Origin of the sequence: Actinomadura atramentaria DSM 43919 (genome assembly GCF_000381885.1) — a bacterium.
Lineage (GTDB): Bacteria > Actinomycetota > Actinomycetes > Streptosporangiales > Streptosporangiaceae > Spirillospora > Spirillospora atramentaria.
In genome coordinates, this window is the sequence record NZ_KB907212.1 from 166831 (window position 1) to 396069 (window position 229239).

General features: G+C 73.7%; 200 protein-coding genes, 4 tRNA genes, 1 pseudogene and 1 riboswitch (2 of these 206 cut by a window edge). Of the genes and pseudogenes, 112 read left to right on the plus strand and 93 right to left on the minus strand.

Going from position 1 to position 229239, the window contains the following annotated elements:
* The 10 genes from G339_RS0114165 to G339_RS33685 all read left to right on the plus strand — a co-directional run.
* Positions 1-728 carry the 3' portion of a M20/M25/M40 family metallo-hydrolase gene (locus G339_RS0114165; protein WP_019631737.1) on the plus strand. 415 nt of this gene lie to the left of the window's left edge, so the window shows 728 of its 1143 coding nt (coding positions 416-1143); its start codon lies off the left edge, out of view; the stop codon is at positions 726-728.
* The gene (locus tag G339_RS36665; RefSeq protein ID WP_026341437.1) at positions 725-1456 is read left to right on the plus strand and encodes an MBL fold metallo-hydrolase; all 732 of its coding nucleotides are present in this window, start codon (positions 725-727) and stop codon (positions 1454-1456) included. Before G339_RS0114165 ends, G339_RS36665 begins: the two co-directional genes overlap by 4 nt.
* Positions 1457-1496: 40 nt before the next feature.
* The gene (locus G339_RS0114175) at positions 1497-2339 is read left to right on the plus strand and encodes an IclR family transcriptional regulator (protein WP_019631739.1); all 843 of its coding nucleotides are present in this window, start codon (positions 1497-1499) and stop codon (positions 2337-2339) included.
* A complete protein-coding gene (locus tag G339_RS0114180; protein WP_019631740.1) occupies positions 2336-3544 on the plus strand; it encodes an alanine racemase in 1209 nt (402 codons plus the stop codon). The genes G339_RS0114175 and G339_RS0114180 overlap by 4 nt, the downstream gene beginning before the upstream one ends.
* 14 nt (positions 3545-3558) lie before the next feature.
* Positions 3559-4227 (plus strand): bifunctional 4-hydroxy-2-oxoglutarate aldolase/2-dehydro-3-deoxy-phosphogluconate aldolase, encoded by a 669-nt coding sequence (locus tag G339_RS0114185; protein ID WP_019631741.1) that lies wholly within the window; start codon positions 3559-3561, stop codon positions 4225-4227.
* Positions 4227-5177 carry a sugar kinase gene (locus tag G339_RS0114190; protein ID WP_019631742.1) on the plus strand — a complete coding sequence of 317 codons (951 nt, stop codon included), beginning with the start codon at positions 4227-4229 and terminating at the stop codon, positions 5175-5177. Before G339_RS0114185 ends, G339_RS0114190 begins: the two co-directional genes overlap by 1 nt.
* A gap of 18 nt (positions 5178-5195) precedes the next feature.
* A complete protein-coding gene (locus tag G339_RS0114195; protein ID WP_019631743.1) occupies positions 5196-5579 on the plus strand; it encodes a RidA family protein in 384 nt (127 codons plus the stop codon).
* Entirely contained in the window at positions 5579-7054 is a 1476-nt protein-coding gene (locus G339_RS0114200) for a hypothetical protein (protein ID WP_019631744.1), read from the plus strand. The genes G339_RS0114195 and G339_RS0114200 overlap by 1 nt, the downstream gene beginning before the upstream one ends.
* Positions 7055-7100: 46 nt before the next feature.
* Complete coding sequence (locus G339_RS0114205; RefSeq protein WP_240489822.1) at positions 7101-8216, plus strand: FAD-dependent oxidoreductase; 1116 nt, start codon at positions 7101-7103, stop codon at positions 8214-8216.
* A 206-nt stretch (positions 8217-8422) separates the two neighbouring features.
* Positions 8423-8689, plus strand: coding sequence for a helix-turn-helix domain-containing protein (locus tag G339_RS33685; RefSeq protein ID WP_019631746.1), 267 nt, complete (start codon positions 8423-8425; stop codon positions 8687-8689).
* 27 nt (positions 8690-8716) lie between these two features.
* On the opposite strand, the gene G339_RS0114215 is transcribed toward G339_RS33685, so the two are convergent.
* Positions 8717-9121 carry a hypothetical protein gene (locus G339_RS0114215; RefSeq protein ID WP_019631747.1) on the minus strand — a complete coding sequence of 135 codons (405 nt, stop codon included), beginning with the start codon at positions 9119-9121 and terminating at the stop codon, positions 8717-8719.
* Positions 9122-9236: 115 nt separating this feature from the next.
* Between G339_RS0114215 and G339_RS36670 the strand changes: the two genes are divergently transcribed.
* The 4 genes from G339_RS36670 to G339_RS37740 all read left to right on the plus strand — a co-directional run bounded on the left by G339_RS36670 (position 9237) and on the right by G339_RS37740 (position 10755).
* Complete coding sequence (locus tag G339_RS36670) at positions 9237-10046, plus strand: helix-turn-helix domain-containing protein (protein ID WP_019631748.1); 810 nt, start codon at positions 9237-9239, stop codon at positions 10044-10046.
* Entirely contained in the window at positions 10043-10249 is a 207-nt protein-coding gene (locus tag G339_RS0114225; RefSeq protein ID WP_019631749.1) for a DUF397 domain-containing protein, read from the plus strand. Before G339_RS36670 ends, G339_RS0114225 begins: the two co-directional genes overlap by 4 nt.
* A 23-nt stretch (positions 10250-10272) precedes the next feature.
* Positions 10273-10479 carry a DUF397 domain-containing protein gene (locus tag G339_RS0114230; protein ID WP_019631750.1) on the plus strand — a complete coding sequence of 69 codons (207 nt, stop codon included), beginning with the start codon at positions 10273-10275 and terminating at the stop codon, positions 10477-10479.
* Between the two features lie 63 nt (positions 10480-10542).
* Positions 10543-10755, plus strand: a complete 213-nt coding sequence (locus tag G339_RS37740) for a DUF397 domain-containing protein (protein WP_019631751.1) — start codon at positions 10543-10545, stop codon at positions 10753-10755.
* 87 nt (positions 10756-10842) lie between these two features.
* Here G339_RS37740 and G339_RS33695 read toward each other — a convergent pair whose 3' ends face one another.
* On the minus strand, positions 10843-11286 hold the full coding sequence (locus tag G339_RS33695) for an ArsI/CadI family heavy metal resistance metalloenzyme (RefSeq protein WP_019631752.1): 444 nt from the start codon (positions 11284-11286) through the stop codon (positions 10843-10845).
* A gap of 82 nt (positions 11287-11368) precedes the next feature.
* Between G339_RS33695 and G339_RS0114245 the strand changes: the two genes are divergently transcribed.
* The 7 genes from G339_RS0114245 to G339_RS0114285 all read left to right on the plus strand — a co-directional run bounded on the left by G339_RS0114245 (position 11369) and on the right by G339_RS0114285 (position 15418).
* Positions 11369-11722, plus strand: coding sequence for an ArsR/SmtB family transcription factor (locus G339_RS0114245; RefSeq protein WP_019631753.1), 354 nt, complete (start codon positions 11369-11371; stop codon positions 11720-11722).
* Positions 11719-12942, plus strand: a complete 1224-nt coding sequence (gene arsB, locus G339_RS0114260) for an ACR3 family arsenite efflux transporter (RefSeq protein WP_019631754.1) — start codon at positions 11719-11721, stop codon at positions 12940-12942. Before G339_RS0114245 ends, arsB begins: the two co-directional genes overlap by 4 nt.
* Positions 12939-13337, plus strand: coding sequence for an arsenate reductase/protein-tyrosine-phosphatase family protein (locus G339_RS0114265; protein WP_026341438.1), 399 nt, complete (start codon positions 12939-12941; stop codon positions 13335-13337). Before arsB ends, G339_RS0114265 begins: the two co-directional genes overlap by 4 nt.
* A gap of 150 nt (positions 13338-13487) precedes the next feature.
* The gene (locus G339_RS0114270; RefSeq protein ID WP_019631756.1) at positions 13488-13814 is read left to right on the plus strand and encodes a WXG100 family type VII secretion target; all 327 of its coding nucleotides are present in this window, start codon (positions 13488-13490) and stop codon (positions 13812-13814) included.
* Positions 13814-14308 (plus strand): WXG100-like domain-containing protein, encoded by a 495-nt coding sequence (locus G339_RS0114275; protein WP_019631757.1) that lies wholly within the window; start codon positions 13814-13816, stop codon positions 14306-14308. Before G339_RS0114270 ends, G339_RS0114275 begins: the two co-directional genes overlap by 1 nt.
* Positions 14301-14897, plus strand: coding sequence for a hypothetical protein (locus tag G339_RS0114280; RefSeq protein WP_019631758.1), 597 nt, complete (start codon positions 14301-14303; stop codon positions 14895-14897). The genes G339_RS0114275 and G339_RS0114280 overlap by 8 nt, the downstream gene beginning before the upstream one ends.
* A 23-nt stretch (positions 14898-14920) precedes the next feature.
* The gene (locus G339_RS0114285; protein ID WP_019631759.1) at positions 14921-15418 is read left to right on the plus strand and encodes a hypothetical protein; all 498 of its coding nucleotides are present in this window, start codon (positions 14921-14923) and stop codon (positions 15416-15418) included.
* Here G339_RS0114285 and G339_RS0114290 read toward each other — a convergent pair.
* Genes G339_RS0114290 through G339_RS0114300 form a run of 3 tightly spaced genes read right to left on the minus strand, consistent with a single transcriptional unit; the run spans position 15415 to position 17013 of the window.
* Positions 15415-15684, minus strand: coding sequence for a DUF6510 family protein (locus G339_RS0114290; RefSeq protein WP_019631760.1), 270 nt, complete (start codon positions 15682-15684; stop codon positions 15415-15417). The genes G339_RS0114285 and G339_RS0114290 overlap by 4 nt on opposite strands.
* Positions 15685-15686: 2 nt before the next feature.
* The gene (locus G339_RS0114295; protein ID WP_019631761.1) at positions 15687-16433 is read right to left on the minus strand and encodes an FAD-binding oxidoreductase; all 747 of its coding nucleotides are present in this window, start codon (positions 16431-16433) and stop codon (positions 15687-15689) included.
* Positions 16408-17013: a sulfite oxidase-like oxidoreductase gene (locus G339_RS0114300; RefSeq protein ID WP_019631762.1), complete on the minus strand. Its 606-nt coding sequence runs from the start codon at positions 17011-17013 to the stop codon at positions 16408-16410. Before G339_RS0114300 ends, G339_RS0114295 begins: the two co-directional genes overlap by 26 nt.
* A gap of 286 nt (positions 17014-17299) precedes the next feature.
* Between G339_RS0114300 and G339_RS0114305 the strand changes: the two genes are divergently transcribed.
* Positions 17300-17896 (plus strand): class I SAM-dependent methyltransferase, encoded by a 597-nt coding sequence (locus G339_RS0114305; protein ID WP_019631763.1) that lies wholly within the window; start codon positions 17300-17302, stop codon positions 17894-17896.
* 167 nt (positions 17897-18063) lie between these two features.
* On the opposite strand, the gene G339_RS0114310 is transcribed toward G339_RS0114305, so the two are convergent.
* Both G339_RS0114310 and G339_RS0114315 read right to left on the minus strand, forming a co-directional pair.
* Positions 18064-18152 (minus strand) — tRNA-Ser (locus G339_RS0114310).
* Between the two features lie 114 nt (positions 18153-18266).
* Positions 18267-18710: a hypothetical protein gene (locus G339_RS0114315; RefSeq protein ID WP_240489810.1), complete on the minus strand. Its 444-nt coding sequence runs from the start codon at positions 18708-18710 to the stop codon at positions 18267-18269.
* A gap of 255 nt (positions 18711-18965) precedes the next feature.
* On the opposite strand from G339_RS0114315, the gene G339_RS0114320 reads away from it, so the two are divergent.
* Together G339_RS0114320 and G339_RS0114325 are read left to right on the plus strand one after the other, a co-directional pair.
* A tRNA-Arg gene (locus G339_RS0114320) sits at positions 18966-19038 on the plus strand.
* 215 nt (positions 19039-19253) lie between these two features.
* Positions 19254-20486 carry a lipase family protein gene (locus tag G339_RS0114325; protein ID WP_033323082.1) on the plus strand — a complete coding sequence of 411 codons (1233 nt, stop codon included), beginning with the start codon at positions 19254-19256 and terminating at the stop codon, positions 20484-20486.
* A gap of 42 nt (positions 20487-20528) precedes the next feature.
* Here the strand turns inward: G339_RS0114325 and G339_RS0114330 are convergent, their stop codons facing one another.
* Positions 20529-21242: a hypothetical protein gene (locus G339_RS0114330; RefSeq protein ID WP_019631766.1), complete on the minus strand. Its 714-nt coding sequence runs from the start codon at positions 21240-21242 to the stop codon at positions 20529-20531.
* A 97-nt stretch (positions 21243-21339) separates the two neighbouring features.
* Positions 21340-21906 carry a DUF4232 domain-containing protein gene (locus G339_RS33700; protein WP_019631767.1) on the minus strand — a complete coding sequence of 189 codons (567 nt, stop codon included), beginning with the start codon at positions 21904-21906 and terminating at the stop codon, positions 21340-21342.
* Positions 21907-21987: 81 nt separating this feature from the next.
* Between G339_RS33700 and G339_RS0114340 the strand changes: the two genes are divergently transcribed.
* Positions 21988-24510, plus strand: coding sequence for a carboxylate--amine ligase/circularly permuted type 2 ATP-grasp protein (locus G339_RS0114340; RefSeq protein ID WP_033323084.1), 2523 nt, complete (start codon positions 21988-21990; stop codon positions 24508-24510).
* 21 nt (positions 24511-24531) lie between these two features.
* Here G339_RS0114340 and G339_RS0114345 read toward each other — a convergent pair whose 3' ends face one another.
* Positions 24532-27468 carry a right-handed parallel beta-helix repeat-containing protein gene (locus tag G339_RS0114345; protein WP_019631769.1) on the minus strand — a complete coding sequence of 979 codons (2937 nt, stop codon included), beginning with the start codon at positions 27466-27468 and terminating at the stop codon, positions 24532-24534.
* A 124-nt stretch (positions 27469-27592) separates the two neighbouring features.
* Between G339_RS0114345 and G339_RS0114350 the strand changes: the two genes are divergently transcribed.
* Entirely contained in the window at positions 27593-28069 is a 477-nt protein-coding gene (locus G339_RS0114350; RefSeq protein ID WP_019631770.1) for a macro domain-containing protein, read from the plus strand.
* Here G339_RS0114350 and G339_RS0114355 read toward each other — a convergent pair.
* The 3 genes from G339_RS0114355 to G339_RS0114365 all read right to left on the minus strand — a co-directional run bounded on the left by G339_RS0114355 (position 28047) and on the right by G339_RS0114365 (position 30770).
* Positions 28047-29426 carry a sensor histidine kinase gene (locus G339_RS0114355; RefSeq protein ID WP_019631771.1) on the minus strand — a complete coding sequence of 460 codons (1380 nt, stop codon included), beginning with the start codon at positions 29424-29426 and terminating at the stop codon, positions 28047-28049. The two genes, G339_RS0114350 and G339_RS0114355, sit on opposite strands and share 23 nt — an antisense overlap.
* Positions 29423-30103, minus strand: a complete 681-nt coding sequence (locus G339_RS0114360; RefSeq protein ID WP_019631772.1) for a response regulator transcription factor — start codon at positions 30101-30103, stop codon at positions 29423-29425. Before G339_RS0114360 ends, G339_RS0114355 begins: the two co-directional genes overlap by 4 nt.
* 211 nt (positions 30104-30314) lie before the next feature.
* Complete coding sequence (locus tag G339_RS0114365; protein WP_019631773.1) at positions 30315-30770, minus strand: MarR family winged helix-turn-helix transcriptional regulator; 456 nt, start codon at positions 30768-30770, stop codon at positions 30315-30317.
* Positions 30771-30826: 56 nt separating this feature from the next.
* On the opposite strand from G339_RS0114365, the gene G339_RS0114370 reads away from it, so the two are divergent.
* Positions 30827-31234 carry a VOC family protein gene (locus G339_RS0114370; RefSeq protein ID WP_019631774.1) on the plus strand — a complete coding sequence of 136 codons (408 nt, stop codon included), beginning with the start codon at positions 30827-30829 and terminating at the stop codon, positions 31232-31234.
* 343 nt (positions 31235-31577) lie between these two features.
* On the opposite strand, the gene G339_RS0114375 is transcribed toward G339_RS0114370, so the two are convergent.
* Genes G339_RS0114375 through G339_RS0114385 form a run of 3 tightly spaced genes read right to left on the minus strand, consistent with a single transcriptional unit; the run spans position 31578 to position 35591 of the window.
* Complete coding sequence (locus G339_RS0114375) at positions 31578-32081, minus strand: DinB family protein (protein ID WP_019631775.1); 504 nt, start codon at positions 32079-32081, stop codon at positions 31578-31580.
* Complete coding sequence (locus G339_RS0114380) at positions 32078-33325, minus strand: glycosyltransferase (protein WP_026341440.1); 1248 nt, start codon at positions 33323-33325, stop codon at positions 32078-32080. The genes G339_RS0114375 and G339_RS0114380 overlap by 4 nt, the downstream gene beginning before the upstream one ends.
* Positions 33326-33341: 16 nt before the next feature.
* A complete protein-coding gene (locus tag G339_RS0114385; RefSeq protein WP_026341441.1) occupies positions 33342-35591 on the minus strand; it encodes an MDR family MFS transporter in 2250 nt (749 codons plus the stop codon).
* A 290-nt stretch (positions 35592-35881) separates the two neighbouring features.
* Between G339_RS0114385 and G339_RS0114390 the strand changes: the two genes are divergently transcribed.
* The 3 genes from G339_RS0114390 to G339_RS0114400 all read left to right on the plus strand — a co-directional run bounded on the left by G339_RS0114390 (position 35882) and on the right by G339_RS0114400 (position 45415).
* Positions 35882-42472 carry a type I polyketide synthase gene (locus G339_RS0114390; protein WP_019631778.1) on the plus strand — a complete coding sequence of 2197 codons (6591 nt, stop codon included), beginning with the start codon at positions 35882-35884 and terminating at the stop codon, positions 42470-42472.
* Between the two features lie 43 nt (positions 42473-42515).
* Complete coding sequence (gene ccrA, locus G339_RS0114395) at positions 42516-43841, plus strand: crotonyl-CoA carboxylase/reductase (protein WP_019631779.1); 1326 nt, start codon at positions 42516-42518, stop codon at positions 43839-43841.
* Positions 43842-44137: 296 nt separating this feature from the next.
* Positions 44138-45415: a PucR-like N-terminal domain-containing protein gene (locus G339_RS0114400; protein ID WP_019631780.1), complete on the plus strand. Its 1278-nt coding sequence runs from the start codon at positions 44138-44140 to the stop codon at positions 45413-45415.
* Positions 45416-45454: 39 nt separating this feature from the next.
* Here the strand turns inward: G339_RS0114400 and G339_RS0114405 are convergent, their stop codons facing one another.
* Entirely contained in the window at positions 45455-46684 is a 1230-nt protein-coding gene (locus G339_RS0114405) for a lipase family protein (RefSeq protein WP_019631781.1), read from the minus strand.
* A 126-nt stretch (positions 46685-46810) separates the two neighbouring features.
* Positions 46811-48289, minus strand: coding sequence for a glutamate-cysteine ligase family protein (locus tag G339_RS0114410; protein WP_019631782.1), 1479 nt, complete (start codon positions 48287-48289; stop codon positions 46811-46813).
* A 146-nt stretch (positions 48290-48435) separates the two neighbouring features.
* On the opposite strand from G339_RS0114410, the gene G339_RS0114415 reads away from it, so the two are divergent.
* Positions 48436-49782, plus strand: coding sequence for a sensor histidine kinase (locus G339_RS0114415; RefSeq protein ID WP_019631783.1), 1347 nt, complete (start codon positions 48436-48438; stop codon positions 49780-49782).
* Between the two features lie 88 nt (positions 49783-49870).
* Here G339_RS0114415 and G339_RS0114420 read toward each other — a convergent pair whose 3' ends face one another.
* The 4 genes from G339_RS0114420 to G339_RS0114435 are packed head-to-tail and all read right to left on the minus strand — an operon-like array spanning position 49871 to position 55238.
* Entirely contained in the window at positions 49871-50107 is a 237-nt protein-coding gene (locus G339_RS0114420) for a hypothetical protein (protein ID WP_019631784.1), read from the minus strand.
* 27 nt (positions 50108-50134) lie between these two features.
* Positions 50135-52384 carry an acetoacetate decarboxylase family protein gene (locus tag G339_RS0114425; protein WP_157407662.1) on the minus strand — a complete coding sequence of 750 codons (2250 nt, stop codon included), beginning with the start codon at positions 52382-52384 and terminating at the stop codon, positions 50135-50137.
* Positions 52381-53952, minus strand: coding sequence for a peroxidase family protein (locus G339_RS0114430; protein WP_019631786.1), 1572 nt, complete (start codon positions 53950-53952; stop codon positions 52381-52383). The genes G339_RS0114425 and G339_RS0114430 overlap by 4 nt, the downstream gene beginning before the upstream one ends.
* On the minus strand, positions 53949-55238 hold the full coding sequence (locus G339_RS0114435; RefSeq protein ID WP_019631787.1) for a cytochrome P450: 1290 nt from the start codon (positions 55236-55238) through the stop codon (positions 53949-53951). Before G339_RS0114435 ends, G339_RS0114430 begins: the two co-directional genes overlap by 4 nt.
* A 294-nt stretch (positions 55239-55532) precedes the next feature.
* Here G339_RS0114435 and G339_RS0114440 point away from each other — a divergent pair, with 294 nt between their 5' ends.
* Positions 55533-56432, plus strand: a complete 900-nt coding sequence (locus tag G339_RS0114440; protein WP_019631788.1) for an acyl-CoA desaturase — start codon at positions 55533-55535, stop codon at positions 56430-56432.
* 61 nt (positions 56433-56493) lie between these two features.
* Here G339_RS0114440 and G339_RS0114445 read toward each other — a convergent pair whose 3' ends face one another.
* On the minus strand, positions 56494-57048 hold the full coding sequence (locus tag G339_RS0114445) for a YceI family protein (RefSeq protein WP_019631789.1): 555 nt from the start codon (positions 57046-57048) through the stop codon (positions 56494-56496).
* A gap of 137 nt (positions 57049-57185) precedes the next feature.
* Here G339_RS0114445 and G339_RS0114450 point away from each other — a divergent pair, with 137 nt between their 5' ends.
* Complete coding sequence (locus tag G339_RS0114450; RefSeq protein ID WP_019631790.1) at positions 57186-57812, plus strand: TetR/AcrR family transcriptional regulator; 627 nt, start codon at positions 57186-57188, stop codon at positions 57810-57812.
* A 7-nt stretch (positions 57813-57819) separates the two neighbouring features.
* Here G339_RS0114450 and G339_RS0114455 read toward each other — a convergent pair whose 3' ends face one another.
* The 3 genes from G339_RS0114455 to G339_RS0114470 form a co-directional block, all read right to left on the minus strand.
* Positions 57820-58302 carry a SixA phosphatase family protein gene (locus G339_RS0114455; RefSeq protein WP_019631791.1) on the minus strand — a complete coding sequence of 161 codons (483 nt, stop codon included), beginning with the start codon at positions 58300-58302 and terminating at the stop codon, positions 57820-57822.
* A gap of 252 nt (positions 58303-58554) precedes the next feature.
* Entirely contained in the window at positions 58555-61164 is a 2610-nt protein-coding gene (locus G339_RS0114465; protein ID WP_019631793.1) for a sodium-translocating pyrophosphatase, read from the minus strand.
* A 351-nt stretch (positions 61165-61515) separates the two neighbouring features.
* Entirely contained in the window at positions 61516-62364 is an 849-nt protein-coding gene (locus tag G339_RS0114470; protein WP_019631794.1) for a MaoC/PaaZ C-terminal domain-containing protein, read from the minus strand.
* A gap of 140 nt (positions 62365-62504) precedes the next feature.
* Between G339_RS0114470 and G339_RS0114475 the strand changes: the two genes are divergently transcribed.
* Positions 62505-63695: a lipid-transfer protein gene (locus G339_RS0114475; protein ID WP_019631795.1), complete on the plus strand. Its 1191-nt coding sequence runs from the start codon at positions 62505-62507 to the stop codon at positions 63693-63695.
* Between the two features lie 30 nt (positions 63696-63725).
* Here G339_RS0114475 and G339_RS0114480 read toward each other — a convergent pair whose 3' ends face one another.
* The 5 genes from G339_RS0114480 to G339_RS0114500 form a co-directional block, all read right to left on the minus strand.
* The gene (locus tag G339_RS0114480) at positions 63726-65945 is read right to left on the minus strand and encodes an FUSC family protein (protein WP_157407664.1); all 2220 of its coding nucleotides are present in this window, start codon (positions 65943-65945) and stop codon (positions 63726-63728) included.
* A gap of 78 nt (positions 65946-66023) precedes the next feature.
* Positions 66024-67247, minus strand: a complete 1224-nt coding sequence (gene serB / locus G339_RS0114485) for a phosphoserine phosphatase SerB (protein ID WP_019631796.1) — start codon at positions 67245-67247, stop codon at positions 66024-66026.
* A gap of 63 nt (positions 67248-67310) precedes the next feature.
* Positions 67311-68327 (minus strand): S-adenosylmethionine:tRNA ribosyltransferase-isomerase, encoded by a 1017-nt coding sequence (locus tag G339_RS0114490; RefSeq protein ID WP_019631797.1) that lies wholly within the window; start codon positions 68325-68327, stop codon positions 67311-67313.
* Entirely contained in the window at positions 68324-69676 is a 1353-nt protein-coding gene (locus tag G339_RS0114495; RefSeq protein WP_240489812.1) for an MFS transporter, read from the minus strand. The genes G339_RS0114490 and G339_RS0114495 overlap by 4 nt, the downstream gene beginning before the upstream one ends.
* A gap of 86 nt (positions 69677-69762) precedes the next feature.
* A complete protein-coding gene (locus G339_RS0114500) occupies positions 69763-70449 on the minus strand; it encodes an SDR family NAD(P)-dependent oxidoreductase (RefSeq protein WP_019631799.1) in 687 nt (228 codons plus the stop codon).
* A 192-nt stretch (positions 70450-70641) separates the two neighbouring features.
* On the opposite strand from G339_RS0114500, the gene G339_RS0114505 reads away from it, so the two are divergent.
* The 5 genes from G339_RS0114505 to G339_RS0114525 all read left to right on the plus strand — a co-directional run bounded on the left by G339_RS0114505 (position 70642) and on the right by G339_RS0114525 (position 75699).
* The gene (locus tag G339_RS0114505; protein ID WP_019631800.1) at positions 70642-71787 is read left to right on the plus strand and encodes a GAF domain-containing sensor histidine kinase; all 1146 of its coding nucleotides are present in this window, start codon (positions 70642-70644) and stop codon (positions 71785-71787) included.
* Between the two features lie 37 nt (positions 71788-71824).
* Positions 71825-72454: a response regulator gene (locus G339_RS0114510; RefSeq protein ID WP_019631801.1), complete on the plus strand. Its 630-nt coding sequence runs from the start codon at positions 71825-71827 to the stop codon at positions 72452-72454.
* A gap of 39 nt (positions 72455-72493) precedes the next feature.
* Entirely contained in the window at positions 72494-73279 is a 786-nt protein-coding gene (locus G339_RS0114515) for a PP2C family protein-serine/threonine phosphatase (RefSeq protein ID WP_026341443.1), read from the plus strand.
* 1075 nt (positions 73280-74354) lie between these two features.
* Positions 74355-74798: a DUF2752 domain-containing protein gene (locus G339_RS0114520; RefSeq protein ID WP_019631803.1), complete on the plus strand. Its 444-nt coding sequence runs from the start codon at positions 74355-74357 to the stop codon at positions 74796-74798.
* Between the two features lie 91 nt (positions 74799-74889).
* On the plus strand, positions 74890-75699 hold the full coding sequence (locus G339_RS0114525; protein ID WP_019631804.1) for an RDD family protein: 810 nt from the start codon (positions 74890-74892) through the stop codon (positions 75697-75699).
* A gap of 88 nt (positions 75700-75787) precedes the next feature.
* Here the strand turns inward: G339_RS0114525 and G339_RS0114530 are convergent, their stop codons facing one another.
* Entirely contained in the window at positions 75788-76543 is a 756-nt protein-coding gene (locus G339_RS0114530; RefSeq protein ID WP_019631805.1) for a hypothetical protein, read from the minus strand.
* Between the two features lie 174 nt (positions 76544-76717).
* Between G339_RS0114530 and G339_RS0114535 the strand changes: the two genes are divergently transcribed.
* The 3 genes from G339_RS0114535 to G339_RS0114545 all read left to right on the plus strand — a co-directional run bounded on the left by G339_RS0114535 (position 76718) and on the right by G339_RS0114545 (position 79297).
* Positions 76718-77506, plus strand: a complete 789-nt coding sequence (locus tag G339_RS0114535) for an ABC transporter ATP-binding protein (protein WP_019631806.1) — start codon at positions 76718-76720, stop codon at positions 77504-77506.
* Between the two features lie 39 nt (positions 77507-77545).
* Complete coding sequence (locus G339_RS33705; RefSeq protein ID WP_019631807.1) at positions 77546-78421, plus strand: SPFH domain-containing protein; 876 nt, start codon at positions 77546-77548, stop codon at positions 78419-78421.
* A gap of 108 nt (positions 78422-78529) precedes the next feature.
* Entirely contained in the window at positions 78530-79297 is a 768-nt protein-coding gene (locus G339_RS0114545; protein WP_019631808.1) for a sulfite exporter TauE/SafE family protein, read from the plus strand.
* Between the two features lie 17 nt (positions 79298-79314).
* Here the strand turns inward: G339_RS0114545 and G339_RS38775 are convergent, their stop codons facing one another.
* The 6 genes from G339_RS38775 to G339_RS0114575 all read right to left on the minus strand — a co-directional run bounded on the left by G339_RS38775 (position 79315) and on the right by G339_RS0114575 (position 85744).
* Positions 79315-79638, minus strand: coding sequence for a hypothetical protein (locus G339_RS38775; protein WP_019631809.1), 324 nt, complete (start codon positions 79636-79638; stop codon positions 79315-79317).
* A 34-nt stretch (positions 79639-79672) separates the two neighbouring features.
* On the minus strand, positions 79673-80593 hold the full coding sequence (locus tag G339_RS0114555) for a Rieske (2Fe-2S) protein (RefSeq protein WP_019631810.1): 921 nt from the start codon (positions 80591-80593) through the stop codon (positions 79673-79675).
* A gap of 150 nt (positions 80594-80743) precedes the next feature.
* Entirely contained in the window at positions 80744-82996 is a 2253-nt protein-coding gene (locus G339_RS0114560) for a molybdopterin oxidoreductase family protein (RefSeq protein WP_019631811.1), read from the minus strand.
* 133 nt (positions 82997-83129) lie between these two features.
* Complete coding sequence (locus tag G339_RS0114565) at positions 83130-84584, minus strand: catalase (RefSeq protein ID WP_019631812.1); 1455 nt, start codon at positions 84582-84584, stop codon at positions 83130-83132.
* Between the two features lie 98 nt (positions 84585-84682).
* Positions 84683-84913 (minus strand): hypothetical protein, encoded by a 231-nt coding sequence (locus tag G339_RS0114570; protein ID WP_019631813.1) that lies wholly within the window; start codon positions 84911-84913, stop codon positions 84683-84685.
* A gap of 81 nt (positions 84914-84994) precedes the next feature.
* Positions 84995-85744 (minus strand): SDR family oxidoreductase, encoded by a 750-nt coding sequence (locus G339_RS0114575; RefSeq protein ID WP_026341445.1) that lies wholly within the window; start codon positions 85742-85744, stop codon positions 84995-84997.
* Between the two features lie 61 nt (positions 85745-85805).
* Between G339_RS0114575 and G339_RS0114580 the strand changes: the two genes are divergently transcribed.
* Complete coding sequence (locus G339_RS0114580; RefSeq protein WP_019631815.1) at positions 85806-86165, plus strand: winged helix-turn-helix transcriptional regulator; 360 nt, start codon at positions 85806-85808, stop codon at positions 86163-86165.
* Here G339_RS0114580 and G339_RS0114585 read toward each other — a convergent pair.
* A complete protein-coding gene (locus tag G339_RS0114585; protein ID WP_019631816.1) occupies positions 86154-87470 on the minus strand; it encodes a GH1 family beta-glucosidase in 1317 nt (438 codons plus the stop codon). The two genes, G339_RS0114580 and G339_RS0114585, sit on opposite strands and share 12 nt — an antisense overlap.
* A 96-nt stretch (positions 87471-87566) precedes the next feature.
* On the opposite strand from G339_RS0114585, the gene G339_RS0114590 reads away from it, so the two are divergent.
* Genes G339_RS0114590 through G339_RS0114600 form a run of 3 tightly spaced genes read left to right on the plus strand, consistent with a single transcriptional unit; the run spans position 87567 to position 89676 of the window.
* The gene (locus G339_RS0114590) at positions 87567-88190 is read left to right on the plus strand and encodes a TetR/AcrR family transcriptional regulator (protein ID WP_019631817.1); all 624 of its coding nucleotides are present in this window, start codon (positions 87567-87569) and stop codon (positions 88188-88190) included.
* Positions 88191-88250: 60 nt separating this feature from the next.
* Positions 88251-88850, plus strand: coding sequence for an LURP-one-related family protein (locus G339_RS0114595; protein ID WP_019631818.1), 600 nt, complete (start codon positions 88251-88253; stop codon positions 88848-88850).
* 58 nt (positions 88851-88908) lie between these two features.
* A complete protein-coding gene (locus tag G339_RS0114600) occupies positions 88909-89676 on the plus strand; it encodes an MBL fold metallo-hydrolase (protein WP_019631819.1) in 768 nt (255 codons plus the stop codon).
* Positions 89677-89789: 113 nt separating this feature from the next.
* Here the strand turns inward: G339_RS0114600 and G339_RS33710 are convergent, their stop codons facing one another.
* Positions 89790-90959: a sensor histidine kinase gene (locus G339_RS33710; RefSeq protein WP_169514736.1), complete on the minus strand. Its 1170-nt coding sequence runs from the start codon at positions 90957-90959 to the stop codon at positions 89790-89792.
* 201 nt (positions 90960-91160) lie between these two features.
* Between G339_RS33710 and G339_RS0114610 the strand changes: the two genes are divergently transcribed.
* Both G339_RS0114610 and G339_RS40855 read left to right on the plus strand, forming a co-directional pair.
* Positions 91161-92267 (plus strand): ferritin-like domain-containing protein, encoded by a 1107-nt coding sequence (locus G339_RS0114610; RefSeq protein ID WP_019631821.1) that lies wholly within the window; start codon positions 91161-91163, stop codon positions 92265-92267.
* Between the two features lie 455 nt (positions 92268-92722).
* Positions 92723-93328 carry a septal ring lytic transglycosylase RlpA family protein gene (locus G339_RS40855; RefSeq protein ID WP_026341446.1) on the plus strand — a complete coding sequence of 202 codons (606 nt, stop codon included), beginning with the start codon at positions 92723-92725 and terminating at the stop codon, positions 93326-93328.
* Here G339_RS40855 and G339_RS36675 read toward each other — a convergent pair.
* Complete coding sequence (locus G339_RS36675) at positions 93304-94263, minus strand: prolyl oligopeptidase family serine peptidase (protein ID WP_019631823.1); 960 nt, start codon at positions 94261-94263, stop codon at positions 93304-93306. The two genes, G339_RS40855 and G339_RS36675, sit on opposite strands and share 25 nt — an antisense overlap.
* 286 nt (positions 94264-94549) lie before the next feature.
* Here G339_RS36675 and G339_RS0114625 point away from each other — a divergent pair, with 286 nt between their 5' ends.
* Entirely contained in the window at positions 94550-94912 is a 363-nt protein-coding gene (locus G339_RS0114625) for a YkvA family protein (protein WP_019631824.1), read from the plus strand.
* Positions 94913-94966: 54 nt separating this feature from the next.
* Here the strand turns inward: G339_RS0114625 and G339_RS0114630 are convergent, their stop codons facing one another.
* Complete coding sequence (locus G339_RS0114630) at positions 94967-95713, minus strand: IclR family transcriptional regulator (protein WP_026341447.1); 747 nt, start codon at positions 95711-95713, stop codon at positions 94967-94969.
* 1559 nt (positions 95714-97272) lie between these two features.
* On the opposite strand from G339_RS0114630, the gene G339_RS0114635 reads away from it, so the two are divergent.
* From G339_RS0114635 to G339_RS0114645, 3 genes are all read left to right on the plus strand, one after another.
* Positions 97273-97497 (plus strand): hypothetical protein, encoded by a 225-nt coding sequence (locus G339_RS0114635; RefSeq protein ID WP_157407669.1) that lies wholly within the window; start codon positions 97273-97275, stop codon positions 97495-97497.
* 222 nt (positions 97498-97719) lie between these two features.
* Positions 97720-99516 (plus strand): fatty acyl-AMP ligase, encoded by a 1797-nt coding sequence (locus G339_RS0114640; protein WP_019631827.1) that lies wholly within the window; start codon positions 97720-97722, stop codon positions 99514-99516.
* Positions 99517-99559: 43 nt separating this feature from the next.
* Positions 99560-102721 carry an MMPL family transporter gene (locus tag G339_RS0114645; RefSeq protein WP_019631828.1) on the plus strand — a complete coding sequence of 1054 codons (3162 nt, stop codon included), beginning with the start codon at positions 99560-99562 and terminating at the stop codon, positions 102719-102721.
* Positions 102722-102978: 257 nt separating this feature from the next.
* On the opposite strand, the gene recQ is transcribed toward G339_RS0114645, so the two are convergent.
* Together recQ and G339_RS0114655 are read right to left on the minus strand one after the other, a co-directional pair.
* On the minus strand, positions 102979-104826 hold the full coding sequence (gene recQ, locus G339_RS0114650; protein ID WP_019631829.1) for a DNA helicase RecQ: 1848 nt from the start codon (positions 104824-104826) through the stop codon (positions 102979-102981).
* 44 nt (positions 104827-104870) lie between these two features.
* Positions 104871-105536: an HAD family hydrolase gene (locus G339_RS0114655; RefSeq protein WP_026341448.1), complete on the minus strand. Its 666-nt coding sequence runs from the start codon at positions 105534-105536 to the stop codon at positions 104871-104873.
* A gap of 141 nt (positions 105537-105677) precedes the next feature.
* Between G339_RS0114655 and G339_RS37755 the strand changes: the two genes are divergently transcribed.
* On the plus strand, positions 105678-106097 hold the full coding sequence (locus tag G339_RS37755; RefSeq protein WP_084693260.1) for a phage holin family protein: 420 nt from the start codon (positions 105678-105680) through the stop codon (positions 106095-106097).
* Between the two features lie 3929 nt (positions 106098-110026).
* On the opposite strand, the gene G339_RS0114665 is transcribed toward G339_RS37755, so the two are convergent.
* Together G339_RS0114665 and G339_RS0114670 are read right to left on the minus strand one after the other, a co-directional pair.
* Positions 110027-111034, minus strand: coding sequence for a hemolysin family protein (locus G339_RS0114665; protein ID WP_019631833.1), 1008 nt, complete (start codon positions 111032-111034; stop codon positions 110027-110029).
* Complete coding sequence (locus tag G339_RS0114670; RefSeq protein ID WP_019631834.1) at positions 111031-112332, minus strand: hemolysin family protein; 1302 nt, start codon at positions 112330-112332, stop codon at positions 111031-111033. The genes G339_RS0114665 and G339_RS0114670 overlap by 4 nt, the downstream gene beginning before the upstream one ends.
* A 275-nt stretch (positions 112333-112607) precedes the next feature.
* Here G339_RS0114670 and G339_RS0114675 point away from each other — a divergent pair, with 275 nt between their 5' ends.
* The 6 genes from G339_RS0114675 (at position 112608) to G339_RS0114700 (ending at position 121244) form a co-directional block, all read left to right on the plus strand.
* The gene (locus G339_RS0114675) at positions 112608-113858 is read left to right on the plus strand and encodes a hypothetical protein (protein WP_019631835.1); all 1251 of its coding nucleotides are present in this window, start codon (positions 112608-112610) and stop codon (positions 113856-113858) included.
* A gap of 992 nt (positions 113859-114850) precedes the next feature.
* Positions 114851-116845: a serine/threonine-protein kinase gene (locus G339_RS0114680; RefSeq protein ID WP_019631836.1), complete on the plus strand. Its 1995-nt coding sequence runs from the start codon at positions 114851-114853 to the stop codon at positions 116843-116845.
* A 47-nt stretch (positions 116846-116892) separates the two neighbouring features.
* Positions 116893-118224: a VWA domain-containing protein gene (locus tag G339_RS0114685; RefSeq protein WP_019631837.1), complete on the plus strand. Its 1332-nt coding sequence runs from the start codon at positions 116893-116895 to the stop codon at positions 118222-118224.
* Positions 118225-118226: 2 nt separating this feature from the next.
* Positions 118227-118937, plus strand: a complete 711-nt coding sequence (locus G339_RS0114690) for an FHA domain-containing protein (protein ID WP_033323092.1) — start codon at positions 118227-118229, stop codon at positions 118935-118937.
* Positions 118928-120397, plus strand: a complete 1470-nt coding sequence (locus G339_RS0114695; protein WP_019631839.1) for a hypothetical protein — start codon at positions 118928-118930, stop codon at positions 120395-120397. Before G339_RS0114690 ends, G339_RS0114695 begins: the two co-directional genes overlap by 10 nt.
* A 28-nt stretch (positions 120398-120425) precedes the next feature.
* Positions 120426-121244, plus strand: coding sequence for a glutamate ABC transporter substrate-binding protein (locus G339_RS0114700; RefSeq protein ID WP_019631840.1), 819 nt, complete (start codon positions 120426-120428; stop codon positions 121242-121244).
* Between the two features lie 10 nt (positions 121245-121254).
* Here G339_RS0114700 and G339_RS0114705 read toward each other — a convergent pair whose 3' ends face one another.
* Positions 121255-121605 (minus strand): STAS domain-containing protein, encoded by a 351-nt coding sequence (locus G339_RS0114705; RefSeq protein WP_019631841.1) that lies wholly within the window; start codon positions 121603-121605, stop codon positions 121255-121257.
* 254 nt (positions 121606-121859) lie between these two features.
* Here G339_RS0114705 and phoA point away from each other — a divergent pair, with 254 nt between their 5' ends.
* The 10 genes from phoA (at position 121860) to G339_RS0114760 (ending at position 130202) form a co-directional block, all read left to right on the plus strand.
* Positions 121860-123215 (plus strand): alkaline phosphatase, encoded by a 1356-nt coding sequence (gene phoA / locus G339_RS0114710; RefSeq protein WP_019631842.1) that lies wholly within the window; start codon positions 121860-121862, stop codon positions 123213-123215.
* Between the two features lie 282 nt (positions 123216-123497).
* On the plus strand, positions 123498-124172 hold the full coding sequence (locus tag G339_RS0114715; RefSeq protein WP_019631843.1) for a lysophospholipid acyltransferase family protein: 675 nt from the start codon (positions 123498-123500) through the stop codon (positions 124170-124172).
* A gap of 51 nt (positions 124173-124223) precedes the next feature.
* On the plus strand, positions 124224-124916 hold the full coding sequence (locus tag G339_RS0114720) for a hypothetical protein (protein ID WP_019631844.1): 693 nt from the start codon (positions 124224-124226) through the stop codon (positions 124914-124916).
* A 103-nt stretch (positions 124917-125019) separates the two neighbouring features.
* Complete coding sequence (locus G339_RS0114725; RefSeq protein WP_019631845.1) at positions 125020-125199, plus strand: hypothetical protein; 180 nt, start codon at positions 125020-125022, stop codon at positions 125197-125199.
* 126 nt (positions 125200-125325) lie between these two features.
* A complete protein-coding gene (locus G339_RS0114730; RefSeq protein ID WP_019631846.1) occupies positions 125326-126651 on the plus strand; it encodes an SPFH domain-containing protein in 1326 nt (441 codons plus the stop codon).
* A 121-nt stretch (positions 126652-126772) separates the two neighbouring features.
* Positions 126773-127453 (plus strand): NUDIX hydrolase, encoded by a 681-nt coding sequence (locus G339_RS0114735; RefSeq protein WP_019631847.1) that lies wholly within the window; start codon positions 126773-126775, stop codon positions 127451-127453.
* A 72-nt stretch (positions 127454-127525) separates the two neighbouring features.
* A complete protein-coding gene (locus tag G339_RS33730; protein ID WP_157407671.1) occupies positions 127526-127897 on the plus strand; it encodes a hypothetical protein in 372 nt (123 codons plus the stop codon).
* Between the two features lie 267 nt (positions 127898-128164).
* A complete protein-coding gene (locus G339_RS0114750) occupies positions 128165-129130 on the plus strand; it encodes a hypothetical protein (protein ID WP_157407673.1) in 966 nt (321 codons plus the stop codon).
* Between the two features lie 29 nt (positions 129131-129159).
* On the plus strand, positions 129160-129747 hold the full coding sequence (locus G339_RS0114755) for a hypothetical protein (RefSeq protein WP_019631851.1): 588 nt from the start codon (positions 129160-129162) through the stop codon (positions 129745-129747).
* Entirely contained in the window at positions 129744-130202 is a 459-nt protein-coding gene (locus tag G339_RS0114760; RefSeq protein ID WP_019631852.1) for a hypothetical protein, read from the plus strand. Before G339_RS0114755 ends, G339_RS0114760 begins: the two co-directional genes overlap by 4 nt.
* Positions 130203-130265: 63 nt before the next feature.
* Here G339_RS0114760 and G339_RS0114765 read toward each other — a convergent pair whose 3' ends face one another.
* Positions 130266-131285, minus strand: a complete 1020-nt coding sequence (locus G339_RS0114765; protein WP_019631853.1) for a hypothetical protein — start codon at positions 131283-131285, stop codon at positions 130266-130268.
* Positions 131286-131380: 95 nt separating this feature from the next.
* Complete coding sequence (locus G339_RS0114770) at positions 131381-132388, minus strand: hypothetical protein (RefSeq protein WP_019631854.1); 1008 nt, start codon at positions 132386-132388, stop codon at positions 131381-131383.
* 194 nt (positions 132389-132582) lie between these two features.
* Here G339_RS0114770 and G339_RS0114775 point away from each other — a divergent pair, with 194 nt between their 5' ends.
* Together G339_RS0114775 and hisC are read left to right on the plus strand one after the other, a co-directional pair.
* Positions 132583-132861: a DUF6401 family natural product biosynthesis protein gene (locus tag G339_RS0114775; RefSeq protein ID WP_157407677.1), complete on the plus strand. Its 279-nt coding sequence runs from the start codon at positions 132583-132585 to the stop codon at positions 132859-132861.
* A 148-nt stretch (positions 132862-133009) separates the two neighbouring features.
* Positions 133010-134089: a histidinol-phosphate transaminase gene (gene hisC / locus G339_RS0114780; RefSeq protein ID WP_019631856.1), complete on the plus strand. Its 1080-nt coding sequence runs from the start codon at positions 133010-133012 to the stop codon at positions 134087-134089.
* A gap of 15 nt (positions 134090-134104) precedes the next feature.
* Here hisC and G339_RS0114785 read toward each other — a convergent pair whose 3' ends face one another.
* The 5 genes from G339_RS0114785 to purD form a co-directional block, all read right to left on the minus strand.
* Positions 134105-135427 carry a transcriptional regulator gene (locus tag G339_RS0114785; RefSeq protein WP_019631857.1) on the minus strand — a complete coding sequence of 441 codons (1323 nt, stop codon included), beginning with the start codon at positions 135425-135427 and terminating at the stop codon, positions 134105-134107.
* Positions 135428-135919: 492 nt separating this feature from the next.
* Positions 135920-137182 carry a UDP-N-acetylglucosamine 1-carboxyvinyltransferase gene (gene murA, locus G339_RS0114790; RefSeq protein WP_026341452.1) on the minus strand — a complete coding sequence of 421 codons (1263 nt, stop codon included), beginning with the start codon at positions 137180-137182 and terminating at the stop codon, positions 135920-135922.
* A gap of 567 nt (positions 137183-137749) precedes the next feature.
* Complete coding sequence (locus tag G339_RS0114795) at positions 137750-138559, minus strand: MOSC domain-containing protein (RefSeq protein WP_019631859.1); 810 nt, start codon at positions 138557-138559, stop codon at positions 137750-137752.
* Between the two features lie 28 nt (positions 138560-138587).
* On the minus strand, positions 138588-139898 hold the full coding sequence (purB, locus tag G339_RS0114800) for an adenylosuccinate lyase (protein ID WP_019631860.1): 1311 nt from the start codon (positions 139896-139898) through the stop codon (positions 138588-138590).
* 47 nt (positions 139899-139945) lie between these two features.
* The gene (gene purD / locus G339_RS0114805) at positions 139946-141196 is read right to left on the minus strand and encodes a phosphoribosylamine--glycine ligase (protein ID WP_026341453.1); all 1251 of its coding nucleotides are present in this window, start codon (positions 141194-141196) and stop codon (positions 139946-139948) included.
* Between the two features lie 459 nt (positions 141197-141655).
* On the opposite strand from purD, the gene G339_RS0114810 reads away from it, so the two are divergent.
* Complete coding sequence (locus G339_RS0114810; RefSeq protein WP_019631862.1) at positions 141656-142753, plus strand: magnesium and cobalt transport protein CorA; 1098 nt, start codon at positions 141656-141658, stop codon at positions 142751-142753.
* 66 nt (positions 142754-142819) lie between these two features.
* On the opposite strand, the gene G339_RS0114815 is transcribed toward G339_RS0114810, so the two are convergent.
* Entirely contained in the window at positions 142820-143404 is a 585-nt protein-coding gene (locus G339_RS0114815; RefSeq protein ID WP_019631863.1) for a dihydrofolate reductase family protein, read from the minus strand.
* Between the two features lie 69 nt (positions 143405-143473).
* On the opposite strand from G339_RS0114815, the gene G339_RS0114820 reads away from it, so the two are divergent.
* The gene (locus tag G339_RS0114820; protein ID WP_019631864.1) at positions 143474-144046 is read left to right on the plus strand and encodes a TetR/AcrR family transcriptional regulator; all 573 of its coding nucleotides are present in this window, start codon (positions 143474-143476) and stop codon (positions 144044-144046) included.
* 89 nt (positions 144047-144135) lie between these two features.
* Here G339_RS0114820 and G339_RS0114825 read toward each other — a convergent pair whose 3' ends face one another.
* From G339_RS0114825 to fbaA, 6 genes are all read right to left on the minus strand, one after another.
* Positions 144136-145065: a glycerophosphodiester phosphodiesterase family protein gene (locus tag G339_RS0114825; RefSeq protein WP_019631865.1), complete on the minus strand. Its 930-nt coding sequence runs from the start codon at positions 145063-145065 to the stop codon at positions 144136-144138.
* 90 nt (positions 145066-145155) lie between these two features.
* A complete protein-coding gene (locus G339_RS0114830; protein WP_019631866.1) occupies positions 145156-145938 on the minus strand; it encodes a DUF6585 family protein in 783 nt (260 codons plus the stop codon).
* Between the two features lie 120 nt (positions 145939-146058).
* Complete coding sequence (gene dnaE / locus G339_RS0114835; protein ID WP_019631867.1) at positions 146059-149613, minus strand: DNA polymerase III subunit alpha; 3555 nt, start codon at positions 149611-149613, stop codon at positions 146059-146061.
* Between the two features lie 331 nt (positions 149614-149944).
* The gene (locus tag G339_RS0114840; RefSeq protein ID WP_026341454.1) at positions 149945-151228 is read right to left on the minus strand and encodes an adenylosuccinate synthase; all 1284 of its coding nucleotides are present in this window, start codon (positions 151226-151228) and stop codon (positions 149945-149947) included.
* Between the two features lie 231 nt (positions 151229-151459).
* Entirely contained in the window at positions 151460-151876 is a 417-nt protein-coding gene (locus tag G339_RS0114845; protein ID WP_019631869.1) for a DUF3151 domain-containing protein, read from the minus strand.
* 56 nt (positions 151877-151932) lie between these two features.
* The gene (fbaA, locus tag G339_RS0114850) at positions 151933-152955 is read right to left on the minus strand and encodes a class II fructose-bisphosphate aldolase (protein WP_019631870.1); all 1023 of its coding nucleotides are present in this window, start codon (positions 152953-152955) and stop codon (positions 151933-151935) included.
* A 231-nt stretch (positions 152956-153186) separates the two neighbouring features.
* On the opposite strand from fbaA, the gene G339_RS33735 reads away from it, so the two are divergent.
* Positions 153187-153915, plus strand: a complete 729-nt coding sequence (locus G339_RS33735) for a DedA family protein (protein ID WP_019631871.1) — start codon at positions 153187-153189, stop codon at positions 153913-153915.
* Between the two features lie 9 nt (positions 153916-153924).
* Positions 153925-154371: a hypothetical protein gene (locus tag G339_RS0114860; RefSeq protein ID WP_019631872.1), complete on the plus strand. Its 447-nt coding sequence runs from the start codon at positions 153925-153927 to the stop codon at positions 154369-154371.
* A 366-nt stretch (positions 154372-154737) separates the two neighbouring features.
* Here G339_RS0114860 and pyrE read toward each other — a convergent pair whose 3' ends face one another.
* Positions 154738-155274, minus strand: coding sequence for an orotate phosphoribosyltransferase (gene pyrE / locus G339_RS0114865; RefSeq protein WP_019631873.1), 537 nt, complete (start codon positions 155272-155274; stop codon positions 154738-154740).
* A gap of 158 nt (positions 155275-155432) precedes the next feature.
* Here pyrE and G339_RS0114870 point away from each other — a divergent pair, with 158 nt between their 5' ends.
* A complete protein-coding gene (locus G339_RS0114870) occupies positions 155433-155918 on the plus strand; it encodes a hypothetical protein (protein ID WP_019631874.1) in 486 nt (161 codons plus the stop codon).
* A 167-nt stretch (positions 155919-156085) separates the two neighbouring features.
* Here the strand turns inward: G339_RS0114870 and G339_RS0114875 are convergent, their stop codons facing one another.
* Positions 156086-156661 (minus strand): hemerythrin domain-containing protein, encoded by a 576-nt coding sequence (locus G339_RS0114875; protein WP_019631875.1) that lies wholly within the window; start codon positions 156659-156661, stop codon positions 156086-156088.
* A 180-nt stretch (positions 156662-156841) separates the two neighbouring features.
* On the opposite strand from G339_RS0114875, the gene G339_RS0114880 reads away from it, so the two are divergent.
* The 3 genes from G339_RS0114880 (at position 156842) to murJ (ending at position 161086) form a co-directional block, all read left to right on the plus strand.
* Positions 156842-158032, plus strand: coding sequence for a low temperature requirement protein A (locus tag G339_RS0114880; RefSeq protein WP_019631876.1), 1191 nt, complete (start codon positions 156842-156844; stop codon positions 158030-158032).
* Positions 158033-158243: 211 nt separating this feature from the next.
* On the plus strand, positions 158244-159077 hold the full coding sequence (locus G339_RS33740; RefSeq protein WP_019631877.1) for a phenylalanine 4-monooxygenase: 834 nt from the start codon (positions 158244-158246) through the stop codon (positions 159075-159077).
* Between the two features lie 272 nt (positions 159078-159349).
* Positions 159350-161086: a murein biosynthesis integral membrane protein MurJ gene (gene murJ, locus G339_RS0114890; RefSeq protein ID WP_019631878.1), complete on the plus strand. Its 1737-nt coding sequence runs from the start codon at positions 159350-159352 to the stop codon at positions 161084-161086.
* A 42-nt stretch (positions 161087-161128) separates the two neighbouring features.
* On the opposite strand, the gene G339_RS0114895 is transcribed toward murJ, so the two are convergent.
* On the minus strand, positions 161129-162787 hold the full coding sequence (locus G339_RS0114895; RefSeq protein ID WP_019631879.1) for an MFS transporter: 1659 nt from the start codon (positions 162785-162787) through the stop codon (positions 161129-161131).
* A gap of 345 nt (positions 162788-163132) precedes the next feature.
* Between G339_RS0114895 and G339_RS0114900 the strand changes: the two genes are divergently transcribed.
* Positions 163133-164779, plus strand: a complete 1647-nt coding sequence (locus G339_RS0114900; protein ID WP_019631880.1) for a long-chain fatty acid--CoA ligase — start codon at positions 163133-163135, stop codon at positions 164777-164779.
* Here the strand turns inward: G339_RS0114900 and G339_RS0114905 are convergent.
* Positions 164760-165350: a TetR/AcrR family transcriptional regulator gene (locus tag G339_RS0114905; protein WP_019631881.1), complete on the minus strand. Its 591-nt coding sequence runs from the start codon at positions 165348-165350 to the stop codon at positions 164760-164762. The two genes, G339_RS0114900 and G339_RS0114905, sit on opposite strands and share 20 nt — an antisense overlap.
* Positions 165351-165405: 55 nt before the next feature.
* Positions 165406-165837, minus strand: coding sequence for a hypothetical protein (locus G339_RS0114910; protein WP_026341456.1), 432 nt, complete (start codon positions 165835-165837; stop codon positions 165406-165408).
* Between the two features lie 165 nt (positions 165838-166002).
* Here G339_RS0114910 and G339_RS0114915 point away from each other — a divergent pair, with 165 nt between their 5' ends.
* From G339_RS0114915 to G339_RS0114945, 6 genes are all read left to right on the plus strand, one after another.
* Complete coding sequence (locus G339_RS0114915) at positions 166003-166422, plus strand: YciI family protein (protein WP_019631883.1); 420 nt, start codon at positions 166003-166005, stop codon at positions 166420-166422.
* A gap of 15 nt (positions 166423-166437) precedes the next feature.
* Complete coding sequence (locus G339_RS0114920; RefSeq protein WP_019631884.1) at positions 166438-167724, plus strand: RNA polymerase sigma factor; 1287 nt, start codon at positions 166438-166440, stop codon at positions 167722-167724.
* Between the two features lie 48 nt (positions 167725-167772).
* Positions 167773-168132 carry a VOC family protein gene (locus G339_RS0114925; protein ID WP_019631885.1) on the plus strand — a complete coding sequence of 120 codons (360 nt, stop codon included), beginning with the start codon at positions 167773-167775 and terminating at the stop codon, positions 168130-168132.
* An 866-nt stretch (positions 168133-168998) separates the two neighbouring features.
* On the plus strand, positions 168999-169517 hold the full coding sequence (locus G339_RS38785; protein ID WP_019631887.1) for a PadR family transcriptional regulator: 519 nt from the start codon (positions 168999-169001) through the stop codon (positions 169515-169517).
* A gap of 8 nt (positions 169518-169525) precedes the next feature.
* On the plus strand, positions 169526-170227 hold the full coding sequence (locus G339_RS38790; protein WP_019631888.1) for an ABC transporter ATP-binding protein: 702 nt from the start codon (positions 169526-169528) through the stop codon (positions 170225-170227).
* Position 170228: 1 nt separating this feature from the next.
* Positions 170229-171950 (plus strand): FtsX-like permease family protein, encoded by a 1722-nt coding sequence (locus G339_RS0114945; protein ID WP_019631889.1) that lies wholly within the window; start codon positions 170229-170231, stop codon positions 171948-171950.
* 318 nt (positions 171951-172268) lie between these two features.
* Here G339_RS0114945 and G339_RS36135 read toward each other — a convergent pair whose 3' ends face one another.
* Positions 172269-172595 (minus strand): FAD-binding protein, encoded by a 327-nt coding sequence (locus G339_RS36135; protein WP_019631890.1) that lies wholly within the window; start codon positions 172593-172595, stop codon positions 172269-172271.
* A 197-nt stretch (positions 172596-172792) separates the two neighbouring features.
* Between G339_RS36135 and G339_RS40415 the strand changes: the two are divergent.
* The 3 genes and pseudogenes from G339_RS40415 to G339_RS40425 form a co-directional block, all read left to right on the plus strand.
* Positions 172793-173368 (plus strand): annotated as a pseudogene (locus G339_RS40415) (ATP-binding protein); the annotation flags it as partial.
* An 88-nt stretch (positions 173369-173456) separates the two neighbouring features.
* Positions 173457-174518 carry a hypothetical protein gene (locus G339_RS40420; RefSeq protein ID WP_019631891.1) on the plus strand — a complete coding sequence of 354 codons (1062 nt, stop codon included), beginning with the start codon at positions 173457-173459 and terminating at the stop codon, positions 174516-174518.
* A 330-nt stretch (positions 174519-174848) separates the two neighbouring features.
* Positions 174849-174998, plus strand: a complete 150-nt coding sequence (locus G339_RS40425) for a hypothetical protein (protein ID WP_240489815.1) — start codon at positions 174849-174851, stop codon at positions 174996-174998.
* A gap of 70 nt (positions 174999-175068) precedes the next feature.
* Here the strand turns inward: G339_RS40425 and G339_RS0114965 are convergent.
* Positions 175069-175157 (minus strand) — tRNA-Leu (locus tag G339_RS0114965).
* A gap of 85 nt (positions 175158-175242) precedes the next feature.
* Here G339_RS0114965 and G339_RS0114970 point away from each other — a divergent pair.
* From G339_RS0114970 to G339_RS36690, 3 genes are all read left to right on the plus strand, one after another.
* On the plus strand, positions 175243-176580 hold the full coding sequence (locus G339_RS0114970; protein ID WP_240489816.1) for a M20/M25/M40 family metallo-hydrolase: 1338 nt from the start codon (positions 175243-175245) through the stop codon (positions 176578-176580).
* A 112-nt stretch (positions 176581-176692) separates the two neighbouring features.
* A complete protein-coding gene (locus G339_RS0114975; RefSeq protein WP_157407679.1) occupies positions 176693-177505 on the plus strand; it encodes a hypothetical protein in 813 nt (270 codons plus the stop codon).
* A gap of 152 nt (positions 177506-177657) precedes the next feature.
* Complete coding sequence (locus tag G339_RS36690; RefSeq protein WP_051107839.1) at positions 177658-179427, plus strand: chaplin family protein; 1770 nt, start codon at positions 177658-177660, stop codon at positions 179425-179427.
* A gap of 200 nt (positions 179428-179627) precedes the next feature.
* On the opposite strand, the gene G339_RS0114985 is transcribed toward G339_RS36690, so the two are convergent.
* Positions 179628-179813, minus strand: coding sequence for a DUF5703 family protein (locus G339_RS0114985; protein WP_026341458.1), 186 nt, complete (start codon positions 179811-179813; stop codon positions 179628-179630).
* Positions 179814-179989: 176 nt separating this feature from the next.
* Between G339_RS0114985 and topA the strand changes: the two genes are divergently transcribed.
* A complete protein-coding gene (gene topA, locus G339_RS0114990) occupies positions 179990-182686 on the plus strand; it encodes a type I DNA topoisomerase (RefSeq protein ID WP_026341459.1) in 2697 nt (898 codons plus the stop codon).
* Positions 182687-182714: 28 nt separating this feature from the next.
* A complete protein-coding gene (tmk, locus tag G339_RS0114995; protein ID WP_019631897.1) occupies positions 182715-184739 on the plus strand; it encodes a dTMP kinase in 2025 nt (674 codons plus the stop codon).
* Positions 184740-184746: 7 nt separating this feature from the next.
* Here tmk and G339_RS0115000 read toward each other — a convergent pair whose 3' ends face one another.
* The 3 genes from G339_RS0115000 to G339_RS0115010 all read right to left on the minus strand — a co-directional run bounded on the left by G339_RS0115000 (position 184747) and on the right by G339_RS0115010 (position 186967).
* Positions 184747-185355: a response regulator transcription factor gene (locus tag G339_RS0115000; protein ID WP_019631898.1), complete on the minus strand. Its 609-nt coding sequence runs from the start codon at positions 185353-185355 to the stop codon at positions 184747-184749.
* A complete protein-coding gene (locus tag G339_RS0115005; protein WP_019631899.1) occupies positions 185352-186455 on the minus strand; it encodes a sensor histidine kinase in 1104 nt (367 codons plus the stop codon). The genes G339_RS0115000 and G339_RS0115005 overlap by 4 nt, the downstream gene beginning before the upstream one ends.
* A gap of 104 nt (positions 186456-186559) precedes the next feature.
* Entirely contained in the window at positions 186560-186967 is a 408-nt protein-coding gene (locus tag G339_RS0115010) for a hypothetical protein (RefSeq protein ID WP_019631900.1), read from the minus strand.
* Between the two features lie 106 nt (positions 186968-187073).
* On the opposite strand from G339_RS0115010, the gene G339_RS0115015 reads away from it, so the two are divergent.
* A complete protein-coding gene (locus G339_RS0115015) occupies positions 187074-188210 on the plus strand; it encodes a DNA polymerase III subunit delta' (protein WP_019631901.1) in 1137 nt (378 codons plus the stop codon).
* 170 nt (positions 188211-188380) lie between these two features.
* Entirely contained in the window at positions 188381-189382 is a 1002-nt protein-coding gene (locus tag G339_RS0115020) for a hypothetical protein (RefSeq protein WP_019631902.1), read from the plus strand.
* A 137-nt stretch (positions 189383-189519) separates the two neighbouring features.
* On the opposite strand, the gene G339_RS0115025 is transcribed toward G339_RS0115020, so the two are convergent.
* Both G339_RS0115025 and G339_RS0115030 read right to left on the minus strand, forming a co-directional pair.
* A complete protein-coding gene (locus G339_RS0115025) occupies positions 189520-190656 on the minus strand; it encodes a fatty acid desaturase family protein (protein WP_019631903.1) in 1137 nt (378 codons plus the stop codon).
* An 18-nt stretch (positions 190657-190674) separates the two neighbouring features.
* Positions 190675-191769: a ferredoxin reductase gene (locus G339_RS0115030; protein ID WP_019631904.1), complete on the minus strand. Its 1095-nt coding sequence runs from the start codon at positions 191767-191769 to the stop codon at positions 190675-190677.
* Positions 191770-192082: 313 nt separating this feature from the next.
* On the opposite strand from G339_RS0115030, the gene G339_RS0115035 reads away from it, so the two are divergent.
* The 7 genes from G339_RS0115035 (at position 192083) to G339_RS0115065 (ending at position 198261) form a co-directional block, all read left to right on the plus strand.
* Positions 192083-193261 carry an efflux RND transporter periplasmic adaptor subunit gene (locus G339_RS0115035; protein ID WP_019631905.1) on the plus strand — a complete coding sequence of 393 codons (1179 nt, stop codon included), beginning with the start codon at positions 192083-192085 and terminating at the stop codon, positions 193259-193261.
* Complete coding sequence (locus G339_RS0115040) at positions 193258-193974, plus strand: ATP-binding cassette domain-containing protein (RefSeq protein ID WP_019631906.1); 717 nt, start codon at positions 193258-193260, stop codon at positions 193972-193974. Before G339_RS0115035 ends, G339_RS0115040 begins: the two co-directional genes overlap by 4 nt.
* A complete protein-coding gene (locus tag G339_RS0115045) occupies positions 193971-195239 on the plus strand; it encodes an ABC transporter permease (RefSeq protein WP_019631907.1) in 1269 nt (422 codons plus the stop codon). Before G339_RS0115040 ends, G339_RS0115045 begins: the two co-directional genes overlap by 4 nt.
* 19 nt (positions 195240-195258) lie before the next feature.
* Positions 195259-195915 carry a hypothetical protein gene (locus G339_RS0115050; RefSeq protein ID WP_019631908.1) on the plus strand — a complete coding sequence of 219 codons (657 nt, stop codon included), beginning with the start codon at positions 195259-195261 and terminating at the stop codon, positions 195913-195915.
* A gap of 16 nt (positions 195916-195931) precedes the next feature.
* A complete protein-coding gene (locus G339_RS36695; RefSeq protein ID WP_019631909.1) occupies positions 195932-196327 on the plus strand; it encodes a hypothetical protein in 396 nt (131 codons plus the stop codon).
* A gap of 315 nt (positions 196328-196642) precedes the next feature.
* Positions 196643-198127 (plus strand): alpha/beta hydrolase, encoded by a 1485-nt coding sequence (locus G339_RS0115060; RefSeq protein WP_019631910.1) that lies wholly within the window; start codon positions 196643-196645, stop codon positions 198125-198127.
* 58 nt (positions 198128-198185) lie between these two features.
* Positions 198186-198261: transfer RNA gene (locus G339_RS0115065), tRNA-Thr, on the plus strand.
* 416 nt (positions 198262-198677) lie between these two features.
* On the opposite strand, the gene G339_RS0115070 is transcribed toward G339_RS0115065, so the two are convergent.
* Positions 198678-199292: a TetR/AcrR family transcriptional regulator gene (locus G339_RS0115070; protein ID WP_051107840.1), complete on the minus strand. Its 615-nt coding sequence runs from the start codon at positions 199290-199292 to the stop codon at positions 198678-198680.
* A 108-nt stretch (positions 199293-199400) separates the two neighbouring features.
* Between G339_RS0115070 and G339_RS0115075 the strand changes: the two genes are divergently transcribed.
* Together G339_RS0115075 and G339_RS0115080 are read left to right on the plus strand one after the other, a co-directional pair.
* Entirely contained in the window at positions 199401-199754 is a 354-nt protein-coding gene (locus tag G339_RS0115075; RefSeq protein WP_019631912.1) for an ester cyclase, read from the plus strand.
* A gap of 84 nt (positions 199755-199838) precedes the next feature.
* Positions 199839-200642 (plus strand): TrmH family RNA methyltransferase, encoded by an 804-nt coding sequence (locus G339_RS0115080; protein WP_019631913.1) that lies wholly within the window; start codon positions 199839-199841, stop codon positions 200640-200642.
* Here G339_RS0115080 and G339_RS0115085 read toward each other — a convergent pair.
* Positions 200615-201475 carry an alpha/beta hydrolase family protein gene (locus G339_RS0115085; RefSeq protein WP_084693247.1) on the minus strand — a complete coding sequence of 287 codons (861 nt, stop codon included), beginning with the start codon at positions 201473-201475 and terminating at the stop codon, positions 200615-200617. The genes G339_RS0115080 and G339_RS0115085 overlap by 28 nt on opposite strands.
* 12 nt (positions 201476-201487) lie before the next feature.
* Positions 201488-205048, minus strand: coding sequence for a cobaltochelatase subunit CobN (cobN, locus tag G339_RS0115090; protein ID WP_019631915.1), 3561 nt, complete (start codon positions 205046-205048; stop codon positions 201488-201490).
* A 34-nt stretch (positions 205049-205082) separates the two neighbouring features.
* Positions 205083-205294: riboswitch (cobalamin riboswitch) on the minus strand.
* A 45-nt stretch (positions 205295-205339) separates the two neighbouring features.
* On the opposite strand from cobN, the gene G339_RS36700 reads away from it, so the two are divergent.
* From G339_RS36700 to G339_RS0115105, 3 genes are read left to right on the plus strand one after another with little or no spacing between them, the layout of a single operon-like run.
* On the plus strand, positions 205340-206716 hold the full coding sequence (locus G339_RS36700; RefSeq protein WP_084693248.1) for a hypothetical protein: 1377 nt from the start codon (positions 205340-205342) through the stop codon (positions 206714-206716).
* Positions 206713-207336 carry a precorrin-8X methylmutase gene (locus G339_RS0115100; RefSeq protein ID WP_019631917.1) on the plus strand — a complete coding sequence of 208 codons (624 nt, stop codon included), beginning with the start codon at positions 206713-206715 and terminating at the stop codon, positions 207334-207336. Before G339_RS36700 ends, G339_RS0115100 begins: the two co-directional genes overlap by 4 nt.
* Entirely contained in the window at positions 207333-208811 is a 1479-nt protein-coding gene (locus G339_RS0115105; protein WP_019631918.1) for a precorrin-2 C(20)-methyltransferase, read from the plus strand. Before G339_RS0115100 ends, G339_RS0115105 begins: the two co-directional genes overlap by 4 nt.
* On the opposite strand, the gene G339_RS0115110 is transcribed toward G339_RS0115105, so the two are convergent.
* From G339_RS0115110 to G339_RS33775, 7 genes are all read right to left on the minus strand, one after another.
* Positions 208799-209542 (minus strand): cobalt-precorrin-6A reductase, encoded by a 744-nt coding sequence (locus G339_RS0115110; protein WP_033323207.1) that lies wholly within the window; start codon positions 209540-209542, stop codon positions 208799-208801. The genes G339_RS0115105 and G339_RS0115110 overlap by 13 nt on opposite strands.
* Before the next feature lie 269 nt (positions 209543-209811).
* Positions 209812-210381 (minus strand): hypothetical protein, encoded by a 570-nt coding sequence (locus tag G339_RS0115115; protein ID WP_019631920.1) that lies wholly within the window; start codon positions 210379-210381, stop codon positions 209812-209814.
* Between the two features lie 33 nt (positions 210382-210414).
* Entirely contained in the window at positions 210415-210936 is a 522-nt protein-coding gene (locus tag G339_RS0115120; RefSeq protein WP_019631921.1) for a hypothetical protein, read from the minus strand.
* 186 nt (positions 210937-211122) lie between these two features.
* A complete protein-coding gene (locus G339_RS0115125; protein ID WP_033323104.1) occupies positions 211123-212727 on the minus strand; it encodes a peptide chain release factor 3 in 1605 nt (534 codons plus the stop codon).
* Between the two features lie 42 nt (positions 212728-212769).
* Positions 212770-214356, minus strand: coding sequence for an ABC transporter permease (locus G339_RS0115130; protein WP_019631923.1), 1587 nt, complete (start codon positions 214354-214356; stop codon positions 212770-212772).
* Positions 214353-215249 carry an ABC transporter ATP-binding protein gene (locus G339_RS0115135; protein WP_019631924.1) on the minus strand — a complete coding sequence of 299 codons (897 nt, stop codon included), beginning with the start codon at positions 215247-215249 and terminating at the stop codon, positions 214353-214355. Before G339_RS0115135 ends, G339_RS0115130 begins: the two co-directional genes overlap by 4 nt.
* A gap of 6 nt (positions 215250-215255) precedes the next feature.
* A complete protein-coding gene (locus tag G339_RS33775) occupies positions 215256-216068 on the minus strand; it encodes a TetR/AcrR family transcriptional regulator (RefSeq protein ID WP_019631925.1) in 813 nt (270 codons plus the stop codon).
* Between the two features lie 95 nt (positions 216069-216163).
* On the opposite strand from G339_RS33775, the gene G339_RS0115145 reads away from it, so the two are divergent.
* Positions 216164-217342 (plus strand): MFS transporter, encoded by a 1179-nt coding sequence (locus G339_RS0115145; RefSeq protein WP_019631926.1) that lies wholly within the window; start codon positions 216164-216166, stop codon positions 217340-217342.
* A gap of 1 nt (position 217343) precedes the next feature.
* Here the strand turns inward: G339_RS0115145 and cobM are convergent, their stop codons facing one another.
* From cobM to G339_RS0115160, 3 genes are read right to left on the minus strand one after another with little or no spacing between them, the layout of a single operon-like run.
* The gene (cobM, locus tag G339_RS0115150) at positions 217344-218084 is read right to left on the minus strand and encodes a precorrin-4 C(11)-methyltransferase (protein ID WP_026341463.1); all 741 of its coding nucleotides are present in this window, start codon (positions 218082-218084) and stop codon (positions 217344-217346) included.
* On the minus strand, positions 218081-219256 hold the full coding sequence (gene cbiE, locus G339_RS0115155; protein ID WP_019631928.1) for a precorrin-6y C5,15-methyltransferase (decarboxylating) subunit CbiE: 1176 nt from the start codon (positions 219254-219256) through the stop codon (positions 218081-218083). Before cbiE ends, cobM begins: the two co-directional genes overlap by 4 nt.
* Positions 219249-219662 carry a pyridoxamine 5'-phosphate oxidase family protein gene (locus G339_RS0115160; RefSeq protein ID WP_019631929.1) on the minus strand — a complete coding sequence of 138 codons (414 nt, stop codon included), beginning with the start codon at positions 219660-219662 and terminating at the stop codon, positions 219249-219251. The genes cbiE and G339_RS0115160 overlap by 8 nt, the downstream gene beginning before the upstream one ends.
* A 108-nt stretch (positions 219663-219770) precedes the next feature.
* Here G339_RS0115160 and alaS point away from each other — a divergent pair, with 108 nt between their 5' ends.
* Together alaS and G339_RS0115170 are read left to right on the plus strand one after the other, a co-directional pair.
* Positions 219771-222404, plus strand: coding sequence for an alanine--tRNA ligase (gene alaS / locus G339_RS0115165; RefSeq protein WP_019631930.1), 2634 nt, complete (start codon positions 219771-219773; stop codon positions 222402-222404).
* Positions 222405-222544: 140 nt separating this feature from the next.
* Positions 222545-223903: an OFA family MFS transporter gene (locus G339_RS0115170; RefSeq protein ID WP_019631931.1), complete on the plus strand. Its 1359-nt coding sequence runs from the start codon at positions 222545-222547 to the stop codon at positions 223901-223903.
* A 125-nt stretch (positions 223904-224028) separates the two neighbouring features.
* Here the strand turns inward: G339_RS0115170 and G339_RS0115175 are convergent, their stop codons facing one another.
* Positions 224029-225879, minus strand: a complete 1851-nt coding sequence (locus G339_RS0115175; RefSeq protein WP_019631932.1) for a WD40 repeat domain-containing serine/threonine protein kinase — start codon at positions 225877-225879, stop codon at positions 224029-224031.
* A 353-nt stretch (positions 225880-226232) separates the two neighbouring features.
* On the opposite strand from G339_RS0115175, the gene G339_RS33780 reads away from it, so the two are divergent.
* A complete protein-coding gene (locus tag G339_RS33780) occupies positions 226233-226982 on the plus strand; it encodes a protein-L-isoaspartate O-methyltransferase family protein (protein WP_019631933.1) in 750 nt (249 codons plus the stop codon).
* Between the two features lie 190 nt (positions 226983-227172).
* On the opposite strand, the gene G339_RS37785 is transcribed toward G339_RS33780, so the two are convergent.
* From G339_RS37785 to G339_RS0115205, 5 genes are all read right to left on the minus strand, one after another.
* Complete coding sequence (locus G339_RS37785; RefSeq protein WP_084693249.1) at positions 227173-227373, minus strand: DUF397 domain-containing protein; 201 nt, start codon at positions 227371-227373, stop codon at positions 227173-227175.
* 64 nt (positions 227374-227437) lie between these two features.
* Positions 227438-227638, minus strand: a complete 201-nt coding sequence (locus G339_RS37790) for a DUF397 domain-containing protein (RefSeq protein WP_084693250.1) — start codon at positions 227636-227638, stop codon at positions 227438-227440.
* On the minus strand, positions 227635-228453 hold the full coding sequence (locus G339_RS0115195) for a helix-turn-helix domain-containing protein (RefSeq protein ID WP_084693251.1): 819 nt from the start codon (positions 228451-228453) through the stop codon (positions 227635-227637). Before G339_RS0115195 ends, G339_RS37790 begins: the two co-directional genes overlap by 4 nt.
* A gap of 136 nt (positions 228454-228589) precedes the next feature.
* Positions 228590-228787, minus strand: a complete 198-nt coding sequence (locus tag G339_RS0115200) for a DUF397 domain-containing protein (protein ID WP_019631937.1) — start codon at positions 228785-228787, stop codon at positions 228590-228592.
* A 96-nt stretch (positions 228788-228883) separates the two neighbouring features.
* Positions 228884-229239 carry the 3' portion of a rod shape-determining protein gene (locus G339_RS0115205; protein ID WP_019631938.1) on the minus strand. It continues 721 nt past the right edge of the window, so 356 of the gene's 1077 nt are visible here — the last part of the coding sequence; its start codon lies beyond the right edge, outside the window; it ends in the stop codon at positions 228884-228886.

The window sequence follows — 229239 nt, forward strand, 5'->3', positions numbered from 1 at the left end:
CCGTGATGGACGAGGAGCACGCCTACCGGGGCGTTCTGGACCTGGTGGACGACCTCGCCGACACCGAGCTGGTCGGCGCGGTCGTCGGGGAGCCGACCGGGCTCGTGCCCGTCGTCGCGCACAAGGGCTGCGTCCGCTACACCGTGCGGACGCTCGGCGTCGCCGGGCACAGCTCGCGGCCCGCCGAGGCCGTCAACGCGATCAGCCTGATGGGCCGCGTCATCGAGCACCTGGCCGCCGCCGAACCCGGCGTCGCCCCGCACCCGCTGCTCGGCGGCGCGACCCGCACCGCCACCCGGATCAGGGGCGGCACCGGCCCCAACACCGTGCCCGGCACGTGCGAGATCGACGTGGACCGCCGCACGCTGCCCGGCGAGGACCCCTACGCGGTGTGGGAGCGCGAGAGCGCCGAACTCGCCGCGCTGCTGCCCGGCCGGATCGAGGTGGACGAGCCGTTCACCGTCGACCACGCGCTCGACACGCCCGCGGCGAGCCCCGTCCCCGCCGCGCTCGCCCGCGCCCTCGCCCGCGCGGGCCGCGACGGGACGGCGCGCGGGATGCCGTTCGGCACCGACGCGAGCAAGCTCGCGCTGGCCGGGGTGCCCGCCGTCGTCCTCGGGCCCGGCGCGCTCGACGACGCGCACTCGGCCGCCGAGTCCGTCGCGCTCGCCGACGTCGCGCTCGCGGCGCGGATCGTCGCGGACACCGTGCGGGGGGTCGTGGCGTGAGGCTCACCGATCACGTGGAACTCGTCGCGAGCGGCGCGGCCGGGTTCGACCTCACCGATCCGCTGGACTGCCACGTCTACCTCGTGCGCGGCGAGCGCGGCTGGGCGCTGGTCGACGCGGGCGCGGGCGCGTCCGCCGCGACGATCGCCGCCGCCGTCCCGGACGGGCCGGGGGAGCGGCACCTGCTGCTCACCCACGGCCACGCCGACCACGCCGGCGGCGCGGCGGCGCTCGCGGAGCTGCTGCCCGGCCTGGACGTCCGCGCCGCCGAACCCGCCCGCGCGTGGATCGCCGCCGGGGCCGAGTCGATGCTGAGCGTCGACCGGGGCCGCGCGGCGGGCGTGTACCCGGCCGGGTACGCGTTCCCGCCGTGCCCGTCCGTCCGGCCGGTCGCGGACGGGGAGCGGATCGACCTCGGCGGCGTCGTCCTGCACGCGATCGCGACGCCCGGCCACGCGGACGGGCACGTCTGCTACCTGCTCGACGCGCCCGAGGGCCGCGCCCTGTTCTCCGGCGACTGCGTGTTCGCCGGCGGGCGGATCTCCCTGCAGAACCTCCACGACAGCCGCGTCCCCGAGTACGCGCGCAGCGTCGCGCGGCTCGCCGGACTGGAGATCGACGCGCTGCTGCCGGGGCATCATGAGATCTCCCTCGCGCGTGCGCGGCGGCATCTGACGGCCGCGCGCGACGTGTTCGCCCGCGGACTCCTTCCGGAGAGCACGACGTGATCCCCCCGCCGGTCCGCGCCGCCGTCCGCAAGGAGCGCCGATGAGCACCGAGACAGCCGCCCGCAACCAGTCGTCGTCGCTGCGGCGCGCCCTCGCGGTCCTGGACCACGTCCGCGACCACGGCGGCGACCGGGGCGTCTCGCTGACCCGCATCGCCGACGACCTCGGCCTCAGCAAGAGCACCGTGCTGCGCCTCGCCGCGCCGCTGGTGGACGGCGACCTGCTCGCCCGCGACCGGGAGACCGGCCGGTTCCGGCTGGGGCACGGCGTGCTGCGGCTCGGGCAGGCGTACCTGTCGTCGCTGGACCTGCGGTCGGTCGCGGCGCGTCCGCTGCGGGCGCTGCAGCGCGCGGTCGGGGAGACGTGCCATCTCGTCGTGTACGACTCCCCCGACGTCGTCTACATCGACAAGGTCGAGAACGAGCACAACGTCCGGATGGCGTCGCGCGTCGGGATGCGGCTGCCCGTCTACCGGACGGCCGTGGGCAAGGCGATCCTGGCCTGCCACGGCGACGACGCCCTGCGCGCCGCCGTCGCCGACGGGATGGCCGCGATGACGGACCGGACGATCACCGACCCGGACCGCCTCGCCGCCGAACTCGACCGCGTCCGCCGCACCGGCTACGCCATCGACGACCGGGAGAACGAGCCCGAGGTCCGCTGCGTCGCCGCGCCGATCTTCGACCACACCGACCGGGCCGTGGGCGCGCTGAGCGTGTCCGGGCTGATCTCCCGGATGACGCCCGCGCGCGTCCGGGAGGTCGGGCCGCTCGTGGCGCGCACCGGGCTGGAGATCTCGCGCGTGCTGGGCTCGGCGCGGACCGGCATCGACCCCGCCCGCGCCGACGTGAATACCGACGAGCAAGGAGTTCCGCAGCCGTGAGCCTGACCATCCCCGACGAGCAGGTCGACTGGCGCACCAAGGGCCTGTGGCTGCCGGACGGCCCCGTCTCGCTCGCCGACTTCGGCGCGGCCCGGCACCCGCTGTTCGGCGGCCCGTTCACCTGGCCGCTCATGATCGCGCGCCGTTCCGCGCTGGAGCACAACATCGCGACGCTCGCCGCGTTCGCCGCCGAGCACGGGCTGGCGTTCGCGCCGCACGGCAAGACGACGATGGCGCCGTCGCTGTTCGACGCGCAGCTCCGCGCGGGCGCGTGGGGCATCACCGCCGCGACCGCCAACCAGGTGCTCGCGTACCGGAGGTTCGGCGTGCCGCGCGTCCTGCTCGCCAACGAACTGCTGGACGCGACCGCGCTGCGCTGGCTCGGCGGCGAGGTCGCGAAGGGCTTCGAGTTCTACCTGTACGCCGACTCGCCGGAGGGCGTCGCCGCGCTGTCGGCCGCCGCCGGGGAGCGTCCGTTCCAGGTGCTCGTCGAGCTGGGGCACGCGAACGGCCGCACCGGTTGCCGGACGGTCGAGCAGCTCACCGAGGTCGCGCGGGCCGTCGCCGCCGCGCCCGGCACCGAACTCGCCGGGGTGTCCGGCTACGAGGGCGGGCTGACGACGCCGGAGGCGGCGGGCGCGTACCTGTCCGGGCTGCGCGACGCGACGCTCGCGCTCGGAGACCTGCTGCCGGAGTCGGTCATCGTCAGCGCGGGCGGCAGCGCCTACTTCGACGTCGTCGCGGACCGCCTCGGCGGCGCGTGGCTGCCCGGCCGGGAACTCACCGTCGTTTTGCGCAGCGGCGCGTACGTCTCGCACGACGACGGGGTCTACACGCGCAAGACGCCGTTCACGCGCGTCCCCGGCTCGCTCGACGCGGCGCTGGAGGTCTGGGCGCAGGTCACCTCCGTGCCCGAGCCGGGCCTGGCGATCGTCGGCATGGGCAAGCGCGAGGCGCCCTACGACGAGGGGCTGCCCGTCCCGCTGCGGATTCGCCGCGCGAACGGCGCCGTCGAGCCCGCCGACGGGCTGCGCGTCACCAACACCAACGACCACCACGCCTACGTCGCGGGCGACGGGCTGCGCCCCGGCGACCTGGTGTGCTTCGGCATCTCCCACCCCTGTACGGCCTTCGACAAGTGGCAGGTCGTCCCGGTCGTCGAGGACGACGACACGGTCACCGACCTCATCCGTACGTACTTCTGAGAGAAGGACGATTCATGACCCCCCGCCTGACCCCGGGCGCCGTCCTGGCGGAGACCGGCGTCGTCGCGGTCGTCCGCGGCACGCGCGGCGACCGGACGGCCGCCGTCCTGGACACCCTCGTCCGCGCGGGCGTGCGCTGCCTGGAGGTCACGCTGAACACGCCGGGCGCGCTCGACGCGATCCGCGCGGCCGCCGACCGGCTGCCGGCGCTCGCGGACGGCCCGATCGAGGTGGGCGCGGGCACGGTCCGGACCGCCGCCGACGCGACGGCGGCCGTCCGCGCCGGGGCGACGTTCCTCGTCGCGCCCGGCACCGGCGCGGAGGTCGCCGCCGCCGCGCGCGACCTGGGCGTCGCCCACTACCCGGGCGCGCTGACGCCGACCGAGGTCGAGACCGCGTGGAACCTCGGCGCGACGGCCGTGAAGCTGTTCCCGGCCCGCGCGCTCGGCCCCGGCTACCTGCGGGACCTGCGGGAACCGTTCCGCGACGTCCCGTTCGTCCCGACCGGCGGCGTGTCCGCCGCGACGGCCGGGGAGTACGTCGCGGCCGGGGCGGTCGCGGTCGGCGCGGGCGGCTCGCTGATCGGCGACGCCCTCGACGGCGGCCCGCTCGACGCCCTCGCCGACCGCGCCCGCGCGCTGCTGGCCGCCGTCGCCGCCGCGCGCGGCACGGGAGCGGCGTGATGGCGACCGATCTCGTCACCCTCGGCGAGACGATGGCGCGGCTGGAGAACCCGGTCGTCGGCCCGCTGCGGCACGCCCGCTCGCTCGACCTCGGCGTCGCGGGCGCGGAGTCCAACGTCGCGATCGGCTTCGCCCGGCTCGGCGGCACCGCGACCTGGTGCGGGCGCGTCGGGGACGACGAGTTCGGCCGTCTCGTCCGCACGACGCTCGCCGGGGAGGGCGTGGACGTCGCGCACGTCGTGACGGACCCGGCCGCGCCGACCGCGCTGATGTTCAAGGAACGGCGGTCCGGCCAGCTCACCCGCGTGCAGTACTACCGGTCGGGCTCGGCGGGGTCGCGGCTCGCGCCCGGCGACGTCCCCCACGACCTGGTGCGCGCCGCGCGCGTCCTGCACGTCACCGGCATCACGGCCGCGCTCGGCGCCGACGCGCGGCGCGCCGTCCACGACGCCGTGGACACCGCGCGCGCGGCGGGCGTCCCGGTGTCGCTGGACCTCAACTACCGCAAGGCGCTCTGCACGCCGGAGGAGGCGGGCGAGCTGCTGCGCCCGCTCGTCGCCCGCGCGGACGTCGTGTTCGCGACCGAGCAGGAGGCGCGGCTCGTCGCCGCCGGCCGCGACGCGGCGGAGCTGGCCACCGCGCTGACGGCCCTCGGCCCGCGCGAGGCGCTGGTGAAGCGCGGCGCGCTCGGCGCGGTCGCCCACTGCGACGGCGGGGTCTTCGACGCGCCGCCGCACCCGGTCGCGGTCGTGGACCCGGTCGGCGCGGGCGACGCGTTCGCGGCCGGGTACCTCGCGGAGTTCGTGCTGGGCCGGCCGGTCGCGGAACGGCTCGCGACCGCGTCGGCGGCGGGCGCGTACGCGGTGACCGTCCCCGGCGACTGGGAGGGCCTGCCCAACCGCGCCGACCTGGATTTGCTGCGGTCGGCGGACGACGCCGTCGATCGCTGACTGAGAGGGAGAACCGATATGAGCAAGCGTGAACTCCGCAGCGCCGACGCGCCCGCGCCTGGCGGCACCTACTCGCAGGGGCTCGTCGTGGGCGACTTCGTCTACACGGCGGGGATGGGACCGATCGACCCGGCCACCGGTGCGGTCGTCGGCGACGACGTGGCGACGCAGACCCGCCAGGTGCTCGCCAACCTGAAGGCGGTGCTGGCCGAGCACGGGCTGGACTTCTCGGACGTCGTGAAGTCGACCGTCCACCTCCAGGAACTCCACCGCGACTTCGCCGCGTACGACGAGGTCTACCGGGAGCACTTCACCGCGCCCTACCCGGTGCGGACGACGGTCGGGTCGGACCTGATGAACATCCTGGTCGAGATCGACTTCGTGGCCTACAAGAAGAGCTGATGGACTCCTCGCTCTACGCGTTCGCCGAGGACCTGCGCGACGAGGGGTTCGCGCGGGTCCTCGCGTGCGGGACGGCGGGCGTGGCGGTCGCCGCCGCCTACCACCGGGCGCGGGACGTCACTCCGCACGGCCGGACGCGCGTCACGCTGCGCCACGACGGCGTCCACTTCCCCTTGGGCGACGCGTTCGACGGGCTGCGGCTGCGCCCGCCCGTGCAGGACGGCGCGTCGGCTCGGCCGCTGCGCGCGGCCCGCGCGGCGGCGGACGCGGCCGGGGCGCGGCTGCACGGCTGGGGCGTGTTCCTCCACAACACGACGATCGGCCTGGCCCATCCGGACGTGACGCAGGAGAACTGCTTCGGGGACCGGGGGGCTCCGGCGGACCTGTGCCCGTCGCATCCGGACGTCCGCGCGTACGCGGTCGCCCTGGCACGCTCCATCGCGCGTTTGGGCGTGGACTCGGTCGTGGCCGAGTCCCTGCACTTCGGCACCTTCGGCCACGGCTACCACCACGAACGCTCGTTCGTGGAGCTGGGGGAAGCGGCGGAGTTCGCCCTGGGCCTGTGCTTCTGCCCCCACTGCCTGAAGCGCTCCACCAATGGGGCCGCAGCCCGCGCCACCGCAGCACAACTAGTAGAGGCCGTCCTGAACGGCGACCCACCCACCACCGCCATGCCGAACACGTTGCCGAACAACGTGCGGTCGGAACCGCCACGGGCCGGCATGCCAGCCGATGCCGCACTGCCGGACGCGTCGCCGCCGGACGGCATGCAGTCGGACGGCGCGCTGCCGGGCGGCGCACGATCGGATGTGGCCCTGCAGCGCGACGCGCGTTCGGGCGGCACGCAATTGGACGGCGCCCGGTCAAGCGGCATGCCGCCGAGCGGCGCGCGGTCGGGCATGGCGGCGCTGCCGGGCGGCGGGCCGCCGGAGGGCGTGCCGGGCGGCGTGCGGTCGGGCGGTGCGCGGCCGACCGCCGTGCTGCCGGACGTTCTGCTGGAGTACGCGCGGGAGCGGATTGCGACCGTCACCTCGCTGGCCGCCGAGGTCGCGGCGGCCGTCGCGGCCGAGGGCTCGCGGCTGACGTTCCTCGACCTCACCGGCGCGGTGAAGGGCTACGCCGACGGGCGGCCCGGCGGCGGTCCGGCCGCCGCCGACGCGTGGCGGATCGGCGTGGACCCGGCGGCGCTCGCGCGCGTCGTGCCGTCCTACGCGGCGCTCTGCTACGCGCGCGACGCCGAGCGGGTGGCGCTGGACGTCGCCGCGTACCGGGCGGCGCTCGGCCCGGACGTCGAGCTGCGCACCGTCCTGCGCCCCGGCTTCCCCGACACGGACTCGGCCGAGCACCTGGCCGCGAAGGCGTCGGCGGCGCGCGGCGCGGGGACCGACGCGGTGGACTTCTACTGCTACGGGCTGGCCCCGCGGCCCGCGCTGGAGCGCATCGCGGGCGCGGTCCGTGCCGCCGGTCAACTATAGGATGTAGTACTACGTCGTGTAGTTGATCGGAGGCCGACCGTTGCGCGTGCTCATCGCCGGAGCGGGGATCGCCGGGCTCGCGGCGGCGCGCGCCCTCGTCGCGGCGGGCCACGAGGTCGCCGTGCTGGAGGAGGGCGACGCGCCGCGCCTCGGCACCGGTGCGGTCACCCTCTGGTGCAACGGCACGGCGATCCTCGGGGACCTCGGCGTCGGCGTCGGCGCGCTCGGGCAGCGGCTCTCGGCGCTGTCCGTCCGGAGCGCGCGCGGGCGTCGCGTCCTCGACGTGGACCTGGACGCGCTCGCCGCCCGCTTCGGTTCGGCGGCGCGCGTCGTCCCGCGCGCGGCGCTGGTCGCCGAACTCCTCGCGGGACTGCCGGACGGGATCGTGCGGTTCGGCTCGTCCGTCGCGGACGTGCGGATCGGCGCGGACCGGGCCGTCGTGCGGACCGCGTCCGGGGACGAGCACGTCGCGGACCTGCTCGTCGGCGCGGACGGCGTGCGCTCGCGCGTCCGCGCCCACGTCCTCGGCGACCTGCCCGCCGCCCGCACCGGCATCGCGACGTGGCAGGGCCTGATCCCCGCCCCGTTCGACCCCGGCACCGCCATGACGGTGCTCGTCGGGCGGCGCGGCGACTGCGGCTTCATGGGCGCGGGCGACGGGCTCATGCAATGCATGTTCGAACTGCCCGACGAGCAACCGGGCGACCGTCCTGTGGAAAACCTGCGCCGCCGCTACGCGGGCTGGGCCGAGCCTGTGGACAAGATCCTGGCCGCGCTACGGGACGAGGACATCGAGGCGTTCCCCCACCAACGGCACCGGGTGCCGCGCCGCCTCGGGCACGGCCGGTGCGTCCTGCTGGGCGATGCGGCGCACGCGATGCCGCCCGTCCTGGCGCACGGCGCGAACCAGGCGCTGGAGGACGTCCGCGCGCTCGCGGCCTGCCTCGCCGCCGCACCGGTGGACGCGGCCGTCCGCGCGTACTCCCGGCGGCGTCGCGGACGGGCGGCCGCCGCGTCCGCCCTCGCCGCGAACGGCCTCGCCGTCACCGGACCGCGCGCGCTCGCGCAGACGTCCCCCGCCCTGCGCCTCGCCGCGCCGCCGCCCGCGCTCGGCACCTGGGCGTTCGGCCGCATGCTGCGCGGCCTGAGCGACCGCGTCTGAAACGCCGGGGAACGGGCCGGGTCGCTCACGGTAGGAGCGCGCATCCGGCAATTCACCAGAAAAATGACGACGAAGTCGCGGTGAGTGACCTGTGTCCCAACGATAGGTTGCGAGTCGATCACTAAGCGTGGCATTATTGCGGGTCGCACGCGACCTCGCGCCCGCGTGCCGTGGACAGCGCCCCCCGAGGTCCAGGAGTTCCCCCCATGAGCGAGATGCCGTCCCGTGACCCGGACGTGCTGACCACCGCCGAGCTGGCCGCCAAACTCGGGCTCTCCCCGCAGACCGTCCGCCGGATGGCGAACTCGGGCCAGCTTCCCGCCCTCAAGACCGGCAAGGACTTCCGCTTCTCCTGGGAGGCCGTCCGCCAGGTCCTGCGCAGCCCGTACCGCGAGGACGCCCAACCCGACCGCGGCGCGGGCCACCGAGCCCGAACCCGGGCCCGAGCCGCCACCGCCCGCCACCCCGACTGACCCGGGGGTCCGGTCGCCGGGCTGGTGTCACGTGCCAAGCGTGCCGTTCGGTGTGGCGGGGCCGTTCAGCGCGCGGACGAGCTGGTGCGCCGCCTCGGCGGTGTGCTCGGCGGGGGTGCTGCCGCCGTGCCAGGACAGCCGCCACCGGCCGTCGCGGTAGGCCACGATGACGCGGCGGACGTCGGCGGCCCGGTCGGCGCGGAACACCAGGAGCACGGGATAGGTGTTGACGTGCGTGATTCCGCTGGTGACGCCCTCGAACATTCCGAGCGCGTCGTGCAGGCGGGACAGGTACGTGAAGCGCTCGCGGTGGAGGACGGCGGGGTTGAGGACGTCCCTCGCCTGGTCGTCGGGCTTGGAGTAGAAGCCGCCCGGCTTCGCGGCTTCCGGCTGCTGCGGCGTTTGCTTGGTCTTCCGCTCGTGGGCTCCCATGTCGTCACGCTCCTGCGGTCTTCTCGTGAAGGGACCACAAGCGTGGACCGGGCCGGGTTACCGTGCATAGGCGAACTCCCCAAGTTCACCCCCCGATGATCACGGAGCGTGCTCAATGACGAACAGGCGGGAGCTGAACCCCGACCGGGACATGCACGACTGGGCTGCGGTCGAGCTGCAGAAACTCCGCAAATCACACGGAATGTCACACAGGGACGTCGCCGCGATCCTGGAGAAGGACCGCACGCTGATCTCAAAAATTGAAGCGGGTGAATCGAAGCTTCAGGAAGAGGACGCGGACAAGCTCGACCGGGTTTGGGATACCGGAGGCCGACTTGGGCGGATCATCCGGTGGGCGAAATCTCGGCACTCGTCTGAATGGCGGGACGGCCGGGCCAGGAGTGAATCCCGCGCCGACCAGATCCGCGTGTGGGCGCTCGGCTGGATACCCGTCCTCGCCCAGACGGAGGACTACATCCGCGCGCGGCTCGCCGACGGTGGACGGGACGACGCGGACTCGACGGTGCGGGAGACCCTCGCCCGCCAGAAGGTGCTCGACCGCAAGCCCCGGCCGCTCGTCTGGCTTCTCATCGACCAGAACGCGCTGGAGCACCCGGTCGGCGGGGCGGAGGTCATGCGCGGACAGCTCGCCCGGCTCCTGGAGTTGGCGCAGTCCGCCTCGTGGGCCGTGCGCATCGTCGGTCACGGCTCCGGAGGTCACGTCGGCCGGGACGGTTCATTCGAGCTGTACCGAGTCGGCGGCGCGGACGTGGCCTACACTGAGGCACTCGGACCCGGCCGTCTGGTGACGGATGCCTCTGAGGTAGTCGAGTACGACATATGCTTCCGCCAGATCGGCGACGTCGCCGAAAGTAAGGGCGCGTCCATCGCACTCATCAAGAAGATCATGGAGGGGTACGGATGATCGAATGGCGTAAGTCCAGCCGCAGCAAAGGCAGCGTGAACGGCAACTGTGTTGAACTCGCCGCTCTCGCGACCGCTGTCGGCGTTCGTGACTCGAAGAACCCCGAGCTCGGCCATTTCGCGCTGCGCCGTTCGCAGTTCGGAACGCTTCTGCAGCAGGTCAAGAGCGGCGAGCTGGACGGCACCTGGAGCAACTTCGCCTGACGTAGAGGATCGAAGGAGTACCGATGATCAAGTGGCGTAAGTCCAGCCGCAGCGAGGGCAGCGTAAACGGTAGCTGCGTTGAACTCGCCGCGCTCGTGACTGCGGTGGGCGTTCGCGACTCGAAGAACCCCCAGCTCGGTCACTTCACGCTGCGCCGTTCGCAATTCGGGAGGCTCCTGCGGCACGTCAAGAGCGGCGAACTGGACGGTACCTGGAGCGGGACGGTTTGATCGACTGCCTGAAAACCACCTCTGGCAACACAGGCTGGTTCGGCAGGTGATGGAGGGTCTTGCATGACTCCCGTATGGCGCAAGTCGAGTTTCAGCGGGACTGGCGGAAGCCAGAGCGACTGCGTTGAGCTTGCGTGCGTGCTGCGCAACATTGCCGTTCGCGACTCGAAGAACCCCCAGCTCGGTCACTTCGCGCTGCGTCGTTCGCAGTTCGGGGCGCTTCTGCGGCACGCCAAGAGCGGTGAGCTGGACGGCACCTGGAGCAAGACCGTTTGACCGACTGCTCAAGAACACTTCTGGGCAAGCCTTCACGGGACCGGTGGACGACTCACCGGTCCCGTTTCGTTTTGGGCGCTCGGCGGGTCAGCAGCAGGCGGACTGGGGCTGTGCGCCCTCGGCGTTTCCGCAGCACGCCGAGTCCTCGGCGGGGGTGAGGGTTTCCGCGTCGGCCTTCACCACGTAGACCTCCCACGGTTCGCCGCCGGGACCGTGGACCCAGGCCTTGTCCTGGACCGCGTAGCAGCAGGTCGTGTCGGTCTCCTCGCGCGTTGCGAGGCCCGCGTCGGACAGGCGGCGGGTGGCGGCCTCGACGGCGGCCGAGTCGGTGACCTCGACGCCCAGGTGGTCCAGGCGCGTCGGCTCGTCGCCGTCGCCCTCGATGAGGACCAGCTTCAGCGGCGGTTCGGCGACGGCGAAGTTGGCGTAGCCGGGGCGGCGCTTGGCGGGCTCGACGCCGAACAGCCGCGTGTAGAACGCGACCGAGCCCTCCAGGTCGGAGACGCGCAGGGCGAGCTGGACACGGGACACCGGAACCTCCTGATTTGACGTCCATCGAATCAACGTGCCGCCGAGTTTGCGCTTCTGGATAGATGGATGTCAAATTAGAGGCATGTCGAAGCAACCGCCGCCCGCCGACTGCTGCGTGGCTCCGCTGGCGTGCGCCCCGCTCACCGAGGACGAGGCCGCCGAACTCGCGCCCCTGCTCAAGGCGGTGGCCGACCCCGTCCGGCTGCGGCTGCTGTCCCTGATCGCCTGCCACGACGGCGGCGAGGCGTGCGTGTGCGACCTGACCGCCGCGTTCGACCTGACCGCGCCGACCATCAGCCACCACCTGAAGACCCTGCGCCGCGCCGGGCTGATCGACTCCGAACGGCGCGGCACATGGGTCTACTACCGGCTCAACCCGGGCGTACTGGAGCGCCTGTCGGCCGTCCTCGCCCCACGCGCCGCGACCACGCGATGACGTCCCCCGGCCAGGCCAACGGCCCGGGCTCCGACTCGGCCACCGACCCGGGCGCTGGTGCCGTCACGGGCACGGGCTCGCGCGCCGACTCGGCCACCGGCTCGGACGCTCGTGCCGTCACGGGCACCGACGCCGCCACGGCCACCGGCGTCGGCCCGACCACCGGCCGAGCCGTGGGCGACCGCGCGCCCCGCAGGCTGTCCCGGGTCGATCGGCTGCTGCCTCTGTGGATCGGCGCGGCGATGGCGGCCGGGTTGGCGGCGGGCCGCGCGGTCCCCGGCCTCGACCGCGCGCTGGACGCCGTCCGCGTCGGCGGGATCTCGCTGCCGATCGCCGTCGGCCTGCTCGTGATGATGTACCCGGTCCTCGCGAAGGTCCGCTACGACCGCGTGGGCGCCGTCGCCCGCGACCGGCGGCTGCTCGTCCCGTCGCTCCTGCTGAACTGGGTCGTCGGCCCCGCCGTGATGTTCGCGCTGGCCTGGCTGCTGCTGCCGGACCTCCCCGAGTACCGGACGGGCCTGATCATCGTCGGCCTCGCGCGCTGCATCGCGATGGTCGTCATCTGGAACGACCTCGCGTGCGGCGACCGCGAGGCCGCCGCCGTGCTGGTCGCCGTCAACTCGGTGTTCCAGGTCGTCGCGTTCGGGCTGCTGGGCTGGTTCTACCTGACCGCGCTGCCGGGAATGCTCGGCCTGGAGCAGGTCCGGCTCGACGCGTCCGCGTGGGACATCGCGCGCAGCGTGCTGGTCTTCCTAGGCGTGCCGCTGGCCGCCGGGTACGCGACCCGCCGCGCGGCCGAACGCGCGCGCGGCCGGGACTGGTACGAGCGGCGGTTCCTGCCGCGCGTCGGCCCGGCGGCGCTGTACGGGCTGCTGTTCACGATCGTCGTCCTGTTCGCGCTGCAGGGCGACGCGGTGACGTCCCACCCCGGCGACGTGGCACGGATCGCGCTCCCGCTGCTGCTCTACTTCGCCCTGATGTGGGCCGGTTCGTTCGCGCTCGGCCGGGCCGTGGGCCTGCCCTACGACCGGACGGCCACGCTCGCCTTCACCGCCGCCGGGAACAACTTCGAGCTGGCCATCGCGGTGGCCGTCGCGACGTTCGGCGTCACGTCCGGCCAGGCCCTCGCGGGCGTGGTCGGGCCGCTCATCGAGGTCCCGGTGCTGGTCGGCCTCGTCCACGTCTCGCTGGCGCTGCGCCGCCGGGAAGGCTCAACATGACCGACATTCCCGAAGTGCTGTTCGTCTGCGTCCACAATGCGGGAAGGTCGCAGATGGCCGCCGCGCTGCTGGAGCACCACGCCGCCGGGCGCGTCCGCGTCCGCTCCGCGGGCTCCGCGCCCGCCGACGCGGTGAACCCGGCCGTCGTCGCGGTACTCGCGGAGATCGGGCTGAACGCCGAGTTCCCCAAACCGCTCACCGGCGACGCCGTCCGGGCCGCCGACGTCGTCATCACGATGGGCTGCGGCGACGCCTGTCCCGTCCTCCCCGGCAAGCGCTACGAGGACTGGCGGCTCCCCGATCCCGCCGGGCTGTCCGCGGCGGAGGTCCGGCCGATCCGCGACGCCATCGACGCGCGCGTCCGGGCACTGCTCGCGGACCTGCTCCCCGACTGACCTGGCGAATCGGGCGCGGACGCCCCGAAAGCACGCGAAGTTCGGGTGGGTTTTGTCACTGCTCGTCCCGCCTCGCGATGGTTATGCTCCCCGTGATCAACAACGACGGGGAGGACCGCCGATGCACGCGGAGCCCGGGCGGCCCGCCCGATGACGGTCAACGGCTTCGAGGTCGACCCGTCCCGCCTGCGCGCGTCCGCGAGCGAGCTGCGCGCCGTCGCGGACCGTCTCCAGCAGGCGCTGAGCGATTTCGAGGCGACGGTGGACGGCTTCGGCCAGCCCTGGGGCGCCGACGACATCGGCTCCATCATCGGCATGGCCCACGACGAGGCGTTCGACACGGCGCTGGACTGCTTCACCACGAACGCCGACGACCTGGCCGAGTACGCCGAGGCGCTCACGCAGATGGCCGACAACTACGTCGAGATGGAACAGTCCAACGAGCTGTACGTGAACCGGATCGGCGAGGTCCTGTAATGGGCCTCCAACTTCCCGGCGAGCTGATCAGCCTGCTCGGCATGCTCGGCTACAACTGGCCCGAGGCAGACGAGACGAAGCTGTTCCAACTCGGCGGCACGTGGATGGACATGGCGTCCACCCTGCACGCGACCGTCTCCGACGCGGACGCCGTCGCACAGCGGATCTGGTCGGAGAACAAGGGCGACGACTTCGACGCGTTCCGCACGGCGTGGTCCGGCGACGAGGCGCCGACGCGCAACCTCGGCGACGCCGCCAACGGCTGCCTGATGGTCGGCGCGGGCCTGATGGTGTGCGCGGGCGTCGTCCTCGCGCTCAAGATCAACGTCATCGTCCAGCTCACGATGCTCGCCATCGAGATCGCGCAGGCCATCGCGACGGCCGCGCCGACGTTCGGCGCGTCCCTCGCGGAGATCCCGATCTTCAAGGAGATCACCGGCGCGATCGTGGACGAGCTGATCAACCAGGCGATCGGGGCGCTGCTCGATGGATGACCTCGCGGGACGGGCCGGACGGGCGGGCCGCGCGGCCGTCGCGCTGCTGCTCGCCGCGCTGCTGCTCGTGCCCGGCCCGGTCGGCGTCCTGGACGCGGGGCGCGCGCCGGTCGCGGCGGGACGGCGGCACCGCGGCGGGCACCGGGGCGGCCGGCGCGGCGGCCACAAGGGCGGCGGGCGCGGCCCGATCGCGCGCCCGCTGCGGATGGGCCTGTTCAAGCCCGGCAAGGGCGGCAAGGGCGCGGCCCCGCGCCCGCCCGCGCCGAAGGGCAAGCGCGGCGCGCCGCACGAGCACCCGACCGGCATCAACGGCCAGAAGCAGAAGGGCCACGTCCGGGGGACGCCGCAGTACGAGAACCGCAAGAAGGCGGGCAAACCGACCTCGACGTGGGCGGGCGACGAGTCGTTCGCGAACCACCACACCTACGACGCGTGGTACCAGGGGACGCCCGACCCGAAGCGCCCCCGCGTCCGCACGCACGACTACGGGCCCGACCACGTCACCGGCTACAGCCCGCAGGGCCAGCCGCAGCACAAGGTCCGGGTCCACATGGACGACGACGGTACGATCCACGGACATCCGAAGTGACGCCGGAAGGGGCGGGGCGCGCAGTGGACGACATCGCGCGGCGCATCGAGAGCGCCTACGGCTCGCTCGCCGAACCCCGGTTCGACTCCGTCGCGGCGGCGCTGGACGCCCGGCCGTACGACGCGCTGATGGCGGAGGTCGCGCGCGTCTTCGTCGTCGAGGAGGACACGGACCCCGACGACGACCACGGTTTCGTCTACGGCCTCGACCGGGCGGGGCTGCGCTGGGTCCTGATGCTGTCCGTCGTCGGCCCGTACGCGGCATTCGCCCGGCTCAGCGACGCCTGGGACGACGTCCTGACGCCCGCGTCCCCCGACTTGCGCGACGAGGAACGCTGGCTGCTCGACGTCCTGTCCCGCGCGGGCCTGCGCGCGCTGACCCGCGCCGAGCTGGAGGACCCGATCGACCTGCGCCTCTTCAGCGTCGGACCGGGCGAGGTCCGCGTCTTCCACGCCCTGTTCACCGACTCCCCGGGCCTCCCCTGGGACCGCGAGACCCTGCGCCGCCTCGGCATCCTCTAGCCGCGGGGGATCATCAGCGACGTCCCGGCGGGCAGGTCGAGCCAGTACCGGTCCGGGGCGGTGACGAGCCGCAGCGTCACCTCGCCGCAGAACGGGCAGCGCAGCACCGCGCCCGGCGCGTCGGCGTACAGCGGGGCGCGGGCGAGCATCCCGTCGCGGCCGCAGGAGCCGCAGCGCCCGGCCGCCGTCGTCATGTCGGGCGTGAAGATCAGGCCGAGCGGTCCGGCGAGGGCGTTGCCGTCGAGCCCGGTGCCTGGTTCGTCCATGTTCATCCTCCCGTGGGGCCGAACCGCTCGGCGCGGACGCGGTCCCCGTCGTGGCCGAGTCCGGTGAGCGCCGCGCCGACCGCCTCGACGAACGGCGTCGGGCCGCAGACGTAGCAGTGCGGCGCGTCGCCGGGCGGGAAGCCGTGCGCGGCGAGGTCGTCGGCGGCGAGGCGGGCCGCCGGACGGTCGTGGCCGGGCGGTGTCTCGCGCGTGTACGCGAGCAGGACGCCCGCGCCGCGTTCGGCGAGGTCCGCGAGTTCGTCGGCGTAGAAGAGCTGGTCGGGCGAGCGCAGCGAGTACAGCAGCCGGAGCGGCGCGCGCGAACCGGTGTCGCGCCACGCCCGCGCCATCGCCATGACGGGCACGACGCCCGCCCCGCCCGCGACGAGCAGCAGCGGCTCGTCCCCGCCTCGCCACACGAACCAGCCGCCGACCGGGCCGAGCATCTCGATGAGTGCGCCGGTCGGATAGTCGTCCACAAGGTAGGGGGAGACTTCGCCGTCCGGGAGCCGCTGGACGGTCAGTTCGACGCGCTCCCCGGCGGCGGGCGCGGCGATGGAGTAGCTGCGGGTCGCCTGGTAGCCGTCGTCGGCGGTGAGCCGCAGGTCGACGTGCTGTCCGGGCAGGTGGCCGGGCCAGCCGGGAACGTCCAGCAGCAGCGTGCGGACGTCGGGAGTCTCGCAGCGGTCGCCGACCAGCGTCGCGGTGCGCCAGGCCGGGGCCTCACGCCCAGGAGTAGCGCTGCTCACGCCAGGGATCTCCGTAGTCGTGGTACCCGGCGGATTCCCAGAACCCGGGCTCGTCGCGGTCGAGCAGCCGCAGCCCGCGCACCCACTTCGCGGACTTCCAGAAGTACAGGTGCGGGATGAGCAGCCGGGCCGGGCCGCCGTGCGCGGCGGGCAGCGGTTCCCCGTCGTAGGTGTGGACGATCCATGCCTTGCCGCCCGTGACGTCCGCGAGCGGGACGTTCGTCGTGTAGCCGCCGTGGCAGCGCGCCAACGCGAACTTCGCCGACGTGTCGATCCCGTCCAACAGCGTGTCCACCGAGACGCCGACCCACGTCGTGTCGTACTTCGACCACCGGGTCACGCAGTGGATGTCAACCGTGGGGCGCTCCTGGGGAAGGTCCATGAACTCGCGCCACGTCCAGCGGCGCGCCGTCCCGTCCGGGGTCTCCAGCGTGAACCGCCACGACCCCTCGGGCACGCGCGGCGTCGGCCCGGCGGACAGGACGGGGAAGCCCTCGACCAGGTGCTGCCCCGGCGGCAGCCGCCCGCTGTCGTCGCGCGCCGCGCCGCGCCCGCGGAAGCCGGGTGTGAGGGAGGCCATCGCGCCTACCGGTGGATCGCGTACGGCATCGGACACCTCGGACGGGTCGGTTGGAACGTTCCTCGCCACTCCATCAACGCGACCGGAACGCGCCCGCCGCGTCCGGTCCAAGATCGCGTCAAACGTTCCGGGTGCGCGGAGGCACCGCCTCGGCTTGCGGTTTCGGCAACGGGCTTTGCCTGGTCGGCGCGGGTGGGGGCACCGTGGGCGAAGAGCGCCGCAGCGGTGCGAAAGCCCCGCTCAGACGGCATGTCCGCCGGGGCGGCGAACCTTGGGGAGGAACGGCATGGACGCCGAGTTCTGGGACGAGCGGTACGGCAGTCGCGACCAGTTGTTCAGCGGAAACCCCAACGGGGTGCTCGTCACCGAGGCCGCCGACCTGCCGCCGGGCCGGGCGCTCGACCTCGGGTGCGGGGAGGGCGGCGACGCGCTGTGGCTCGCCCGGCGCGGCTGGCGGGTGACCGGCGTCGACATCTCCGAGGTCGCGCTGCGGCGCGCCGCCGCGTCGGCCGCGGACGTCGCGGACCGCACGGCGTGGACGCGCGCCGACCTCACCGCCGAGCCGCCCCCGGCGGGCCCGTTCGACCTGGTGACCGCGCAGTACTTCCCGCTGCCGGTCCGGCCGGACCACGCGGCGCTGCGCCGCCTGCTGGCCGCCGTCGCCCCCGGCGGCACGCTGCTGTTCGTCGGCCACGACCTCGCCGACGTGCCGTCCCGCGTGGACGGCGTCGACCCGCGCTCCTTCTACCAGCCCGCCCAGATCGCCGAACTCCTGGACGCCGACTGGCACGTCCTCGTCAACGAGACCCGCCCCCGCACCGCCCCAGCCCCGCCCGGCACCCACCACGCCAACGACACGATCCTCCGCGCCCACCGCCGCTGAGCGCGTCGTGCGGCGCGCTGGTCGGGGCGTAGAGGCGCGGGACCTCGGACCCGCACGGAACCCGGATGTGCCACCATCCGTCCGGTATGTCCGGTTTTGTGAGACTCGGCGGCGCGGCGAGATGACTGCGGGGATGCGCTCGTTGCGCATCCCCGCAGATCAGAAGGCGGAGGATCGGGGATTTGAACCCCGGATGGGCTTGCACCCAAACCGCATTAGCAGTGCGGCGCCATAGACCGGACTAGGCGAATCCTCCAGGAAGCCCGAGGGCTCAGCACAGGCTACCGGTCGTCGCGGCAACCGGCAAAGTCGTTTGCGCGGGGCGCGCGGCCGGCCCCGGCCGGGTGGGGCCGGGGCCGGAGCGGCGGGGTCAGGAGCCGAAGTGCAGGCCGCCGGTGAAGCCGCACGCCTTGCCGAGGTCCTGGCCGTCCTGCTGCATCTTGCTGATCGAGGTGAGGCCGTTGGTGCCGCTCGACAGGTCCCCGGACGCGAGGCTGCTGAGCGTCTTGGCCGTGGCGTCGAGGTCGTCGGCGAAGCGGCCCGCGGCGGACTCGACGTCGCCGCCCGCGTCCTGTCCGGCGGAGCGGATCTTCGCGGCGGCGTCGGTGTACTTCTGGGCGTTCGCCGACGCGCCCGCCGACGGGTTGCTGAGGTCGGGCGTGCTGACGTTCGTGAGCGTCTTCAGCGTCGACTCGATGCTGTTGCAGGCGGTCTTCTTGCTGCCGCCCGTGACGGAGTCGAGCGGTCCGCACGCCGTCGAGCCGAGCACGGCGCCGCCGACGAGAAGGGCGCCGACCAGAGTGGTGGCGGACATGCGCATGGGGAGTCTCCTTGATGGGGGGTTGGGCGTTGGACGAGAGTAGACCGGCACACCGTCAGTCGTGTCCCGAATGACCCTTTGGCGCGCGGCCGCCCGCAATGGTTCCCGCGCCCGTCATGGTCCGGCCGCCCGCCGGGATGCCCTACACTGGTGGACGTCGGAGCGCGGACCGAGCGGTCGGCCCCCCACCACAAGGGCCTGCTAGACTCCCTCCACGACGACGAACCTCCCGGTGCGAGCCGGGAAGGCGCACCCGTAGCTCAACGGATAGAGCATCTGACTACGGATCAGAAGGTTAGGGGTTCGAATCCCTTCGGGTGCACAGACGGAAATCCCTGGTCAGAGTCCTCTGGCCAGGGTTTTTTTATGCCTTCGGCCCGTTCGCGTTGCGCCGGGCCAGGGGGCGGTGTGGCGTGGGGCACAAAAGCGCGGGTGCGGTTGCGTCGGTCGGCGTATTGGAATCAGTGTCCACTTACTTTAGGGTCGGGGCGGCCGTCACCCGGACGGCACAGGGGGACGACCGAAGGGGCACCGCTCATGTCCACCAGTGTTCGCCGCGTCGTGCGGACGGTACTGGCCTCCTGCGTCGGCGTCGCGATGACGGCCGCCGCGCTGCAGGGCAGCGCCGAGGCCGCGCCGGCCGAGGTCAAACCGCCCGCGCAGGACGCGTTCTACACACCGCCGTCGCCGCTGCCCGCAGGGAAGCCGGGCGACATCATCCGGTCGCGCGAGTCCGCGTACCCGTCGTTCGGGGACGCGAAGGCGTGGCAGGTCCTCTACCGGTCCGAGTCCGCGACGGGCGCGCCGATCGCCGTGTCCGGGACGGTCGTCGTGCCGACCAAGGCGTGGACGGGGACGGGCAAGCGCCCCCTCGTCTCGTACACGGTCGGGACGCGCGGGCTCGGCGACGCGTGCGCGCCGTCGTACACGCTCGCGCAGGGCCTGGACTACGAGGAGCTGTTCATCGCGGACGCGCTCAGCCGGGGCTGGGCCGTCGCGGTCACCGACATGGAGGGCCTGGGCACGCCGGGCCAGCACACCTACGAGGTCGGCCAGTCGCAGGGCAAGGCCGTCCTGAACATGGCGCGCGCGGCGGAGCACCTCGACGCCGCGGGGATCGGCGACGCGCCGGTCGGGATCTGGGGCTACTCGCAGGGCGGGACGTCGGCGGGGTGGGCCGCGCAGCTCGCCGCGTCGTACGCGCCGGAGTTGCAGGTGAAGGGCGTCGCGGCGGGCGGCGTCCCGGCCGACCTCCTCGCCGTCGCCAAGAGCCTCGACCAGGGCCCGTTCGCCGCGCTGATGTATATGGCGGCGGTCGGCTACGACGCGGCGTACCCCGAGCTGAACCTGAACAGCTACCTCAACGACGCGGGCAAGAAGCTGCTCGACAGCAGCAAGGACATCTGCCTGCTCAGCTTCGACGTGGTCCCGACGGTGCTCGGCACGGCGTTCAAGAAGATCAGCGACTTCACCGTCAAGAACCCGCTCGACCAGCCGGACTGGCAGGCGCGGCTCAAGGAGAACAAGCTCGGCGGGACGGCCCCGTCCGCGCCGGTGTTCCAGTCGCAGGCCGTGTTCGACGAGATCATCCCGTTCCAGCAGGCGGACGACCTGCACAAGGCGTGGTGCGCCAAGGGCGCGAACGTGACGTGGAAGACGTACACGTTCGCCGAGCACGTCCTCGGCGCGCTGCAGAGCGAGCCGGACGCGGCGGCGTTCCTCGCGGACCGCTTCGCGGGCAAGCCGACGCAGGGGAACTGCGCGGCGTGACCGATCGCCGGGGCGGGCCGTCGCGGCCCGCCCCGGCGCGCGTCAGCCGATGTTGACGATCTGGCCCGCGGGCGGCGCCGTCACCTGGACGGGGTCGCCGTACCGGTCGAGGTCCAGGATCGCGTCGCCGTCGGACTTCACGCGCAGCACGCGCGGCTCGCCGTCGAGCGCGACGTACATGGAGTCCCCGCCGTCGCGCAGTTCGAGCGCCCGCCGGCCGGAGACCGTGGTGATCTCGCCCTTGGTCGGCGTACCGGTAGGCGTCATGATGTCGCCCACCATGCCGGTCACGTCGGTCAGCGGCTCGACGTCCTTGAAGTCCTTGGACTTGCTGCTCGTCTTGATGTACTTGTCCTTCAGCAGGCTGACCGCGGCCCCTCCGGCGGCGTCGGAGAGGAACGCCTCGTTGCCCTTGACGTAGATCGCGTCGTCGAGGCGGATGAACTCGAACTTCTGCTCGCCCTGGGTGATCGTGCCCTGGGACGTCGCCTTGCCGGCGAACGAGACGTCGATCTGCATCGAGCCGCCGTCCATCGGCATCGCGCCGCTCATGTGGACGGAGCTGGCGGCGAGCGTCGCGGTGCGCGCGCGGTCGAGGATCGCGGTGACGTCGAGCTTGTCGATGCCGTTGGTGGTCGCCCGCGTCGTCGCGCGCGCGGCGGGCGGCGCGCCGCCGTCGTCCGAGCCGTCGCAGGCGGCCGTGGACAGGGCGAGGGCGGCGGCGAGCGCGCCGCCGATCAGGGCCGTGAATCGCATTGTTTTTCCTAGCCTGGGGTTGAATGCCCGGTAAGTATGGTCGGTCGGACCGGGGCGGTTCACTCCCTTAACGCCGGAAGTCGGACACGATCAGGTGTCAGGACGGCGGGTGGGTCCAGGCGTTGACCTCCACGCGGCCCGTCGTGCCGATGTCGACGCCGCCGTCCGGGGCCACGACGTGCGCAGGACGGCCCGGCGCGGGCGTGACCTCGATGTAGGGCGCGCGGATCGCGGGCTTGTCCACGTCCGTCACCGTGTTGCGCCACATCAGGACGAACCGCGCCGTCTCGCCGGGCTTGAGCGTCAGGGGCTTCGGCTTGTCCTGGGTGCCCGCCGGGGTCTCGACGTCGATCGGGGCGCGGGCGTCGTCCAGGAGCCGCACGGCCGGCCGCCCGTCGAGCCGGAACGGCTTGCCCCCGCAGTTGGTGAGCGTGATGCCGAGCCCGCGCTCGCCCATCGCGGCGTCCACCAGGCCCGCCGTGAGGCTGACACCGGTCGCGTCGCACGGCGTCGGGCTGAGCGTCGGCGTCGGCGGCAGTTCGGGCGCGCTCGGCGTCGGCAGCGACCGGATCGGGATCGGCGCGCCGTGCTCTTCCTCCAGCGCGGTCGCGCACGCGGACGCGGCGAGCAGGGGGACCAGGACGAGCGGGAGCAGGCGACGCATCGCCCGATGATGGCACACGTTGACCTGCAAAAACCCGCCCAACAGGATCAAAAGCAAACCTATTGGGCAAAGCGTCCGCTGATGGACGCACAGGCAGAAGAGACGGCCGTGGGTGTGGAGGAAGAGTTCCACACCGTCGATCTGGAGACGCGGCGGCTGCGGCCGCGCGCCGACCGGCTGCTGCGGCGGCTCCCCGGCGAGCGGTTCGGCGAGGAGCTGCAGCGCTCGGTCGTGGAGACCAACAGCCGCCCCTACCTCAAGCTGGTCGACCTGGCCGAGGACCTGACGGCGCTGCGGCGCGGGGTCGTGACGGAGGCTGAGCCGCTGGGGCTCGGCGTGGTCGCGGCCGGGACCGTCCCGGAGGCGGACCTCGACGCGCTGGACGTCACGCCCGACCCGCGCTACGAGCACATGCTCGGCGAGTACCAGGCGCTGGCGCGCGAGCAGTTGATCTGCGGCGCGCAGGTCCATGTGGAGGTCGCGGACCGGGAGCGGGCCGTCGCGGTCGCGCAGCGGCTGGCGCACCGGATGCCGGTGCTGCTCGCGCTGTCGGCCAGCTCGCCGTACTGGCGCGGCGACGACACCGGGTACGCGAGCTACCGGACGCTGCTGTGGAGCCGGTGGCCGACCGCCGGGCCGGTGGGCTCGTTCGCGTCGGCGGCGGAGTACGACGCGCTGCTGGAGGATCTCCAGCGCTCGGGCGTGATCAGCGATCCGGGGATGCTGTACTTCGACGTCCGGCCGTCCGCGCACGTGCCGACCGTCGAGCTGCGCGTGTGCGACGCGTGCCCGCGCGTCGAGGACGTGGTGCTGCTCGCCGGCCTGTTCCGCGCGATGGTCGCCGAGGAACTGGCGGCCCTCGACGCGGGCCGTCCGCCCGTGCCGATCCGGCCGGAGCTGGCGCGCGCGCTGAACTGGCGGGCCGCGCGGTCCGGGCTGGAGGGCGAGCTGGTCGACCCGGTGGAGCGGACGCCGGTCCCCGCGCCCGTCCACGTCCGCCGCGTGCTGGACGAGCTGCGGCCCGCGCTGGAGCGGTTCGGCGACTGGGAGCTGGTCGCCGAACTCGCAGGCGCGGCCGTGGAGAGCGGCGGTTCGGCGGCGCGGCAGCGCGCGGCGTTCAACGGCGGCGGGTTCCGCCGTGTCGTGGACCTGCTGCTCGACGAGACCCGCGAGCAGACGGGTTCGCTGGCGGGCGCGGGATTCGGGCGGCCGCGCGTGGAGTCGATGCTGGCCGGCTACGCGGCCGAGGACGACGAGGCCGTCCTGTTCGACGGCACCGCGCGCGGCCCCTACGGCCTGCTGATGGACGCGTTCGACCGGATCGGCGCGGACGGCCTGCGCGAGCGCGAGCGGGAACGCGACGCCGTGCAGCGCCGCCTCGGCATGACCTTCCAGGTGGACGGCGACGAGGAGCGGCTGTTCCCGGTCGACGTCGTCCCGCGCCTGGTCGCCGCCGACGACTGGGCGCCGCTGCGCGCCGGGCTCGTCCAGCGGGTGCGGGCGCTGGAGGCGTTCCTGCGCGACGCGTACGGGAAGCGGGCGGCGGTCGCGGACGGGATCGTCCCGGCGTGGGTGCTCGACGACGCGCCCGGCCTCCGCGCCGAGGGCTCGCTAGTTCCGGCGGGCGCGGTGCGGTGCGCGGTCGCGGGCGTCGATCTCGTCCGGGACGGCGCGGGCCACTGGTCGGTGCTGGAGGACAACCTGCGGGTTCCGTCCGGCATCGGATACGCGCTGGCGAACCGGCGGCTCATCGCGCGCGTGCTGCCGGAGCTGACGCGGGCGCTGCCGTCCGCGAGCGCGACGCGGGCGATCGGCGCGCTGCGGGCGGCGCTGGCGCCGGAGGACGGCGGGGCGGCGCTGCTCACGTCCGGCCCGGACGATTCCGCGTACTTCGAGCACCGCCTGCTCGCGGACGAGATGGGCGTCCCGCTGCTGACCCCGGACGCGCTCCGCGCCGACGCGGACGGCGTCCACGCGGACGGCCGGCGCGTCGCGGCGATCTACCGGCGCATCGCCGAGGACGAGCTGTTCGGCGCGGACGGCGCGGACGGCCGCCCGATCGGCCCCGGCCTGCGCGCCGCGCTGGAGAGCGGGGCGGTGCGGCTCGCGAACGCGCCCGGCAACGGAGTCGGGGACGACAAGGCGCTGTACGCGTTCGTCCCGGCGCTGATCCGCTACTACCTGGACGAGGAACCGCTGCTCGGCGGCGTCCGCACGTACCTGTGCCGGGACGCGGAGCAGTGCGCGCGGGTGCTGGACGAGATCGCGGACCTCGTCGTGAAGCCGGTGGACGGCCAGGGCGGCCTGGGCGTGCTCGTCGGCCCGGACGCGTCGCCCGCCGAGCTGGACGAGGCCCGCGACCGCATCCGCGCGGAGCCCGCCCGCTGGATCGCGCAGGACCCGGTGACCCTCTCGACGCACCCGACGTTCGAGGACGGGCGGCTGCGTCCGCGCGCGTTGGACCTGCGCGCGTTCGTCGTCCAGTCGCCGGCGGGCGCGGACGTCCTGCCGCTCGCGCTGTCCCGCGTCGCGCCCGAGGGCAGCCGCGTCGTGAACTCCACGCGCGGCGGCGGCTCGAAGGACACCTGGCTGCTGCGCTCTTGAGCGAATGCTTTGAGCGAACGCTCAAACCGGCAGGTCGTCCGGCGTGAACGTGCTGAGCTGCTCGCGCGTCGGCTCCTCGCCCTCGGCCGCCAGCCGCTCGGTGCGGCGCGCGTGCGCGGTGACGGCCGCGCGGAACAGCTTGTCGATCTCGCGGCCGTTGCCGGTGCGGTACCGCTCGGCCTCCGCCGCGAGGTGGCGGCGCAGCGCCGCGACGGTCTCCTCGGGGACGGTGTAGTCGGCGGCGCGCGCCTTGTCGGCGAAGATCTGCGTGAGGCCGTCCACGTCGTAGGGCTCGAACGTCAGCGTCCGCGCGAACCGCGACGCCAGACCGGGATTGGACGCCAGGAACTCCTCCATCTCGGCGGTGTAGCCCGCCGCGATGACGATCACCTCGTCCCGGTGGTCCTCCATCAGCTTGACCAGCGTGTCGATGGCCTCCAGCCCGAAGTCGTGGCCGGTCCCGGCGGGCCGCGACAGCGTGTACGCCTCGTCGACGAACAGCACGCCGCCGCGCGCCCGCTCGAAGACCTCCGCGGTCTTCTGGGCGGTGTGCCCCACGTACTGGCCGACGAGGTCGACGCGCGCGGCCTCCACGACCTGGCCCTGCGCGAGGACGCCGAGCGCCGCCAGCAGCTCGCCGTACAGGCGCGCGACCGTCGTCTTCCCGGTGCCGGGCGGGCCCGCGAAGACCAGGTGGCCGGTGATCGCGTCCGCGTCCAGGCCCGCGCGGCGGCGGCGCCGCGCGGAGTCCAGCAGCGCGAGCAGGTCGTTGATCTCGCGTTTGACGTCGTCCAGGCCGACGAGCGCGACGAGCCGTTCCAGCACCGCCGCGACCTGCTCGGAGTCGCGCGCCTCGCCGAACCGCGCGGCGAGGCCCGACGCGACGTCCAGGTCCTCGGGGAGCAGCAGCGTCAGCTCCTCCACCGACGGGTCGCCCTCGGCGAGCCGCTGCGCCTGCCGCTCGACGGCGGCCTCGAACACGCGCCGCGCCTCGCGGCCGTTGCCGAACCCGGCGTCGCGGCGGACGCCGGTGAAGTGCTGCGCGACGGCGGCGCGCGTCTCGGGCGCGAGCCGGTAGCCGTCGCGGACCGCGTGCGCCTCGGTGATCTCGGCCAGCTCGTCCGGCGTGTAGTTCGCGAAGTCGATCGTCCGGGAGAACCGCGACTTCAGGCCGGGGTTGGCCGACAGGAACTCGCGCATCTCCGCCGAGTAGCCCGCCGCGATGACGACGACCTCGTCGCGGTGGTCCTCCATCAGCTTGACCAGCGTGTCGATGGCCTCGCGGCCGAAGTCGGGGCCGCCGCCCGCCGGGCGCGCCAGCGCGTACGCCTCGTCCAGGAACAGGATTCCGCCGCGCGCCCGGTCGAACGCCTCCCGCGTCTTGATCGCGGTGCCGCCGACGTTGTCGGAGACCAGGTCGCCGCGGCTGACCTCCACGACCTGGCCCTTCTCGATGACGCCGAGCGCCGACAGCAGCCCGCCGTACAGCCGCGCGACCGTCGTCTTGCCGGTGCCGGGCGGGCCCGCGAACACCATGTGGCGGCTGATCGACGGGCCCGGCGGCAGGCCCGCGCGTCGCCGCCGCTCCGCGACCTTCTGCAGGTTGACGATCTTGCGGATCTCCTGCTTGACGGACGCCAGGCCGATCATCGCGTCTAGTTCGGCGAGCCATTCGCCGGTGGGCTCTACCGACTCGTCGGGCTCCTGGTCGCCGGTCGCCGGGACGGACGCGGTGCCGGTCTTCATGCCGGTCTTGACGTGCCGTTCCGCCGGGTCGCCGCCGATCTGGTCGGGGCCGCCGTTGCCGTCGCTGACCAGATCCGTCGCGGTGAACCGCGCGGACGGCGCGACGACGATCCCCCGGTCGGCGTTCCCGACGACCGAGCAGCCGTGCAGCGTGACCTCCGCGTCGCCCTCGACGGTGACGCCGTACACGCCGTTGTCCTTGAACGCCGTGCCCGTCGCGGTGAGCCGTCCGCCGCCGACCGCGCGCAGGCCCATCTCGCCCGCGCCCGTCACCGAGCCGCCGGACACGGTGCCGGTCGCGTCCTCGACGACGATGCCGTGCGTCGCGGTGGAGCGGACCTCGCAGTCCTCGAACACGGCCGTCCCGTGGTCGGACACGCACAGGCCCGCGCGCCGCCCGCCCTCGGCGAGGACGCGCCGCGCCGTCAGCGAGCCGCGCGCCGTCACCCACACCGCCTCCAGGCCCGCGTCGGCGACGCGGCAGTCCTCCAGGACCGCCGTCGCGTTGTCGCGGACGACGAACGCGCACACCTCGGACTCCTCCATCGAGGTGTTGCGGACGGTGGCCTCGGCGCGGTCGTCCACGAGGATCGCCGCGTGCCCCGGCCGCGCCACGGTGGTCTGCTCGATGATCGGACGGGAGCCCTCGGTGACCCAGATCCCCGACGACCCCGCGTCCAGGACCCGGCACCGTCGCACCGTCACGGCGCTACCGGTGCGCAGCGCGACGGCGTTGTCGCGGGTTCCCTGGACGGTTGTGTCCTCCAGAATCCCGGTCGCGCTGGAGTAGACGACCGCGCCGTCGCTGACCTTGCAGCCGCGCAGCGCGACGGACGCGCCGTCCCACACGCTCACCGCGACCGTGCCGGGGCGGCTCACGAACTCGCACTGCTCGGCGAAGACGTTCCCGCCGGGGACGCGCAGCGCGCTGCCCTCCTCGCTCCAGTTCCGGACGATGAGGCCCTGCAGCGTGACGCGGCCCGCGAGGCGCATCGTGACGTCCGTCGCGCCGTCCAGCGTGACCGTGCCCGGCCCGGCGACGGCGGTGAGGATGAAGTCGGCGTCGCTGCGGAAACCGGTGCCCGGGTAGTGGCCGGGCTCGATAAAGATGTGCTTGCCGCGCGGCCCGAACGGGGGGAGCGGCGCCTGCAGGGCGTCCAGAACCGTGCGGAACGCTCGGGGCGCGGTTTGAGAGACGACCAGACGCAGCAAACGGCCCTCCCGATCCTCGACGCCCCCCGGGATCGGCCGCCGCCGGGGGATTCCATGCTCCCACCCGGCGGGCGGGGCGCGCGAGGCCGCCTGGTTGTCGGTGCCTTGGGTTAGTTTTCCCGATATGGGCGGCATCCGATTTCTGCGCGGGGACGCGACCGTCCCGCAGGCCAAGGGCGTCAAGCTCATCGCCCACGTCTGCAACGACCGGGGCGGCTGGGGGAAGGGGTTCGTGCTCGCGCTGTCGGCGCGCTGGCCCGAGCCGGAGAAGGAGTACCGGGCCTGGCACCGGGGGCGGCCGGGGAGCGGGTTCCGGCTCGGCGCGGTGCAGGTCGTCCGCGTCGACCGGTACGTCCACGTCGCGAACATGGTCGCCCAGCACGGCACGCGGACGGGCAGCAAGGGGCCGCCGATCCGCTACGACGCGCTCGACGAGTGCCTGGCCGAGGTCGGCGCGCGGGCGCTCGACCTGCGCGCGACCGTCCACATGCCGCGGATCGGGTGCGGGCTCGCGGGCGGGGACTGGCGCCGGGTCGAGCCGATGGTTCAGCAGAACCTGGTGGACCGGGGCGTAGAGGTCACGGTCTACGACCACGACTGACGGACGCGGGCAGCGTGACGCGGACCGTCGTGCCCGCCCCCGGCTCGGAGTCCAGCTCGGCCGTGCCGCCGTGCGCGGCGGCGATGGCCGCGACGATCGGCAGGCCGAGCCCGGCCCCGGCGGACGGGCGGTCCGCGCGGTCCGCCCGGTGGAACCGCTCGAACGCGCGGGCGGCGTCGGCGGGCGGCATCCCGGGGCCGTCGTCGGCGACCTCGATGACGACGCGGCCGGGTCCGGCGCCGAGACGGACGGTCGCCGTGGTGCTCGGCGGCGTGTGCGCACGGACGTTCGCGAGCAGATTCGCCAGCACCTGCCTGATCCGGGCCTCGTCGACCGTCGCGGTGAGGGTGTCGGGCGCGTCCAGGACGACCGCGCGGTCCGGCGCGGCGGCGGACGCGTCCGCGACGGCGTCCCGCGCCAGCGCGGCCAGGTCGGTGCGGGCCGGGCGCAGGCCCGCCGCGCGGTCGAGCCGCGCCAGATCCAGCAGATCCCCGACGAGCCGGGACATCCGCTCCGCCTCCGCCTCGACGCGGCCCATCGCGTCCGGCAGGTCGGCGGGGCCGAGCGCGCCGTGCCGGTACAGCTCCGCGTAGCCGCGGATCGTCGTGAGCGGCGTCCGCAGCTCGTGGGACGCGTCCGCCGCGAACTCGCGGACGCGCCGCTCCGAGCGGGCGCGCGCCCAGAACTCCCGCTCGATCCGGTCGAGCATCACGTTGATCGCGGCGGCGAGCCGCGCCGTCTCGTCGCGGTCGCCGGCGCCGGGCATCCGGGCGCGCAGGTCGCCGCCCGCGCTGACGGCGTGCGCGGTCGCCGCCATCCGCCGCAGCGGCAGCAGCCCGCCCCGGATCAGCCCGCGGCCGAGCAGCGCCAGCACCGCGAGCAGCACCGCCGCCGTGACCAGCTCGGTGACGACCAGGCTGCGGACGGCGGCGGTCACCTCGTCCAGCGGCGTCGCGACGACGACGTACGCGCCGTCCCGCGCCGGACGCGCCACCGCGCGCAGGCCCGGCAGCGAGAACGGGTGGAGCCGCGCGGCGCGGCGGCCCACCCCGGCCGGGCCGAGCCGCCGCAGCTCCGCGACGGCGGGCGCCGGATCGACGTCGGGCGCGCTCAGCACGTCGATCCCGCCCGACGGGCGGACGACCGCCACGACGAACAGCGCGGGCGCGCCGCCGTGCTCGGCCGGGCCGGGCCGCACCAGCCGGGAGACGGTCCGGTCGCGGACGGCCTGCAACTGCCCGTCCACCCGCTCCATCAGGTAGTCGTGCAGCACCAGCGCGGAGACCAGGCCCATCACGGCCAGGCCCGCGACGGCCACCGCGAGGAGCCCGGTCAGCAGGCGGGCGTTGAGCGTCATGGGCGCAGCGCGTACCCGACGCCCCGGCGCGTCCGGATGAGCGGCGGGCCGAGCGGGTCCAGCTTGCGGCGCAGATAGCTGATGTAGGTCTCCACGACCTGCGGGTTGCCGTGCTCGCCCCAGCCCCACACGTCCCGCATCAGCTCGGCGCGCGAGACGACGCGGCCCGCGTTGCGCATCAGGTGCGCGAGCAGCCGGAACTCGGTGGGGGACAGGTCGACCTCGGTGCCCGCGCGGTGGACGGTCCACGTCGCGGAGTCCAGCTCGACGTCCGCGACGCGCAACACCTCGTCCGGCGGGTGCGGGGCGGCGCGGCGCAGCACGGCGCGGACCCGCGCGACCAGCGCCTCGATGGAGAACGGCTTGGTGACGTAGTCGTCGCCGCCGATGGACAGGCCCGTCACCGTGTCGGCGGGGGCGTCGCGGGCGGTGAGGAAGATGACCGGGACGTCGTCGCCGTCCGCGCGCAGCATCCGGCACACCTCGAAGCCGTCGAGGTCGGGCAGCATCACGTCGAGCAGCACCAGGTCGGGGCGGTGGCGGCGCGCCTCCAGCAGCGCCTCGGCGCCCGTGCCCGCCACGGCGGCGTCGAAGCCGTGGAAGCGCAGGGCCGTGCGCATGAGGTCCCTGATCCCGGCCTCGTCGTCCACGACGAGGACCCGCTGGTTCCCGCTCATAGCCGCCCGGACGTTCCCCTTCCCGCGAGGTCGTGCCCACGCTAACGGGGTCGGCGCGGTGGGCGGCCGGGGAAAACCTGGGAGAACGCTGAGAACGCGGGCCGGGGGCGTTCGCCTCGACGGCTCTCCCGCCGCGTCGGCGCGGTCGGGTGGACGGGCGGGAGCGGGGCGGTCGGCGGGTGGTGGGCGCTGGCGGGGACGGTCGGCGGGTTCAGACGGCGCGGGGGTCGTGGTGGGTGAGGAGGCGGTCCAGGAGGTCGGTAAGGACGGTGCGTTCGTCGGGGGTCAGCGGGGCGAGCAGCGTGGCGTCGAGGGCGGCGGCGCGGTCGGTGAGGCGGTCGAGTTCCGCGCGCCCGGCGGGGGTGAGCGCGACCAGGTAGCGGCGGCGGTCGGCGGGATCGCGCTCGCGGGCGGCCAGGCCCAGGTCCAGGAGGCGGCCGACGACGTCCACCAGGTCGCTCGGGTCGATGCCGAACTGCGCGGCGAGTTCCCGCTGCGAGGACGGCGGGGCGTCGTCCAGCGCGGTCAGGACCGCGAAGTCCCAGAGCGTCAGGCCGCGCTCGCGCAGCATGTCGGCCATGCGGGTGCGGCCGAGCCTGCCGACGCGCGCGAGGACGTAGGCGGAGACGCCGAGCAGGCGCGGCGGCAGGCGTCGGTCGTCGCTCATGGCGTCTATCGTAGGGTGCGACCAATCATTGGATCTAACCCACGGATTGAGGGCGGATGGACGCGCTGTACCCCCGGCTGCTCGTTGACGACTTCGACGCCTGCGCGCGCTTCTACGAGGCCACGCTGCTGGAGCTTCTGGGCGTGCGCCCGGTGAAGGTGCTGCCGGAGGCGCGCTACGCGACGTGGGATCTCGGCGGCGGGACCGTCCTGTCGCTGTTCGACCGCGCATCCGTCGCGGAGGCCGTGGGCGCGCCGGGGTCTTCCGCGGACGCGCCGGCGGGACGGGACCGTTCCATGCTCGTCCTCCGCGTCGAGGACGCCGACACGGCCGCCGCACGCCTGGCCGCGCTCGGCGCGACCGTCGCCGCGCCGCCGCAGGACCGCCCCGCCTGGGGCCCCGGCCTGCGCACCGCCCACCTGCGCGACCCGGACGGCAACCTGATCGAACTCCAGTCGTACTGAGGGCCGTCGCGCGGTAAGACGGGCGAGGCGCCGATTCTCCGCGCCCGTGAGACCTGGCCGACCTTCCCAGCATGGCCGTCCCCGGCACCCGGTTGCCCGCAGTCAGGTGTCCCACGTCGCGGCGCGGCCGTCCTTGGCACCCGGCCGTCCGCAGTCAGGTCCCCTACGGCGCGGCGCGGCCGTCCTCGGCAGTCGGCCGTCCGCAGCCAGGTGCCCTACGGCGCGGCGCGGCCGACCTCGGCACCCGGTTGCCCGCAACCAGATGCCCCACGTCGCGGTGCGGCCGACGTCGGTACCCGGTCGGCGCGGTCCGGACGGGTCGGCCGCCGACCGGTGTCCGGGATCAGCGGCCGGTGGCGCCGTCGATGCGTTCCCGCAGGATGTCGGCGTGCCCAGCGTGGCGCGCGGTCTCCTCGATCATATGGACGAGAATCCAGCGCATCGACGGCGGCGGCGTCTCGCGCAGTGAGCGGACGCCGGGCGCGTCGAGGTCGGCGCACGCGTCCAGGACGGCGTTGGAGCGCGCCGCCGCGTCCCGGTAGCCGGCCAGCAGGGACGCGGCGGTCTCGCCGGGGCCGGGCGCGACGTCGTCGGGCAGCCGCGCGCCCTCGCCCGCGTACGCCCAGCCGAACCAGTTGTCTTCGACGGCGGCGAGGTGCTTCACCAGCCCGAGCAGACTCGTCCCGGACGCCACGCCGGGCGCGCGCAGGACGTCGTCCGGCAGCCCGTCGAGCTTGGCCGCGACCGCCTCCCGCAGGTAGTCGAGAAAGGCGCGCAACGTCGCCCGCTCACCCGCCGCGACCTCCGGCGGCCGCAGATCCCCGCGCGCGGGCTGGTCGGGGGTCATGCGGTCAGGGAGTCGAGGATCGCGCAGGCGCGGGCGACGCCGTCCTCGGCGCGGAGGCGGGCGCCGAGCGCGGCGGCGCGGTCGCGGATCGACGGGTCGCCGGTCGCGCGGCGGACGCGGGACGCGAGCGCCGGGACGTCGAGGGCGCGGAACGGCAGCGGCCGCGGCCCCGCGCCGAGCGCGGCGACGCGCTCGCCCCAGTACGGCTGGTCGCCGAAGAACGGGCACACGATCGTCGGGACGCCCGCGCGCAGCCCGGCCGCCGTCGTCCCCGCGCCGCCGTGGTGGACGACCGCCGCCACGCGCGGGAACAGCCACGAGTGCGGGACGTCGCGGACGGCCAGGACGTCGTCGTCGGACGTCGCCGGGTCGCCCTGCACGATCCCGCGCACCCCGGCGAGGCGCAGCGCCGCCCGGACGGTGAGGTCCGTCAGCTCCGGGTCCTTGACGACCATGCTCCCGAACCCGACGTAGACCGGCGGCGGTCCCGCGTCCAGGAACGCGGCGAGGTCGGCGGGCGGCTCGTAGGCGGGCTCGTCCAGGAACCAGTAGCCGGTGAGGTGGACGTTCGCGGGCCAGTCCGCGGGGCGCGGCACCACGGCGTCGCTGAAGCAGGCGAGGACGGGCCGTCCCTCGCGCCGCACCCGGTGCATCGGCCCGCGCGCGGGCAGCGCGGCGAGGCCCAGCGCGCCGCGCCGCCACGGGTTGATGAACGGGCGCGAGAACTGCCAGGCGAGCTGGTCGACGGCGGCGAAGCTCGCGCGGTTCGCCCACGGGCCGAGCAGCCGCGCCTGCGGGACGAACGGGTGCGGGAACGCGCCGGTCGGCTGGCTCGGCTGGAAGTGGACGAGCGCCCACGGGATGCCCAGATGCTCGCCGAGGTGCGCGGGCAGGAAGCCGAGCGTCGGGCCGAGCAGGAGGTCGGCGCCCTTGCAGGCGTCCGCGCACTCGGCCAGCAGGCGTTCGGCGAGCGGGCCGAGGATGCGGCGGAAGCCGCCGAGGAACCGCACCGGGTTCCGGCCGCCCGCGAGCAGTTCCTGGCCCTCGTCGGAGTCCAGGATTTCGGTGGGGTCGGCGGTGAGCGGCGCGAGTTCCAGCCCGGCGGCGTGCGCGAGCGGCGCGTACCGGGCGCTCGCGACGAGCCGGACGGTGTCGCCGCGCTCGCGCAGCGCGCGGCCGAGCGCCGCACAGGGCTGGATGTCGCCCCGCGATCCGGCGGCGAAGATCACAACGGTGCGGCTCACGGGGTCGGCCTTCCTGTCACCAGGTGTCCGGCTGGTCGTGCCCGGGGCGGGGCGCGCGCGGGACGTCGTCGGGAATGTACGGGGAGTACCAGCCCTCGGGCGGCGGGGGCGGCCACGCCGCGGGCTCGGCGGGCTCCGCCGGTTCGCGCTGCCACCACGGCGCGGAGGGCGGCCCGGGCTCGGGCGGCAGCGCGCCGACCGGCTCGGCCCCCACGGGGTCCGGCGTGTCCGACCCGCCCCGGCTGGACACGCGCAGCGTCTCGATCCGCGCCGCGCCGGGCTCGCGGGCGGGGCCGTCCGCGCCGGGCTCGTCCGCGGGCAGCCCGGCCAGCGGGTCGTGGCCCGGCGGAACCCGGTCCGCGCCGCGAGGCTCGTCGGCGGGCGGGACCGCCGGTATGCGGCTACCCAGGTCGAACCCGCGCGAAGCGTCGCCGGGCGTCGGGGGGACGTCGGCGGGCGGACGGCCGTCCTGCCCGACCGCGCGCGGCGTCCCGGCGGGCGCGCCGTCGCCCCGGCCGAAGCCGCCGCCGTTGTCCACAGGGCTGTTGATATCCGCGGCGGGGGCGGGGAGGGGCTGCCGGGCGACGGGGGCGTCGCGCCACGGGGACGGTTCGGCGTCCCACGGCAGGTCGGAGTGCGGACGGCTCGGCAGGCCGCCGTAGGGCGTCGCGCGCGCCGAGACCGGTTCGCGGCGGGGCGCGCCGCCGAGCGCGGGGACCGCCGCGCCCGCCGGGACGTGCGCCCGCGCGTCCGCCGGTGCGTGCGCGCCGACCAGCTCGCCGGGCTCGCCCTGCACGGGCGGCTGCGGCGCGATGCTCGGCACCGGCGACAGCACGGGCTCGGCGGCGACCGGCGCGGGCGCGCGCCGCCGCCCGTGCTTGGGCCCCATCCAGCCGCGCCGCGACGGCAGCGTCAGCCCGCTGATGACCGCGCCGACGAGCACGAGCGCCGCGCCGAGCACCAGCGCGCCCGAGATCCCGTGCCGGAACCCTTCCAGCGTCGCGTCGTTCGCGCCGTCCTGCGGGATGTCGTGGATGAGCAGGCCGAGGATCGCGATGCCGAACGCGCCCGACATCTCCCGGATCACGTTGAGGATTCCGCTCGCGACGCCCGCCTGGTCCTCCGGCACGGCCTTGAGGACGTACATCACCAGCGGCATGCACATCGCGGACCCGAACCCGGTGACGAGCACGCCCGGCATGAGGTCGCCGAACCCGTAGTCCCGCTGGATCATCGAGAACAGCACCATGCCGCCGGCCATCATCGCCATGCCGCCGCCGATGGCGATGCGCGGCCCGAGCTTGGCGGCGACCCAGAACGACACGGGCGTCATGAGCATGACGACGATCGCGGACGGCAGCATGACGAGTCCGGCCTTGGGCGGCGAGAAGCCGAGGTAGCGCTGCAGGAACGTCGCCGCGTAGAAGATCATGCCGTTGAACCCGATGCCCCAGAGCATCTGCGACAGCAGCCCGCCGACGAACACGCGGTTCCGGAAGAACCGCATGTTGATCATGGGGTCGGGGGCCCACCGCTCGACGAGCACGAAGCAGCCGAACGCGATGGCCGCGAGCGCGAGGACGCCGAGGACGGCCGGGTCCGTCCATCCCTGGTGGCGTCCGGTCTCCAGCGCGTAGACGAGCGCGAACAGCATCGTCGCGGAGATCAGCACGCCGGGCAGGTCCACCCGCGCGTCCTTGTTCTCGCCCTTGCTGGTGAGCACGGCGAGGCCGAGCAGGATGACCAGGACGCCGGGGACGATGTTGATCAGGAAGATCCAGCCCCAGTGCCAGTGCTGGACGATGAACCCGCCGATGGTCGGGCCGAGCGCCGTCGCGCCGCCCGCGGCGCTCACCCAGGCGATGGTGCCGAGGGAGCGCTGCTTGTCGGTACGCCCGACGGTGATCATCACCTGCGTCGCGGGGAGCGCGAGCGCCGCGCCCGCGCCCTGCACGATGCGCCCGCAGATCAGCAGCGTGTCGGTGGAGGCGAGGCCGCAGACGGCGGACGCGCCCGTGAAGATCGCCATTCCGGAGACGAACGCCGTCCGGCACCCGTAGATGTCGGTGATCCGCCCGCCCGCGATCATGAGGCAGGAGAACATCAGGATGTAACCGGTGGCGACCCAGTCGAGGGCGGACTTGTCCATGCCGAGATCGCGCTGGATGCTGGGCAGCGCGTTCGCGACCACCGTGTTGTCCATGGTGATCATGAATGCGGAGACGGCCACGACCGCCAGCGCCCATCGGTATCGGCCCCGGGTCACGTTGGTTGCGCGGTGGCACCCCGCGACCTGCGGGAGTACGTCCGCTTCCCCCTAGATTCGTCCGTGAGTATTGTTGCGGTTCGTAGACATCTCGCCGCGTGATGCGGGGTCGTTACTGAGATGTCCCAACTATCCCATCACGCCACATGTGTGACCAGTGAGTCTTGTCACGGCCGTGACAAGACGCCACGGAGAAAAGTGGCCTGGGTGCGCATCGTGAGCCGGTCAAAATGGGACATCGTGGTCCCTCCGCTTCGAACGATCCCGGTGTCATTGGGGGAAACCCGCACATGCAGAGCAGCCTTGGTCGTTCGGGAGCCGCGCAGGGCGACACGCGGATCGGCGAGGACGCGATTCGGCGGCACCTGATCGAGGAGATCGCGCGCCGTTCCCGGATCGAGCCCGACGACGTCGACCCCGACCGCCCGCTGGAGGAGTTCGGCCTCGCCTCGCGCGACGCCGTCGCGATGGCGGGCGAGCTGGAGCAGCTCCTCGGCCGCTCGCTCAACGCGACGCTCGTCTGGGAGTACCCCACGATCAACCTGCTGTCGGCGGCGCTCGCCGGCGGAGCCGACCGCGCCCCCGCCCCGGCGGCCGGGCCGGGCCCCGCCGCGCGGCCCGCCGACGACCGCGAGCCGATCGCCGTCGTCGGCGTCGGCTGCCGGTTCCCCGGCGGCGGCCGCGACCTCGTCGGCCCCGGCGACTACTGGCGCTTCCTGACCGGGCGCGGCGACGCGATCAGCGAGGTCCCCGAGGGCCGCTGGGACGCGTTCGACGACGGCTCCCCCGAGGTCGGCGACCTGCTCGCCAAGACGACCAGGTACGGCGGGTTCCTGGAGGACATCGCCGGGTTCGACGCGCAGTTCTTCGGCATCACGCCGCGCGAGGCCGCCGCGATGGACCCGCAGCAGCGGCTCGTCCTGGAGGTCGCCTGGGAGGCGTTCGAGCACGCCGGGATCGGTCCCGCGTCGCTGCGCGGCAGCCGCACCGGCGTGTTCGTCGGCGTCTCCGCGCCCGAGTACGCGGCGTTCACCGCGTCCGACCTGGCGGCGCTGGAGCCGTTCACCGCGACCGGCGCGGCGCTCAGCATCATCGCCAACCGGCTGTCGTACCTGCTGGACCTGCGCGGCCCGAGCATGATCGTCGACACGGCGTGCTCGTCGTCGCTGGTCTCCACGCACCTGGCCGTGCAGGCGCTGCGCTCCGGCGAGGCGGACGTGGCGCTCGCGGGCGGCGTGAACCTGCTGCTGTCGCCGACCGTCACGATGACCTTCGACCTGGCGGGCGCGACCGCCGGGGACGGGCACTGCAAGGCGTTCGACGCGTCCGCGGACGGCATGGTCCGCGCCGAGGGCTGCGGCGCGGTCGTGCTGAAGCGCCTGTCGGACGCGGTCCGCGACGGCGACCGCGTCCTCGCGGTGATCCGCGGCTCGGGCGTCAACTCCGACGGCCGCTCCAACGGCCTCGTCGCCCCGAACTCCGACGCGCAGCGCGCGCTGCTGCGCGACGTGTACGCGGCCGCGGGCATCGACACCCGCGAGGTCGACTACGTCGAGGCGCACGGCACCGGCACGCTGCTGGGCGACCCGATCGAGGCGCGCGCGGTCGGCGACGTGCTCGGCGCGGGCCGCCCCGAGGACGAGCCGCTGCTGATCGGCACCGCCAAGTCCAACCTCGGCCACATGGAGTCGGCGGCGGGCATCGCGGGCCTGATCAAGGCCGTCCTCGCGCTGCACCACCGGACGATCCCGGCGAGCGTCCACTACAAGGAGCCGAACCCGCACATTCCGTTCGAGGAACTGCGGCTCGCGGTCGTCTCCGAGGAGACGCCGTGGCCGGTCCGGTCGCACCCGCCGCGCGCGGGCGTGTCCGGGTTCGGGTTCGGCGGGACGAACGGGCACGTCGTGCTGGAGGCCGCGCCCGCGCGCAAGCCGGTGCGCGAGCCGGTGTCGGTGCGGACGTTCCCGCTCTCCGACACCGCCGCCGACCGCGTCCGCGACCACGCCGCGCTGCTCGCGGACTGGCTGCCCGAGGACGTCGAGCTCGCCGACCTCGCCCGCACGCTGCACGGCCGCGCCGGCCGGGGCCGCGCCCGCGCCGCCGTCGTCGCGCGCGACCGCGCCGGGCTCGCCGCCGGGCTCGCGGCGCTCGCCGAGGGCCGCCCGCACCCGGGCGTGGTGTCGGGGACGGCGCTCGGCGCGCCCGGCCGCCCGGTCTTCGTGTTCTCCGGCTACGGCGCGCAGCGCCCCGGCATGGCCAAGGCGCTGCTGGAGGAGGAGCCCGCCTTCGCGGAGGCGATCGACGACCTCGACGGATTGTTCGCCGAGGAGGACGGCCCCGAACTGTGGTCGCTGCTGGAGTCCGGCGAGAAGCTGACGGGCGGCCCGGCCGAAGTCATGCCGGTGCTGTTCGCCGTGCAGATCGGCCTCGCCCGGATGTGGGCGTCCTACGGGATCGTCCCGGCCGCCGTCGTCGGCCACTCGATGGGCGAGGTCGCGGCGGCCGTCGTCGCGGGCCGCATCACCGCCGCGGACGGCGTCCGGGTGATCTGCCGCCGGTCGCGGCTGCTGACGAGCCTCGTCGGCGGCGGCGCGATGGCCGTGCTCGGCGCGTCCGCGCAGGACGTCGCCCGGCTCACCGCCGACCTGCCCGACGTCCACGCCGCCGTCCACTCCTCGCCGCGCCAGACCGTCGTCACCGGCGACGCCGACCAGATCGCGACCGTGCTGGAGCGCGCCGAGGCCGAGGGCCGCCTGGCCCGCAAGGTGCAGGCCGAGGGCGCGGGCCACTCCCCGCAGGTCGACCCGCTGCTGGCCGACCTGCGCGCCGAGCTGGCGGAGATCGGCGCGGAGCCCGGCACGCCGCTCGCGGAGGGCGTCGCCTTCTACACGACCGCGCTGGACGACCCGCGCGGCCTCGCGGACGACGCGCCGCTGGACGCGGAGTACTGGGCCGCGAACCTGCGCAACCCCGTCCGGCTCACCGACGCCGTCGCGGCCGCCGCCGAGGACGGCCACCGCACGTTCGTCGAGGTCAACGCGCACCCGATCCTCGCGCACGCGGTCGGCGAGACCCTCGACGGCTCCGGCGCGCTCGTCACCCACACCCTGAAGCGCGCGCCCAGGGGCCAGGAGACCGACGACACGCTCACCTTCCACGCGCAGCTCGCGCTGCTCGGCGCGCACGGGCTGCGCGTCGCCGCGCCGACGGACGGCGCGGTGATCGACGTCCCGTCCGCGCCGTGGCGGCACGAGCGGCACTGGGCCGACACGACCCGCCGCGCGGCCGCGGGCCGCGACGAGCACCCGCTGCTCGGCGCGCACGTCGAGCTGCCCGGCGAGGACCGGCATGCGTGGCGCGCCGACGTCGGCACGGCCGCGCAGCCGTGGCTGGCGGACGCCGCCGTCCACGGGCTGCCGGTGCTGCCCGTCGCCGCGTTCGCGGAGATGGCGCTGGCCGCCGGGGCGGCGGCGCTCGGCACCGACGCGGTCCGGGTGAACAGCCTGTGGATCGAGCGACCGCTGGCGCTCGCGGAGCACACGACGGTCACGACGACGTTCGACGAGGTCCGCCAGCGCGTCGAGATCCACACCCGCAACGCCGCCGGGACGTTCACGCGGCTGGCCAGCGCCGACGTCGGCGCGGACGTCCGCCCGGCCGCGCCGGACGAGCTGGCCGGGCCGGTCACCGAGGTCGCGGGCGCGGACCGGGGCAGCCGCCACTACCGCGTCCACCCCGAGGTGCTGGACCGGGCGCTCGGCGTCCTGTCCGCCGAGGCCGAGACCGTCGCGGGCTCCGGCGGGGGCGGCGTGTGGCTGGCCGAGACGGTCGGCGCGCTGCGCGTCCACGGCCCGACGCACCGGGGCGGCCACGTCCGCGTCGCGGTGACGCACGACGAGGACGGCACGCTCGTCGGCGCGCTGCAGATCGCCGGGCCGGCGGGCGAGATCCTCGCCGAGGCGACCGGCGTCGTGCTGCGCCGCGCCGAGCGCGCCGACATCCCCGTGCCGCTCGCCGCCAAGGCCGTCGAGCTGGTGTGGGACGAGACCGACGCCCCCGAACCGGCCGCCGAGCCCGGCCGCTGGCTGCTGCTCGCCGAGGACGACGACGTGCTCGCCCGCGAGACCGCCGCCGCGCTGACCGCCGCCGGGCACACCGTCGCCCGCGGGCCGGTCACCGCCGACCAGGACTTCGACCCGGCGGTGCGCGGCATCGTCGTGATCCCCCCGGCGACGCTCGTGGACGAGGACCTGGTCCTCGCCGTCGCCCGCGTCTCGGTCGCCGCGCCGGACGGCCCCCGGCTGTGGGTCGCGACCCGCGCCGCGCTGCCCGTCCTGCCCGGCGAGGGCGGCGTCCCCGCGCAGGCCCACGTCCGCGCGGTCACCCGCGTGCTGGCGTTCGAGCGGACGGTCCAGCGCGCCACGCTCGTGGACGTCGACCGGCCCGCCGACCTCGCCGCCGAACTGCTCAGTGGCGACGGCGACGGCGCGCGCGAGGTCGCGTGGCGCGGCGGAGTCCGCCGCGTCGCCCGCCTCGCCCCGGCCGCACTGCCCGCCGACGCGGCCCGGCCGCACAAGGCCGTCCGCCGCGGCGGCGCGTACATCGTCACCGGCGGCTACGGCGGCATCGGCCTGGTCACCGCCGAGCTGCTCGCCGAACGCGGCGCGGCCCGGATCGTCCTGTCCGGCCGCTCCGGCCCCGGCCCCGACGCGGAGCGCGCCATCGCGCGGCTCCGCGAGCGCGGCGCGGACGTCGCGATCGTCCTCGGCGACATCGCCGAGCCCGGCACCGCCGACCGGCTCGTCGCCGCCGCCCGCGATGGCGGGCTGGCGCTGCGCGGCGTCGTCCACGGCGCGGGCGCCATCGACGACCGCCTCGTCGCGGACCTCGGCGCGGACGACCTGCACCGCGTCTGGTCGGCGAAGGTCACCGGCGCGCGCCGCCTCGACGCGGCCCTCGCCGCCGCGGACGCCGACGCCGGCCTCGACTGGTTCGCCGTCCACTCCTCCGCCGCCGCGCTGGTCGGCTCGCCCGGCCAGGCCGCGTACGCCGCCGCGAACGCCGCGATCGACGCGCTCATGGCCGACCGCCGCGCGCACGGCCGCCCCGGCACGACGATCCAGTGGGGCACCTGGTCGCGGGTCGGCGGCGCGGCCGACGCGAAGGTCGCCGTCATCGAGCCGATCAGCCCGGCCGAGGGCGCGGAGGCGCTGGAGGCGCTGCTCGCCCTCGACCGCCCCGAGACCGGCGTGCTGCGCTTCGACCCGGCCGCCGCGGTCGGCCTGTTCCCCGAAATCCGCTCGATGCCGTACTTCGCGGCGCTCACCGCGGCCGCCGCCGACCAGGGCGCGGACGAGGGCGCGCCCGACTGGCCCGGCGTCGACGCCCTCGCCGACCTCGACCCGGCGACCGCCCGCGCGGCCGTCGCCGCGCAGATCCGGTACCGGATCGCGTCGGTCCTCGGGTTCGCGCCCGAACGGCTCGACCCGGCCATCCCGCTCACCGACCTCGGGCTGGACTCGCTCGTCGCCGTCCGCATCAAGAGCGGCGTCGAGCACGACCTCGGCCTGACCGTCCCCGCGTCGGTGCTGCTGCAGGGCGCGAGCGTCAACGCGTTCGAGGCGTGGGCGTCCGGCGAGCTGGGCTTCGGCGACGCGCCCGCGCCCGCCGCCGCGACGACGGCCGTGTCCAACGCCGAGGCCGGATACGTCATGGCCCGCGACGACGCCGAACGCCTCGCCGTCCGGATCTTCGAGGACGTCCTCGGCCTCGACCGCGTCAGCGTCACCGGCGACTTCTTCGGCGAACTCGGCGGCCAGGAGCACCAGGCCGACGAGGTCGCCGCGCTCGTCAACCGCGAGCTGGCCGCCGCGGGCGCGCCCGCCGCGACCCGCGACGAGCTGTTCGCGACGCCGACCGCCGAGCACGTCGGCGAGTTCCTGCGCGCCGCCGACGAGGAGGCCGCCCGGCAGACCGTCCGGCCGCTGAAGTCCACCGGCTCGCGCCGCCCGATCTTCATCGCGCACCCGGCGGGCGGCACGACGTCCTGCTACCGGCAGCTCGTCGCGCTGCTCGGCGAGGACCAGCCGGTCTACGGGCTGGAGCGCTTCGAGGACGCGCCGTCCGTCGAGGAGCGCGCCGCCCGGTACGTCGAGCACCTGGTCGCCGCGCAGCCCGAGGGCGCGTTCCGGCTCGGCGGCTGGTCGTTCGGCGGCGTCCTGGCCTACGAGACCGCGCGGCAGCTCACCGCCGCGGGCCGCGAGGTCGAGTTCGTCGCGCTGTTCGACGCGGGCCTGCCGCTCGCGGTGGACGACGAGTCCGAGAGCCTCGCCCGGCGCTTCACCGCGTTCGCCGACTACGTCAACGAGACGTACGGCATGGACGTCGACCTCTCCTACGACGAGCTCGCCGGGCTCGACGAGGAGGCGCAGTTCGCGCTCGTCATGGAGCGCGCCGCGCCGCTCGTCGACCACATCCCCCCGGCGGCGCTCACCCACCAGCTCACGTCCCACCAGGACACCCGGTCGCTGGAGGCGTACCGGCCCGGCGGCTACGACGGCCGCGTCATCCTCTACTACGCGCCGGAGGAGACGCCCTGGGCCGTCCGCGACGCCCGCTACGTGCTCGACGGCACGAACGGGTTCGGCGACCTGTGCTCCGACCTGGAGGTCGTCACGATCCCCGGCGTCCACCACCTGAATCTGCTCGACCCGCCCGGCGTCGAGGTGCTCGCCAAGCACCTGGACGGACGGCTGAGCGCGGCCGGCGCCCCACGCGCCGCGACCGCCCGGGCGGCCACCGCCGCGAGCGCGGCGGACACCGGGGCCGGTGTGGTGCCGCCCGGTTCCGGAGGCCGTCCCACGGCCGCCCCGGCCCGCTGAGGCCGGACCGTCCCGACAAGCCCCGCCCCTCCGGAGGATACGAATGGCACAGTCCGACGCCCTGCTCCAGGCCGCCCGCGAGGGCGCCGGGGAGCGCGAACTGCTGGACATCGACCTGCCCGCCCGCTTCCGCGCCGCGTTCACGCGCAAGGAGGAGGTCGGGATCTTCGAGGGCGAGACCGACAAGGACGTCCGCCGCTCGCTGCACGTCGGCGAGGTGGACATGCCCGAGCTGGCCCCCGACGAGTGCGTCGTCGCGGTGATGTCCGCGGCGATCAACTTCAACACCGTCTGGTCCGCGATCTTCGAGCCGATGCCGACGTTCGCGTTCCTGGAGCGGTTCGGCCGCCGGGGCTGGAACGCCTCGCGGCACGACCTGCCGTACCACATCCTCGGCTCCGACGGCGCGGGCGTCGTCGTGCGCACCGGTGCGGGCGTGAAGAACTGGAAGGTCGGCGACCGGGTCGTGCTCTCCCCGTCCTACGTGGACGAGGAGGACCACGGCTCCTACGACGACGGCATGATGAGCGAGACGCAGCTCGCCTGGGGCTTCGAGACGAACTTCGGCTCCCTCGGCGAGTACTGCATCGTCAAGGCCAACCAGCTCATCCACAAGCCGAAGCACCTGACGTGGGAGGAGGCGGGCTCCAACACGCTGTGCGCCGCCACCGCGTACCGGATGCTCGTCGGCAGCCACGGCGCGCGGATGAAGCAGGGCGACATCGTGCTGATCTGGGGCGCGACCGGCGGCCTCGGCTCGTACGCGACGCAGCTCGTCAAGAACGGCGGCGGCATCCCGGTCGCGGTCGTGTCGTCGGAGGCCAAGGCCGACATCGTCCGCGCGCAGGGCTGCGAGCACATCATCAACCGCAACGCCCTGGACCTCGGCGAACAGGGGCTGCGGCACCCGAAGGCGGGCCGCGTCCTGGGCGAGGCGATCCGCCGCCTCGTCGGGGAGGACCCCGGCATCACGTTCGAGTACCTGGGCCGGGAGACGTTCGGCGCGTCGGTGTACGTCACCAAGCGCGGCGGCAAGATCGTCACGTGCGGGTCGTCCACCGGGTTCCGCCACGAGTACGACAACCGCTACCTGTGGATGCGGCTCAAGAGCATCATCGGCTCGCACGGCTTCAACTACCACGAGGCCGTCCAGACGAACCGGCTGTTCTCGCTCGGGATGCTCCACCCGACGCTGTCGAAGGTGTTCCCGCTGGAGGGCGCGGGCGATGCGACGCGCGCCGTGCAGACCAACGCCCACATCGGCAAGGTCGCGGTCCTGTGCGGCGCGACCGCCGAGGGCCAGGGCGTGGACGACCCGGAGATGCGCGAGCGCATCGGCGAGGAGAAGCTGAACCTGTACCGCCGCTGAGCGGTCCCGTCGGCGTCCCGGAGCGTGCGCGTTCCGGGACGCCGCGAGTTTTTACCTTCCGCCAATCGCCGCTCCGGGCCGTCCGTTGTCCGGGGCGGTTTCGCGTTCTTGCAGGTCAGCGGCGTTCCGGGTGTGAGGGCCGCGCGGCGGGGCACGGCCGAAGCTGGTCGGAGGCGGTCCTAGACTTTGCTCGCAGCCGGGCGAAGAGTCATGATTTTGACCACACCAGCCACATAAGCGAGTTATTACCCCCCGTGTCGTGTCCGACGCAGTGGGGGACGACGCCGGGAGGACACGTGGCGGACGAGGGTTCCCCCGCCGAGCGACGCCCCTGGGCCGACCTGCCCCGGGACCTCGCCGAGAACATGCGGCCGCACCTCGACGAGGTGGCGGACGACATGATCCAGGAGATCCAGGCCCGCGTGCGCGAGTACGACCGGCCCGGCGACGGCTCCTACTCCGGCACCCTCCGCACTGCCGTCGAACGCGTCCTCCACTACTTCGTGGACCGCGTCGCGGACCCCGACCACGAGCCGAACTCCGTCAGCGACTTCTTCCGCGCCATCGGCCGCGGTGAGGCCGGCGAGGGCCGCAGCCTCGACTCGATGCAGACCGCGATGCGCGTCGGCGGGATGGTCGCCTGGCGGCGCATCACCGAGGGCGCGCACCACCTCAACGTCGCGCCGCGCACGCTCGGCGCGGTCGGCGAGGCGCTGATGATGTTCCAGGACGAGCTGGCCGTCGCCGCCGCCGAGGGGTACGCGCAGGCCAAGGCCGCGGTCGCGGGCGAGATGCAGCGCCGCCGCAAGCGGCTGCTGGACCTGCTGCTCGCGGACCCGCCCGCCGCGCCGGAGGCCATCGCGGACCTGGCCGCTGCCGCGCACTGGCCCGTCCCGCGCACGATCGCGGCCGTCGCGCTCGCGCGCCGCCACGCCGACAGCCGCCCGCAGGCGTTCCCCCAGGACATCCTCGTGGACCTCGGCCGCCGCAACCCCGCGCTGATCTTCCCGGACCCGGACGGGCCGGGCCGCGCGCGGCTCGTGGACCGGGCCCTCACCGGGATGCTCGCCGTCGTCGGCCCGACCGTGCCGCTCGGCGACGCCGCGCGGTCCATCGGCTGGGCGCGCAAGACGCTCGGGCTCGTGGAGCGCGGCGTCATCGAGGCCCCCGAGGCCGGGGTGATCCGCAGCGTCGAGCACATGTCCACGCTGATCCTGTTCCAGGACGAGGACCTGATCACCGGCCTCGCGGAACTGCGCCTCGCGCCGCTCGCGCATCTGCGCGCCAGCCAGCAGGACCGGCTCGCCGAGACGCTGCTGGCGTGGCTGCAGTCGGGGCGCAACGCCAACGAGGTCGCGATGCGGCTGCACGTCCACCCGCAGACCGTCCGGTACCGGCTGCGGCAGCTCGAAGAGCTGTTCGGCGACCAGCTCATGGACCCCGACCTGCGGTTCGACCTGGAGATCGTGCTGCGCGCCCGCGAGCTGCTCGCCGAGGGGCCGGGCGAGCACATGATCCCGACGGGCAAGGCGGCGTCGGGCGAGTCCGGCGAGGTCGTCACCTTCCGGCGCTGACCGGCGGCGGCCCGTCCGGGACCGCCGCCGGGTGTGCCGTCAGCAGTTGCTCTTCGGCTGCTTGCCCGCGAAGCGGTCGTCGAGGAACGTCAGCACGTCGCCGCTCTTCAGGACCATCTCCAGCGCGTGCTCGGCGAACCAGTCGCGCGACGTCTGGATCGTCGCGCCCTTGCCGCACCAGTCCTTGACGAGCTTGTCGTCCTGCGCGACGGGGACGATCTCGTCAATCTGTGCGTGGTAGTTGTAAACGGGCGCGGCGGGCGCGGCCCCGCCCATCGTGTTCGTCTTCAGGACGGCCTGCACGCGCGGCACCGCCAGCGGATCGGGCACCGTGCTGTACTGCGACAGCTTCTTGAACGCGTACGTGGTGAGCAGGCCGGTCAGGCACTGCCCCTTGGCCTCCTTGAGCGCCTTGCGGCCCTCGTCGTTCATCAGCGGGTCGAGGTCCATCTCCGGGTACTCGGCGGCGAGGCTCGTCGCGGCCGCCGCCTCGAAGCCGGAGAAGATCCCGCCGTCGATGGACCGCGCGACGGCCTCGGGGTCGGCCGGGGTGCCGCCCATCGCGACGCCCTTCAACGTGATCTCCGGCGCGTAGTCCGGCTGCATCTGCGCGGCCCAGCCGGTCGCCTGCGCGCCGCCGGAGTAGCCGCTGAGCGCCCACGGGTTGTCCTTGCCGACGCCCGCGACGCCGGTGACGTTCCGCACGGCGCGGATGCCGTCGAGCACGGCGTGCCCGGCCTGCGGACCGCCCATGAAGATCGACTTCGGTCCCTCGTGGTCGGGCATCGCGACGGCCCAGCCCCGGTCCAGCAGCGAGCCGGACAGCATCGCGCCCATGCCCGCGAGCGCGTCGCCCGACGTCAGCCCGTAGGACGGCGCGCACTGCGTGCCGGTGGAGTCCTCGGGGGCCTGCACCGAGACGATCGGGCGCGCGCCCGTTCCGGTCCACGCCTTCTTCGGCACGATCAGGCTCGTCACGTCGAGCTGCGCGGCCATGTGGGAGTCGTTGCTGCGGTAGGAGATCTGCCAGACGTCGGCCTTGGAGTCCATGTCCCCGACCTTCGGGGTGATCTTCCGCGTGGCGACGACCTGGCCGGGCTGATACGACGCGATGTTCGCGGGTGCCGCGTAGAACGGGTCCTGATCAGGCGGGACGGACCCGGCGGCGGGTCCGTCCGCCCGCGCGGGGACGGCGAACGCGGCGGCGGCGAGGCCGGCGGCGAGCGGCAGCGCGACGGCGGCGCGACGGGAGGGCAGGGCAGGGCGCATCGGCGCTCCTCGGTGGGACGGGGCGGGTTCGTCCCAGCACTGTGACGTGGCGCACGCGGCCGGACCAGAGTCACGGCATCGCAATCCGCCGCCCGACCTCGACCCCGTGTGACAAACGCGCGGCCCCTATTTTGGGACCGGCCAGGTGTGGACGGGTTCGTTCGCGCGCATGTGCTCGGCGTAGAGGCGGGTCATCGCGCGCAGCGCCGGATGGCGGGCGGTTCCGGCGCGCTCGAACGCCTCGACGGTCTTCGTCTGCCAGGCCGCGCCCGTCTGGCCCGTCACCGCGCGCCGCTCGATGATGCCGAGCAGCCGGTCGCGGCGGGCCGGGTCGACGCCCCACAGGTCCAGGCCGCGGTGCGCGAGCGGCAGCAGGCGCTCCAGCACGAGTTCGCTCGCCGGTACTTCGCCCATGCCGGGCCAGTACAGGACCGAGTCCATCCCGCCGCGCGCCGCCCGATGCAGGTTGTCCTCGGCGGCCGCGAACGACATCCGCGTCCACACCGGCCGCTCTTCCTCCGCGAGCGACCGCACGAGCCCGTAGTAGAAGGCCCCGTTCGCGACGACGTCGGCGGCCGTCGGCCCGGCGGGCAGCACCCGGTTCTCGACGCGCAGATGCGGACGGCCCTTCACGACCGCGTAGATCGGCCGGTTCCACCGGTAGACGGTCCCGTTGTGCAAGGACAGCTCGCCCAGTTCCGGGATGCCGCCCGCGTCCAGCACCTCGACGGGATCTTCGTCCTCGCAGAGCGGCAGCAGCGCCGGGAAGTACCGTGTGTTCTCCTCGAAGAGGTCGAACACCGACGTGATCCACCGCTCGCCGAACCACACGCGCGGCCGGACGCCCTGCGACTTCAGCTCTTCCGGGCGCGTGTCGGTGGACTGCTCGAACAGCGTGATCCGCGTCTCCTGGTGCAGCCGGTGCCCGAACAGGAACGGCGAGTTCGCCGCGAGCGCGACCTGCGGCCCGGCGATGGCCTGCGCCGCGTTCCAGTACGCGCCGAACTCGTCCGGGCTGACCTGCAGATGGAACTGCACGCTCGTGCAGGCGGCCTCGGGCAGGATCGTCTCGGTGTGGACGTGCAGCGGCTCGGGGCCGTCGATCGCGATGCGCATCTCCTCGCCGCGCGCCGCGACGATCTGGTCGTTCAGCATCTTGTAGCGCGCGTTGCCGGAGATGGCTTCCTCGCCGATGTCGCCCACGCGCAGCGTCGGCAGGATGCCGATCATGATCAGCCGCCCGCCGACTTCTTCGGCGCGCTCGTCGGCGTGCTCGACGCGGGCACGGACCTCCGTCTCCAGTTCACCGGTGCCCTGCCCGCCCAGTTCGCGCGGCGGAATGTTGATCTCCAGGTTGAACTGGCCCAGCTCCGTCGCCCACGCGGGATCGGCGATGGCCTTGAGCACGTCGGCGTTGCGCATCAGCGGGTCGCCGAGGGCGTCGACGAGGTTCAGCTCGATCTCCAGCCCGATGTGGGGGCGCTCGAACTCGAACTGCGACTCGCCGAGCATCCGGGCGAGCACGTCCAGGCAGCGCCGGACCTTCTCCCGGTAGCGCCGCCGGTCCTCCCCGTTGACGGTGACCGCCGTGACGTCCCTGCCCATGTGACCGTCCCTGCGTCCGGATGAAGTGTCACAAAACGGATGTCCCCGGTGGGCGGCCACGAAACCCGGCCTTGGTTTTCGGGTGCCCGTTTTGTGACCCGTGGGTACCTTGGTGTAATCGACGTCCGCGCGGGAGCGGGAGGACCATGCGGCTGCGACCCCGGTCGATCCGGGCACGCGACACGCTCGTGTCGGCCGTGCTCGCCGCGCTCGTGTTCGGGGCCGTCGCGTTCGCCGTCGACCTGTCCGTCCGGGCCGGCGTCCAGGCGTCCGTGCTCTCCCAGGTCCAGCAGGCCGCGCGGCGGGTCAGCGGCGGCGTCCGCGACGGGACGCTCAGCTCGCCCATCCCCGACGACACGCGCGGCCGCATCGCCATCCAGGTCGTCGCGCCCGGCGGCCGGATCGTCGACGCCACCGAGGCGACCGCCGGACGGCCGCTCCTCAGCCACCGCTGGCCGCCGCCCGACCACCGCGTCCAGGACTTCACGCAGTGCCGCGCCCGCGCCGGGCCCGGCAAGGACTGCGTGCTGCTGGAGGCGATCCGGGCGACCACCGCGCCGGACTCGGTGGTCGTCTACGCGGCGCGGCCCGTCCCCGGCTACCTGTCGAACGGGCTGCTGGAGACCGGGCTCGGGCTGCTCGTGCTGCTGCTGTCCGCGCTCGCCGCGTGGATCACCTGGCGCATCGTCGGCCGGACGCTGCGGCCCGTCGGGCTCATCCGCGCCCAGCTCGCCGAGATCAGCGGCAGCGACCTGTCCCGCCGCGTCCCCCAGCCCGCCGGGCAGGACGAGATCGCCCAGCTCGCCCGCACCGCCAACCAGACCCTCGACCGGCTCGAGCGCGCCGTCGCGCGACAGCGGCAGTTCGCCTCCGACGCGTCCCACGAACTGCGCACGCCCATCACCGGGCTCCGCGCCAACCTCGAGGACGCCGCGATGCACCCCGACGACACCGACCTGGTCGAGGTCGTCCGCACCGCGCTGCGCGACACCGACCGGCTGGAGTCGATCATCACCGACCTGCTGCTGCTCGCCCGCATCGGGACCGGCGGGACCGCCGCGCAGGAGTCCGTCGACCTCGGCGCGCTCGCCCGCGCGGAACTCGCGCGCCGCCCGGCCGTCCACGCGGTCCTCGCGGAGGGGGTCCGGGTGCGGGGGGTGCGGATGCAGCTCGTCCGGCTGCTGAACAACCTGCTCGACAACGCGGAGCGGTACGCGGGCGGGGCGGTCGAGGTCCGCGTCGCCCGCTCCGGCGGCGCGGCGCTCCTCACCGTCGCCGACGACGGGCCCGGCATCGCCCCCGCCGACCGCGAACGCGTCTTCGAACGCTTCACCCGCCTGGACTCCGCCCGCAGCCGGGGCGCGGGCGGCACCGGGCTCGGCCTCGCCATCGCCCGGGAGATCGCCCGCGCGCACGGCGGCGACCTGGTCATCGAGGACGCCTCCCGCGGCGCGCGCTTCGCGCTTCGCCTCCCCCTAGGCCCCGCCCGCTGATCCGTCCACACCCTGTGGACGGACAGGACCGAACCGCGCATGACGCGGGCGGCAGGCCACCGAGTTTGGGACACAACGGAGGTGCTGGTCAGGGGGACGCGGCGTAGGCGTACAGCCGGCCCGCCGCCTCGGACAGGTCGTTGGACGCGATCACGCACGCGGTGATGTGCGCGTTCAGCGCCGCGTACAGCCAGGGCGGGGTCGTCTCGCGGGCGCGCAGCCGGGCGGCGAGGGCGCGCAGGCTCCGGGCGCGGGCGGCGAGCGCGGCGGCGTCGGCGTCCAGCGTCCGCGCGTGGTCGATGACGGTGTCGCGGGGCTGCGGCATGGGGGTCTCCGGTCGGTCGGGCGCGGGTCAGGCGGGCGTGTCGCGCAGGCTCCGGTGCGCGGGGGAGACGACGCACAGCAGCGGCCGCGCCCCGTCGAGCCCGAGGTCGCGCAGGTGCCGCGCCAGCGGGTGCGCCGACGGGCCGACCGTGAGCCGCGCGCTCGGCGCGGGATGCGCGACCCGCCGCCCGCGCCGCTCCACGCATGCCCGGACGAGCGCCCGGTCCCGGAGGGCGTGGACGACGAGGTCCCGTGCCGCGACGGGCACGCCCGGTCCGAGCGCGCCGGTGAACGTCAGCACCGCGCCGTCCGCCGCGTCCGCCTCCGCCCGCACGCGGCGCGCGCCGCCCTCGACGCGCACGTCGCCGGTGTCGGCGGGGAGCCCGAACACCTCCCGCGCGACCGCGCACGCGAGGTCCGTCGAGACCAGTGAGGCCAGGAAGCACGTCGCGAACCGCTCCACGCGCGGGTCGCGCACGACGACGCCGACGTCCACTTCCAGATACCGCCCGAGGCTCGTCCGGCGGTGGTCGTAGGCGTGGACGGCGACCAGCGCCCGCCCGCCAACGGTCACCACGCGTCCGGCCCCGCCCAGCACGCGCCCCGCCGCACCCGCCTCGGCCGCGAAGTACGCGGTGAACGCGAACCCGTCCTCACAGCGCACCGGCAGTTCGACGCCCCCGCCCGCCACCGCAACGACCCGCCCGCCCAGGGCCCCGCCCGAGCCCGCTCCCTGCGCAGGCGGAACAAGCCCACGCGCCGCAGCGCCCGCAGTCGGTACAGGCCCGGTCCCGGGCCGTGGAGATGGCACAAGGCCGGTTGTGTCGGGCTGCGCTGTCGGGACGGACCCGTCCGCGCCGGGCCGCGCTGGCGTGCCGGACCCGGATCTCGCTGGCCCGCGCGGCGCCGGACGCGGCGTCGGGGCTGGTTCGCGGTCGTAGAGCTGGTACAGCCCCGTCCGCGTCACCGGCCCCCGGTAGGGCGCGAGCCGGGCGTCGATCGCGGCGCGTGCCTCGGGCAGGCGTTCGGCCAGGTCGGCGGTGTAGTGCTCGATGCTGTGGCACGCGGGGAACACGTCGGACGGGTCGCCGTAGTCCACCACGTACCAGTCGGGATGCAGGTCGAAGCAACTGCCCGCGCCCTGCCCGTCCAGGCTGGGGATCAGGTCGTGCCGGTTCGTGATGCTCGCGACCCACGTCCGGGGATCGGCCGGGGTCTTGAAGTCGACCGGCGACCCGACCGCCACGATGTGCGTGACGGTCCGCCGCGCGCAGAACGCCCGGTCCTGCGCGAGGCTGAGCACGGCCGCGCCGCCCGCGCTGTGCCCGACCAGCGCGATCTCGGCCCCGTCCGGCATGCCGAAGTCGTCGATCGCCTTGGCCAGCGCGCGGCTGTACGGCGCGCTGTCCAGCACGGTGCTGCTGAACGCGCCGAGCAGGTCCGCGGGCGACACGTCGTCCGGCCGCCCGAGCCGCATGCCGGGCACCTGGACGACGAACCGCGCCGCCCCGTCCGGCCCCGCCACGGCCTGCACCAGCACCCGGCCGGTCGGGCCGATCACGGCGATGTTGCCGAGGAACGCCAGCAGCGACCCCGACGACGCCAGCAGCGCGGCCTCCCGCGCGGACGGCTCGGTCCGCCGCGCCGCGCCCTCGCCCCGGTCCAGCGCGGCGACGGCCCGGTTGCTCAGCCCCGTCACCGGGTCGGCGGTCGCGGTCGCCGCGCCCGTCGCGATCAGCCACGCCGTCCGGTCGTTCAGCGGGTTGCGGTCGAGCAGCGCCCGCAGCGCCAGCACTTCGGAGAACACCGGTGCGAGCGCGGTCAGCGTCCGCGCCGCGCCCCGGTCGCGGACGAGCGCCACCAGCGCCCGCGCCGCCTCGACCTCGCGCGCGGCGGCGACCGCGTCGTTCAACCGACGCAGCATCGGGTCCGCCGCGAGGTCGGGTTCGGTGAGCGCGACCGCCGCGATGCGCAGCCGCAGCGACGTCGTCATGACGCGCACGGCCAGGCTCTCCGCCCGCACGACCTCGCCCAGCTTGCCGCCGAGCGTCCCGACCGGCCCGCCGGCCAGCGCGTACCCCAGCCCGCGCCGGTTCGTCACCGCGCGCAGCACCGCCCGCTGCGCCCGCAGGCCCGGGCCCGGCGCGCGGCGCAGCGTCCGGCCGACGTCGGTCAGCGCGGCGGTGGCGTGGACGGACGCCGCGCGGATCTCCTCCGCCGCCTCGGCCAGCTCCCGCGCGGCGGCGCGCAGCGCGGCGGCGTCGTCGAGCTCGGTCACAGCGCGCCCCGCCACGTCATGCTCACGAACCGCGGCTCGGGGTCCTCCGGGATGTTCCGGTGCAGGATGTCGGAGAGGTTCCGCGTCGCGCCGATAATCCGCATCCCGCACGGCGAGAACGTCTCCGCGCCGACCACGCGCGGCGCGAGCAGCGGGTTCGTGAGCGCCTGCGAGAACGCGTCGATCGCGATGATCTTCGTCAGCAGCGGCGGCAGGATCGCCTTCGCCGACCCCGGCTCCTCGGCGAACAGCCCGACGTACAGGTCGACGTCGTCCACGCTCCGGTACACCTCGCGCAGCGCGCCGCTCACTTTCGGATCGCCGCTGATCTGCTCGAACTCGCGCACTCCGGGGAACCGGCAGTGCTTCCGGTACGCGTTGTAAGGCGCGAGTTCCAGCGCCCGCGACCCCGCGATGCTCGCGACGTCCACCTCGCGCAGCACCGGGTCGGTGTTGAACAGCCCGATGCGCCCGGCGCGCTGCTCCGACGCGTCCTCGAACAGCCGCCCGAGCCCCGGGCCGGGCAGCAGCGCGCTCCCGAACAGCGTCGCGGCCAGCGGCATCTCCTGCCCGCCGACGTCCAGCGACGACGGGACGAGCTGATGCCACCGGTACACCAGGTTGAACTCCACCGACGCCCAGTTCTGCCGGTGCCACACGGCGCGCGCGAGCCGCGACGTCAGCGCCGGTTCCAGGACGAACCGGAAGTGGTACGGCGTGATGTGGTTGATGTACTCCTCGACGACCAGCTTGATGACCAGCGCGATCACGACGTTGCGCGCCGTCTGGAACAGCCGCTCGTCGTCCCACCGCGGGTTCTCGTCCGCGAGCAGCCGCGCGATCCGGTTGTGCTCCCGCAGGAACAGCACCGTCAGCATCGTGAAACCGACCTGGGTGTTGCCGCGGTCGCCGCCGAGGGCGAAAAGCGTGTCGCGCTGCCGCTCGTCCAGCAGGTCCATCCGGGCGACGCTCAGCGCCGCGAACTCCGGCCTGATCCGCCCCCGCTCGCACAGGTGCGGCGGGAACTCGCCGCCGTTGATCACCTGGCTCTTGAGCAGCCCGCCGTCGAACGCGCGGATCGCGGCGGTCGCCGCGTCGTCCAGGCCGTAGAGCTGGTTCAGGTCGATCTCGTGGTTGGAGCTGTTGATCCGCGGATCGCGCGGCAGTTTGGTGTCGCCGCGCAGGAACCCGTCGGTGAACCACTGCGCGAAGTAGGCGAACAGGACGGTCGAGCGCGGGCAGGGGATCATCGCGTCGCCGCGCGCGAACAGGTCGGCGGCGCGCTCGGGCGTCGGCCGCGCGGTGTCGTCGCCGGGGACGGGCGGCAGGTGGCGGCCCATGTACGACCGGTCCGTCAGCGACGACCACGACGTGTACGGCGCCATCGTGCTCAGCGGCTCGGGCCGCCCCGGCATCTCCCGGACGGCGCTGTCGATCAGCGCCGCGTTCAGCCGCAGCCGCACCGGGCGGACCGACTCGGCCAGCCGCCACAGCGGCGCGCCGTGCGTGAGCGCGAGGTAGCGCAGCCGGTTCTTCGCGCCGTCCGTCGCGATGGACCGCGCCTTCACCGTGCGCTCCCGCCGAGCCGCAGCGCGAACCGGTCGGGGAAGACGTCCCGGTCGCGGACGACGTCGCCCTCCGGCGGCGGCAGCAGGCCGACGCCGGGCCGCCGCAGCAGGCGGCGCGCGGTCTCGGCGATGACGGCCGCGCCCGGATGCGCGCCGACGCACGCGTGCGGGCCGTACCCGAAGTGCAGGTATACGTGCGGCGGACGATCCACGCGGAACGCGCCCGGGTCGGCCACCGCGTCCGGGTCGGACATCGCGGACCCGACCGCCGCGAGCACCGGTGTGCCCGCCGGGATCAGCGTCGCGCGCGGCGTCCCGGCGGCGAGGACGTGGTCGCGCTCGCAGGTCCGCACGATCACCGGCACGAACGGGTCGAGCCGCAGCGCCTCCCACACATAAGGCTCGAACCGGTCCGGGTCATGAGCCGCCGCGACGGCCGCCGCCCGGATCTCCGGATCGTCCAGCAGCCGACGCACGAGATGCGTCAGCGACCCCACCGCGTTCTCCAGGAACCCGAGCAGCAGCGCCGCGACGTTGACGACGACGCGCTCCTGCTCCCACGCGAGATCCGGCGGCAACTCCGTCCGCAGCAACCGGCCGAGGACGTCGCCGGCCGGGCGGGCGGAACCGGCGAGCGCTTCGCGGCGGCCCGCGACGAGTCCGCGCAGGTAGTCGGTCATCTCCGCGCCCGCCCGCACCGACGCGGCGTGGACCTCCGGATCGCCCGGCAGGTTCGCGGTGACGTCCGTCATGATCGTCCGCGACCAGCGGGCCGTCGTCGCCGGATCGGGGCCGGGGAAGCCGAAGTACTCCGCGCACACGCCGAGCGCGACAGGCCGGAACAGCGCGCCGACCGCGTCGATCCGGCCTGCGGCGGCGTCGAGGGCCGCATCGGCCAGGCCGCCCGCCAGCTCCCGGACCCGGCCGGTGTCGGCCGGGTCGAGGACGACCTGCATCAGGCCCTTCTCCCGCCAGTTCATCGGCGTCGCGTCGCGGCTGAGCATGACCGGCGCCCCGAGCGCGGCGTCCAGGCGCGGCGCGTACCCGGCGACGGTGAAGACGCGGTCGCGCGACAGCACCTCGACGACGTCCGCGTACCGGGTGACGAGCGCGAACGCGGGCGTCACCGCGATCGGCCGCGCCGCCCGCAGCTCGGCGAACAGCGCCTGTCGGTCCCCGTGCAGCCAGCCCGCCAGCAGCGCCGCCGCGGCCAGCGGATCGCGCGCGGACGCCGCGTCGTAGCGCGCCAGATACCCGTCTCCGGCCACCTGATCGACGTCGTTCATCCAGCCGGACCTCCGCTCGGGCACGTATCGCCCGCGGGAACGGCGCCGGACCGTCCCTTGACCTTCTGTAGGCGAAAGTTGGCCCACCGTAACAGCAAACATGGCCGTTCGCTACGACGAGTAGGTATTTGGGTTCGATGGGTGACTATTCATTGGCCTGCGGGTGACTACCGACTTGCCGTGCGTGGCCGTTCAATGAGCCACGGGCCGCGCGTTCGGCCCATTCCATGTGAAGGAGACGGAATGCCCGCATCCCCCGAACGGGCACCGGCCCCGCCTGTCGGAACCGCCCCCGTGCCGACCGCGCGGCGCACCGCCTACCTGATCGTGCTCGTGGTCCTCCCGCTGGTCGCGCTCGCCGCCGCGGCCGCCGTCGCCTGGGGGCGCGGAATCGGGCTCCGGGACGTGGCCATCGCCGTCGCCATGTACCTCGTCAGCATCTACGGCATCAGCGTCGGCTACCACCGGATGCTCACGCACCGCTCGTTCCGCGCGCGGCGGCCGCTGCGCCTCGCGCTCGCCGTCGCGGGCGGCCTCGCGCTGGAGGGCCCGGCCGCGCTGTGGGTGGCCGAGCACCGCCGCCACCACAAGTACGCGGACCGGCCCGGCGACCCGCACTCCCCGTGGGCGTACGGCGACGGCGGCCGCGCCCTGCTGCGCGGCCTCGCGCACGCGCAGGCCGGCTGGTTCTACACCGCGCGGCTGCGGTCCCGGCGCGAGCACTGGGCGCCGGACCTGCTCGCCGATCCCGACATCCGGCGGCTCGACGCCGCCTACCCGGCCGTCGCGGCGCTGTCGTTCCTGCTCCCGGCGGCGGTCGGCGGCCTGTGGTCGCTGTCCTGGACGGGCGCGCTGACGGCGCTGTTCTGGGGCGGGTTCGTGCGGTACGCCGTCGTCCACCACGTGACGTGGTCGGTGAATTCGGTCGCCCACGCGTTCGGCGGCCGGGACTTCGCGACGCGGGACCGCTCCACGAACGTCCGCTGGGTCGCGGTGCTGACGCTCGGCGAGGGCTGGCACAACTGGCACCACGCCGAGCCGACGTCCGCGCGGCACGGCGTCCTGAAAGGGCAGCACGATCCGAGCGCGTGGCTGATCCGCCGCTTCGAGCGCGCCGGATGGGCGTACGACGTCCGCTGGCCCGATCCGGCGCGGATCGAGGCCCGCCGCGCCGGGGCCGCCGCCGTCCGCTGAACGCGAGAGGGCCGTCCACAACCTGTGGACGGCCCTCTCGCGTTCGCCGGGAGGCGGGAGGTCAGGCGCGGACGGCCTGCACTTCGAGCTGGATGGCGACCTTGTCGCCCAGCAGCGCCTTGTCGCCGCCCAGCGGGACGTTGAACTCGATGCCCCAGTCCTTGCGGTTGATCTCGGTCTCGGCGGAGAAGCCGGCGCGGAAGCCGCCCCACGGGTCGTCGCCGACGCCGTTGAACTCGACGGCCAGGCTGACCGGACGGCTCACGCCGCGGATCGCCAGCTCGCCGTCCAGGTAGTGCGTCCCGCCCTCGGTGCGGATGCCGCGGCCGGTGAACGTCATCGTCGGGTGGTTCTCGACGTCGAGGACGTCGGCCGTGCGGACGTGGTTGTCGCGGTCGGCGTTGCGCGTGTCGATGGACGCCATCTGGATCTCGACGGTCGCGGTGGAGGCGCTGAGGTCCTCCGCGATCTCCAGCGAGCCGGAGAACTCGGTGAAGCTGCCGCGCACCTTGCTCATGAGGTGGCGGATGGCGAAGGTGACCTCGGAGTGCGAGGGGTCGATGTTCCAGGTGCCCGCGGTGAGGCCGGGGGCGACGGCGGCGGTGGGGGTGCTCATGGTGTCTCCCGTGTTTGTTGAACGCTCAACGATGACCGTTCCGACGTTAGTTGATTTTTCAAGAACCTGTCAATCGGGCCGGGCATTCCCCGCTCCACATACAGCGCGTACTGTTTGTTTCTGGATAGGCTGCGGGCATGCCGACTCCGACCCGTCCTCGCCGCACCCAGGAGGAACGCACCGCGGCGACGCGCGCCGCCCTGCTGGACGCCACGATCGAATGCCTCGTCGAGTACGGCTACCACGGCACGACCACGACGCGCGTCGTGGAGCGCGCGGGGGTCTCCCGGGGCGCGCAGGTCCACCACTTCCCCACGAAGAACGCGCTGGTCCTGGCCGCCGTGGAACACCTCGCCCGCAAGCGCGCGGCGAGCTTCCTGCGGCACGACCTCGACCGGCTCGCCGACGCCGACGACCGCGTCGGCCGCGCGCTGGACCTCGTCTGGGAGGTGTACCAGGGACCGCTGTTCGAGGCGTCGATGGAACTGTGGGTCGCCTCGCGCACCGACCCGGACCTGCGCGAACACGTCGCCCGCCTCGAACGCGACGTCACCGCGGGCATCCTGGAGATCGGCCGCGCGCTGATCGGGGACCGCGTCGAGGACCCCGAGATCCGCGGCGACCTCTACCTGGTGCTGGAGACGGTGCGCGGGCTGCGGATGCACCAGTTCGTCCACCCGGCCACCGAGGAGCGCATCCGCGACCGGTGGACGCGCAGCCGGGAGCGGCTGCGGCTGGTCGTCGCCCGCTGGGCGCTCGACTGACGGCGGTTCAGTCCTTGGGGGAGCGGACGGTCCGGAGCGTCCCCGTGCCGGGCCACGCCGCCGGCCAGCCGCCGTCGAAGTCGATCACCGACAGCGTGCAGGTCGGGTAGGCGGACGGGCCTTCGCCCGCGAGGTCGTACACGAGCTGCTGCATCGACGGGTTGTGCCCGACGACCAGCAGCGTCCGGGCGTTCTCCGGGGCCTCCCGGACGAGCCGCGCGGCCACGTCCACGTCGTTGTCGTACAGCAGCGGCTCGTACGCGACGTCCGCGTCCAGCGCCAGGCCGTCCAGCGTCTCGCGGGTGCGGACGGCGGTGGAGCAGAGCACCGCGTCCGGGACGAGCCCCCGCGCGCGCAGCCACTCGCCCGCCGCAGCGGCGTCGCGCCGCCCGCGCGGGGCGAGCGGCCGGGCGGCGTCGGCCATGTCGTCGCCGTCCACGGCCTTGGCGTGCCGCAGGACGAGCAGCGTCACGCCGCGGTCGTCCGCCATCAGGCCACCAGCGCCGCGAGTCCCCACAGCGCGAGCATGATCGCGAGCATCCCGCCGAGGATGATCGCCATGCCCTTCGGGCCCGACATCGTTGCCTTCTCGCCGCTCACCGGGCGACCTCCTCCGCTACCGCGCGCCACGACCGCGCGCACCCCACCAGCGTACGGCCGCCCCCGCGTGCCCCGCCCGGAGACCCGCTCCCGAACACCGCCGCCCGCCCGGACGCCCGGTCCGGGCGGGCGGCGGCGCGGGTCAGCCGGACGTGACGCCCTCCGACCCAGGGCCGCCATCGGCCGCGGTCTCCGCGTCCGAAGCGGGCTCGGCCGCGTCGGACTCCGCCTCGGGGACGGGAGCCGAGGCGCCCGCGGCCACCGGCTTCGGTGCGGGTCCGGCCGACGCGGCGCCGTCCGGATCGGGCCTGCCGTCCGGCGCCGGCTCTGCGTCCGGCGCGGGTCCGGCCGCGTCGGGTTCCGCCTCGGCCGCGTTCTCGGGGACGCCGCCCGCCGGGACGGGCACGGCCGCGCCGACCGGCTCCGGCGCGGGTCGCGGCCCGGGGACGGCGGGTTCGGCCGACGCGATCGGGTCCGCGCGCCGCTTGGAGACCACGATCGCCGCGACCACCACCGCGAGCGCCCCGACCGGGATCAGCACCCGCAGCCAGACGTTCCCGGCATAAGTGACGACCGCGTCCGCGACGAGCAGCGCGACGAGGTTCATCACCTTGATCAGCGGGTTGATGGCGGGCCCGGCGGTGTCCTTGAACGGGTCGCCGACGGTGTCGCCGATGACCGTCGCCGCGTGCGCCTCGCTGCCCTTGCCGCCGAGTTCGCCCTCCTCGACGAGCTTCTTGGCGTTGTCCCACGCCCCGCCGGAGTTGGCGAGGAAGACGGCCATGAGCACGCCCGCCGCGATGGCCCCGCCGAGGAACGCCCCGAGCGGCGCGTACCCGAGCGCGAAGCCGACCGCGATCGGCGTCAGGATCGCGAGCAGGCCGGGCGTGGCGAGCTCGCGCTGCGCGTCCCGCGTGCAGATGTCCACGACGCGGTCGTAGTCGGGCTTCTCGGTGTAGTCCATGATCCCGGGCTTGGTGCGGAACTGCTCGCGCACCTCCACCACGACGCGTCCGGCCGCGCGGCCCACCGCCATGATCGCCAGCCCGGCGAACAGGAACACCACGGCCGCCCCGGCGATCACGCCGATGAGGACGTTCGGGCTGTCGATCGACAGGCTGAACTTCGCGAACGGGCCGAGCGCGTCCCGCGCGTCCTGCCCGGCGTCGGCCAGCGCGTCGACGACCGTCGTGCGGAACGAGCCGAACAGCGCGGTCGCCGCGAGGACGGCCGTCGCGATGGCGATGCCCTTGGTGATGGCCTTGGTCGTGTTGCCGACCGCGTCGAGCCGCTCCAGCACGGTCGCGGCCTCGCCCGTCACGTCGCCGGACATCTCCGCGACGCCCTGCGCGTTGTCCGACACCGGCCCGAACGTGTCCATCGACACGATGACGCCGACGGTCGTGAGCAGCCCCGTCCCGGCCATCGCCACGGCGAACAGCGCGACGGTCGTGTTGCCGAAGCCCAGCAGGAACGCGCCGTACACGGCCGCGCCGATCACGACGGCCGTGTAGACGGCCGACTCCAGCCCGAGCGAGATCCCCGACAGGATGACGGTCGCGGGCCCGGTCCGCGCGCTCCCGGTGACCTCGCGGACGGGCTTGCGGTTCGTCTCGGTGAAGTAGCCGGTGAGGAGCTGGATGGCGCTCGCGAGGACGATCCCGATCAGCACCGCGCCGAGCGCGACCCATCGCGGGTCGGCGTCCAGCGCCCGCACCTTCGGGTCCGACACCCCGGAAAGCTCGGCGAACGACGACGGAAGGTAGCTGAACGCCGCGACGGCCACCAGCACCGCCGACACGATCGCCGAGACGAAGAAGCCCCGGTTGATCGCGGACATCCCCGACCGGTCGCGGGCGCGCGGCGCGACGGCGAAGATCCCGATCACGGCCGTGATCACGCCGATCATCGGCACGACGAGCGGGAAGACGAGCCCTTCCTGGCCGAACGCGGCGGTGCCGAGGATCAGCGCGGCGACCAGCGTCACCGCGTACGACTCGAACAGGTCGGCGGCCATCCCCGCGCAGTCGCCGACGTTGTCCCCCACGTTGTCGGCGATCGTCGCGGCGTTGCGCGGGTCGTCCTCGGGGATGCCCTGCTCGACCTTCCCGACGAGGTCCGCGCCGACGTCGGCGGCCTTGGTGAAGATGCCGCCCCCGACCCGCATGAACATCGCGAGCAGCGCGGCCCCGAACCCGAAGCCCTCCAGGACCTTCGGCGCCTCCCCCTGGTAGGCGAGCACGACGACGGCCGCGCCGAACAGGCCGAGGCCGACGGTACACATGCCGGCGACGCCGCCCGTCCGGAACGCGATGCGCATCGCCGCGCGCTCGCCGCCGTCCTCGCGCGCGGCGGCCGCGACCCGGACGTTGCCGCGGACGGCGAGCCACATGCCGATGAACCCGGTCGCCGCCGAGAACAGCGCGCCGACGACGAAGAACACCGAGCGCCCGACGCGCTCGCCCGTCGAGTCGGCGGGGAGCAGGAGCAGGACCAGCGGGATCAGCACGACGAACACCGCGACCGTGCGGAACTGGCGTTTCAGATAGGCGAGCGCGCCCTCCTGCACGGCGCGGGAGATGTTCTGCATCTTCTCGGTGCCCTGGCCGGCGGCCAGGACCTCGCGGACCAGGACCGCGGCGACGGCCAGGGCCAGCAGCGCGACGACGGCCACGACGACGACCAGAGTGAGGTCGCCGCCGCCGAGATCGAGATCCGCTCCGGACGGGCTCGACAGGGAATGCCCGGACATCCGTCCTCCTCGACTGGGGGGAAATGCCGATCACCGCAAACGGTGATCTTTACCCTGTACCCAGGAAACGTGATGAAGAACACACGTCCCGGGTTGCCGAAAGGTGGCCGTCGGGCATCGGGGAGGACGTGCTCAACACGCGCCACGACGAGCAAGAAGGGCATCATGTGCCCAGGTGGGAGGCAGGTTCTGTGAGATTCTGAAAGCCGACACAAAAGAACACGCGCCACTTTGATGGCGCATTTTTAATTCCATCACTCGGCACGCTCGCGCAACACCAGGCCCGGTGAGCGCACAAAAAACCGGCCGGGCGCGGGAGGCAATCCCGTGCCCGGCCGGCGCGTGCCGCCGTCAGTCGCCGAGTTCGGCCAGCCCGTCCTTGATCACGACGTCCCCGGAGCTGGACGTCGACTCGAACGCGAACACCCCGGAATCCCGCCGCCAGATCCGCGTGGTGACGTCCTGCCCGGGCAGCACCGGCTTGGAGAACCGCACCGCCAGCCGCCTGAGGCGCGCGGGGTCGCCCGCCGCGGCGGACTCGACCACCGCGCGCGAGGTGAACGCCATCGTGCAGAGCCCGTGCGCGATGATGCCGGGCAGCCCGGCGGACTTCGCGAACTCGTCGTCCAGGTGGATCGGCATCGGGTCGCCGGACGCCTCCGCGTACCGGAACGTCTGGTCGTCGTCCACGTGCTGGGTGACCTCCGCGAACGGTCCGTCCGCGCGCAGTTCCTCGGGGAACCGGTGGGCGGGGGCCAGTTCGCCGAGCGTCTCCCCGGCCTGGAAGCCGCGGAAGAATGAGACCATCCACTGCTCGTTGACGAGTTCGCCGCCGTCGGTGCGGCTCTCCAGCTTCACCGACACGGTCGTCCCGGACGACTTGGAGGAGAAGCCCGTCACCTTGGCGCGCGACACCAGCGTGGTGCCCGGGACGATCGGGCGGTGGAACACCATGTCCTGCTCGCCGTGGACGACGAACGGGATGAGGCTGTCCGGCACGACCTGGAACAGCGGCGCGATCATGCCCTCGAACACCGGGACGATCGCGAACACCGGCGGGGCCATCGTCCCGTCCAGGTAGCGCGGGTTGGGGTCGTTGGTCGCCTCCGCGTAGGCGACGGTGCGGTCCCGCTCGACCTTGAACTCGAACGGGTCGCTCCAGACGCCGAGGCGTTCGGTGTTCAGCTGCGGCTCGGTCATGGGCACCTCCGGAAGGGCTCCGAGGAACATACAGGTCTGACGGTTTCTCAACGCGGCGGCGGGGCGGCAAGAAACATACAATCTTGACTGTATCTTCCCCGGCGGCCTAGGGTCGCGGCATCACGAGGGAGGCGCGTCACATGACCAACAGGACCTTTGTCGTCGGCGTCGGCATGACGAAGTTCGAGAAGCCCGGCAGCCGGGAGTGGGACTACCCGGACATGGCCCGCGAGTCCGGCACCAAGGCCCTGGCGGACGCGGGCATCGCCTACGACCGCATCCAGCAGGCGTACGTCGGCTACGTCTACGGCGAGTCCACGTCCGGCCAGCGGGCGGTCTACGAGCTGGGCGTGACGGGCATCCCCGTCGTCAACGTCAACAACAACTGCTCGACCGGCTCCACCGCGCTGTTCCTCGCGCGCCAGGCCGTCAGGTCGGGCGTCGCCGACTGCGTCCTCGCGCTGGGCTTCGAGAAGATGCAGAAGGGCTCCCTCGGCTCCACCTACGAGGACCGCGAGCAGCCGATGCTCAACCACCTCAAGGAGCTGTTCCCGCTCTACGAGTGGGCGGGCGAGCCCATCGCGCCGTACATGTTCGGCGCCGCCGGGCGCGAGCACATGGAGAAGTACGGCACCACCGCCGAGCAGTTCGCCAAGATCGGCTGGAAGAACCACAAGCACTCGGTGAACAACCCGTACGCGCAGTTCCAGGACGAGTACAGCCTGGACGACATCAAGGCCGCGCGCACCGTCTACGACCCGCTCACCAAGCTCCAGTGCTCGCCCACCTCCGACGGGTCCGGCGCGGCGGTCATCGCCAGCGAGCGGTTCGTGGACGAGCACGACCTGTGGGACCGCGCCGTCGAGATCGCGGGCCAGTCGATGGTCACCGACACGGCCGCGACGTTCTCGTCCAAGAGCGCGATCACCATCGTCGGCGCGGAGATGAGCGCGCTCGCCGCCCGCCAGGCGTACGACGAGGCCGGGATGGGCGCGGACGACGTCCAGGTCGTGGAGCTGCACGACTGCTTCTCCACCAACGAGCTGATCACCTACGAGGCGCTCGGCCTGGCCGCCGAGGGCGAGGGCGGCAAGCTCGTCGACAGCGGCGACAACACCTACGGCGGCCGCTGGGTCGTCAACCCCTCCGGCGGCCTGATCTCCAAGGGCCACCCGCTGGGCGCGACGGGCCTCGCGCAGTGCGCCGAGTTGACCTGGCAGATCCGCGGCAAGGCCGACGCCCGGCAGGCCGGCGAGGTCACCGGCGGCCTGCAGCACAACATCGGCCTCGGCGGCGCGGCGGTCGTGACCGTCTACCGGCCCGCCCGCTGACGTCCCCCGCCGCGCCCGCCGGAAGGCCCGTCAGCGGGCGCGGAGGGACGTGCGGATCAGGTCCTCGGTGTCGCGGCGCAGCGCTCGCAGCGCGTGCCGCGTCCCGGAGACCTGGAGCAGCGCGTTCTGCAGCGGCGTCAGCTCGTCCGGCGGGACGCCGCCCTCGACCTCGGCGCGGCGGCGGCGGGCGAGACCCGACAGGTGGTCGTCCAGGTCGGCGAACTCCTCGTCGAGCCGGGTCGGCGGCGAGGTGTCGATGTTGGCGGCCTCGTCGATGAGCGCGGCGGCCTCGTCCAGCTCGTCGGCGAGGCGGTCCAGGATCTCCGGGATCGGCCCCGCGTCCACGCTCTCCTCGCGCGACATGCGCCCGACCGCGATGAGGTGGTCCCGGATGCGGTAGGCGGTCGGGACGACGTCGCGCAGCCGCTCGATCAGCCCGGTGTCGGGCACCCGCTCGTTGCCGAGCCGCCGCCGCGTCTCCGCGACGGCCTCGATCGCTTCCTCCGCCGAGTTCAGCGTGGCGGCGGGGATCGCCTCCGTCCCGCGTTCGACGACCGCCGACGTCGCCCGCGCGAGTTCCGCCTGCGTCGTCAGGACGCGTGCGAGCTGCACCGGCAGGCGCTCGCCGTACCCCGGCGGCCACAGCAGCCGGATCGCGAGGAACACCAGCACGCAGCCCGCGAGCGTCAGCGCGATCCGCTCGGCCGCGACCGTCCACCCCGAGGGCGTCGAGAAGCTCAGCAGCATCATCGCGAGCGGCGTCCCGAACACGCCCCAGAACGTGAAGTTCACCGGGCGGAGGGTGAAGCCGATCGCCGCGAAGCAGAACAGGACCAGCGCCGCCTCGAACTGGCCGGGCGCGAGCGCGAGCAGCACCGCCGCGATGGCCGAGCCCGCCACCGACCCCCCGATGCGCTGGAGCAGGTTGGTGACGGTCTCGCCGTACGTCGTGCGGACGCCGTTGAGCACCGTCAGCGTCAGCCAGTGCCCGTGCTTGAGGTGCAGCGACGCCGTCAGCGCCATCGCCACCGCGACCGCGAACCCGACCCGCGTCATCTGCCGGAAGCCCGGCGACCGCGTCCGCAGCGCCCGGCCCGCCCGGTTCCACACCGCGGCGGGCGACGCGACGGGCAGCCGCGGCGCGCCGATGCCGATCCGCACGCCGCCCGCGGTGATGCGCCGCGCCGACTCGACGTTGCCGATGATCCGGTCGACCGACCCCCGGACCTGCGCGATGAGCGCCGCCGCGACCATGTCCTCGTCCCCGGCGAGGCTGGCCCGCCGGATCTCCTCGGTCCGCCGGACCAGGCGGCGGACCGCCGACGAGTCCTCCTGCCCGAGCGGGAACTCCCCGCCCGACGAGATCGCGCCCGCGACGAGCCGGAGCCGCGCGGCCAGCGCGAGGATCGCGACGCGGGTCTCCAACTCCCAGGCGCGTTCCGGCGGCCGCCGGTCGGCTGCCTCCAGCAGCGTCCGGAGCGCGACGGTCTCGTGCATGATCCGGCCCAGCGCGTCGATCAGCCGCTCCGGCCGCGACGGCCCGTTGCCGGTGGACGAGTAGTACTTCAGCGTGGCCCGCGCGCCGCCGATCGCCTCGCGGGCGGCGCGGCGGCTGTCGTCCCAGTCCGGCCGGTGCGCGACGTCGTCCAGCGCGGGCGGGTCGAGGTGGACGGAGTCGAGCGCGGCGGCGTCCTGGTCGCCGATGTTCTCCGCGACGGCGTCCAACGCGGTCGCGACGGCGTCGGCGGCCTCCGCGAGCGCCCCCCACAGCGGCCGCAGCCGCAGCGCGGGCCACGGCGACAGCAGCAGCAGCGACACCCACACGCCGCCGGCGAGTTCGAGCAGTCCGTTCAGGACGATGTCCGCGCCGGGCGGCCGCACCGCCGTCAGCAGGACGGCGAGCGCCGCCGTCGTCCCGATCCACGGAACGCTGTTCCCGACCGCCACGACGATCGGGACCACCGCGACCGCCAGCCAGGGATGCCCGGCGAGGTTCCCGCCGATCGTCGCGCCCACCGCGACGATCACCGTCGCGCCGAAGAGGTTCCGCGCCTGCTCGCTGTACGGACCCTCCGGCCCGCGCAGCGCCACCAGGTACGCGCCCTGCGCGACGACGGACCCCGGCGCGGCGTGCCCGGTCAGCGTGCCGACGATGAGGGGCAGCGCGATGGCGAGCGCGGCGACCGGACCGTAGAAGAAGGCCGCCCCGCCCTCGATGCGCGCGTACGCCTCCCGCACACGCTGGAACAACTGTCACCGCCCCCCGGCCGCCACCGCCGACCGGGGATGTACCCGGAAACCGGAGAGATGATCTTCAGGGGGCGGGGGTCAGGACGGTTCGCCGGCGGGGCGCAGCGCCGCGTCGGCGGCGTCCGCCGCCTCGACCTCGTCGCGCGGGATGCCGAGCAGGAACAGGATCGTGTCGAGGTAGGGCACGTTGACGGCCGTGTCGGCGGCCCGGCGCACGACCGGCTTGGCGTTGTAGGCGATGCCGAGCCCGGCGGCCTGGAGCATGTCGAGGTCGTTCGCGCCGTCGCCGATCGCGACGGTCTGGCTGACCGGCACCCCGGCCTCGCGGGCGAACCGCTCCAGCGCGGCCGCCTTCCCGGCCCGGTCGATCACCGGGCCGACGACGCGGCCGGTGAGCTTGCCGTTCTCGATCTCCAGCGTGTTCGCCGCGGAGTAGTCGATCCCGAGATCGTCCACGAGGGCGTCGGTGACCTGGGTGAACCCGCCGCTGACGATCGCGAACTTGTAGTCGAGGCGCTTGAGGGTGCGGACCATCGTCCGCGCGCCCGACGCGAGCTGGATCTTGGTGCGGACCTCGTCGATGGCGCGCGCGTCCAGGCCGGTCAGCAGCGCGACGCGCTCCCGCAGCGAGCCCTCGAAGTCGAGTTCGCCGCGCATCGCCGCCTCGGTGACCTTGGCGACCTCGTCCAGGCAGCCCGCGTGCTCGGCGAGCAGCTCGATGACCTCGCCCTGGATGAGCGTGGAGTCCACGTCCATGACGATCAGCCGCTTGGCGCGCCGGTACAGCCCGCCGCGCTGGACGGCGACGTCGACCTGCTGCTCGGCGGCCTCCCGCGCCAGCTCGGCGCGCAGCCGCGCCGGGTCCGCGCCCGAGACGTGCATCTCGATGCACGTCACCGGGTAGTGCGCGAGGCGTTCGATCCGGTCGATGTTGGCGCCGCCCGCCGCGACCCGGCCCGCGATGCCCGCCATCGCGGCGGGCCGCAGCGGCGCGCCGAGGACGGTCACGTGCAGGCGGCCCCGGCGGCGCGGGCCGCTCTTGTCGCGCCCGGTGGAGACCTCGACCTCCATGTCGAGGTCCGCGGCGAGGGCCTCGGCCGCCGACCAGACCCGGCCGATGTCGGTGCCGTCGCTGTAGGCGACCAGGACGCCGAGGACGAGACGGCCGCGGATCACGACCTGCTCCACGTCCACGACCGTGATCGGGAACTCGGCGAGCGTGGTGAACAGGCGCGACGTCACTCCGGGGCGGTCGCGGCCGGTGAGCGTGATGAGAAGCGTGCGCTGCTTCGACTCGTCCATTCTGCCCCCCACGTTACCGGCACCGGCGTGTGGGCGGCGCGGGGCGTCCAGCATCCGGAACGGTCACGGCAGCAGCAGGTTCGCGTCGCCGAACTCGTGCCAGAGGTACCGGCCGGTGAGCGCGGCGTCGTAGACGGCGTCGAGCAGGTCCGTTCCGGCGAGCGCGCGCAGCATCTGGAGGTGCGAGGACGCGGGCTCGTGGAGGCCGGTCAGCAGGCCGTCCACCGCGCGCACGCCCGTGCCGGGGGTGACGAGGTGCTCGGTCCAGCCGGAGCCGGCGCGGACCCGGCCGTCGCGGGCGGCGGCCGTCTCCAGCGCGCGGACGACGGTGGTCCCGACCGCGACGACCCGGCCGCCCGCGCCGCGCACATGGCCGACGAGCGCGGCCGTCGCCGCCGGCACGTCGTACCGCTCGGCGTACGGCGGCTCGTGCGCCTCCGGTGAGGCGACGCCGGTGTGCAGCGTCAGCGGGGCGATGAGCACGCCCCGCGACACCAGCCGGGTCACGAGCTCCGGGGTGAACGCGCGGGCGGCGCTCGGCATCTCGGCGCTCCCCGCGCCCCGGTCGACGGCGAACGCCGTCTGGTAGGCGGCGAGGGGCCAGTCCTCCCGGACGTAGGGGTACTTGATCGGCACGCCGTGCTCGCGCAGGTACGGGACGACGGCCGTGCTCAGCCGCGCCTCCCACAACCGGGGCGTCCGCCGCTGGACCAGGGTGAGCGTCGCGTCCCCGGGCAGCGGAATCCACTCGCCGGGCGCGCAGCCCGAGTAGGGAACGCTCGACGTCCCCCGGCGGCACCGCAGCTCCACGAGCCAGTGCCCGCCGCCCTCCGGGGCCTCCGTCGAGAAGTGGATCACCAGCCGGTCGGTGCGGACGGCCGCGGGGAGCGTGGGCGACACGTTGACGACCAGGAGGTCGCCGGGATCGAGCAGGTCCGGGAGGTCGGCGAACGCGCGGTGCTCGACGGAGCGCGCCGCGCGCCGCCCGACCAGGAGCCGCACGCCGTCGCGGGCGAGGCCGCGCGCCTCCGGGGGTGCGTGCGCCTCCAGGCCGCCGGGGAGCACGAAGTCGTCGATCATGATTCCTCCAGCCGCAGCGCGGAGATCACGGCGAGCGCCGCGACGGCGGCGCAGAGGCCGCCGATGACGGCCAGGCCCAGGCCGAACCGCGAGCCGAACGCGGACAGGACGGCGCCGAACACCCCGACGATCAGCGCGGACCCGAGCGTGTCGCCGATCTGGAGCGCCGAACTGTTCACGCCCTGCTCCTCCTCGGGCGACGCCTTCAGCAGCAGCACCGAAAGAGCGCCCGTCGAGAAGCCCATTCCGGCGCCGCCGAGCATCCAGACCGGCGCGGCGACCCAGCCGGACACCTGGAGCGCCACGGCCACGCCGACGACGCCGGCGAGCAGCAGCACCGCGCCGGACACCGCGAAGAACGCGCCGGACCGCGCCGAGCGCCCCTGGTACTGGGCCGCCGCGGACCAGGCGATGGCCCCGGTCGTCAGCGCGACGCCCGCCTGCGTCGGGCTGAACGCGTAGAGCCGGGTGAGGGCCAGTGGGACGAACGCGTTCATCCCGATGAACGCGCCGCCCATCAGGGCGCGGGTCAGGACGACGCTCGGCAGGCCGCGCCGCATGCGCAGCGTCCCGGCGGGCAGCAGGCACGGCAGCCCGGCCGCGAGCCCCGCCGCCCCGGCGATCCCCAGCGGCAGCAGGCGCAACGTCGGATGGTCCAACGCCCACAACAACAGCGCGGCCCCAACGGACACCCCCACCGCAGCCACAATCCGCCGCCGCCCCCCGACGACCCGCTCCGGACCCCCTGCCTTCCCTCCCGAACCCGCACCGCCCGCACGCGCTGGGTCGCGCGCGTCTTCCGTGGGCGGCGCGGGTGGTGGGTTGGGTTCGGTCGAGCGGTGGAGGGCGGGGACGAGCATCGCCACGGCCGGGGCCGTGGGCGGGAGGAGGCCGAGGAAGATCCAGCGCCAGCCCGCGTGGTCGGTGACCAGGCCGGCCAGCGCCGGGCCGGCGAGGGATGGAACGATCCATGCGGCGGCCATCGTCGCGAAGATGCGCGGCAGCAGCTCCTCCGGGTAGGCGCGGGCGATCAGCACGTAGAACCCGACGAGCGCCGTCCCCGCGCCGAGGCCCTGGACGGCCCGCGCGAGCACGAACACGGGCATGCTCACCGCCGTGCCCGCCAGGACGAGGCCGAGCGCGAACAGCGCCAGTCCCGTCAGCACGGGCCGCGCGGGCCCGGAGCGGTCCGCCCAGCCGCCGCCGAGGACGGTCGCGAGCAGCGTCCCGATCAGCGTCGCGCTGAACCCCCACGCGTACAGCCCGAGGCCGTCGAGCTCCCGCGCGACGGTCGGCATGGCCGTCCCGACCGCCAGCTCGTCGAAGCCGAGCACGGTCACGGCGAGCACGAGCCCGATCGTCGGAACGCGGTGGCGGGCGTCCAGCAGCCCCGGCCGACCGCCTCTCGCGGCCGATGGCGCGGACGCCACGGTGCTCACTGGGACGCCGCCAGGTCCGACACCCGATGGCGGCCGCTCGGCGGCCGCTCGGAGACGAGCCGGAGCAGCGCCGCCGCCGCGTGCTCGGGCGGCGGCGCCGAGTCGGCGTCCTCGCCCGCCGCGCGCAGCATCGCGGTGTTCATCTCGCCCGGATCAGCCCACCAGACCCGGAGCGACGGTTCCTCGACCGCCAGAACGGCCGATAGCTGCTCCAACGCCGCCTTCGTCATGCCGTAACCGCCCCAACCCGGATACGCCTCGGTGGCCGCGTCCGACGTGATCGCCAGCACCGAGCCGCCGCAGGCACGCAACGCAGGCAAAACCGCCTGTGTAAGTGCCAAAGGTGCCAAAACGTTCACGGCGAACGCGTCCGCCAACTCATCGACGGGCTGGTCCGCCAGCGGGGGCAGCGGGACCGTCCCGAGCGTGCTGGCGTTGTGGACGAGCAGGTCGAGCCCGCCGGCCGCCGCGACGGCGCGCGCGAGGCCGGCGCGGTGCCGCGGGTCCGCGACGTCCCCCGCGACGGCCTCGACGCGGTCCCCGAGCCCGGCGGCGCCCGCGGCCAGCGCGTCCCCGTCCCGCGCGTCGATGACGAGCTGCCAGCCGTCGCGCGCCAGAAGCCGGGCCAGGGCCAGGCCGAGGCCGCGCGAGGCGCCGGTGATGAGTGCGGTCCGTCGTGTCATGGAGACGACGTTAGGAAGACGTGGCTCCGGGGACATCGGTCCGCGGGGGCCGGGAATGTCTGCCGATGGTCGTAGGACCAGCGGACGAACCGCCCGTCCCGTCCTCCGCCGGGCTGATTCTGACCGCGACGCGCACAGAGTACGGTCATCAACGAGGCGCACGACGGCCGGAGGGATTCGGGGAGACACGGGATGGGGACGCGCACGGAACCGCAGGACGCGAACGCGACCCTGCACGCCGTGAGCGCCGCCGTCCTCGCGGTCACCAGCCACCTGTCGGTCCACGAGGTGCTGCAGGTGATCGTCCGGGCGGCCGCGCGGCTGCTGGACGCGCGGTACGCGGCGCTCGGCGTCCCCGACGACGAGGGCTCGTTCGCCGAGTTCGTCGTCGAGGGGGTCGACGCGGCGCAGTGGGAGGCGATCGGCCCGCTGCCCCGGCAGCACGGGATGCTCGCCGCGATGCTGCGCGACGACGCGCCGCGCCGGCTCGCCGACATCCGCACCGCGCCGGAGTTCGAGGGCTGGCCCGCCGCGCACCCGACGCTGAAGGACTTCCTCGGCGTCCCGATCCGGGACTCCGGCGGCGTCCTCGGCATCGTCTTCCTCGCCAACAAGCGGTCCGGCGGCGGCTTCACCGAGGCCGACGAGGAACTGCTGACGCTCTTCGCCGCGCACGCCGCCATCGCGATGACGAACGCGCGGCTGTACGAGCGCAACCGCGAGCTGACGGTCGTCGCCGAACGCAACCGCCTGGCCCGCGAACTGCACGACGCGGTCGCGCAGAAGCTGTTCTCGCTGCGCCTCACCGCGCAGGCCGCCGCCGCGCTCGCCGGGCGCGACCCGGAGCGCTCGGCCGTCGAGCTGGACCGGGTCGGTCAGCTCGCGGCGGAGGCGCTGGCGGAACTGCGCGCGGTGATCTTCGAGCTGCGCCCGGCGGACCTGGCCGACGGGCTGCTCCCGTCCCTCCGCAAGCACGTCGACGTGCTCGACCGCGCGCACGACGCCGCCGTCCGCTACACGGGCGACGCGGTCGCGGTGCTGTCGGAGGAGCACGAGCGGGACGTTTTCCGGATCGTCCAGGAAGCCCTCTACAACGCGCTCCGGCACGCGGAGCCCAGTACCGTCGAGGTCCGGGCGCGCGTCGCGGACGGCGCCCTGGCGATCGAGGTCGCCGACGACGGCCGGGGCTTCGACCCGGCGACCGAGACCGGCGGCAAGTCCGGCGGCGGCCTCGGCCTGGCGTCGATGGCGGACCGCGCCGATGCGGTCGGCGCGGTGCTGTCGATCGACGCGACGCCGGGAAAGGGCACGGTCGTCCGGTTGGAGGTGCCGCTGTGACGGGACGCGGCCCGTCGACGGACCGGGCGGGGGCATTGTGATCCGGGTGCTGATCGCGGATGATCACCCTGTGGTGCGCCAGGGATTGCGGACGTTCCTCGGCATCCAGGAGGACATCGAGGTGGTCGGGGAGGCCGGGGACGGCGTGTCGGCGGTGACGCTGGCCGAATCCCTGGAGCCCGATATCGTGCTACTGGACCTCAAGATGCCGGGCGCCGACGGAGTCGCCGCACTGACGGAGCTGCGGGCTCGGGGGGTTCCGGCGCGGGTCCTGGTCCTCACGAGCGTGACGGAGCGCGGACACGTGCTGCCCGCCGTACGGGCGGGCGCGGCCGGGTTCCTCTACAAGGACGTGGACCCGAAGGCGCTCGTCCAGGCGATCCGGGCGGTCCACGACGGGCACGTCCTCTTCGCGCCCGACGCCGCGGAGGCGATGCTCCGGGCCGATTCGGGCGACGACCGCGGCCTGGCCGCGCTGACCGAACGGGAGCGGGAGGTGCTCGTGTATATCGCGCACGGCAGGTCCAACCGGGAGATCGCACGCGCCCTGGTGGTCTCCGAGAAGACGGTCAAAACACACGTCAGTAATCTGCTCATGAAATTGGGAGTGCAGGATCGGACGCAGGCGGCGTTGTACGCCGCCCGCCACGGGCTCGCCGGCGACTGATACAACAACTTCCCTGACAGGATCGTCATCGAAATCGGTATGAACGTAGCAATCAGATACGCAGCAGGCAGCGACATCGGATGCAGCCGGGAGAACAACGAGGACTCCGGCTATGCCGGTGCGCGGTTGATCGCCGTGGCCGACGGCATGGGCGGGTACGCGGGCGGCGAGGTGGCCAGCTCCACCGTCATCGGTTCGCTGCGCTCGCTCGACGCCGACACGCCCAATGACGACCTCGTCGGGAGCCTCGGCCGCGCGGTGGCCGAGGCCAACGAGAAACTGCGCACCGCCCGCGAGGAACGCCCCGACTTGAGCCGCATGGGCACCACCCTGACGGCGATGCTCTGGGCGGGCACCTCGGTGGCGCTGGCCCACATCGGCGACTCGCGCGGCTACCTGCTCCGGGACGGCGAGCTGTTCCAGATCACGCAGGACCACACGATGGACGAGCTGCTGAAGGCCGAGGCGGAGCAGTCGGGCGGCGTCGCCGACCCGGCCGAGACCTCCCGGCTCTCGCACGTGCTCTACCGCGTGCTGGACGGCCGCGACGACCGCGAGCCCGACCTGCGGCTGCGCGAGGCCCGGCTCGGCGACCGGTACCTGCTCTGCTCGGACGGGCTCAGCGGGCCGGTGGACGCCCAGACGATCTACGAGGTGCTGTCGGCCGAGGCCGAGCCGTCGGACGCGGTGCGGCGGCTGATCCAGATCGCCCGCGACAACGGCGGGCCGGACAACATCACCGGCGTCGTCGCCGACGTCGTCGAGGCCGAGCACGTGACCGAGCGGCCGGGGCCCGTCACGGTGGGGGCGGCGGCGCAGGCGTGACCCGGCGACCGCGGCCCACCGCCGCCCGCCGGGGAACGCGCCCCCGGGTCCACCGACCCGCCGCCGCGCGCTCGCAGGCAACGGCCGCCGCCGACCCGGCGGCCCCGCCGCGCCGCGCACCCCTTCCCGCCGGAACCCGCCGCCCGCGCTCGGCCGCGTCCTTCCGGCGTCCGCGCTGACGCTCGACCCGGCGCTCCGGCCGCGCAGCGCCCACCGGCGCTGACCGCCGCCCTTCCGCAGCGCCTGTCCGGGCCGCATCCCCACCCCGATGCACGGCCACTCGCGCCGTCTCTCACGTCCCCCGATGCGCGGCCGTTTGCGCCACGCGCCCTCCGCATCCCCCGATGCGCGGCCGCTCGCGCCGCCTTCCGCGTCCTTCGATGCGCGGCCGCTCGCGCCATACTCCGCATCCCTCGATGCACGGCCGCTTGCGCCACGCGCCCTCCGCATCCCCCGATGCGCGGCCGCTCGCGCCGCCTTCCGCGTCCTTCGATGCGCGGCCGCTCGCGCCATACTCCGCATCCCTCGATGCACGGCCGCTTGCGCCACGCGCCCTCCGCATCCCCCGATGCGCGGCCGCTCGCGCCATGCGCCCTCCGTGTCCCGCGCCGCACGCCTTGAGCGGCGGCCTGAGCGGCACGGTCCTCACGCCCTGCCGGCGTCTGCCGCGTTCACACCGGCTTTCGAGCCGCGCTCGCGCCGCACGTTCATCGTGCTCGGCCGCCGCGCCCTTCGCGTCCCGCCGCGCCCGTTCGCCGCGCGTGTCCGCCGCGTCCTGTTTTGTGCCTTCGGTGTCTTCCGCGGCCGTCGTCGCGATGGTCACACCGCGGTCGTCGTAACGCCCGCCGCGCCGCTGCCCAGCGGGCTTTTCCGAGGTCCGGCCAGGTGGGACTGGCGGATTAGTTCGCCCACGGTCGCCTTCTTTGTCCTAGTGTGTTGCCCCTGGGTGAGGTCGGTCCCGGGTCGAGGTAACGGTCTGATCGCGGATGTTCCTCCAGGGTTGACCTGCAGTGGGATGAACCCGGTATACGAGTCACTGGACTCGTGTCATCGATGCGGAGGATTCGTGGGGGGAGTGGCCGGGGCCGCGGTGCCCGTCGACGCGCCGCGCAGCGCGCCCGGCGGCCGACTGGGCCGGCTCCTCGACTCCTCGCGGCGCGGCCCGAAAGGCGTCGTCCTGCGCGTCACGGCGATGGCGGTCGCCGCCCTCGCCGTGGGATGGATCCACCGCGTCAACGACCCCGGTGTGCTCTGCCCCATGCGGGCGATCACGGGAATCCCCTGCCCGCTGTGCGGGGGCACCACCGTGTTCATCGAAATGGGTTCGGGCCACCCGGTCCGCGCCGTGCTCGCCAATCCGGTCGCCCTCGCCGGCGTCGTCGGCATCGCCGTCGCGCCGCTCGGGGCGGGCGGCCGGTGGTGGGCACTCCGACCGAGGACCCGCGCGTGGATCCTCGGCGGAGCCCTCGTGGCGTCGGAGTTGTGGCAGCTTGCCAGGCTCGGGCTGTTGCGAGTTTGAGGCCGTCGTCAGAGAAACCGGCCGGGCTCGCGGAGCCCTTCGGGTTCGGCGGACGTCACACAACCACAGGGTCGAACAATAAGGAGCAAGTGTGGGCAACCCCTACGACCCGTACGGGCAGCAGCCGGGTTACGGCCAGCAGCCCGGCTACGGGCAGCAGCCGCCGGCGCAGCCGGGTTACGGGCAGCAGCCCGGGTACGGGCAGCAGCCGCCGTCCCAGCCCGGTTACGGCCAGCAGCCGCCGCCCCAGCCGGGTTACGGGCAGCCGCCGTCCCAGCCGGGTTACGGCCAGCAGCCCGGCTACGGGCAGCAGCCGCCGTCCCAGCGCGGTTACGGCCAGCAGCCGCCGCCCCAGCCGGGTTACGGGCAGCCGCCGTCCCAGCCGGGTTACGGCCAGCAGCCCGGCTACGGGCAGCAGCCGCCGCCGCCTGGTCAGCCGGGCTACCAGGAAGTCCATCACCACCACTACGGCGGCGGCGGACAGCTCGCCGAGTGGGGCAGCCGCGCGGGCGCGACGCTCATCGACGGCCTGATCGTCGGCGGACCGCTCATCGTCCTCTACATCCTCGCGGCGGTGCTGGGCGCCACCGGCAGCAGCGGCCTCGCCGTGCTGGGCCTGCTCCTCAACCTGATCGGCTTCGCCGCGCTGGTGGGTCTCGGCCTGTGGATGTGCCACCAGGAGGGCACGACCGGGCAGACGATCGGCAAGCGCCAGATGGGCATCCGCCTGGTCAGCGCGCAGACCGGCCAGGTCGTCGGCTTCGGCGGCGCGTTCGTGCGGCGCCTCGCCCACATCGCCGACAACTTCGCCTGCTACATCGGCTACCTCTGGCCGCTGTGGGACGAGCGCAAGCAGACCTTCGCCGACAAGATCTGCAACACGCTGGTCGTCCGGGCCTGACGCACGGGCCTGACGCACGGGCCTGAACGGACGTGAATCGCGGGGTGTCCCTTCGGGGCGCCCCGTTGGCCTTTCCGGGGACGGTCCGTCAGGGGACGGGGTCGAACGCGCTGTTGCACGCGGCGACGAGGGCGCGGCGCACGGCCCCGTCCAGCAGCCGCAGGGCCTCGCCGCGGCGCATCACCTGGTCGGCGGTCAGCCCGTGGCCGTCCATCCGGCGGGCGAGCGCGACGACGAGCGACAGCCGTCCCGCCAGCGCGGCGACGCGGTGGGCGCGGGCCGGGTAGCCGGGGGCCAGCGGATGCCCCTGCTGGAGCGGGTCGCGGAGGTCGACGAGCGCGTCCGCGATCTCCGGCGGCACCCCCGAGACGTCGTCCACGGTCAGCAGGGCCTCGGTGGCGTCGCGCATGGCGAGCGCGAGGCACCGGTCGGCCTCGGCCAGGGACGGGACGTCCGGCGGGTCGAACGCGCTGTCGCACGCCTCCCAGCGGACCCCGACGTAGGACGAGCCGCGCCGGTCCTCGGCGGGGACCAGCCCGACCGCCCGGTCCGGCAGGGCGGCGACGACGGCGGCCCCGGCCTCGATGGCGCGGCCGTTGAAGTCCGGCGGGCCGGTCAGCCCGAGCGGATCGCCCGGGGCGGGCAGCGCGAGACGCAGCCCGTTCAGCCCGGCGACGCGCAGGTCGCCCAGGCCGCGCCGCAGCGGCACGTCGGCGGGACTGCCGCCGAGGATCTGCGGGCCCGCGACGCCCTCCACGGCGTCCACGGCCTCGTCGAGTCCGATGTGCCCGGTCAGCCAGGCGTTGCCCCACGCGACCAGGGCGATCGACGCTTCGTTGTTCATGCCGTCCCCAAACGATCCCCTATGGGCATGCGAACCACCATAAGCGTTCGGATCGCCGGAGCCACTCGATAGCGTGAGGTGCGCACGCGCGGGATCACCTGCCCGCGTGATCGCATAAGTTCTCTCCGGAGGTCGATCACCTCCGCGAGGCGAGATTGGGGACAAGGGCGCACGATGGCCGGCGAGGTACTGGAACTCAGCGGAGTCGGAGTCAGGCGCGACGGAGCGGATCTGCTGCGCGACGTCACGTGGACGGTGGACGAGGGCGAACGGTGGGTCGTCCTCGGCCCGAACGGTGCGGGGAAGACGACGTTGCTGCAGGTCGCGGGGGCTTTGCTGTTCCCGACGTCCGGAACGGTCGACGTCCTCGGCGAGCGGCTGGGCCGGACGGACGTGTTCGAGCTGCGGCCGCGGATCGGGCTGGCGAGCGCCGCCCTGGCCGAGAAGGTCCCGGCCGGTGAGACCGTCCTCGACCTGGTGCTGACCGCGTCGTACGCCATCCTCGGCCGCTGGCAGGAGGAGTACGACTCGACGGACCTCGCGCGCGCGGTCGCGCTGCTGGAGGCGCTGGGCGCGTCCGAGCTGCTGCAACGCCGTTTCGACACCCTCTCGGAGGGCGAGCGCAAGCGGGCGCAGATCGCGCGGGCGCTCATGCCCGACCCCGAACTGCTGCTGCTGGACGAGCCCGCCGCGGGCCTCGACCTCGGCGGCCGGGAGGACCTGGTCCGCCGCCTCGGCGTGCTGGCGGACGATCCGGCCGCGCCCACCACCGTGATGGTGACCCATCACCTCGAAGAGGTGCCCGAAGGGGTCACACATGCCTTGCTGCTCCGTAAGGGGCAGGTCGTGGCGCAGGGCAAGGTGGACGAGGTCTTCACGCCCGAGCACCTGTCGGAATGCTTCGGGCTGCCGCTCGCGGTGGACCGGCACCGGGGCCGCTGGTCGGCGCGCAGCACGCGCTGAGCCCTGTCCCGATCGGGGGGCGCGACCTACGATCCAGGCATGGTCCTCCCGCTGGTCCTGACGGTCGTCGCCTGCCCCGTCCTTTATTTGTGCTGGGCGCTGCGCGTCGTGCCGGACGCGGCGGCGGAGGTCGTCGAACGCCTCGGCCGGTACCACCGGACGCTCGACCCGGGCGTCCGGCTGGTGCTGGTCCCGCTGGAGCGCGTCCGGTCACGGGTCGACCTGCGCGAGCGGGTGGTGCCGTTCCCCGCCCGGCCGATCGCGACGGCGGAGAACCTGCCGGTCAACGTCGAGACGGTCGTCCACTACGAGGTGACCGACGCGCGCGCCGCGACGTACGGCGTCGTCGACCTGCACAGCGCGATGAGCGAGGTCCTGGTCGGCGCGCTCCGCGCCGCCGTGGGCGCGCGGGAGCTGGAGCAGGTCGCGCCGTCCCGGGCGGTGATCGGTGACGAGCTGCTCGCGGTGCTGACGGGCGAGGGCGCGCGCTGGGGCCTCACGGTCCGCCAGGTCCGGGTGAAGGCGGTCGATCCGCCCCCGGCGGTGCGCGAGGCGATCGAACGCGAGGCGTGCGCCGAGCACGACAAGCGGGCGGACATCCTGCGGGCCGAGGGCCGCCGCCAGGTAGCGATCCTCGAAGCCGAGGGAGCGCGGACGGCGGAGGTCCTGCGGGCGCGCGGCGCGGCCGAGGCGGCGGGGCTTCCCGCGCGGCCCGACGCGGACGCCCGGCCGTTCATGGGCGAGGACCGGGTTCCGGGCGAGGCGTCCCCCTGGCCCCTGCCGAGCGGTCTCTTCACCGATGTCCTCGCTGACCGCAGGAATCCCGAGTTCGCCGGCGAGTCCGCCGATACGGAACGCCGCCGGGAAGGGCTCGGCGAACACCGCAACGGGCTACCGGACGCTCGCCGGAGCTGAAACCCTCCGACCGCGGCCCGGCCCGCGCTGGCCCCGCCGGGCCGTCCGACCCGGCGCTTCCCTACCATCGGGGGACGTTGTTCACCGGGAGAACGGGACGAGTCGGACGTGAACGTGCTGGAGGCGGCAGCCGTCCTCGCGGCGGGCATCGCCGCGGGAGGCATCAACACCGTCGTGGGCTCCGGTTCACTGGTCACCTTCCCGACGCTGGTGGCGCTGGGTTTCCCGCCCGTCGTCGCGAACGTCTCGAACAACATCGGCCTGGTGCCCGGCGGGGTCACCGGCGCGTACGGGTACCGGCGCGAGCTGAGCGGGCAGAAGGACCGGCTGCTGCGCCTGGGCTCGGCGTCGCTGGCGGGGGCGCTGATCGGCGGGACGCTGCTCCTGGCGCTCCCGGCGGACGCCTTCCAGGTGATCGTCCCGGCGCTGATCATCATCGCGCTCGTCCTGGTCGTCGCGCAGCCGCGCCTCCAGCGCTGGATGCTCGCGCGCCGGGAGGAGGCCAGCCCGCACGGCGGGCCGTGGCTCTGGTTCGGCGTCCTGCTCGCCGGGGTCTACGGCGGCTACTTCGGGGCCGCGCAGGGGATCATCCTGATCGCGATGCTCGGCATCGCGCTCGACGACCAGCTACAACGCGTCAACGCGGCGAAGAACGTCCTGTCGGCGGTCGTCAACGGCTCGGCGGCGCTCCTGTTCACCGGGATGTGGCTGTTCGCGGACACGAAGATCGACTGGCTCGCGGTCCTGCTGATCGCCGTGGGAGCGACGATCGGCGGCCTGCTGGGCGCGCGCGTCGGCCGGAAGATCCCGCCGACGGTGCTGCGCGGCGTGATCGTCGTCGTGGGCGTGGTCGCCCTGGTCAAGTTCCTGGCTTAATGATCTTGGTTCGAGAGTTATCCACAGGCTCGGATCGAGGATGCGGACGGTTTTCGGTCTCCGGTACCAATCAAGGCGTCAGCCGGTACGACAGGAGGGACCGACGCCATGATGGGCGACAGGACCGAAATCATCATGACGGCCGCGGACGGGCGCGTCCGCACGTTCGCGATGGCCGCCGAACGCGCGGGGCGGCGGATCGCCACCCGCAAGATCGACGGCATGCTGGAGATCAGCGAGGTCAAGCGGACCGGCAGGCCGGTGCGGACCGCGCGGTTCGAGATGGTCAACGTCATCGCGGTCATCGAGTACCACGACCCGACCGCCGCCAGCGTGGTCATCCGGTCGGAGCCGGTCGCGGCCGGCGCGCGCGGCTCAGGAGATGGGCCTGACCTGCACGACGCCCCCGTCGGAGACGCGGGTCTCGAAGGCGGGCTGCCGGCCCGTCGCGGGCCCGTGGACGACGGAGCCGTCCCGCACCCGGAACGTGCTGCCGTGCCAGGGGCACACGACGCAGAGCTCGTCGTCCCCGTCCTGGACGATCCGGCCCTGGTGGAGCGGCCCGGCGAGGTGGCTGCAGCGGTCGGTCAGCACGTGGACGTCGTCCCCGGTGCGCAGCACGAACAGGCTGATGTAGCCGAGGCTGCGGGAGACCGGCCAGCCGTCGGGCAGCTCGGCGACCGGGCACAGGTCGTGCCACCCCAGCGGGACCAGGTGGGCGACCGGGTCGGCGTGGCTGGCGCCGGCGGCCTGCCGGAACGCCAGGTGGCCGCCGAGGTAGCCGCCGCCCAGGAGCGCCGTGAGCCCGGTGAAGCCCAGGACCCGGCCGGTCCCGTCCCGGCCGCGGGCGCGGGCGACGAGTGACGCGGAGTACAGCACGGTCGCGGTGGCCGTGCCGAGCGCGTGGACGAGCCCGACCCGCTGCTGCTCGCGGTGCAGCGTCGACCAGTCGGCGAGGCCCGCGAGCGCGGTCGGGACCGCGCCCGCCAGGCCGGTCGCGATCAGCGCGCCCGCGGCGCGGCGGCCGCCGGGCAGCAGGTCGAGGACGGCCGCCGACATCCAGCAGCCGACGGGCAGGTCGGTCATCGGCGCGTGCGCCGGGTGCCCGAACGGAACGCCGTTCAGCAGGTCGCGGACGGGGCCGGGCGGCAGGACGCGGCGCGCGGCCGACTGGGCGGCCTCGATCACCGGGTCGAGCCGCTCCGCGCGTTCGACGCGCTCGGCCAGGTCGGCGGGGCGGGGCCGACGGGCCGGCCGGGCGACGCGCCGGAAGATGTTGCTCGCCCGTCGGTTCATGTCCCTCCTCGGGTGCGTGCGTCGTCACCGGGTGCCCCGGGCGTCGCGGGACACCGCTTCGACACTATCCGCCGCTCCTGCCCGCGGCCACTCGGGCGTCTCCCGGCCGGGCACCCACGGTGATGGGTTCCTACCTGTCGGTCGAAGGGGTCAAACCCGGCGCCCGGTGCGGGCGGGCTCGACGGTGACGGGCACGCCGTTGAACACCGCGGTGCCGGAGAGCGGGTCGATCTCCCGCTCGTCGGTGAGCGCGTTGACGCTGACGCCCGCGTTCCGGTTCGCGACGGCCGTGCGCGTCCCGGGCCGGTCGTGGCCCCAGCCGTGCGGGAGGCTGACGACGCCCGGCATCAGGCGGTCGGTCGGCTCCGCGACGGCCTCGACCGAGCCCGCGCGGCCCGTCACGCGGACCGGGTCGCCCGGCCGGACGCCGATCCGCTCCGCGTCGTCCGGGCTGAGCTGGAGCGTGCAGGTGTTCGAGCCGCCGACCAGCTCGGGGACGTTGTGCAGCCAACTGTTGTTCGAACGGAGGTGACGCCGGCCGATCAGCACCAGGCCGGGCTCGGCGGGCGACGCGTCCAGGACCGCGTGCAGCCGCGCGGCGTCGGCGGCCAGGGCGGGCGGGCACAGTTCGATCCGGCCGGACGCCGTGCTCAGCACCTCGTCCAGGCGCGGCTTGAGCGCGCCCAGGTCGATGCCGTGCGGATGGTCGTCGCGCAGCCGGGCGAGCGTCAGCCCGGCGGGGTCGGCGCCGAACCCGTCGCCGTAGGGGCCGAGGCGCAGCATCATGTCGATGCGCTGCTCGGTGAGCGAGTCCACGGGTTCCTCGGCGAGCAGTTTGCGCAGCTCGACGGGGTCGCGGCCGTGGACCGGCGAGCCGGGCGCGGCCGCCGCCTTCCCGAGCGTGCTCGCGATGATCATCTCGTCCAGGTCGTCCGGGGTCGCGTCGAGACCCGAGGCGATCACCGCGAGCCGGGCCAGGATCGCCGCCTCGCTCGGCCGCCCCTCCGGCAGCGGGACGGCGGCCGGTGAGTACCGCGCGTAGTCGCGGACGGTGAAGTTCAGCAGCGCGAGGTCGTAGTGCGGCGTCTGCGCGGGACGCGGCGGCGGCAGTACGACGTGTGCGTGGCGCGTCGTCTCGTTGAGGTACGGGTCGACGCTCACCATGAAGTCCAGCCCGGCGAGGGCCCGGTCGAGCCGGGCCGCGTTCGGCGCGGACAGCGCGGGGTTGCCGCCGATGGTGACCAGCGCGCGGACGCGTCCCTCGCCGGGCGTCTCGATCTCGTCCGCGAGCGTCGCGACGGGGAGTTCGCCCATCGCCTCGGGCAGGTCGCGGACGCGGCTGCGCCAGCGGCCGGGCGCGAACGGCTGGCGGCGGCGGTAGACGGGGAGGTGCGCGGCCCGGGGGAACATCGCGCCGCCGGGCCGGTCGAGGTTGCCGGTGACGATGTTGAGGACGTCCACGAGCCAACTGCTCAGCGTCCCGAACGCCTGCGTCGTCGTGCCGAGCCGCCCGTAGACGGCGGCGCGCGGCGCGGCGGCGAGGGCGCGCGCCATGCGGCGCGTCACGGCGGGCGCGACGCCGGTGACCCCCGCGACCCGCTCGGGCGTCAGGTCGCGCACCAGCGCGCGGACGTCGTCCAGGCCGTTGACGCGGTCCGCGAGGGCGGCGGGCGGCGCGACCAGGTCCTCGGCGAACAGCACCTGGGCGAGCGCCGCCAGCAGGAACGCGTCGCCGCCGGGCCGGATGAACACGTGCTCGTCGGCGAGGTCGGCGGTCCGGGTGCGGCGCGGGTCGACGACCGTCACGGTGCCGCCGCGCGCGCGGATCGCCCGGAGCCGTCCGGGGAAGTCGGGGGCCGAGCAGAGGCTGCCGTTGGACTCCAGCGGGTTCGCGCCGAACATCAGGAGGTGGTCGGTGCGGTCGAGGTCGGGCACGGGGATCGCCGTCGGGTCGCCGAACAGGTGGCCGGAGCTGACGTGCTTGGGCATCTGGTCGGCGGTGGACGCGGTGTAGACGTTGCGGGTGCGGAGCGCCTTGATCACGGCCGCGCCGTAGAGCGGTCCGGCGATGGAGTGCGCGGAGGGGTTGCCGAGGTAGACCGCGACGGCGTCGTGGCCGTGCCGGTCGATGATCGGCCGCAGGCCGCGCGCGACGGCGTCGAACGCCTCGTCCCAGCCGGCGCGCTCGTGGGAGTCCCCGGTGCGCAGCAGCGGCGCGTCGAGCCGGTCGGGATCGGCGTCGAGGCGGCCGAGCGACGCGCCCTTGGGGCAGATGTAGCCGCGGCTGAGCGGGTCGTCGCGGTCGCCCCGCACCTCGGTGACGACGCCGTCGTCGATCCGGAGCCGCAGCCCGCAGACGGCCTCGCAGAGCGGACAGGTACGGAAGGCGACGCGGCTCACCATCGACGTGCTCCATGAAATTGTCCGGGGGGTGGACTGTCCATGATGCCCGTTATTGAGGTTCCGCACTGGCCTGAAGAGGCCAGGTGAGGGAGCGCGGCGGCCCCGGCGCGCGGCCGGGGCACGTCCGCCGGGCTCAGCCGCCGCTGACGCCGAGTCCCTTCGCGACACGGTCGCCCAGGTCCCCGTGGACGTTCCGCCAGTACTCGACGACGCGCGGCTTCATCTCCGCCGTCACCTCGGGAGCCGACGCGTGGCCGACGATGTTGGCCACCATGTGGTCGCGGTCGGTGTCGGACAGGACTTTCTCCCACAGCGTCCGGGCCTGACCGAAATCATCGTCCTCGGCGTGCAGCGTGTAGGCGCTGCGGACGATCTCGCCCGCGACGCCGTAGCCGTCGCCCCGCCACGGCTCCGGGTCGGCGGCCGGGCCGCCCGCGGTGTTCGGCGCGTAGACCGGGTCCGACGGATTGGTGTACGCCATCGCGCCGTCCTTGTTGTACGAGTGGACCTCGGTGCGCGGCCGGTTGACGGGGAGCTGGAGGTAGTTCGGCCCGATCCGGTACCGGTGGGCGTCCGGGTAGGAGAACAGGCGCCCCTGGAGCATCTTGTCCGGGGACGCGCCGATGCCGGGCACCAGGTTGGCGGGCTCGAAAGCCGCCTGCTCGATCTCGGCGAAATAGTTCTGCGGGTTCCGGTTCAGCGTCCACGTGCCGATGGTGATCGGCGGATAGTCGGCGTGCGGCCACACCTTCGTGATGTCGAACGGGTTGAACCGGTAGTCGGCGGCCTCCTCGAACGGCATGATCTGCACCTGCACGGTCCAGGACGGGTAATCGCCGTTCGCGATGGCGTTGTAGAGGTCGCGGACGTGGAGTTCGGCGTCCTTGGCCTTCCACTCGTCGGCCTCGGCGTCGGTGAAGTTCCGAACTCCCTGGTCGGTCTTGAAGTGGTACTTCACCCAGAACTTCTCGCCGGCGGCGTTGTACCAGAGGAACGTGTGGGAGCCGTAGCCGTTCATGTGCCGCCACGACGCGGGCGTGCCTCGGTCGGTCATGAGGAGCGACACCTGGTGCGCCGACTCCGGCGACTGCGTCCAGAAGTCCCACTGCATGTTGTGGTCGCGCAGGTTGTTGTCCGCGCGCCGCTTCTGCGAGTGGATGAAGTCGGAGAACTTCTGCGGGTCGCGGATGAAGAAGACGGGCGTGTTGTTCCCGACGAGATCGTAGTTCCCGTCCTCGGTATAGAACTTGATCGCGAATCCGCGTGGGTCGCGGTTGGTGTCGGGGCTGCCCAGTTCGCCCGCGACGGTGCTGAAGCGCACCAGCGACTCGGTGCGCGCTCCCGGCTGGAACAGCTTCGCCTTCGTGTACTGGCTGACGTCCTCGGTGATCTCCAGAGTCCCGTACGCGCCGCCGCCCTTGGCGTGGACGACCCGTTCGGGCACGCGCTCCCGGTTGAAGTGCGCCATCTTCTGGATGAGGTAGTGGTCCTGCAGCAGCAGCGGCCCGTCGGGTCCGACGGACTGCGAGTGCTCGTCGCTGGGGGCGGCGATTCCCGCATCGGTGGTGGTGGTCGGTCGTTCGGTCATGGCGCGGTCCCTCCTGCGGTCACACCGCCAACCTACCTCCAAAAACACGAATCGTTCAAGATAACGAGTCTCACAACTTACTGACGGCGTCGTGTCGGCTACTCGGGGAACCGCCGCTTCTTGCAGGTGTCGATGACGCACAGCAGCACGACCGCGGCGACGAGCGCCGCCGCCGAGACGAGCCACCACGCGGGCGACGGCAGGCGGACGGGGAGGGAGAGCAGCGGACGCCAGCCGAAGGGCTTCGCGAGGAAGGGCACGACGCCTTCGTAGACGCCCGCGCCGAAGACGAACGCGGACAGCTCGTCGTAGGACTTGGCCGACTTCATGACGCCAGGCTGCCCCGGCGGCGCACCGCCGCGCGTCCGACCAAGGTCGATGATCGAGGTCCGATCGTCGCGAACCGGAAATCAGGAGGCGGGCGCGTACTGCCCGATGACGGACTGGCCCGCGTCCAGCGGAATCCGCGCACCGGCCAGTCCGGGGAGGTCGCCGGCGGCGAGCGCGGCGATGAGCGCGGCCACGTCGTCGGCCTCCAGCATGCGCCCGAGGACCGACGTGCGGGTGATCCGGTCGATGGCCGCCGGGTGCAGCGCGGCGGCGGACCCCTCGGTCCGGACGACGCCGGGCGCGACGACGTTCACGGAGACGCCCTCGCCGCCGAGTTCGGCGGCGACATGGCGCGCGAACGCCTCCAGCGCCGCCTTGGCGGCGGAGTGGGCCGCCGCGCCCGGCCGGGTCGTCTCGCTCGCGATGCTCGACACGTACACGATGCCCGCGCCGGTGCTCAGGTTCCGCATCGCCGCCTGCGTGACGTGGAAGACCGCCGCGAGTTCGCCGTCCACCTTCCCGATGAAGGTCTCCCAGGGCAGCTCCGCGACCGGGGCGAACGGCGGCGCGATGTTGGCGTTGCAGACGAGCGCGTCGAGCGGCCCGTGGTCGTGGACGAGCGCCGCGGCCGCCGCGGCGTCGGTGACGTCCGCGCGCACGGCGAGCGCCGAACCGCCGCCGTCCTCGATGTCGCGGACGACGCCTTGCGCCGCCTCGGAATCGCTCCGGTAGTTCACGACGACGTGGAAGCCACGCCGCCCCAGCTCGCGCGCCGTCGCCGCGCCGATGCCCCGTCCCGCGCCCGTCACCAGAGCCGTCCGTGTCGTCATGGGGCTGACTGTAGGGAAGGGGCTTACCAGAAGGAAGTACGTACCTTAAGGTAAGCCCACGATGAGGGACGACGTCTTCCGCCGCGACTGCCCCGCCCGCATGGTCCTCGACCACCTGGCGGGGCGCTGGAGCATCCTCGTGCTCACCGCGCTCGCCCCCGGCGACCTGCGGTTCTTCGAGCTGCGCGACCGGATCGAGGGGGTGAGCGAGAAGATGTTGGCCCAGACGCTGCGGACCCTCGTCCGGGACGGGTTCGTCCATCGCACGGTCGAGCCGGCGGTCCCGCCGCGCGTCTCCTACGGCCTCACCGCGCTCGGCGCGGGCGTCACCGAGCCGCTGGGCGCGCTCACCGGCTGGATTCGCCGCAACGCCGGGAACATCCTCGCCGCGCAGGACGACTACGACGCGTCAGGCGCGTGATGCCGCGATGAGGTCCCGGTACCAGGCGTACGACCGCTTCGGCGTGCGCCGCTGCGTCGGATAGTCGACGTGGACGAGCCCGAAGCGCGGCTCGTAGCCTTCAGCCCACTCGAAGTTGTCCAGCAGGGACCAGGCGAAGTAGCCGCGCACGTCGATCCCCTCTTCGATCGCGGTGCGCATCGCCCTGATGTGCCCGTCGAGGAACGCGATGCGGTCGGCGTCGTCGACGGTGCCGTCCGGGCCGGGCTCGTCGGCGAACGACGCGCCGTTCTCGGTGACGACGATCGGCGGCAGCGCCGTCCCGTACCGGTCGCGGAGGCCGCGCAGCAGCCCGAGGAACTGCTCCGGGACGATCGGCCAGCCCATCCCCGTGACGGGGAGGTCGCCGGGAGCGTCCACCATGTCGAACGGCAGCGGCGAGTCGGCGGCGGGCTTGGCGAGCCACGTCGGCTGGTAGTAGTTCACGCCGAGGAAGTCCACGGGAGCCGCGATGACGTCGAGGTCCCCGGTCTGGACGAAGTCCGTGGGCAGGCCGCCGAGATCCGGGTACGCGCCGGTCAGCACGGGATCGGTGAACAGGCGGTTCATCAGCGCGTCGAACGCCCCGGCCGCCTCGGCGGAGTCGTCGTCGGCGGGGATCGCGGGCGAGTAGTGGTTGGTGATGCCGATCCGGTCGGCGCCGTGCCCGCGCAGCGCGGCGACGGCGAGGCCGTGGCCGAGGAGCTGGTGGTGCGCGGTGGGCAGCGCGTCGAGCATGAGCGCCCGTCCGGGCGCGTAGATCCCGAACGCGTACCCGTACGCCATGACGACGACGGGCTCGTTCAGCGTGATCCAGGTGTCGACGCGGTCGCCGAGCCGTTCGGCGACGAGCCCGGCGTACTCGGCGAAGCGGTGGGCGGTGTCGCGGTTCATCCAGCCGCCCGCGTCCTCCAGCGGCTGCGGGAGGTCCCAGTGGTACAGGGTCGCCGCGGGTGAGATGCCGCGTTCCAGCAGGCCGTCCACGAGCCGGTCGTAGAAGTCCAGCCCGGCGGCGTTGGCAGGGCCGGTTCCGGTCGGCTGGACGCGCGGCCAGGCGACGGAGAAGCGGTAGGCGTCCACGCCGAGTCCGGCCATGAGCGCGACGTCCTCCGGCCACCGGTGATAGTGGTCACAGGCGACGTCGCCGGTTTGGCCGTCGCGGACGCGGCCCGGCGTGTGCGCGAAGACGTCCCAGGTCGACGGCCCGCGCCCGTCCTCGGCGACGGCGCCCTCGATCTGGTACGCGGCGGTGGCGACGCCCCACTGGAAACCGTCCGGCAGCGGCATGGACCCTCCCCAGAACGCGAAAGTTTCTCGGATATTAGCGGCAGGCAGACGTGATCGACCGGACGCGCCGCGTCGCGATTGGGTGACAATGGGAGGGTGACCGAGATCCGGACCCCCCTCCGTCGGCGTCCCGCGCAGCGGCGAAGCGCCGAGCGCGTGCAGCGCATGCTGGACGCGTGCGCGGACATCCTGGACGAAGACGGCTACGACGGGCTCACCACGACGCGCATCGCGCAGCGGGCCGAGGTCGCGATCGGGTCGGTCTACCAGTTCTTCCCCGACAAGCGGGCCGTGGCGCAGGCGCTGGCCGTCCGGAACTTCGAGCGGTTCGGCGACCGGGTCGCCGCGCGGCTCGCGGAGGGCGCGTTCGCCGACTGGTCCGACTCCGTCGGCGCGATCATCCAGGTCTTCGTCGACATGCACCGCACCGTCCCGGGCTTCCGCGTGCTGCGTTTCGGCGACGTCGCGGACACCAACCTGCTCGACGCGGGCGCCGACAACAACTCGGTCGTGGCCGAAGGGCTGCGGGAGATGATCGTGCGCACCTTCGACATCGCCGACACCCCCGAGCTGGCGCGCGCCCTGGGCATCGCCGTCGAGGCCGGGGACGCGGTGCTGAAGATGGCGTTCCGCCGCAATCCGGACGGCGATCCGGCGATCATCGCGGAGGCCGAGCGGCTCATCCACGGCTACCTCGCGGGCCATATCACGGACGGCTGAACAACGCGCCCCGGGTTGTGTCAAACTCCCCCCAACCCCCCAACCCGAAGAGGTGCGAGCGTGGACGACGCGCAACTCCAGTCCCACACCCGGCTGCTCATCCGTCAGCGAATCCGGCTGATGGTGAACCAGTACGAGGTCCACACCGAGAACGCCGACGGAAGCGAAGGCGAGCTGGTCGCGTTCGCGCAGCAGAAGCGGATGGCCTTCAAGGAGCAGGTCACGATCTACGCGGACACGGAGAAGACCCGGCCGCTGCTCGGCTTCAAGGCGCGCAAGCGCATCGACCTCGCGTCGGCGTACGACATCACGGACGCCTCCGGCCAGGCGATCGGCGTCTTCCGCAAGAACTTCAAGAAGTCGCTGGTGAAGTCCACGTGGCATCTGGAGCAGCCGGGCCTCGGCGAGACGACGGGCAGCGAGCGGAGCACGTTCGTCGCGGTGCTGCGGCGCGTGTGGGGCTTCATCCCGTACGTGGACAGCCTCCCGTTCGCGTGGCCGTACCACTTCGACTTCCGGGTCGGGGAGGACATCGTCTTCTCGGTGGACAAGAAGTTCGGCATCCGCGACCGGTACGTCGTCGAGATCAACGACCCGCGCCTGGACCGGCGGCTGGTGATCGCCCAGGCCGTCGCGCTGGACGCGCTGCAGGCCCGCTGATCATCGCGGGGGACGCGCGCCCGGCGCGTCCCCCGCAGGCGGGCCTACACTTCCGGCCATGTCGGACGATCGCCTCAAGCTCACGGTCCTCGGCAGCGCGACGCCGTATCCCGCCCCGGGGAACCCGTGCTCCGGCTACCTCGTGTCCTGCGGGGACACGCACGTCTGGCTCGATGCCGGGACCGGCACGCTCGGCCCGCTGCAGGAGCACGTCCGCCTCGGCGACCTGGTCGGCGTCTGGATCTCCCACCTGCACGCCGACCACAGCGCCGACCTGCTGACGGCCTACTACGGACTCCTGTACGCCGACATCGCGCGGCCCGCGCCGCTGCCCCTGTTCGGCCCGCCCGGCACCGCCGACCGGCTCGCCGGGTTCCTGACCAACGGACCGGCCCGCAGCCCCGTCGAGGACGCGTTCGCGTTCACCGAACTGCACGACGGCCACGAGGCCCGCATCGGCCCGCTCACGCTGACGACGGCCGCGGTGTCCCACGGCATGCCCGCCTTCGCGGTGCGCGTCGAGGGCGGCGGCCGGACGCTGGTCTACTCGGGCGACACCGCGCCCTGCGCCGGGCTCGTCCGGCTGGCGTCCGGCTGCGACCTGCTGCTCTGCGAGGCGGACGGCCCGCAGCCCGCCGACGAGGAGCACGTCCACCACACCCCCGAGGAGGCCGGCGAGACGGCCGCCGCGTCAAACGCGACCCGGCTCGTCGTCACCCACGTCGCCCGCGCCACGTCCCCGGCGGAAGCGGTGGAACGCGCGGCGAGCCGCTTCGCCGGCCCGGTGGCCCACGCCGATCCGGGCGCGGTCTTCGTGATCGACTGATCGGCTCGCCACGGCGGGGTCGGCGCGGCGGACGCGGCGGCGCGCGCTGAGCCGCTTCGACGGATCGGTGGATTCGCCACCGGCTGGCCGACCTGGCGGGTTCGCGGGGTCGGTCAGCGCGGGGTGGGGGACGTTCCCGGGGTCGAGTCCGCCGGTTCCGGGGCGCGGGCGGTAGTCGTCAGGGGCACCGTCACCGCGATGCGGAAGCCGCCCTCGGGGCGTACGCCCGAGACGACGGTGCCGCCCGCCTCGGCGACGCGCTCGGCGAGCCCCGTCAGACCGTTCCCCGGCGCGGGGTCCGCGGCGGCGCGGCCGTCGTCCTCGACGGTCAGCGTCGCGTTCCGGTCGTCGCAGGCCACGGTGATCGCGCAGCGCGCGGCGCCCGAGTGCCGGGCGACGTTCGTCACCGCCTCGCGGAGCGCCCAGCCGAGCAGCGCGCCGACGGCGGGCCGCGGCAGCGCGGCGGGCGTGCGGACGGTCAGCGCGATCCCGGCGGCGTCGAGGACCGCCCGCGCCGAGCCGATCTCGTCGGTGAGGCACCGGGCGCGGTAGCCGGAGATCGTGCCCCGCACGTCCGCGAGGGCCTGCCGCGCGACGGACCGGATCTCGTCCACCTCGGTGCGGGTCCGCGCCGGGTCGCGCTGCGCCAGCTCGCTCTTCAGCACGATGAGCGACAGGCTCTGCCCGAGCAGGTCGTGCAGGTCGCGGGCGATCCGGAGCCGTTCGTCGGCGGCGGCGAGGCGCGCGACCTCGCCGCGGGCCTCCTGCAGCTCGTGGACGAGCGTCCGGGAGTGCCGGAACGCGCCCATCAGCAGTCCGAGGGAGATCGTCGTCCCGCCGGTGATGGCGGTGGCGGCCGTCCCGGCCCCGAGCGCCTCGCACTGGACGGCGCACAGTGCGGCGGCGGCGACCGGCCCGACGGCCGCGACGCGCTGCGGAAGCGTGATGACCGAACTCAGCGACAGGTAGACCGGCAGGCCGAGCCACGACGTGCCGAACGCGAACGGCAGGACGGCCGTCAGCGCGGCCATGCCGCCGAACAGCGTCCAGGTGACCGGCGATACGGGGTCCAGCCAGCTCCGGTGGCTTACCACCGTGCCTAGGTAGAACGCGGCGAAGGCGGCGAGTGCGACGAACCCGGCCGCGCGCCGCCCGGCCGTCTCGTGCGCCACGTCGACCCCGACGGGGATGAGGTACAGCAGCCCGACGGACGACCAGAGCGTCCGCCGGGCGCGCGCGGGGGAGCCGGGGATGCCGAAAAAGAGGGAGCTGGTCGGTTTCATCTGGCCCACACCGTAACCCGCCCGTCGCACCGGGGAACAGCCGTTCGACGTGCGACCGGGCGGACATGACCATACGGTCATGACTTTCTGTCAGCCGTCCGGTGGTGTCCGCCTGGCCCTAGCCCCCCGCTGCTTTACATGTTACGAAGGAATGTAAAGCGGTGGGCGACGAAGCCCTCCACCCCCGAGGAGGCGTCCGCAATGACTTCCTACGACTTCTACTCGACCCCCGTTCCGCGCGAGACCTGGGACGTCCCCATGTCCGGCGACGCCCGCTTCACCTGGGAGTACGACGACGGCCGCGACCGGCTGCTGAACCTGTACCAGAAGGGCAAGGACAAGCAGTGGGACGCGCAGAAGCGCATCGACTGGGACCTGGAGGTCGACCCGCTCAACGTCGCCGGGCTCCCCGAGGAGTTCAACCCGCTGCACGGGTCCGACATCTGGAACAAGATGTCGCAGAAGGAACGGGACGAGTTCGGCCGCCACCAGGGCTCCTGGCTGTTCAGCCAGTTCCTCCACGGCGAGCAGGGCGCGCTCAACGTGTCGGCGCGCATCGTACAGTCGGTCCCCGACCTGGACTCGAAGTTCTACGCGGCCACCCAGACGATGGACGAGGCCCGCCACGTCGAGCTCTACGCCAAGTTCGTGCAGGAAAAGATCGGGATGTACTACCCGATCAACCAGGACCTCGCGCGGCTGCTCGCCGAGTCGCTGGAGGACAGCCGCTGGGACCTGCCCTACCTCGGCATGCAGGTGCTCATCGAGGGGCTGGCGCTCGCCGCGTTCGGCCTCTACCGCGACATCGCCACCAACCCGCTCGTCAAGCAGCTCCTGGCGTACGTCATGCAGGACGAGGCGCGGCACGTCGCGTTCGGCCGCCTCGCCCTCAAGGACTACTACGCCGAGCTGACCGAGAAGGAGCGCGCCGAGCGCGAGGAGTTCGTCGTCGAGGGCTGCTACCTCATGCGCGACCGCTTCAAGGCGCGCGAGGTGTTCGAGCAGCTCGAGATGCCGGTGGACCGCTGCATGGAGTACGTCGACCAGTCGCCGATGTACTCGCTGTACCAGTCGCTGCTGTTCAGCCGCATCGTCCCGTGCGTGAAGGACATCGGGCTGTGGGGCGACAAGGTGCAGGCCGCGTACACCGACATGGGCGTCCTCGACAACGCCAAGGCGGACCTGGAGGCGCTGATGCGCCAGGACGAGGAGATCGCGGAGAAGGTCGACGAGGAGCGCTACGCGCGCGAACTCGCCGCCCGGCGGGACGAGGTGGACGAGGCCATCACGCTCGGCGCGGCCGAGTAGGCGACCGGTCGGCGGGGCCGGTCCGGCCCCGCCGCCATTCCCGTGATCTTCCAGAGATAACGATCTTGAAATTGGTAACGGCCGGGTACTGATCCACTCCGGTGCGCTGAAATATCTGGTGACAAACCCCACAAACAGCGCCCGTCTGGTTGCATCATCGAAATTCCCTCCTACGGTCGAGGACTTGTGTGCGGTTCCCGCGAGTACGCGGGCGGCCGCACCGACCGGACGCCGGCCCGCGACGACGCGGGCGAGCGCCCCTCGGGGGCTGACAAAGGCGGGCGCCCACGGGGTCGTTTACCCCGGTGGGCCGGCCCGCGCGGTGGCGGCGCGCCAGGACGCGCCCTGGACCGACGACGGTCCTGCCGCGATCGAACACGGCGGAGAGCAACGCACGCGCTGACGCGTGCGCCGCCGGGCGTCCGGGGACCTGTCCCCGACCAAAGGAACCTTTCGTGGGTAAACCGGGCCGACATCGCCCTCGTCTTCGACTGCGCACGCTTCTCATCGCCTCCGGGGCCGCCGTCGCGGTGCTCGCGCTCGGCGCGTGGAAGCTGGTCTCGGCGGGGGAGCCCGCTCCGGCGCCCGCCGCCGCGGCGCTCGCCGACGCCCCGCGCGCGGCGTCGCCGACTCCCCCCGCCACCGCGCAGAGCCCGTCGCCCTCGGCGCCGCCGTCCAAGCGGCCGTCGCCGAAGCCCGACGACACGCGGCCGGCGAAGCCCAAGCCGAAGCCGCCCGTCAAGCCGAAGAAGCCGAAGAAGGTGAAGACGCTCGGCGGCGGGAGCTGCGAGGCGTCGTTCTACGGCGAGGGCCAGACGACCGCCAGCGGCGAGGCGTTCGACCCCGGCGCGCTGACGGCGGCGCACAAGACGCTGCCGATGGGGTCGAAGGTGCGGGTGACGAACAAGAACAACGGCAGGACCGTCGTCGTCCGCATCAACGACCGCGGGCCGTTCGTGGCGGGCCGCTGCCTCGACCTGTCGACCGCCGCGATGGCGAAGGTCGGCGGGACGGGCGCCGGGGTGATCCCGGTCCGCTACGAGGTGCTGTCGCGCGGCTGACGGCCGGGCGCGGCCAGCGCCTCCTGCGGCACGGCCCCGCGTTCCGTCGCGTGCGGCGGACGCGGGGCCGTCACCTCGGCGAACCGCTCGCGGAACCAGTCGGTGAGGACGCCGTCCACCCGGACGGCCTCGGTGATCGGCGGCCGCGGCTCGACGCCGGGCTCGGCCGCCAGCGCGTGCTCCATCCGGAACGTCGCGGCCTCCACGCCGGACGCGCCGGTGCGCAGCAGCAGGTCGCGGAGGTTGGTGATCTCGGCGGGCGGGACCACGCGGTCCCGGGAGCCGCCGACGATCAGCAGCGGCACGTCGCGGGCGGCGACGTCGCGCGCGCGGGAGCCGAGGTCGAGCCGGTCCGCGACGGCCTCGGCCGGTTCCGACCAGGCGCGCCGCCGCGCCGACCGGTTCTCCAGCGCCCGCGCCGCCCGGCGCGGCGAGACGATCGGGGCGACGACCGCCGCCGCGCTCACCGGGACGGTCCCCGTCGCGACGGCGAGCAGTGCGGCCGCGCCGCCCGCCGAGAACCCGGCGAGCCCGACCGGTCCGTCCGGGACGTCCAACTGCGCGCGGAGGTCCGCCAGGACGTCCGGCAGCCGCTCGACCGCGCCCTCCACGGCCGCCCCGTACGCCTCGACGGCGGCCGACTCCAGGAACGACCCCGACCCCAGACCTTCCGGCGGCGGGCCGTCGCCGGGCGGCAGTTCGAGGTACACCCGCCAGGTCGGCACGCCCGTCAGCGGCAGCGCCATCGCCAGCGCCTCCGCCGAGCGCGGCGGGTCGAAGCCCGGCCACAGGGCGATGAGGCGGGTCGGCCCGGCCGGGCGCGCGTCGACGGCGGTCGGCGGCAGGGCCAGGTAGGCGACGCCCGCCGCGGTGCCGTGCCGGGGCGTCCCCTGGGCGGGGTCGCTGTCAGTCGAAATAGGACGGTCTCCGCTCATGGACTGCGTCAGCTCCTGAAGCCGGGGCGGCGCCGGATCTCCCGGCCTCATCGTTCCAGCGGACGCGCGGGAAGGCGCCGCGAACCTCCGCAGCGGGACGGCGGAGTCAGGAAAGCGTCACCCTTGGTAACACGAACGGATCTTCGGCGTCGGCGTTATCGCGGAAGTGTCAGAAAGACCTCACTCGGGGCGGCGCGATAAATGGAACAAACCGGTGTTTTTCGGCGTCATAGGTAGTCGTGGGCGCCGCGGGGGCGCGCCCGTCAACCTCGGAGAGGGAGGGCCGGTGGACAGGAAGCGCGGTGCCGCCGCCGCTGGGCAGGCGTGGCAGCTCTACAGCGAGACCCTGCAGTCCGACGCACCCGGATTCTGGGAGCGGCTGCGCGCCGTACCCCGGATGCTGAAGGCCGTCCTCAAGGGCGAGTACAAGGGCATGTCGGTCGGCACGCTCGGGTTGCTCGCGCTCGGACTCGTCTACATCGTGTGGCCGCTCGACGCGATCCCCGAACTGCTGCCCGTCGTCGGCCTGGTCGACGACGCCGGGGTCGCGATCTGGCTGGCGACCGTGCTCCTGCGCGCGTCGGGGGACTTCGTGCGCTGGGAGCGCGGCGGACGGCCGCGCGCCGTGGCGGGCGACATCATCGACTGATTTCTTCGCGCGAGAGCCCTCCCGAGGTTTCGGGAGGGCTCTTTCGCTCTCGACTCAGCGGCCGGGGGACAGTTCTTTCGCGAAACGTCCGGCGATGTCGCGCATGACCGGGACGACGGTGCTCACCGCGTCCCGCGTCATCCGGACGGACGGGCCCGAGACCGAGAGCGCGGTCGGGGCCGGCGCGCCCGCCAGCGGCACCGCGACGCACCGGACGCCGATCTCCTGCTCCTCGTCGTCCACCGCGTAGCCCTGCTCGCGGATGCGGATCAGCTCGGCGACGAGCGCGTCGGGGTCGGTCAGCGTGCGCGGCGTGTTGGCGGGCATGCCGGTCCTGCCCAGGACCTCCCGGACGCGCTGCTCGGGGAGCTGCGCGAGCAGCGCCTTGCCGACGCCCGTGCAGTGCGGCTTCACGCGCCGCCCGACCTCGGTGAACATGCGCATCGAGTGGCGGGACGGGACCTGCGCGACGTAGACGACCTCGTCGCCCTCCAGCACCGCCATGTTCGCGGTCTCGCCGACCTCGTCCACCAGCCGCTCCAGGGCGGGCCGCGCCCACGAGCCGAGCAGGCGGCCCGCGCCGTCGCCCAGCCGGATCAGCCGCGGGCCGAGCGCGTACCGCTTCGACGGCTCCTGGCGGACGTAGCCCAGGTTCACCAGCGTGCGCATCAGCCGGTAGATCGTGGGCATCGGGAGGCCGGACGCCTCCGTCAGCTCCGACAGCGCCATCTCGCCCCCCGCGTCCGCGAGGTGCTCCAACAGCTCGAAGGCGCGTTCCAACGACCGTACGGCTTCCGCCACCGGTGGCTCCTCTCTCGCGACGCCGCCGATTCTACGGAGAACTGATTTCACTGTGCGAAATGGGAGCTGAGGGTTACCGGTCCGGCTCGATCGGTAATAACCAGGACCGCGCGGGTGTCGTCGCATCGGCGCACCGGATCGACCGCAGAACGGGCTAAAGGGGGCAGATCGTGGCGGACTCCGGCTGGGTCGCGGTGGCGGCGCTCACGGGCGCCGCGGTGCTGGCCCTCCCGGCGGCTCCGGCGGGGGCCGTCGCGCCGCAGCCCGCCGCCCGGCCCCGCCTCGGCGCGGCGGCCGTCTCGACGGACGCGCCGTGGTCGGCCGCGCTGCGCGGGACGGGCTTGTCCGCATCCCGAACCGCCTGCGCGGCGCGGCGGTCTCCGGCCGATGGTCGTCCGGCTGTTTCCGGGCCGGGCCGGACCCGGCCGTCCGCACCGTCCCTCGGGGCGCATTCCGTCCGACCGTCCGCGCCTTCCCTTGGGGCGCATTCCGTTCGGCCGTCCGGGGTTCCGTCCGTGTCACAGCACGGGGTTTCGTGCGGGTCGCCGTCCGTGGTTCCGTCCACACCTCCGTCCGCGTCGCAGCACGGGGTTTCGTGTGGGCCGCCGTCCGGGTCGCCGCCTGCGGGGCGGGACGGACGTCCGTGCGAGGACGCGTCACCGGCCGGGTCTGACGAGCAGGCGGACGCGCTACCGGCCCGCCCCGAAGCCAGCCCCCGGCCCGACGACACAGAGCCGCACCTGCATCCGACCCGCTCGGCCGCGCCGCACGGGAAGGCGACGCGGCCCGGAACTCCAGGACGTCCGAGCTTCGCGCGGCCTAGCAAGACCGGTGGAACGGCTGGGCCTTCGGCATCGCCCGCGCGGCCCGGTGATCCGTCGCTGGTCCCTGGCCGCGCTGACGGTCCGTCCGCGCCACGGCCCGCCGCGAGTGGAGCTTCCGGCGCGGCGGTGCCCGCGCCGGGTGCGGCGGTGCGTCCCGCGCCGAGCGCGCCGGTATCTGCCGGTGTTGCGCCGCAGCCGTCAAAAGCGGGGGGCGGGGGCGCGTCCGGTAGCGCGGGGAACTCGGCCGAGCCGCCGCTGACCGGTGCCGGGCCGTCCGGTGATGGTTCGTCTGGTCGGCCGTCGTCCGTTGGCGGGTCGGTTCGTCCTTCTGGCCAGTCGCCTGCGGGAGCCGGTCCCGCTCGCCCGTCCGGTCAGCCGTCGTCGGGTGCTGATCCTCGGCCGTCTGGCGTTGAGCCGGTTCGTCCGTCTGGGCAGTCGCCCTCGGGCGCTGTTCGGCCGTCCGGTGGGGCGGCGTCCGGCGTTGGTTCTTCTCGTCCGCCTGGAAAGTCGTCGTCCGAGGGCGGTCCGGCCGTCGCGTCCGGGCCGTCGTCGTCCGGCGCCGGAGCGGATCGTCCGGCCGGGCGGCCGCCGGGTGGCGGGGCGAGCGGGCCTCGGGTGAGTGAAGGCGGGGGGAGCGGGCCGGTGCCGCCGGGGGACGCGGGCTCGCCGGGGGGCGCGGTCGTGCCGCCGCCCTCGTTGGCCGTGCCGCGTGGAGGCGTGCCGACGTTGCCGGCCGTGCCCGGACCGGGGGCGGCGCGGCCGCCGGTGACCGCGCCCGCGCCCAACGCCGCGGGGCACGGGCAGTTGACGCTCGTCTCGCCCGCGGGGGCCGGGGACGACGACGGACGGCTGTGGATCATCGTCCTCGCCCTGGTCGTCATCGCGGAGGCGGCGGCGCTGTGGATCGCCTCGTGCGTCGGCGTCTGGCGCCGCCGCAGGGCGCTGCGCGCGCAGGAGTGACCGCCGCGTGAACGGCTTCTCACTTGTCACCGCCGTGACAAACGCGTCTTCGGCGAATGTGGCCCGCAGCTAATATCGCGCCGCGTTTACCTTCGGGTAGCTTCACCATGCACGATCCTGCCGGTCGCCGTGGCGAGCGTCCGCCCGCCCGGCGTCGCCGCCGCACATCCGCCGATGGAGCGCGTCCCGCGCCCTCCGGCCCATCCCCCGGGAGTTTGATCAATGGCACTGGGTTCGCTGCTTCCCGAACTCCGGCCCGGCGGTTCCGGGCGCACGCCGCTCATCGAGCGCGTCGCCCGCTGGGCCGAGGAGAAGCCGGACGCCCCCGCCTTCACCTTCGTCGACTACTCCCTGGCCCCGTCGGGGGCGCACACCACGCTGACCTGGGCGGAGACGGACCGGCGGGCGCGCGCGACGGCGGTCCGGCTGCGCCAGGCCGCCGAGCCGGGGGAGCGCGCGGCGCTGCTGCTCCCGCAGACGCTCGAGTACATGATGACGATGCTCGGCGCGATGTACGCGCACATCGTCGCGGTGCCGCTGTTCTCGCCGGACCTGCCCGGCCACGCGGACCGGCTGATCGGCGCGTACGCCGACGCCGAACCGGCCGTGATCGTGACGACGCGCAACGCGCTGCCGCACGTCGAGAAGTTCCTCGCGGACCACGACGTCCCGCAGCCCCGCGAGATCATCTTCGCGGAGGAGGTGGACGCCGACCTCGCCGACTCCTGGCGGGACGAGCCGATCGGCTTCGACGACCTCGCGTACCTGCAGTACACGTCCGGTTCGACGCGCCGCCCCGCGGGCGTGGAGATCACGCACGGGAACGTCACCGCGAACGCCGCGCAGCTCTGGGCGGGCTGGGCACCGGAGCGGCCGGACCCCGAGCTGGTGAGCTGGCTGCCGCTGTTCCACGACATGGGCCTGATCGCGACGATGGCGCTGCCGCTGGTGAACGGCAACCACGCGATCTACACCGATCCCGTGTCGTTCATCATGAACCCGATGCGGTGGATGGAGCTGATCGCCAGCCGTCCCGGCCGGAACGTCTACACGGCGGGGCCGAACTTCGCGTTCGAGTACGTCGCGTCGATGGCCAAGCCCGCGAAGATCAAGGACCTTGACCTGGGCGGCCTCACGACGTGCCTGAACGGCGCGGAGCCGATCCGGCCGTCCACGCTGGAGGCGTTCGCGTCGGCGCTCGCGCCCGCCGGGCTGCGGCCGGGCGCACAGGCCCCCGGCTACGGGCTCGCCGAGGCGACGGTGTTCGTGTCGGCCGCCGCCGACGACGTCCCGCCCCGGGTGATCACGGTGGACCGCGACAAGCTCACGCAGGGCGTGCTGGTCGAGTCCCCGGCGGACGGCGACCGCACCACCGCGCTGGTGTCGTGCGGCCGTCCCTACGGGCAGCTCGTCGCGATCGTCGACCCGGAGACGCGCGTCGAGCGGCCGGACGGGACCGTCGGCGAGATCTGGGTCCACGGCCCGAACACCGCGCACGGCTACTGGCGCAACTCCGAGCGCAGCCAGGACACGTTCGGCGGCGAGCTCGCCGAACCGGGCGAGCTGCCCGCCGGGCCCTGGATGAAGACCGGCGACTACGGCGTCGTCCACGGCGGCGAGCTGTACGTGACGGGCCGCATCAAGGACCTGATCATCGTGGACGGCCGCAACCACTACCCGCAGGACATCGAGGTCACCACCCAGGAGGCGCACGACGCCGTCCGGCCCGACTTCGTGGCGGCGTTCGCGGTCCCGGGCGGGGAGACCGAGCGGCTCGTCGTCGTCGCGGAGCGGAACCGGCGCGTCCCGCTCGGCCGCCTCGACCTGGAGGAGGTCGAGTCGGCGGTGCGCGCCGCGATCAACGTCGAGCACGAGATGAGCGTCCACGAGTTCCTGCTGATCGAGCCGGGCGGGATCTCCCGCACCTCCAGCGGCAAGATCGCTCGGGCCGCGACGCGGCAGCGGTACCTTGACGGCGCGCTGCTGACGACGGCCGCGCGCATCGCCTCCCGCAAGTAACCGGCCGGCACCGGCCGGGAGGCCGCACCACACCAGGAGGATCATGCTTACGGGGCTGGGTCGGCTCCTTCACCGGCGGCGCTGGATCAGCCTCATCGTGATCCTGGTGGGGATCGGGGTCGCGGGGGCGTGGGGCCTCGGCGTCCTCGGGAAGTTCAAGGACGGCGGGTACGACGACCCCAACTCGTCGTCGTCGCTGGTCGCCAAGCTCGGCGCCACCTATTTCGGCAGCACCAACCCCGACATCCTGATCCTCTACAAGAGCGACACGCTCACGGTCGACGATCCGGCGTTCATGCGGTCCGTCATCACGACGATCGCGCGGCTGCCGAAGGACAAGGTCAAGTCCGAGCTGTCGTACTGGTCGCTGGACCACAAGAACGCGCAGAGCCTGGCGTCCAAGGACCGGCACTCCACGATCGTCTCGCTGATGATGGAGGGCAAGGACGACAAGGCCCGCGGCGAGAGCTACCTGTGGGTCAAGGACCGGCTCGCCGCGCCTGATCTGGAGACGCACCTCGGCGGCGCGTATCCGCTCGGCACCGAGTTCGGGCAGCAGGTCGTCTCCGACATCGTCCGCGCCGAGAAGATCACGCTGCTGCCGCTGTTCCTGCTGCTGGTGCTGCTGTTCGGCGCGCTCGGCGCGGCGTCGCTGCCGTTGTACGTGGCGCTGTTCTCCATCGCGGGCGGCTTCACGCTCCTGCACGTCATCTCGTTCGTGGCCGACGTGAACTCGATGGCGCTGGAAGTCGTGACGATGATGGGCGTCGGTCTCGCGATCGACTACTCGTTGTTCATCATCAGCCGATATCGCGAGGAGTACGCCAAGGGTTTGAGCGACCGCTCAATGCCCCTGGGCAAGCCCTGGAAACAGTTCTCCGACCGGTCCGAGCGGCGCGCCAAACGCAAGGCGTACAAGCGCCTCGCGAACCCGGTCGCGCAGGCCGCGCTCGGCCGCACGATGGCCACCGCGGGCCGGACGATCATGGTCTCGGGCATCACGGTGTCGGCGGCGCTCGCCGGACTGCTCGTCTTCCCGCAGATGTTCCTGCGGACGATCGGCATGGCGGGCATCGCGACCGTGCTCGTCGCCGTCTTCGGCGCGACGGTCTTCCTCCCGACGCTGATCGCCGTGTTCGGACGCGGCATCGAGTTCGGCCAGATGCCGTGGCGCCGCCGCCGCGTCGTGGAGGACCGGGACGAGCGCAAGTTCTGGTTCCGCTTGGGCCAGAACGTCATGAAGCACCCGCTGCCGTACTTCGCGATCGTCCTGGTAGTGCTCGGCGTCATGGCCGGGCCGTTCCTGAACATCCGCTTCGGAAACATCGACGTCCGGCAGCTCCCCGAGGGCAGCACGACGCGCTCGGTCGTCGAAACCGTCCAGAAGGAGTTCCCCAGCGGCTCGGCCGAGCCCATCGACGTGGTGGTCTCCGGCGACCTCATCCCCCGGAACTGGAAGCCGACGAAGGCCGGCGACGCGATCCCCAGCTACATCGAGGACTTCCGCGCCCGCCTGGACGGGCTCCCCGGCGTGAACGACGCGAAGCTCAGTGGCTACTCGTCCAACTACGGCGCGATCCGGATCTCCGTCTACACGAAGTACTCGCCGATGGACCAGCGCAACATCGACCTCGTGAAGACGATCCGGGGCCTGACGCTGACCAAGGACGGCTACCCGATGCACCTCGACGTCGGGGGCACCACCGCCATGCAGATCGACCAGATGGCGAGCCTGATGCGGAGCCTGCCGAAGATGGCGGCGGTCGTCGGCGGCGCGACGTTCCTGCTGCTGTTCATGTTCTTCGGGTCGATCCTGCTGCCGATCAAGGCGATCATCATGAACGTCCTGTCCATCGGGGCGTCGTTCGGCGTGATCGTCTGGGGGTTCCAGTACGGGCACCTCGCCGGAATCCTGCACTTCACAGTGACCGACAGCGTCGAGGCCACGAGCATGATCCTCATCCTCGCCGTGGTCTTCGGGCTGTCGATGGACTACGAGGTCTTCCTGCTCAGCCGAATTCGCGAGGAATGGGACCACACGCACGACAACCGGCTCGCCGTCGCGCGGGGCATGCAGTACACCGGTGGGATCATCAGCAGCGCGGCGGCGCTGTTCCTCGTCGTCATCGCGGCGTTCAGCCTCGCGGGGATCACCGTGGTGAAGCTGATCGGCGTCGGCATGTTCGTCGCGGTCGTCGTGGACGCCGCGCTGGTGCGCGCGCTGCTCGTCCCGGCGACGATGCGGTTCCTCGGCGCGGCGAACTGGTGGCTGCCGCGTTTCCTCGCCGGGCTGCACTCGATGGTCGACCTGCGGGAGGTCAGCGACGCGGGCGGCGCCGGGCCCGCCGCGCCGCCGCCGCTCCCGGCGGACCAGCCGTTCCCGTACGCGGTCCAGTGGCACGGGGCGGACGAGCCGCCGCGCCGCCCGGTGTTCGCGGCGGCGCCCGTGTCGGACGCCGCGGCCGGTGCCGGACGGGACGAGCCCGTCCCCGACGCCTCCCCGAGCGAGACCGCGCCGGTGGAACTCTCCTGGGCCCCCGCCCCGAGACCCGCCGCCGCCCGCACCGACAACACACCCGCAACTGCTGACGGGGTGCCGTTCGGTGGCGCGGCCACCGGTGGAATCCCCGCCGACGACGCGAGCACTGATGGCGCGCCCGCCGGTTGGGCGCGTACGGACGCCGCGTCCACCGGTGGCGCGGGTACCGATGGAATGCCCGCTGGCGGTACGGGCGCCGATGGGATGCCCGCTGGCGGTACGGGTATCGGTGGGACGCCCGCTGGCGGCGCGGTTGCCGATGATGTTCCCCCCGTTGGGGCACGTACCGACGCCGCGCCCGTAGGCGGCGGCATGCGCGCTGACGCGCTCGTCCCGGACGGCGCGGACCCGGCGCGCGCGGGCCGTGCCGAGTCCGGCCGCGCTGACGCGCCCGGACTGCGCTTCGGCGGGGAGCCGGGCGCACCCGCCGGAGACCTTCCGAGCGACATCGGCGGCTACCGGATGCGCCCCCAGCCCGGCCGCACGGCCGCCCCGCGCGGCGCGCGCCCCAGCGGGCCCGGCGGCGACGACGGCCCGTGGCGTCCGTGGCGGGAAGGCCAGCCGCAACCGCCGAGCCGCCCCCAGAACGGCGTGCGCCGCGAGATCATGCCGAACCCGGACGGCGTCGGCTGGACCTGGCGCACCGTCGAGGACGACGACACCTGACCCGCGCCCACGCCGGTCAGCGGCCCGGACCTCAACCCGCCGGACACCGCGCGCCCACCCGCTCGGGCCGACGCCGGACAGCGCGCTCAACCACCCGGGCGGACGCCGGGCGAGCCCGCGCAGGCGACCGCTTCGCACCCGCGCGAACTACCACGCGGGGACCTGCCGCTGCACGTGAGCCCGGGCGCGGCCCGGCCCGCGCCCGCGCCGCTGACCGACCGGTTCGCGCCGATGGACGAACTGTCAGGACCGGGCGGTCACGCGTCGGCCAGGACCGCCAGGACCTGTTCGCCGTACTTGGCCAGTTTGTTCTCGCCGATCCCGCTGATCGCGCCCAGTTCGGCGAGCGACGACGGGCGGACGGTCGCGATCTCGCGGAGCGTCGCGTCGTGGAAGATCACGTACGCGGGCACGCCCTGCTCCTTGGCCGTCGCGCCGCGCCAGGCGCGCAGCAGCTCGAAGACCGGCGCGAGTTCGGCGGGCAGCTCGACGGGAGCGCGGCGCTCCTTCGCCGACGACCGGGCGGGCGCGGCGCGCTCCGGCTGGCGGCGCAGCATGACCTTCCGGTCGCCGCGCAGCACCTCGGCGCTCGCGGGCGTGAGGACGAGCGACCCGTAGGTGCTCTCCACCGTCGCCAGCCCCTGCGCGAGGAGCTGCCGGACGACGGCGCGCCACTCGGCCTCCCGCAGCTCCGACCCGATGCCGAACACGCTGAGCGACTCGTGGTCGAACTGGACGACCTTGGCGTTCTTCTTGCCGAGCAGGATGTCCACGATGTGGCCCGCGCCGAACTTCTGCCGCCGCTCCCGGTCGAGCCGGACGATCGTGGACAGCACCTTCTGCGCGGGCACGGTCCCGTCCCAGGTCTCGGGCGGGTTCAGGCACGTGTCGCAGTTCCCGCACCGCTCCGCCGCCGACTGCCCGAAGTAGTTCAGCAGTTGCGACCGGCGGCACTCGACCGTCTCGCACAGCGCGAGCATCGCGTCGAGGTGGCGGCCGAGCCGCCGCCGGTGCTCGGCGTCTCCCTCGGAGGAGTCGATCATCTTGCGGAGGTTGACGACGTCGTTCAGCCCGTACGCGAGCCACGCCGTGGACGGCAGGCCGTCGCGCCCGGCGCGGCCCGTCTCCTGGTAGTAGCCCTCGACGGACTTCGGCAGGTCGAGGTGCGCGACGAAACGGACGTCCGGTTTGTCGATGCCCATGCCGAACGCGATCGTCGCGACGACGACCAGCCCGTCCTCCCGCAGGAACCGCGACTGGTGCGCCGCGCGGGCCTGCGGGTCCAGCCCCGCGTGGTACGGGACGGCCTCGACGCCGTTCTCGGTGAGGAACGCGGCGTACTTCTCGGTGGAGCTGCGCGACAGGCAGTACACGATGCCCGCGTCGCCCGCGTGCTCCTCGCGCAGGAACCGCAGCAACTGGCGCTTGGCGTCGGTCTTCGGCTCGATGCGGTACTGGATGTTGGGCCGGTCGAAGCTCGCGACGAACCGGCGCGCGCCGCCCAGGTTGAGCCGGGTGGCGATCTCCTCGCGAGTGGCCTCGGTCGCGGTCGCGGTGAGCGCGATGCGCGGCACGTCCGGCCAGCGTTCGTGCAGGCCGGACAGCGTGAGGTAGTCGGGCCGGAAGTCGTGCCCCCACTGCGCGACGCAGTGCGCCTCGTCGATCGCGAACAGCGCGACCTTGCCGCGGTCGAGCAGGTCGACGGTGGCGGCGACGCGCAGCCGCTCCGGCGCGAGGTAGAGCAGGTCCAGCTCGCCGGCCAGGAACTCGGCCTCGACCAGGCGGCGCTCGTCGAGGTCCTGCGTGGAGTTGAGGAACCCGGCGCGGACGCCGAGGGCGCGCAGCGCGTCCACCTGGTCCTGCATGAGCGCGATCAGCGGCGAGACGACCACGCCCGTGCCCGGCCGGACGAGCGAGGGGATCTGGTAGCACAGCGACTTGCCGCCGCCGGTCGGCATCAGGACGAGCGCGTCGCCGCCCGCCACGACGTGCTCGATGATCTCCTGCTGCCCGTCGCGGAACGTCTCGTAGCCGAAGACGCGGCGCAGCGCGCGCAGCGCCTCGGTCTCGGTGGTCTCGGTGCCGGTGGGAGTGGGGGGCGCCATTCCCCCATCGTACGAGGCGGGTGCGACGGCGGGGACGGAACGCGTCAGGGGGACTCGCCCAGCTCCAGCACCAGGTCGTCGGTGATCTCCGCAAGGCTCCCCGCGACGACGTCCGCGCAGCACAGCGCGTCCTCGCCCGGCGGGAAGTGCGGCCGGGGGACGGCGATGAGCCGCATCCCGGCGGCGCGCGCCGCGCGCAGGCCGACCGCGGAGTCCTCGATCGCCAGGCACTCGGCCGGGTCCGCCGCCATCTGCGCGGCCACCGCCCGGTAGACGTCCGGCGCGGGCTTGCCGCGGTCGACCTCCTCGGTCGAGACGGTCGCGAGGAAGTGCCCGGCGATGCCGAGCTGCCCGAGGACCAGGTCGATCAGGGCGCGCGGCGACGAGCTGGCCAGCCCCAGCGGGTACCGCGCGGCGAGCCGCCGGACGGTCTCGACGGCGCCGGGCAGCAGCGGCACCGCGTCGGCGTACCGGACGGTCATCCGGTCGATGACCTGGTAGGCGACGTCCTCGACGCTCTCCCCGGGAACGAGCCGCCCCGCGAGGTACTCCGCCCACTCGTCGGTGCTCATGCCCATGAGGCGGCGCTGCGTGTCCGGCGGCCAGTCGCCGTTCCGGTCGATGACGTAGGAGCGCCGGACGTCCTCCCAGACGGGTTCGGAGTCGACGAGCACCCCGTCCATGTCGAAGATCACGGCTCGCACGGTCACCTTGTCCGCCTCCCCCCAACGGCCTCTTCCAGGATGGCCCCGGGGGCCATCTGGCGATGGCCTCGCGGCGGTCAAAATCTGGCATGCCGGTTCTCATCCGCCGTGATGAGCCGGACGTCGGGCAAATCGCATCGCAGGGGGATGCCCGCGGCCCGGCCGGGCCGGGATCATCGTGGGGTGCGGATACTAATCAAGATCGGAATCACGGCGGTCGCGCTGTGGGTGGCGACGCTCGTCGTCCACGGGATCGACGTCGGCGACGCCGCCGGCACCACCGGCCGCAAGGTCGCCACGCTCGTCGCGGTCGCGATCATCTTCGGGCTGGTCAACGCCCTCATCAAGCCCGTCGTCAAGACGATCGGCTGCGCCTTCTACGTCCTCACGCTCGGGTTGATCGGGCTCGTCGTCAACGGCCTGCTCCTGCTGCTCACCAGCGTGATCGCGGACCGGCTCGACCTGCCCTTCGAGGTCGACGGGTTCTGGGCCGCGTTCTGGGGCGCCATCGTCGTCGGCGTCGTCGGCTGGGTGCTGCACCTCCTCCTCGGGGACGACGACGACTGACTCCAGCAGGCCCCGCGCCGGGCGGCCGTGCCCCGCGTACGGCGCGGGGCGCTCGCCGTCCGACCCGACCAGCACCCAGCGGCGGGTGCGGACGGCCCCGATCAGGAACTCGGCGTCGGTGATCTCGCCCGCGCCCGCGACGACGAGCGTGTCGGCGTCGGGCGCGGCGCCGAGCGCGAGCGGCGAGCCGCAGACGACGGCGTCCTCGTCCGGCAGTTCCGCGAGCATCGCCTCGGGGGTCCGGGTCGTGTCTCCGGCGAGGAACCGCTCCAGCGTCTCGATGCGGCGCATCACCCGGGCCTGACGGGAGCCGAGCTCCGCCGGGTCCGGGACCTCGCCGCAGAACTCGCGGACCCGCTCGCGCGAGCGTTCCTCCGCCTGCCGCGCGCCCGCCAGCTCCGCCTCGTCGAGCGCGACGCGTTCCGCGACGGCGGCGCGCAGCCGGTCCAGGTCCTCGCGCGCGGACGTGACGTGCTCGGCCGCCGCGTCCGCCGCCGCGCGGGCCCGCGCCACCGCCTCGCCCGCCGCGTCCGCCGCCCGCGCCGCCGCCGCGGCCCGCTCTTCCAGCAGCAGCGCCTCCTGCTGCGCGTGCCGCGCGGCGGTGCTCGCCTGCGTCGCGCGGTCCACCGCCTCCCCGGCGCGGCGCGCCTCCGCGCGGTGCGCCGCGACGGCGTCCTCGCGTTCGGCGGCCAGCCGGGCGACCTCCTGGCCGAGCCGCACCTGCGCGTCCCGCGCGGCGACGAGGTGGTCGCCGCCCTCCACCAGGAACCGCTCCAGCCGCTCGCGGTGCGTCTGGGTGCGCTCGGCGGCGGACTTGATCTCGTTGGCGCGGCGGGCGGCCTCGTCGGCCTCCCGGGTCCGCCGGCGGACCTCTTCGCGCAGCCGCTTCAGCTCCGGCGGCGGCGCGGCGACGTGCAGCCGCTGCGAGAGCGACATCTTCTGCCGCAGCGCGCCCAGCGCCGACTCGGCCGACACCAGCCGGTAGTAGCTCGCGTGGCCCTCGGCGACGGCGTCGGAGTCCTCGGCGCGGAGGCGGTCGGCCTCGGCGGCGACCGCGGGCAGCTCGCCGCGCGCCCGGCCGAGATCGGCCGTCAGGCGCTCCTCCTGCTGCCGCGCGGCCTGGATCTCCGCGTTCGCGCGGGCGGTGCGCTCGTCGATCTCGACGCAGCGGTGGTAGGCGAGGTCCGCGACGCGGGTGCGCTCACGCGCCTCCTCGGCGGCCGTGTCGGCCTCGGCCTGCAGCCGGTCGGCCTCGGCGCGCGGCCCGGCGGCGGCCTCTTCGGCGGCGGCCTGCTCGGTGACGAGCCGTTCGTGCTCGGCCACCGGCGCCGGGACGGCCTCCGCCGCGCGCTCGGCCGCCGCGGTCAGCTCCGCGACGCGGCCGGACAGCGCGGCGATCTCGGCATCGGCCGCCGCGCTGCGGCTCTGCTGATCCTCTTCCAGCGCGCGGAGCGTGGCCGCGTCGCGCGGCCACTGCTCCAGCCACAGGAGCGCGCGGCGCAGGGTCTTCTCTTCCTGCTGCCACGCCCGCCGCCACGCACTCCCGACGGGCCGCGCGACGATGGCGCGCACCCAGGTTTCGGGGGCGGGTTCGGTGTTCTCGTCTGCGTCGGGTTCGCCGGAGGGGTTGGGGCGGTCGGCTACGCCCGACGCGTCGGCCGTGCCGGCCGTGTTGGTCGTGTCCGTCGCACCGGACGCGTCGGTCGTACAGGACGTGTCGGTTGCGCTGGATGCGTTGGTCGCACCGGGCACGCTGGACGTGTCGGTCGTGCCAGGCGCGCCGGTCGCGTCGGGCGCTCCGGGACCGACCGGCGGCGCGGCCGACGCGAAAGCGACATCACGCTCACGAAGCGGCCCGGTGCTCCTCCCGACCGACGACGATCGCCCCGCGCCAGGCCGCCCACCGGACCCGCTGCCCGCCGCGGGAACGCCACCCGACTCACTCGCCGACACCGAACCCGAGTGCGCATTGGTCTCGTAGCCGGTGGCCTGGCTTGAGCCCGATCCTGCACGTAGCTCTGTGCCCGCGCCCGTGTCGAGGTCCGCACCTGAACTCGCGCTTGCGTCCGCGCTCGCGTCCGCACTCGTGCTGGCGGCCGTGTCCACGCCTGCGCTCGTGCTCGCGCCCGCGTCCGCGCCCGCGTCCGCGCTCGGGTGTGCGCCCGCGCTCGCGCCCGTGCTGGTGTCCGAGCCCGTACCTACGCCTGCGCGTGCGCCTGCGTCCGCTCCCGCGCTCGCGTCTGCGCCTGAGACCACTCCTGCGCTCGCACCCGCGCTTGTGCCCAAGCCCGTACCTACGTTTGCACCTGCGGCTGCGTCCGCGTCCGCTCCTGCGCTCGCGCTCGCGTCCGTGCCCGTGCCCGTGCCCGCGCCTGCGCTCGTGCCTGCGCCCACGTTCGTGCCCGCGCCCGCGCCCGCGTCTGCGCCTGCGCCTGCGCCCGCGCTTGTTTCCAAGCCCGTGACCACGTTCGCGTCCGCTCCCGCGCTCGCGTCTGCGCCGGAACTCGCGCCTGGGGCCGTGCTTGTGAATGCGTTCGCGTCTGCGTCCCTACCCTCGTTCGCACTCGTGCTCGCGTTCGCGGCCGTGTCTTCGCTCGTGCCCGTGTCCGTGCTCGCGTCCGCTTCGGGGCTCGTGCCTGGGAGCGCGCTCGTGGTTGCGTCAGTGTTCGCGTTCGGCTCTGTTCGGGTGTTTTCTCGCGTGCTTGGAGTTGCGTTCGTGCTGGTGTCGGCTGGCGCGTTCGAGTTGGAGCCCGTGGCCGGGCGCGTGTTCGCGTTCGCGCGTGTCGCCGCGTCCGAGGTCGCGTCAACGCTCGTGTTCGTGCTCGCGTCAACGCTCGTGTCCGCGCGGTGCCGTTCGCCGGTGTTCGTGGTCGGGGCCACGGTTGCTCCCGCGTCTGGCGCGGTTCCTGGAACGGCGGGTTCTTGGCTCTCGTCGGCGTTCGCGGCGGCGTCCGGTGCGTCGTCCTCGGCGGTCGGCAGGGCGTAGGTGAGGTCGTCCAGGTCGTCGGGCAGGGGCTCGAAGGCCAGGGTCGCCGTCGAGCCCTCGGCGGGGTCGGGCGGTGTCGGGACGGCGAGTGTCGCGGCGGAGGCGTCCGTGTGCGGGACGGGCCGGTCGTCGGCGTCGTCGGGCGGCGGCACGGGAGCGTGCGTGCCGGAGAGCGGGAGGTCCGGAAGCGCTGGGAGCGCGCGGGTGCGGTCGTCCGAAGGCGCGGACTCGGGCAGGGCGTCGTCGGGGACGGGCGTCAGGGGATGCGTCGACTCTGACGGCGACTCGTCGAGCACCGGCCGCAGCGGCTGCGTCCCGCCGCCCTTCGGCTCCGGCTTCGGCAGCGTGAAGTCGGCGGTGCGCCCCGAGCCGGGACGCCGACCCGGAACGTCCCGCACGATCTGCAGGTCCTGCCGCGTCTCGGTGGAGGCGTCGGACCTCCGGGAGGCCGGGGCGGCGAACTCGACCGTCCCCCCGCCGGGCCGCCGTCCGCGCTCGGTGTCGGGAAGCTCCGGGTCCTCCGCGAGCCGCAGGACGAAGACGCGCGCGGCGTCGAGCGCCGCGACCAGCTCCGGCAGCCGGTGCCGGGGCGCCATGAGCAGGACCCGCCCGCCGCGTTCCAGCGCGGCGTCGACGGCGGCGCGCACCGCGTCCGCCTGGTCGCCGGTCCGGACGGCGTCGGCCGCCGAGCGGGCGAGGGCGGCGGCGAGCGCGTCGGCGTCGCCCGCGACGCGCCCGGCGCGGAACGCCTCCAGCGCCGCGCGGTGCGCCGCCCAGCCCGCCGTGCCGGGCGGCGCGTCCAGTCCGGCGAGCAGGGCGGCGAGCGGCTCGTACCCGTCGCGTGCGCGCAGTTCCTCGTTCACCCTCGCCATCCCGCTTTCCGTCCGGCTCGGGACCACTTTCTCCCCCGGCGTCCGTCTTCTAACGTCTCACATGAAGACGATCAATGCGGGTTCGCCGACAGCAGCTCCGCCAGCAGGTCGTCCAGCGTGACGATTCCGGCGAAGCGCCCGTCCGGGGTGTTCACCACCGCAAGCGGCGCACGGGCGCGCCGCATCCGCGATACCGCGTCCAGGACCGTCGTCGCGGGGGCCAGCTCCGGCGCGGGGTGCGCCAGCTCGGCCGCGGGCCGCGCGAGGGACGGTTCGGTGACGGCCGCGCGCACGTGGACGATCCCGGTCGGCCGCCCCGCGTCCGTCACGACGAGGCGGCTGTGCCCGCTCGCCGTCGAGACGCGCCGGATCTCCGCGACCGGCGCGGCGGCGTCGACCGTCGTCACGGACTCGGCCGGGATGACGAGCCGCCCCACGGTGCCCTCCCGCGCGGCGATGGCGCGGTCGATCAACTCGTGGTCGCGACGGCCGATCAGCCCGAGCCGCCGCGACTCGCCGACGAGGTGGCTGAGGCGCTGCGCGTCCGGGTGGTCGTCCAGTTCGTCGCGCGGCGCGATCCGGACGAGCCGCAGCAGCCCGTTCGTGAGGGCGTTCAGCGCGGCGAGCACCGGCCGGGACACCTTCGCGAACGCGCGGAACGGCAGCGCGAGGATCGTCGCGGACCGCTCGGGGTCGCCGATCGCCCACGACTTCGGCGCCATCTCGCCGACGACCATGTGCAGGAACGTGATGACGGCCAGCGCCACCGCGATGGCGATGACCTTCGTCGCGGACTCGGGGACGCCGACCGCGTGCAGCGGCGGCTCCAGCAGGTGCTCGAACGCCGGTTCGGTGACGATCGCCAGGCCCAGCGAGCACATGGTGATGCCGAACTGCGCCCCGGCGAGCATCAGCGACAGCTCGCGGGTGCCCGCGAGCGCCGCGGCGGCGGGACGGCTGCCGCCCTCGGCCGCGCGTTCGAGCTGGCCGCGGTTGGCGGCGACGAGCGCGAACTCGGCCGCGACGAAGAACCCGTTCCCGGCCAGCAGCAGGACGGTGACGAGCAGGGTGACGATCACGACGCGTCCTGCAGGGTGCGGAGCCGGACCTCGGCCGGGACGCGCCGCGCCACGGCGACGACCTCGATCTCGACGTCCCCGACCGTCACGCGGTCGCCGGCGGCGGGCAGCCGGCGCAGCTCGGCCATGACCAGCCCGCCGACGGTGTCGTAGGAGTCGCCCTCGGGCAGTTCCAGGTCGGTGAGCCGGGTGACCTCGTCGATGCGCAGGCCCGCGCTGACGAGCCACGCGCCGTCCGGGTCGGCGGCGGCGGGGCGCTGGTGGGCGTCGGTCTCGTCGGCGATCTCCCCGACGAGTTCCTCGGCGATGTCCTCGAACGTCAGGATTCCGGCGAGTCCGCCGTACTCGTCCACGACGCACGCGAACTCCTGGCCGGACTCGCGCATCCGCTCGATCACCCCGTACAGCGGTTGGCTGCCGGGGACGAGCAGCGCGGGCTCGGCGACGGCGCGCAGCGGCGTGGCCGGGTCGAGCGCGTCGTCGGCGACGGCGGGGACGCGGGCGACGCCGATGACGTCGTCCACCTCCTGCCCGTAGATCGGGTACGCGGTGTGCCCGGTCTCGCGAATCAGCGCGATCATGTCGGTGACGGTGGCGTCGCCGGGCAGGACGCTGACGCGGGGCCGCGGCACCATGACCTCGTCGGCGGTGCGCTCGCCGAACGACAGCGCGCGGTCGAGCAGCCCGGACAGGTCGTCGGGCAGGTGGCCGGAGTCGTGGGAGCGGCCGATGATGTCGGACAGCTCCTCGAGCGTCGCGCCGCTGTGCAGTTCCTCGACGGGCTCGACGCCGACGCTGCGCAGCAGCTTGGCCGCCGCCCGGTCGAACAGCCGGATGACGGGCCCGGCGACGGCGAGGTAGACGAGCGTCGAGCGGGCGAGCGCGCGGGCCAGCGCCTCGGCCTTGGCCAGCGCGAGGTTCTTGGGGAACAGCTCGCCGAGCAGCATCTGGATCAGCGTGGCGAGCACGAAGCCCGCGCCGAGCGCGACGGCGCCGGTGGCTCCGGCGGGCACGCCGCACAGGTCGAGCAGCGGCGAGATCAGCTCGGCGAGGGCGGGCTTGGCGATGAACCCGACGACCAGCGTCGTCATGGTGATGCCGAGCTGCGCGCCGGACAGCATGAAGGAGAGCCGGCCGATCACGGTGAGGGCGCGCCGCGCGGCGGCGTCGCCCTGCTCGGCGGCCTGGGAGAGGCGCGCCCGGTCGGCGGCGACGAAGGCGAATTCCTGCGCGACGAAATAGCCCGTCGCGGCGGTGAGCACGAGGACGGCGATGACGCCGAGGACCGCGGTCAGCATTGCGCACCGGGTCTATGACTGGGGTCCGGCACTGCGGACTCTCAACTCCCTTCCGATCGGGTTCCGCTTGTTGAACGCCACTTCATACCAAGACGTTCCCGAGCACAAGCGGCGGCGGGGTGACGTCGACCTCAGCGTCGACCGCCATGTGTGGATTAATACGTCTTGTGGCTGAAAGTGTCACCGCTCACACTGGTCGGTGAGCCCCGGCGCGGCCCACGCGCGCCGACCCGGCCGAACACCGCCAGCACCGACCACCGAACCGCGGGGCCGACGTGACGGAGAGCGGAAGCGGGGCCGCGCGCCGCGCGCGGACCCTGGAGCGCACGGAGGTCGACGCCGTCCTGCGCTCCCTCGGCTTGGAACGCGAGCGGATCGGCGCGGCGCTGCTCGACCTCGACTGCCACGACGGGTACCGGCTGCTCGACGGCGCGTCGCTGGCCGGGGAGACGTGGCGGCGCTGGGACGAGACCCAGCAGCGCGTCGCCCTGCTGTGGCGGCTGTTCGGCGAGTACCAGCGCGTCCTCGACGAGGCGGCCGCGCTGCGCGACCGCCGCTCCCGCCCGGACGCCGACGACCTGGCCGCGCTGACGCGGCTCCTCACCGGCGACGTCGTCGCGATGCCCGGCGAGATCCCGCTGGAGAAGCGGACGCTGCTCGGGCCGCCCGTCGAACGCGTCACGCTCCGCGAGGCCGTCGACCGCATGTCGGCGGCGTTCGAGCGGGCCGCCGCCGTGGTCGCCGCCGCCGACGCGGCCTGGACGGCGCTGCTCGTGCCGCTGGAGGCGGCCGAGACCGCGTGGCAGGACACGGCGCGGCTCGCGCGGCGGCTCGACGGGGCGCGCCGCCCCGAACTCGACCGGCTCGGCCGGGAGCTGACCGCGCTCGGGCGCGTCATCCGCACCGACCCGCTCTCGCAGGTCGTCGCCGGGCGCGCGGAGACGACGCGGCTCGACACCCTCGCCGCCGAACTCACCCGGCTCGGCCGCGAACTGGCGGACGCCCTCGCGATCCGGGAGGGGTACGCCGAGCGGACCCGCGAACTCGCGGCCGGGATCGGCGCGGTCGCGGCGGCCGAGGAGGAGGCGCGGCGGGCGCACGCGACCGTCCTCATCAAGATCGAGGCGCCGGGCGTCCCGGACCTCGCGCCGTCCGCGCCCGCGCTCCGCGACCGCCTCGCCGCCCTCGACCGGCTCCGCGCCGGGCAGCGGTGGGCCGAGGCCGCCGCCCGCGCCGCCGACCTCGCGCGTGCCGCCAGTGCGGCGCGGAAGCGCGCGGACGCGCACCGGCGGCTCAGCACCGGGCTCCTCGACCGGCGCGCGGAACTGCGCGGCCGCCTCGGCGCCTACCAGGCGAAGGCCGCGCGGCTCGGGCTCGTCGAGGACGACCGGGTGGCGGCGCTGCACGCGCGGGCGCGTGACCTGTTGTGGACGGCGCCGTGCGATCTGCGGAAGGCGACCGTCGCGGTGGCGGAGTATCAGCGGGCGATCCAGTCGGCCGAACACGAGACGGGGACGCGGACATGAGCGCACGGGTCTGCCCGCAGCCGGGCTGCGACGGCGAGGTCGCCGAGGACGGCTTCTGCGACGTCTGCGGCCTGGAACCCCTACCCGACCCGGCGGCGACCTCGGGCAGCCCCCCGACGAACGGCAATCCCCCGCCGAACGGCAACGCCCCGACGAACGGCAGCCTCTCGGCGAACGGCGGCACGTCGAGCGGCGCGGCGTCCGGCGGCGCGGCGTCGGGCGGCGGATCAGGCGGCGATGTGTCAGGCGGTCCGACACCGGACGGCGCGACCGGCGGTGCGGCGCTCCCGACTGGTGCGGTACCGGGCGGCGCAGCGCGGGGCGCTGCAGCATCGGGTGGCCCAACGTCGGGTGGCCGGACGTCGGGTGGCCCAGCATCGGTCGGCGCGGCGTCGGGTGGCGCGGCGTCGGGTGGTTCAGGGCCGGGTGGTGTGGTGCCGGGCGGGGGTGGGCTGGTTTGTGCGCAGCCGGGGTGTGACGGTGCGATCGGTGTGGACGGGTTCTGCGATGTCTGCGGGATGGAACCGCTGCCCGACTCGGCCGCGTCCGGGGGCTCGGCGGACGGTGGTGTGTCGGGCGGGTTCGCGGTCGGCGGCGCGGCGGGTGACGGGGCGCTGGGCGGGGCGGTAGCGGAGGCGGCGGGCGGGCCCGCGTCGGGCTGGGCGCGTCCGGACGGCGGCGCGGCCTTCGGCGGGCTCGCGTCGGGCGGCTCGGAGCCGGGTGGTCCGGCGAAAGGCGGCGTGGAATCCGGCGGGTCCGCTTCAGGCGGCTCGGAGTCGGGTGGTCCCGCGGAAGGCGGTGCGGGGTCCGGGCCGGGGGCGGTCGGGGCCGGGCGGGGTTCGCGTGTCGGGCGGGCCGCGCCGTTCGGGCGGCGGCGCGCGGGGGCTGCGGCGGGATCGGTGGGGACTTCCGCGTCCAGTGGCGGCAGCGGGTCCAGCGGGAGCGTCGGCGCGAGCGGGACCACCGGGTCGACGGGCGCGCATCGGCGCGGGATGCTCGGCGCGGGCTTGGTGGACGTCCCGCCCGTCCCGTACCGCGACCCGTCGTCGGCGGTGCTGGCGGATCCGCGGGTGCCCGAGTCCCGGCGGTTCTGCAGCCGCTGCGGCCACGAGGTCGGCCGCAGCCGCGAAGGACGCCCCGGCCGTACCGAAGGGTTCTGCAGCGACTGCCGCCACCCGTTCTCGTTCACGCCGAAACTGCGCGGCGGCGAGCTGGTCGCCGGGCAGTACGAGGTGCTGGGCTGCCTCGCGCACGGCGGACTCGGCTGGGTCTACCTCGCGAAGGACCGCAACGTCAGCGACCGGTGGGTCGTCCTCAAGGGCCTGCTCGACACCGGCGACGCGGACTCGCTCGCGGCGTCGACGGCCGAGCGCGCGTTCCTCGCCGAGGTCGAGCACCCCAACATCGTCAAGATCTACAACTTCGTGCGGCACGGCGGCTCCGGCTACATCGTCATGGAGTACGTCGGCGGCCGGTCGCTGAAGGACATCCTCAAGAGCCGCCGCGCCGAGGCGGGCGACGAGACGGCGCTGCCGCTCGGCCAGGTCATCGCCTACGGCCTGGAGGCGCTGCGCGCGCTCGGCTACCTGCACGGCGTCGGGCTGCTGTACTGCGACTTCAAACCGGACAACGCGATCCAGTCCGAGGAGCAGCTCAAGCTGATCGACCTCGGCGGCGTGCGGCGCGCGTTCGACGTCGACAGCCCGATCTTCGGCACCGAGGGCTACCAGGCGCCGGAGGTCTCCGAGACCGGCCCGTCCGTTTCGTCGGACCTCTACACGGTGGGCCGGACTCTGGCCGTCCTCAGTTTCCCGTTCCGGGGCTACACCGGCCGGTACAAGCACACGCTGCCGCCGCGCGAGGACGTCCCGCTGCTGCGCCGCTTCGAGTCCTACGACCGGCTGCTGCGGCGCGCCACCGACCCGGTCCCGCAGCGGCGGTTCACCAGCGCCGCGGAGATGGCCGACCAGCTCACCGGCGTGCTGCGCGAGGTGCTGTCCGCCGAGGACGGGCGGCCGCGCCCCGCGCCGTCGCCGCTGTTCGGCGCGGAGCCGCGCGCCGCCGGGACGGTCCTGTTCGGCGACGGCCCCGCCGCGCCGCCCGTCCCGCTGGACCCGGCGGAGGCCGCGGCGGCGCTGCCCGTCCCGCTCGTCCGCGCGGCGGACCAGGCGGCCCGGTTCCTCGCCGGCCTCACCGCCCGCGACCCGGCGGAGCTGGCCGCCGCGCTGGAGGCCGCGCCCGTCCGCACGCCCGAGGTGCGGCTGGCGCTGGCCCGCGTCCGGATCGAGCTGGGCGACCCGGCGGCGGCGGACCTGCTCGCGCGGCTGCGCGCCGAGGTGCCCGACGACTGGCGCGTCCGCTGGTACCTGGGCGTGCGGGCGCTCGCGGGCGGCGACGGACCGGCCGCGTCCGCGCACTTCGACGGGCTGTACGGGCTGCTGCCCGGCGAGAACGCCGCCAAGCTCGCGCTGGCGTTCGCGCGCGAGACCGTCGGCGACCGCGCGTCCGCCGCCCGGCTGTACGAGATCGTGTGGCGCACCGACCAGACGTACGTGAGCGCGGCGTTCGGCCTCGCGCGGGTCCGCCTCGCCGCGCGCGACCCGGCGGGGGCGGTCGCGGCGCTGGACTCGGTGCCGCGCGGCTCCGGCCACTGGCAGACCGCGCAGCTCGGCGCCTTCGCCGCGCTGGTGCGCGGCGGCCCCCGCGACGACGCCGCGCTGCGCGACGCCGCCCGCCGCCTCGCGGACCTGCCGCTCGACACCGAGCGCCGCGCCCGCTACACCGCCGATCTGCTGGAGGCGGCGCTCGCCCGGCCCGGCGGCGCGGCGGGCGGCGGCGACCTGCTCGGCGTCCCGCTGACCGAGCCCGCGCTGCGCCGCCGCCTGGAGGAGACGTACCGGCTGCTCGCCAAGCTCGCCGACGGGGCGGCGGCGCGGCACGCGCTGGTCCGCCGCGCCAACGCCGTCCGACCGCGGACGCTGTTCTGAGGACCCCGCCGCCGCATGCCGACCGATCCCCCCGGGAGAGCCCCACGATGAGCGACGTTCCGGAGTTCCGCCTCACCGTCGACCAGAACCCGTACCTTCCGGCGGGCGGCCGGGAGATGCACGCCGTCCTCGGCGTCCGGTCGCTGGGCGGCGGGCGGCCCGCGGAGGCCGCGCAGGTCATCGTCCTCGACACGTCGGGGTCGATGACGTACGGGGGCAAGTTGCGGGCGGCCAAGCGCGCCGCGCTGACGGCGCTCGACACGATCCGCGACGGCGTCCACTTCGCGGTCGTCGGCGGCGCGAACCAGCCGCGGATGATCTACCCGCCGTCGCCGGAGCGGCTCGTCCGGATGGACGGGCGCAGCCGCGCGCGGGCGAAGGACGCCGTCGAGGCGATGGACGCGAAGGGCGGCACCGCCATCGGAACGTGGCTGCTGTTCGCGCACAAGCTCCTCGCCGCGCGCCCCGACGCCGTCCGCCACGCGCTGCTGCTCACCGACGGCAAGAACCAGCACGAGACCGCCGACGAGCTCGGCCGCGCCCTCGACCGGTGCGCGGGCGGGTTCACCTGCCACGCGCTCGGCGTCGGGACGGACTGGGCCGTGGCCGAACTCCGCCGGATCTCCTCGGTGCTGCTCGGCGAGTTCCTGGACGTCGCCGAACCCGACGACCTCGAACAGCGGTTCCGCGAGCTGACCGAGACGGCGATGGCCAAGGAGGTCCCGGACGTCGCGCTGCGCGTGTGGACGCCGCAGCACGCGCGGCTGCGCTTCGTGAAGCAGATGGCTCCGGTGCTGGACGACCTCACCGCGCGCGGCGTCCCGTCCGGGCGGCAGACCGTCGACTACCCGCTCGGCGCGTGGGGCGCGGAGGAACGCGAGTACCACCTGTGCGTGGAGGTGCCGCCGGGCGGCGTCGGACGCCGGATGCGGGCGGCGTGGGCGAAGCTGCTGCTGCCCGGCGGCGAGGCGGCGGCGTCCGGGGACGTCCTCGCGGAGTGGACCGACGACGTCGGCCGCGCCACGCTCATCAACGGCCGCGTCGCCCGCCACACCGACCAGGCCGAACTCGCCGAAGCCGTGCAGGAGGGGCTCGCCGCGCGGCGCGAGGGCGACGAGGAGACCGCGACCGCGCGCCTCGGCCGCGCCGTCGTCCTGGCCCGGCAGGTCGGGAACGAGCAGGTCGCGGACCTGCTCGACCGCGTCGTGGACGTGCTGGACGCCGCGTCGGGCACCGTCCGGCTGAAGAAGGACGTCGCCAAGGCCGACGAGATGTCCCTCGACACCCGCTCCGTCCGGACGGTCCCGACCCGGCTCGGCGAGCCGTCGCCCGGGACGGGCCGCACCGCGCGGACGCGGCCGGGCGAGCCGGGGGCGTGACGATGCCGACCTGCCCGGGCGGCCACGAGTCCGCCGCCGACGACTACTGCGACGTGTGCGGCGAGCAGATGCCGCCGCCGCTACCGGACCACTGCCCGGCCTGCCGCGAGCCGCGCTCCGGCGGCGCGTTCTGCGAAAGCTGCGGCCATGCCTTCAGCCCGTCGGCCCCCCGCGCGACCGGACCCGCCGAACGCCACGCGGCCGAGCCGGGCGAGGCCGGCCCGGCGGGGACCGCCGCGGACGATGCCGGAGCACGGCCCGCATCGCCCGTTCCGGGCGGAACGGGCGTGTGGTTCGCGGTCGTCGAAGCCGATCCCGACTACTTCGCCGAGGTCCAGGCGCAGGACGGGCCGGACACGGCGGCGCTGCGGTTCCCCGAGGGAAACCCGGCGCGGCGTGTGCCGCTCGTCGGGGACAAGGTGCGCATCGGGCGGCGCAGCACCTCGCGCGGGCTGCTGCCGGAGATCGACCTGAGCGTCCCGCCCGCCGACCCCGGCGTCTCGCACGCGCACGCCGTCCTTGTCGCCGGACCGGACGGACGCGGCTGGACGGTCATCGACACCGGCTCCACCAACGGCACGACGATCAACGGCTCGCCCGACCCGATCCCCGTCAACGTCGCCGTGCCCGTGGGCGACGGCGACCGCGTCCACGTCGGGGCCTGGACGACGATCACCCTGTCGCTAGACGAGAGAGGACCGGCATGGTCCTGAGCAACCCCCCACCGCCCCCGGACGGCACCGATCCCGCGCCGGGTCGCGGCCGGTTCGCCGTCGCCCTGGCGCCGCTGCGGACCGTCCCCGGCCGCATCCGGGCCGGCGCCGCCGTGATCCTCGTCCTGCTCGGGCTGCTCGCCGTCGTGCTGGCCGGGGCGATCGGGGAGGCGCGCGGCGGCGTCCGCACGATCGGGCACGACGCCGGGCCGCAGGTCGTCGTGACCGGCGACCTGTACTTCGCGCTGAGCGCGATGGACGCGCAGGTCGCCGACGTCCTGCTGATCGGCGCGGACCACGGCCTCGGCCTCGGCTACGACGCCTCGGTGAAGCGCTACGACCAGTACCGCGGCCAGGCGGACGCGGCGGCGGTGCAGGCCGCGCAGCTCGCGGGCAGCGACCCCGACCGCCTCCGCACGGTCCGCGCCGTGATGGACGGCCTCGGCCGCTACGAGCGCTACGCCGCGCAGGCGATGCTCCAGGCGAAGCAGGCGGGCTATCCGGCGGGCAGCCCGACCGAGGACGTCATCGCCACATACCGCCGCGCGACGGATCTGATGCGCCTCCAGATCCTCCCGCAGGCGTACAACGTGACGCTGGACAGCGGCGCGACGGTCCGCGCGTCGTACGAGAGCCGCCGCAGCGCGGTCCTCGACGGCCGCGACGCCGTCCTCGCCGCGGGCGCGCTGGCGCTGGCGGCGCTCGTCGGCGCGCAGGTCTGGCTGGCGCGCGGCTTCCGCCGCACGGTGAACCCGGCGCTCGCGCTCGGGACGATCGCGACGCTGGCGCTCGTCGCGGCGGGCGCGGCGACGCTGTCCGCCGAGGCGAACCACCTGCGCGACGCCAAGCGGAACGGCTTCGACTCCGTCCTGGCGCTGTCACGGGCCCGCGCGATCAGCCACAGCGCGTTCGCCGACGAGAGCCGCTACCTGCTCGATCCGCAGCGCGCCGACACCTACGAGCAGACGTACCTGGACAAGTCGCTGGCCGTCCTCGACGTCGAGCCCGCCGAGGGCCAGCCGCTGAACCTCGCGACGTACTACGCGGGCCTCGGCCGCCAGGTCGCGGACGCGGCGTCGGGCCACGGCGCGTTCCTCGGCTTCTTCGGCGACGAGGCGCGCCAGGCGCGCGACGAGCGGGGACTCGTCCGCACCCTCACGGCCTACCGCGCGGTCCTGGAGAACGACCGGAAGATGCGCCAGCTCGCGGGCCGCGGCGACCACACCGGCGCGGTGAACCTGCGCATGGGCACGGGCGGCTCCGGCGCGATCGGCACGTTCGACGCCTACGACCGCGCCCTCGGCGACCTGCGCGACGCGCACCGCCGCACGCTGGCCGCCGCGACCCGCGCGGCCGACGACGACCTGCGCGGCTGGAACTGGCTCCCGCCCGTCACGGCATTGGGTGCCGCCGTGCTCGTCCTGGCGGGCGTCCGCCCCCGGCTCGCCGAATTCCGGTGAGGCACCGGTGACTTCGTTGGGAGGGCACATGCGGTTCGTCCGCGTCGGAGCGGCGTGCGCCGCGCTGGGCCTGGCGGCCGCCGGGTGCGGCCTGGGCGGGTCCGGCGGCGACTCCGTCGCCGGCAAGCGCTCGCTGGTGATCGGGGTGAAGTCCGACCAGCCGGGCCTCGGCCTGCGCGACGCGCGGACGGGCGACTACAGCGGCTTCGACGTGGACGTCGCCCGGTACATCGCGGGCCGCCTCGGCGTGCCCGGCTCGCGGATCACGTTCCGCACGACCCCGTCGTCGGACCGCGAGAAGGCGCTCGCGTCGGGCCGCGTGGACCTCATCGTCGCGTCGTACTCGATCACCGCGCGCCGCAAGACGCAGGTGACGTTCGCGGGCCCGTACTACGTCGCGCACCAGGACACGGCGGTGCGCGCCGACGACCGCTCGATCGGGAACGTCCGGGACCTGAAGGGCAAGCGGATCTGCGCGGTCACCGGCTCCAACTCCTGGCGGCGCGTCACCGAGGAGCGCGAGGTCGCGGCGGTGCCGGTGGAGACGCCGACCTACAGCGACTGCATGCGCGCGCTCGCCGCCGGGCGGATCGACGCCGTCTCGACGGACGACCTCATCCTCGCGGGCTTCGCCGCGCCCGGCACGCGCGTCCTCAACGCGCCGTTCACCGACGAGAAGTACGGCGTCGGCCTGCGCAGGGGCGACCTGGCGGGCTGCGAGGCGGTCAACCGGGCGATCACGCGCATGTACCAGGACGGCACGGCGGCACGCCTGCTGAACCGCTGGTTCGCCCGGTCGGGCCTGCGGATCAACCCGTACGTGCCGCAGTTCGAGGGGTGCTCCTGAACCGCGCCGCTCAGGGCGTCGTGGACGGCAGCGCGTCCACGGCGTCCTCCAGCGTCTCGTAGACCGGGATGAACTGGTCCACCGCGGTGATCCGGAAGACGCGCCGGACGCGGTCGGTGAGCCCGACGAGCACGAGCGGCACGCCGTTGTCGGTCGCGCGCCGGTTGGCGCCGACGACGGCGTTGAGCCCGGTCGAGTCGCAGAACGTCACGCCGCGCATGTCCACGACGAGCGCGCGCCCGTTCTCGACGACGTCGAGCATCGCCTCCTCGAACCGGTCGCGGGAGACGAGGTCGAGCTCGCCGCCCACCTCGACGACCGTGTAGCGGTCCTGCCGGTTCAGGTGTAGGCCGAATTCCACGGCCACCTCCCACCACGTCGGCGAAGGCCCCGGGAGGCCCGGGACCTTCCAGCATGAACGAGGCGGGCTCGTGGTCAAGGCCCGCCCGGATAAAGGACGCGGCGACGCGCCCGCCGACGCCGTCCGCAACGGGACGGCCGGTCGGCGCGGGCCGCCTGCTGTTCAGCCTACGGTCATCCGGCCCGTAACCGTACGTCACCCGTGACTGATCGGCTGTGCATGCCCGAAATGTCAATGAATGGGGAGGTCAGCCGGTGTCCACGGCTGCGAAGGCGCGGCGCATCGCCGCGATCACGGTGGCGACCGGAGCGCTCGCCGCGCTCGGCGCGGGTTTCGCGACGGCGTCGAACGGCGACCGCACCGGCGACGTGCGCGCCGCGATCAAGGGCGGCCACGCGCGCAACGTCATCCTGCTGATCGGCGACGGCATGGGCGACTCGGAGATCACCGCGGCGCGCAACTACGCCAAGGGCGCCGCGGGCCGCCTCAACATGGACCGGCTCCCGCTGACGGGCGCGTACACCACGTACGCGCTGCAGAAGAGCGACCCGCGGCTGCCCGACTACGTCACCGACTCGGCGGCGTCCGGCACCGGTTGGGCGACGGGCCACAAGTCCTACAACGGCGCGATCTCGGTGACGCCGGACGGCCGCCCGCAGAGCACGATCCTCGAACTGGCCAAGCGCGCCGGACTGCGCACCGGCGACGTGACGACGGCCGAGCTGACGGACGCGACGCCCGCCGTCCTCGCCGCCCACGTCGTGGACCGCTCCTGCCAGGGCCCGGCCGACATGAAGGCGTGCCCGGCCAACGCGCTGCAGAACGGCGGCGCGGGCTCCATCGCCGAGCAGCAGGTCAAGACGGGCGCGGACCTGTACTTCGGCGGCGGCCGGGCGCGCTTCGCGCAGACCGTCCAGGCCGGGAAGTACAAGGGGAAGACCGTCATCGACCAGGCGAAGGCCGCCGGGTACCAGGTCGTCACGGACGCCGCCGGGCTCGCCCGCCTGTCGCCGAACTCGCGCGCGCTCGGCCTTTTCGCCGACGGCAACATGACGCAGGAGTGGACCGGTCCCGAGGCGAAGAAGGGCGGCACCGCCCCGTCGCGCTGCACGACGAACACCGCGTTCAGCGGCCCGCACCTGACGCAGATGGCTTCCAAGGCGCTGGACGTCCTCGACCGGCAGACCAAGCGCTCCCGCCAGGGCTTCTTCCTGCAGATCGAGGGCGCGTCGATCGACAAGCGCGACCACTCGGCCGACCCGTGCGGCCAGATCGGCGAGACCGTCGAGTTCGACAACACCGTGAAGCTGGCGCAGGAGTACGCGCGGCGCCACCCCGGCACGCTCGTGGTGACGACCGCCGACCACGCCCACACCAGCCAGATCATCCCGGTCGGCACCGACAGCCCCGGCAAGACGGCGACGCTGATCACGGCGGACGGCGCGCCGATGACGCTCAACTACGCGACCTCGACCGGCGACTCCCAGGAGCACACCGGCACGCAGCTCCGCATCGCGGCGAGCGGCCCGCAGGCGGCCAACGTCGTGGGCGTCACCGACCAGACGGACCTGTTCGCGACGATCACCCGCGCGCTCGGCGTCCGGCGCTGAGCCGTGCCCGCGCTGAGTGCCCGTGCCGGGCGGAATAACGTCCGCCCGGCGGGGAGTTACCCGCCGGAAAGTTACTAATCAGAAACTTACCAATCGGTAGAAAATGGCGGCCGTCCGAGTGTTCCGCGCCCCGCGCGGACAACTCCGGACGGCCTGCTATCTTTGCGACATAAATCACTGGATCTGCGGCCTGACCTGGGAACCCGCCATTTACTCACCGGTCACATCCCATCCGCGCGGGAGCAGCGGTTACAGTGGCGGGTGCCGAATTCGGGAGGCCGGGTGTTCTATACGTTCATGTCGCGCGTGGTCGCACCGGTCCTGCGCCTGATTTTCCGCCCTCGCGTCGAGGGACTGGAGAACGTGCCGCACTACGGGCCGCTGATCGTCGCCAGCAACCACCTGTCCTTCATCGACAGCTTCATCATCCCCCTGTCGCTCCCGCGCCCCGTCACCTACGTCGCCAAGGCCGAGTACTTCGAGGGCGGCGGCCTCAAGGGCCGGTTCGTCCACTGGTTCCTGACGACGCTCGGGCACGTCCCGATCGAGCGCGGCGCGCAGCGCGCGGCGATGGGCGCGCTGGAGCAGGCCGTCGAGATCCTGGAGAACGGCGGCGCGTTCGCGATCTACCCCGAGGGCACCCGCTCGCAGGATGGGCGGCTGTACCGGGGGCGCACCGGCGTCGGCTGGCTCGTCCTGGCGTCCGGCGCGCGCGTCCTGCCGGTCGGCCTCGCCGGGACCGAGCGCATCCAGCCGATCGGCAGCGGCCGTCCCCGGGTCCTCGCGCCGCGCCCCACCGTCCGCATCGGCAAGCCCCTGGAGTTCGACCACTACCGCGACCTGCCCCCCGCCCGCGCCCGCCGCGTCATCACCGACGACATCGTCACCGCGATCCGCGAGCTGACCGGCCAGGAGTACACCGGCCGCTACAACGACCGGGCCGACCACTCCGCCTGACCCCGGCGCGCCCGGTCCGGCGTCCCGACCCCCGCGCCGTAGGGTCGCCGCATGAAGCGCAGCCTCCTTCCCCTTCTGGCGCTCGCGTCCGCCGTGCCCTTCGCCGGGTGCGGCGGCGGCGACGGCGGCGGCGCGGGGGCCGCCGCGGCGCGACCCGTCCTCGGCGGCTCCGGCTACACCGCCGACCAGCTCGAACAGGCGCTGCTCACCGAGCTGCCCGGCTACCGGCGCGGCGAGCCGGAGACGGGGGAGTACGGCGCGCTGAAGTCCGTCCAGCACTTCGGGCAGCTCCAGCGGCAGGTGAAGGTGGACCGCCCGGCGTGCGCGAAGGCGGCGCGGCCCGGCGGCGGCCTCGACCCGCAGACGCCCGCGTCCATCGCGACGTTCACCAAGGACAACGGCGTCAGCGTCACCGAGACGCTGCTGTCGCTGCCCGACGAGCAGGCGCGCAAGCTCGTCGGTGAGCGCGTCCCCGCCGGGTGCCGCACGTTCCGGACGACGGTCGGCGCGCAGACCGCCGAGCACCGCGTCACCGAGCCCGCGCCCGGCACGATCGGCGAGGGCTCCCGCACCGTCGGCGTGACGACGACCAGCGGGAACTCCCACACCAAGACCTGGTACGTCGTGCTGCGCGGCCGCCGCACCGTCACGACGATCAGCCTGTACGGGCCCGTCGCCACCCAGCGGGACGCCGAGGACGCCGCGCGCCGCGCCTACGACCACCAGCGCCGCTTCCTGTCCTGAGCCCACCGGCACTCGCCGCGGCCCGCGTCCAGCGGATACGGTTCGCGGTACGCGGCTTTCGCCCTGACGAGTGGGGGGTTCGTTGATCGGCAAGGAGGGCCGGGTGACCGGCAGGATCGGCCCGGGCCTGGTCGGTGAGGTCATGATCCCGGTGCGGGGCGGCGCGGAGGCGTTCTACGCGCATCCGGTGACGCCCGGCGAGGAGTTCGGCGTCGGGACGATCGTCGTGGTCGTCGAGTACCACCCGCCGCGCACCGTCTACGTCGCGCAGGCGATGGGCTGACCTTCGTCCCCTTTCGGTCGCCTTTCGGGGGAACCCGGACGCCGTGGGCTGCGTCTATGCGGATACACGGACATTCGGGGCCGTGCGCGTCACCGCAGCCGCCCGTCCACCCCCGAAGGAGGCTCCATGCCCATAGCCGCAGCAGCGATCGGCGTCGTCGTCGTCCTCATCGTGCTGATCGTCCTGTTCAAGATGGTCTGGCGCGTCGCCGAACCCAACGAGGCGCTGATCATCTCCGGGCTCGGCGCGCGGTCCAAGCCGGTCGCCGGAGTCGACAGCCTCGGCTTCAAGATCGTGACGGGCAAGGGCACCTCCGTCCTGCCGGGCTTCCAGGTGGCGCGCCGCCTCCGCCTCGGCAGCCGCGCCGCGAACCTGGAAGTCAAGTGCGTGACGCAGCAGGGCATCCCGGTGCGGGTGGTCGGCGTCGTCATCTACAAGGTCGGCGACGACTTCGTCTCCATCGCCAACGCCGCCCGCCGCTTCCTGGAGCAGCAGACGTCGATGGACGACGCGATCCACGAGCTGTTCACCGGCCACCTGCGCTCCATCATCGGCAACCTCACCGTCGAGGACCTGATCCTCAACCGCGAGCGGCTGACGAGCGAGACGCGCAACTCCGCGTCCGACGAGATGAGCAAGCTCGGACTGGTCGTCGACTCCCTCCAGATCCAGGAGATCGACGACGAGACCGGCTACATCACCAACATCGGCCGTCCGCACGCCGCGAAGGTCGCCGCGGCGGCGCGGATCGCCGAGGCCGAGCGCGACCAGGAGGCGACGCGCCGCGAGCAGGAGGCGGCGCGGGAGAACGCGGCCGTCATCCGGGACACGCAGATCAAGAAGGCCGAGTACGAGGGCCAGGTCCAGCAGGCCGCGCAGCAGGCCCGGCAGGAGGTCATCCTCAAGGAGACCCGCAACGCCGAGCTGGAGGCCGAGCGCACCGAGAAGCGGCTGGAGTCCGAGGTCCGCAAGCCCGCCGACGCGCGCGCGTACGAGCAGGTGAAGCTGGCCGAGGCCGAGCGCGAGGAGCGCATCGCCTACGCGCAGGCCGCCGCGACCGAGGTGCAGCTCAAGGCGCAGCGGGAGGCGGAGGCCACCCGCATCCTCGGTGAGGCGCAGGCGGAGGCGACCCGGCAGAAGGGTCTCGCCGAGGCCGAGGCGATCCAGGCCCGCGCGCGGGCGCTCGCCGAGAACCAGGAGGCGGTCATCGCGCAGCAGCTCGCGGAGAAGTGGCCGGAGATCGTCGAGGCCGGCGCGAAGGTGTTCGGCAACGTCGACAACATGGTCGTGCTCAACGGCGCCGAGGGCGTCGAGGACATGCTGGCCAAGGCCCTCACGCTCGGCGGGACGGGGCTCGGGCTGGCCCGCTCGCTGCTGAACAACATGGGCGGCCAGGCCACCGGGAACAGCGACAACGGCCGCCTTCCGGCCGCCGCCGACCAGGAGAGCTGACGCTCGTCGCGGGCGGGCGCACCGGTGGTGCGTCCGCCCGCCGCGGCTTCCGGCGGCCGCGGGGGCGGGCTCCGTCGCGCACATGGCCCCACGCCCCTCGCGGACCGATTATGTTCATGGCATGCCCGTGCCCCGGCTCGCCGTCACCGTCGACCTCGTCGTCCTCACCGTCCGGGAGCAGCGGCTCTGCGCGCTGATGTGGCGGCGCGACCAGGACCCCTACAACGGGGCGTGGTCGCTGCCGGGGGGCTTCATCCAGCTCGACGAGGACCTGCCGGTCGCGGCGTCCCGGCTGATGGCCGAGCGCGCCGGGCTCGCGGACGTCCGCATCCACCTCGAACAGCTCGCCACCTACGGCTACCCCGACCGCGACCCGCGCCAGCGCGTCGTCAGCGTCGCCTACCTCGGCCTCGCCCCCGACCTGCCCGCGTCAAGCCGCGCCCAGGTCCTGTGGACGGCCGTGGACGACCTGGTCACCCGCGACCGCGCCGCGTTCGACCACCGCCGCATCCTCCGCGACGGCACCGAACGCGCCCGCGCGAAACTCGAATACACCTCGCTCGCTGCGGCGTTCTGCCCCCCGGAATTCACGGTCGCGGAACTGCGCCGCGTCTACGAGATCGTCTGGGGAACCCCCCTGGACCCCCGCAACTTCCACCGCAAGGTGACGGGCGCGGACGGCTTCCTCATCCCCACCGGCCGCTCCACGACCCGCGACGGCGGCCGCCCCGCCCGCCTCTACCGCCGAGGCGACGCGGAACAACTCCGCCCCCCGATGCTCCGCCCCCGCCCCTGCCCCTGACCCACCATCCTGACCGCTTCCGGCAACTGCGCCCGTTCGGTCCCGCGTCCGCATCGCCCCTATGATCACATGATGAACGCGTCCATGACCGCGCGTCAACAGAATGGTCGGCAGATTGGCGCGCTCGAATCCCAGGGGCTCCGCATGACGCAGAAAAAGGTCGATCCGGCTTGGATCCTCGCGCACGGCAAGGACATCCGGGAATGGGTCGTGACCCAGGTCGACGCCGCGGCGGAAGCGATCAACGCGGACGGTGTCGCGAACCTGGAGGGCGGCGACTTCAGCATCACGCTCGCGCTCGCCGCCACCGGCTATCCCATCGCCGCGCAGTTCGCCTTCCACGACGCCGCGGCCCTCGCGAAGGAGTCCGACGAGATGGCCGAGAGCGTCGTCAACGCGGCGCGCAACTGGGCCAGGGCCGAAGGCATGAACATCGCGAAATGACTGTCCTTGAACCCGCTGGCGGGTGGAGGGAACGAGCATGACCACGAGTCACCGGCACACGGCCGCACGGCAGAACGCCTACAGCGGCGGTGTCCGGGAGGCCGGCGGCGCGGCTGGCCGCGCCGCGGCGGGCGGGACGGTCGGCGCCCTCGCCACCGGCGGTTCGGTCCAGGGCGCGATCACCGGCTCGGCCGAAACGTTGATGACGCTCGCCTTCGAGACGGCGAAAACGCCCGGAGCCGTCCTGCCGCCCGCCTTCTGGGTCGCATGGGAGTTCAAGCTCACGACCGGGAAGCCGCAGAACTCGAGTACCTGCACAACTTCTGCGTCGCGGTGCAGACCACGTTGACGATCCTGGCGTGGGCGCTGTTCGGCTACGCGATATTCGCCGTCGGCATCGCCGTCTACCTCGCCGCGCTCGCCGCCGCGGAGGCATCGGTCGTCGCCGCCCCGGCGTGCCAGAGCGGCGCGACGCTGGCCGGGCAGATCGTCGCGGTGACGACCGGAATCCTCGGCCTGCTCGGCGGAATGGCCGCCGGCAGTGTTTTCAGCCTCGGCGCATCCCTGACGGGCGACCTGCAACAGGACCACGGCAACCAGTACGCGGACGCGGCCGTCAAGAAGGCGTTCCGAGAAGGCGGTATCACCGGTCTCACCAACCTCACCCAGGACGGCGTCAATGCCGGGCTGGCCTTCGCGGACCGGGGCAAGGGCAAGGGGATGCCGCTGAAGGAGATCGACCTGGACGCCGACCGGGGGAAAGAAGGCGGCTGGTCCCTCGGCGGCGGCGCGAAGGTCGGCATCGGGAAGAACGAGGGCGAGCTCGCCACGCACCAGGTCTTCGACAAGGACGGCGATTACCAGGGCGGCGACATCGAGATCAAGGACAGATACACCCCGAACGAGGAGACGGGCCACAGCGTCACCGGCGGCGGCAAGCTCGGTTGGCAGCGCGGCGAGGACGGCAAGGGCTGGCGCTACGAGGGAACGGGCGGCGTCGGATACGAGAACTCCGTCACGGGCGACAAGGCCGGGTACGAGGCGACGGTCAGGAACGGCGAGAAGAACGGTTTCGGGGACTGGGGATTCGACGACAAGTTCTCCGGCGTCACCCGGTTCGGAAACGCGGAGTCCCCTGGCGCGAGCGGTCTGTTCGATGACCCGCTCGACCGCGCGCAGAACCAGGAGAAGGCCCAGCAGAAGAAGGACGAGACACCGCCGTGGGACAGGTGACCGGAAATCATGTTCCGCCCGGACGGCCGGTGGCATCGGTCTTCGAGCAGCCGCTGCTCGTCATCGACGCGAAGCTCCGGGAGTTCCGGTACTCGGCGCCGGACGGCGTTCCGCTGGCCCGGTCGGAGGTTCTGGCGGGAGGCTCCGGACGTTCGCCGGTGCGCCGCTACTTCGCGCGTCACCGTCCTGAGCCGGGTCCCGTGCTCATCCGGCTCACCGATCCGTCCGGCGCCGCGCTCATGCATGTCGAGCGCGCGGCGGACGATCCGCCCGGTCGCGTCCGGTTCCTCGACGCCGACCGGGAACCGCTCGGACGGGTCGAGCGCCTGCCGGACGCGCGCCACCCGAGGATCGTGGACCGGTGGTTGGTCCGCTACCGGATCTACGACGGACGCGATCGCCCGCTAGGGGCTGTGCTGCCCCGATCGTCCCGAGGGCAGCTCGCAGGGTCGGCGGACACTTTTACGGTCGCAGGCGAGGACGACGACCCGGTGCCGCATCACGAGTTCGCCCACTGCCAGGGCGGCCTCCTGTCATCGTGGAAGCGCGCGCCGTGGCCGCTGAACGCCCTGGTCGTCGCGTTCCCGATCGCGCTGTGTCTGGAGGTGGGCGGATGAGCGCCGCACCTGGACCCTGGCCGGACGAGGCCGAGGCCCGCTTCAGGGCGGATTTGCGGCAGATCAGGCGCCGGTGCGCGGAACGCGGCTTCTCGCCGATGCTGTCCGGCTGCGTGGCCCTCACGCTGTGCTTCCTGCTGCCTGCACTGTGGTGGTCGGCGGCGGTGGCGCTGGCCTGTATCGGTTGCTTCATGGCGGGCCATTTTCGACTCGGCGTGTCGAACCCGTTCACCTTGCTGCCGATGTTGTTCTTTTCGCTGGGGTTCTGCGCGTTCCTCCCGCTGCTGTACGACCGCCACCTGCTCACGCCGCTGCCACTGCTGCCGTTGCTGTTCTGCCTCCTGATCGACGTTTTCGAGTACAAGGCGCGATTCAAGGCGCTCGGCGGCGAGCCGGAGCCCATCGCGTGGATTCCGTACTCCGAGGACGAGCGGGAGGGCACGGCGACCGGGTGATGGCCGTTCACGGCGGTCGATGCGGACGCCGCGTCTGCGGAGGCACGAAACGAGGAGACGCTGCTAGTTCGGGGTGTGCGGAGTGGCGCAGCGGCCCTGTTTTGCCCGGCGGGCGGCCAGGCGTTTGACGTCGGTGCGGTACTCGCGGGCTGTCGTTGTCGGAAGGACGTAGCGCCAGGCTTCGTCTTCCCAGATGAATCGGAAGGTGCTCGTCGTGCCCGCCTGCTGCGCGCGGACGATTCCGGTGGTGTTCTCGATGCGCGCAGCGGTGATCTCGTACGGAATGCCTTCGTTGGGAGCCGGGCACAGGTCGTAGAGCTTGAGGTAGTCGGGGCGCGTGATCGTGTGCAGTGCGGACGTCGACCAGCGGTCCCACGCCGAGCCGTAGTCGCCGGCGGAGTAGGCGGCCAGCAGCGCGGTCGCCGCGTTGCGGAGTGAGGCGACGTCGCCCGCCGCGGTCCGGTTCGGCGCCGTGGAGCCGAGCGGGTCGGCATGGCGAGCCCAGTTGATTCTGAGCTTTTCGTTGTTCTTGCGGCTCATCCGGCAGGAAAACGTGTCGTTGCCCCGGACGATGTTCGCGGCGACGGCGGGGTCTATTTCGAGCCGCGAGTTATCCGTCCGGAACGGCTCGTGGCCCTCCGCGTTCACCGTGAGCCGGGTGTTGTAGACGCCGACCCACCGGGTGTGTCCGACGATGAGGACGGTCACCGTGCAGGGCACGGCATGCGCGCCCTCGTCCTTGCTCCAGGATTTCTCGACGGAACTGGCCACGACGCTGCCGATGAGGGCGAGCACGAACCCGACGCCGGAGACGAACCCCTTGACGGCGGTGCGCCCCGAGTGCGCGATGGCACCGACGAAGAGGAAGACGAAGACCGAGAAGAAGAGCACGATCGCCACGGCGCCGATTGCCGGCTCCGTGCTGCCCGCCGCCCACCAGATCAGACCGAATGTTCCGACCAGCGGCACCCCGAAGAGCACGTCGGCGAGAAGTTTCAGGCGCTGTGAATCGCCCCAGGCGAGAGCGAGCCCCCCCGCATAAAGCAGCACCATGATCAGGAGGCCGAGCAGGAGCGGGTCCACAATATCCCTTCTTGTCTGATCTCCGGCCGGACGCGGTGCGGTCGGATTGCGTTCCCCGCCGCGCGGACGGCCGATCGGGTGTGATCAGGTTGCGGCTAGTCGGGGAGTTGACGGGTGGTGGCGCAGCGGCCCTGCTTCGCTCGGCGGGCGGCCAGGTGTTCGACGTCGGTGCGGTATACGCGGGCCGTCGTCGTCGGGAGGACGTAGCGCCACGCGTTGTTCTCCCAGGTGAAGCGGAACGTCGTCGTCGTGCCGGAGCGTTGGGCGCGGACGATGCCCGTGTGGGTTTCGACGCGCGTGTCGGTGATCGTGTACGGGACGCCGTCGTCGCGGGCCGGGCACAGGTCGTACAGCTTCGTGTAGTCGGCGCGGGAGATCGCGCGCTGTGCGGACTTCGACCACAGGTCCCAGGCCGCGCCGTAGTCGCCGGCCGCGTACGCGGACAGGAGTTCGGTCGCCTTGGCGCGGAGCGCGGCGGCGTCGGGCGTCGCCTTCGGGGCGGGGGTGCCGGGCCCATCGACGTTCCGCGTCCAGTCGATGCGGAGCTTTTCGTTGTCCTCGCGGCTCATCTGGCAGGGGAACGTGTCATGACCGCGCAGGATGCTCGTCGCCACGGTCGGGGCCACGTGGAGGTCGTGGTTGTTCGTCTTGAACGGTTCGCGGCCCTCGGGACGGACCAGCATGTCCGCGTCGTATTCGTTGGCGTACTTGGTGTGGCCAAGGCCGAGGACGGTCACCGTGCAGGGGACCGCCTGGGCTTCTTCCTCGGCGCTCCACGACTTCTCGACGGCGTAGGAGATGGCGGCGCCGACGACCGCCACTCCGATGCCGATGATCGACAAAACCACCTTGGTGCCGGTGGGGTTCGATTTCGGCGACTCCCCGACGATGGCGAACGAGATCAGCGACACGATGGAGACCAGCAGCAGGGTCGCGAAAGCCCCGCTCAAGGTTTCCACCGTCCAGACGAGGCAGAACAGCGCGATCAACGGTCCGACCAGAAGCACGTCGGCGAGGACCCGCAGGTTCGGGCGCCCCTTCCACGTGAGGATGATCCCCGTCGTGTAGAGCGCCGTGATGAGCAGGAGGCCGAGCGTGATCATTCCGATCCTTCCCCGTTGTTCCGTTATGGGACGTGGCTTGGTCGGGGGGCGTTCCCGGGGGTGTGAAGGAAGATCTTTTTTGGGAGGTTGTTGGTGGAGGGCCTGTGGGCTGGGGGTTTGGGGGTGGGGTGGCGGTTCGGTGGGGTGTTGGCAGGGCGGGGGCGTTGCTAGCTTTGGGGCCTATGGATGGGGATATGTCTGCCGAGTTGGCGGTGCTCGTTCGGGACATCGGGGACGCTGGCGTCGCGGAGATGTCCACCACCCCGGGGCTCGCCGCGGCCGTTGATCAGCACGTCGCCGAGCTGCGCGCCACGTTGGAGGCGACGGGCAGCGACGAGTTGATGGCCTATCTCTGCCGGTACGCCGAGGAGGCGTTCAACCGGGGATGGTGGCCGGAGAGCACGCGGGACTACGAGTTCGTGCGGATCGTGGCGGTGTGCTGGTTGCTGCGGGAGAACGAGCGGGCCGCCTGACCGGCGTTGGTACGCGGGCCCGCTCCTCTGGTTGCTCCCGAACCCGTACGACGGCCCCGACGCCCCGACGCCCCGACGCCCGATCGTCCGTCCGGCACGCGGTTCTAAGCTGTTCGCCACCACCCCTACGTCGAACTGGAGGACAAGGGTGTCCGAGGCAGTCTCCCCCCGCTTCCGCTCCGTCCTCGACCGGTTCGCGGCCTACAAGCCCGGCAAGGCCGTGACGTCGCCGGACGGCCGCTCGTTCAAGCTGTCCTCGAACGAGTCGCCGCACGAGCCGCTGCCGTCCGTCCAGAAGGCGATCATGGAGGCGGCGGCGAACGTCAACCGCTACCCCGACAACAACGCGACCGCGCTGATCGACGCCATCGCCGAGCACGCGGGCGTCTCGCCGGACTGCGTCGCGGTGGGCTGCGGGTCGGTGGGCGTCGCGCAGATGCTGCTGGAGGCCGTCGCCGAGCCGGGCGCGGAGGTCGTCTACGCGTGGCGGTCGTTCGAGGCGTACCCGCTGCTGGTCGCGCTGTCGGGCGCGACGCCGGTGCAGGTCCCGCTGCGCGACGAGACGCACGACCTCGACGCGATGCTCGCCGCGATCACCCCGCACACGCGCCTGGTGTTCGTCTGCAACCCCAACAACCCGACCGGCACGATCGTCGGCCACGACGAGCTGGCCGCGTTCCTCGACCGCGTCCCCGCCGACTGCCTGGTCGTGCTGGACGAGGCGTACGGCGAGTACGTCCGCGACGGCCGGTTCCCGGACAACATGGAACTGCGCAAGGGCCGCCCGAACGTCGTCGTTCTGCGCACGTTCTCCAAGGCGTACGGGCTGGCGGGCCTGCGGATCGGGTTCCTCGTCGCGCACCCGGAGGTCGCGGAGGCGATCCGCAAGACCTACCTGCCGTTCAGCGTGAACTCCGTCGCGCAGGCGGCGGGCGTCGCGTCCCTGGCGGCGCGCGGCGAGCTGCTGGCCCGCGTGGACGCGACCGTCGCCGAACGCGAGCGCGTCCACGCGGCGCTCGTCGCGGACGGCTGGACGGTCCCGCGCTCGGAGGCGAACTTCGTCTGGCTGCGCCTGGGCGACCGCACGGCGGAGTTCTCCGCGGCGTGCGACGCGCAGGGCGTCAGCGTCCGCCCGTTCGGCGACGAGGGCGCGCGCGTCTCGATCGGGTCGCCCGAGGAGAACGACGCGTTCCTCGCCGTCGCCCGCGCCTTCCCGCACCGGGCCTGACCGGCCCGCGCCCGGCTAGGGGCGCGGACCGAGCTTCTCGACGATCAGCCGGTAGAGCTGCCGCGGCCGCCCGGGCTGCGGGCTGCGGTTCGGCGGCAGCGGCCAGGCCAGCCCCTCCTCGACGAGCGTGCGCAGCAGCCGCCGCGCGGTGCGCGGGGTCACGCCGAGCATCCGCCCGGCGTTCTCGGCGTCCACGACGAGCGGCTGCTCGCGGTCGCCGAGCTTGTCGGCGAGCCGGGCGAGGATCTCCAGCCCCTTCGGCTTGGGCTGCGGCGGGGTGCGCGGCGGCGTGCGCGGCGCGGGGACGAGCGCCCGCCCGTCGCGGTCCAGCGTGAACCCCTGCGTGCGCTGCGAGCTCTGCGACCGCGCGAGCGCCGCCCGCGCGTGCGACTCGGCCTCGTGCGCCGTCCGGCCCATGCCGATGCCGACCTCGATGGCCAGCCCCAGCTCCTCGCGGACCCGCTCGACGAACGGCGGCGTCCGGAACCCCTCGGTCCCGGCGGTGACCGAGCCGCGCGTCGCGATGACGAGGTAGCTGTGGTCGTCCAGCGGCCACACCGAGGCGTTCATCCGGTGCGCCTCCTGGAGCAGCACGCGGTGCAGCGCCAGCTTCAGCTCGTCGCGCCAGTACCGGGGGGTGACCCGGCGCGGCGTCTCGCGGAGCGTGGGGACGTCGACCAGGACGGTGACGAGCTGCGACTCCTCCAGCCGGTGGTGCGCCCCGAGCAGCGCCGCGGTCTGCAGCGAGCTGCGGATCGCCGCGCCGGTCGGCCGGACGCGGATCGTCGGCACCCCGGCCAGCTCCATCCGCTCGGCGGTGGCGTGGACGCAGGTCATCGCGACGGTCGTCGCGCCGCGCCGCCACAGCCGTTCGTGGAACGCCGCGAGCGTGCCGGGCCCGGCCGCCTCCTCGCGCAGGTGGACCTGGTCGGTGTCGAGGCTGATCTCGCCGTACGCCTCCTCGACCTCGGCGCGGCCGAGGACGTCGATGCTGACCCGCGAGGGGTCGAAGCGCTCGTCGAGGGAGGCCCGCAGCAGCGCGCCCTGCAGCGCGGCGCCGTTCAGCGGGACGTAGGTGGCGGGCATCGTCAGGACGCCGGCCTTGCGCGCGAAGTCGTAGGGGACCGGGCTGGCGAACAGGCACACGTCCACGCCCGAGCCCAGCCGGACGACCTTGTCGGCCGCCTCCTGCTCGTCCCGGTACGCGGCCGCGACGAGGCGGCTCGGGACCGGGGTGGGGCCGTGGCCCATGAGCATGACCCGCTCCACCAGGTCGTGCGGCCCCACGACGCCGATCGTGAGGTCGGGCGCGACCCCGCCCGCCCGTGCAGCCGTCATCGGTGACCGCTCGCTTCCCGTTCTGCCGGGGGGTCCGGCTCCGGTCCTGCGTTCGCGCACGCTCCGCCCAACGGTTGACTCATGGCTTTTCGCCCCTGCCTTGTGACCCAGCACCGCGGTTCCCGTGCGATTCGTTCCTCAGTGGGCAGATCGTGTCAGGGCGACAGCGCGTGACGCCCATGACGCGAAATCGAATCAAGAGTGCGGCGAAAAAGTAACCTACGCGACCCCCTGGGAAGTAATTTGTCACCATTCGGCCAGCCTTGATCCTGCATCTTCGGGTGTCCGAAGTTGAAAAACAAGACCCGAAAACGTAGGAGACAGGTCTCTATGTCGTCACGACGGGGCATTGCCGTCACTCGGGACCGGATCGTTCGCCACGCAGAGTGACGCCCGTCCATCCCGGCCCGCGCCGGGTCCGAGAACGACGAATCCGCCCGGCGGCCGGTATGGGCCTCGCCGGGCGGTGAACGTCCTCCTTGACCGGTTCTGTCAGCCGACTTCGCGCACGATGTCGGCTCCGACCTGGGAAAGCCGCTCCGCGGTGTGGGCGTGGCCGCGGTCGAGGTAGTACGCGGACGTGATCACGGTCTCGCCCTCGGCGGCCAGTCCGGCGAGCACGAGCGCGCTGCCGCACCGCAGATCGTGCGCCTCGACCTCCGCGCCGCGCAGCGGGCGCCCGCCGAGGACCTTGGCGCGGTTGCCGTCCACCTGGACGTCCGCGCCCATGCGGCCGAGTTCGCCCGCCAGTTTGAACCGGCCGTCGAAAATGCGCTCGTAAATATAGGACGGGCCATCCGCCAAGCAGGACAGCGCCATGATCGGCGACTGGAGGTCCGTGGCGAAACCCGGGTACTCGTCGGTGATGACGTTGATCGGCCGGAGCTGCCGGTCGCGCCGCACGTGCAGGACCGCGCCCTGCTGGTGGAACTCGACGCCCATCTGCTCCAGCTTGTCGGCCGCGACGCCGAGGTGCTCCATCGACGCCCCGACCAGGTTCAGCTCCCCCCCGGTGATCGCGGCCGCCATCACGAACACGCCGGTGTCGATGCGGTCCGGCATGACGGTGTGCTGGACGGCGCTCAGCCGGTCGACGCCCTCGACGGTGATGAAGCCCGTCCCGCCGCCGCTGATCCGCGCGCCCATCGCTTGGAGGAACGCGATGTTGTCCAGGACCTCCGGCTCCAGCGCCGCGTTCTTGATCAGCGTCGTGCCGCGCGCGAGCGCCGCCGCCATGATCAGGTTCTCGGTGCCCGTGTGGGACGGGGTGTCGCAGTACAGCGTGCCGCCGCGCAGGTCGCCGGCCTTGATGTGGATGACGCCCTCGCCGTCGTCCGTCATCTGCTCGGTGACGGTCGCGCCCATGCGCTTGAAGCCGTTGTAGTGGAAGTCCAGGTTCCGGCTGCCGAGGTTGCAGCCGCCGACGCCCTCGATGACGGCCTCGCCCAGCCGGTGCAGCAGCGCCGGGACGAACAGGAACGAGCCGCGGAACCGCGCGGCGATCTCCGCGGGCAGGACCGGGCTCGACAGCGTGGAAGCGTCGATGACCAGCGTCCGCTCGGCCTCGTGCAGCTCGGCGCGCGCCCCGAGGGCCTGCGCCAGCTCCACGGCGCGGCGCACGTCCTCGATGATCGGGACGTTGCGCAGCACGGTGCGGCCCTCGGCGGCCATCAGCGAGGCGCCGATCATGGGCAGGACGGCGTTCTTCGCGCCCTGGACGAAGACGGTCCCGGCCAGCCGCCGCCCGCCCCGCACCCGGTAGCGGACGTCGGTTCCCGCGGTCGCGGCGACGGCGTCGAGCGCGGCGGCCTCGACGGCGCGCGCGGCGCTCTCGTCGGCGGCGTCTCCGGCGCCGGTGCTGATCGTGGTCACGGGCGTCCTCCCGTCGCGCGTCCCTGGCCTCGGCAGTGCGTGTACGCGGTCTCGTGCGCTCTCCCCGTCGCGGGCGTCGCGGCCCGGCGCGGGGCGCGGGCCTCCAGTCCACTGCTGCGCATGTGACTCCTTAACCTGCGGGAACGGTGCCTGCCAGAGCGGGAAACGGAAGCGCCGTCCGCCCGCCCGGCGTGGAAATCGCGGGGCACGGGATCGTGGGCGCGCCGGAGCCGCCCCCTGCGGTGTGAACGCAGCCCCAGTAAACCACCGAGCCGGTGGTGAAGGGCCCGAAGCGCTCCGGGTTTACCCACTCTCTGGTGTTTTAGGACCGGCTATCTACCCCGATAGTTCCCTCGGTGTCCTTTTCCGGCCGACGAGCGTGACGAACACCCCGCAACCGCAGTCTAAGTTGATCATTTGGACCGGTCCCATGCGGGGTGGGGGCACCCCTCACGCCTCCCGGAGGACTTCCACCGGATCGCCGACGACCAGCCGGCCCAGCACGCGCGGGACCGCGTTCTGCCCGAACCGGATCTCCTGGTCCGCCAGCCGGTACTTGGCGAGCGTCCGCAGCGGCTCGCGGCCCCGCTCGGCCGTCCGCTGGTCCGTCGTGGTGATCACGCAGCGGGCGGACGGCTTGACGATCTCGATCTCCGCCGCGTCCGGGCCCGCGCCGATCCGCAGCCGCCGCACGCCGTCCTCGCCGTACGGGCCGAGGCCCGCCAGCACGATGCTCGGGCGGAACCGGTTCATCGGCAGCGGCTCGTCGAGCCGGGCGTTCAGGTCCGCCAGCGACTCCTCGGAGATCACCAGCAGCGGGTAGCCGTCCGCGAACATCACCTCGCCGCCGCCCACGGACGTCGAGCGGCTGCCGGTGAACCGGACCAGGCGGCAGTCCAGGCCGAGCGCCGCCCCGAACCAGCGCGCGGCCTCGTCGCCCTGGTCGACGCCCGCGCAGTGGCTGGCGTGGACGCGGACGTCCAGGACCGGCCCGTTCGCGACCGCCTTGTGGAGCAGCGGCGCGGGCGCGTCCGGCGCGGCGAGCCGCACCGCCAGCAGCTCGCCGTCGAACTCCGGGCGCAGCAGCGCCATCCGCGTGCAGGTCCGCTGGGACAGGAACCGCCCGTCCGGGTCGACCAGCATGAACTCGCGGTCGAACCGGAGCCCGCGGGGCGTCAGGGCCGTCGCGGCCAGCGCCGTGCCGCCGCCGCTCTTGAGCGGGTAGACGTTCAGCGCGGCCAGCGTCGCGGAGATGGTCACGGGCGGGCCTCCTGCCCCCTCGGAAGCGTCAGGTGAGTGCGGCCAGGCGGTCGAACATCGGTGCGAGCCGCTCCACGAACCGCTCCGGGCGCGACACCGCGTCCAGCCGGGCCTCGTCCAGCGTCAGCCCCGCCTCCGCGGCCTCCGTCCGCAGCGTCTCGCGGAACGGGACGCCGGTCTCCCAGGTGCGCATCGCGGCGCGCTGCACCAGCGGGTACGCCTCGTCGTCGCGGGACATGCCCGCCTCGACCAGCTCCAGCAGGACCGTGGACGTGTAGATCAGCCCGCCCGTCGAGTCCAGGTTGGCGCGCATCCGGTCCTTGTCGACCACCAGGCCCGACATCAGGCGGTTGGTCAGGTTCAGCATGTAGTCGAGGGCGATCGACGCGTCCGGCAGCGCGATCCGCTCCGTCGAGGAGTGCGAGATGTCGCGCTCGTGCCACAGCGGGATGCCCTCCAGCACCGGCACGACCTGCGCCCGCACGATCCGCGCCATCCCCGCCAGCCGCTCGGAGATGATCGGGTTCTTCTTGTGCGGCATCGCCGACGAGCCCTTCTGGCCCTTGCCGAACGGCTCCCACAGCTCCCGCACCTCGGTGCGCTGCCCGTGCCGGACCTCCAGCGCGACGGCCTCGCAGACCGTCGCCATGATCGCCAGCGCGGACGTCCACTCGGAGATCCCGTCGCGCAGCACGACCTGCGTCGAGACGTCGGCGGGCTGGAGGTCCAGGCGGCGCGCGACGTGCCGCTCGACCGCCGGGTCGATGTTGGAGTACGTGCCGACCGCGCCGGAGATCGCCATCACGCCGACCGCCTCGCGGGCGCGGCGCAGCCGGTCCCTGGAACGCGCCATCGCGAACGCGAAGTCCGCCACGCGGTGGCCCCACACGTCCGGCTCGCCGTGGATGCCGTGCGTGCGGCCCACCCGCAGCGTCGCGCGGTGCTCCAGCGCGTGGTCGCGCAGCGTCGCGACCAGCGCGTCCGCCTTCGCCAGCAGGATGTCGGTGGCCTCGACGAGCTGGAGCGCCAGCGCCGTGTCCAGCAGGTCGGACGAGGTCATGCCGAAGTGGACGTACCGGGCCGCCTCGCGCGGCTCGGTGTTGTCCGCCCACGCCGACAGGAACGCGATCACGTCGTGCTGCGTGACGGCCTCGATCTCGTGTACCGCCTCCGGCGTGGGCGGCGCGGCCTTGCGGACCGGTTCCACGACGTCGGCCGGGATCGTCCCGGCCTCGGCGTGGGCCTCGACCACCAGGGTCTCCACCCGGCACCACAGCTCGTACTTGTGCGCGTCGCTCCAGACGCGGCCCATCTCCGGAAGCGTGTAGCGTTCGATCACGCCTCGATTGTCCCAGGTGGATCGGGATGCTGCGGCCGGGGCTTGTTTCAGCCCGCGGCTGCGGCCTTCGCGGCGATGTCGGTGCGGAAGTGCGCGCCGCGCAGCCGGATGCGGCCCGCCGCCGCGTACGCCGCCGCGCGCGCCGCCGCCACGTCCGGGCCGGTGCCGACCACGCTGAGGACGCGGCCGCCGCTCGTCACCGGGACGCCGTCGCCGTCCAGGCTCGTCCCGGCGTGCAGCACGTACGCGCCGCCGACCGCCTCCGCCTCGGGGATTCCGGCGACCGGGTCGCCCTTCACCGGCGCGGCCGGGTAGCCCTCCGCCGCGACGACGACCGTCACCGCCGCGCCCGGGTGCCACGCCAGCTCGACCGCCGGGTCCAGCCCGCCGAGCGCGCACGCGTGCAGCAGCCCGCCGAGCGGCGTCGCGAGCCGGTCCAGGACGACCTGCGTCTCCGGGTCGCCGAAGCGCGCGTTGAACTCCACGACCCGCACGCCGCCCGACGTCAGCGCCAGACCCGCGTACAGCACGCCGACGTACGGGAGGCCGCGCGAGCGCAGCTCGTCCAGCGCGGGCTGCACGACCGTGGCCATGACCTCGTCCACCAGCCCGGCGGGCGCCCAGGTCAGCGGGGTGTACGCGCCCATGCCGCCGGTGTTGGGGCCTTCGTCGCCGTCCAGCGCGCGCTTGAAGTCCTGCGCGGGCAGCAGCGGGACGGCGTGGACGCCGTCGCACAGCGCGAACAGCGACACCTCCGGGCCGTCCAGGTACTCCTCGACCACGACGCGGTCGCACGCGGCGGCGTGCGCCAGCGCGGCGTCGCGGTCCTCGGTGACGACGACGCCCTTGCCCGCGGCGAGTCCGTCGTCCTTCACGACGTACGGCGGGCCGTAGGCGTCCAGCGCCGCCTCGACGTCGACCATCGACTCGCACACCTGCGCGTCGGCGGTCGGGACGCCCGCGGCGCGCATGATCTCCTTCGCGAACGCCTTGGACGCCTCGATCTGCGCGGCCGCCGCGTCCGGGCCGAAGCACGCGATGCCCGCCGCGCGCAGCGCGTCGCCGACGCCCGCGACGAGGACGGCCTCCGGCCCGACGACGACCAGGTCGGTGCGCAGCCGCTCGGCCAGCTCCACGACGGCGTTCGGATCGGTCGGGTCGACCTGGTGGTTGACCGCGACCGCGGCCGTCCCCGGGTTGCCCGGCCCGCAGTGCAGGTCGGTGACGGAGGGGTCGCGGTGCAGGGCGCGGGCGAGCGCGTGCTCGCGGCCACCCGATCCAAGGACGAGTACTCGCACGATCGCGCAGCTTACCGAGTGCGCGCCGCGCGACGCCCCGCGACCGCTTCGCGCGCGGTCGCCCCGGCGGCCGGTCCGGTTCACCGGATCGGCCGCCCGGAAGAGGCCGGACGATCCGCCCGTTGTCGGCGGCGTCTCAAATGTCGGCTGGTAGGCTTCGCTGGGTCATTGACACCCGCCCGCGTTCGCCGGGCGGGCTCCGCGACTCTGGGTCATCGCGCGGTGACGGAATCCCGTCCCCGATGGCCGCGGCCCGATGTGAGCGGGTGGAAGGAGGTGGTCGGGATGAGTCCTGGTGATACGTGCAGTTCGCCGGAGAACCCTCACAGTCCGAACGGGACTGACGTCCGACCGACCGCCCTCACCCGGCGTCCGGCCGCCCCCCTCCACGCGCGCTCCCTCGCCTGACCCGGGCCGAGCGCGCCTGGACGCGTGCGGCCGGACGGTTAGGAGCACCCGATGGCCATGACGCGAGTCCGCCCCGGTCGCGCCACCAAGGCGCTGTTCAAGCCGCGCAGCAGGCCCGGCCAGGCGTCGCCCGCCGCCCGCGGCAGCGCGGTGATCGACTGGGCCGCCTACATCGACGGGCACCGGGTCTGCACCGACTCGGTCGCCGACGCGGTCCGCCTCATCCGCGACGGCCGCCTCGACGCGGGCGGCGAGGAGAGCGCCGGGTTCGTCTGGGTCGGGCTGCACGAGCCGTCCGCCGACGAGCTGACCGCGCTCGCGGACGTGTTCGGCCTGCACCCGCTCGCCGTCGAGGACGCCGTCCACGCCCACCAGCGGCCCAAGCTGGAGCGCTACGGCGACACGCAGTTCTTCGTGATGAAGACCGTGGGCTACGTGCGCCGCCCGCCGGAGGACGCCGAGGTCGTCGAGACCGGCGAGCTGATGGCGTTCTGCGGTCCCGACTTCGTCGTGACGGTCCGGCACGGGGAGCACGGCGAGCTCGGCACCGTCCGCGAGCAGCTCGAGCAGCGGCCCGAACGGCTCGCGCTCGGCCCGGCCGCCGTCCTGCACGCCGTCGCGGACCGCGTCGTGGACGGGTACGTCAACGTCGCGGACGCCGTCCAGGAGGACATCGACGAGGTCGAGGAGGCCGTCTTCTCGCCCGAGCGCACCGACGAGGCCCGCCGCATCTACCGCCTCAAGCGCGAGGTCATCCAGCTCAAGCGCGCGGTCGGGCCCCTCGCCGGGCCGCTGCGCAACCTCACCGGGCGGCGGTTCATCCCCGAGGACATCAAGGAGTACCTGCGCGACGTCGAGGACCACCTGACCCGCGTCCGCGAGCAGGTCGAGTCCTACGACGAGCTGCTCAACCCGATCCTCCAGGCGCACATGACCCAGGTGACGGTCGCCGACAACCAGGACATGCGCAAGATCTCCGCGTGGGGCGCGATCTTCATGGTCCCGACCGCCATCGCCGGGATCTACGGCATGAACTTCGACCACATGCCCGAGACGCGCTGGCAGTACGGCTATCCGCTGATCCTCGGCGTCATCGCGGCGGTCTGCCTCGCCCTGTACCGGGGCTTCCGCCGCAACGGCTGGTTGTAACGCCCGTCGCAGTCCAGGCCGCGGAGATCTCCGCCGCGTGGTCGCCGTTCTGGTCCGCGCCTCCGCTCAGCACGACGTGTACCAGGTGACGCGGACGCCCGTGTCGAACGTGTGCGTGCGGTCCGGCGTGAATCGCGTCGGGGCGAACGGGCCGTCGAACAGCGGGACGCCGCCGCCCGCCACCACCGGGTACCGCTTGACCACCAGGCGGTCGATCTCGGGAAGCAGCGTCCCGGCCAGCTTCCCGCCGCCGCACAGCCAGATGTCCAGGCCCTCCTCCCTCTTGAGGTCGCGGACGAACGCGAGCGGGTCCGCGTCCACGACGGTGACGGCCGGGTCGTCGGCGCGGCCGAGCGTCGTGGAGACGACGTACTGGCGCAGGTGCGCGTACGGGCTGGCGGGGCTGTCCGGCACCGGGCGGTAGGTGCCGAGGCCCATGAGCACCGTGTCGAACGCCTGGGCGGGAGCGTCCGCCAGACCGAGGTGCGGGCGGGCGAAGGTCGGGATGGTGTCGGGGAACTCGGCGGCCAGCCAGGCGTGGTAGTCGGCGAGCTGCTGGCCCTCGCCCTGGGGGAAGAAGTCGAACTCCCCGCCGGGGCCGGCGATGTAGCCGTCGAGGGAGGCGCCGATGTAGTAGACGAGGTCGCGCATGTAATAACTCCGCTCGTAGTACTCTGGTTGAAGTGGTTTGACCGTAGTACTACATCTGGAGTGGTGTCAATGCGGAGCAATCCCGAGCGGCGCGCGGCGCTGGTGGACGCGGCCATCGAAGTGCTGGCCGGACAGGGTGCGCGCGGGCTGACGTTCCGGTCCGTGGACCAGCGCGCCGGCGTCCCCGCGGGCACGGCGTCGAACTACTTCGCCAGCCGCGACGACCTGCTCACGCAGGCCGGCGCGCGCGTCTACGAACGCCTCGTGCCGGACGAGGGCGTCCTGGAGCGCAACCGCGCCGGGACGACCGCCGAGGACTTCCTCGCGGGCGTGCGCGAGACCGTCGCCCGCGTCACCGCGTTCCCCACCGGGCACCTGGCGCTGCTCGAACTCCGCCTGGAGGCCACCCGCAACCCGGCGCTGCGGGCGGTCCTGACCGAGCGCATCCGCGCGGACATGGACTTCAACGTGGCGCACCACCGCGCGTCCGGCCTGCCCGGCGACGACGTGGCGGTGCGGCTCGTCCAGCTCGCGATCGGCGCGCTGATCACCGAGCAGCTCACGCTGCCCGACCTGGTCCCCGACGAGGAGCGCGACGTGCTCGTGACCGAGGCCGTCCGCCGTCTCGTCGGTGACGGGTGAGGCGTCGGCGCGCGGGAAACCGGGCGGGGAGGGGCGGCAGTTCTCTGCGCGGGGGCTACCGGTACCGCGCCGGACGGGTCAACGCCGGGTCAGCTCGGGACGGGGACGGGGACGGGGACGCGGGCGGGGGCCGGGAGCGGCAGGCCGCGGGCGGTCAGGACCGCGCGGAGCCGGTCGGGGTAGTCGGTGACGATCGCGTCCGCGCCGAGCGCGGTGTAGTAGTGCATCGCGGTCGGGTCGTTGACCGTCCACACCACGACGGGCAGGCCGAGTGCGTGCGCGTCCTCGATCAGCGAGCGGCCCGCGAGCCGCCGTTCGGGGGACAGGGCCGTCGCGCCGATGGACAGCGCCGCGCCCACCGGGTCCTCCGGCGGGAGGCCCGCGAGCCACGCGGTGCCGGGCGCGAGCGTCTTGCGCTCGATCAGCGCGACGCGGCCGAGCCCCGGCGCGTGCCGGGCCGCCGCCGCGAGGACGCGCCAGTCGAACGCGAGCAGGCGGCTGCGCCCGGTCAGGCCGTGGGCGTCGAGAACCGCCGCGACGTCGACGGTCAGGCGCTCCACCCGCGCGTCCGGCCACGACGGGTCCGTCTTCAGCTCGACCGCCAGCTTCACGGGCGCGGCCGGGCCGATCAGCGCGCACGCCTCCGCGAGCGTCGGCAGCCCCGTGCCGGGCGCGGGCCGCTGCGTCAGCACGAACGGGTCGTCGTCCGACGTCGGCCGCCGCAGCCCCGCGTCCAGCGTCCGCACCTGCGCGAGCGTCAGCTCCCCGATGGCCCGCCCGACGTAGGGGAACAGCGGGTCGCCCGCCGTCGCCGGGGCGGTGTCGGCGACGTTCAGCGCGGACAGCACCTGGTCGTGGTTGAGGACGACGACGCCGTCGGCGGTGCGGCCGACGTCCAGTTCGAGCGCGTCGACGCCCAGCTCCAGCGCGTGCGCGAAGCCCGGCAGCGTGTTCTCCGGCCGCAGTCCGCGCGCGCCCCGGTGGCCATGAACCTCGACGGTCCCCCCGTGCAGAGTCACGGCCGAACGCTACCGCCCGCGTACGAATGCAAACCGGCCGATGGGCGAGAACCCTGTGAACGCTCCCGGGTGAGAAGAGTCACGCCGGGGTCAGCGGACGCGCCCGCGAAGCTGGTCCGCGACGCTGAGGAACACGTACAGGTTCGGGACGGCCCCGACGGCGACGTTCACCGGCGACCGCCACTTCCCGCCGACCCTGAACTCGACGAAACCCTGGGCGAACCGCACGTCCTCGACGTCCTGCCAGCGCACGGTGCCCCGCGCGGAGCCGACCTCGTCCCGCGTCGCCCAGATCTTGCCGAACTCGACGCGCTGCCCCGCGTTCAGCCGGTCGGCGACGGCGGGGAGCTGCGCGGCGGTGACGCCCTCCTGGAGGGCCGTCCCCCATTCCGGGTGCCGCTCGAACCTGCCGGTGCCGGGCGTGCCGCCCTCGCGCCCTTCGAGCGTCACCTGCCCGCCGTCGATGTCGGTGAGCTTGTAGGTGTAGTCCGTCCAGCCGGTCACGCCCGTGTGCCGGACGCTGCTCCGCCGCACCTGCGTGCTGTCGTAGCGGACGGTGTGGACGCGGCCCTTCACGGCGGCGACGAGCCCGCGGTCGTAGAGGCGCAGCCCGAGGTTCGCGTTCTTCGACGCCGTGGACAGCTCCGAGATCCAGATGCAGACGGCGATCACCGCGATGAGGACGAAGAACAGCCCGAACGCGGTCCCGGCGGCGAACAGCACGACCGCCAGCACCGCGCAGACCACCGCCGAGACGAGCGAGAAGCGGATCGAGCCGCCGTCCGGCTGCGCCCCCGCGTACACCCCGCGCCGCGTTCCCAGGCCGGCGCGCTGCGCCGCCGCGTCCATCTCGTTCGCCGCGTCCCCGGCCATCCGCGCTCCCTCGCGATCCGTCCGCTGGCGGCGCGGGACCGGCACACCGGTCCCGCGCCCGGCGCGGACGCTATCAGACAAAGGTGTCTATTTGAGGGCGGCGGGGTTACGGGGCCGCGTTCACTGCGTCACGGACCCGGCTCCGAACAGGCTCTTGAGGTCGCCGAACAGCCCCGGATTCGGCTGGACCTGGAAGTACTCCAGGTTCACCAGCAGGCCCTTGCGCCCGTGCCGCCGCAGTTGCAGATGCACCGGAGCGTCGCCCGGATGGGCCTTGAGGATGCGCTTCAGTTCGGCGGTCGTCGGCTCGGTGATCCGGTCCATCGCGACGCTGATCACGACCGGCGGCTCTTTTCCGGTCGCCGCCGAGACGTCCAGGACCTCCATCTCCTGCGCGTGGATGGAGACGTTCCCGTCGCGCTCGTTCATGCGGCCGAGGACGGAGATGACGACGTCCGGCGCGAGCGACGGCGCGTAGAGCTGGTACACCTTCGGGAAGAACAGCACCTCGATGCTGCCTTCGAGGTCCTCCAGCTTGATGATCGCCCAGGTGTTGCCCTGCTTGGTGACCTTGCGGTCGAGCCCCGCGATGATCCCCGCGAGCCGGACCATTCCCTCCCGGCCGCCCGCGCCCGCGTCGGCCGTGGAGATGTCGCGGTTGCGTTCGAGGATGCGCTCCGCGCCGTCGAGCGGATGGGAGCTGACGTACAGGCCGAGCATTTCCCGCTCGAACTGCAGCAGCGTCGCCTTGTCCCACTCGTCGCCCTCGGGAACGGCGACGGAGAAGGAGCCGCCGCCGTCGGCGGTCTCGTCCAGGCCGCCGAACAGCGAGTCCTGGCCCATCGCCGCGTTCTTCTTCTCGCTGATGACGGCGTCGATGGCCTGCTCGTGGACCGACAGCAGCGCCTTGCGCTCGTGCCCGAGGCTGTCGAACGCGCCCGCCTTGATCAGCGATTCGATGGCCCGCTTGTTGCAGACCGGCATCGGCACCTTGGTGAGGAAGTCGTTGAAATCCGTGTAGGCGCCGTCCGCGCGGCCCTTCATGATCCCGTCCACGACGTTGTCGCCGACGTTGCGGATCGCGTTCAGGCCGAACCGGATGTCGTCCCCGACCGCCGCGAACCGCGCGACGCTCTCGTTGACGTCCGGCGGCAGCACCTTCACCTTCATGCGGCGGCATTCCCCGAGATACACCGCCATCTTGTCCTTGTTGTCGCCCACGGACGTGAGCAGGGCCGCCATGTACTCGGCGGGGTAGTTCGCCTTCAGATAGGCGGTCCAGTAGCTGACCAGCCCGTACCCGGCGGTGTGCGACTTGTTGAATCCGTACGCGGAGAACGGCACGAGGACGTCCCAGACGGCCTGGGTCGCCTCCTTGGAATAGCCGTTCTTCGACATCCCCTCGGAGAAGATGGCCCACTGCTTGTCCATCTCGGCCTTCTTCTTCTTGCCCATCGCGCGCCGCAGGATGTCCGCGCCGCCGAGCGTGTACCCGGCGAGCTGCTGCGCGATGGCCATGACCTGCTCCTGGTAGACGACCAGGTGGTAGGTGTTGCCGAGGATGGGTTCGAGGGCGTCCCTCAGCTCGGGGTGGATCGGCTCGATGGGCTGCTGCCCGGCCTTGCGCAGCGCGTAGTTGACGTGCGCGTTCGCGCCCATCGGACCGGGGCGGCCGAGGGCGAGGACGGCCGAGACGTCCTCGAACTCCGTCGGCGCCATCAGCTTGGTGAGGTCGCGCATCATCGTGGAGTCGAGCTGGAAGATGCCGAGCGTCCAGCCCGCGCGCAGCAGCGCGTACGTCCTGGCGTCGTCCATCGGGACCTGCGCCATGTCCAGGTCGATGCCGCGGTTGGACTTCACGTTCGCGACCGCGTCCCCGAGGATCGTCAGGTTGCGCAGGCCCAGGAAGTCCATCTTGAGCGCGCCCAGCTCCTCGCAGGACGGGCCGTCGAACCCGGTGATGCGCGCTCCGTCGTCGGGCCGCTGGTGGATCGGCATGACCTCGATCAGCGGTTCCGACGACAGGATGACCCCCGCCGCGTGGACACCGGTGCCGCGCGTCAGGCCCTCGATGCCGAGGCCCGTGTCGATGACGCGCTTGATCTCCACGTCGTCGTTGTAGAGCTGCCGCAGCTCGGTCGCCTCGGCCCAGCGCGGGTGGTTCTCGTCGAAGATGCCGGTGAGCGGGATCTCCTTGCCCATCACGGCGGGCGGGAACGCCTTGGTGATGCGGTCGCCGAGCGCGAACGGGAAGCCGAGGATGCGGCACGCGTCCTTCACGGCCGCCTTCGACTTGATCGTCATGTAGGTGATGATCAGCGAGACGTTGTCCTCGCCGTACCGGTCGGTGACGTACCGGATCATGTCGCCGCGCCGACGTTCGTCGAAGTCCAGGTCGACGTCCGGCATGGAGATGCGCTCGGGGTTCAGGAACCGCTCGAAGATCAGGCCGTGCTCGATCGGGTCCAGCTCGGTGATGCCCGTGACGTACGCGACCATCGACCCCGTCGCCGAACCTCGGCCCGGCCCCAGCCAGATCCCGTTCTCGCGGGCGTAGTTGCAGATGTCCGCGACGACGAGGAAGTAGCCGGGGAAGCCCATCGACTCGATGACGCCCAGCTCGTACTCGATCCGCTCGGTGACCTCCTGCGGCACCGCGTCGCCGTACCGCTTGCGCGCGCCCCGGTCGGCCTCCTTGCGCAGCCACGACATCTCCGTCTCCCCCTCGGGGACGGGGAACTTCGCGGCGAGGTCGCGGTGCGAGAAGACGTCCGCGTAGTCCTCGACCATCTCCGCGACGAGCAGCGTGTTGCGGCAGCCCTCCTGCCACGGGTCGGACGAGTCCACCGCGCGCATCTCGTCGGCGGTCTTCAGGTAGTAGCCGCTCCCGCCGAACCGGAACCGGTTCGGGTCCGACATCAGGCTCTGCGTGCCGACGCACAGCAGCGCGTCGTGCGCGTCGGCCTGGTCCTCGGTGACGTAGTGCGAGTCGTTCGTGACGAGCGGCGGGATGCCGAGCCGCTTGCCGATCTCCACCAGTTCCTCGCGGACGCGGCGCTCCAGCGGGAGGCCGTGGTCCATGAGCTCCAGGAAGTAGTTCTCCTTGCCGAAGATGTCCTGGTACGTCCCGGCGGCCTTCAGCGCCTCGTCGAAATGGCCCAGCCGCAGCCGCGTCTGCACCGCTCCCGACGGGCAGCCCGTCGTCGCGATGATGCCCTCGCCGTGCTGCTCGAACAGCTCCGCGTCCATCCGCGGCCACTTGCGGTAGTAGCCCTCCAACGACGCCAGCGACGAGATCTTGAAGAGGTTCCGCAGGCCCTTCGCGTTCTTCGCCCACATCGTCTTGTGCAGGTACGAGCCCGACGCGGAGACGTCACCGCCCTCGCCCGTCGCCTCGTTCGTCTTCTTCTGGCTCGGATCGCCCCACAGGATCGGCTTCTTCACGAACCTGGACTCGGGCGCGACGTACGCCTCGATCCCGATGATCGGCTTGACGTCGGTCTTCTGCGCGGCCTTCCAGAACTCGTACGACCCGAACATGTTGCCGTGGTCGCTCATCGCGACCGCGGGCATCCCCAGCTCGGCCGCGCGCTCCACCAGCGGCGCGATCTTCGCCGCCCCGTCCAGCATGGAGTACTCGGTGTGGACGTGCAGGTGGACGTACGAATCGGCCAAGACCATCCCCTATCGCTTGTGGGGGGGCGACCCCCCACACCCCCCGCGGCGCGGAGCATGCATCCTCACTCCGCTAGCGCTCCGCTCCGGTGCATCCTCCGCGCTGCGCGCGCCCGGCCACTCGCTGGCGCTCGCGGCCGTGCGCCCGCGGGCAACCCCCTGCGGTCACCGTGGTCTCTACGAGGGTTTCGCAGGTGCTTCACCGAGGGAGCGGCGGCGCTCGTCACCGGTGGGTGCTGATGTTGCTGTTGAGCTGAGACCAGAACCCTACCGGTGGACGCATCAATTCGGGCGGGGATGCGTCCACCGTCGCTCGGGTGATTTGCCCGGGTTAGATCATGCTCCGGAGTGCCAGGGTCTGGTCGCGGCCCGGGCCCACGCCGATCGCCGAGATCTGGGCGCCCGCCATCTCCTCCAGGGCCCGGACGTACGCCTGGGCGTTGGCGGGGAGGTCGGAGAACGTCTTCGCGCCGCTGATGTCCTCGCGCCACCCGTCGAGGTACTCGAGGATCGGCTTCGCGTGGTGGAAGCCGGTCTGGGTGGTGGGCAGCTCGTCGACGCGCTCGCCGTCGACGTCGTAGGCGACGCAGACCGGGACGCGTTCGAGCCCCGACAGGACGTCGAGCTTGGTCAGGAAGTAGTCCGTGACGCCGTTGACCCGCGTCGCGTACCGGGCGATGACGGCGTCGAACCAGCCGCAGCGCCGGTCGCGGCCCGTGGTGACGCCGTACTCGCCGCCGGTCTTGCGCAGGTACTCGCCCTGCTCGTCCAGCAGCTCGGTCGGGAACGGGCCCGAGCCGACGCGCGTCGTGTACGCCTTGAGGATGCCGATCACCTTGGTGATCTTGGTGGGGCCGACGCCGGAGCCCGCGCACGCGCCGCCCGAGGTGGGGCTGGACGACGTGACGAACGGGTACGTCCCGTGGTCGACGTCCAGCAGGGTGCCCTGCGCGCCCTCCAGGAGCACGACCTTGCCCTCGTCGAGGGCGCGGTTCAGGACGAGCGTGGTGTCGGCGACGTACGGCCGGATGCGCTCGCCGTACGCCAGGTACTCCTCGACGATCGGCCCGGTCTCGATCCGCCGCCGGTTGTAGACCTTGGTGAGGACCTGGTTCTTCTCGCGCAGCGACAGGTCCAGCTTCTGGGTGAGGATGTTCGGGTCGAACAGGTCCTGCACGCGGACGCCCATGCGGTTGATCTTGTCGGCGTAGGCGGGGCCGATGCCGCGCCCGGTCGTGCCGATCCGCGCCTTGCCGAGGTACCGCTCGGTGACCTTGTCCAGCGTCCGGTGCTGGGGCATGATCAGGTGCGCGTTCGCCGAGATCAGCAGGCGGTCCGCGGAGATCCCGCGGGCCCGCAGGCCGTCGATCTCCGCCAGCATGACGGCCGGGTCGATGACCACGCCGTTGCCGATGACGGGGATCACGTCGGGGGAGAGAATCCCGGACGGCAGCAGGTGCAGGGCGTAGCTCTCGTCGCCGATGACCACGGTGTGGCCGGCGTTGTTGCCGCCCTGGTAGCGGACGACGTAGTCCACGTCGCCGCCGAGCAGGTCGGTGGCTTTGCCCTTGCCTTCATCTCCCCATTGGGCCCCGACAAGAACGATGGCCGGCATGCCGCTTTATCCTTCCCACGACGAAGGCCCCGCACGGAGCGGGGCATCGCCGCGGACGGTGACGTCCCGCTCGTCGCCATGCGTTCCCGCACGTGCGAAGGGGCCTCTTACGATGGAATCGTACCCGGAGCGGTGCGCGGGAGGAACCGGGCGGGCCGGACGGGTCGGTCATCCGGCCAGGTCAGGCCGGGCATGATCGCGCCGCGCCGGGCGCGCCGCCCGGCCCGCCGCTCAGCTCAGGACGTCGGCGGCGACGGGGCTGCTGTCGCGCAGGAACGTCCGGCAGCGCTCGGCCTCGGCGTCCTCGCCGATCGCGGCGGCCGCCCGGCCGAGGGCGTGCAGCGCCCGCAGGAAGCCCCGGTTCGGGACGTGCTCCCACGGCACCGGGCCCTGGCCCTTCCAGCCCGCGCGGCGCAGCGCGTCCAGCCCGCGGTGGTAGCCGGTGCGGGCGTAGGCGTAGGACTCGATGACGCTGCCCGCGGCGAACGCGGCGTCGGCCAGCGCGGCCCACGCGCCGGGGTACTCGGGGTGGCGCGCGGCCACCTCGACGGGGTCCACGCCGTCGTCCAGGGCCGTGCGGGCCTCGGCGTTGTCCGGCAGTTCGGTCGGGGGAAGGCCGCCGAGCAGGTTGTGCGTCATGGACGTCATCGTAGGCGGCCCGGACGGGTGACCGTCCGGGCCGCCCCCCGCTCACGTCAGGGCGCTCACTTCAGGCGGCGGCCCGCCGACTGCAGGTTCTCGGCGGCGTGCGTGATGCGCGCCGCCATGTTCGTCTCGGCGGCCTTGCCGTACGAACGCGGGTCGTACTGCTTCTTGTTGCCGACCTCGCCGTCGATCTTCAGTACGCCCTCGTAGTTGCGGAGCATGTGGTCGACGATCGGGCGGGTGAACGCGTACTGCGTGTCGGTGTCGATGTTCATCTTCACCACGCCGTACGACACCGCCTCGCGGATCTCCTCCAGGGACGAGCCGGAACCGCCGTGGAAGACCAGGTCGAACGGCTTGTCCTTGCCGTACTCGGCGCCGACCGCGTCCTGGATGTCCTTCAGGACGGACGGGCGGAGCTGCACCGACCCCGGCTTGTAGACGCCGTGGACGTTGCCGAACGTCGCCGCCAGGATGTAGCGGCCCTTCTCGCCGACCCCGACCGCCCGCGCCGTCGCCAGCGCGTCCTCGGTCGTCGTGTAGAGCTTCTCGTTGATCTCGTTGGCGACGCCGTCCTCCTCGCCGCCGACGACGCCGATCTCCATCTCCATGATGATGTTGGCCTTCGCGCACTCCTCCAGGAGCTCGGCCGCGATCTGGAGGTTCTCGTCCAGCGGGACCGCCGACCCGTCCCACATGTGCGACTGGAACAGCGGCTCCTCGCCGCGCGCCACCCGCTCCTGCGAGATCTTGATGAGCGGGCGCATGAACCCGTCCAGCTTGTCCTTCGGGCAGTGGTCGGTGTGCAGCGCGATGTTCACCGGGTACTTCTCGGCGACGACGCGCGCGTACTCCGCCAGCGCCGTCGAGCCGACGACCATGTCCTTCACCGTCGAGCCCGACAGGTACTCGGCGCCGCCCGTGGACACCTGGACGATGCCGTCGCTCTCGGCCTCGGCGAAACCGCGCAGCGCGGCGTTCAGGGTCTGGCTGGACGTCACGTTGATCGCCGGGTAGGCGAAGCCCTCCCGCTTGGCACGGTCGAGCATCTCCGCGTAGACCTCGGGGGTCGCGATGGGCATGTAAGCGTCCTTTCCTCTGCGGTGGTGCCGCCGGGCGTCCGGCCGGGCGGTTGCGCCCCGACCGCTCGGCTCCAGGTCAGAGCTCCCGGGCGTGCGGTCCGGGCAGGGCATGCCGTCCACCGCCAGTATCCCGTTTTTCCTCCGCCGGGCCAGCGTGGGGTGCCCGCGCGGGCGCGCCCCGCGTCCGTTGATCTCCCGGTCGGTGTGCCGATGTACGGGTACGCTCGCCGTGTGGACCTCGCGCTCATTCCCCTGAACATCACCGAATGGCTGCATCCCGAAGCCTGGCTGCAGCTCTTCGGCACGTTCGCCGTGATCGGCGTCATCGCGATCATCTTCGCGGAGACCGGACTGCTCTTCGGCTGCATCCTGCCCGGCGACTCGCTGCTGTTCACGGCGGGAATCCTCACGGCGGTGTCCGAGGTCAACGGGCAGCACTTCGAGACGCTGTCGCTCCCGGCGCTGCTCATCGGCGGGCCCATCGCCGCCATCGCCGGGGCCCAGTTCGGGCACTGGCTCGGCGCGCGGTACGGCCGCCGCCTCTTCGACCGGCCCGACTCGCGGATCTTCAAGCGGGAGTGGGTGGAGAAGGCCGAGGTGTACTTCAACCGCTTCGGGCCCGCCCGCGCCGTGTTCCTCGCCCGCTTCATCCCCATCGTCCGGACGTTCCTGAACCCCCTCGCCGGGATGCTCGGAATGCCCGCGCGCACCTTCTTCCTCTGGAACGTCATCGGCGGCGTGATCTGGACCGAGGCGCTGTTCCTGCTCGGCCACTACCTCGGCAACGCCGTGCCCGACATCGAGCGGTACATCCTGCCCGGCGTCGCCGTCATCCTGATCCTGTCGCTGATCCCGATCGTCCGGGAGATGCGGCGCGGACGCGGCGGTAAGGGCAACGGTCCGAACAATAATCCTGCGGATGAGTCCCGACCGTCGCTCTCCGGCGACAGTTATCGCTAACCTCCCCATGTGGGACGTCACCGGTCGGACCCCAGGGGTCTCGCGCGCATCCTGATCGCGGCCGTCGCCGTGGCACTGGGCCTCGGCCTGCTGGCCGTCGGCGCCATCGCGCTCGTCAACGCGCTGACCTCCAGCTCCGATCAGCAGTCGCCGCCGGGCGCCGGGTCCGCCTCGCCCAGCGCCGCGCGGTCCTCCCCGCCCGCCCAGGCCGCCGGGGACACGCCCCTCGTCATCCGCGCCGTCGGCGGCTCCACCCTGGTGACGATCACCGACCCCGGCAACAACAACGACGTCGTCTTCCGCGGCACCCTCGCCGCCGGAGAGGGACGCAAGTACGACCAGGCGCCGCTCAGCGTCGTCGCCGCCGACGGCGGAGCCGTCCAGGTGACGATCTACGGCAAGGTCGAGGAACGCCCGGCGGGCCAGCGCGCGACCTGGTACGTGGCGCGGAAGTAGCTTGTGGGGGGGCGACCCCCCACACCCCCCGCGGCGCGGAGCATGCATCCTCACTCGCTGGCGCTCGCTCCGGTGCATCCTCCGCGCTGCGCGCGCCCGGCCACTCGCTGGCGCTCGCGGCCGTGCGCCCGCCGGTAACCCCCTGGGGTGGCCGTTGGGGGCGTGCGGCCGACACCCCCGGTGGTTGCGCTTGCTGGTTGTGGGCGCCCCCCCGCGCTTTCTGGCGGTGCGCGGGGTGCTCACCCTCTGGGGTTGCTCGCCGTTCGCGGGGGCGCCCTCGCTTCGTTTCGGGGCTCCCCCGCAGGTCATGGCGTTTTTACGAGGGTTGCGGGTGGCTGCCGGCGTTCTTGCTTCCGGTTTTCGGGGTTATTCGAGGTTCAGGTCGGGGGTGGCGTAGGGGTGGCGGTAGGTCAGGCCCTCGGCGGCGATGCGGTCGGCCGCGCCGCGTTCGAGGATCGTGGCCACGGCGACGACCTCCGCGCCCGCCGCGCGGAGGGCTTCGACGGCCGTCAGGACCGAACCGCCCGACGTCGAGGTGTCCTCGACCGCCAGGACCCGGCGGCCCGCCACGTCGGGGCCCTCGATGCGGCGCTGGAGGCCGTGGGTCTTGTCGGCCTTGCGGACGACGAAGGCGTCCAGGCGGCGGCCGCGCGCGGCGGCGGCGTGCAGCATCGCCGTCGCGACCGGGTCCGCGCCGAGCGTGAGGCCGCCGACCGCGTCGTAGTCCAGGTCGGCGGTGACGTCCAGCATCACCCGGCCGACCAGCGGCGCGACCGCGCCGTCCAGGGTGACGCGGCGCAGGTCCACGTACCAGGACGCGCGCCGTCCCGACGACAGCACGAAGTCGCCGTGGACGACGGCCTTGGCCTTGATCTCTTCCAGCAGGTCATCACGATCGCTCACACCCAGAACCCTAATGACGCCCGCCCCCGCGCCCGAACCCGCCCGTGCTCCCGCCCGCTGACGCGTCGGTCTCGGGCCGAGCCCTCCGGCGCGGGCGGGCGGTAGCGTGGCGGATCGTCCGGTCGCGGGGCCGGGCGGCGCGCGGTCGAGGGGGGCGGATGGTTCCGGGGACGGTCGTCCTGCTGTGTGAGCCGAGGACGCTCGGCGACGCGGCCGACGAGCTGCGGGCCGGGGGATGGGACGTGCTCGTGCCGGACGTCGCGGAGACCGCCCCGGCGCGGTTCGTGGCGCGGGCCGCGCTGCTCGTGGGCGCGGCGAATCCGGTGGAACCGCTCGTCCTCGTGGGGTTCGGCGGCGCCGGGCCGCTCCTGCCCGCGCTGGCGTCCGCGCAGCGGGCGGCGCACCGGGCCGTCGCCGGGTACGTCTTCGTGGACGCGCGACTGCCGTCGCCGGAAGGCCCGCACGCCCCCGCGCTCCCCGGCGACTGGCCCGACGCCCCCTGCGGCTACCTCCTGACCCGGTCCGCCCAAGGTCCCGGAACGGAGATCGCGCGGCAGTGCCGACTGCGGGGCTGGGTCGTCCGGGAGCGGGACGCGGGAGCGGCGCTCGCAACGGCGCTCCGCGGGCTGATCGAAGAACTCTGACCCGGACATGGCACACGCCACGGCCGACGTCGTCGTAGGCCGTGGCGCGCGTCGTCACGGGCCGCGCGCGGCCGGAGCCGGGCCGTCCGCCGCGTGCCCGGCCGCGGTCGCCGCGTCCGGGCCGAGGCCCCGGTCGGCTCCGGCGGCCGCGCGTTCGGGGCGCGGGGTCAGTGGCGGCCGCGGCCGCTGACCAGGTCGCGGATGCGGTCGGTGGCGGCGACGGCGGGCCCGGCCGTCTTCAGCAGCGCCGGGTTCGGCGGCGTGTTCGGGTGCGGGCGGGTCGGGGCGTGCTTCTTCGCCGCCGCGATGCGGTCGCCCATGCGCTGGGCGCGCTCGGGGTCGAGGACCTGCCGCATGCGCGGCCAGACGGTGCCCTCCTCGTAGGAGATGTGCTCGCGCGCGTCGGCGATGAAGCGGGCCACGGCCTCCTCGAAGTCGGCCTCGCCCGGCTTGGACTTGTCGAGCACGGCGAGCACGTGCTTGGCGTCCTGCTCCTGCCCGACGCCGTGGTCGGCCAGCTCGTCGCCGTCGCCGAGCAGCTCGCGGACGGCGGGCCAGAAGTACTCCTCCTCGACGGCCTCGTGCTTGGACTCGTCGATGACCAGCCGTTGGACCAGCTCGCCGCGCCGCCGCAGCTCCGCCGGGTCGGCGGGCGGGCCCTTGCGCGTCCCGGCCTCCAGCTCGGTCAGCATCGCGCGGACCTCCGCGTGGTCCTTGCCGAGGACTTCGAATACGTCCGCCATGTCGTCCCTTCCTCTCGTCCGGCGGCGCTCCCCGCCGCCTAGGCGGGAGCCCCTGCCCACGAGCGCACGCCGCACACATGCGCCCGGCCGCAGCGGGTGCGCGCCGTCGTCCGGCCGACGCGTTCGGCCGTCCCTTAAAGTGCTGCGTGACGCAGGCCGGCGCGCTGAGGGGATTCGCGGATGAACGACGGGGAACGCCGATTCTCCATTCCCCTCCCCGGTCTTCCGCCGCGCAGCCGGTCGGAGCAGCACCGCGCGGCGACGCCGCTGGAGCTGTTCTTCGACCTTTGTTTCGTCACCGCCGTCGCGCAGGCCGGGGTGAAGCTCGTCCACGCCCTCGCCGAAGGGGAGTACGCGCACGGGATCGCCGGATACGTCATCGTGTTCTTCGCGATCTGGTGGGCCTGGATGAACTTCACCTGGTTCGCCTCGGCGTACGACCGAGACGACGCGCTGTACCGGGCCGTCACGCTCGTCCAGATCGCCGGGGCGCTGGTGCTGGCGGCCGGGGTGCCGCGCGCGTTCGACTCGGCCGACCTGTCGATCGCCGTCACCGGCTACGTGATCATGCGGCTGGCGCTGGCCGTCCAGTGGCTGCGGGCCGCCGCCGGGGAGACCGGGGCCGCGCGCCGCACCGCGCTGCGCTACGTCGCCGGGCTGGTCGTCGTGCAGATCGGCTGGGTGGTCGTCGCGGCGCTGCCGCACGACGTGCGGCTGATCGTGTTCCCGGTCGCCGCGTGCGCGGACGTGGCCGTTCCCGTCCTGGCCGAACGCACCCGGCGGACGCCCTGGCATCCCGAGCACATCGCCGAGCGGTACGGGCTGTTCACGCTGATCGTCCTCGGCGAGTCGGTGACGGCCGCGACGATCGCGGTGCAGCAGGCCCTGGACGAGCGCTGGGAGCTCGGCGAGCTGCTGCCGATCGCCGTGGGCGGGCTGCTCATCGTCTTCGCCGCGTTCCGCGTCTACTTCGCCGTTCCGGCCGGGACGCGGCTGAACACGTCGCGGGCCGCTTTCGTCTGGGGTTACGGGCACTACCTGATCCTCGGCTCGGGGGCCGCGATCGGCGCGGGCGTCGAGGTCGCGGTCGAGCACAGCGACCACGCGTCGCACATTCCGCGGCTGGTCGCGGCGGCGGCGGTGACGGTGCCGACGGCGCTGTTCCTGCTGATGGTCTGGGTCCTGCACGCGCGCCATTTCAAGCGCGACCTCGCCGAGCAGAGCGTGCTTCCGATCGCCGGGGCCGCCGTTCTGGCCTGCACGTTCGCGGGCCGGTGGGCGGTGCTGCTGGCCGGGCTCGCCGCCATCGCGAGCGTCGCGGCCGGTACGGCGCTGGGCGCGCGCGGCACCGATGAATTCACCGAACCGTAGGCATTCTGATTTAAGCCGCTATTTGGTGAGATGCGGCTGCGGCCGGGGTGAACATGCCCTTCCGTGCGGTGTTGATTGGCCTTTCCTGCATTGACGCTTCTCGTGGCCGTTCATTACGTTCGGGCGTGTCGCGAAAAGCCGGTCGTCCTGCGGGAATCCGGCCCGTTCCGGCTTCGTTCCCCGCCGCAGATCCGCACGGAAGAGGACCCGCATGGCTCCCCCCACGGCCCCCGGCGGCCGACCCGCGGCCGAGGTCGTCCATGTCTCGCTCGGCCACGGCACCATCGACGACGCGTGCCGTCGCCGCCGCGCCGAGATCACCGAGCGCGTGCGCGGCCACCGGCCCGGCGATCCGCTGCCGCACGTCGCCTACACCGGTGACGAGCACGCGCTGTGGCGGCGGGTGATGTCCGAGCTGAACCGCGTCCACCCGGCGACGGCGTGCGCGCGGTACCTGCGCGCGGCCGAGCGGCTGCCGCTGCCCGCCGGGCGCGTGCCGAGCCTGACGGAGGTGTCCGGCGACCTGCACGGGCACACGGGGTTCCGGCTGCTGCCCGCCGCCGATCTCGTCCCGGCGCGCGAGTTCTACGCGGCGTTCGCCGAGGGCCGCTTCTCCAGCACGCTCTACCTGCGCTGCCCGGCCGTGCCGCTCTACAGTCCCGACCCGGACGTCCTGCACGAACTCGTCGGCCACGCCGTCATGCTCAGCGATCCGCTGTTCGCCGAGCTGTACCGGCTGTTCGGCACGACGGTCCGCCGCGTGCGGTCCCCGGCGGCGCTGGAGGCGATCAGCAAGGTCTTCTGGTTCACGATGGAGACGGGCCTGGTCCACGAACGGGGCGCCCCGCGCGCCTACGGGGCCGCCCTGCTGTCCTCGGCGGGCGAACTGGAGAGCATCGGCCGCGTGGCTCTGCGCCCGTTCTCGATCCCCGACATGATTCGCCAGCCCTATGACATCTACCGCTACCAACCGACCCTTTTCGTAGCGGACTCCGTAGAAGCCCTGACCAAGTCCCTAAGAGAATTCCTAGCGGAACAGCACTGACCAGCCGGCCGCCCGCAAGCCCAAGCCAAAGCCCCCGAAGCGACCGCGACCACAACACGAGCGCGTGACTAGCCTCACGGTGAAGCCGAAGCCCAGCCCACCGGGGAGCGACCGAAACCACAACGCGAGCGCGTGACCTGCCGCCGGGAGGCGAAGCCGAAGGCGAGCCTCCCGGCGGCAGATCGCGAAGCGATGCCGCGCTCGCCCAGTCCGGGTAAGGTGCGAGCCGCCAGGCGAGCATCTTGGCCCGAGACTGCGATAAAAGGAGCTCCGTGTCGCACGATTCCGCGCCGTCCGCGGGGCGTTTCCCCGAAGGTTCGCCGGGCCCGGCCGACACGCAGGCCGAGGCGGTGGACCAGGCGGGTCCGCCGCCCGCCGAGCCGGGGGGCGGGGGGCTGTTCCGGTCGAGCGCGGTGATGGCGGCGGGCACGCTGGCGTCCCGTGTGACGGGTTTCGCCCGGACGACGGTGCTGCTGGCCGCGCTGGGTTCGCAGGCGCTGGGCGACACGTTCAACACCGCGAACACGATTCCGAACATCATCTACGAGACGCTGCTCGGCGGGATTCTGACGGCGGCGCACGTCCCGCTGCTGGTCCGCGCGCGGGCGAAGTCGGAGAAGTACGGCGAGGAGTTCGAGCAGCGCCTGTTCACGCTGCTGCTGGGCGCGCTCGCGGTGCTGACGGCCGTCGCGATGGCGGCCGCGCCGCTGCTGATCCGCCTGTACGCGAGCGGGTTCACGGCGACGCAGCGGCATCTCGCGGTCGTGTTCCTGCTGTTCTTCCTGCCGCAGATCTTCTTCTACGGGTTCAGCGCGGTCGCGAGCGCGTCGTTGAACTCGCGGTCGCGGTTCGCGGCGCCGATGTGGGCACCGGTGCTGAACAACGTCGTGGTGAGCGGCGTCGGCATCGCGTTCATCATGGTGACGGCGAAGCCGGTGACGCCGGGCAACGTCAGCGACGGCGCGGTGACGCTGATCGCGCTGGGCACGACGGTCGGCGTCGTCGCGCAGGCGCTGGCGCTCGTCCCGTCGCTGCACCGGATGGGGTTCCGGTGGCGGCCGCGCGTCGACTTCCAGCCGGGGGAGCTGCGGTCGCTCGGCGGGATGGCGGGCTGGACGCTCGGGTTCGTCGTCGCGCAGCAGCTCGGCCTGCTGGTGTTCACCAACATCGCCAACACGGCGGGCGTGCGGGGCATCCACGAGAAGGTCGGGTACGGCGTCGGCCTCACCCCGTGGGCGAACGCGTACCAGTTCTTCCAGCTCCCGTTCGCGATCGTCGCCGTCTCGGTGATCACGGCGCTGTTCCCCCGGATGAGCGGGCACGCGGCGGCGGGCCGGTTGAACCGCGTCGCGGAGGACCTGTCGGCGGGGCTGCGGCTGTCGCTGATCATCATCATTCCGTCGGCGGTGCTGCTGTTCGGGTTCGGGACGGAGATCTGCGTCGTGTTCTTCGCGCACGGCGCGACCACGCTCGCGGACGCGTCGATGATCGGGGACGTGCTGCGCGTCTTCGCGGTCGGGCTCGTCCCGTTCGCGGCGCTGCAACTGCTCCAGCGCGGGTTCTACGCCATCGCGGACACGCGGACGCCCGCGCTCGTCGGGTTCTTCACGACGCTCGTCAGCATCGGGCTTTCGCTGACGGGCTTCGCGCTCCTGCCGACGCGGCAGATCGTGCTCGGGATCGCGTTCGCGCAGGGCGCTTCGTGGCTCGTCGGCTGCGTCGTGACGCTGTTCCTGCTGCGCCGCCGCCTCGGCAGGCTGCACGGCCGGGACGTGGTCGGGCCGCTGGTGAAGGCCGCGCTGGCGAGCGTGCCGGTGCTCGCGGTGGCGCTCGCCGCGCACCAGGTCGTCGAGCACAAGGTCGGGCAGGGCCACGTCGCGGCGCTGGTCGCGCTGGTCGTCGGCGGCGTGCTGGGCGGCGGGCTGTTCCTGCTCACCGCGCGGCTGCTGCGGCTGGAGGAGATCGCCGTCGTCGGGCGGATGGCGGCCGGGAAGCTCGGCCGCCGCTGACCGCGGCGCGTCCCGCCGGACGCCCGGCGGGACGCGCGCGGGTCAGCCGTCGAGGGCGGCGAGCTCGCGCTCGATGGCGGCCTGGTGCTCCTCGGCGTCGCGGCGGGCGCGGCGCGGGCTCCACCGGCCCGACATCAGGAACACGAACGGCAGGAACACGACCTGCCCGCCGAGGCACACCCACCACCAGGTGCGCCACTGGCCCGGCCCCTCCTCGGACGCCTTCTTCACCTCCGCGCCGTGCGCCTTGAGCACGGCGAGCTGCGGCTGCGCCTGCTGGACGGTGGCGAGCCCCGCGACGCCGACCTCCTTCGCGGCGCGCGCCGCCAGCTCGGGCGGAACCTGCCCGGCCGGGTACCTGCCGAGTTCGGCGAACAGCTCCGGGTGCGCGCCGACGATCGCCAGCGCCGGACCGGCCTGCTCCTGCGCCGCCTTGACCTCGGTGCCGTGCTCGACGATCGGCGTCACGGACGTCACCACGACCGGCACGAACGCCGCCGACACGGCGACGACGATCCGCAGAATCCAGCCCCACACCGCGAGCCCCGTCGCGGTCGCGGCCGGGTTGTGCTTCTCGACGGTCTCGGTGAAGCACGCCATCCACGGCGCGTACGACAGCCCGCCGAACACGCCGATTCCGATGAACAGCCACGCGAACGTGTAGTAGTCGGTCTCCGGACGGGTCGCCAGCAGCGCGAAGACGGCGGTCGTCGCGACGGACCCGACGCCGCCGACGAGCATCAGCGGCTTGCGGACGCGGAGCCGGTCCGACAGCAGCCCCGCCAGCACGAGCGCGACCGCGTTCGCCGCCCAGTACCAGTTCGCGAGCGCGTTGGCGCGCTGCTCGCTGTAACCGAACGTCGCCGAGAAGTAGATGACGAAGTTCCCGACGGCCGCGTAGTAGAGCAGCAGGTACACGCTGATCGCGAACGCCGAGCCGACGACGTCCACCCGCAGCATCGTCCGCCACTGCCCCGCGTGCTGCCGCGCGGTGTCCAGGCCGCGGGCGCGCGCCTCGATGAGCGCGCGGTCGCGCATGCTGACCATCACCTGGTCGCGCAGGCTGGGGGACAGCTCGCGCAGGCCGAAGAGCGCGACGACGAACACGACGAGCGCGCTGATGCCCGCGTAGCGCAGCTCGTCCGCCCAGTCGGCGGTGTCGAGGGTCGCGCTGGTGACGGTGGTGACGACGAGGCTGCCGACGACCGGGCCCATCGTCCAGTAGCCCATCGCGGTCGCGCGGCCGACCTGCGGCGAGAAGTCGCGGATCAGCGCGGGCGTCGCGACGAGGACGACGCCCTCGATGAAGCTGAGCGCCGCGAACAGCACGAGGTACGTCGTCTTGTCGGGCGCGTGCGGCAGGAGCAGCACGACGACGCCCGCGATGAGCAGCCCGTAGACGACGAGGTTGGCGCGGCCCCAGCGGTCCGCGAGCCCGGCGAGCAGCGACGCGAACGCGCCGATCGCGTTGCCGACGACCGACAGCGCGATGAAGTAGCCGAACGTCATGTGGTACTCGGTGATGATCGACGTCGCCACCGCGAACTGGATGTAGAGCAGGTAGTACAGGACGATCGTCGTCACGACGACGATCGCGAGGTACGCGTAGCGGCGGCCCGCCTCGGGATAGTGCGCGAGGTCGCGGCGCCAGAGCCGGCCGAGGCCGGACGGGTGCGCGGGGGTGGGTGCGGACGCGGACATGGGGCCCTCCTCGGGCGCAGGCGTCCTCCGGCCGGGCGGCGCGCCGGCGGCCGGGCCTGCGGCGTGCCCGCAAAAATAATGCGCGACCGGATGAATGACAATGGATTCATCATCTTGCATACCGTCCGGTCGGTATGGTCTCATGGACGGCGAGGAGTGACCGCTATCACACCGGCCGGCCGCTCGGCTCGACCTGCCGTTCCCCCTGGTCAACGCCGGTTCCTGCGGTGGACGATTGACGCCGTACGGTCCGGAATTTATGGTGGACCGACCGACCGGTATGTGAATACCGGCCGGTAGCCGACGCCCTTTTCCGTGCCCGGCCGCCCGCCCCGGAGAATCGCCATGATCAGCAGCACGATGCAGGACTTCCCGCTCGACGTCGCCGCGATCCTGCGCCACGGCGCGCGCGTCCACGGCGCGAGCGAGTGCGTCACCTGGACCGGCGGCGAGCCGCGCCGCGCCCCGTACACCGAGGTCGCCGCCAACGCCGGGCGGCTCGCCGCCGCGCTGGCCCGCCTCGGCGTCCGCGCGGGCGACCGCGTCGCGACGTTCTGCTGGAACAACCAGGAGCACCTGGAGGCGTACTTCGCCGTGCCCGGCATGGGCGCGGTTCTCCACACGCTGAACATCCGGTTGCATCCGGAGCAGCTCGTCCACATCGTGCGGCACGCCGAGGACCGGATCATCCTGGTGGACGACAGCCTCGTCCCGCTGCTCGCGCGCGTCGCCGGGGAACTGGACGGCGTGGACGCGTACATCGTCGTCGGCGACGGGGACGCCGCCGCGCTCGCCGCCGGAGGCGCGGCCGTCCTGCGGCGCGGCGACCTGCTCGCCGCCGAGGACCCCGGCTTCGCCTGGCCCGCGCTGGACGAGCGGTCCGCCGCGTCGATGTGCTACACGAGCGGCACCACCGGCGACCCGAAGGGCGTCGTGTACTCGCACCGCTCGACGTTCCTGCACGCGCTCGCCGCGACGTCGGCGTCGCTCGTCGGCCTCACCGAGACGGACCGGGTGCTGACGATCGTCCCGATGTTCCACGTCAACGCCTGGGGGCTGCCGTACGCGGCGTTCCTGTCCGGCGCGACGCTGCACATGCCCGACCGGTTCATGCAGCCTGAGCATCTGACGGACTTCGTCGCGGCGGAGCGCAGCACGGTCGCGTCGGCCGTCCCGACGATCTGGAACGCGATCCTGGCCCTCGGGGAGACGCGCGAGCTGGACCTGTCGTCGCTGCGCGCGGGCACGTCCGGCGGAGCCGCCGCGCCGCGCTCGCTGCTGGCCGCGTTCGAGGAGCGCTACGGGCTGCGGATCGTGCAGGGCTGGGGGATGACGGAGACGAGCCCGCTCGGCGGCATGGCGTTCCCGCCGCCGGAGGTGGAGCCGGGGACGGCCGAGGATCTGGACTGGCGGATGCGGTCCGGCCGCGTCGCGCCGGGCGTCGAGATTCGCATCACCGACGAGTCGGGCGCGGAACTGCCGTGGGACGGTGTCGCGGTCGGGGAGATCGAGGTGCGCGGCCCGTGGATCACCGGTTCGTACCACCGCGATCCGGCCCCGGAGAAGTTCCGCGACGGCTGGCTGCGCACCGGCGACATCGGCACGATTGACGAGCGCGGGTTCTTCACCATCACCGACCGGGTGAAGGACGTCATCAAGTCCGGCGGCGAGTGGATCTCGTCGGTCGAGCTGGAGAACCTGCTGATGGGGCACCCGGACGTCCACGAGGCCGCCGTGATCGGCATCCCGGACGCGCGGTGGGACGAGCGTCCGCTGGCCTGCGTCGTCCTGCGGCCCGGCGCCGCCGCGACGGCCGCCGAGCTGGCCGGGTTCCTGGACGGGAAGGTCGCGCGCTGGCAGGTCCCGGAGAACTGGGCGTTCCTCGCCGAGCTGCCGAAGACGACGGTCGGCAAGTTCGACAAGAAGCCGCTGCGCGCCCGCTACCGGGACGCCGCGCTGACCGTCGAGCGGATCACGCCCGCAGACCGCTGAGGAACAGCTCCACGTAGTGCTCGCTGATCGTCCGCGTCGCGAGCCGTCCGCCCGGCCGGTACCACGAGCCGATCTGGTGCAGCGCGCCGAAGAAGAAGTTCACCGCGATGTCGGCGGGCACCCGTTCCGACAGCGACCCCTCGCGCTGCCCTTCCTCGACCAGGCGCCGGAACCGCTCGTGGTACCGCCGCCGCTCGGCGCGGACGGCCTCCTGCCGCGCCGCCGACAGCAGGTGCGTGGACCGGAAGAAGACGATCAGGTCGTCCAGGTAGCGGAACGAGGTCTCCAGGACGTCGAGCGCGGCGGCGCGCAGCCGCTCCTCGGCGGTGCCGGCGCCGTCCGCGATCCCTTCCAGGCGGCGGGTCTGCAGGTCGAGCAGCCGGTGGTAGATCGCGTAGAGCAGGTCGTCCTTGGAGCCGAAGTAGTGGTACATCGCGCCCTTGGTGACGCCCGCCGCCCGCACGATCTCCTGGACGGACGTGCTCTCGTACCCCTTCTCGGCGAACAGCCGCGTCGCCACCGCCAGGAGCCGGTCGGGCAGGGGCAGGTGGTCCGACGCCTGCGTTGACACTCGACCTCCGTCCGGGGGACGGCGCCGATCGGGCCGGCGCCGCGCGCCAGCCTACCTACCGGGCCCGCACGTGCGCGCCGACGACGGGCCGCGCCAGCAGCGCCGCCGCCGTCCCGGCCGCCGCGCAGCCGAGCAGCACGAGGAACACGACGTTCCCGTCCGCGTGCCGCTCCGCGAGCGCGATCAGGCACTGCCGCGCGGGCTCGACGGCCAGCACCCCCGCGACGACCCACAGCCCGACCCGCCCGGCGCTCCGCCCGCGCCGCACCAGCACGGCCCCCCACCCGAGCCCGACCGCCACGACGACGAGCAGCGCCAGGTAGACCCCGACCGCCCCCGACGACAACGCGGGCTCCGCGACGGCGTCGACCCGCTCCGACCGCGCCTGAACCCCGAGCAGCACCGCCCCGACCACGACGACCTGCGCGACCAGCAACCAGATCGCCGCACCGACGACTCCGGGCGTTCCTTCGGGTCTCTCGTCCATGATGAGCCTTCCGGGGTTGGGGGCTTTTGTCGTTCGACGCGCCCGCCCGCGAGGGCGTTCTGACCGGATCGAGAAAAAGTTCGGGGGTGTGTCGATCCCGGGGGGAGGTCGTTCGACCTTGGGGTGAGAGGGTCCGAGAGAGCGGCCCGGGACAGGAGACGACCCATGAAGTACATGCTGATCATGCGCGCGACGGACGAGGCGTTCGGGCAGATGGCGTCGGTGGACTTCGGCGAGATGCTGGAGACGGTCGGCCGGTACAACGAGGAGCTGATCCGCGCCGGGGTGCTGGTCGCCGCGGAAGGGCTCGCGGACGCGGAGGAGGGCGTCGTCGTGGACTACTCCGCCGAGCCGCCCGTCGTCACGGACGGCCCGTACGGCGAGACCAAGGAGCTGTTCGGCGGGTTCTACATCCTCAACGTCGCGTCCAAGGAGGAGGCCGTCGAGTGGGCGAAGCGGTCCCCGATCAGCGGGAAGGGCTTCAAGACCGAGATCCGCCGCGTCACGACGATCGACGAGTTCCCGCAGGACAACGAGTGGATCCAGAAGGAGCGCCGGTGGCGCGAGGCCACCGGGCAGCTCTGAGCGGGGAACGCGGGGATGGGCGACCCGACCGGGCGCGACGCCGTCGCCGCCGTGTGGCGGATCGAGTCGGCGCGGATCGTCGGCGCGCTCGCGCGCTACACCGGTGACTTCGCGCTGGCCGAGGACCTGGCGCAGGAGGCGCTGGCCGAGGCACTGGTGACGTGGCCGCGCGACGGGACGCCGCGCAACCCGGCCGGGTGGCTGCTGACGGTCGGGCGGCGGCGCGCGATCGACGCGTTCCGCCGCCGGTCGGCCCGTGACGAGCGCTACGCCGTCCTCGCCCGCGAACTGGGCGAGGGCGGCGCGGCGGTCGGGCGGCCGCCCGGCGATCCGGCCCGGGAGGGCGACGACGTGTTGTGGGACCCGGACCAGATCGACGACGACGTCCTCGCGCTGATGTTCACCGCGTGCCATCCGCTGCTCTCGCGGGAGGCGCGGGTGGCGCTGACGCTGCGCGTCGTCGGCGGGCTGACCAGCGACGAGATCGCGCGCGCGTTCCTCGTCCCGACCGCGACGGTGCAGGCCCGCATCACCCGCGCGAAGAAGACGCTGCTCGCGGCGCACGTGCCGTTCGCGGTGCCGCCCGCGGGGGAGCGCGCGCGGCGCCTCGGCTCGGTGCTCAGCGCCGTCTACCTGATCTTCACCGAGGGGTCGTCGGCCAGCTCCGGCGCGGACGTCATCCGGCTCGACCTCGCCGGCGAGGCGCAGCGGCTCGCGCGCGTCCTGGCGCGGCTGATGCCGGACGAGCCCGAGGTCCACGGGCTGCTGGCGCTGCTGGAGCTGACGGCCGCGCGCTTCCCTGCGCGCACCGGTGCGGACGGCGAACCGGTGCTGCTCGCAGATCAGGACCGCCGCCGCTGGGACCAGGGTGCGATCCGCCGGGGGCGCGCGGCGCTGGCGCGCGCGGCGGGCGTCGGCCGGGGGCTCGGCGCGTACGGGCTGCAGGCCGCGATCGCCGAGTGCCATGCCGTCGCGCCGTCCGTCGAGGCGACGAACTGGGAGCGCGTCGTCCTGATCTACGAGGCGCTGGGACGGCTCGCGCCGTCACCGGTGGTCGAACTGAACCGCGCGGTGGCGGTCTCGATGGCGCAGGGACCGGCGGCGGCGCTGCCCATCGTGGACGGGCTGGCGGACGCGGCCGAGCTGGCGCACTCCCACCTGCTGCCGAGCGTCCGCGGCGAACTGCTGACGCGGCTGGGCCGGGCGGCGGAGGCCCGCGCCGAACTCGAACGCGCCGCGCGGCTCTGCGGGAACGACGGCGAAAGGGCCGTCCTGGAACGCAAGCTCGCCGCCCTCGGCTGACTGTCCGAGGCCCGCGCTAAGGTCCGTCCCGTCAACGGAGGGAGCCCCATGTCCGTGCCGTTCCTCGGCCTGCGCACCGTGATCTACCCGGCGCCTGACGTGGCCGCCGCGAAACGCTGGTGGACGTCCGTGCTCGGCTTCGAGCCGTACTTCGACGAACCCTTCTACGTCGGCTACGACGTCGGCGGATACGAACTCGGCCTCGATCCGGACGGCGATCCGGCGGCCGGGCCGCGCGTGTACTGGGGCGTCGAGGACGCTGCGGCCGCCGAGGCGGCGCTGATCGCCGCGGGCGGCGAGTCGCACGAGAAGTGCCGCGAGGTCGGCGGCGGCATCGAGGTCGCGACGGTGCGCAACCCGCTGGGGGACCTGGTGGGGGTGATCCGGAACCCGCACTTCTCCGTCTGAGAAACGTCCTGATCACGGCCGCGAACTCCGGGCTCGTGCGCGCGGACCGGCGGTCGCCTGAGCGGAACGTGCGTCGGACAGCGGCGCGGCGAGCGCGTCGGCCGAGGCGTGGTCGATGTCCCCGACCTCGACGAGGACGGGCGTTCTGATGCGCCGCGGCTCGTCGGCGGGCGTCAGGACGTGCGGCGCGCCTGCCGAGCCGAGTGATCCAGGACGCCGTGTCGGCGTCGGACGGCTCGGGCTCGCGGCCGTCCGCGAGGTCGTTCGGCACGCGCCGGTTCGCGCCGCCCGGCGTGCCGGTCACCGACGCCAGCCCCGGACCGGCCACAATCGCCCGGTTTGAGACGAGCATGCTTAGGACGATCCGCGCGCCCAGCGAGCAGCCGCCCAGGCCGTAGTCGTCCGGCCCGAGGTGTGCGACCAACGCGAGACCGTCGTCGGCGAGCACGTCGCGCGGGTAGCGACCGGGCACTGTCGCCGTGGCCGTGTAGATCCGGCAGGACGACGCGGCGTCCGCCAGCCGTGCGGCTCGAGCTCGTCCTGACGGCTGCCGGTGCTCGCAGCGGACGGGTTCACCGGGACGGCGGACTTGCCGCCCGGCGCCTCGTCGGCGCGCGCCGACCGCGCGGCACGTGTTCGCGGACGTCGAAGCTCCGCGGATCGGGACGGCGTCCGGGCTGTTCAGCGCCGTCAGACGGCTCGACGCCGTCCCCCAGCATCGCCGCCTTCGGCCGACCCGCCCACGACGCCTGCGCGCGGACCCTCTCGATCAGCGCCTTCCCGCGCGCTCGCGGTCCGCGCGTCCGGCGGTTGACCCGGCGCATGGCTAACCGTTATCTATATGATCCGACCCGTGAGGAGACCCGATGCAGGACGTGCTGCTGGCGCTGCTCGCCAAGGAGCCCGCGCACGGCTACGACCTGCGCGCCCGGCTGCGCGCGGCGCTCGGCCCGCTCGGCGGCGACCTCAACGACGGGCAGGTGTACGTCACGCTGCGCCGCCTGGAGAAGGCCGGGCTCGTCACCGCCCGGCTCGTCGGGCAGGGCGACCGGCCCGACCGCAAGGTCTACGAGCCGACCCCGGCGGGCCGCGAGCGCGTCGCCCGGTGGCTGGCCGACGTCGACCCGGCGGCGCGGCCCGCGCCCACGGACCTGTACCTCAAGCTCGTGGCGGCCGCGTCGTCCCGGCTGGCCGACCCGGTGGACATCGTCGACGCGCAGCGGCGCGAGCTGCTGCGGCGGCTGGCGGACGTCCAGCGGGCCGCGCTGGCCGAGCCCGCCGGGTCCGGGCCCGCGCTGCTGCTGGAGGGCGCCGTCCTCCGGCTGCAGGCCGATCTCCGCTGGCTGGACGCGTGCGCCGCCCACTGGACCGACCGGAAGAAGTGAGGAACCGCGTGGAACCCGTCCTGCGAGTCCGCCGGCTGCGCAAGCACTACGGCGCGGGCGGCGGCCTGGTCCGCGCCGTCGACGACGTCGACCTCGACGTCGCCCCCGGCGAGGCGCTGGCCGTCGTCGGCCCGAGCGGCTGCGGGAAGTCGACGCTGCTGCACATGCTCGGCGCGCTCGACCGGCCGGACGGCGGACGCGTCTGGCTCGGCGGCGAGCGGATCGACCGGCTGTCCGAGACCGCCGCCGCCCGGCTGCGCCGCCGCGCGATCGGGTTCGTGTTCCAGGCGTTCCATCTTGTGGACGAGCTGACGGCGCGGGAGAACGTCGAGCTGCCCGCGCTGCTGGCCGGGGCGTCGCCGCGCGCCGCCCGCCGCCGCGCCGCCGCGCTGCTCGACCGCGTGGGGCTCGCGGACCGCGCCGGGCACCTGCCCGCCGCCCTGTCGGGCGGTCAGCGGCAGCGGGTCGCGGTCGCGCGCGCCCTCGTCAACGACCCGGGGCTGCTGCTGGCGGACGAGCCCACCGGCAACCTCGACACCGCCGCCGCCGGGGACGTCCTGCGGCTGTTCGCCGAGCTGCGCGCCGAGGGCCGCACGCTGGTCGTCGTCACGCACGACGCGCGGATCGCGGCCGCGGCGGACCGGCTGATCACCATGCGGGACGGCGCGTTCGTCGACCAGACCGTGTTCGCGCCGTCCGGGCTGGTGTGACATGGGGCGAATCATCCTGATCTGCCGTCTGGCACGGCACGACCTGCGCCGCCGCCCGGCGCAGGCGCTGCTCCTGCTGCTGGCCGTCGCCGCCGCCGCGACCACGCTGACGCTCGGGCTGCTGGTGCGCGCCGCCGCCGACGACCCCTGGGAGCGGACCCGCGCGGCGACCGCCGGGCCGGACGCCGTCGCCACCGCCTCCGACGCCCGTTCCCTGCGCGCTCTGGCCAAGGCCGACGGGGTGACGGGGGCGCTGCGGCCGCTGCCGACCGTCGCGGCGCGGCTCGGCGTCCGGGACGTGGCCGTCAACGCGGTCGTCCAGGGCCGCGACGTCGCCGCCGGGTCCATCGACCAGCCGTTCGTGACGTCCGGCGCGTGGCTCCGCCCGGGGTCGGTCGTCGTGGAACGGGCGTTCGCCGACGCCTTGCGCGTCCGGCCCGGCGATGCGGTCACGCTGGCCGGACGCCGCTTCACCGTCGCCGGAATCGCCGTCACGACCGGGCGCGCGCCATACCCGTCCTCCACGCCGGGCCTGATCTGGACGACCCGCGCCGACGCGGCCCGGCTGCCCGCCGCCCAGCGCCGGTGGACGATGCCGCTGCGGCTGGCCGACCCGTCCGCCGCGCCCGCCTTCGCCGCCCGGCATCCGGGCGTCACGCCGTGGCAGGACCTGTCCGCGTACGCCACCGCCGAACTCCGGCTGACGAACAACGCCCTGATCAGCGGCGCGTGGGCACTGGCGATCCTCGCCGGGCTGTGCGTCGCGCTGCTGGTCGGCGGGCGGCTCGCGGAACAGGGCCGCCGCGTCGGACTGCTCAAGGCGGCCGGGGCGACGCCCGCCGTCGTCGCGGTGACGCTGCTGGCCGAGCACCTGGCGGTAGCGCTCGCCGCCGCCGCGCTCGGGCTGCTCGCGGGCCGCGCGGCCGCGCCGCTCCTGTCCGGCCCGAACGCGGGCCTGCTCGCCGGAGACGGGCCGGCGCTCACCCCCGGCATCACGGCCGCCGTCCTGCTGTTCGCGGTGGCCGTCACCGCAACGGCCACCGCGTTCCCGGCTCTGCGCGGCGCACGCGTCAGCACGGCACACGCACTGCGCGACCCCGTCCGCCCGCCACGCCGCGTCGGGGTACCGCCCGGACTGCCCGTCACGCTGCTGCTGGGCCTGCGCATCGCGGCGCGCCGCGTCCGGCGGACGGTCCTCGCGGCCCTCAGCACGGCCGTCACCGTCGCCATGATCGTCGCCGCACTGGCCATGAACCGCGAGGCGGCCCGCAAGGACGGCCGGACAACCGGTCCCGATTTCGTCCCCGGCGCGGGCAATCCCGTCACCGAACGAGTCACCCAAATCATCCTGGTACTAGCCGCGGCGATGCTCCTACTGGCAGCCGTAAACGCCATCCTCACCGCATGGACGACGACCCTCGACACAAAACGAACCTCAGCCCTGGCCCGTGCTCTGGGCGCAACTCCCCGCCAAATCACCGGCGGCCTGGCCGCCGCCCACCTGATCCCGGCAACAATCGCCGCCACAGCAGGAATCCCCCTGGGCCTCCTAATCAATAAAGCCGCCCACGCGGCAGCAGGCTCCTCAACAACAACGCAAATCCCACTCCTATGGCTGGCAGCGGTCCTCCCCGCCGCCCTGGCAGCCACCACCGCCCTAACCGCCGTCCCCCTGAGAAAAGCAGCCACCCACCCGATAGCCCCGACCCTCACCGCCCCGTGACCCACCCGCCGACACCCCACGCCCAGGCACGCTCCTCCTGGAAGGTTTCCTAGGCCGCCTGGCCACCGCCCGCCACGAAATCAAAATCGAAGCGACCCCCGACCCCATCTGGGCCGCGCTGCGCGACGTAGTGAACTGATCATCAGCATCGCCGACAGAAACGTCCACGATGTCGACGGCCCGCACGCTGCCGGAGGCGAGGCCGTGCTTGCGGCTGAACCAGCCGACCCCGCCGCCCAGGGTGTAGCCGGTCACGCCGACGCCCGGCGCGCTGCCCGCCAGGCCGTCCAGCCCCAGCGGACCGGCCGCCGCCTGCACCTACGCCCATCGCGCGCCCGCGCCCACCCGGACGACTCGCTCCTCCGCGCGTACCGCCACCTCGTTCAGCAGGCCGGTCCGCAGCAGGATCACGCCGTCCACATCGCCCGAGGCGTCATGCCCGGTCGGCTGCGCGGCCACCGTCAAACCCTCCCGCCGGGCGTAGCGGACGAGAGCCCCCACGTCGTCGGCGCCCGCGGCCTCCACGACCGCCGCGACGGGCTGCCTGACGGTGAGGTTCCACGCGGTGGCCGCCTGCTCGAAGCCGTCGTCCTCCGGCAGGAGCACGCGCCCTTTGAGCACGTCGCGCACATCGTTGATCGTCATCGTCGTCTTCCCCTTCGATTTCGCAGTGATCGGTCTCACGACCGGGCGTCGCCGGGGGTGAGGACGCTCATGGCCAGGCCCATCGCGTTCTCGCGATTGCCCTTCACCGCCGCCGAGACGGCCCGGCTGAACGAGCTGCGACTGACCGCCGCCGAGCTGCACGTCGCGGCAGGTCTGCGCCTCGGCGACCCGCGGCGATGGTTCCTGAGGCCGAGCGGCTCACCCCGCGACGAGCCCCTCCGCGAGGAGGGCCGGCGGCTGCACGCCCTGGCGCTGTGGAGCAGCACGCGCTGGCGGCTCTCCGCCGCGCCGCGGCGTCCTCGCCGAAGAACTCGGGCTCGACCCCGGCCCGGACCTCGCGGCGTTGGAAGAGGCGATCCTCACCCAGCGCACCGACGTCCTGCGCGATCGTGCCCCGACACCGCCAGCGCCGCGCGCCGCCGCCGGAGCCGGTTCCGTTCGTCGGCCGCGAGGCACAGCTCTCGGCGCTGGTCGCGGCCGCCGCGCAGGCCGTCACCGACGGCTTCCGCGTCACCCTCGTCACCGGCGAGGCCGGGCTCGGCAAGTCGACGCTGCTGGAGCACCTGGGCAGGCGGCCCGAACGGGCGGGATGGCTGGTCGCCGCCGGCCGCTGCCTCGAAGTCGACAGCGCGCCGCCCGCGTGGGCCTGGACCGAGGCGCTGCGAGCCGTCGCCGCGACCACCGCACCGGGCCGGTTCGCCGACGACCTCGCGCCGCTGCTCACCGACGCCGGACCGGGGAACGCCGACGCCACCGCCGGACGGTTCCGCCTGCGCCAGGCCATCTGGAAGTGGCTCGCGGAGGTCGCCGCGCACCGCCCGGCTGCTGAACGGCGAGGGGGTGCTGGTCGCCCTCTCCGATGTCCCGGACGGCGTGCGGGACGTCCTCCGCCGCCGGCTCGCGCGCCTGCCCGAGGGAACCGTGTCCGTCCTCCGGCTCGCCGCGGTCGCGGGCCGGGAGAGTCCGGTGGACGTCCTCGTCAGGGCCGCCGACGCCGACGAGGACGGGGTGCTGGACGCGCTCGACGCGGGCGTCATCTCCGGGCTCCTCGACGAGCCCGGCCCCGGCCTCGTCCGCTTCGTCCACGCCCTCGTCCGGGACACGCTCGTCGCCGACCTCAGCCGCCTCCGCGCGGCCCGGATGCACACCCGGATCGCCGCCGCCCTGGAAGGCACCGACGACATCGCGGCGCTGGCCCACCACCACGCACGCGCCGTCTCGCCCAAGGCAGTCGGCTACTGCGTCCGGGCCGCCGAACTCGCCGAGGTCCGCTACGCCCACGACGTGGCGGTCTGCCTCCTCGGCGACGCCGTCGCCACCTCGACCGGACCGGACGAGCACGTCGAACTGCTCGGCAGGCTCCTGCGCGCGCAGATCAGGGCGGGAGCCATCGCGGCCGCCCGCGAGACGCGCCGCGAGGCCGTGGAGTACGCGGAGTCCCTGGGCCGCGACGACCTGATGATCGCCGCGTTCACCGCGTGGATGGAGCCGACCCCCTGGGGAACGGTGGACCGGCCCGTCGTCGACCGCCTGCGCCGCCTGCTCGACCGCGAACTGACCCCGTCCGTGCGGTCCCGGCTCCTGACGGCGTACGCGAACGAGCTGATCGGCGAGGACGACCCGACCGTTCCGGAGGCGGCGCAAGAGGCCCTCGACCTCGCCACCGACCCCCGCCTGCGGGCGCTGGAGATCCTGGCCGGAGTCCAAGGCGACGCCGACCTCGCCCAGGAGCTCGTGGAGATCGGCACGCAGCACGACCTGCCGGTGTACCGCGTCACCGGGCGGCTCAACCTCGCCGTCGCCGCCGCCAACGACCCGATGACCGTACGACGGCTGACCGCCGAGGTCCTGGAACTCGCCCGAACTACCGGATGCCCGAGGCGATCACCGTCGCCGAGATAGCGCTGGCGGCCCTGGCGGTCATCAAAGGCCGGTTCGCCGACGCCGCAGACCTCTACAACAAGGCCGGCGAGGGCATGCGGCGCACCGGGTCGGTCCACGCGGCGGGCTTCCTCCAGCTCGCCCTGGCCGTCATCCGGCTGAACGACGGCACGCTCGGCGCGCATCTGGACGACGTGCGCGCCGTCCACGCCGTGCTCGGCCCCACGACCACCGACCTGCTCGCGCTCGCCCCGCACGCCAACGGCCTGGACGCCGAGGCCCGCGACGTCCGCGCGTCAGCCGGCCCGATCCGCCCGCGACGGTCCCCCCGCGGGCACCGAGGGCATGGCGGTGGCGCTGCGACCGGTCGCCCACACCCTCGGCGAGCTGGCCGCCCTCCTCGACCGCGACCGCGGGGCCACCGCCCACTTCGCCCGCGCCGCCGACCGATGGAACGCCCCCCGCTGGGCCACCGAATCCCGCTCCCGAGCAGCCACCTGAATCCACAGCTCAGGAGCCGAAAAAGCAAGTGGAGGCGCGGGAAATCCCGGCCTCCACATGTGTGAATCGCTGGTGTCCGAGGGGGGACTTGAACCCCCATGCCCCGTAAAGGGCACTAGCACCTCAAGCTAGCGCGTCTGCCTATTCCGCCACCCGGACGTGGGTGTGTGCCGCAGCGGTGTGCGGCGCGGGTTCACCATACCAAAGGTCCCGAGTTCGCCGCGACGTCGCCGGAGGGGGCACCATGAGCGGGTACGCAGATCCCAGCGTGAAGGTGATGCCCGTGACCGCCGAGGACGAGGTCGTCCAGTTCTGCCAGGAACTCATCCGCATCGACACCAGCAACCCAGGGGACCACTCGGGTCCGGGGGAGCGGGTCGCGGCCGAGTACGTCGCGGAGAAGCTCGCCGAGGTCGGCGTCGAGTCCCAGTTGTTCGAGCCGCACCCGAAGCGGACGAGCCTCGTCGCGCGGATCGCGGGGGAGGACCCCTCGCGCGAGGCGCTGCTGCTGCACGGGCACCTGGACGTCGTGCCGGCCCGCGCCGAGGACTGGACGCGCGACCCGTTCGGCGGGGAGATCGCCGACGGGTGCGTGTGGGGGCGCGGCGCCGTCGACATGAAGGACATGGACGCGATGATCCTCGCGGTCGTCCGGGACCGGCTGCGGTCCGGGCGCAGACCGCCGCGCGACGTCGTGCTCGCGTTCCTCGCGGACGAGGAGGCGGGCGGCTCCTGGGGCGCGCGGTGGCTGGTGGAGGAGCGGCCGGAGTTGTTCGAGGGCGTCGGCGAGGCGGTCGGCGAGGTCGGCGGGTTCAGCCTGACCGTGCCGGGCGACAGGCGGATGTACCTCATCGAGACGGCGGAGAAGGGCATCGCCTGGATGAACCTCACCGCGCGCGGCACGGCCGGGCACGGGTCGATGGTGCATCCGGACAACGCGGTGACGGCGCTCGCGGCGGCGGTCGGCAGGCTGGGCGGCCACGAGTTCCCGCCGCAGCTCACCAAGACCGTCCGCATGTTCCTGGAGCGGGTGTGCCTCGCGTACGGGATCGAGTTCGACCCGGCGGACCCGGAGGCGGCGCTGGCGAAGATCGGCCCGCTCGCCCGGATGATCGGCGCGACGCTGCGGCACACCCTGAATCCGACGCGGTTGGACGCCGGGTACAAGACGAACGTCATTCCGCAGGATGCGAGCGCCCAGGTCGACGGGCGTTTCCTCCCGGGTTATGAAGATGAATTCATGGCAACTGTGGACGAACTTCTCGGACCGGACATCAAACGGGAGTTCGTCTACCACGACCAGGCGCTGGAGACCGACTACGAGGGCGCGCTGGTCGCGGCGATGGAAGCGGCGCTGACCAGTGAGGACCCGGGCGCGCTGCCCGTCCCGTACTGCCTCAGCGGCGGGACGGACGCCAAGCACTTCGCCCGGCTCGGCATCCGTTGTTTCGGTTTTGCCCCACTTCGCCTGCCCGCCGATCTGGACTTTTCGGGAATGTTCCACGGGGTGGACGAGCGCGTCCCGGTCGACGGCCTCCGCTTCGGCGCGCGGGTCCTCGACGCTTTCCTCGATCGCGCTTAGAAAAACTTCCCCGATTGCGCCCGCGGGTGGGTTCCGTGGTGCTACGGTTACCTTGCGTGAGGGCGGTTGACTCGTCCTTGGCGATCGGGTGACTCAATTGGGGGAGCAACCGGTGATGTGCGACACGGCGCTCAGGGCGGTCACCGCCCTGCTGCGCCGTGCCGCCGTTCGTCGGCTCCTCGTGGTCCTCGGCGTCCTGGCGGCCGGCTGGCTGGCCGGCAGCGCCGCCGCGCAGGCGGCGCACGCCGACGGGCCGCCCCCGCGGGAGCGGTCCGCGGAAGGCGCCCGGGTCCTCGACGCCGCGGCCCAGGCGCCCGTCGTCGCGGACGCCCTGCGGACGGTACGGAGCGTCACGGCGGACGCCGCGCGGTCACCCGTGCGGCTGCCCCTCGGGGACGGCTTGCCCGAGCCCGCGCCGCTGCGGACGCCCGTGCTGCAGTACGAGCTGCGGTACGAGCCGCGTCCGGTGTGGCAGTGGGACTCCCCACCGGCGGCGCCCGTCGCCGCGCCGTCCGTCCGGCGGGACGCGCCCCCGGCCGGGGCGAGGGTCGCGGACGCGGCCCGCACCGAGGCCGGCGGCGTCCCCGTCCGGGTCGGTCCCCGGCGGCACGGCCCCGCCGCGACCCCGCGCGCCACGAGCGCGGCCGGGGTCCGGCACGACACCGCGCGCACCCCGGCGCGGACCGCCGCGCGGACCGGCGACACCAAGCGGCCCGCGGCGCCCGGCGCACCGATCCCGGCGCCCGTCCAGTCCGGGACGTCCGCGCCCGGCACCACGCTGATCCCGCTCGGCGGGCTCGGCGGCCCCCTCGCCCGCGAGTTCGCGGCGCACCCGCGCACCCGCGGCGTGCTCGCACACGCCCCCGGCGTGCTGCCCCCGGTCGTCCGCACAGCGGCGGACGAACCGTCCTTCGCGCCCGACTAGGCGCCTTCTCCTCGGCTTCCCCGGTCCGTGCGGCTCGGACCCGGACGCCGCTCCCATGCCCCTCCGGCATGCACCATCCCGAGGCTCCACGGCTGCCTTCCGCATGCCCGCGCCTCGATTTCACCCTCACCTAACTCCTTGAACGGAGCATCATGCGTACGTGGGTTTCCGGCACGGCTCGTGCCACCTTCCTGACCGCCGGGTTCGTCGCCCTGGGCGTCAGCGTCCTCCCGACCGCCGCGCTCGCCGACACCTCCGGCGAGCACGGCGTCCTGTCCGGCAACCAGGTCAGCGCGCCGATCTCCGCGCCGATCGAGATCAGCGGCAACGGCAACGCCGCGTCCCGCGGCGGCGCGATCGTCCACAACGCCGCCCCGCGCGGCGGCACCGGCCACACCTCCGGCCGGGACGGCGTCGGCTCGGGCAACCAGATCGACGCGCCGATCAGCGCCCCGATCGACGCCTGCGGCAACGGCGTCGCGCTGCTCGGCCGGTCCGCCGCCGCGTGCGAGGGCGGCTCGACCGTCCTCAACGAGCGGGGCGGCTCGGGCGGGGGGACGACGTCCGGCAAGCACAGCGTGCTGGGCGGCAACCAGGTCAAGGCGCCGGTGACCGCGCCGATCGACGCGTGCGGCAACGGCATCGCGGTCCTCGGCCGGACGGCCGGGGCGTGCGAGGGCGGCTCGACGGCCCTGAACCAGGGCGAGCGCCGCGCCGCGAGCAACGCCCGCGCCGCGTCCGGCCCGAACACCACCGGCCGCGACGGCATCCTGTCCGGCAACCAGGCGGACGCCCCGATCTCCCTGCCCATCAACGCGTGCGGGAACGCCGTCGCGGTCCTCGGGAAGAGCGGCGCGGGCTGCCCCGGCGGCTCGATCGTCGGCAACGAGGGCGGCAACGGCGGGGGGACGACGTCCGGCGAGCACGGCGTCGGCTCGGGCAACCAGATCAAGGCCCCGGTGTCCGCGCCGGTCGACGTGTGCGGGAACGGGATCGCGGTCCTCGGCGAGGCGGCCGGGGCGTGCAAGGGCGGCTCGACCGTCCTGAACGAGGGCGGCCACCCGGCCGCGCCGCACAAGCCCGCGAAGCCGGTCAAGCCGGTGAAGCCCGTCCAGCCGCGCAAGCCGAGCAAGCCGCACAAGCCCGCCAAGCCCGTCCAGCCGAGCAAGCCGCACGGGGGCAAGCACCACGGGGGCAAGAACCACGGCGGTAAGCACCACGGGGGCCACAACGCCCTGCCGCCCGTCCACAAGATCCACAAGACGCACAAGAAGCACGGCGGCCACTGCGACTGCGGCTGCCACGCGCCGAAGACGGTCCACACGACCATCGTCAAGAAGCACGGCGTCACGAAGCACAAGCCCGTCGTCCACAACCACGCGCGGAACGAGAACATCACCGTCGTCCAGCGCCGCGCCGCCACCGAGCGCCGCGCCGGTCTGCCGAGCGCCGGTCTGCCGAGCACCGGTCTGCCGGGCGGCACCGGCCTCACCGGCGCGGGCGTCCTGGGCGCGCTGCCCACCGGCCTGCCCGCCGGGAACGGCGCCGTCGCCGGCCAGCGCACGGCGGCCCCCGCGGGCCTGCCCGTGACGGGCGCGCCGGGTCTCGGCGGGGTCACCGGCGCGGTCACCAGCCCGGTGTCCGGCACGGTGTCGGGCGCGGTCCGCGGCCTCCCGGTGAACAAGGTCGCCGGGGCGCTGCCCGCCGAGCTGCCGACCGCCGTCCCCGGCGCGGAGCGCTCCCGCACGGCCGCCCCGCAGGCGGTGGACCTCCCGGCGGACGCGCTGAAGACCGTCTCCGCCACGACGCCGCTGGAGAGCGGGAACGGCGCCTCGTCGCTGTGGGTCCTCGCGGCCGCCGCGGTGATGGGCGCCGCGTCCGCGACGTTCGGGATCGTGCGCCGCAGCCCGCGGCGCCGCTGACGGCCCGGGCGCGGCTCCGCGACGACGCGGACGCGGGGCCGCGCCCGGCGCCCCGGCGCCAACAGAACACGCAGGTGAGCCAGCCCGTCCCGGAGGCGCGGTCCGGGGCGGGCGCAGCCGTGCCCGGACGAGGGGCGGCGGGAATGATTACCGGTCGTCAGAGCTTTGGTACGTAGTGCTACGCTCCGGCCGGGAGTACGTCAGAACGTCCGAACCTGTCGGATGATCTTGCGGCGCAGTTGGATTCTGCGGCTACCGTCGGGGTAGAGGCGGAGGCGATCGAGTTCCCAGCCGCCGTGCTCGGCGTGCTCGGTCATGACCTGCCGGGCGGTGTCACGGGTGGTGCCGCGCGGCAGTCGCAGGACGAGGTAGGTGTACTCCACCATTGCGTCCATTATGACGTGCCAGGGCCGGGCCAGGGACTCCGGTGCGGCGGCCTTCGTCCGCGACATCGGTGCCGACGTGTCATCCTGTCCTGGCGCGATGGCGAGTGGCGTCCGCCTTCATGGGAAGGGCGGAACCGCAACGTGCATGAAGACCAGACAGTGAGGTTGGAGCGACTGTGCCAGCCAAGAACGGCACTGCGAAGGGCGGCCCGTCCGGGGGCGACGGCACCCGGCTGGTGATCGTCGAGTCGCCGGCCAAGGCGAAGACGATCGCCGGATACCTGGGCCGCGGCTACGTCGTGGAGTCCAGTATCGGCCACATCCGGGACCTGCCCGGGAGCGCTTCGGAGGTGCCGGCCAAGTACAAGGGCGAGCCGTGGGCGAAGCTCGGCGTGAACGTCGAGCAGGAGTTCGAGCCGCTGTACGTGGTCAACACCGACAAGCGCGCGCAGGTCGCCAAGCTCAAGAAGCTGCTGGCGGAGGCCGACGAGCTGTTCCTCGCGACGGACGAGGACCGGGAGGGCGAGGCCATCGCCTGGCACCTCCAGGAGGTTCTGAAGCCGAAGGTGCCGGTCCACCGGATGACCTTCCACGAGATCACCCCCGACGCGATCCGCGCGGCCGCGGCGAACCCCCGCGAGCTGAACCTGCGGCTGGTGGACGCGCAGGAGACCCGGCGCATCCTGGACCGGCTGTACGGCTACGAGGTGAGCCCGGTCCTGTGGAAGAAGGTCATGCCGAAGCTGTCGGCGGGCCGGGTGCAGTCGGTGGCGACGCGGCTGGTCGTGGAGCGGGAGCGGGAGCGCATCGCGTTCGTGCCCGCGCACTACTGGGACATCGCCGCCGAGTTCGACACGGGCAGGGCCGAGGAGCCGACGCGGTTCAAGGCCGGGCTGGTCGCGGTCGACGGGAAGCGGGTCGCGCAGGGCCGCGACTTCGCCTCCGACGGGACGCTGAAGACGCGGGAGGTCCTGCATCTGGACGAGGCGGCGGCGCGCGGCCTCGCGGACCGCCTGGGCGGCCGTCCGTTCGAGGTCAAGTCCGTCGAGAGCAAGCCGTACACGCGCAAGCCGTACCCCCCGTTCCGCACGACGACGCTGCAGCAGGAGGCCAGCCGCAAGCTGGGCTTCTCGGCGAAGTACACGATGTCGGTGGCGCAGAAGCTGTACGAGAACGGCTTCATCACCTACATGCGAACGGACTCGGTGACGCTGTCGGAGACGGCGATCGGGGCGGCGCGGCGGCAGGCGGCGACGCTGTTCGGCGGCGAGTACGTGCCGGACAAGCCGCGCGTGTACGCGTCGAAGGTGAAGAACGCGCAGGAGGCGCACGAGGCGGTGCGCCCGGCGGGCGACAGCTTCCGCACGCCCGGCGAGACGGGCCTGAACGGCGACCAGTTCCGCCTGTACGAGCTGATCTGGAAGCGGACGATCGCGTCGCAGATGAAGGACGCGGCGGGCCGCAGCGTGTCGATCCGGGTGACGGGCGAGTCCACGTCCGGGGAGACCGCGGAGTTCGGCGCGACGGGCAAGACGATCACGTTCCACGGGTTCCTCAAGGCGTACGTGGAGAGCGCGGACGACCCGTCCACCGACCGCGACGACCAGGAGCGGCGGCTGCCGAACCTGACCGAGGGCGACGGCCTGACCGCCGCGTCGGTGCAGGCGGAGGGCCACTCGACGCGCCCGCCCGCGCGGTACACCGAGGCGAGCCTGGTGAAGGAGCTGGAGGAGCGGGAGATCGGCCGCCCCTCCACCTACGCGTCGATCATCGGGACGATCCTGGACCGCGGGTACGTGTTCAAGAAGGGCACGGCGCTGGTGCCGTCCTTCCTGGCGTTCGCGGTGGTGAACCTGCTGGAGCAGCACTTCGGCAACCTGGTCGACTACGACTTCACCGCGCACATGGAGGACGGCCTCGACGAGATCGCGCGCGGCGAGGCCGAGCGGGTGCGCTGGCTGAGCCGGTTCTACTTCGGCGACAACGGCGAGGAGGGCCTGCGCGAGCTGGTCGGGGACATCGGCGACATCGACGCCAAGGGCATCAGCTCGTTCCCGATCAAGGGGACGAGCATCATGGTGCGCGTCGGCCGGTACGGCCCCTACCTGGACCGCGACGGCGAGCGCGTCAACATCCCCGAGGACATCGCGCCGGACGAGCTGACGGCGGAGAAGGCCGAGGAGCTGTTCGCGCAGCCGAGCGGCGACCGGGAGCTGGGCACGGACCCGGAGACGGGGCACGTGGTCGTGGCGAAGTCGGGGCGGTTCGGCCCGTACGTCACCGAGATCCTGCCGGAGCCGCCCGCACCGGCCGAGGGTGAGAAGAAGAAGCGGACGAAGAAGGCCGACGCGCAGAAGCCGCGGACGAGTTCGCTGTTCAAGTCGATGTCGCTGGACACCGTCACGCTCGACGACGCGCTGAAGCTGCTGTCGCTGCCGCGCACGCTCGGTGAGCTGGACGGCGAGCCGGTGACGGCGCAGAACGGCCGGTTCGGCCCGTACATCAAGCGGGGCACCGACAGCCGGTCGCTCGGTGCGGAGGAGGACCTCTTCACCGTCACGCTGGAGCAGGCGAAGGAGCTGTTCGCGCAGCCGAAGCAGCGCGGCCGGGGCCGCGCGGCGGCGCCGCCGCTGCGGGAGCTGGGCGAGGACCCGGCGAGCAAGAAGCCGGTCGTGGTGAAGGAGGGCCGGTTCGGCCCGTACGTCACCGACGGCGAGACCAACGCGAGCCTGCGCAAGGGCGACGAGGTCGAGTCGATCACGATCCAGCGGGCGGTGGAGCTGCTCGCGGAGCGGCGCGAGAAGGTCGCGGCGAACGGCGGGAAGAAGAAGGCGCCCGCGCGGCGGCGAACGTCGGCGAAGTCGGGCTCCTGATGACATCTACGCCGATACTCTGACCGACATGACCGAAACGGGCGTCATCCGGCCGGACCCCGCCGCGCCGCCGGGCGACTCGCCGATCCTGCGGCGGCTGCGGACGGCGCTCGCGCTGTCGGCCACGGGCCACTGGCTGGCCGCCGGCGCGCTGACGGCGGCGGCGGGCGTGCTGGCCCGCGACGACGCGCCGATGGACCGGGCGGCGTCGGTCGGGCTCGTGCTGGCGCTGCTGCTGGTCCCGGCGGTGCTGCTGCCGCCGGTGACGCGGCTGACCGTCCGGCTCGACCGGCGGACGGTGCTGGTCGCGGCGGACCTCGTCCGCGTGGTGCTGCTGGTGTCGGTGCCGCTGGTGGACGCGCTGCCGTGGACGGCGGCGGCGGCGTTCCTCGTCGGGGTCGCGGCGCTGCCGTGGGCGCCGACGGTGGCGCGGCCCGTCCCGGCGCCGGTCGCGGTCGTCCCGACGCGGGCGGCGGACCCGGCGGCGGAGGCCGCCGAGAACGCGCGCCGGTCCATGCTGCGGACGGCGGTCGGCGCGGCCCCGGTCGCGGCGGCGCTGTTCGCGGTACTGGCGCTGGTGGCGGACGCGGTCGCGGGGGCCGCGACGCGCGCCGACCTCGTCCTGTACGTCGCCGCCGCGCTGTTCCTGGCGTCGGCGGTCGCCGTCGTGCTGCTCGGCGATCTGCCACGCGACACCGAAGCGCTGCCCGCGCCGCTCGCGCTGCTGTTCCGCGGCGGCTCGGCCGCCGGGATCGCGGTCGCGGGCGCGGGTCTGGCGGGCGGCGCGGTCGCCGCGCTGGCGCTGGTGACGGCCGCGTCCTACGGCGCGGGCGACGCCGGGTACGCGTCGGTGCTCGCGGGCCTCTCGATCGGCGCGTGCGCCGGGGTGTTCCAGGGGCCGCGCGCGCTGGCGGCGTTCAGCCGGGCGCGGCTGCTCGGCCTCGCGGTGCTCGCGGCGGCGCTGCTGCTGGCGGTGCTCGCGCTCGTCCACGACCTCGTCGTCGTGGCGTTCCTCGCCGGGTTCCTCGGCGTCGCGGCGGGCACGGCCTGGGCGGCGGCGCGCACGCTGGTCCCGGAGCGGACCGGGCACCTGCGGTCGGCGGCGCTGGTCGCGGCGCTCGTCGCGGCGGCGGCGCTCCCGCCGCTGGCCGGGGCGGTCGGCGTCCACCGGCTGACGGTCGGCGACGGCGCCTACGACCTCACCGGCGCGCAGGTCGCGCTGCTGGTCGCGGCGGTCCTCGCGGCGCTGGCGGGCTACGTCGCGCTGCGGCGGCTCGACGACCGGCGCGGCGTCCCCTTCTTCCGCGACCTCGGCGCGGCGCTGCGCGGCGAGCGGTACACGCCGCACGCGGCTGAGCCGCCGCGGCCGCGCCGCGCCGCCGAGCGCGGCGTGTTCATCGCGTTCGAGGGCGGCGAGGGCGCGGGCAAGACCACGCAGGCGCGGCTCGCCGCGATCTGGCTCCGCGACCACGGCTACGACGTCGTCACCACGCACGAGCCCGGCGCGACCAAGATCGGGATGCGGCTGCGCGCGATGCTGCTGGACCGCGAGACGACCGGGCTGTCGCCGCGCGCGGAGACGCTGCTGTACGCGGCCGACCGCGCCGACCACGTCGCGAACGTCATCCGGCCCGCGATGCGGCGCGGCGCGATCGTCGTCAGCGACCGGTACGTCGACTCCTCCCTCGCCTACCAGGGCTACGGGCGGCGCGAGCCCGTCGCGGACATCGCGCGGCTCAACGACTGGGCGACGACCGGGCTGCTGCCGGACCTGACGATCCTGCTGGAGGTGCAGCCCGAGGCGGGGCTGCGGCGGCTGCCCGCCCCGGCCGACCGGATCGAGTCCGAGCCCGCCGAGTTCCACGAGCGGGTCCGCGACGGGTTCCGGGCGCTCGCCGAGGCCGACCCCGACCGGTACCTCGTGCTGGACGCGGGCCGTCCGCAGAACGAGCTGAGCCGCGAGATCCAGGACCGCATCCGCGAGATCCTCCCCGACCCGGTGCCGGTGTCGGCGGAGGAGGTGACGGGCTCGTTCCCCGCGATCACCGAGTGATCCGGCGTCAGAGCCAGCCGCGCTCGTCCGCGACGCGGACCGCCTCCATGCGGTTGCGCGTGCCCGTCTTGGCGATGGCGGCGGACAGGTAGTTGCGGACGGTGCCCGCCGACAGGAACAGCCGCCCGGCGATCTCCGCGACGGTCGCCCCGGCGCGCGCGGCGTCCAGGACGTCGCGTTCGCGGGCGGTGAGCGGCGAGTCCCCGGCGGCGAGCGTCGTGGCGGCGAGCGCGGGGTCCACGACGCGCTCGCCGCGGGCGACGCGGCGGACGGCGTCCGCGAGCGCCTCGGCGGGCGCGTCCTTCACGACGAACCCGACGGCCCCGGCCGCCATCGCGCGGCGCAGGTAGCCCGCCCGGCCGAACGTGGTGAGGATGACGACGCGGCAGTCCGGGGCCTGCTCGGCGAGGACGGCCGCCGCCGCGAGCCCGTCCATGCCGGGCATCTCGATGTCGAGCAGGGCGACGTCGGGGCGGTGGCGGAGGGCGGCGGGGACGACCTCGTCGCCCCGGCCCACGGCGGCGACGACGGTGAAGTCGTCCTCCAGGTCCAGCAGCGCGGCCAGGGCGGTGCGGATCATCTCCTGGTCCTCGGCCAGCAGCAGCCGGATCGTCACGCGGCGGCCGCTCCGTCGAGGGTTCCGTCGAGCGTGACGCGCAGCCGCCAGCCGCGCGGGGCGAGCGGGCCCGCGTCCAGCCGTCCCCCGGCCGCCTCGACGCGCTCGCGCAGCCCGGCCAGGCCGTTCCCGGCGGCGGCCGTGCCGCCGACGCCGTCGTCGCTGATCTCCACGGCGGTCGGCGTCAGCGCGACCGCGCACCGGGTCGCGCGGGCGTGCCGCACGACGTTGGTCAGGCCCTCCCGGACGACCCAGCCGAACAGCTCCTGCCGCGCGGTGTCCACCGCGTCGGCGGCGGTGGGCAGCTCGGCGGCGACGCCCGCCGCGCGCAGCAGCTCGCGACCGCGCGCGAGTTCCCCGGCGAGCGTCACGTCGCGGTACCCGGACACGGCGGCGCGGACGTCCGCGAGCGCCTGCCGGGACAGGTTCTCGACCTCGGCGATCTCGTCGCGGGCGCGCGCGGCGTCGGCGTCCGCGAGGCGGCGGGCCAGGCCGCTCTTGACGGTGATGACCGTCAGCGAGTGGCCGAGCAGGTCGTGCAGGTCGCGGGCGATGCGCGCCCGCTCGGCCTCGGAGGCGAGCCGGGCGACCTCGGCGCGGGCGGCGCGCAGCGCGTCGTTGGCGCTGACGAGCTCGGTGAACGCGAAGATCATCGCCGCGGTGAAGACGATCATGATCGCCTGGAGCCAGCCCGCCTCGTCGAACCACAGCCAGGGGACGGCCAGCGCGGCGAGCGCCCCGGCCGCCGTGATCGCCGTCGCGTACCGGCGCAGCTCGGCCGCCGCGAGCGCGACGATGACGGCGAGCAGGTAGAACGCGTAGATCCTGGCGATGGGCAGTTCCGCGAGGAACAGCGCGGTGAGGACGCCGAGCAGCGCCCAGGCCGCCCGCGTCGCGCCGCGCGCGGCGGCGAGCGCGGTCAGCGGGTAGCAGGCGGCGAACGCGGCGGCGAGCGCGTAGCCCGCGGCGGCGCGCGCGCCCGACGCCTCCTGCGCGAGGCCGCCGACCGTCACCAGCGGGTAGGCGAGCATCCCGGCCGCCAGCATGACGCGCCGCCAGCCGTGGACCCACCGCCGCGCGTCCGGGGTGTCCCCGCTCATGGCCCGCAAGCTAACACCGCCGGACGGCCGCTGAGAAGGCCCGCGCGAAGGCCCGTGCGAGGACCCGCGGGAAGGCCCGTGCGAAGGCCCGTCGGAAGGCCCGGTCACGCGGCCGCGAACCGGGCGCGCAGCCGCCCGCCGTTGACGAACGCGACGATGCCGAGCAGCAGCAGCCCGCACGCGGCCTGCTCGACGCGGAACCAGACCGGGAACAGGCCCGGCAGCGCCACGATGACGACGACCGCCGCGAGCATCACCGCGGACGTGATCCGGAGCCTGCGGTACGCGGCCCGGACGCCGCGCGCGGCGCGCACCGCGAACCGGAACGTCAGCGCCGAGCCGACGGCGACGAGGACGCCGCGCGTCCAGACGGCGTCGTCGACGATCGCGTGGTGGTCGCGCAGTGCGGCGACGGCCGCGACGGTGAGCACGCTCAGCGCGAGGTAGGAGGCGGTCAGCAGCTTCGTCGCGCGCAGCGCGCCGGCCGCGCGGTCGTTCTCGGTGGTGTCCATACCGGTCATCGTCCGTTCGGGCGGCCCCGCGCGGGCAGTGCCGTCGCCCATCACCCCGCCATGACATTCGTCATGGCGCGCGGCGCGGGTCGGTAGCCTGGCGGGTATGAGCGTGTGGGACGACGTCGTCGGCCAGGAGTCCGTCGTGGACGGGCTGCTGCGCGCGGCCGAGGGCGGCGCGCCCGCGCACGCGTGGCTGTTCACCGGGCCGCCCGGCTCGGGGCGGTCGGCGGCGGCGCGGGCGTTCGCGGCGGCGCTCCAGTGCGGGGAGGTGCCGCGCGGCTGCGGGCACTGCGCGTCCTGCCACCAGGTGCTGCAGGGCACGCACGCCGACGTCGAGGTCGTGCGGCCCGCCGGGCTGTCGTTCGGCGTGAAGGAGACGCGCGAGCTGGTGCTGCGGGCGTCGTCGTCGCCGAGCGGCGGGCGCTGGCAGATCGTGCTGTTCGAGGACGCCGACCGCGCGACCGAGGCGGCGGCGAACGCGCTGCTCAAGGCCATCGAGGAGCCGCCGCCCCGGACGGTGTGGCTGCTCTGCACGCCGTCGCCGGAGGATCTGCTGGTGACGATCCGGTCGCGGTGCCGGTTGGTGACGCTGCGGACGCCGCCCGTCCCGGCCGTCGCGGCGGCGCTCGTCCAGCGCGACGGCGTCGACGCGGACACGGCGCGGGAGGCGGCGCGGGCCGCGCAGGGCCACGTCGGGCGGGCGCGGCTGCTCGCCACCGACGCCGAGGCCCGCGCCCGCCGCGCGGAGGTGCTGGCGCTGCCGCGCCGGCTGACGGGCGTCGGCCCGGCGGTGACGGCGGCGGACGCGCTGGTCCGGGCGGCCGAGGCGGAGGCGAAGGCGGAGGCCGAGTCGCTGAACGAGGCGGAGACCTCGGCGCTGCGGCAGGCGCTCGGCGAGAGCGCGAAGGGCCGGATGCCGCGCGGCACGGCGGGCGCGCTGAAGGAACTGGAGGACCGGCAGAAGTCCCGGGCGACGCGGGTGAAGCGCGACGCGCTCGACCGCGCGCTGCTGGATTTGGCGTCCTATTACCGGGACGTGCTGGCGTTGCAGCTCGGCGCGGGCGGCGACCTGGTGAACGAGCCGCTGGCCGCCGAACTGCGCACGGCCGCCTCGGCGGGCGCGCCGGAGGCGACGATCCGCCGCCTCGACGCGATCATGGCCTGCCGCGAGCGCGTCGGCGCGAACGTGAACCCGCTGCTCGCGGTGGAGGAGATGACGCTCGCCCTGCGCACGGGCTGACTCCCGCGCGGCGGACGCGTTCGCCGCCGGTCGTTCTCCTACGATGGGCGAGCCGGCCCCGGTCGGGCATAAGGTGCGAACCAGTCTGTAACGATGGCTGTGCGCCCGGCACCGGATGCGATAGAAACGTCGGGCGACAACGCGGACGAGAGGCGGGAAGCGTCATCCCCATGGACGGAAACGGCAGGAAACCGGGTCACGGGGACCGGCTCGGGTCGTGGCGGACGCTGGTTCCCCTCTGCGCGGCCACCGTCGCGGCCTTCGCGGTCGCGGGCGGGCTCGACGCGGTGGACCGGCACAGCCACGCGCGCTCCAAGGAACGCTCCGCGGCCGCCGCCGCGGCGCACGAGGTCACCGAGAAGGCCGCCGAGCCGCGCTACGTGGTCGGCGTCCGGCGCAACGGGACGGCGCTGGTCGTCCGGGACGCCAAGACCGGCAAGGACGTCGGGCTGCCCGTCGCGGCGGCGCCCGGCGCGCGGTTCGAGCGCGTGGCGCGGGGCGGCGGCGCGTACGTCGTCGCGTCGTCGACCGGCCGGAACGTCACGTTCCAGAAACTCACCCTGGACGGCAAGGGACATCCGGCCTCGCTGACCGCCGTCCCCGGCGCGGCCGTCACCGGCCGCTCCACCGCCTGGTCCGACCTCGCCGTCAGCCAGGACGGCAGGAGCATCGCCTACGTCACCTACACCGGCAAGGCCGGGCGGGTCGACGTCCTGTCGGGCGCGGAGCGCAAGTCGTGGACGACCAAGTCGGCGGCGCGCATCGGCAGCCTGTCCTTCGCGGGCCGGACGCTGTCGTTCGTGTGGAGCCCCGTCGCCCGCCCCGGCCGCCACCAGGTCCGGACGCTCGACACCGCCGGCGAGTCCGGCGACCTGCGCGTCAGCCGCGCCGTGCTGACACTGCCCGCCGGGTCCGGCCCCGCCCTGCTCAGCAAGGACGGCGCGACGCTCATCGCGGGCGTCGGCGACGACACCGCGTGGACGCTGCGCGCCTACTCGGTGAAGACCGGCAAGCCGACCCGCGACCTGTGGACGCGGGACGTCGAGAGCGGCCTCCGGCAGCTCGCGGCCGACTCCGGCGGCCACCTGCTCGCCGCCGCCGCGGACGGCAGCCTGTACGGCTCCAAGGAACTGTCGGCCACCGCCGCGGACCTCACCGACGTCGCCTGGTAAGCCCCACGCGGGCGTGACCCGCCCGGCGGCGCGACCCGGCCTGGGCACGGCCGCGCGCCGGTTCGGCGCGGGGCGCGACCCCGGCCGACGGCGCGCCGGGCGGCGGCCCTGCGCCCGGCCGCGCGACGCGGCGCGCGTCAGGCGGCGACCGTCTCCTTGCGCCCGGCCAGCGGGGCGCGCGGAGGCGACGGGACCGTGCGCGGCCCCGGCAGCGCGTAGCGGAAGATCTTCTTCCACGTGCTGCCGGCCTGTTCGCGCAGCGACCCCGTGTGGTACGGCAGCCCGTACCGCTCGCACAGCGCGCGGACGCGCGGCGCGATCTCGGCCAGCCGGTTGCTCGGCATGTCCGGGAACAGGTGGTGCTCGATCTGGTGGCTGAGGTTCCCCGTCATGAGGTGGAACAGCTTGCCGCCGCTGATGTTCGCCGAGCCGAGGATCTGCCGCACGTACCACTCGCCGCGCGTCTCGCCCTCCAACTGCTCCTCGCCGACCTCGAACACGTCCACCTCGCCGGGGAAGTGGCCGCAGAAGATGATCGTGTGCGCCCACACGTTCCGGACGATGTTCGCGGTGAAGTTCGCGCCGAGCGTCGAAAGGAACTGCGGCCCGCTGAGCAGCGGGAACGCGATGTAGTCCTTGCCCCACTGGCGGCGGATCTTCTTGCCGATCTCGCGGAGCTTGGCGCGGGTCTCGGCGCGGTCGTCCTCGCCCTTGCGGATCTTCTCCAGGTCGAGGTCGTGCAGCGCGACGCCGTACTCGAAGAACATCGCCAGCAGCGCGTTGTAGAACGGCTGCGCGAGGTACGCGGGGTTCCACGGCTGCTCGGGCGTCACCCGCAGGATGCCGTAGCCCACGTCGTTGTCCTTGTCGAGGACGTTCGTGTACGTGTGGTGGATGAAGTTGTGGGAGTGCTTCCACTGCTCGGCGGGGGAGACGTTGTCCCACTCCCACGTCGTCGAGTGGATCTTCTGGTCGCGCATCCAGTCCCACTGGCCGTGCATGACGTTGTGGCCGATCTCCATGTTCTCCAGGATCTTGGCCACGGACAGCGTCGCGGTCCCGGCGAGCCACGCGGGCGGCAGCGCGGACGCCATGAGCATCGCCCGGCCGCCCAGCTCCAGGTACCGCTGCCAGCGGATGACGCGGTGGATGTACGCGGAGTCGTCGTCGCCGAGGTCGGCGAAGATCTCGTCGCGCAGGTCGTCCAGCTCGCGCGCGATGGCCTCGTAGTCGGCCGGGGTCAGGTGCGCGGTGGGGTCGGTCTTGGCGTTCATGGGGGTCTCCTTTCGGAGTCAGAGTTCGAGTTCGACGGGCCCGGCGGCGGCGGACACGCACGTCTGGACGAGGTGCCCTTCCTCGCCGTGGACCTCGCCGGTGCGCAGGTCGCGGACCTGGCCGGAGCAGAGGCGGCCGACGCAGCTGTAGCAGATGCCCATGCGGCAGCCGCTGGGCAGCAGCGCGCCCGCGTTCTCGCCCGCGTCCAGCAGCGAGGTGGAGCCGTCGGCGTCGACCTCGATGCCGCTCGTGCGGAACGTGACGCGGCCGCCCTCGCCGCCCGCGCCCAGCAGGACGGGGCGGAACCGCTCGACGCGCAGCCGGTCCTCGGCGCCCGCGTCGCGCCAGTGCGCCTCGACGTCGTCGAGCATGTCGGCGGGCCCGCACGCCCAGGTGGCACGGTCCCGCCAGTCGGGGCACAGGTCGGCCAGGTCGGCGGGCTTGAGCCGGCCGTCGGCGGCGGTGTGCCGCTCGTGCAGGGTCAGCGCGGGGACGCGCGCGGCGAGCGCGCGCAGTTCCGCGCCGAAGATGGCGTCCTCCGGCGTCCGCGAGGAGTACACGACGACGGTGTCCGGCCACAGCCCGGTGGCGGCGAGGTCGCGCAGCATCGCCATGACCGGCGTGATGCCGCTGCCCGCCGCGAGGAACAGGATCTTGTTGGGACGCGGGTGCGGCAGGACGAACTCGCCCTCGGCCGCCGCGAGCCGGACGATCGTGCCGGGCCGCGCCTCGGTGACGAGGTGGCGGGACACGACGCCGTCCGGGTTCGCCTTGACGGTGATCGCCAGGCGGCCGTCGCGGCGCGGCGGCGCGGACAGTGAGAACGTCCGCCAGTGGCGCACGCCGTCCACGTCCACGCCGATCTTGAGCCACTGGCCCGCGCGGTGCCCGGCCCATTCGACGCCGGGCTTGATCTCCAGGGTGGCGACGCCGGGGGCCTCGTGGCGGATCGCCTCGATCCGGCCGCGGGGCTCGGCCGTCGACCACAGCGGGTTGACGAGCCCGAGGTAGTCCTCGGGCAGCAGCGGCGTGGTGAGCCACCGCGCCGCCGCGGCGAGCCGGCGCGCCGGCCCGCGCGACCTACCCGTGCTACGGGTCGCGTGCGGAGTCAAGGGGGCCTCCCCGTGCGGTCCTAACTTACGTTGCCGTAACCTACGGTGCCGTAAGTTCTGGGTCTGTTCAAGGGCTTGTCCGGCAAAGCGACCGGCATCACACCATCGCACGATGTCTCATTGCTTGATGTAGCTCTAGGTGACAAAACTCGTTCCGAGGTGTGTGCCCGGCAGCGCAGGGACTGCACATCCGCGCGGCGGTCCGGGGATGTGACGTCCGACCTGCTCCTGAGTCACGTCCGTCCCGCGGCTCTCATCGTTTTCTCATCTTCGCCTCAGCGGTCCCCCAGACGGCGTCGGCAGTCTGCTCGGCATGAACCGGCCGATCCCGCGCCGGACCCTGCTGGTCAACGGCGCGCTCGGCGTGCTGCTGCTCGGCGGGGCCGGCGCCGCCTACCTGAGCCTCTCCGACGACGGCTCGGACGCGTCCGCGGCCACCCGCACCACGCGCGTCCAGCGCGGCACCGTCTCCTCCTCGGTGTCGGCGTCCGGCTCCGTGGAGAGCTCCCGCACCCGCTCGCTGTCGTTCACGGCCTCCGGGACCGTCACGAAGATCTACGTGAAGGCCGGGAAGAAGGTCGCCGCGGGCACCGTCCTGGCCCGCCTCGACTCGACCGAGGCCCAGGAGAGCCTGGCCGAGGCCAAGGCCAACCTGACCGTCGCCGAGTCCGGGGACACCACGTCCGACAAGGGCTACGCCAGCTATCTCCAGGCCCGCAACGCCTACAACTCCGCGCTCCGCACCTACAACGGGACCGTGCTGCGGGCTCCGATCGCCGGGACGATCACGGCGGTGAACGGGACGGTCGGGGGGAGTTCCGGCGGTTCCGGCGGGTCCTCGTCGTCTGGTGGGTCGTCGTCGTCGGGCGGGTCCGGGTCCTCGTCGTCTTCCGGGAGCACGTCCACCTCTTCGTCCTCGGGGTCCGGCTTTATCGAGATGGCCGACACGTCCAAGATGCAGATCACCGGCAACTTCACCGAGGCCGACACCACCAAGCTCAAGAACGGCCAGGCCGCGACGGTCTCGTTCGACGCGCTCACCGGTAAGACCGCCACCGGGAAGGTCGTCGAGGTCGGGCTTTCGCCGACGACCACGGACAACGTCGTGAAGTACCCCGTCACGATCAGCCTGACCAAGGTGCCGTCCGGCGTCCGGCTCGGGCAGACCGCGACCGTCGAGGTCAGCGTCGCCAAGGCCGAGGACGTCCTGTACGTCCCGACCGCGGCGGTGCGGACGGCGGGCGGGCAGAGCACCGTCACCGTCGTGAAGGACGGGAAGCGCTCGACCGTGCAGGTCGAGGTCGGCGTCAAGGGCGACCAGGGGACCGAGATCACCTCGGGGCTCCAGGAGGGCGACGAGGTCGTGCTGACCTCGACGTCCGCCGGCGGGACGTCCGGGCAGACCGGGCTGCGCGGCGGCGCGGGCCTCGGCGGCGGGATGCCCGGCGGCGGCATGCCGGGCGGCGGCGCGCCGGGCGGGGGACGGCGGTGACCCCGGTCCTGGACGTCCGGTCGGTCACCAAGGTCTACGGGTCCGGCGACACGGCCGTCCACGCGCTGCGCGGCGTCTCGCTGACCGTCGAGCGCGGCGACTACGTCGCGATCATGGGGGCGTCCGGGTCCGGGAAGTCGACGCTGATGAACATCATCGGCTGCCTCGACGTCCCCACCGGCGGCCGCTACCGGCTCGACGGGCACGACGTCGGCGGCCTCGACGAGCGGCGCCTGGCGATCCTGCGCAACCGGCGCATCGGGTTCGTGTTCCAGTCGTTCAACCTGATCCCCCGGATGACCGCGCGCGCCAACGTCGAGCTGCCCCTCGCCTACGGCGGTGTTCGCGCCGCCGAGCGCCGCCGCCGCGCGCTCGCCGCGCTCCGCGAGGTCGGGCTGGAGGACCGGACGGGGCACGAGCCCAACGAGCTGTCCGGCGGTCAGCAGCAGCGCGTCGCCCTCGCCCGCGCCCTCGTCACCGCGCCCACGCTGCTCCTCGCCGACGAACCCACCGGTGCGCTCGACAGCCACTCCACCGAGGACGTCCTGCGGCTGTTCGACGGCCTCAACCGCGCGGGCCGCACGCTCGTCGTCATCACCCACGAGGCGGACGTCGCCACGCACGCCCGGCGCATCGTCCGGCTCGTGGACGGGCGGATCACCGAGGACCGGCGGCTCGCACCCGTCGCGGATCTCGCACGGGCCGCCCGGTGAACCCGGCGGAGGTGCTGCGGTTCGCGCTGCGCGGACTCGCCGCCAACAAACTGCGCAGCGCGCTGACGACGCTGGGCATCCTCATCGGCGTCGCGTCGGTGATCGTGCTCGTCGCGGTGGGGAACGGGTCGTCCGAGCAGATCAAGAAGAGCATCCAGCGGCTCGGCGCGGACTCGCTCACGGTCACGCCGTCCACGACGGGACGGGGCGGGTTCCGCGGCGGTTTCGGGGGGTTCGGCGGTTCGACGCAGCAGCAGAGCGGGCCGCGTACGCAGGCCCACGACCTGACCGTCGCGGACGCGACCGCGCTGACCGGTTCCGGCGACACGCCTTCGGTCAAGAGCGCTTCGCCCGTCGTCACGAGCCAGTCCGTCACCGCCGGGTACGAGGGGACGTCCGCGACGATCAGCCAGTTCGTCGGGACGACGCCCACCTACTTCGCGGCGGCCAACAAGACGCTCGCGTCGGGGGCGCTGTTCTCCGCGTCGGACGAGGCCGCGGGCGTCAAGAGCGTCGTGCTGGGCAGCAGCGTCGCGTCGGACCTGTTCGGACGCGTCGATCCGCTCGGCAAGAAGGTCGACGTCAACGGCATCCGGTTCACCGTCGTCGGCGTGCTCAAGGCGACCGGGTCCTCGTCGTCCAGCTTCTCCGACCCCGACAGCATCGCCGTCGCGCCGCTCACCGCCGTCCAGCAGAGCCTCACCGGCTACGGCGGCCTCGACCAGATCATCGTGCAGGCCACCGGTACGGACGCCGTGGACTCGGCACAGGCCGAGATCACCGCGCTGCTCGGGCAGCGGCACGGCGTCGCGGACTCGGGCACGGCCGACTTCACCGTCTCCAGCCAGGCCAGCGTGCAGTCCGCCGTCAGCGACTCCACCAAGACGTTCACCGTGCTGCTCGGGGCCGTCGCCGCGATCAGCCTGCTCGTCGGCGGCATCGGGATCACCAACATCATGCTCGTCACCGTCACCGAGCGGACGCGCGAGATCGGCATCCGCAAGGCCATCGGCGCGCCGCGCGGCGCGATCCTCGCCCAGTTCGTCGTGGAGGCGACCGTGCTCAGCCTCATCGGCGGGCTCCTCGGCGTCGCCGCGGGCGTCGCCGGGAGCCTGTTCACCATCGCCGGGGTGAAACCCGTGCTCGTCCCGTCGTCGATCGTCGTCGCGCTCGCGGTGTCGGTCGCGATCGGGCTGTTCTTCGGCGGGTTCCCCGCCGGGCGCGCGGCCAGGCTCCGCCCGATCGAGGCGCTGCGCCATGAGTGACCGCACCAGGGAGGACCCCGTGCCCGATTCCGACGACCGGCCCGACGCCGTTCCGGCCTCCGGTTCCCCGCCGCGCGCCGGCGGGGAGCCGCCGGACGGGGAGCTGCTCGCGACGTCGCCGTTCGACGACGACCTCGACGCCGCGCTCGCCGCCGTCCCGGCCAAGCGCGCCCTGCCGGGGCCGACGCTGTACCTGGCGGCGGGGCTGCTGCTCGTCGTCGGGTTCCTCGGCGGCATCCAGGCGCAGAAGTGGCGGTCGGACGACTCGGGCGGACGGTCCGGGAACGGGATGGCGCAGGCCGGGGAGGGCTTCCCCGGCGGGGCGCGCGGCGGTTACGGCTCGCGGGCGGGCGGCGAGTCGGGCGGGATGCCCGGCTTCGGCGGCGCGCCCGGCGGCGGGTACGGCGGCGCGTACGGCGGGCGCGGCGGCTTCGGCGGGGCCGGGGTCACGGCGGGCACCGTCGTGAAGGTCTCCGGCGACACGCTCTGGGTCAAGACGTCCGACGGCAAGACCGTGAAGGTCCACACCAGCGACTCGACGAAGGTCAGCGTGACGAAGCAGGGGTCGCTCAAGGATTTCGGCTCCGGCGCGACCGTCGTCGTGCGCGGCTCGGCGGGCGACGACGGCACCGTCACCGCGACCCAGGTCACCGAGGGCGGCGGCCGTGGCAACTGATTCCAGGAGACACCCGATGAACCGGAAGTTCGCGGCGGTGGCCGCCGCCGCGTCGATCCTGCTCGCGTCGGCGTGCGGCGGGGGCGACGGCAAGGACGGCGGCGGCAGGGCGGCGGCGTCGGCCGATCCGATGGCGGCGTTCCGCGCCTGCCTGCAGAAGCAGGGCGTGGACATGCCGGAGGGGCGTCGCGGCGGGAACGGCGCCCCGCCGTCGGGTGCGCCGTCCGGCCGTCCTAGCTGGAACGCGTCCGATCGGCCCTCGAATCGTCCCACGGGCCGTCCCACGCGCTCGGCCGCCCAGCAGAAGGCCATGCAGGCGTGCGCGTCCCTGGCCCCGAACCGCGGCGGACGCGGCCCCGGCGACTACGGCGGCCCGCCCGGCGGCGGCGCGCCGAGCCCGGCGGCGTCCTGACGGCCGCCCCCTGAACGTCGGCGGGCGGGCGGAGAGCCCCCGCGACCGCCCGCCCGCCGACCCCGCGCCCGCTCGGGTGGCTGTGCCCGGCGACGGGTGCGAGTATGGCTAGGCCGTGTCCCAAAGTGCCTCAGCCACAGCGCGAGTGCGTTACCTGGCCGGTGAAGCGATGCCGGAGGCGAGCTTCACCGGGCAGATCGCGGAGCGATGCCGCGCTCGCCAAGGCCCGGTGAGGTCCGAGCCGCCAGGCGAGGGCCGTGGGCCGGGACTTTGAAACACTGCTAGCCGATCTGGGCCGACGAAACGGGGTCACGCGTGCGGGCAAGAGCGATCAGCGCAGCGGCGGCGGCACTCGTCCTCGCCCTGGCGTCGGCGTGCGGGGGCGGCGGCGACGATCCCGCGCCCGCCCGCTCGTCCGCCGCGGACGGCCTCGCCTGGACGGACTGCGGCCAGGGGTTCCAGTGCGGGACGGTGCGCGTCCCGCTGGACTACGCCAAGCCGGACGGCGACACCATCGGCATCGCGATGATCAAGCTTCCGGCGACGGACCCGTCCCGGCGCGTCGGCTCACTGTTCACGAACCCGGGCGGGCCGGGCGGATCGGGCATCGAGTTCGTCCGCCAGGCCGGGCGGATCTTCAGCAGCGATCTGCGGCGTTCGTTCGACATCATCGGGTTCGACCCGCGCGGCGTGGGGGAGAGCTCGCCCGTCCGCTGCCTCACCGGGCCCGAGCTGGACACCTACTTCGGCACCGACTCGTCGCCCGACGACCGCGCCGAGGTCGACGCGTTCGCCGCGCAGAGCAAGAAGTTCGCCGCCGCGTGCGGCGCGAAGGCCGCTCGGCTGCTGCCGCACGTCGGCACCCGCGACGCCGCCCGCGACATGGACCTGATGCGCGCGGCCGTGGGCGACGCGAAGCTCACGTACTACGGCGCGTCCTACGGCACCTACCTCGGCGCGACGTACGCGGAGGAGTTCCCCGCGAAGGTGCGCGCGCTCGTCCTCGACGGCGCGCTCGACCCGAAGGTGTCGCCCGCGGACGTGCTGGTCGAGCAGGCGAAGGGCTTCGAGACGGCGTTCCGGGCGTTCGCGGAGGACTGCGTCCGGCAGGCGGGCTGCCCGCTCGGCACGTCCGCGGACGAGGCCGTCGCGAAGCTCTCGTCCTTCTTCGCCTCGGTGGACCGCGAACCGCTCACCAACAGCCGCGACTCCCGGCGCGTCACCGAGTCCTGGGCGACGATGGGCGTCGCGACGGCCCTCTACAACAAGGACTTCTGGCCCAACCTGCGCCAGGCTCTGGACCAGGCGATCAACCGCCGCGACGGCACGCTCCTGCTGACGCTCGCCGACACGATGGTCGAACGGAAGCCCGGCGGCCAGTACAGCAACGAGAACGACGCCAACATGGCCGTGAACTGCATCGACAAGCCCAACCCGCCGACGCTCGGCGCGTACCAGAAGTACGTGGACCGCGCCGCGCGGCAGTCCCCGCGCTTCGGCCCGTTCGTCGTCTGGGGCGGTCTGGCCTGCGTCTACTGGCCGACGAAGCCCACCGAGCCGCCCCACGCGATCAAGGCCGCCGGCGCCCCGCCGATCCTCGTGATCGGAACCACACGCGACCCCGCGACCCCGTACCCGTGGGCCCAGAGCCTCGCCGCCCAGCTCGACAAGGGCGTCCTCCTCACCCTCAACGGCGACGGCCACACCGCCTACCTGCAAGGAGACTCCTGCATCACCGCGGCGACGGACCGCTACCTCACCACCGCCGAACCCCCGCGCGACGGAACCCGCTGCAACTGATGCACACACCTGTCCCAGAACCGGGTAGACTGCTACCCGCGCCGTCCCCGAACGGCACGCCGCCTTAGCTCAGTCGGCAGAGCGATTCACTCGTAATGAATAGGTCATCGGTTCGATTCCGATAGGCGGCTCCAACCTGACCAGGGCGTTCACCTCACCGGGTGGACGCCCTTCGTCGTTCGGGTAGCAGTTCTTGCCGGTCCCCCTCAGGTATGGGCGGGCGGTTACCCGTGCGGGGCGATGTGCGGTTGCCCGGTCGGCGAACATGCTCGGAGCATGAGACTGATTTCCAAGACGGCGGGGGTGCTGGCCGTCGTGATCGCGGCCGGGGGTGCCGCCGCCGTGCCGACCGGGGCTGTGACTTCGCGGAGCGGGTCGGGTGATTGCGTGTTGGTGCCGCGTGCGGTGTGCGGGGTTGTGCGGCCTGGACCGGTGGACGACACGGGCGCACTGTCTCGGATGCGTCGATGAGTCCGGCGGTGTGGATTTCGCCCGGGGCGCTGTTGGGTGCGTGATCGAGCCGCGTTAAAACTGATTTTTCTGGTCGGGGCTAGCTCGGCGGCTGGGGGCGGAGGCCGTCGAGGATCAGGTGGGCCAGGTGGGTCGCGCGGGGTTTGTTGGATTCCGCGTTGGCGTGGTGGATGGCGGCGAAGGCTCCGGCGACCAGGGCCATCAGATCCTCGGGGGTTACGTCGTCGCGGACGGTGCCGGCGGTGCGGGCGCGGGTCAGGAGAGTCGCGACTTGGTGGGTTAGGTCGGCGGCCACGTCCGGGGCGGCGGTGCGCAGGTCGAACTCGGCTGCCAGAAGGGCGCTTTTGACGGTTGCGTTTTCGGCGCCCGTGGCCATCATTCGGCCCAGGAGGGTGAACAGGGCTTCGGGGTCGTCGGTGGCGGTCAGCTCTTCGGCCTCTTTGATGAGCTGTTCGAGTTGGTCGATCGCTACGGCCAGGTAGAGCGCTTCCTTCGTCGGGAAGTGGCGGTGGACGGTGCCCGGGCCGACGTTGGCGCGGCGGGCGATCTCATCCAGGGAGACGCCCAGGCCCTCGGTCGCGAACGCCCGCTGGGCGGTTCGGAGCACTCGGTCGCGGTTGCGGCGCGCGTCGGCTCGTAGCTCGCGGGCGGGGCTGTGAGCTGCGCCGGCGCGGTCTGGTGGCGGGGTGGACATGGTGACAGCAGCATAACCGGGGCGGCGCACCGTATAGTCTGGGGACGTAACCGGGGCGTCGCACCGCTTATTGGGCGTCTCGACCGACCCGATGCGGAGAGCGCGCAGATGACCGATCGCGACGATGCCGTGGCCCTGGTCCAGCGACTGCAGGAGTGCTTCAACACCCGGCGGTTCGACGGCGCCGACGAGCTGCACACGCCCGACTTCTACAGCCACCCGCTCGGCACGACCGGGATCGAGGCGGGCAAGGACGCCTGGCGCACGGTCGTCGCGCGTTTCCCCCGCATGCGCGTCACCGCCGAAGACATCCTGGTCGACGGGAACAAGGTCGCCGTCCGCTCGTCCGTCGAGGGCATGACGGACTCGGACGCGCGACCCACCCTGATCGAGATCTTCCGCATCGAGAACGGCCGCTTCGCCGAGATGTGGGGCCTCACCGAAGGCCCGGACCCGCGTTGACGAAACGGCTGGCGGCGGCCCTGGGATGGAGGGCCGCCGCTCGTCGCAGGGAGTCGAAGCTGGGGAGCGTGGGAGACTTGGTGAGTGCGGATTACACGGCGTAACGCGAGGTTTCAGCAGTGGGAGGCGTTGCTGGGGAACCGTGCCAAGCGGCAGCGGGCCGGGGAGTTCCTGGTGCAGGGGGTGCGGCCGATCGGGTTGGCGGTCGAGGGCGGGTGGCCGGTTCGGGCGGTGTTGCGGGAGGACGGGCGGGCGTTGTCCGGCTGGGCTCGGGGGATTGTGGAGCGGGCCGGGGGTGAGGTGTTCGAGGTTGCTCCTGAGTTGATGCGGGAACTCGGGGAGAAGAGTGAGGAGACTCCTGAGCTGCTTGCCGTTGTGGAGCTGCCTGCGGACGACTTCTCGCGGTTCACGGTGAAAGAAGACTTCCTTGGAGTCGTGTTCGATCGGCCGTCCAGTCCGGGGAATATCGGGACGATTATTCGGTCTGTTGACGCGTTCGGTGGGCACGGGGTCGTCGTCGCTGGTCATGCTGCCGATCCTTATGACCCCAAGGCTGTGCGGGCTTCTACCGGGTCGCTTTTCTCGGTTCCGGTGGTTCGGGCTCGGTCGCATCGGGATGTCATCGACTGGGCCCGGGACGCTGGGTTGACGGTCGTCGGTACCGATGAGAAGGGTGATGCGGATATCGCTGAGGTTGATCTCACCGGGCCTACGCTGCTCGTCGTCGGGAATGAGACCGCCGGGCTCAGCGCGGGGTGGCGGGAGGCGTGCGAGGTCATGGCGCGCATTCCGATCACCGGGACGGCCAGTTCGCTGAACGCGGCGAATGCGGCGACGGTTGTGCTTTACGAGGCCGCGCGTCAGCGGGGAGTGCAGTCACTCGCGTAGCGGGCGACGTGCGGGTCGTTCTGGGGGCCGGGGCAGAGGAAACGGTCGTAGCGCTTGTCCCCGTCCACATACCGCTTCAGCCAGGCGATGACGTACTTCGCCAACGTCGCGTCGCGGCGCTTCGGGAAGGAATGCGTCGCGCCCGCGATCTCCAGGTACGCCTTGGGCTGGGACGCGGGAATGCTCCGGTAGAAGACCTCAGCGTGCTTGCCGACGGGCGCGATCTTGTCGTGCTGCGCCGCGACGACGAGCGTCGGCACGCGGACGTTCGAGAAGTCCTTCGCCTTGTCGTACGGCATCAGCGGAATCGCCGCCTTGAGGTTCGGCCGTGTCGCGGCGAGATCGAGCGTTCCGCCGCCGCCCAGTGAATGGCCCATCACCGCCAGCCGTTCGGCGTCCACATGGGACGCGACGGCACTGCGCGTCGCGAGATAGGTGAGCGCGGCTTCCAACTCCAGAGACCGCTTGGCGGGCTGGTCCTTGAGATGCAGCGTGTCGATCGTGAAAACGATGAATCCGCGCGAGGCGAGCAGTGGACCATACCAGGCCATGCCCGACTGGTAACCCCTGCTGCCCGGCACGATCGTCACCGCCCCGAGCCGTTCCCCGGGAGGCCGCCCCGCCGGGTAATAGATCGTCCCCCCGCCGAACGCCTCGACGTACGCGCGCGGGACGACCTCCGTCCGGTACTTCTCCGGCCCCAGCGGCGCGGTGAGCGACGACTCGGTGGGCGCTGGGTCGCCCGCGTCGCGGTCGCCGCAGCCGGTCGCGAGCGGGAGCACCGCCGCGACCACGAGCCCGCATCGCGCGGCGCTGAATCCCAAAAACCCCATCCGTCCCAGTATTCACCGACCGGAGGGGTCGTCCTCCAGGTCGCCCTCGATGTCCAGGTAGAGCCGGCGCAGCGCGTCGAGCGTCGCGGCCTCCGGGTGCTCCCACAGGCCGCGCTCGGCGGCCTCCAGGAGGCGTTCGGCGATGCCGTGCAGCGCCCACGGGTTGGAACGCTCGAAGAACGCGCGGTTCTCGGCGTCGAGCGCGTAGGTCTCCGCCAGCTTCTCGTACATCCAGTCGGCGACGACCCCGGCCGTCGCGTCGTACCCGAACAGGTAGTCGACGGTCGCGGCCAGCTCGAACGCGCCCTTGTACCCGTGCCGGCGCATCGCGGCGAGCCAGCGCGGGTTGACGACGCGCGCGCGGAACACGCGCGAGGTCTCCTCGTGCAGCGTCCGGGTGCGGACGGCGTCGGGCCGGGTGCTGTCGCCGACGTAGGCGCGCGGCGCGGTGCCGGTCAGCGCGCGCACGGTGGCGATCATCCCGCCGTGGTACTGGAAGTAGTCGTCGGAGTCCGCGATGTCGTGTTCGCGCGTGTCGACGTTCTTCGCGGCGACGGCGATGCGGCGGTAGGCGTTCTCCATGTCGTCGCGCGCGGGGACGCCGTCGAGGTCGCGGCCGTACGCGTAGCCGCCCCAGACGGCGTACACCTCGGCCAGATCCGAGTCGTCGCGCCAGTTGCGGCTGTCGATGAGCGGGAGGATGCCCGCCCCGTACGCGCCGGGCCGGGAGCCGAAGACGCGCATCGTGGCACGCCGCTCGTCGCCGTGCCGGGCGCGGTCGGCCTCGACGTGGGCGCGGACGTGGTTGGCCTCGGCGGGCTCGTCCTGCGCGGCGGCGAGCCGGACGGCGTCGTCCAGCATCGCGACGACGTGCGGGAACGCGTCCCGGAAGAACCCGCTGATGCGGACCGTCACGTCGATGCGCGGCCGGCCCAGCTCGTCTAGCGGGATCGGTTCCAGGCCGGTGACGCGGCGGGACGCGTCGTCCCAGACGGGCCGGACGCCGAGCAGCGCGAGCACTTCGGCGACGTCGTCGCCGGACGTCCGCATCGCGGAAGTTCCCCATACCGACAACCCGACCGACTGTGGCCAGTCGCCGGTGTCCTCGCGGTAACGGGACAGCAGCGAGTCCGCCATCGCGCGACCGGTGTCCCAGGCGAGGCGGCTCGGGACGGCCTTGGGGTCGACGGAGTAGAAGTTCCGCCCGGTCGGCAGCACGTTGACGAGCCCGCGCAGCGGCGACCCGCTCGGCCCGGCGGGCACGTAACCGCCGTCGAGAGCGTGCAGGACCATCGCGATCTCGTCGGCGGTGCGGTCCAGGCGCGGGACGATCTCGGTCGCGGCGAACCGCAGGATGTCCGCGACGGCGCCGTCCGCGATGTCGTCGGCGGCGGAGGCGTCCCAGCCGCGTTCCTCCATCGCCGCGACGAGACCGCGCGCCTGCGCCTCCACAGCGTCGGTGTCGCCGCGCGCCGCTCCGGACTCGTCCAAGCCGAGCGCTTCACGCAGGCCGGGGAGTGTCACCGAGCCGCCCCACAGTTGCCGGGCGCGCAACATGGCCAGTACGAGATCGACGCGGGCGTCTCCGGATGGAGCGACGCCTAGGACATGCAGGCCGTCCCTGATCTGGACGTCCTTGACCTCGCACAGCCAGCCGTCCACGTGCAGCAGGAAGTCGTCGAATTCGGCGTCGTGCGGCCGGTCGTCCAGCCCGAGGTCGTGGTCGAGGCGCGCCGCGCGGATCAGCGTCCAGATCTGCGCGCGGATCGCGGGGAGCTTCGCCGGGTCCATCGCGGCGACGTTGGCGTGCTCGTCCAGGAGCTGTTCGAGGCGGGCGATGTCGCCGTAGCTCTCGGCGCGCGCCATCGGCGGGACGAGGTGGTCCACGAGCGTCGCGTGCGCCCGGCGCTTGGCCTGCGTGCCCTCGCCGGGGTCGTTGACGAGGAACGGGTAGATCAGCGGCAGGTCGCCGAGCGCGGCGTCGGGGCCGCAGGCGGCGGACAGCCCGGCGGCCTTGCCGGGCAGCCACTCCAGGTTGCCGTGCTTGCCGACGTGGACGACCGCGTGCGCCCCGAACTCGTCGGCCACCCACCGGTACGCGGCGAGGTAGTGGTGGCTGGGCGGCAGATCAGGGTCGTGGTAGATCGCCACGGGGTTCTCGCCGAAGCCACGCGGCGGCTGGACGAGCACCACGACGTTGCCGGAGCGCAGCGCGGCCAGGACGATCTCGCCGTCCGGATCGGCGGAGCGGTCCACGAACAGTTCGCCGGGCGGCGGTCCCCAGTGGTTCTCGACACTGTCGCGTAGCTCCTGCGGCAGGGTTTTATACCAGTCGAGATAGCGCGAGGCGGGGATGCGGACCGGGTTGCCTTCGAGCTGCTCCTCGGTGAGCCAGTCGGCGTCCTGGCCGCCCGCCGCGATGAGCGCGTGCATGAGCGCGTCGCCCTCGGCGGGCAGCTCGCCGCCCGTGTCGTAGCCGCGTTCCCGCAGCGCCGCGAGCAGCCGGATGACCGACGCGGGCGTGTCCAGCCCGACCGCGTTCCCGATCCGGGCGTGCTTGGTCGGGTACGCCGACAGCATCAGCGCGACCCGCTTCTCCCCGGCCGGGACGTGCCGGAGGCGGCCGTGCGCGACGGCGATCCCGGCGACGCGCGCGGCGCGCTCGGGGTCGGCGGCGTAGACGCTCAGGCCGTCCTCGTCGATGCGCTTGAACGAGAACGGGACGGTGATGATCCGCCCGTCGAACTCGGGGACGGCGACCTGCGTGGCGGTGTCGAGCGGCGACAGGCCGTCGTCGCTCTCCTCCCACGCGGCGCGCTCGCTGGTCAGGCAGAGGCCCTGGAGGATCGGGACGTCCAGGGCGGCGAGCGCGCCGACGTCCCACGCCTCGTCGTCGCCGCCCGCCCCGGCCGTCGCGGGCTTGGTGCCGCCCGCCGCGAGGACGGTCACGACGAGCGCGTCCGCGCGGCCGAGTTCGGCCAGCAGCGCGTCGTCGGCGGTGCGCAGCGACGCGCAGAAGATCGGCAGCGCGCGGCCGCCCGCCGCCTCGATCGCCGCGCACAGCGTCTCCACGAACGCGGTGTTCCCGGCCAGGTGGTGCGCGCGGTAGTACAGGACGCCGACCAGCGGCCCGTCGCCCGGCGACGGCGGCTGCTCCAGCGCGCCCCACGCGGGCGTCTCGGCGGGCGGCTCGAACCCGTGCCCGGTGAGCAGGACGGTGTCGGACAGGAACCGGTGCAGCTCGCGCAGGTTCGCCGGGCCGCCGTACGCGAGGTAGGCGTGCGCCTCGGCGGCGACTCCGGCGGGGACCGTGGACAGCTCCATCAGCTCGGCGTCCGGGGACTGCTCGCCGCTGACCACGACGACCGGGCGCGGCCCGGCGAGCAGCGGGTCCAGCAGGTCCTCGAAGGCGCGGCGGCCGCCGAGCAGCCGGACGACGACGAGGTCGGCGCCGTCCACCAGGGCGGGCAGCTCGGCCGGGTCGAGCCGGGCGGGGTTGGCGAGGCGGAACGGCGCGCCGGAGGCGCGCGCGCTCAGCAGGTCGGTGTCCGACGTGGACAGCAGCACGAACACGCTGGTCGAGTCCTCACCCGGGGTCCGCGCCCCGAATCGAAGGGTCACAGCGACGGGAGTCTCCTGGCTTCCGGATCGACGCTCGCCCCGGCCTTCCCGCTCGCGCCGCGTTCGCACGCCGCGCGTTCAGTGGCCGCAGACGGGGTTCGCTCCCCGGTGACAGTGGCGGGACCGCGCCGGACTCGCACCGGCTTCCTCCGCTTTGTCGCTGCTCAATCAGTGGTGACCACTCTGGTCAACCCGGACATCGGCGTCAAGCCGGGGTCAAGCTGGCGCTTAGGATCTGCGGCTGTGAACCCCCGTTCCGGTCCCGACGCCTGCCCCGGCGCCGTCCGCGTCCACCCGGCCGCCGACGGCGGGCTCGCGCGCGTCCGGCTGCCCGGCGGACGGCTGCCGCGCCGCGCGCTCGCCGCGCTCGCCGCCGCCGCGGCCGACCTCGGGGACGGGCGGCTCGACCTGACATCGCGCGGGAACGTGCAGCTCCGCGGGCTTTCGCCCGGGGCGGAGACGGAATTGGGGACGCGGCTGCGGGCGGCTGGACTGCTGCCTTCTATTGCGCACGAGCGGGCGCGGAATGTCGTTTGTAGCCCGCTTTCCGGACGTTCCGGCGGCGTCGTTGATATCCGTGGCCTGATCAGTGAATTCGACGCCGGATTGTGTGCCGATCCAGCTCTCGCGGGCCTGTCCGGGCGGTTCCTCTTCGCCTTCGACGACGGGCGGGGGGACGTGACCGCGCTGCGGCCGGACCTCGGCGCCCACGCGCTCGACGCTGACACGTTCGCGCTGGTCATCGCCGGTTCGGACAGCGGTGTCCGGGTGGCTTTCCCGGACGCGGTCGGGCTTCTTCTCGACGTCGCGCGCGGGTTCCTCGACGTATCCGGAACCGCATGGCGAACGGCCGATCTGGACGACCCGATCGCGGCCCTCACGCCTTTCCTGCCTACTACGGGAACGCCTACTTCTTTCCCCGCGCCGCCCGTGCCGCCGGTCGGCCCCATCCAGCAACGCGACGGGCGCACCGCGCTGGCCGCGCTCGTCCCCCTCGGCCGCCTCGAACCCGCCGCGCTCACCGCCCTGCTCGACACCGCCGCCGACGAGATCGTCATCACCCCGTGGCGGACGGTCGTCCTCCCCGACCTCCCCGGCCCGGCCTCGCTCGGCGGCGGCCTGATCACCGACCCCGCGTCGGCCTGGCGCGGCGTCACCGCCTGCGCGGGCCGCCCCGGCTGCGCGAAGTCCCTGACCGACGTCCGCGCCGACGCCGCCCGCTCCCTGACCCTCGCCCCACTCGACCTCCTGCCCTCCCCGCACGACGCCGCGCCACCCGCGCCGACGCCACCCGCGCCGACGCTGCCCGCACCGACGCTGCCCGCGCCGGCCGCACCGGCCGCACGGGCCGCACCGGCCGCACCGTCCGCGCCGGGCTCGCCGGGCTCGCCGGCCTCGCCGTCCGGTGTGCCGTGCGGCGCTGCGTCCGATGCCCCCGGCTCGCCGCCCGTTCACTGGGTCGGGTGCGGGCGGGTGTGCGGGCGGCCCGCCGGGCCGCATGTGGCCGTCGTCGCGACCGGGGACGGCTACGAGGTCCGCGCCGGTGACGACGTCCTCGCGCGGTCGCGCGACCTGACCGCGACGGCCGCCGCCGTCGCGACGACACGGAGGAAGATGTGACCGACTACGTCCGCGACGGCGCGGAGATCTACCGGCGGTCGTTCGCGACCATCCGCGCCGAGGCCGAGCTGTCCGGCCTGCCGGACGACGTCGCGCGCGTCGCCGTCCGCATGATCCACGCCTGCGGGATGGTGGACCTCGTCGACGACCTCGACGTCGCGCCGGGCGCGGTCGCCGCCGCCCGCGCCGCGCTGCTCGCGGGCCGCCCGGTGCTGTGCGACGCGACGATGGTCGCCGCCGGGATCACCCGCCGCCGCCTGCCCGCCGGCAACGAGGTCGTCTGCACGCTCGGCGACCCGCGTGTCCCCGAGATCGCCGCGCGCGACGGCCTGACCCGCAGTGCCGCCGCCGTCGAGCTGTGGCGCGACCGCCTGGACGGCGCGGTCGTCGCGATCGGCAACGCCCCGACCGCCCTGTTCCGGCTGCTGGAACTGGTCGCGGCGGGCGCGCCCCGGCCCGCGGCGGTGCTCGGCGTACCGGTCGGTTTCATCGGCGCGGCCGAGTCCAAGGACGCGCTGGCCGAGTCCGACCTGGCGCATCTCGTCGTGCGCGGGCGGCGCGGCGGCAGCGCGATGGCCGCCGCCGCCGTGAACGCCCTCGCGTCCGAGGACGAGCGGTGACCGGCCGCCTGCACGGCGTCGGGCTCGGCCCCGGCGACCCCGAGCTGATCACGCTGAAGGCCGCGCGGCTCATCGAGTCCGCCGACGTCGTGGTGTTCCACGCGGCCCGGCACGGCCGCAGCCACGCCCGCGCCATCGCCGCCGCGCACCTGCGGGACGGCCAGATCGAGGAACCGCTGATCTACCCGGTGACGACGGAGGAGTCCGCCGACTACCGGGGCGAGCTGGAGGCGTTCTACGACGACTGCGCCCGGCGGCTCGCCGCGCACCTGGACGCGGGCCGCGACGTCGTCGTCCTCGCCGAGGGCGACCCGTTCTTCTACGGCTCCTACATGCACCTGCACAAACGGCTCGCGGACCGGTATCCGACGACGGTCGTGCCCGGCGTCACGTCGATCGCGGGCGCGTCGGCGGAGCTGGGCCGTCCGCTGGTCGAGCGGGACGAGACCCTGACCGTCCTCCCCGGCACCCTCGACGCCGCCGCCCTCGCGGACCGCCTCGCGGGCGCCGACTCCGCCGCCGTCATGAAGCTCGGCCGGACGTTCCCCGCCGTCCGCACCGCGCTGGAGAACGCCGGGCGGCTCGGCGACGCCTGGTACGTCGAGCGCGCCACCACCGGCGACCAGCGGATCGCGCCGCTCGCGGACGTCGATCCGGCGACCGTGCCGTACTTCTCGGTGGCGCTGCTGCCCAGCCGCGTCCACGAGGAGACGCGCCGCGCGCTGCCCGCCGCGCCCGCGCGGCCGACCGCGGGCGAGGTCGTCGTCGTCGGCCTCGGCCCGGCCGGACGCGAGTGGCTGACCCCCCAGGCGCAGGAGGCCCTGGCCGCCGCCGACGACCTCATCGGCTACGGCCCCTACCTGGACCGCGTCCCGCCGAACGCGCGGCAGGCGCGGCACCCGTCCGGCAACACCGTCGAGGCCGACCGCGCCGAGCACGCGCTGGAGCTGGCGCGCGCGGGGCGGCGCGTCGCGGTCGTCTCGTCCGGCGACCCGGGCGTGTTCGCGATGGCGACGGCCGTGCTGGAGGCCGCCGAGCGGTTCCCGGACGTGCCGGTGCGCGTCCTGCCCGGGCTGACCGCCGCGCAGGCCGTCGCGTCCCGCGCGGGCGCGCCGCTCGGCCACGACTACTGCGTGCTGTCGCTGTCGGACCGGCTCAAGCCGTGGGACGTCATCGCGGCGCGGCTCGCGGCGGCCGCCGCGTCGGACCTGGTCGTCGCCGTCTACAACCCGGCGTCCAAGACGCGGCGGCACCAGGTCGCCGAGGCGCGCGACCTGCTGCTCAAGCACCGGGACGCGGACACGCCCGTCGTCATCGGACGGGACGTGGGCGGGCCCGCCGAGAGCGTCCGCGTCGTCCGGCTCGCGGACCTGGACCCCGCCGACGTGGACATGCGCTGCCTGCTGATCATCGGCTCGTCGCAGACGCGGCGGACCGGCGACACCGTCTACACGCCGCGCCGCTACCCGTCCTGAGCGCGTCCGTCGAGCCAGGCCAGCGCCTCCTCGACGGTCTCGACGCGCGGGACGTCGGGCAGCGGCGGCCGGTCGACCATCACGACGGGGAGGCCGAGTTCGCGGGCGGCGGTCAGCTTCGCCTCGGTCATCGGGCTGCCGCTGTCCTTGGTGACGACCGCGTCGATCCGGTGTTCGCGGAACAGGGCCCGTTCCTCGTCCACGGTGAACGGGCCGCGCGCGAGGACGATCGCGTGGCGCGGCGGCAGCGGCGGTTCGGGGGCGTCCACGGAGCGGATCAGGAACCAGCGGCGCGCGTCGTCGGTGAACGGGGTCAGGTCCTTGCGGCCGGTCGTCAGGAACACGCGCTCGCCGGGCAGGTTCGCGGCGGCTGCCGCGAGGGACGGGACGCGAATCCAGCGGTCCCCGGGACGCTCCGTCCAGCCGGGCCGACGCAGCACGACCAGCGGGACGTCGGCGCTCCGCGCGGCGACGACGGCCGCGTCGGTCATGACGCGCGCGAACGGGTGCGTGGCGTCTACGACGGCGCCGATCCGCTCGGCGGCCAGCCAGGCGGCGAGGCCGTCCGCGCCGCCGAACCCGCCGACGCGGACGTCCCCGGCGGGCAGGACGGGGTGCTCCGTCACGCCCGCCAGGGAGGTGACCGCGTGGACGCCGGGGCGGTCGGCCAGCAGCTCCGCCAACCGCCGCGCCTCACCGGTCCCGCCGAGCACCAGCACGCGCAGTGTCATGACGATCATGCTAGGTCCACGCCCGGGTGGGGCGCTCGCCCGGCGCCGCGGTCCGACACGTGGCCCGGCCGCGGTCGGTCCGCGCTGGTCAGCCCGCCGCAGTCCGGCGCGTCGGTCCGCCCGCATCGGTCGGCGCGCGTCGGTCGGCGCGCGTCGGTCCGCCCGCGTCGGTCCGCCCGCGTCGGTCCGCCCGCGTCGGTCCGCCCGCATCGGTCCGCCCGCATCGGTCCGCCCGCGTCGGTCGGCCCGCATCGGTCGGCGTGCGGCGGTCAGTTGGCGACGGTCAGGTCCATCGTGTTGCCGGGGCCGGTCAGGGCCGCGCTGATCTCGTCCGTGCGCTTCCCGCAGCCGGTGAGCGGCGGGAGCGTGAAGCGCGCGTGGTACGGGCCGGACGCGGACGAGCCCGCCGTGGTGAACGCGACGGAGAACGGCGCGGTCGCGCAGTCCGGCCCGCCGCCGACCGACGCGCCGCCGACCGCGACGTCCGGCACGGCCAGCGTCATCCGGACGCCCGGCTTGCCCACGGGCCCGGTCTCCGGCCCCGCCGTCGCGAACTGGAGCCGCGCGCTCGCGGGCTCGTCGCCGTTCCAGCGGAACGACAGCTTCGTCTCGTCAAGCGCGAGCGTGTAGGTGTGGACACCGGTCATCAGGTCCACCTTGTCGTACAGCTTTCCGGTCAGCGGGGCCGTGGCGGCCGGGGCCGCGAGGGTCGTCTCGCCCTTGACGTCGTGTTCCACGATGTAGCCGGGGGAGACCGACGCCGTCGCGGGGGCCGCGCCGAGGAACGCGCCGCCGCCGACCGCGACGGCCAGGGCCGCAGCCCGTCGGATACCGCTCATGCGGATCTCATTTCGTCGGGGTGGTGTGAGGGTTCAGCCGCCGATCGTCAGGTCGACGGTGTTGCCGTCGCCCGAGAACATCGTCGTGAGGTTGTCGTTGAACTGGCCGCAGCCCGTCAGCGCGGGCAGGTCGAACTCGGCGTGGTAGGTCGGGCCGGTCGCGGCGAGGGCGACGGTGAACGGCTCGGCCGTCCGGCAGTCGGTCCCGCCGCCGACGTGGGTTCCGAGGACGGCGAAGTCCGCGACCGTGACCGTCATGGGGACGGTCAGCGACGCGTCGCCCGCCTCGACCGGTCCGGCCGTCGCGAACTGCAGACGCGCGGTCACCGGTAGGGCGTCCAAAAACGTGTAGGAAACGGTGACCTCGTCGAACGCCAACGTGGGTGCGCCGCCGTCGTCGGAGAAACGCCCGGTGAGCGGGATATCCGTGTCGGGGGTGGTGAGATGCGCCTTGCCGGTGACATTCTCGACGGTGGCCGAGACGGCGGGGGCGAGCGCCAGAACACTTCCGAGGACCACGCCGCACAGCGCCGCGGTCCGTCTGAATCCACGCATGGGAACCTCTCGATCGTGGGGAGCTTTCGAGGGCATGCGTATTCGTCAGTATCACCGCGCCGGACGCCCAGAAAGGCCCAGCCGCGAAGTCATGCGCATAGTGCGCACGACGGCCGCGCGCATCGTCGCCCGACGACAACGCGCGCACGTCGGTTTCCGGCGCGCCGCGGAAACGCACCGAGCGAGCTAGTTCGCTTCCTCCGCCGCGAGCATCGCGTCGAGGGTGACGTCCGGGAACTCGCGGCGGATCGCGTTCAGCCGCCACTTGTCGGTGAACACCGCGATCAGCGCGCCGTCGAGGCTGCGGGTGAAGACCTCGACGCCTGACCGGGACGTCAGTTTCGGTATCGACGCCTCGTCGGTGACGCGCGCGGTCGTGTAATCCAGCCGCGTCAGGTCCACGGCCGCGCCGAATTCCTCGGCCATCCGGTGCGCGACGACCTCGAACTGCAGTGCGCCGACCGCCGCGAGCACCGGCGCCTGGTCGCCGCGCACATCGCTGCGCAGGACCTGCACGACGCCCTCGCCGTCCAACTGCTCGATGCCGCGCCGGAACTGCTTGGCGCGGCCGTTGTCCTTCGCGCGGACGACGGAGAACAGCTCCGGCGCGAACGGCGGAATCGGCGGGAAAACGACGGGCGTCTTCACGTAAAGCGTGTCGCCGACCGTCAGCCCGACCGTGTTGGGCAGCCCGATGACGTCCCCCGGATAGGCGACGTCCAGCGTGGAACGGTCGCGGCCGAACACCGTCTGCGCGTACTTGGTGGCGAGCGGGCGGCCCGTCCGGCCGTGGGTGAGGGACATGCCGCGCTCGAACCGGCCCGAGCAGACGCGGATGAACGCGAGCCGGTCGCGGTGCGCGCGGTCCATCCCGGCCTGCACCTTGAAGACCTGCCCGGCGAACGGCGCGGTGACGGCGCGCTCGCCGCCCTCGGCGTCGCGGCGCGGCGCGGGCGGCGGCGCGAGGTCGCGGACGGTCGCCAGCAGCTCCCGGACGCCGAAGTTCGGCAGCGCCGCGCCGAACAGGACGGGCGTGCAGGTCCCGGCGTGGAAGGCGGCCATGTCGAGGTCCGCGCCGATCTCGTCGAGCAGCGCCAGCTCCTCGACGGCGGTCGTCCACGCCGCGCCCTCCTCGGCGGCGGCGCGGTCGGCGGGGACGGTCTCGTGCTCGGCGCGGGTCGCGCCGCCGGGCGTCCGCGTGTACCGGGTGAACTCGCCGGTGGCGCGGTCGATGAGGCCGCGGAAGTCGCCCGCGACGCCGACGGGCCAGTTCAGCGGGGCGGGCTTGAGGCCGATGCGCTGCTCGACCTCGTCCAGCAGTTCGAGGGGTTCGCGGCCGGGCCGGTCCCACTTGTTGACGAACGTCAGCACCGGGACGCCCCGGTGGCGGCACACGTCGAACAGCTTGAGGGTCTGCGCCTCCAGGCCCTTCGCCGAGTCGAGCAGCATGATCGCGGCGTCGACGGCGGCGAGGACGCGGTAGGTGTCCTCGGAGAAGTCGGCGTGGCCGGGGGTGTCGAGGAGGTTGAGCAGCGCGCCGTCGAACTCGAACCGCAGCACCGAGGACGTGATCGAGATGCCGCGGCTGCGCTCCATCTCCATCCAGTCGGACGCGACGCCCTTGCGCCCCGCCTTGCCGTGGACGGCGCCCGCCTCCTCGATGGCGGCGGCGTGCAGCGCCAGCGCCTCGGTGAGGGTGGACTTGCCGGCGTCGGGATGGCTGATCACCGCGAAGGTGCGGCGGCGGGCCGCCTCCTTCGCGATGTCGGACACGGGTTCTGCGGAATTCACCGCCGTACCCTATCCGCCCGGCGCGGGTCGACCCGCCACGGCTCAGCCGGTGTCGAGGTCTCGGCGGCGCAGCCCGGCGAGGCCCGCCGCGGTGAGGACGGCCGCGGCGCCGGTCAGCCACGCCAGCGGCGTCCACTCGACGGGCCGGGCCGGGAGCTTGGGGACGTGCGTGAACGGCGACACGTCCAGGACGGGCTGCGCGAACCCCAGCACCGCCCCGAACAGCGTGATCAGCACCGCCGCCCCGACGACGGCCCACGCGGCGGCCGCCAGCCGGGGCGCGAGCCCGAACAACGCGACGGCCGCGCCCGCGACGACCCAGACGGCCGGGAGCTGCGCCAGCGCCGCCCCGGTCAGCCGGGGCACCGATCCCGCGTCGTGGACGAGGCCCATCGCGACGCCCGCGACCGCGAGCGACACCGCCGGGCCGAGCGCCGCGAACGCCAGGTGGCCCGCCGCCCACCGGACCCGCCCGACGCGCGTCGCCAGCAGCGGCTCGACGCGGCCCGCCGCCTCCTCGGCGCGCGCCCGCAGCGCCGCCGACACCGCCTGCGCGGCGGCGATGAGCCCGAGCGTGGTCATGGTGGACGCGAAGAACGCGTCCTCGATCCCGTGCGTCCCGCCGAGCCGGGTGAACACCTTCTCCAGCTCGGGGTTGTCGCGGACGAGGTCCCGCACGCCGCCGACGACGCCGCCGTAGACCAGGCCGAGCGCCGCGAACCCCGCGACCCAGCCGTACGAGGCGCGCGACTGGAGCCGCCAGGCCAGCCCGAACGCGCCGCGCAGGGTGCGGCCCGCCGTCGCGGGGCCGAGCCGGGGCGGCAGGACGCCCGCGCCGAGGTCGCGCCGCGCCGACAGCTCCGCCGCTCCCCATGCGAGCGCGGCGAACGCCGCCGCCGCGAGCGCGAACACCCACCAGCGCTCGTCGCCGTACGGGCGGGCGCGCTGGACCCAGCCGAACGGGCTCAGCCAGCCCAGCCACGACAGGCCGCTGTCCGCGCCGCCCGCGTCGGCGGCCAGCCGCACGACGTACGCGGCCCCGACCGCGCCGATCGCCAGCCCGCGCGCCGCCGCCGCGCTCTCGGTGAGCTGCGCGGCGAGCGCCGCGACCGCCGCGAACACCAGGCCCGCCGCGATGAGCTGCGCGCCGAACGCGACCGACCCGGCGGCGGGCAGGCCCTGCGCGACGAGCCCGGCCGCCAGCACGCCGCCCGCGACGACGCTCGCGGCGGCCGTCACGCCGAGCGCGGCGGCCAGCGCCGCGCCCCGGCCGAGGACGGTCGCTCCGAGCAGCTCGCGGCGGCCCGCCTCTTCCTCGACGCGCGTGTGCCGGATGACGGTCAGCGCCGTGACCAGCGCGAGCACGACCGGGATCGTCGCGGCGCGCTGCGCGACGATGCCGCCGACGCCCGAGTCGTACAGCGGGCCGTACAGGGCGAGGAACGTGGGGTTCGTCCCGGACGTCCGGGCGTATTCGAGGCGGTCGGCGGCCGTCGGGTACAGGCCCTCGTACGTCGAGACGAAGCCGATCGGCACGAGCGCCGTCACCAGCGTCCAGAGCGGCAGCGAGATCCGGTCGCGGCGCAGCGCGAGCCGGGCCAGCGCGGGCGTGCCGGTGAGCGCGCTCATCGGGCGGCCTCCGCCGTGCCGTAGTGGCGCAGGAACAGCTCTTCGAGCGTCGGCGGGCGGCTGGCGAGCGTCCGGACGCCGATCGCGGTGAGCCGCGCCAGGACGTCGCCCAGCTCGGCGGTGTCCACCTGGCAGCGCAGCCGCGTCCCGTCCACGTGCGCGTCGTGGACGGCGGGCAGGTCCGCGATCCCGTCCGGCGGCGCGGCCAGCTCCGCGTCCAGCGACGTTCGGGTGAGGTGGCGCAGCTCGGTGAGCGTGCCGGACTCGACCGTCCGGCCGTCGCGGACGATCGTCACCCGGTCGCACAGCGCCTCGACCTCGGACAGGACGTGGCTGGACAGCAGCACCGTCCGGCCCCGCTCGCGCTCCTCGCGGACGCAGTCCTGGAAGACCTCCTCCATGAGCGGGTCCAGGCCGGACGTCGGCTCGTCGAAGATCAGCAGCTCGGCGTCGGACGCGAGCGCGGCGACCAGGCCGACCTTCTGCCGGTTGCCCTTGGAGTAGGCGCGGCCCTTCTTGCGCGGGTCGAGGGCGAAGCGCTCGTACAGGCCGTCGCGGCGGGCCGGGTCGAGGCCGCCGCGCAGCCGTCCGAGCAGGTCGACGACCTCGCCGCCGGTGAGGTTCGGCCACAGCGTCACGTCGCCGGGGACGTACGCGACGCGGCGGTGCAGCTCGGTTCCGTCGCGCCACGGGTCGCCGCCGAGCAGCGTCGCGGTGCCCGAGTCCTTGCGGAGCAGGCCGAGCAGCACGCGGATGGTGGTGCTCTTCCCCGCTCCGTTCGGGCCGAGGAAGCCGTGGACCTCTCCGGCGCGGACCTCCAGGTCCAGGCCGTCGAGCGCGCGCGTCCGGCCGAACGTCTTGACGAGTCCGGACACCGCGATGGGCGTCGTCATCAGCGATCAGCTCCTGTCGTCGGGGGTCGTGCCGCCGGGTGTGCCGCCGGGTGTGCCGCCGGTCGGGCTGGCGGGTGTGCCGCTGGTCGTGCCGCCGGTCGGGCTGGCGGGCGTGCCGCCGGGCGGGTCGGCGGGCGTGCCGCCGGACGAGCCGCTGGGCGGGCCGCCGGGCGGGCCGCCGGGTGTGCTGGCGGGCGGGGTCAGGGCGGCGATGGCCGCGCGGGCCTGTTCGCGCATCTCGGGGGCGACGAGGGCCTCGCCGAAGACGTCCAGGACGGCGAGGGCCATTCGCGGGTAGCCCTCGGGCGTCAGCGGGTCGGCGCCGAGGGCGCGGCCCAGGTGCTCGTGCAGCACGACGAGGCCGAAGCTCATCGCCGTCAGCACCGCCGCGTAGCCGGGCAGGTCGTCGGTATCGGGCCGGTTCAGGCCGCCCGAGCCCTGGTCGAGCAGGTCGGTCGTGACGGCGACCGAGTCGTCGAACAGCGCTGCCGCGCCGGGGGAGCCGTCGACCAGGGAGCGCGCGAGGTAGCGCTGGATCGGCAGGCCGATCGCGACGGCGACGCCGAGGACGCCCGGGTCTTCGACGCCGTGGTCGAGCGCGTCGCGTTTGACCGTGCGGATGACGTCGACCGTGTACTCGTCGCAGGCCGCGCGCAGCCCGTCCTTGGTGCCGAAGTGGTGCTGGACGAGTCCGGGGGAGACCCCGGCGGCGCGGGCGATGCCGCGGATCGTCGCGCCCTTGACGCCGTGCTCGGCGAACTCGCGGAGCGCGGCGTCGCGGATGCGGGCGCGGGCGGTGAGGTCGTCCTCGGTGTGCATCGTCCTCCAATACAAACGTACAGTCGACGATACGCTTGTATCGGCCGGGTGCGCCAGGGGGTTGACGGCCGCCTCCGGCGGAAACGATCAAGATCGTGCGGGCGGGGACCGGGTTCTGGTGCGTGGCCGTCGCGTTCGCCGTGCTCATGGCGTTCGGGACGGCCCCGACGCCGCTGTGGCCGCACTACGCCGCGCGCGACGGCTTCGGCGAGACGACCGTCACGCTCGTCTTCTCCGGCCTCGTCGTCGGCACGGCGCTCAGCCTGCTCACGGTCGGGCACCTGTCCGACCGCTTCGGCCGCCGCCGCACGGCCGCCGCCGCCCTCGCCGTCGCGACCGCCGCCGCGCTGACCCTCGCGCTGTGGCCCGCCCTGCCGGGCCTGTTCGTCGGCCGGATCGTGAACGGCGTCGCGATCGGCCTCATGGCCGGAACAGCGACGAGCTACCTCTTCGACCTCAATGCCCGCGCCCGACCAGACGGCGGCACGCAGCCGGGCGGGGGCGCGCGGTTGGCGGCCGTCGTCGCGACGGCCGCGAATCTCGGCGGGCTCGCGCTCGGGCCGCTCGCGGCCGGGCTCGTCGCGCAGTGGGCGGCCGATCCGCTGCTCGTCGTGCAGGCGGGGTTCGCGGTCGCGCTCGCGGTGTGTCTGGCGCTGGTCGCCCGCGTGCCCGAGACCGTGGACACCGACGCGGCGGGCCGTCCGCCGCGCTTCGCGCTGCGCCCCGGCGGGCGCGTGCTGTTCGGGTCGGCGGGCGCGCTGGCGTTCACCGCGTTCGCGCTGTTCGGGCTGTTCACGTCGCTGGGCTCCAGCGTGTCGCGGGAGCTGGGCGTCCACGACCCGCTGCCGTCCGCGCTGCCCGCGACGCTGATGTTCGCGGGCGCGGCCGGAGCGCAGATCGTCCTCGACGCGGCGCCCTGGGCGCGGCAGCTCGCGGTGGGCGCGGTCGTCTTCCCGCTCGGGCTGGCGTGCGCGGCGACGTCGGTCGCCCGCCCGTCGTTCTGGCTGTACCTGCTCGGCGCGACGGTGGCCGGGGCGGGCGCGGGGCTGCTGTTCCGCGTCGGCCTGACGCGGAGCGCCGAGTCCGCGCAGCCGTCCTCCCGCGCGGGCGTGATGGCCGTCTTCTACACGATCGCCTATTTCGGGATGGGCATCCCGTCGGTGCTGTTCGCGGTGATCGTCCGCCACGTAGCGGTGGCATCAACGATGGCGGGTTTCGCCGCCGCCATCGCCGCAGCCGCCGTGACCGCCGCCCTCACCGTCCGCCGCCGCTGACTCAGCGGCACCGGTTCGGCGAGTACAGATGGCTGTCCGGGAAAGACTCGGCCGTCAGCACGCGCCCCGCGATGATCACGGCGGTGCGGCGGATTCCGGCGGCGCGCACCTGCGCCGCGATGGTCGCGAGCGTGCCGCGCAGGACCAGCTCGTCCGCGCGGCTCGCGTTGGCGACGACCGCGACCGGGCAGTCCTCCCCGTAGTTCGGGACGAGCTCCGCGACGACGTCCTCGATCCGCTGCACGGCCAGGTGAAGGACGATCGTCGCCCGGCTGCGCCCCAGCGTCGCCAGGTCCTCCCCGGGCGGCATCGGCGTCGCCCGCGCCGACGTCCGCGTCAGGACGACGGTCTGGCCGACCGCCGGAACGGTCAGCTCGTGGTTCAGCGCCGCCGCTGCGGCCGCGAACGCGGGCACTCCCGGCGTGACGCGATACGGGATGCCGAGCGCGTCCAGCCGCCGCATCTGCTCGGCCATCGCGCTGAACACCGAGGGATCGCCCGAGTGCAGCCGCGCGACGTCGCGTCCCGCCGCGTGCGCCTCGGCCATCGCCGCGACGATCTCGTCCAGCGTCAGCGACGCCGTGTCGATCCGCGCCGCGTCCGGCGGGCACCACGTCAGGACCTCCGGCGGCACCAGGCTCCCCGCGTACAGGCAGACCGGGCAGGCGGCGATCAGGTCGCGCCCGCGCAGCGTCATCAGGTCGGCCGCGCCGGGCCCGGCGCCGATGAAGTGGACCGTCATCGCGTCACCGTCCACTGGGTCACGGGCATCGCGGGCCTCCATCCGGTGAACGCGCCGACCGGTGCGGCGCGGCTGATCTCGACGCGCGTCAGGTCGCCGCCGAGTTCGGCGCGGGCGCGCACGACGGCGGCCTCGGACTCGAGCGTCACCGCGTTGACGACGAGCCGCCCGCCGGGCCGCAGCGCCGTCCAGCACGCCTCGACCATGCCGGGCGCGGTGACGCCGCCGCCGACGAACACCGCGTCGGGCGTCGGCAGGCCGCGCAGCGCGTCCGGCGCGGCCCCGGTGACGACGCGCAGCCCCGGCACGCCGAGCGCACGCGCGTTGGCGGCGAGCCGTTCCGCGCGGACGGGATCGCGCTCGACCGCCACCGCCCGGCACGCCGGGTGCGCGCGCGTCCACTCGATCCCGATCGAGCCCGCGCCGCCGCCGACGTCCCACAGCAGTTCGCCGGGCAGCGGCCCGAGCCGCGCCAGCGTGATCGCGCGGACCTCGCGCTTGGTGAGCTGCCCGTCGTGGTCGTACGCGTCGTCGGGCAGGCCGGGGACCACCGGCAAGGCAGGCCCCGAACCGCATTCGACGGCCACGATGTTCAACGGATCGACGTCCCTGTGGACAGGCCCGACCCGCTCGTCCACAGACCCGAGGCGTTCCAGCACGGTCATCGAGGACGAGAACCCCCGCTCGGCGAGCAGCGCGACCACCGCGTCCGGCGTCGCGGAACCCGAACTCAGCACCAGAATCCGCCGCCCCGGCGCGAGCAGCGCGTGCAGCCGCTCCAACGGCCGCCCCACCGCGCTCAGCACCGCCGTGTCCTCCTGCGCCCAGCCCAGCCGCGCGCACGCCAGCGACACCGACGACGGATGCGGCAGGACGCGCAGCCGCGCGCCGTGCCGCGCGAGCGTCGTCGCGATCCCGTAGTGCGTCGGATCGCCGCTGGCCAGCACCACCAGCCCGCGCGGAGCATGCGCGGCGAGCAGCCCCGGGATCGCGGGCACCAGCGGCGACGGCCACGCGACGCGCTCGGCGGCGACCGCGTGGGGCAGCAGCGCGAGCTGGCGCGGCCCGCCCAGCACGACGCGCGCCTCGACCAGCGCGGCCCGGGACGCGTCCGGCAGCCCGGCCCAGCCGTCCGCGCCGATCCCGACGACGACGACCTCCGGGTCAGACACGTCCGAGAATCCGCTCGACCCTGATCTCCAGCACGACGCGCAGCGGGTTCTTCCGGGGCGGCTTCCCGTACCGCTCGGCGTACCGCGCCTCGGCGTCCGCGACCTCGGCCGCGCCGGGACGGACGAGCGCGGTGCCCTCCAGCGTCGTCCAGCGCCGCCCGTCCACCTGGCACAACGCGACCGGCGAGCCCTCCGGCGCGATGTTCCGCGCCTTCACCGAGGGGCCGGACGTGATCACCCGCGCGATCCCGGCCGCCGCGTCGAGCGTCGCGCTGACCGGCACCACGTGCGGCCGCCCGTCGCCGTCGAGCGTCGTCAGCGTGCAGAGGTGCCGCTCGCGCCAGAACTCGGCGACGCGGGGGTCGTCCAGGGAAAGTCGGTGGTCGACGGGCCGGGCGGGCTGCATAGTGTCCTTCCTGGGCGTTGCTGGGCAGAAGCATTCCAGAGGCCGGTCGGACGGGGCCCGCCGGGTAGCCTGGCAATTGCGAATCACTTGCAACAAGGGGGCGGCGACGTGCGCACGGCCGAGGTCAAACGGCGGTTCCTGGACCACTTCGCGGCGCGCGGCCACACCGTGGTCCCCAGCGCCCCGCTCCCCGCCGAGGACCCGAACCTGCTGTTCGTCAACGCGGGCATGGTCCCGTTCAAGCCGTACCTGCTCGGCCAGGTCGCGCCGCCTTATCCGCGCGCGGCGAGCGTCCAGAAGTGCGTGCGGACGCTCGACATCGACGAGGTCGGCAAGACCACCCGCCACGGCACGTTCTTCCAGATGAACGGCAACTTCTCGTTCGGCGACTACTTCAAGGAGGAGGCGATCCGGTTCGCGTGGGACCTGGTCACCGCCTCCGTCGCGGACGGCGGCTACGGCCTGGACGCCGACCGGATCTGGGCGACGGTCTACCGCGACGACGACGAGGCGCACGGCCTGTGGCGCGACGTCGTCGGCCTGCCCAGCGAGCGGATCATCCGGCGCGGCATGGCCGACAACTACTGGTCGATGGGCGTCCCCGGACCGTGCGGCCCCTGCTCGGAGCTGTTCTACGACCGCGGCCCGGATTTCGGCCGCGCGGGCGGTCCCGAGGCGGACGAAGACCGCTACATGGAGTTCTGGAATCTCGTCTTCATGCAGTACGAGCGGGGTCCGGGTACCGGCAAGGCGGATTTCCCCATCCTCGGCGAACTGCCCGCCCGCAACATCGACACCGGCATGGGCCTGGAACGCATGGCCGCGCTGCTGCAGGGTGTGGACAACCTCTACGAGATCGACGAGACCCGGCCAATCCTCGACCGCGCCGCCGAGCTGACCGGTAAGAAGTACGGCGCGCGCTCCGGCCGCGCCGCGTCCGAGAGCCACCCGGACGACGTGCGGCTGCGCGTCGTCGCGGACCACGTCCGCACCGCGCTGATGCTCATCGGCGACGGTGTGACGCCCGCCAACGAGGGCCGCGGCTACGTGCTCCGCCGCATCCTGCGCCGCGCCGTCCGCGCGATGCGGCTGCTCGGCTTCGAGGACCCGGCGCTGCCCGAACTGCTGCCCGTCGCCCGCGACACGATGTCCCCGTCCTATCCGGAGGTCGCCGCCGACTTCGAGCGCATCGCGTCCTACGCGTACGGGGAAGAGGACGCGTTCCGCAGCACGCTCCGGCAGGGCAGCACCCTGCTCGACCAGGCCCTCGGCGACGCGCCCGAGCGGCGGCTGCCCGCCGCCACCGCGTTCCGGCTGCACGACACCTACGGGTTCCCGATCGACCTGACCGTCGAGATCGCCGCCGAGCGCGGCGTCGCGGTGGACGTGGACGGCTTCCGCTCTCTCATGGCCGAGCAGCGCCGCCGCGCCAAGGCCGACGCGCAGGCCAAGAAGAGCGGCCACGCCGACACCGGGCTCTTCCGGGCGGTCCTGGACGAGTCGGGCCCGACGGAATGGCTCGCCTACGAGACCCTCGACACCGAGTCGACCGTCCAGGCGATCTTCCGGGACGGCGTGCCGGTCACGTCGGCGGCGGACGGCGACCTCGTCACCGTCGTCCTCGACCGGACGCCGTTCTACGCCGAGTCCGGCGGCCAGGACAGCGACGCCGGACGGCTGGCGGCCGCCGGCGCGTCCGCCGAGGTCCTGGACGTCCAGCGGCCCGTCAAGGGCCTGATCACGCACCTCGTCCGGGTGACGGGCGGCGAGATCCCGCTCGGCGCGAGCGTCCGCGCCCACGTCGATCCGGAATGGCGGCTCGGCGCGCGGCAGGCGCACTCGGGCACCCACGTCGTCCACGCGGCGCTGCGGCAGGTGCTCGGCCCGGCGGCGCTGCAGTCCGGCTCCTACAACCGGCCCGGCCACCTGCGGCTCGACTTCGCGTGGCGCGGCGGGCTGTCGCCCGCGATCCGGTCGGAGGTCGAGGAGGCCGCCAACGTCGCGATCCGCCGCGACCTACCGGTGGACGTCCGGTACATGGCGCTCGCGCAGGCCCGCGAGATCGGCGCGCTCGCGCTGTTCGGCGAGACCTACGACGAGACGGTCCGCGTCGTGGAGATCGGCGGCGCGTGGTCGCGGGAGCTGTGCGGCGGCACGCACGTCGACCGGTCCGCGCAGATCGGGTCGATCGCGCTGACGTCCGAGCAGTCGGTCGGCGCGGGGCAGCGCCGCGTCGAGGCCGTCACCGGGATCGAGTCGTTCCGCTACCTCGCCCGCGAGCGGGATCTCGTCGCGCGGCTCGCGGAGCAGGTCGGCGCGCCCCGCGACGAGCTGCCCGACCGGATTACCGCGCTGCTGGAGCGCGTGAAGACGGCCGAGCGGGAGGCGCGGCGGCTCCGCGACGAGCGGACGGCCGGCGAGGCGCGGCGCCTCGCGGACGCCGCCGACGACGTCGGCGGGGTCGCCTACGTCGCCGCGTCCACCGGCGACGACCCGCGCGCCCTCGCGCAGCGCGTCCGCGACGCCGTGCCCGCCGGACGCGCCGCCGTCGTCGCGGTGCTCGGCGCGAAGAGCCTGGTCGTCGCGGCCAACGGGGCGGCGCGGGCGCGCGGCCTCGGCGCGGCCGGGCTGCTGCGCGGCGTCGGCCGCGGCGGCGGCGGGGACGACCTCGCCCAGGGCCCCGCGACCGGCGGCGACGCGCTCGACGCCCTCCGCGCGCTCGTCGCGGAGCGCGCCGGCTGACTTTGCTTTCACTGTCGGTGACCATTAGATTACTCGTCGTGGTCATTCGGGCATCCCACGATGTACGTCACCGGCTCGGCCGGACGGTCCGCGGCCGGGCGGGCCCCGGGCGCCGGCGGCGCGGCAGGCACCGGCGGCGCGTGTTCCCGTCCCGCCGCGCCGTCGTCTGCGCGGCGGTCGTCTTCCAGGTCGCGCTCGGCGGCGTCTACTCCTGGAGCGTGTTCGCACGGGCCCTGCAGCGGCCCGGCTCGGGGTTCGGGCTCGGGCACGCGGAGGCGGTCCTGCCGTTCTCCGTCGCGATCGGCGTCGTGTTCGTCGGGACGACGCTCGGCGGCCGCCTCCAGGACCGGCGGGGCCCGCGCGCCGCCGCGCTGCTCGGCGGCGCGCTGTACTCGCTCGGCGCGCTGCTCGCCTCGCTCGCCACCGGTGCCGACCGGCTCTGGCTGCTGCTGCTCGCCTACGGCGTCGTCGGCGGGCTCGGGCTCGGCATCGCCTACATCGTGCCGGTCGCGATGCTCCAGAAGTGGTTCCCCGAACGGCGCGGGCTGATCACCGGGATCGCGGTCGGCGGGTTCGGGTTCGGCGCGGTGCTCGTGTCGCCCGTCGCGCAGTGGCTCGTCGATCACGGGCACGGGCCGCCGACGCGCGCGTTCCTGCCGCTCGGGCTGGCCTACCTCGTGCTGACGACGTTCTCGGCGCTGCTCTTCCGCAATCCGCCGCGGCCGGGCGGCCTCGCCCGGACGCGCGCCGCCCGGTCGGGGCTCGGCGGCGCGGCCCGCTCCGGGGCCGGGTGGGACGCGGGTGTCGGCGGTCGGCGCGCCGGCGGCCGGCCGGGCGGGGGCGCGGCGGGCGCGGACCGGTCCGGCGGCGACCTGACCTGCGCGGCGGCGCTGCGGACCCGCCAGTGGTACCTGCTCACCGCGATGCTGACGCTGAACACCGTTTCGGGCATCGGGTTCGTCGCGGTGACGGCCGGGGCGGCGGGCTCGATCACCGGGATGGGCCCGGCGGGCGCGGCCGCGCTCACCGGCGGCATGGGCCTGGCCAACGGCGGCGGGCGCGTGCTGTGGGGCTGGCTGTCGGAGCGGCTGGGGCGGATGCGGACGTTCGCGCTGATCCTGGCGCTGATGGGGCTGTGCCTGCTCGCGGTGCCGTACGCGACGTCGCCCGTGCTGTTCGTGCCGCTGGCCGCGGTCGTCTTCGCCAGCTTCGGCGGCGGCTACGCGGTCATGCCCGCGACGACGGCCGACTTCTTCGGCCTCGCGCACGCGGGCGCGATCTACGGGCTGATGAACGTGGCGTGGAGCATCGGCGGGGTCGTCGGCCCGCTCCTGGTCGCGGCACTGGTATCCGGAGGCGACTACCGAACGGCCTTCATGGCTCTCGGCGCCCTGGCCCTGGCGGCCACGGCCCTCCCGGCCCTGACCCGCCCCCCGGGCCGCCGCCGAGCCCACCGCCGAGTCCTCCCACCCCTACGAGTCCTCGAACGCGTCGGCTGACCGCCCGCCCGCACCGCGCGCACCGCGGCGACCGGCGGTGTGCGCGGGCGGCCGAACGAGACCGCGCCTGCCGCGGCAAGGGTCGCAGCTCAGACGCTCGGGCCGTCCGCCGCTGCCGAAAACGATTACTGGACTTTCCACAACCGCACGGTGCCGTCGCGATCGCTGCTCGCCAGGGTGCGGCCGTCCGGACTGAACGCCACGGATGTGACGGGGCCGGTGTGGTCGTTGAGTGTGGTGATGGTGCGCCGGGTCTTCACGTCCCACAGCCGCACGGTGCTGCCGTCGCCACCAGCCAGGATCCGGCCGTCTGGGCTGAACGCCATGGAGGTAACGCTGGGCCCGGCATGGGAGGTGAAAGCGGCGACGGCCTGCCCAGTCGCCACATCCCACAGTCGCACGGCCTCGGCTTGCACCAGGCTGCCGCTTGCCAGGGTGCGGCCGTCTGGACTGAACGCCACCGACTGGACGTGGTAATCGTGTCCGTGGAAGAAGGCTGCGATCCTGCGTCCGGTCTTCACGTCCCACAGCCGCATGATGCCGCTTTCGCCGCCGGCCAAAATCTGACCGTCCGGGCTGAACGCCACTGCCTCAATGCCGAGATCGCCGTGGCAAGTGAGAATGGCGGTATTCTGCCCGGCCGCCACATCCCACAGTCGCACGGTCCTGGTCCCACTGCTGCTGGCCAGGGTCTGGCCGTCTGGGCTGAACGCCACCGACAAGACGTTGAGGACGCGGCCAAAGAACCCGGACACTCCGTTGAGAGTGACGATGTTGCGCTCAGTCGTCAGATCCCACAGCCGCACGGTTTTATCGCCGCCGCTGGCGAGGGCGCGTCCGTCCGGCCTGAACGCCACCGAACGGACGGTTTTCGTGTGGCCGGTGAGGATGGCGGTGTTGCGCCCGGTCTCCACGTCCCACAGTCGCACGGTATTGTCGGCGTTGGCGGTGGCCAGGGTCTTACCGTCCGGGCTGAACGCCACCGAAGTGACGCCACCGGTGTCGTTGGTGAGGGTGGCGGGGGCGTGCCCGATCGCTATGTCCCTGGGACCGATCGGTGCAGTGCCGCCGCCATCGTCCGGTGTTTGTACGCGGGCGGCCATCGGTGCCGTTGGTCCCGTTGGTGATCGGGGCGGCCAGGGCGCGGTTGTGAGCGTGGGGTCGGTGTCCGGGGCGGTGCGGTTGCTGAGCCCGTTGAGAATGTCTTCGGCGCTGGGGCGGTTGGCGGGGTTTTTGACGAGGCATGCGCCGACCAGTTCGTGCAGGTCGGTGGGAAGACCGCCCATGTGGGGTTCCGCGTTGACGATGCGGTGGACGATCGCGGGGATGGTCGGGGCGTCGAAGGGTGCCCGGCCGGTGGCGGCGAAGACGAGTACGCAGCCGAGGGAGAATACGTCGCTGGGCGCGTCGGCCCGCTCGCCGCGCACCTGTTCGGGGGACATGTAGGCGAACGTGCCGATGACCGCGCCGTTGGAGGTCAGGGAGCTGGCGTCGGCTGGACGGGCGATCCCGAAATCGATGATCCGCGGCCCGTCCTCGGCCAGGATCACATTGCCCGGCTTCAGATCCCGATGCACTAATCCGCAGCCGTGGATCGCGGCCAGTCCTTCGGCCAGCCCCGCGCCGAGCTTGCGTACCGCGTCCGCCTCCAAGGGGCCGTGATCGCGCACGGCCTGGTGGAGGGACGGGCCCGGGATGAACTCGGTCACCAGCCAGGGGGACTCGGCGTCCGGGTCGGCGTCCACCACGAGCGCGGTGTGGAATCCGCCGACCTGCCGCGCGGCCTGGACCTCCCGGGCGAACCGCGCACGGTACTGCGGGCTGGAGATGTGCTCGGCGCGGATCACCTTCACCGCGACCTTCCGGCCGCCTCGGGAGACGCCCAGGAAGACCTGCCCCATGCCGCCCGCGCCGAGCCGACCGGTCAACCGGTACGGCCCGATCTGGCGCGGATCGCCCGGTCCCAGCGGTTCCACCGACACACGCCTCCCGCTCAGAAGAACAAACGTGTCTGACCATCCGAAAGCATTCCAGGACGCAGCGCTGAGCGCACCCGCTCCACCCTTTCGCCACGGCGCTCCGGGCCTTGACCTGCCGCCCCCAGGCCACCGCCGAGCCCGCCACCTGGTGGTTCACGGGAGTTGCTCGTCGGCTGTGGAGCGTTGGGTTACCGTGCTTCCGACCGGGATCCCAACAGGGTGAAGGGACGGCGTGTCAGGTTGAGCAAGCACAGGAAGCCGGGAGAGTCGGGAGACTGCACGGGATGCGGCGGGACGGGCAAGGCCGAGCGGAACATGGACAGCAGGTCGGTCAGAGTGGATTGCCCGCTGTGTCACGGTTCGGGCAGGGTGTAGATCGCAGGCTGTTCATCCCGGACCGAATTTTCTGGTTCCCGCCGGACGCTGATCTGACGCCCGTGGACCGCGCCGACGATCCCGGGCTGTGGGAACGTCTCGTCGCCGCCGACGACGCGGTGATCACGCAGATTTACCACGACCGGAACGGCATCGCGTTCCCCAGTAGTTCCTCGTCCGCGCCGTTCCTCATGCGCGCAATGATCAACGCGCTGGAGCTGGAACCCGGCATGAAAGTTCTGGAGATCGGCGCTGGAACCGGGTACAACGCCGCGCTTCTCGCTGATGCCGGGGCCGAAGTCGTCACGATCGAGATCGACGCCGCCCTGGCCGCCGCCGCGTCCGCCGCCCTAGACGGTGCCGGGTTCGCCGACCGGGTGACCGTGCTCACCGGCGACGGCGAGGACGGCGCGCCCCGGCACGCCCCGTTCGACCGGGTCATCGTGACGGCGGCGGCCAGGACGATTCCCTATCGCTGGGTCGAGCAGACACGCGACGGTGGGCGGCTCGTCGTCCCCTACTCCGGGCCGGAGCGTGTCGGTGCGCTCCTGGTGTTGGACGTCGCCGACGGCACTGCCCGGGGCCGAGCGGTGGGCGACGCGCGTTTCATGCCGCTGCGCGGTCAGAGGCAGACCCAGGGCGTCGTTCAGGCCGAGCCCGCCGGCCCGTTGGATCGGCTGAACGTCACCGTCACCTCTCAAGGGCAGACCGTCGCGTTCGAGTGAACCCGCCTCGGGCCGTCGAACTCCCGCCCCGGCGGTCCTCGGCCGTGACCACCTTGCTCGGCTTGAGGTCCCGGTGGCGCCCCGCGCCCGGCCGCCCCTGCCCCGGCCGTCGCTCCGTCAGCCGGGTTCGGCTCGGGGCCTTGCGGAGGGACGGGACGGAACCGCGCCCGGGCGGGGGCGGGGGTTCGGGTCAGAGGTTGAGGGCGCCGGTGCGGGCGGCGGTGAGGACGGCGGCGAAGGCGGTGGCGGGGAGGGCGATGGCTCCGGCTTCGCGGGCTGCGGTGTCACGGACGGCGACCATGCCGTTGGACGAACCGGCCTCGACGCATTCGCCGTGCTCGCCGGTCGAGTGGCTGGATTTGCGCCAGTTTCGGGGGGTTGTCGTGTTCACGGGCGCTCCTGGGTTCTCGACGGGCCCCCGCGTGGGCGGGGGCCGCAAGCGGGGCAGGCGCGGGTCAGAGGTTGAGGGCGCCGGTGCGGGCGGCGGTGAGGACGGCGGCGAAGGCGGTGGCGGGGAGGGCGATGGCTCCGGCTTCGCGGGCTGCGGTGTCACGGACGGCGACCGTGCCGTTCGCCGAACCGGCCTCCACACATTCGCCGTGGTCGCCGGTCGAGTGGCTGGACTTGCGCCAGTTGCGGGGATTTGTCGCGTTCACAAAGACTCCTGGATCTTCTTCAGCTTCTCGCGGCTCTCGGCCACGGGCCACGCCGCCGAGCGGATGAGATCATAGCCTTCCAGCAGGTCGGCGACGGCCTCGTCGGCATCGACGATTTGGCTCGCCTTGCCGAGGACGTTCAGCCATACGATGAGCGATCCGTTCTTTCGAGACTCGTAAATCGTGAAAGAGCACTGTGAGCCCACGTAGGAAATATTCGACTTGGGAACCAGCTGGATCTGCACGTTCCACTGTTCGCTGCGTTCCAAGAGCAGTTTGACCTGCTCCCGTGCGATCGTCGGGTGGTGCGTGAGCTGCTCGATGGACACCTCACTCATGATCGCTTGAAGCTTGAGCGGGTTGGGGCCGTCTAGGACACCCTGGCTGCGGAGTCGTTCTTCGACCACCTCGTCGGCGAGCTGTGGTCTGAGACTGTCGTCTGCCAGCGCTTTGACGTAAGAGGGCGACTGGAGCAAACCTACGACCGCGCCGTGGGAGAACATCCGGGCAGTCTGCGCGTTGGCCTGGTACTCGGCCAGCTCTCGTACACGCGGGGGGATGCGGCTCTTGGCGGCGACGTTGCGGTGGTCGGAGTAGTAGGTCTCGCCGAACAGCGCGTCGAGGATCTTGGCCGTCTTCATGCTCGGCACGCGCTCGCCGTGCTCGAAACGGCTGACCTGCGAGGCGTCGCAGTACAGCTTCCGCGCCAAGTCCTCGACCGTCATTCCCGCTTTAGTGCGGTCTGCCCGAATTCGCGCGCCGTAGAACTGGGCATATGACTCATCCGGTTCCAGGGGTTTCGGGGGGCGGGCCATGACCGTTTCCACCTCCGTGTCGGCGCGCTGGCGGGCGTCGGTTCGGAGGCTACCTCGGAGGCCCGCCCGCACGGCGGTCGCTCTGGAGAATTGGAAGGCCGAACAAACGGCGGCCCTCCCCGCCCGGCCTGTGCGGTCAGAGATCGAGCGCGTCGGCGCGGGCGGCGGACAGCAGGGCGGCGAAGGCGGCGGTGGGGAAGGCGACCGCTCCGGCCTCGCGGGCGGCGGTGTCGCGGACGGCGACCGTGCCGTCCGCCGAACCGGCCTCCACGCAGTTCCCGTGCTCGCCGGTTGAATGGCTCGACTTCCGCCAGTTGCGGGGGGTCGCGGGCATGGGGGCTCCCGTCGTCGCGTGGGGTCGTCCCAGGAGGGAGTGCCCGAGGGGTCGCGTGCGGAAACCCCCCGCCGGGCGGGGGTTTCGTTGGGTGGGTCAGGTTGTGCGGGCGGGCCAGAGCTGGCGGGGCATGGACAGGAGGCGCCATTCGCGAGCGCCGTGTTCCTCGTCGTCGGCCGGGCGGGGGAGTTTCAGCAGCGCGGCCGCGCCGCTGACGGCCGCGACCTCCGCGTTCGGCGCGACGCGCGTCGGCAGGCCCGTCTCCGTCGCCAGCAGGCGGTGCAGGCCGGGAAGGCGCGCGGACCCGCCCGTCAGCGTCAGGCCCGCGCTGACCATCTCGCCCGCCATGTCCGGCGGGCAGTCCGACAGGCCCTCCCGGACGGCCGCCGCGATCGCCCGCACCGGGCCCTCGATGGCGCGTTCCACGTCCGTCGCGGTCACGACCTCGCCGC

What these genes read in the sequence shown, in the direction of transcription:
- G339_RS0114175 (WP_019631739.1), top strand. Translation starts at nt 1,497, where the DNA reads ATGAGCACCGAGACAGCCGCCCGCAACCAGTCGTCGTCGCTGCGGCGC.
- G339_RS0114185 (WP_019631741.1), top strand. Translation starts at nt 3,559, where the DNA reads ATGACCCCCCGCCTGACCCCGGGCGCCGTCCTGGCGGAGACCGGCGTC.
- G339_RS0114190 (WP_019631742.1), top strand. Translation starts at nt 4,227, where the DNA reads ATGGCGACCGATCTCGTCACCCTCGGCGAGACGATGGCGCGGCTGGAG.
- G339_RS0114195 (WP_019631743.1), top strand. Translation starts at nt 5,196, where the DNA reads ATGAGCAAGCGTGAACTCCGCAGCGCCGACGCGCCCGCGCCTGGCGGC.
- G339_RS0114200 (WP_019631744.1), top strand. Translation starts at nt 5,579, where the DNA reads ATGGACTCCTCGCTCTACGCGTTCGCCGAGGACCTGCGCGACGAGGGG.
- G339_RS33685 (WP_019631746.1), top strand. Translation starts at nt 8,423, where the DNA reads ATGAGCGAGATGCCGTCCCGTGACCCGGACGTGCTGACCACCGCCGAG.
- G339_RS0114215 (WP_019631747.1), bottom strand. Translation starts at nt 9,121, where the DNA reads ATGGGAGCCCACGAGCGGAAGACCAAGCAAACGCCGCAGCAGCCGGAA.
- G339_RS36670 (WP_019631748.1), top strand. Translation starts at nt 9,237, where the DNA reads ATGACGAACAGGCGGGAGCTGAACCCCGACCGGGACATGCACGACTGG.
- G339_RS0114225 (WP_019631749.1), top strand. Translation starts at nt 10,043, where the DNA reads ATGATCGAATGGCGTAAGTCCAGCCGCAGCAAAGGCAGCGTGAACGGC.
- G339_RS0114230 (WP_019631750.1), top strand. Translation starts at nt 10,273, where the DNA reads ATGATCAAGTGGCGTAAGTCCAGCCGCAGCGAGGGCAGCGTAAACGGT.
- G339_RS37740 (WP_019631751.1), top strand. Translation starts at nt 10,543, where the DNA reads ATGACTCCCGTATGGCGCAAGTCGAGTTTCAGCGGGACTGGCGGAAGC.
- G339_RS0114245 (WP_019631753.1), top strand. Translation starts at nt 11,369, where the DNA reads ATGTCGAAGCAACCGCCGCCCGCCGACTGCTGCGTGGCTCCGCTGGCG.
- arsB (WP_019631754.1), top strand. Translation starts at nt 11,719, where the DNA reads ATGACGTCCCCCGGCCAGGCCAACGGCCCGGGCTCCGACTCGGCCACC.
- G339_RS0114265 (WP_026341438.1), top strand. Translation starts at nt 12,939, where the DNA reads ATGACCGACATTCCCGAAGTGCTGTTCGTCTGCGTCCACAATGCGGGA.
- G339_RS0114270 (WP_019631756.1), top strand. Translation starts at nt 13,488, where the DNA reads ATGACGGTCAACGGCTTCGAGGTCGACCCGTCCCGCCTGCGCGCGTCC.
- G339_RS0114275 (WP_019631757.1), top strand. Translation starts at nt 13,814, where the DNA reads ATGGGCCTCCAACTTCCCGGCGAGCTGATCAGCCTGCTCGGCATGCTC.
- G339_RS0114280 (WP_019631758.1), top strand. Translation starts at nt 14,301, where the DNA reads ATGGATGACCTCGCGGGACGGGCCGGACGGGCGGGCCGCGCGGCCGTC.
- G339_RS0114290 (WP_019631760.1), bottom strand. Translation starts at nt 15,684, where the DNA reads ATGGACGAACCAGGCACCGGGCTCGACGGCAACGCCCTCGCCGGACCG.
- G339_RS0114300 (WP_019631762.1), bottom strand. Translation starts at nt 17,013, where the DNA reads ATGGCCTCCCTCACACCCGGCTTCCGCGGGCGCGGCGCGGCGCGCGAC.
- G339_RS0114305 (WP_019631763.1), top strand. Translation starts at nt 17,300, where the DNA reads ATGGACGCCGAGTTCTGGGACGAGCGGTACGGCAGTCGCGACCAGTTG.
- G339_RS0114315 (WP_240489810.1), bottom strand. Translation starts at nt 18,710, where the DNA reads ATGTCCGCCACCACTCTGGTCGGCGCCCTTCTCGTCGGCGGCGCCGTG.
- G339_RS0114325 (WP_033323082.1), top strand. Translation starts at nt 19,254, where the DNA reads ATGTCCACCAGTGTTCGCCGCGTCGTGCGGACGGTACTGGCCTCCTGC.
- G339_RS0114330 (WP_019631766.1), bottom strand. Translation starts at nt 21,242, where the DNA reads ATGCGATTCACGGCCCTGATCGGCGGCGCGCTCGCCGCCGCCCTCGCC.
- G339_RS33700 (WP_019631767.1), bottom strand. Translation starts at nt 21,906, where the DNA reads ATGCGTCGCCTGCTCCCGCTCGTCCTGGTCCCCCTGCTCGCCGCGTCC.
- G339_RS0114340 (WP_033323084.1), top strand. Translation starts at nt 21,988, where the DNA reads ATGGACGCACAGGCAGAAGAGACGGCCGTGGGTGTGGAGGAAGAGTTC.
- G339_RS0114350 (WP_019631770.1), top strand. Translation starts at nt 27,593, where the DNA reads ATGGGCGGCATCCGATTTCTGCGCGGGGACGCGACCGTCCCGCAGGCC.
- G339_RS0114355 (WP_019631771.1), bottom strand. Translation starts at nt 29,426, where the DNA reads ATGACGCTCAACGCCCGCCTGCTGACCGGGCTCCTCGCGGTGGCCGTC.
- G339_RS0114360 (WP_019631772.1), bottom strand. Translation starts at nt 30,103, where the DNA reads ATGAGCGGGAACCAGCGGGTCCTCGTCGTGGACGACGAGGCCGGGATC.
- G339_RS0114365 (WP_019631773.1), bottom strand. Translation starts at nt 30,770, where the DNA reads ATGAGCGACGACCGACGCCTGCCGCCGCGCCTGCTCGGCGTCTCCGCC.
- G339_RS0114370 (WP_019631774.1), top strand. Translation starts at nt 30,827, where the DNA reads ATGGACGCGCTGTACCCCCGGCTGCTCGTTGACGACTTCGACGCCTGC.
- G339_RS0114375 (WP_019631775.1), bottom strand. Translation starts at nt 32,081, where the DNA reads ATGACCCCCGACCAGCCCGCGCGCGGGGATCTGCGGCCGCCGGAGGTC.
- G339_RS0114390 (WP_019631778.1), top strand. Translation starts at nt 35,882, where the DNA reads ATGCAGAGCAGCCTTGGTCGTTCGGGAGCCGCGCAGGGCGACACGCGG.
- ccrA (WP_019631779.1), top strand. Translation starts at nt 42,516, where the DNA reads ATGGCACAGTCCGACGCCCTGCTCCAGGCCGCCCGCGAGGGCGCCGGG.
- G339_RS0114405 (WP_019631781.1), bottom strand. Translation starts at nt 46,684, where the DNA reads ATGCGCCCTGCCCTGCCCTCCCGTCGCGCCGCCGTCGCGCTGCCGCTC.
- G339_RS0114410 (WP_019631782.1), bottom strand. Translation starts at nt 48,289, where the DNA reads ATGGGCAGGGACGTCACGGCGGTCACCGTCAACGGGGAGGACCGGCGG.
- G339_RS0114415 (WP_019631783.1), top strand. Translation starts at nt 48,436, where the DNA reads ATGCGGCTGCGACCCCGGTCGATCCGGGCACGCGACACGCTCGTGTCG.
- G339_RS0114420 (WP_019631784.1), bottom strand. Translation starts at nt 50,107, where the DNA reads ATGCCGCAGCCCCGCGACACCGTCATCGACCACGCGCGGACGCTGGAC.
- G339_RS0114435 (WP_019631787.1), bottom strand. Translation starts at nt 55,238, where the DNA reads ATGAACGACGTCGATCAGGTGGCCGGAGACGGGTATCTGGCGCGCTAC.
- G339_RS0114445 (WP_019631789.1), bottom strand. Translation starts at nt 57,048, where the DNA reads ATGAGCACCCCCACCGCCGCCGTCGCCCCCGGCCTCACCGCGGGCACC.
- G339_RS0114450 (WP_019631790.1), top strand. Translation starts at nt 57,186, where the DNA reads ATGCCGACTCCGACCCGTCCTCGCCGCACCCAGGAGGAACGCACCGCG.
- G339_RS0114455 (WP_019631791.1), bottom strand. Translation starts at nt 58,302, where the DNA reads ATGGCGGACGACCGCGGCGTGACGCTGCTCGTCCTGCGGCACGCCAAG.
- G339_RS0114465 (WP_019631793.1), bottom strand. Translation starts at nt 61,164, where the DNA reads ATGTCCGGGCATTCCCTGTCGAGCCCGTCCGGAGCGGATCTCGATCTC.
- G339_RS0114470 (WP_019631794.1), bottom strand. Translation starts at nt 62,364, where the DNA reads ATGACCGAGCCGCAGCTGAACACCGAACGCCTCGGCGTCTGGAGCGAC.
- G339_RS0114475 (WP_019631795.1), top strand. Translation starts at nt 62,505, where the DNA reads ATGACCAACAGGACCTTTGTCGTCGGCGTCGGCATGACGAAGTTCGAG.
- serB (WP_019631796.1), bottom strand. Translation starts at nt 67,247, where the DNA reads ATGGACGAGTCGAAGCAGCGCACGCTTCTCATCACGCTCACCGGCCGC.
- G339_RS0114490 (WP_019631797.1), bottom strand. Translation starts at nt 68,327, where the DNA reads ATGATCGACGACTTCGTGCTCCCCGGCGGCCTGGAGGCGCACGCACCC.
- G339_RS0114500 (WP_019631799.1), bottom strand. Translation starts at nt 70,449, where the DNA reads ATGACACGACGGACCGCACTCATCACCGGCGCCTCGCGCGGCCTCGGC.
- G339_RS0114505 (WP_019631800.1), top strand. Translation starts at nt 70,642, where the DNA reads ATGGGGACGCGCACGGAACCGCAGGACGCGAACGCGACCCTGCACGCC.
- G339_RS0114515 (WP_026341443.1), top strand. Translation starts at nt 72,494, where the DNA reads ATGAACGTAGCAATCAGATACGCAGCAGGCAGCGACATCGGATGCAGC.
- G339_RS0114530 (WP_019631805.1), bottom strand. Translation starts at nt 76,543, where the DNA reads ATGAACAACGAAGCGTCGATCGCCCTGGTCGCGTGGGGCAACGCCTGG.
- G339_RS0114535 (WP_019631806.1), top strand. Translation starts at nt 76,718, where the DNA reads ATGGCCGGCGAGGTACTGGAACTCAGCGGAGTCGGAGTCAGGCGCGAC.
- G339_RS33705 (WP_019631807.1), top strand. Translation starts at nt 77,546, where the DNA reads ATGGTCCTCCCGCTGGTCCTGACGGTCGTCGCCTGCCCCGTCCTTTAT.
- G339_RS38775 (WP_019631809.1), bottom strand. Translation starts at nt 79,638, where the DNA reads ATGACCACGCTGGCGGCGGTCGGGTCGTGGTACTCGATGACCGCGATG.
- G339_RS0114555 (WP_019631810.1), bottom strand. Translation starts at nt 80,593, where the DNA reads ATGAACCGACGGGCGAGCAACATCTTCCGGCGCGTCGCCCGGCCGGCC.
- G339_RS0114560 (WP_019631811.1), bottom strand. Translation starts at nt 82,996, where the DNA reads ATGGTGAGCCGCGTCGCCTTCCGTACCTGTCCGCTCTGCGAGGCCGTC.
- G339_RS0114565 (WP_019631812.1), bottom strand. Translation starts at nt 84,584, where the DNA reads ATGACCGAACGACCGACCACCACCACCGATGCGGGAATCGCCGCCCCC.
- G339_RS0114570 (WP_019631813.1), bottom strand. Translation starts at nt 84,913, where the DNA reads ATGAAGTCGGCCAAGTCCTACGACGAGCTGTCCGCGTTCGTCTTCGGC.
- G339_RS0114575 (WP_026341445.1), bottom strand. Translation starts at nt 85,744, where the DNA reads ATGACGACACGGACGGCTCTGGTGACGGGCGCGGGACGGGGCATCGGC.
- G339_RS0114580 (WP_019631815.1), top strand. Translation starts at nt 85,806, where the DNA reads ATGAGGGACGACGTCTTCCGCCGCGACTGCCCCGCCCGCATGGTCCTC.
- G339_RS0114585 (WP_019631816.1), bottom strand. Translation starts at nt 87,470, where the DNA reads ATGCCGCTGCCGGACGGTTTCCAGTGGGGCGTCGCCACCGCCGCGTAC.
- G339_RS0114600 (WP_019631819.1), top strand. Translation starts at nt 88,909, where the DNA reads ATGTCGGACGATCGCCTCAAGCTCACGGTCCTCGGCAGCGCGACGCCG.
- G339_RS33710 (WP_169514736.1), bottom strand. Translation starts at nt 90,959, where the DNA reads ATGAAACCGACCAGCTCCCTCTTTTTCGGCATCCCCGGCTCCCCCGCG.
- G339_RS0114610 (WP_019631821.1), top strand. Translation starts at nt 91,161, where the DNA reads ATGACTTCCTACGACTTCTACTCGACCCCCGTTCCGCGCGAGACCTGG.
- G339_RS36675 (WP_019631823.1), bottom strand. Translation starts at nt 94,263, where the DNA reads ATGAGCGGAGACCGTCCTATTTCGACTGACAGCGACCCCGCCCAGGGG.
- G339_RS0114640 (WP_019631827.1), top strand. Translation starts at nt 97,720, where the DNA reads ATGGCACTGGGTTCGCTGCTTCCCGAACTCCGGCCCGGCGGTTCCGGG.
- G339_RS0114645 (WP_019631828.1), top strand. Translation starts at nt 99,560, where the DNA reads ATGCTTACGGGGCTGGGTCGGCTCCTTCACCGGCGGCGCTGGATCAGC.
- recQ (WP_019631829.1), bottom strand. Translation starts at nt 104,826, where the DNA reads ATGGCGCCCCCCACTCCCACCGGCACCGAGACCACCGAGACCGAGGCG.
- G339_RS37755 (WP_084693260.1), top strand. Translation starts at nt 105,678, where the DNA reads ATGCCCGCGGCCCGGCCGGGCCGGGATCATCGTGGGGTGCGGATACTA.
- G339_RS0114670 (WP_019631834.1), bottom strand. Translation starts at nt 112,332, where the DNA reads ATGCTGACCGCGGTCCTCGGCGTCATCGCCGTCCTCGTGCTCACCGCC.
- G339_RS0114680 (WP_019631836.1), top strand. Translation starts at nt 114,851, where the DNA reads ATGCTCGGCGCGGGCTTGGTGGACGTCCCGCCCGTCCCGTACCGCGAC.
- G339_RS0114685 (WP_019631837.1), top strand. Translation starts at nt 116,893, where the DNA reads ATGAGCGACGTTCCGGAGTTCCGCCTCACCGTCGACCAGAACCCGTAC.
- G339_RS0114690 (WP_033323092.1), top strand. Translation starts at nt 118,227, where the DNA reads ATGCCGACCTGCCCGGGCGGCCACGAGTCCGCCGCCGACGACTACTGC.
- G339_RS0114695 (WP_019631839.1), top strand. Translation starts at nt 118,928, where the DNA reads ATGGTCCTGAGCAACCCCCCACCGCCCCCGGACGGCACCGATCCCGCG.
- G339_RS0114700 (WP_019631840.1), top strand. Translation starts at nt 120,426, where the DNA reads ATGCGGTTCGTCCGCGTCGGAGCGGCGTGCGCCGCGCTGGGCCTGGCG.
- G339_RS0114720 (WP_019631844.1), top strand. Translation starts at nt 124,224, where the DNA reads ATGAAGCGCAGCCTCCTTCCCCTTCTGGCGCTCGCGTCCGCCGTGCCC.
- G339_RS0114730 (WP_019631846.1), top strand. Translation starts at nt 125,326, where the DNA reads ATGCCCATAGCCGCAGCAGCGATCGGCGTCGTCGTCGTCCTCATCGTG.
- G339_RS0114735 (WP_019631847.1), top strand. Translation starts at nt 126,773, where the DNA reads ATGCCCGTGCCCCGGCTCGCCGTCACCGTCGACCTCGTCGTCCTCACC.
- G339_RS33730 (WP_157407671.1), top strand. Translation starts at nt 127,526, where the DNA reads ATGAACGCGTCCATGACCGCGCGTCAACAGAATGGTCGGCAGATTGGC.
- G339_RS0114750 (WP_157407673.1), top strand. Translation starts at nt 128,165, where the DNA reads ATGGGAGTTCAAGCTCACGACCGGGAAGCCGCAGAACTCGAGTACCTG.
- G339_RS0114760 (WP_019631852.1), top strand. Translation starts at nt 129,744, where the DNA reads ATGAGCGCCGCACCTGGACCCTGGCCGGACGAGGCCGAGGCCCGCTTC.
- G339_RS0114770 (WP_019631854.1), bottom strand. Translation starts at nt 132,388, where the DNA reads ATGATCACGCTCGGCCTCCTGCTCATCACGGCGCTCTACACGACGGGG.
- G339_RS0114775 (WP_157407677.1), top strand. Translation starts at nt 132,583, where the DNA reads ATGTCTGCCGAGTTGGCGGTGCTCGTTCGGGACATCGGGGACGCTGGC.
- G339_RS0114785 (WP_019631857.1), bottom strand. Translation starts at nt 135,427, where the DNA reads ATGACGGCTGCACGGGCGGGCGGGGTCGCGCCCGACCTCACGATCGGC.
- G339_RS0114810 (WP_019631862.1), top strand. Translation starts at nt 141,656, where the DNA reads ATGGCCATGACGCGAGTCCGCCCCGGTCGCGCCACCAAGGCGCTGTTC.
- G339_RS0114815 (WP_019631863.1), bottom strand. Translation starts at nt 143,404, where the DNA reads ATGCGCGACCTCGTCTACTACATCGGCGCCTCCCTCGACGGCTACATC.
- G339_RS0114820 (WP_019631864.1), top strand. Translation starts at nt 143,474, where the DNA reads ATGCGGAGCAATCCCGAGCGGCGCGCGGCGCTGGTGGACGCGGCCATC.
- G339_RS0114830 (WP_019631866.1), bottom strand. Translation starts at nt 145,938, where the DNA reads ATGGCCGGGGACGCGGCGAACGAGATGGACGCGGCGGCGCAGCGCGCC.
- G339_RS0114840 (WP_026341454.1), bottom strand. Translation starts at nt 151,228, where the DNA reads ATGCCGGCCATCGTTCTTGTCGGGGCCCAATGGGGAGATGAAGGCAAG.
- G339_RS0114845 (WP_019631869.1), bottom strand. Translation starts at nt 151,876, where the DNA reads ATGACGTCCATGACGCACAACCTGCTCGGCGGCCTTCCCCCGACCGAA.
- fbaA (WP_019631870.1), bottom strand. Translation starts at nt 152,955, where the DNA reads ATGCCCATCGCGACCCCCGAGGTCTACGCGGAGATGCTCGACCGTGCC.
- G339_RS0114870 (WP_019631874.1), top strand. Translation starts at nt 155,433, where the DNA reads ATGGTTCCGGGGACGGTCGTCCTGCTGTGTGAGCCGAGGACGCTCGGC.
- G339_RS0114875 (WP_019631875.1), bottom strand. Translation starts at nt 156,661, where the DNA reads ATGGCGGACGTATTCGAAGTCCTCGGCAAGGACCACGCGGAGGTCCGC.
- G339_RS0114880 (WP_019631876.1), top strand. Translation starts at nt 156,842, where the DNA reads ATGAACGACGGGGAACGCCGATTCTCCATTCCCCTCCCCGGTCTTCCG.
- G339_RS33740 (WP_019631877.1), top strand. Translation starts at nt 158,244, where the DNA reads ATGGCTCCCCCCACGGCCCCCGGCGGCCGACCCGCGGCCGAGGTCGTC.
- G339_RS0114895 (WP_019631879.1), bottom strand. Translation starts at nt 162,787, where the DNA reads ATGTCCGCGTCCGCACCCACCCCCGCGCACCCGTCCGGCCTCGGCCGG.
- G339_RS0114900 (WP_019631880.1), top strand. Translation starts at nt 163,133, where the DNA reads ATGATCAGCAGCACGATGCAGGACTTCCCGCTCGACGTCGCCGCGATC.
- G339_RS0114910 (WP_026341456.1), bottom strand. Translation starts at nt 165,837, where the DNA reads ATGGACGAGAGACCCGAAGGAACGCCCGGAGTCGTCGGTGCGGCGATC.
- G339_RS0114915 (WP_019631883.1), top strand. Translation starts at nt 166,003, where the DNA reads ATGAAGTACATGCTGATCATGCGCGCGACGGACGAGGCGTTCGGGCAG.
- G339_RS0114920 (WP_019631884.1), top strand. Translation starts at nt 166,438, where the DNA reads ATGGGCGACCCGACCGGGCGCGACGCCGTCGCCGCCGTGTGGCGGATC.
- G339_RS0114925 (WP_019631885.1), top strand. Translation starts at nt 167,773, where the DNA reads ATGTCCGTGCCGTTCCTCGGCCTGCGCACCGTGATCTACCCGGCGCCT.
- G339_RS38785 (WP_019631887.1), top strand. Translation starts at nt 168,999, where the DNA reads ATGCAGGACGTGCTGCTGGCGCTGCTCGCCAAGGAGCCCGCGCACGGC.
- G339_RS0114945 (WP_019631889.1), top strand. Translation starts at nt 170,229, where the DNA reads ATGGGGCGAATCATCCTGATCTGCCGTCTGGCACGGCACGACCTGCGC.
- G339_RS36135 (WP_019631890.1), bottom strand. Translation starts at nt 172,595, where the DNA reads ATGACGATCAACGATGTGCGCGACGTGCTCAAAGGGCGCGTGCTCCTG.
- G339_RS0114970 (WP_240489816.1), top strand. Translation starts at nt 175,243, where the DNA reads ATGAGCGGGTACGCAGATCCCAGCGTGAAGGTGATGCCCGTGACCGCC.
- G339_RS36690 (WP_051107839.1), top strand. Translation starts at nt 177,658, where the DNA reads ATGCGTACGTGGGTTTCCGGCACGGCTCGTGCCACCTTCCTGACCGCC.
- G339_RS0114985 (WP_026341458.1), bottom strand. Translation starts at nt 179,813, where the DNA reads ATGGTGGAGTACACCTACCTCGTCCTGCGACTGCCGCGCGGCACCACC.
- tmk (WP_019631897.1), top strand. Translation starts at nt 182,715, where the DNA reads ATGACCGAAACGGGCGTCATCCGGCCGGACCCCGCCGCGCCGCCGGGC.
- G339_RS0115005 (WP_019631899.1), bottom strand. Translation starts at nt 186,455, where the DNA reads ATGAGCGGGGACACCCCGGACGCGCGGCGGTGGGTCCACGGCTGGCGG.
- G339_RS0115010 (WP_019631900.1), bottom strand. Translation starts at nt 186,967, where the DNA reads ATGGACACCACCGAGAACGACCGCGCGGCCGGCGCGCTGCGCGCGACG.
- G339_RS0115015 (WP_019631901.1), top strand. Translation starts at nt 187,074, where the DNA reads ATGAGCGTGTGGGACGACGTCGTCGGCCAGGAGTCCGTCGTGGACGGG.
- G339_RS0115020 (WP_019631902.1), top strand. Translation starts at nt 188,381, where the DNA reads ATGGACGGAAACGGCAGGAAACCGGGTCACGGGGACCGGCTCGGGTCG.
- G339_RS0115025 (WP_019631903.1), bottom strand. Translation starts at nt 190,656, where the DNA reads ATGAACGCCAAGACCGACCCCACCGCGCACCTGACCCCGGCCGACTAC.
- G339_RS0115035 (WP_019631905.1), top strand. Translation starts at nt 192,083, where the DNA reads ATGAACCGGCCGATCCCGCGCCGGACCCTGCTGGTCAACGGCGCGCTC.
- G339_RS36695 (WP_019631909.1), top strand. Translation starts at nt 195,932, where the DNA reads ATGAACCGGAAGTTCGCGGCGGTGGCCGCCGCCGCGTCGATCCTGCTC.
- G339_RS0115070 (WP_051107840.1), bottom strand. Translation starts at nt 199,292, where the DNA reads ATGTCCACCCCGCCACCAGACCGCGCCGGCGCAGCTCACAGCCCCGCC.
- G339_RS0115075 (WP_019631912.1), top strand. Translation starts at nt 199,401, where the DNA reads ATGACCGATCGCGACGATGCCGTGGCCCTGGTCCAGCGACTGCAGGAG.
- G339_RS0115085 (WP_084693247.1), bottom strand. Translation starts at nt 201,475, where the DNA reads ATGGGGTTTTTGGGATTCAGCGCCGCGCGATGCGGGCTCGTGGTCGCG.
- G339_RS0115110 (WP_033323207.1), bottom strand. Translation starts at nt 209,542, where the DNA reads ATGACACTGCGCGTGCTGGTGCTCGGCGGGACCGGTGAGGCGCGGCGG.
- G339_RS0115115 (WP_019631920.1), bottom strand. Translation starts at nt 210,381, where the DNA reads ATGAGCGGTATCCGACGGGCTGCGGCCCTGGCCGTCGCGGTCGGCGGC.
- G339_RS0115120 (WP_019631921.1), bottom strand. Translation starts at nt 210,936, where the DNA reads ATGCGTGGATTCAGACGGACCGCGGCGCTGTGCGGCGTGGTCCTCGGA.
- G339_RS0115130 (WP_019631923.1), bottom strand. Translation starts at nt 214,356, where the DNA reads ATGAGCGCGCTCACCGGCACGCCCGCGCTGGCCCGGCTCGCGCTGCGC.
- G339_RS0115135 (WP_019631924.1), bottom strand. Translation starts at nt 215,249, where the DNA reads ATGACGACGCCCATCGCGGTGTCCGGACTCGTCAAGACGTTCGGCCGG.
- G339_RS33775 (WP_019631925.1), bottom strand. Translation starts at nt 216,068, where the DNA reads ATGCACACCGAGGACGACCTCACCGCCCGCGCCCGCATCCGCGACGCC.
- cobM (WP_026341463.1), bottom strand. Translation starts at nt 218,084, where the DNA reads ATGACGGTCCACTTCATCGGCGCCGGGCCCGGCGCGGCCGACCTGATG.
- G339_RS0115160 (WP_019631929.1), bottom strand. Translation starts at nt 219,662, where the DNA reads ATGCAGCCCGCCCGGCCCGTCGACCACCGACTTTCCCTGGACGACCCC.
- G339_RS0115195 (WP_084693251.1), bottom strand. Translation starts at nt 228,453, where the DNA reads ATGGCCCGCCCCCCGAAACCCCTGGAACCGGATGAGTCATATGCCCAG.
- G339_RS0115200 (WP_019631937.1), bottom strand. Translation starts at nt 228,787, where the DNA reads ATGCCCGCGACCCCCCGCAACTGGCGGAAGTCGAGCCATTCAACCGGC.